We start from the raw sequence: 227485 nt of genomic DNA, 5'->3' as shown, positions 1-227485 counted from the left end.
CGGACGCCCGCTGCCCGCCGAGGTGACGACCGTGAGGATCAGGGCGGCCACGGTCGCGAGGGCTGCCGCGCGGCGGGGCCGTATCCGACGGCTGAGCTGCATGCGCGGGCCCTTCGTCCTGGCAGCCGCCGGTCTCAGGCTGCGCCCTTTCGATCACCCTGATTCGGGGGCTGCGCGGGCGCTCGCTGGATGGGCCGAACGTGGGGCGTCCGGACGAGGAGGGGGCTCGAAACGGAGATGTGACCCAGGTCACAGAAATTCTCTGCAGGGTCGGGAAATAACCGGGGAACCTCTCCCCGTTTAACCATGCGTACGAGCGAAACGGGGACTGGCTCCCCGGATCGCCACGATCACCGAACCGAGGAGTACGCCGTGCAGACCGCGACCCCCCTGCAGCGGAAGGTGACCCGGCCGCGCGCCGACGCCCTGCGCAACCGGGAGCGGATCGTCGCCGCCGCCCGCGAGATGTTCACCGAGTTCGGCCCCGACGTGCCGCTCGACGAGATCGCCCGCCGGGCCGGTGTCGGCAACGCCACGGTGTACCGCAACTTCCCCGACCGCGACGCACTCGTCCGCGAGGTCGTCTGCTCCGTCATGGACCGCACGGCCGAGGCGGCCGAGTTCGCGCTCGCGGAGACCGGGGACGCCTTCGAGGCACTGGAGCGCTTCGTGCACACCGCCGCCGACGAGCGGATCAGCGCCCTGTGCCCGATGATCCAGACCACCTTCGACCAGAACCACCCCGACCTGGAAGCGGCGCGCGAGCGCTGCGAGCAGCTCGTGGCGGAGCTCATGGACCGCGCCAAGCGGGCCGGCCGGCTGCGCCCCGATGTCGGGGTCGGCGACCTGATGATCGTCGTGGCGCAGCTCAGCCGGCCCCCGGCCGGCACGGACTGCGTCGTCAACGACCGCTTCGTACACCGCCACCTGCAGCTGTTCCTGGACGGACTACGGGCCCCGGCCCCATCCGTCCTGCCGGGCGCACCCGTCACCGTGGAGGATCTCCGCCGGCCCTGCACCGATTAGTTCAGGACTCCCAGCGAGTCGACACTCACGAAACTCACCGGCCGTCTCGGTAGGCGAGCCGTCCCCGTAAGACACCTTTTTTCCGTCACGAAGTCCCGAAGTGGGTACTCCCATGTCTGAAACAGCCTCAAAGGCTCGCGGACCGGTCGAGCAGACCGGTGACGCCAACCGCTGGAAAGCGCTCGTCTTCATAGCGCTCGCGCAGCTGATGGTCGTGCTCGACGCGACCATCGTGAACATCGCCCTGCCCTCCGCCCAGGCCGACCTGGGCATCTCGGACGGCAACCGGCAGTGGGTCGTCACGGCCTACGCCCTCGCCTTCGGCGGCCTGCTCCTGTTCGGCGGCCGGATCGCCGACCTGTGGGGCCGCAAGCGCGCCTTCGTCATCGGCCTGGCCGGCTTCGCAGCCGCCTCCGCGCTGGGCGGAGCGGCCCAGTCCGGCGCCATGATGTTCGGTGCCCGCGCCCTCCAGGGCGTCTTCGGCGCCATGCTCGCGCCCGCCGCGCTCTCCCTGCTCGCCGTGATGTTCACGGACGCCAAGGAGCGCGCCAAGGCGTTCGGCATCTACGGCGCGATCGCCGGTGGCGGCGGCGCCGTCGGCTTCATCCTCGGCGGCGTGCTCACCGAGTACCTGGACTGGCGCTGGACGTTCTTCGTGAACATCCCCTTCGCCATCGTCGCCGCGCTCGGCGCGTACTTCGTCATCCGCGAGCCGGAGGGCGGCCGCAACCGCAACCCGCTCGACATCCCCGGCGTGCTGCTCTCCACCCTCGGCCTGGTCTCGCTCGTCTACGGCTTCACCCGCGCCGAGTCCGACGGCTGGGGCGACTCCCTGACGATCGGCCTGTTCATCGCCTCCGCGGTGCTGCTGGCGGCGTTCGTCGTCACCGAGGCCAAGGTCAAGGCTCCGCTGCTGCCCCTGCGTGTGGTCACCGACCGCAACCGCGGCGGCATCTACCTCTCGCTCGGCATCGCCATCATCGCGATGTTCGGCACGTTCCTCTTCCTGACCTACTACCTGCAGGTCATCAACGGATACTCGCCGATCAAGACGGGCTTCGCCTTCCTGCCGATGATCGCGGGCATGATGATCGGCTCGACCCAGATCGGCGCCCGGCTGATGACCCGGGTCCCGGCCCGGGCGCTGATGGGCCCCGGCTTCCTGGTCGCCGCCGTCGGCATGCTGCTGATGACGCAGCTGGAGATCGGCTCGTCGTACGCCTCGACGATCCTGCCGGCGATGCTGCTGCTGGGTCTCGGCATGGGTACGGCGTTCATGCCGGCCATGTCCCTGGCCACCCTGGGCGTCGAGCCCCGTGACGCCGGTGTCGCCTCCGCGATGGTCAACACCTCGCAGCAGGTGGGCGGTGCGATCGGTACGGCTCTGCTGAACACGATCGCCGCGTCCGCGACGGCGGCGTACATCAAGGACCACGTCGCCGGCGCGACCTCCAAGTCGCAAGCGCAGCTGGTCCAGATGCAGGGCGCGGTGCACGGCTACACCAACGCGATCTGGATCGCGGTCGGCATGCTGGTGCTCGCCGCCGCGATCGTCCTGACCCTCGTCAACGCCGGTACCCCGGGCGCGAGCACCGTGACCGGTTCCGCGGACGAGATCGAGGACGAGCTGGCCGTGCCGGTGGTCGCCCACTGACCCAGGCCTGCCCGGCCGTACCCCTTCGGAACCACCCGTACGCGAGAGGAAGGGGACGCCTCCCGCGTACGGCCCCCAGGATCTGCCCTGGTCTGCTGAGTGAGCGGCTCAGCGGAGCCAGGGCAGATCTGCGCCCGCATCGCCGGGCTCGAGACCCTCGGCGACGATCTGCATGATCTCGCCGAGGGTCTTCAGCTGCTCGGGGGCGAGCCGCTCGAACACCGCCTGCCGTACGGCCGCGACATGGCCCGGCGCGGTGCGGGCCAGCACCTCGGCGCCCGCGTCCGTCAGCACCGCGAACTGGCCCCGCTTGTCGGAGGGGCAGTCCTCGCGCCGCACCCAGCCGTTCTTCTCCAGGCGTGCGATCGCGTGCGAGAGCCGGGAGCGGGTGATCTTCGACTTCATCGCCAGCTCGGTCATCCGCAGCCGCTGCCGCGGGGCCTCGGCGAGCCCGACCAGCAGCCCGTAGTAGATGTGCGGCATGCCCGCGTCCCGCTGGAGCTGGCGGTCGAGGTGGTCCTCGAGGAGTGTGGTGGCGTGCAGGTACGAACGCCAGATGCGCTGCTCGTCGTCACTGAGCCAGCGGGACCTGCCGGAGGGCGCTTCCTGAGCCGGTGCGGATGCGGGTGCCGTGTTCATGCATCCACTGTAACCAGGCTCTCCTTGAAACTTAAACAAACGGAGCGTAGGCTCTGCCGTAGAAAGTTTTAGAGTTCAAGCAATTGCTCCGGAGGGAGTCGCCGTCATGTCCGCCGCCACTCAGGAGCGCATGCCCGCCCTCTATCTCAGCCACGGCGCCCCGCCGCTCGCGGACGACCCGGTCTGGCCCGGTGAGCTCGCGGCCTGGTCCGCCGGCCTGCCCCGCCCCAAGGCGATCCTGATGGTCTCCGCCCACTGGGAGGAGGCTCCCCTCGCACTGGGCGCGGTGGAGACGGTCCCGCTCGTCTACGACTTCTGGGGCTTCCCCGAGCACTACTACCGGGTGACGTACGGGGCGCCGGGCGCCCCCGAACTCGCCGCGTCCGTACGGAAACTGCTGCGCGCCGCCGGTACGCCCGTGCAGGACATCCCGGACCGGGGGCTGGACCACGGCGCCTACGTTCCGCTCGTCGAGATGTTCCCGGCCGCCGACATCCCGGTCCTGCAGATCTCCATGCCGACCCTGGACCCGGTGAAGCTGATGGAGATCGGCCGCAGGCTCGCTCCGCTGCGCGACGAGGGCGTGCTGATCGTCGGCTCCGGCTTCTTCACCCACAACCTGGCCGCGCTGCGCCATGTGGGCGCCGGAGTGCCGGGCTGGTCGGCCGAGTTCGACGACTGGGGCCACCGCATGCTGGACGACGGCGACGTGGACGCGCTGCTCGACTTCCTGCACAAGTCGCCGGCCGGCCGGCTCGCCCACCCGCGCACCGAGCACTTCGCCCCGCTCTTCGTGACGATGGGCGCCGCGGACGCGGCCGGTGAGCTGGACGCGCAGAAGTCGGTGATCGACGGGTTCTGGATGGGGCTCGCGAAGCGGTCGGTGCAGTTCGGCTGAGACCGCTCGCGGTCCTACAGCTCCTTCTCGTACCAGGCCACGTCCCAGTACCGCCCGAACTTGCGGCCCACCTCGCGGTGGGTGCCGAGATGGCGGAATCCGAAGCGTTCGTGCAGCCGCGTGGACGCTTCGTTGGGCTGTGCGATGCCCGCGTAGGCGCGGTGCAGGTCTTCGCCCGCGAGGGTCTCGAAGAGCGCCTTGTACAGCAGCGTGCCGATGCCGCGGCGGCCCGCGTGCGGGGCGACGTAGACGGTGACCTCCACCGAGGTCCGGTAGGCGGGCTTGGTGCGATAAGGGCTGGATGTGGCGTAGCCCAGAATTTCCTGTGTGTCACCGTCCGTGGCAACCATCAGGCGGTACGGGCCGTCTTCAGGGTGGGAGAGCAGCCACGGGCGGCGCTCCTCGGAAGTGAAGACGGCGGTGTCGAAAGTGATGGGCGTCTCACGCACGTAGTGGTTGTAGATGTCGGTGAGGGCCTCGAGGTCCGCTTCGGCTCCTGGCCTGACCTGCACCTCTGAATGCTTCGACGCCACCGGGCCTCCTCCTGTGGCCGGACAGGGTACTGCATGATCAGAAAAATGAGGGGCCGGGTTGGGAATTCTGTCCGGATTCCAGTCGTTGTTTCCTACGGATGCAGGGCACCCGAGAAAGGTGCTCAGAGGTACTCGACGGCGAGTGCCCGCGTCCGAAGGACCACCCGCCAGCCCACCATCGAAAGGGAGCACGCATGGCAACCCGTGCCGTCGCCCGTCGTCAGTCCGCCACCGGCGGGACTGGCGCGGCAAGCAGTGTTCGCGCCCGCGCCGGCGAGATCGCCGACCGTGACCTGGTCGGGATGTATCTCGACGAGATAGCGCGCACACCGCTGCTCGACGCCGCCAAGGAGGTCGAGCTGTCCCAGGTCATCGAGGCGGGTGTGTTCGCGCGACAGGTTCTCGACGGGTTCGAGGAGTCCCAGGCCGAGGCCACCCGTGAGGAGCTCGAGGCCCTGGTCGCCGAAGGAGAGCGGGCCAAGGACATCTTCATCCGCTCCAACCTCCGCCTGGTCGTGGCCGTGGCCCGCCGTTACCCCCGTAGCGGCCTGCCCCTGCTCGACCTGATCCAGGAGGGCAACGCCGGCCTGGTGCGCGCGGTCGAGAAGTTCGACTACCGCAAGGGCTTCAAGTTCTCCACGTACGCGACGTGGTGGATCCGTCAGGCCATCACCCGCTCGATAGCGGACCAGTCGCGCACCATCCGCCTGCCCGTCCACCTGGTGGAGGAGCTGGGCCGGATCCGCCGTGTGCAGCGGGAGTTCAACCGCGAGCACGGCCGCGACCCGGAGCACGCGGAGATCGCCGCCGAGCTCGGCTCGAACGCGGACCGGGTGACCGACGTCCTGGACTGGGCCCGCGACCCGGTCTCGCTGAACATGCCGGTGGACGACGAGGGCGAGACCCAGTTCGGCGACCTGCTCGAGGACAGCTCGGCGGTCTCGCCTGAGCAGTCCGTGCTGACGCTGCTGCGCAGCGAGGAGCTGGACCACCTCATCGGCCGCCTCGACCCGCGCACGGCCTCCATCATCAAGATGCGCTACGGCATCGACGACGGCCGCGAGCGCACGCTGACGGAGGTCGGCAAGGAACACGGCCTCACCCGCGAGCGGATCCGCCAGATCGAGAAGCACGCTCTGCTGGAGCTGAAGAAGCTGGCGCGCGACACCGGCTTCGAAGCGGTGGCCTGAGGCCATGCGGGGGCGCTTGCGGCTGTCGGAGCGCCGGGCGGCGTACTACGCCCGGCGCCGCGCACGCCCGGTGGCGGAAGACCGCGCAAACATGGCGCTGTAACGCCGCTTCAAGTGTAGGAACCAAGGGAAAAAGACTTCTGGGCACAGGAGTTCGGCCCGGGCCCATCCCCCTGAACCGCGTCCCGACGCACATCCCCCCCGGCGCCGGGACTTTCCCAGAGCCGGGCTTCGGCGCCTTCCCCCCGGGTGCCGAGGCCCGGCTCCTCTTGTGCGGGCATGCTGGTGGGCGGGGCACCCCGGACCTGAACCCCGGGGTGGCCCGCCGGATGGCAGATTGTGCCACAGCGGCATAGCCTGCCGGTGTGAGCAGCCCCACCCCCGCACCGAACTCCCGCTCCGCCCCGGCGGCGCAGACCTCCCTCACCGAGCGGCGCAAGGCCGCGACCCGTATGGAGATCGCCCGGGCGGCCGCGGGACTGTTCGTCAGACAGGGGCTGCGCGCCACTCGCGCCGAGGACATCGCCCAGGCGGCCGGGATCGCCCCGCGCACCTTCTACCGCTACTTCGCGTCGAAGGAGGAGGCCATCGCGCCCCTCTACGCGGCAGGCGCCCGGCGCTGGACGGAAGCGGTCGCCGGGGCCCCGGACGGGCTGCCCCTCCCCCAGGTCCTGGAGCACGCGGCACGGCACACCCTGACGCCGGGCGCGGGAGTCTCCGTGGCCTCCTGGGAACTGGTCCGCACCCTGATCCGCCTGACCGACACCAGCCCCGCGCTGGCCAAGGTGTGGGCGGAGGTCTGCCACGACGCGGAGGCGGAGCTGGCCGAGGCGCTGACGGAGCGGGTCGCGGCGGACGGGTCCGACAACGTTGGCGAGGAGGCGGCCGGCGCCAAGAGCTCCTCGGCGCTGCGCTTCGCCGCGGCCGTCGCCGGCGCGGCCGTACGCGTGGCCGTCGAGAGCTGGGCGGCCGGCACGGCCCCGGCGAGCGGACCGGAGGGACCGGCGACCCTGGCACTGCGCAACCTGGCGGCACTGCGGGCGTTCCCGTGGACGGAGCTCGTGGGGGAGTAGCGACGGCGGGTCCGGTAGGGGTGTGGTGCGGGCGGGTCCGGTGGGGCGTGGTGCCGGCGGGGCTCAGTCGCCCGCCGCCCGCGTCAGGCGGTCGCCCAACTCCCGTACGCAATCGACCAGTTCCACCGGCCGGCGGACCGTGAAGTCGAAGCCCAGCAGGGCGAGCCGGGCCGCCAGCCACTCCACCGCGTCGCCGGTCCGCCCGCGCAGCCGGCAGGCGCCGTCGTCCAGAGGCTCGGGAGCGCCGAGCCACGACGGGACCCGGGCAGCGACCGCCTCCGCGCTCGCGGCGAACGTCACCTCGAAGTCGTACGACTCCTGATGCCGCTGCATCGAACGCCGCAGATACTCCGCCGCGTCGCCGGTCGGCAGTTCCCGTGGGGCGAACCGCGCGCCGGTCGCGAAGGGCTCGCTCACCCGGTCGACGCGGAACGTGCGCCAGTCGCCGCGGTCGAGGTCGTAGGCGACGAGATACCAGCGGCGCCCGGTCGAGACGAGCCGGTGGGGCTCCGTCAGACGGCGCGACTCGGTGCCGTCGCCGGCCCGGTAGGCGAACCGCAGCCGCTCCCGGCCGGCGACCGTGGACGCCATCACGGTCAGTGTCTCGGGTGCGATGCTCGCGCCGTCCCCGCTGGTCAGCGGTGTGGTCGCGGCCTGAAGGGTGGAGACGCGGTGGCGCAGGCGCGAGGGCAGCACCTGCTCCAGCTTGGCCAGGGCCCGTACGGACGCCTCGTCCACGCCCTCCAGGGCGTGTCCGGCGCCCGCCCGCAGTCCGACCGCGATCGCCACCGCCTCCTCGTCGTCGAGCACGAGCGGCGGCATCGCCTTGCCCGCGACCAGCCGGTAGCCGCCGTCGGAGCCCATGGTCGCCTGCACCGGATAGCCCAGCTCACGCAGCCGGTCGACATCGCGCCGCACGGTGCGCCGGGACACCCCGAGCCGGTCGGCGAGCTCGCCGCCGGGCCATTCGCGCGGGGTCTGCAGAAGGGAGAGGAGCTGGAGGAGCCGGGCCGGGGTGTCGGTCGTCATGGGGTCTCCTCCGTCGTCGGTTGTGCCGTGCCGATTTCGAGGATGGTGCCTCACTAGGACATGACCTGTCCTACTGGGGCCGTAACTTCAAATGCATGACCTCCACCGAAATCCTTGGGGAAAGCCCCGCCGGCACGACGGACCGCCGCCGCTGGTTCGCTCTCGCCATCGTGATGACCGCGGCCTTCATGGACCTGGTCGACGTCACGATCGTCAACATCGCGATCCCGTCCATCCAGCGCGACGCCGGGGCGTCCGTCAGCCAGATCCAGTGGATCACCGCCGGCTACGCGCTCGCGTTCGCCGCCGGTCTGATCACCGGTGGGCGGCTCGGCGACATCCACGGCCGCAAACGGCTGTTCCTCATAGGGATCGGAGGCTTCACGCTCGCGTCGGCGCTGTGCGGCTTCGCCGCGAACCCGGAGATGCTGGTCGCCTCCCGCATCCTGCAGGGTGCGATGGCGGCGATGATGGTGCCGCAGGTCCTGTCGATCGTGCACACCACCTTCCCGGCGCACGAACGGGGCAAGGTGTTCGGCCTGTTCGGCGCGATCGTGGGGCTGGGGGCGGTCTCGGGTCCGCTGCTCGGCGCGCTGCTGACGGAGTGGAACCTGTTCGGCCTCCAGTGGCGGCCGATCTTCCTCATCAACCTGCCGGTCGGCGTCGCGGCCCTCGTCCTGGGCAGCCGCTACATCACCGAGTCGAAGGCCCCAAAGGCGCTGAAGCTGGACCTGGTCGGCGTCGTCCTGGTCACCCTCGGCTTGACGATGCTGCTCTACCCCCTGACCCGGGGGCGTGAGCTGGGCTGGCCGCTGTGGGGCTACGCCTCGATGGCCGGCGCGCTCGCCGTCTTTGCGGCCCTGGTGATGTACGAGCGGCGCAAGGCGGTCCGGGACGGCTCGCCGCTGGTCGAGCTCTCCCTGTTCCGCGTGAAGAGCTTCGCGGCGGGTATCGCCGTCCAGACCGTCTTCGGGGTCGCGCTCGGTGTGTTCTTCCTGGTGTGGACGCTGTACATGCAGATCGGCCTGGGCTGGAGCCCGCTGCGGGCGGGGCTGACCGGTGTGCCGTTCTCGATCGCGGTCTCCACGGCGGCGGGCCTGTCCGTGCAGCAGCTGGTGCCGCGCTTCGGCCGCCGGGTGCTTCAGGCGGGCGCGCTGCTGATGGCGGCGGGCGTCCTGCTCTACATCTGGGAGTCCGGCCGCTACGGCACCTCGATCGCATCCTGGCAGATGGCGCTGCCGCTGGTCGTCATGGGCGTCGGCATGGGCCTGATCGTCGCCCCGCTGACGGACGCGGTGCTGTCGGAGGTCCCGCGTGAGCACGCCGGGTCGGCGTCGGGGCTCATCAACACCGTGCAGCAGATGGGCAATGCGCTCGGACTCGGGCTCGTGTCGGTGGTGTTCTTCGGCGAGATCGGCGACCGCCTGACGCGGGCCCAGGTGGGGCCGGCCTTCGTGAACGCCTTCCAGCACGCGCTGGGCTGGGTCGCGGGCGTCATGGGCGCGATCTTCCTGCTGATGTTCGCCCTGCCGAAGCGGTCCGCGCAGCATGCGGAGGGGAGCGAGGCGGCCGGTCCGGTGGAGGAGAAGGCGCCCGCGCTCGTCTCCTGACCACGGCGGGGGAAAGGGCCCGGCACCTGGGGTGCCGGGCCCTTCCGTGTGCGCGGACCGCGCCGGCGGTCGCGGGGTGCCGAAGCCCTGCCGGAGCCCTGCCCTGCCCTAGCCCTGCCGTAGCCCTTGTCGTTGCCGGACTGAATGCCCGTTCATGCCCGTTCATGCCCGAACCTGTTTACATTCCAGAAATCCGGGCGTAGCCTCCCGACTGAAACCACAAGTTCGGGCACAGGTCGGAGGCGAACGGACATGTACGCACCGGAGCGGCAGCAGGAGATCCTCCGGCTCGCCCGTGACGGCGGCAGGGTGGACGTGGTGTCGCTGGCCGAGGAGTTCCAGGTGACCGCGGAGACGATCCGCCGGGACCTGAAGGCCCTCGACCGCGCGGGGCTCGTCCGCAGGGTGCACGGCGGTGCCATACCGGTCGGGCGCCTCGACTTCGAGCCGGACCTCGCCGAGCGCGAGGGCACGGCCGCCGACGAGAAGGACCGGATCGCCAAGGCCGCCGTAGGGGAGCTGCCCGTCGAAGGCACGATGATCCTCGACGCCGGCTCCACCGTGGCGCGCCTGGCGGCCGCCATCCCCCTGGAGTCCTCGCTCACCGTCGTCACCCACAGCCTGCCGATCGCGGCCCGCCTCGCGGACCACCCCGGCATCCAGCTCCACCTCGTCGGCGGCCGGGTACGGCACCGTACGCGCGCCGCCGTCGACGCCTGGGCGCTGCGGGCGTACGGCGAGATCCGGGCGGACGTGCTGTTCGTGGCGGCCAACGGCTACTCCGCCGACCACGGCCTGACCACCCCCGACCTCGCCGAGGCCGCGGTGAAGCGCGCGGCCCTCGCCGCGGCCCGCCGCGTCGTGCTGCTCGCCGACTCCTCCAAGCACGGCCAGGAGCACTTCGCCCGCTTCGGCGACCTGAGCGACGTGGACCTCCTGATCACCGACAGCGGGCTGAGCCCGCAGGACGCCACCGCCATCGAGCGCGGCGGCACGGAAGTAGTGCGCGCATGATCCTCACCGTCACCCCCAACCCGTCCCTGGACCGTACGTACGAGGTCCCCTCGCTGGAGCGCGGCGAGGTCGTCCGCGCCACCGGCGAGCGGGTGGACCCGGGCGGCAAGGGCGTCAACGTCTCGCGCGCCGTCGCGGCCGCCGGGCAGCGCACGGTCGCGGTCCTGCCGCTGGGCGGCGCGCCGGGCGCGCTCGTCGCCGACCTGCTCGACGCGCAGGGCATCGAGGTCGCGCCGGTGCCGGTCGCCGGGGCCACCCGCTCCAACATCGCGCTCGCGGAGGCCGACGGCGTCCTGACGAAGATCAACGCGCCGGGGCCGGAGCTGTCCGCCGAGGAGCAGGAGCTGCTGCTGGAGACGGTGCGCACGCAGTCCCGCGACGCGGCCTGGATCGCCTGCTGCGGCAGCCTGCCGCGCGGGCTCGCCCCCGCCTGGTACGCCGACCTGGTCGCGCGGGCGCACGCCGCCGGCGTCCGGATCGCGCTGGACACCTCCGGCCCCGCTCTGCTCGAGGCGCTGCGCGAGCGGCCCGACGTGGTGAAGCCCAACGCCGAGGAGCTCGCGGAGGCCGTCGGGCGACCGCTGGCGACCGTCGGCGACGCGGTGAAGGCGGCCGAGGAGCTGCGGACGATGGGCGCGCGCGCCGTCCTCGCCAGCCTGGGCGCCGACGGGCAGCTGCTCGTGGACGAAGCGGGCGCCTGGTTCGCCGGCGCGCGCGTGGACACCGTCCGCAGCAACGTCGGCGCCGGCGACTCCTCGCTGGCCGGCTTCCTGATCGCGGGCGGCAGCGGCCCGGAGGCCCTCGCCTCAGCGGTGGCGCACGGCGCGGCGGCCGTCCAGCTGCCGGGCAGCGTGATGCCGACCCCGGCCGACCTGGACCCCTCGGCGGTGACGGTCACGTCCGACGTGCCCGTCGACCGCGTACTCGAGGAGCCGGTGTCATGACCCTTCGCACGGACTCCGCGCCCACCCCACGCGCGGTGCCCCTCCCGACCCTCCCCGATGCGACCACCCCCCGAACCCCCCGCAGCACCCCCGTCCCCCTCCCCGCCCACACGTCTGACCGGGCGATACGCGTGCTAAGGAGCCCGCGATGAGTGACATGATCACCGCGGACCTGGTCGATCTCGACCTGTCCGCCGACACCAAGGAAGCGGCGGCGCGCGCCCTCGCCGAGCGCATGGTCGCCCTGGGCCGGGTGACCGACCTGGACGGCTTCCTCGCCGACGTGGCCGCCCGCGAGGCGCAGATGCCCACCGGCCTGGACGGCGGAATCGGCATCCCGCACTGCCGCAGCGAGCACGTCACCGAGCCCACGCTCGCCTTCGGGCGCAGCGCACCGGGCATCGACTTCGGTGCCCCGGACGGTCCCGCCGACCTGATCTTCCTGATCGCCGCGCCCGCAGGCGCCGACGACGCCCATCTCACGATCCTGTCGTCGCTGGCCCGGCAGCTGATGAACGCCGAGTTCACCGACGCGCTGCGCGCGGTCGGCGACCCGGCCGCCGCCGCCGCGCTGATCCGCGGGGACGAGGCACCGGCGACGGCCGGCCCCGAAGACTCCGCTGCGGCTTCGGAGGCGGCCTCCTCCGAAGCCGCAGCGGGCAGCACGGCCCCGGCGCCGGGTGCGGGCGTCGAGGACGCTGCGGCCCCGGTGCCGGGCGCCCCGGCCGCGGACGCGCAGCCCTTCCGCATCGTCGCCGTCACCTCCTGCCCGACCGGTATCGCCCACACGTACATGGCGGCCGAGTCGCTGGAGAACGCGGGCCGCGAGGCGGGCGCCGAGGTCACCGTCGAGACCCAGGGCTCGGCCGGCTTCACCCGGCTCGACCCGGCCGTCATCGCGGCGGCGGACGGCGTGATCTTCGCGCACGACGTCCCCGTACGCGACAAGGACCGCTTCGCCGGCAAGCCGACCGTCGACGTCGGTGTCAAGGCCGGCATCAACCGCCCCGGCGAGCTCATCGCCGAGGTCCGGGAGAAGGCGGAACGCGGCGAGGTCACGTCCGGCTCCGCGCCCTCCACGCCGGTCGAGCGTGCCGGCGAGGCGGGTGAGGGCTACGGCACCAAGCTGCGCAAGTGGCTGATGTCCGGCGTGAGTTACATGGTCCCGTTCGTCGCGGCGGGCGGTCTGCTGATCGCCCTCGGCTTCGCGATCGGCGGCTACAAGATCAACAAGGCGCCGTCGGTCATGGACCACTTCGTGTGGACCCAGGGCGACAGCTGGGCCGCGCTGCTCTTCCAGATCGGCGGCGTCGCGTTCGCCTTCCTGGTCCCGGTCCTGGCGGGCTACATCGCCTACGGAATGGCCGACCGGCCCGGTCTCGTCCCCGGCTTCGTGGGCGGCTCGATCGCCCTCACCATCAACGCCGGTTTCCTCGGCGGACTCGCCGCCGGTCTGATCGCCGGTGGCGTGGTGATGGCCATCCAGAAGGTCAGGATCCCGGCGGCGGTGCGCGGCATCATGCCGGTGGTGGTGATCCCGCTGATCTCCTCGGCGATCGTCGGATTCCTGATGTTCGTCGTGATCGGCAAACCCATCGCCTCGGCCCAGAAGGCCATGACCGACTGGCTCAACGGCCTCTCCGGCGCCAACGCCGTCCTGCTCGGCGCCCTGCTCGGCCTGATGATGTGCTTCGACCTCGGCGGTCCCGTCAACAAGGTCGCGTACACCTTCGCCACCGCCGGCATCGCGGTCTCCAACCCGAGCGACTCCGCGATGAAGATCATGGCCGCGGTCATGGCCGCCGGCATGGTCCCGCCGCTCGCGATGGCGCTGGCCACCACGGTCCGCGGCAAGCTCTTCACGCAGACCGAGCGCGAGAACGGCAAGGCGGCCTGGGTCCTCGGCGCCTCCTTCATCTCCGAGGGCGCGATCCCCTTCGCCGCGGCCGACCCGCTGCGCGTCATCCCCTCCGCGATGGTGGGCGGCGCGATCACCGGGGCCCTGTCGATGGCCTTCGGCGCCACCCTGCGCGCCCCGCACGGCGGCATCTTCGTGGTCCCGCTGATCGGCAACCCCTTCCTCTACCTGATCGCCATCGCGGTCGGCACCTGTGTCACCACGGCACTGGTGGTGGTCCTGAAGGGCATGCGCAAGCCGGCACCGGGGGCCACGACCGCCGGTACGGCGGACGGCACGGCCGCGGCCACGGCCGGCTCGAAGCAGCCGGTGGCCGCCTGACCGGCAAGATCCCCGCATGTCCCTTTGGCGCCCTGTGAGTTGATCACTACGGCGAAGAGGCAAGTGCGGCACCTGTACGACCTGCGAGATACGTCACGGTCCGGGACCAAAGTCCCGGACTGTGGTGTCTACTGGAGCCTATGCCTGATGAGCACGTCTCGGTCCTTCAGTCGATGGGCGTGGTGATACTCGCCCTCGCCGCCGCCGTCTGGATCTTCGGCCTGATCAGCCTCGCGCGCCGCGGCCACTTCGGTGCGGTCCCGTGGCCCGTCGTCGGCAGCCTGCGGGCCCTTCCGCTGCAGCGCCGGTCGCCCCCGCCGCTGGAGTACACCGAGCTGACGCCGGCGGAGCAGGCCGCGTTCGCCGGTCTCGTACGGCAGCTCAGCAAACGTCGCTGACCGGCCGCACGGCGACCGGGTTCCCGGCCCTCAGGAGACCTGGGCCGCCCGGCGCTCCATCGCGTCCCGGGCCGCCTCCTCGCTGACGTAGACCTCGCACATGTGCCGCCCGTCGGGCGTCGCCGTGTGCTCGACCTCCCAGAGCGAGACCTCCTCGCCGTCCCGCAGCAGGAAGGCGTGCTCGTAGAGCGAGAAGCAGAGCCCGGCGCGGCCCGCCCGGCACGGGCGCCCGAAGGCCTGCGTGATCTGGTGCGCGAACGCGGTGGCGAGGAGCGCGGAGGTCTCCGCGCCCGGCCGGTCCGCGTTCTCCGCGCGGCGCAGCAGCCGGCGCGCGTGATCCGCCGAGTCGTCCGGCACGTACGCGTGCCGGGGTGCGGGGATCGGCGACAGCTGCACCGTCACGGGCAGTTCGAAGTCCACCGTGTCCGGAGGCAGCGGCAGCCGCGCGGTCGCGGTGCGCAGCTCCTCCTCGTCGACGTACACCTCGTGCTGGGCGGGGCCGCCCGGCGTGGTGTTGTGCACCAGCTCCCACAGCGTGAGCGCCGAGCCGTCGGCGAGCAGCCAGGTGTGGCGGTAGGTCTCGCGGTGCAGTCCCGCGCTGTGGTGCGCGGAGTGCAGTGAACCGTCGTGCGCCAGCGCGCAGTCGAGCCGCCGTATGGTCTCGTCAGGCAGCTCGAAGCTGTTCAGCGCACGGCCGAGGAGTCGCGCGAGATGCTCCTCCGGAGACTCGGGCGACTCGGGTGGTTCGTACGCTGCCGTCTCGTACGGAACGCTCAAGGCTTCTCCCGGCGTTGCTGCATGTCACCTTGTGGGTGCATACCGTAGCCCCTCGGTCGGACATCATGTCCGGGAACCGAGAAAACGTACGCACGGAAAACGCCCGGGCCGTGCGGGCGGTTCCCGCATGGCCCCATGGTCCTGGAGAATCCGCAGCTCAGGCGGTGCTGCCCGCGACCCATTCGCTCCACGGCAGGTTCCATCCGTTGAGCCCGTTGTCGGGCGCGACGGTCTTGTCGGGGGAGTTCTTGACGACCACTACGTCCCCGATGAGTGAATTGTCGTAGAACCACTTGGCGGGAGTGGCGCCCTGTGCGCCCTGTACGTCCGCGAGTCCGACGCAGCCGTGGCTGGTGCCCTCACGGCCGAAGGGCGGATTGCCCTTGTTGTACCAGTAGTTGCCGTGAATGAACGTTCCCGACGTCGTCAGCCGCATCGCGTCCGGCACGTCCGCGATGTCGTACTCGCCGCCGAGGCCGACGGTCTGGCTGTTCATCCGCGTCTGCCGGAACTTCTCGGAGATCACCATCTGCCCGTTGTACGTGGTGTGCTGCGGGCTGCCCGACGAGATCGGCACCTTCCTGAGGGCCTTGCCGTCCCGCATCACCGTCATGGTCTGGGTGTTCACGTCGACCGTGGAGACCTGCGAACGCCCGACGGTGAAGGTGACGGTCTTCTTCTGCACGCCGTAGAGGCCGCTCGCGCCCTGCACGCCGTCCAGGTCGATCTTCATCGTGACCTTGGAGCCGGCCTGCCAGTACTGCTCGGGCCGGAAGTCGAGGCGCTGCGCCCCGAACCAGTGCCCCACCACCTTCTGCCCGCTGCTGGAGCTGACCGTGATGTGCGACTGCACGGCCTTCTTGTCGGTGATCGCCTTGTCGAAGCCGAACGACACCGGCATCCCGACGCCGACCGTGGTGCCGTTGTCCGGGGTGTACGTGCCGATGAAGCTGTTCGCCGAAGCGACCGTCGTGAAGATGGAGTTGGCCGCGGCCGTCCGCCCGCTCGCGTCCTTGGCGGTCGCCGAGATCTGGTACTTGGTCCCGCGCTCCAGCTGCGCGTTCGGCTTCCAGGCCGCGCCGTTCGCGGAGATCGAGCCCGGCACGGCCTGACCCGACCCGGCCACCGTCATCTTCACGGTGGTCAGCTTGCCGTCGCTGACCTTCACCCCGGTCGTGTTGATCGAGGCGGCGTCCGAGCCGTCCTTCGCCGAGATGACGATCTTCGCCGTCGAGGTCTTCGTCGAACTCCCGCCGCCGCTCGAGGTGTTGGCGTCGGCGTTGGCGTTGCCGCCGCAGGCGGTGAGGGTGAGGGCGCCGACCATCAGGGCGGCACAGGCCCCCAGTGCGCGCCGCGCTGCTATGTCCGGCGTTGTCACGGGCTGCTCCAGGTTCGTGTGATGTGCGTGATCCGTTCCAGTACGTGGAGAAAGAGGGAACGGCGGGCCTGTGAGGTTCCCGCCGTTTCCCGTGAACGCCATCACGTGACAAAACCCGGACAATCGCGGGGCGCCCTCGCCCCGCTTCGGCTCACCCGCTCCCGTACAACTCCCCGTACGACGGCCACACTCCGCCCGCCCCCTCCACCGACTCGGCGGCGCGCACGGCGCGGACGATCGCGCGGGTCACCATGTCCGCGCCGGCTGCGAGGACTTCGTTCAGCGCCAGGGGGTTCCCGGCGTCGAGCGGGTGGGCCCCCGTCGCCAGCGTGAACACCGTGTCCCCGTCGTTGAGCAGGTGCACCGGGCGGACGGCGCGTGCGATGCCGTCGTGTGCCGTGCCGGCCAGCTTCTGTGCCTGCGCCTTCGTCAGGTCGGCGTCGGTGGCGACCACGGCGAGCGTGGTGTTCATCGGGGGGCGCCCGTTCCTCGCCGCGCACTCGGCGAGGCGCCTGCGCGCGGCCTCGTGCACCCGCGCCTCCGGGCGGTCCACCCGTCCCTGGAGCAACTCCCCGTACAGCACCCCCGTTTCCGGATCCATCGCCGAACCCGCCGCGTTGGCCACGACCAGCGCGGCCACCGTGATCCCCGAGCCGAGCAGCACGCTCGCGCTGCCGACCCCGCCCTTCAGCGCCCCGACGGCGGCACCCGTGCCGGCGCCCACGCACCCCTGCTCCACGACCGCCCCGGCCGCGCTCGCCGCTGCCGCCTCGACCGCGGCCCGTCCGGTGGCCGCGTCGGGCCGGGCGGAGAACGTCCCGCCCCGGCCCAGGTCGAAGACACAGGCGGCGGGCACCACCGGCACCACGTGCGCCGGGTCCGGTCCGACCCGCACCCCCCGCCCCCGCTCCTCCAGCCAGGCCATCACGCCGGACGCCGCGTCGAGCCCGTAGGCGCTGCCGCCGGTCAGCACGACCGCCTCGATCTTGCTCACGAGATTGCGCGGGTCCAGCGCGTCGGTCTCCTTGGTACCGGGACCGCCGCCCCGTACGTCCACGGCGGCCACGGCGCCCCCTTCCGGCGCGAGCACGACCGTGGTGCCGGTGAGCCAGCCGCCGCCGGTGCGCGTGGCATGGCCCACCCGCACCCCGGCGACGTCCGTCAGAGCGTCGATTGTCATGCCCTCAGTCTCGCGCGGCTGCGGGCGAGGAGGGTCCCGTCACGCGACGGGCGTCGTGGCCCGATCTCCGCCGGCCCCGCTCGCGCCGCGCTCCCGGGTGACCATGCGCGCCGTCAGCGTCACGCCCGTCGCCACCGCCAGCCCGCACACCAGTCCCGCCGTGAGCACCGCCCAGTCGCCGAGGAAGGTGCAGACGATGACCAGCAGCGACGCGGACGGCAGCACCAGCTGCTGGGCGATACCGACCTTGTAGAAGCGGGAGTGCAGCGCCCACACGGTGAGCAGGAACAGCGCCGTCGGGAGGGTCACGGCCGATGACGCGGCCAGCGTGGAGATGTGCGCCTCGCCGACCGCCTGCTCCACGGCCACCTCGAGGCCGGCCCCGATCGCGGCCCCCGACGCGAAGATCAGGTAGTGGCCGTAACCCCAGACGAACGACTGCCGGTTGGAGCGCAGGTGGCCGTGGATGGGGACCACGAAGTAGATCCACCAGGCGGCGAAGATGATCAGCAGGCCGCCCGCGGCGATCGGCAGCAGCTCGCTCAGCGCGTCGTGTTCGTCCAGGCCCGACTTCACGGCGACGGTGGCCGCCGCGATGGTCTCGCCGAGCACGATGATCGTGAACAGGCCGTACCGCTCGGCGATGTGGTGCGGGTGCCAGGACGTGGGGTGGGCCTTCTCCGCGTACAGCGGCACGAGCATCTCCAGCGGGGCCATCACCAGGAAGACCCACGGCCGGGCGCCCTCGGGCAGGACCAGCAGCCCCAGCCAGCCGATCTGGCACAGCAGCACGCCGACGGCGTAGCGCAGCGCCATCGTCCGCTCGGCGCCCCGGCTCGACCGCGCCACGCGCAGCCACTGCGCCGACATGGCGAGCCGCATGACCACATAGCCCAGCCAGACGCCCAGGAACTCGTGCTGGTCGAAGGCTCGTGAGATCCCCGCCGCCAGGACGAGCACGCCGGCGATCTGGACCAGCGTGACGACCCGGTAGAGGGCGTCGTCGTTGTCGTACGCCGAGGCGAACCAGGTGAAGTTCATCCACGCCCACCAGATGGCGAAGAAGATCATCACGTAGTTGAGGATTCCTTCGGCCGCGTGCCCGTCGGCCAGGGCGTGCACCAGCTGGGCACCGGCCTGGGCGATGGCCACGACGAAGCACAGGTCGAAGAAGAGCTCCAGGGCGGAGGCGACGCGGTGCGCCTCGTCGCGCCCGCGTGCCGTGAGCCTGCGCAGTGGTCTGTGGGCCGCCGGCGGGCCGGAGGGTGCCTGCGGCGGAGTGGAACTGCTCGTCATGCCTTCCAGCACACCAGATGGGCGGCGGAAATTCCTGCGAAGGGATCACCAGCGGTCCGCGGCCGGAGCGCACACGGGAAAGCCCAGGTGGGAGGGGGCGACTCGTAGCACCCGGCGGTGGGCCGCTCCGGTCCCCGTACCCTGGAGGCATGACTTCCGCCCCCGCCCCCGAGCCGCGCGCCCCGAAGCCCGCGCTGATCTTCGACGACCCGCTGGACCAGCAGTCGTCGGACGACACGGACCGTGGCTGGGGCGAGCGGCCCGGTTCGGACGGCGATGCCGCCGCCGACCTGAAGCGCTTCCTCGACGAGAAGCCGCCCCACCACATCTGACCCTTGCGGGCCGCCCGCGCTAGCGCTCGTCGTGCCCGGCCCCACGCTGGGCGACCAGCGCGTCCCGGATCTCCTTGAGCACCTCCAGCTCGCTCACCTCCATCACCTCGTGCGCGCCCTCCCGCGCCTTCCTGCGGGCCTCCTGGCGGGCCAGGTACTTCGACATCGGCAGCACCATCAGGAAGTAGACGACCGCCGCCGTGATGACGAAGGTCAGGGTGGCGCCGAGGACCGAGCCCCACAGCAGCTGGATGCCCTGGTCGCCCTTGCACGTCCCGCTCAGGCACGAGCGGTAGTTGTCCAGGTTCTTGGTGCCGATCGCCCCGACCAGCGGGTTGATGATCCCCTTCACCAGCGAGTTCACGATGTTGGTGAAGGCAGCGCCGATGACCACCGCGACCGCCAGGTCCACCACGTTGCCGCGCATCAGGAAGGCTTTGAAGCCCTGCCAGACGCTCGGGTCCTTCTTCTCGCTCACTTGGGGGCCTCTCGTTGCACGCACATGTTGAGGAACAAACAGTTCCGCAACCTACGTCAACGCGCGGCCACCCTGTCCAATTGGGTAGCTGGAACGAGGGACTTGACAGGATCAACACAGAATCACCGCCAACCGTGCCGTCGCGCCCGCTCCGGCGAGGCGCGCGGCGGCCGGACGAGGCACCGAGAGCACGACGAGCGCGCCGCTGCCGGCCGCCTCGTCCAGGGGCTCCGGCACCTTTGTCACCCGCGCCCCGCGCGCGACCACGCGGGCGTCGCCGCCCGCCGCCGTCTCCGGGGCGGCGACCACGTCCACCCGGTCGCCGGGCCGCAGCAGCGCGACGGTGGCGCCGTCGGCGATCCGTACCGGCGCGGACACCGTCTCGACGGCCCGGTGCCGTCGTACGGGATCCGCGACCGGGTGGCCGCGCGGCCCCTCGGCATCCCGTGGCCCCGCCGCCACCAGCGCCGCCGCGGTCACCGCGAGCCCGGCGGCCACCGCCCGCCTCCGGTGCCGCACCAGCCGCTGCAGCCGGTACCGCCCGCCGCGCACCCGCACGGGAGCGAAGTGCGGGACCTCGCACGTGGCGGGGGTGTCGGTGCCGGGCGAACGAGGCGGGGCGGGGGAGAGGGACGGAGGGAGCGGAGAGATCGGCATGCGGATCACCACCTGCATCGGGAACGGGCTCGCAGACCCACGATGAGGCGTCGCGCCGATCTCCGCCGAGACCGGTGGATGACCGACGGGTTGTGGACAACTCCCACACCCGAACGGGAAGTTCCGGTCCCTTCGCGGCGACTACGGCAGCGCGAACCCCGGATCCATCCCGCCCAGCGCCGAGGTGCACAGACAGTCCCGGTCCGCGGTCGCCGGCAGCGCGGCCACCGCGTCGAAGAGCACACCCCGCAGCCGGTCCACGTTCGCGGCGAACACTCGCAGCACCTCGTCGTGCGAGACGCCCTCACCGGTCTCGGCACCCGCGTCGAGGTCGGTGACCAGGGTCATCGACGTGTAGCAGAGCTCCAGTTCGCGGGCGAGCGCCGCCTCGGGGTGGCCGGTCATGCCCACCACCGACCAGCCCTGCGCCTGGTGCCACAGCGACTCCGCGCGGGTCGAGAAGCGCGGGCCCTCGACGACGACCAGCGTGCCGCCGTCCACCGGCTCCCAGTCCCGTCCGCGCGCGGCCTTGAGAGCGGCCGTGCGCCCGACGGGGCAGTAGGGGTCGGCCAGGGACACGTGCACCACGTTCGGCACCGTGCCGTCGGGCATCGGCATCCCGTCGAAGTACGACCCCGCGCGGGTCTTCGTACGGTCGACCAGCTGGTCCGGCACGAGCAGCGTGCCCGGCCCGTACTCCGCGCGCAGGCCGCCCACCGCGCACGGGCCGAGGACCTGGCGCACGCCGACCGAACGCAACGCCCACAGGTTGGCGCGGTAGTTGATCCGGTGCGGGGGCAGGTGGTGGCCGCGGCCGTGGCGGGGCAGGAACGCGACCCGACGGCCGGCGACCTCACCGAGGAAGAGGGAGTCGCTTGGTGGCCCGTACGGGGTGTCCACCCGGACCTCGGTCACGTCGTCGAGGAACGAGTAGAAGCCCGAGCCGCCGATTACACCGATCTCTGCGTTCGCCATGGCCCGAACAGTATCCGGCCCCCGTCGGCGGGCGGAGAAGGGCACCGGAAACACCGAAGACCCCACCGTCGTACGACGGCGGGGTCCCGTGGGACGAGTCCGGTGGGTCCTAGGCTGCGCTGCTGCCGGACGAGGCGCCGGTGCTCGACGGCTTCGACTTCGACTTCGAGTCCGAGGTCGAAGAGGACGAGTCCGAGGAAGAGGACGTCGAGGAGGACGACGACTCGGTGGACTTCGACGACTTCGACGCCGGCGCGGTGCTCGACGAGGAGCCGCGGCTGTCGTTGCGGTAGAAGCCGGAGCCCTTGAAGACGATGCCTACGGCGGAGAACACCTTCTTCAGGCGGCCACCGCAGTTGGGGCACTCGGTGAGGGCGTCATCGGTGAACTTCTGCACCGCCTCGAGGCCCTCGCCGCATTCGGTGCACTGGTACTGGTAGGTCGGCACTGTCTTCCTCCTGGCACTCTCACTCAATGAGTGCTAACGACGGTCCATAGTGACGTATTCCTGGGAATCAGTCCACCGTCACCGGCGCGCGGTGACCGACGCCACGTGCGACGGTCAGGTTGCGCGGCCGCGGCGTCAGCCGGGACCGCAGGGCCGCGAGGGTCGCGAACGCGAGCACGGTGCCGCCCGCCGGCACCAGGAATCCGGCGCCGGCCCAGAGCCGGTCCTCCAGCTGTCCGGCGACGGTGACGGCCACCGCCTGGCCGAGCGCGACCGCGCCGGTCAGCCAGGTGAAGGCCTCGGTGCGGGCGCCGGCCGGGACCAGGTCCTCCACCAGCGTGTAGCCGGTGATCAGCGCGGGCGCGATGCACATGCCGACGAGCAGGCCGAGCCCGGCCAGCAGCGGCACCGAGTGCGCGGTCCACAGGCCGGAGGCGGTCAGCGCGAGGGCGCCGTAGCCGACGACGAGCCGCCGCCGCGGGGCCGCCTTCCAGGCGACTGCGCCGCAGACGATGCCGGAGAGCATGTTGCCCGCGGCGAAGACGCCGTACAGGACGCCGTTCAGGCCGGGCTCGCCGATCGACTCGGTGAACGCGGCCAGCGAGACCTGCATGCCGCCGAAGACGGAGCCGATGCCGAGGAAGGCCACGACCAGCACACGCACACCGGGGACGCGCAGTGCGGAAACGTGCTCCACGCGCGCGTGCCGGGCGCCGGCGACGGCGGGCTGCGTGCCCTTCGACGCGGCGAACAGCAGCCCGCCGAGCAGGGTCAGCGATGCCTCCGTCACCAGGCCCGCGGCGGGGGCGACCGTCGTGCACAGGGCGGTGGCCAGCAGCGGACCGAAGACGAAGGTCAGCTCGTCCGTGACGGACTCGAAGGCGGCCGCGGTGTTCATCAGCGGCGATCCCTGGAGCTTGACGCCCCAGCGGGCGCGCACCATGGGCCCGATCTGCGGCACCGAGGCGCCGGTCGGCACGGCGGCCGCGAACAGCGCCCACAGGGGTGCGTGGATCAGCGCGAGCGCCGTCAGGGTCAGACCGGACAGCGCGTGCAGCAGCACGCCGGGGAGCAGCACGGCGCGCTGCCCGTAGCGGTCGGCGAGACGGCCGCCGTAGGGCGCGCACAGCGCCATGGAGACACCGGTGACGGCCGCCGCGGCGCCCGCGACGCCGTAGGAGCCGGTGGTGTGCTGCACGAGCAGCACGATCGAGATGGTGAGCATCGCGAACGGCTGGCGCGCCGCGAAGCCGGGGACCAGGAACGTCCAGGCGCCGCGGGTGCGCAGCAGCTGTCCGTAGCCCGGCCGTCGGGTGACCGTGGATGCCACGGCCCGTGCCTTTCTGCCGCCTGGTGGCACGCCCGTGCGGGGGCGCCGAGAGCTGTCCTCTGGTGCGGACTGCGGTAGATACCGGAGGCCGCCCACAGGGTTGGGCGCCACGGCCGCCATACGGTCGCGTCAGCTCTGCGTCAGGCAGAGTTGGTTCGATCAGGTTGCCTTCATCCTACAGGGATCAACGCCCGATACGCCTGTGAAAACGAGCACCACGCGAGCGGCCACCTGTGATTCCCGGACGGGCAAACCGCGCGAAACGGAACATCGAGAGCTACGTCCCGTTCGTCCCCAGCCATCCCGCCAGCTTGCCCCCGTGCCCGACCGAGCGCAGCCGCCGCTCCGCGGCGTCCCGTACGGGATCGGTGGCGACCACGAGCAGTTCGTCGCCGCGCCGCAGCACCGTCGTCGGCATGGGGACGAACGACGTGCCCTCGCGGACCACGAGGGTGACGGCAGACCCGGCCGGCAGCCGCAGCTCGGCCACCTCGACGCCGTGCATCCGCGATCCCTCGGGGATCGCGACGGACAGCAGATGCCCGCGCAGCCGCTCCAGCGGAGCGGACTCGATGCCGAGGTCGGCGGCCCCGCCGCTCTCGCCCAGGCGCAGCACGCGCGCGAGCCACGGCAGGGTCGGCCCCTGGACCAGGGTGTAGGCGACGACCAGGACGAAGACGATGTTGAAGATCCGGTGGCTGGCGTCGACGCCCTGCACCATCGGGATCGTCGCCAGGATGATGGGGACCGCGCCGCGCAGCCCGGCCCAGGACATCAGGGTCTGCTCCTGCCACGGCACCCGGAAGGGCGCCAGGCACAGCACCACGCTCAGCGGGCGCGCCACCATGGTCAGCACGAGGCCGATGACGAGTGCGGGCACGATGTCGTCGCCGAGCTCGTGCGGGGAGACCAGCAGGCCGAGCAGGACGAACATGCCGATCTGGGCGATCCAGCCGAGCCCCTCGGCGAACCCGCGGGTGGCGGGCCAGTGCGGCAGCTTCGCGTTGCCCAGCACCATCGCGGCGAGGTAGACGCCCAGGAAGCCGCTGCCGTGCGCCAGCGCACCGCCCGCGTACGCCATGACGGCGATCGCCATGACGGCGATGGGGTAGAGGCCGGAGGCGGGCAGCGCCACGTGTCTGAGGCCCCAGGCGCCGAGCCAGCCCACCGCGAGCCCGATGGCCGCGCCGATGGCCAGTTCCAGCGCTATCTCGCCGAGCAGCACCCACCAGTGGGAGACCGGGCCCGCCGTGGAGAAGGCGACGACCAGGATGACGACCGGGGCGTCGTTGAAGCCGGACTCCGCCTCCAGCGTGCCCGTCACGCGCGCGGGCAGGGGGATTCTGCGCAGCACCGAGAAGACCGCCGCCGCGTCCGTCGAGGAGACGACCGCCCCGATGATGAGCGCCTGCCGCCACTCCAGCCCGACCAGGTAGTGCGCGCCCGCCGCGGTGACGCCGACGCTCACCGCGACGCCGGCGAGGGCCAGGGCGGAGGCGGCCGGCAGGGCGGGTTTGATCTCCTTCCACTTCGTGCTGAGGCCACCCTCGGCGAGGATCACCACGAGGGCCGCGTAGCCGATGACCTGGGTGAGTTCGGCGTTGTCGAAGCGGATGTCGCCGATGCCGTCCTGGCCCATGGCGACGCCTATCCCCAGGTACACGAGCAGGCTGGGGAGCCCGCTGCGCGAGGAGATCCGGACCGCTGCCACGGCGACGAGCAGGACGAGCGAGCAGACGAGCAGTAGCTGGTTGAGATGGTGGACTGTCAGCGGCCGTTCCCTTCGCCGGCCCGCGCGCATCCCGCGCGTGGGCTCACGTTCATGGGACACGAAGCGGGGGGACTCCGCATCCAACTACTTCGTTACCTTACCTAACTCTTGACGATTTCTTGACGCTCCGGTTGGCAGGATCGAATGCCTGCCCTCGGGCGTTCCCGACTCCGCGTCAAGGGCCCCAAGGCCCTGCGCCTATGGTTGCTCCAGCGCTCACTCGACGTCACAGCCCGCCTGCCGCTCGCGTTAGGACAGCAAGGACAGCGATGCCCCCGAACACCACCGCCACAACGGGTGACAAGCCCGGCAAGTCCGGCAGGAAGAAGGGGCGCAAAGCCCGATTGGTCGTGCTGGTCCTGGTCCTGGCACTGATCGCCGGCGTCGCCTACGGGGCGTACTGGTCCATCAGCACCGTTCGCGCGTCGTTCCCGCAGACGAAGGGCTCCCTCACCCTTCACGGCCTGTCAGGCCCCGTCGACGTCAAGCGCGACGGCAACGGCATCCCGCAGATCTATGCCTCCTCGGACGCGGACCTGTTCATGGCGCAGGGCTACGTCCAGGCACAGGACCGGTTCTACGAGATGGACGTGCGCCGGCACATGACCTCCGGGCGCCTGTCGGAGATGTTCGGCAAGGGCCAGGTCAAGAACGACGAGTTCCTGCGCACCCTGGGCTGGGACCGCGTGGCGAAGAAGGAGTACGACACCGAGCTGTCGGCCTCCACCAAGAAGTACCTCCAGGCCTACGCGGCGGGTGTCAACGCCTATCTGCAGGGCAAGGACGGCAAGGACATCTCCCTTGAGTACGCGGCGCTGAGCTTCACCAACGACTACAAGCCCGCGAAGTGGACCCCCGTCGACTCGGTCTCCTGGCTGAAGGCGATGGCCTGGGACCTGCGCGGCAACATGCAGGACGAGATCGACCGCGCCCTGATGACCAGCCGGCTCGACGCCAAGCAGATCGCGCAGCTGTACCCGGCCTATCCCTACAGCCGCAACAAGGCGATCGTCCAGGAGGGCCAGTACAGCCAGGTCGCCGGGGCGTTCCAGCAGAACGGCTCCTCGTCCGGCAGCGGCACGTCCACGAGCGGCACGACGGGCTCGTCCACCTCGTCGTCCACCTCTTCGTCGGGCTCGGCCCTCAACAGCCAACTGGCGGGCCTCTACAAGGTCCTGGACAACGTGCCCACGGCCGTCGGCGTGAACGGCCAGGGCATCGGCTCCAACTCCTGGGTGGTGGCCGGGAGCCACACCATCACCGGCCACCCGCTGCTCGCCAACGACCCGCACCTGTCGGCCTCGCTGCCGTCCGTCTGGTACCAGATGGGCCTGCACTGCCGCACCGTCTCCAGCAAGTGCCAGTACGACGTGACCGGTTACACCTTCGCGGGCATGCCCGGCGTGGTCATCGGCCACAACCAGGACATCGCCTGGGGCATGACCAACTCCGGCGTCGACGTCACCGACCTGTACCTGGAGAAGCTCAGCGGCGACGGCTACCTCTACGACGGCGCCACGAAGGCCTTCAAGTCCCGCGAGGAGACCATCAAGGTCGCGGGCGGCAAGTCCAAGACGATCGTCGTGCGCCAGACCGCGGACGGCATGCCCCTGCTCTCCGACCGCGACGACGAACTCGTGAACGTCGGCACGAAGGCCACCGTCGACACGGCGGCGCCCGACCGCGGCGACGGCTACGGCGTCGCACTGCGCTGGACCGCGCTCGACCCGGGCACCACCATGGATGCCGTCTTCGCCATGGACAGGGCGTCGAACTGGAGCGAATTCCGCTCCGCGGCCGCCAAGTTCGACGTGCCCTCGCAGAACCTGATCTACGCCGACAAGGACAACATCGGCTACACGCTGCCCGGAAAGATCCCCACGCGCGCGAAGAAGGACGACGGCTCGATCCCCGCGCCGGGCTGGGACTCCGGCTACAAGTGGACCGGGTACATCCCCAAGGCCGCGCTGCCGTACGAGTACAACCCGGAGCGCGGCTACATCGTCACCGCCAACCAGGCCGTGATAGATCAGGACAAGTACCCCTACACGCTGACCACGGACTGGGGTTACGGCACCCGCAGCCAGCGCATCACCGACCTGATCGAGTCGAAGATCAAGGGCGGCGGCAAGATGTCCACCGACGACATGCGCCAGATGCAGCTGGACAACAGCAGCGAGATCGCCAAGCTGCTGGTGCCCACCCTGCTGAAGATCGACGTCGGCGACAAGGACGTCCAGCAGGCGCAGGAACTGCTCGAGGGCTGGGACTACACCCAGGACGCCGACTCGGCGGCGGCCGCCTACTTCAACGCGGTCTGGCGCAACGTCCTCAAGCTCGCCTTCGGCAACAAGCTGCCCAAGGAACTGCGGGTCAAGGGCCAGTGCCTGTGGGTCGACCCGGCCAGCACCACGGGGCCGGCGGACGACACGCAGAAGGTCCGCGAGTGCGGCCAGCGCGACGCCGACCAGGCCCAACCGGACGGCGGCGACCGCTGGTTCGAGGTCGTCCGCAAGCTCATGAACGACCCGAAGAGCGAGTGGTGGACCACGCCGAAGACGGGCACCCGGCCGGGCGCGACGGACAACCGCGACGACCTGTTCAAGCGCGCGATGATCGACGCCCGCTGGGAGCTGACCGCCAAGCTCGGCAAGGACATCGACACCTGGAGCTGGGGCCGGCTGCACCGCCTGTTCCTGAAGAACCAGACCCTCGGCACCGACGGCCCGGGCTTCCTGCAGTACATCCTGAACCGCGGCCCCTGGAAGCTCAGCGGCGGCGAGGCGACGGTCAACGCCTCCGGCTGGAACGCCGCCGGCGGCTACGGCGTCGTATGGGTGCCGTCGATGCGCATGGTGGTCAACCTCGGTGACCTCGACAAGTCGAAGTGGATCAACCTCACCGGCGCCTCGGGGCACGCCTACAGCGCCCACTACGTCGACCAGACCGGCAAGTGGGCCAAGGGCGAACTGCTCGACTGGAACTTCTCGCCCCAGTCCGTCGACAAGAACACGAGCGACAGCCTGGTGCTGAAACCGTGAGCACCTGAACGAAGGCCCTCCCACGCGCGCGTGGGAGGGCCTTCTCCGTCATACGGCGCCGTGGAAGCGGCGCACCCCCGACGGTGTCACCACCGCGTGCACCGGCCGGTCGTGCTCCTCCTCGGGGACGCGCTCCACGACCTCGGAGCCGTACAGCAGCACCACCAGCGCGGGATGCGCGCCCGCGCGCTCCAGCCGCGCGAGGACGCGGTCGTACGAGCCTCCGCCCCGCCCCAGCCGCATCCCGCGCGCGTCGACCGCGAGTCCGGGCAGCAGCACGACGTCCGCACCGGTCACGGCGTCCGGCCCCAGGCGCTCGCCGGAGGGCTCGAGAAGGGCCATCCTTCCGCCGTGCCGGACGCGCGTGAGGGAGCTCTCACCGGCGTAGGCGCCCCAGTCGAGGTCGTTGTCCGGGAGCAACGCGGGCAGCAGCACCCGCACATCACGCGCGCGCAGTGCGTCCAGCAGCGCGAGCGTGCCCGGCTCGCCGCCGACGGAGACGTACGCCGCCACCGTGCGGGCGCGTGCCAGTTCGGGCAGCTCCAGTGCGCGCACGGCCAGTGCGGCCGCGGCCTCCTGGATGTCATCCGCCGTCAACCTGCCCCTCACCGCGAGGAGCTCCCGCCGCAACGTTCGCTTGTCAGGCTCGGCCGCACGTCCGGCGTGACTCATGACTGGCACCCGTACCCTTCCTAATGCGCTCATATGAGAGCCAATTGACCGGAGCCTCGGATTCCGAGCAAAGGCACCGGATAGGGTGCCGGTATGACCCAGTCTCACCCAAGGATCAGCAAGGCTGTCATCCCCGCAGCAGGCCTCGGCACCCGGTTCCTGCCGGCCACCAAAGCCACTCCCAAGGAGATGCTGCCGGTCGTCGACAAGCCGGCGATCCAGTACGTGGTCGAGGAGGCCGTGTCCGCGGGCCTCGACGACGTCCTCATGATCACGGGCCGCAACAAACGTCCCCTCGAGGACCACTTCGACCGCAACTACGAGCTCGAGTCCGCCCTCCAGAAGAAGGGCGACGCGGGCCGGCTCGCCAAGGTCCAGGAGTCCAGCGACCTCGCGACCATGCACTACGTGCGGCAGGGCGACCCCAGGGGACTGGGTCACGCGGTGCTGTGCGCGGCCCCGCACGTCGGCCAGGAGCCCTTCGCCGTACTGCTCGGCGACGACCTGATCGACCCGCGCGACCCGCTGCTCAAGCGAATGGTCGAGGTGCAGGAACAGCGCGGCGGCAGCGTCATCGCACTCATGGAGGTCGCGCCCGAGCAGATCCACCTCTACGGCTGCGCGGCCGTCGACCCCACCGAGGACGGCGACGTCGTCAAGGTCCACGACCTGGTCGAGAAGCCGGCCGCGGCGGACGCCCCGTCCAACTACGCGATCATCGGCCGCTACGTCCTCGACCCGGCCGTCTTCGACATACTGCGCAAGACCGAGCCGGGCCGCGGCGGCGAGATCCAGCTGACCGACGCGCTGCAGCAGCTCTCGCAGGACGAGAAGGCCGGCGGTCCCGTGCACGGCGTCGTCTTCAAGGGCCGCCGCTATGACACCGGCGACCGGGGCGACTATCTGCGTGCCATTGTCAGACTCGCGTGCGAACGTGAAGACCTGGGCCCGGACTTCCGGACCTGGCTTCGCAGTTACGTAGCCGAGGAGATGTAGCAACGTTGAGCAGCGCCGCGCCCCGCACCACCGGCCAGGACCACCTCTGGTCGGTGGACGAGCACCTGGAGGACATCCTCACCGCCGTCCGCCCCCTGGAACCGATCGATCTGCAGCTGCTCGACGCCCTGGGCTGCGTCCTGGTCGAGGACGTCACGGTGCCGCTCTCGCTGCCTCCGTTCGACAACAGCTCCATGGACGGGTACGCGGTGCGGGTCGCGGACGTGGCGGGTGTGAGCGAGGAGTTCCCCGCCGTCCTGGACGTCGTCGGGGACGTCGCGGCAGGCGAGGCCGACCTGGTCCGGGTGGGACCCGGCCAGGCCGCCCGCATCATGACCGGCGCCCCCCTGCCGCCCGGCGCCGAGGCCGTCGTCCCGGTGGAGTGGACCGACGGAGGGCTCGGAGAGGGCCCGGTCAGCGGCATGCGCGCCCGCAGCCTGGCCCCCGAGGGCGCCGAGGGCCAGGTGCACGTGTACCGGCCGGCCGAGGCCCGCGCGCATGTGCGCGCCAAGGGCAGTGACGTGAAGGCCGGCGACCGCGCCCTCGAGGCCGGCACGGTCCTCGGTCCGCCGCAGATCGCCCTGCTCGCCGCGATCGGCCGCGGCACGGTGCGCGTGCGCCCGCGCCCGCGCGTGGTCGTCGTCTCCACCGGCAGCGAACTGGTCCAGCCCGACGAGGAGCTGGGCAGCGGCCAGATCTACGACTCCAACAGCTTCGCCCTCACCGCCGCGGCGACCGACGCGGGCGCCATCGCCTACCGCGTGGGCGCCGTCGCCGACGACGCCGACACCCTCCGCGCCACCATCGAGGACCAGCTGGTGCGCGCCGACCTCATGGTCACCACGGGCGGGGTGAGCGTCGGGGCGTACGACGTCGTCAAGGAGGCGTTGTCGCACGTCGGCGACGAGGACGAGGCCGGCAGCGGCATCGACTTCCGCAAGCTCGCCATGCAGCCCGGCAAGCCCCAGGGCTTCGGCTCCATCGGCCCCGACCACACCCCGCTGCTCGCCCTGCCGGGCAACCCCGTGTCGTCGTACGTCTCCTTCGAACTGTTCGTGCGCCCGGCGATCCGCACCCTCATGGGACTCGACGACGTCCACCGGCCGACGACCCGCGCGACCCTGACCACCGGCAAGGCGCTGACCTCGCCGAAGGGCCGCAGACAGTTCCTGCGGGCGACGTACGCCGACGGCTCGGTGACCCCGGTCGGCGGCGCCGGATCCCACCTGATCGCGGCCCTCGCACACGCCGACGCGCTGATCGTCGTCCCCGAGGACGTGGAGTCCGTCGAACCCGGCACCGAGGTCGAGGTGGTCCTGCTCGGCTGAGCGCCCCAGGTTGGCGGTACCGTGTCGCGCACAACAGGCCCGCGCGCCGCACCGCGCCAGGGCCGTGACCGGGAGCGCCAGACAGCATGAGTACGCAGGACCGACTGACGCACATCGACGAGGCGGGCGCCGCCCGCATGGTCGACGTATCCGAGAAGGACGTGACCGCGCGCACCGCCCGCGCGAGCGGACGGGTCCTCGTCTCGCCCCGCGTGATCGAGCTGCTGCGCGGCGAGGGGGTGCCCAAGGGCGACGCCCTCGCCACCGCGCGCATCGCGGGCATCATGGGCGCCAAGCGCACCCCCGACCTCATCCCGCTGTGCCACCCGTTGTCGGTGTCCGGTGTGAAACTGGATCTGTCGGTCGCGGACGACGCCGTGGAGATCCTGGCCACCGTGAAGACCACGGACCGCACGGGCGTCGAGATGGAGGCGCTCACCGCGGTCTCCGTCGCCGCGCTCACCGTGATCGACATGGTCAAGGCGGTCGACAAGGGAGCGGTCATCACGGACGTCCGGGTGGAGGAGAAGACGGGCGGCAAGTCGGGCGACTGGAGCCGGACATGACGTACCGAGCTCTGGTGGTCACCGCCTCCAACAGGGCCGCGGCCGGGGTCTACGAGGACAAGGGCGGCCCCGCGATCGCGGCCGGCCTCAAGGGCTTCGGATTCGCCGTCGACGGGCCGGAGGTCGTGCCCGACGGCGACCCCGTGGAGGCCGCGCTGCGGGCCGGCGTCGAGGCCGGGTACGACGTGATCGTCACCACCGGCGGCACCGGCATCTCGCCCACCGACCGCACCCCCGAGGCGACCCGCGGGGTGATCGACCACGAGGTGCCGGGCATCGCGGAGGCGATCCGGGCGTTCGGACGGGAGAAGGTGCCGACCGCCGCGCTCTCCCGGGGCCTGGCCGGAGTGGCGGGCCGCACGCTGATCGTCAATCTGCCGGGTTCCACCGGCGGGGTGAAGGACGGCCTGGCCGTCCTGGAGCCCCTGCTGGTGCACGCTGTCGACCAGATCCGCGGCGGCGACCACCCCAGACCCGCGGCCACCAGTGGGGGTGCGAGCTGAACAGCCCATCCTGGCCCGTCGTGCTGGCGGACGGCGACATCGTCCTCCGGCCGATAAAGCTGCGCGACCAGCGGGCCTGGCGCGAGGTCAACCGGCGCAACCGGGACTGGCTGCGGCCCTGGGAGGCGACGATCCCGCCGCCCACGCCGACCGGTCCGATCGCCCACAGGCCGACCTACCGTCAGATGGTCCGGCACCTTCGCTCCGAGGCGAACTCGGGCCGGATGCTGCCGTTCGTCATCGAGTATCAGGGCCGTCTGGTGGGGCAGTTGACGGTCGCCGGTATCACGTGGGGCTCCATGTGTTCGGGGCATATCGGCTACTGGGTGGACGAGTCGGTGGCGGGCCGCGGAGTGATGCCGACGTCCGTGGCGCTGGTCGTGGACCACTGTTTCCGAGCCGTCGGACTGCACCGCATCGAGGTCTGCATTCGCCCCGAGAACGGGCCCAGCCGACGGGTCGTGGAGAAACTCGGATTCCGTGAGGAGGGTCTGAGGCCGCGTTATCTCCACATCGACGGCGCCTGGCGTGACCACCTCGTCTTCGCGCTCACCGCGGAAGAGGTGCCCGACGGGCTGCTCAACCGCTGGCAGCGCGCACGTACGCAGCAGAATCCCGCACAGGCCCGGGAAATTGAATAGATGTTCGAAATTGATCGGAAGGCGACCACCTCAAGGCATTAAATTCACGGCCTCGGTGGCGTGCTGATCGCATCGGTCACAAAAAAAGTTCGAAATATCAGCCAGATCGTGCGACACACCGGCGCAATTGGCAGATGGCCTCACGCAAACCCCTCTACCGTGTGAGGCGTGAGCAGCAGCGGCCTCATCTACGCAGTCATTGTCGGGGCCTGGGCCGCCTACTTGGTGCCGATGTGGCTCCGTAGGCAGGACGAGCTGAACGAGGCCCGTCCGACGGAACGCTTCAGCACCGCCATCCGGCTGCTGTCCGGACGGGCGGGTATGGAGCGCCGGTACGCCAAGGACCTGCGGGCGCGCTCCACCGAGGAGGGGGAGCCCGGCGCCGAAGCTCCGGGCGCGGTCACCGACTCGGTGGACGTCCGGGCCTTCGCCATGCCCCCGGCCCGCAAGCAGACGCGCGCCGAAGCGCCCGCGCCCGCACCGAGCCCGGCCCAGACCCAAGCTCCGGCTCAGCCCCAGGCGCGCAAGCGTGTCCCCCCTGCCCGGCGCACGCCCGCGGAGGAGGCGGCCGCGGCGCGCGCTCGGCGTACGAAGGTGCTTGCGCGTCGGCGTCGCACCACGGTGATGCTCTTCGTCGCGTTCACGCTCGGCGCGGTCGTCGCCGCGGTCGGCGGGCTCGCCTTCCTCTGGGCGCCAGGCGTGCCCGCCGTGCTGCTCAGCGCGTACATCGCCTACCTGCGCTCGCAGGAACGGCGGCGCTTCGCCTACCAGATGGACCGGCGCCGCGCCGAGGTCGCGGCCCAGCGGCTGCACGAGCGCGCCCGGCAGCCGCGCCGCCGCCCGGCCGGCGTCGAGGCCGACTCCGACGAACCCGAGGACGGACCGGAGCAGGAGGCCGACCCCGGACTGTCCGCGCTCGCCGCCGACCGGCGCGCCCTGGTCGAGCAGACGGACCATGCCGAGTGGGTGGACCAGCAGCGTGAGCGGCAGCGGCGGCCCGGGCACGGCGACAGCTGGGACCCGGTGCCGGTGCCGCTGCCGACGTACGTGACCGCGCCGGTCGCGCCGCGGGCCACCTCGGACGTGGACCTCGGGGCGCCGGACGCATGGAGCTCGGCGCGATCGGGCCCCGTCGCCCGGGACCAGGAGGCGCAGGCGGACGCCGGCGCCGAGCGGCAGGCGGCCGCGGAGCCGGCCGACACCGCGGAGGAGAGGGCGGACGACGACGGGCGCAGTGACGCCCGCCGGGCGGCTTCCGCGCGGCGGGCACGCGAGCGGGGCCGTACGCCGTTGTTCGACCAGTACGAGGACGGCGAGCGGCCGAAGGCCGCCAACGAGTAGAGCACCGGCCCGACCTGTGCCGCAGCCTCCGGCCGGCCGGGAACGGATTTTCAAGCACCCGGATCGGGATGCTAGAGTTTCACTCGTTGCAAGGGCCTGTGGCGCAGTCCGGTAGCGCACCTCGTTCGCATCGAGGGGGCCAGGGGTTCAAATCCCCTCAGGTCCACCGCAACGACAAACTCGGGGAAACCCGGGGGAGTTGGCAAATGTCCCGCACGATCGGAAGATCGGGCGGGACATTTGCGTTGGCGCCTCACGCCCGCCGCCCCCGCGTCAGGAACCGAGCGGCTTCGCGAAGCAGCGGCTCTCCTTGTGGAAGCGGTAGTAGCCGAACTTCTCGCAGGGCTCGTAGCCACTGGAGGTGTACAGGGCGATGGCCTCCGGCTGCTTGGTGCCCGTCTCCAGGACCATGCGGACGCGGCCGGCCGTGCGGGCGTCGTCCTCCAGGGCGGTCAGGATGCGCCGGGCGAGGCCGCGGCCTCGCGCCGACCCGACCACGAACATCCGCTTGAGTTCGGCGTCGCCGTCGAGGTTGCCCTCGCCGTTGGAGTCCTGGGCGCGCCAGCCGCCGGTGGCGACGGGGCTGTCGTTCTCGTCGTACGCGATGAAGTACACGCCGTTCGGCGGGTCGAAGTCCGCCGGGTCCAGGGGGGTGGCGTCTCCGCCGTCGCCGTAGCGGACGTGGTACTCGGCCTGCACCTCGTCGTTCAGCTTCACGGCGTCGGGGTGGTCGAAGGCGACGCGACGTATGATCATTCCGTTTACCGTACACCTATGCATTCTCGAACTCCGGACTCGGTCCAGTGTGCCGGTATCGTTCCCGCGTGCTCACTGTGACCTCCGTCAACGTCAATGGCCTGCGCGCCGCCGCGAAGAAGGGCTTCGTGGAGTGGCTCGCCGGCACCTCCGCCGATGTGCTCTGCCTCCAGGAGGTGCGCGCCGAGCCGCAGCAGCTGCCCGAGCACGTGCGCACGCCCGACGGCTGGCACGTGGTGCACGCGCCGGCCGACGCCAAGGGCCGCGCCGGTGTCTCCCTCTACACCCGCCGCGAGCCCGACCGCATCCAGGTCGGCTTCGCCTCCGCGGAGTTCGACACCAGCGGCCGCTACGTCGAGGTCGACCTGCCGGGCGTCACGGTCGCCTCGCTCTACCTCCCCTCCGGCGAGGTCGGCACCGAGCGCCAGGACGAGAAGGTCCGCTTCATGGGCGAGTTCCTCGTCCACCTGAGGTCCCTGCGCGAGCGCGCAGCAGCCGACGGCCGCGAGGTCGTCGTCTGCGGCGACTGGAACATCGCCCACCGGCAGGCCGACCTCAAGAACTGGCGCGGCAACACCAAGAACTCCGGCTTCCTGCCGGAGGAGCGGGAGTGGCTGGGACGGGTCTTCGACCCGGCGGACGGTGGCTACGTCGACGTCGTACGCAGCCTGCATCCCGAGGTCGAGGGGCCGTACACGTGGTGGTCGTACCGGGGGCGGGCCTTCGACAACGATTCGGGATGGAGGATCGACTACCAGGTCTCGACGCCGGGCCTCGCCGCCAAGGCCGTCAAGGCGTACGTCGAGCGGGCGGCCACGCACGAGGAGCGGTGGTCGGACCACGCGCCGGTGACCGTGGTGTACGACCTCTAGTTCCGATGGTTCTGATCCGGCTTCTCGGCCCGCTTCTGCAGCTGCCGGTCCAGCGCCAGTGACATCTCCGCCTCCACCACGCTGCGGGCCAGTGGGCGCAGGCGTTGGAGGTCCTTCTCGTCGGCGTGGTGCAGGACCAGGTCGGCGAACATCTGGGCCAGTTCGTCCACGTGTTCCCGGACGCGGGCGCCGGCCGCCAGGACCTCTGCCAGGGGGATGCCCTCGCGGACCAGGGCCGAGGAGACGTCCAGGAGGCGGCGGCTGATGTGGACGATCTCCTCGCCGTCGGTGCCGAGGTAGCCGAGGTCCAGGGCGGCGGCGAGGTTCTCCGCGGTGACCTCGCCCTCGAAGCGGGCGGCGAGTTCCTCGGGGGTCAGGCGGACCGGTTCCTCCTCGGTGGGGGCGATGCCCACGAGGTCGGCGACGTCCCGGCCGTGGTCGAGGGCCTCCGACAGTTCCGCGATGCCGGTGAGGGTGTGGCCGCGTTCCAGCAGTGCCGCGATCGTGCGCAGGCGGGCCAGGTGGTGGTCGTCGTACCAGGCGATACGGCCCTCGCGGCGGGGCGGCGGGATCAGCTTGCGTTCGCGGTAGAAGCGCAGGGTGCGCACTGTGATGCCGGCTTCCCTGGCCAGTTCCTCCATGCGGTACTCACGCTTCTCGGTCACGATCGCACCCTATGTTGTACCGCCGGTAACTTTCCCGGCTCACCCCCTACCCATGAGTACGTCACTGTTCTACTCTCCCCATTGCGCCAGTATTCACTGGCGGAGTCGCGCGGGAAAGGGCGTCGGCATGGCCGAACACGAGCATGTGCGGGTGGCGGTGATCGGGTCCGGGTTCGGAGGGCTGGGGGCCGCGGTGCGGCTGCGGCGCGAAGGGATCACCGACTTCGTCGTGCTGGAGCGGGCCGGCAGCGTGGGCGGCACCTGGCGCGACAACAGCTATCCCGGGTGCGCCTGCGACGTGCCCTCCCACCTCTACTCGTTCTCCTTCGCGCCCAATCCCGACTGGCCGCGCACCTTCTCCGGGCAGGAGCACATACGCGCCTACCTGGAGCACGTCGCGGACGTCTTCCACCTGCGCCCGCACATCCGCTTCGACTCCGAAGTGAAGATGATGACCTGGGACGCCGAGCAGCTGCGGTGGGACATCGAGACCAGCAGCGGGCGGCTGTCCGCGGACGTCGTCGTCTCCGCCACCGGGCCGCTGTCCGACCCGAAGATCCCCGAGATCCCGGGCCTGGACTCCTTCCCCGGCAAGGTCTTCCACTCCGCCCGCTGGGACCACGACTACGACCTGACCGGCAAGCGCGTGGCGATGGTGGGGACGGGCGCGTCGGCGATCCAGATCGTGCCCGCCATCCAGCCGAAGGTCGCCGGCCTCACCCTCTTCCAGCGCACCCCGCCCTGGGTCATGCCCCGCGTCGACCGCGCCATCAGCGGCGCCGAGCGGGTCCTGCACCGGGCGCTGCCCTTCACCACCCAGGCCCGGCGCGGACTGCTGTGGGGGATCAGGGAGTTGCAGGTCCAGGCGTTCACCAAGCGCCCCAACGAACTCGGTCTGGTCGAGAAGCTGGCGAAGCAGAACATGGCCCGTGCCATCAAGGACCCGGCCCTGCGCGCCAAGCTCACCCCCGACTACCGCATCGGCTGCAAGCGGATCCTGCTGAGCAGCACGTACTACCCGGCGCTCGCCAAGCCCAACGTCGACGTGGTGGCCAGCGGGCTGAGCGAGATCCGCGGGTCGACCGTGGTCGCCGCCGACGGCACCGAGGCCGAGGTCGACGCGATCATCTTCGGTACGGGCTTCCACGTCACCGACATGCCGATCGCCGAGCGGGTGGTGGGCGCGGAGGGCAGGACGCTCGCCGAGTCCTGGAAGGGTGGCATGGAGGCCCTGCGCGGCGCCTCCGCGGCAGGCTTCCCCAACTGGATGACGATCATCGGGCCCAACACCGGGCTCGGGAACTCGTCGATGATCCTGATGATCGAGTCCCAGCTCAACTACATGGCGGACTACGTACGGCAGTTGGACGTCCTCGGCGGCCGTGCGGCCCTGGACGCCCGGCCGAGCGCGGTCTCCGCGTGGAACCACCGGGTGCAGGAGCGGATGAAGCGCACCGTGTGGAACACGGGCGGCTGCACCAGCTGGTACCTCGACGCGAGCGGCCGCAACACCACCATCTGGCCCGGTACGACGACCGAGTTCAGGCGGGCAACGCGGCAGGTGGACCTCGCGGAGTACGAACTCCTGCGCGCGCCCGCCGAGTCCGCCGGGGACGTGCCCGCGAAGAAGGCCGACGCCGAGAAGGCGCCGGCCGAGTCCGCCGAGAAGTCCGCGGAGGTGGACGCGTGAGCCGTCTGATGCGCCCCCGCTCTCGGCTTCGCTCGAGCGGGGGGACCCCCATGGCCTCCGGCCCGTACGCCCCGCCCGCCCCCGCCCGTGAGCTGACGGTCGTCTCCGCCGACGGCGCCCGGATCCACGTCGAGGTGCACGGGCCGGAGGGCGCCCCGGCCGTCGTCCTCGCCCACGGCTGGACCTGCTCAACCGCCTTCTGGGCGGCGCAGATCCGGGACCTCGCCACCGACCACCGCGTCATCGCCTACGACCAGCGCGGTCACGGACGCAGCCCGGCGAGCCGGATCTGCAGCACCGACGCCCTCGCGGACGACTTCGAAGCCGTACTGAAGGAGACGCTGGCTCCCGGCGAGAAGGCCGTGATCGCCGGCCACTCGATGGGCGGCATGACGGTGATGGCGGCGGCCGAGCGGGCCGTCTTCCAGGAGCACGCGGCAGCCGTCCTGCTGTGCAGCACCGGATCGTCGCGGCTGGTCGCGGAGTCGACCGTCGTGCCGATCGGGCCGGGACGGCTGCGGACCTGGCTGACCAAGCACATTCTCGGCGCGCGGGCGCCGCTCGGGCCGGTCACGCCCGTCGCGCGGCGCATCCTCAAGTACGGGACGATGGGGCCGGGTTCGGCGCCGCACATGGTGGAGGCGTGCGCGCGGATCGTGCACGCGTGCCCGACCAAGGTGCGGCACGCCTGGTCGCAGGTGCTGGATCTGCTCGATCTGGACCACGGGGTACGGGCGTTGAGGGTGCCGACGGCCGTCGTCGTCGGGACCGCCGACCGGCTCACCCCGCCCGTGCAGGCGCGGGCCCTGGTGGCCGCGCTGCCGAACTGCGTGGACAGCACCGAGCTGCCGGGGCTCGGGCACATGACGCCCGTCGAGGCGCCGGAGCTGGTGACCGGCCGGATCAGGGAACTCGTGGTGACGTACGCAACGATCAAGGAGGGCGCATGAGCAAGGTCAGCCTGGAGGGGCAGGTCGCCGTCGTCACCGGGGCGGCGCGCGGGGTCGGGGAGCTGCTCGCCCGCAAGCTGTCCGCGCGCGGCGCCAAGGTGGCGCTGGTCGGACTGGAGCCGGACGCCCTCAAGCAGGTCTCCGAACGGTTGCACAGCGAGAGCGATCACTGGCACGCCGACGTGACGGACCATGTGGCGATGGCCCGGGTGGCGCAGGAGGTCAAGAACCGGTTCGGGAAGGTCGACATCGTCGTCGCCAACGCGGGTGTGGCGACCGGTGGTCCCTTCGTGGACTCCGATCCGGAGTCCTGGCGGCGGGTGATCGAGGTGAACCTCATCGGCTCGGCGGTAACTGCCCGTGCCTTCCTGCCGGTTCTGATGGAGAGCCGGGGGTATCTGCTGCAGATCGCCTCGCTCGCGGCCATCACGCCGGCGCCGATGATGACCGCGTACTGCGCCTCCAAGTCCGGTGTGGAGGCGTACGCGCACAGCCTGCGGGCCGAGGTCGGCTACAAGGGCGTCCGGGTCGGGGTCGGCTATCTGTCCTGGACCGACACCGACATGGTGCGCGGCGCCGACCAGGAGGAGGTCATGCGGGAGCTGCGGCAGCGGCTGCCGTGGCCCTCGAACAAGACGTATCCGCTCGGCCCGGCGGTCGACCGGATCGTGGCCGGCATCGAGCGGCGCGCCGGCCATGTGTACGGACAGTGGTGGCTGCGCGGCATGCAGGGGGTGCGCGGGTACCTGCCCGGGATCATCGGGACGGTGGGTCAGCGGGAGATGAAGCGCTTCGCGGACCGGCTGACAGGGATGCGCACGGGACTCGTCGGCGCAGGTGGGGAGGCGGACGAGGAGTCCCGCGCTACGCAGCGTAGTTGATCGAAATGCGCTCCGTGTCCGCCCGTGTGAATCTGGTCGAGGCCCGATCAAGGGCCTGACCCCCCACTCAACACGGGAGTGAACCCACATGGGTATGAAGGACCAGTTCCAGGACAAGGCGGAGCGGATGCAGGAGCAGGCCAAGCAGCGTGCCCAGCAGGGCCGCGAGCAGGGCCGCGAGCAGGGCCGCGAGCACGGCCGCGAGCACGGCCGCGAGCCGGGCCGGCAGGACCAGCAGCGCGGTCAGCAGGGCCGTGACCGCATGCGCGACGAGGAGCCCGAGCGCCTCCAGCGCGAGGAGCGGGAGCGCCTCGACCAGGACTACGAGGTGTAGCTGCGCTGCGCTCGGCTTCGGCCTATGAGAATGGGGTGCCCTGAGTTTTCGGGGCGCCCCATTCTCCGGTTCTGTGCGCGGTTCCCCGCGACCCCTTCAAGAACGTGTCCGCGGCGGCAGTTTCGGACGGGACCGGTTCGGTACGTCGCTGTAGTCCGGCGGTGTGGCCGCGGGGCTGGACTCCAGCAGGTCGACGGCGAGTTGGACCGCGTGGTCCATCTCCACATGGCGGCCCTCCGCCCAATCCAGCGGGGTGCGCAGGACCTCCACGTCCGGGGTGACGCCCTTGTTCTCCACACCCCAGCCGTAGGCGTCGAACCAGGCCGCGTTCATCGGGACGGTGATCACCGTGCCGTCGCCCAGGGCGTGGCGGCCGGTCATACCGACGACCCCGCCCCAGGTGCGCTGGCCGATCACCGGGCCCAGTCCGAGTAGTTTGAAGGCGGCGGTGATCATGTCTCCGTCGGAGGACGTCGCCTCGTCGGCGAGCGCGACCACCGGGCCTCGCGGGGCGTTGGAGGCGTACGACACCGGCTGGGCGTTCCGCGTCAGGTCCCAGCCCAGGATCTTGCGGGTCAGCTTCTCCACGACCAGTTCGCTGATGTGCCCGCCCGCGTTGCCGCGTACGTCGACGATCAGGGCGGCCCGCGACATCTCCATCCGCAGGTCCCGGTTGAACTGGGCCCAGCCGGAGCCGCCCATGTCCGGGATGTGCAGATAGCCGCAGCGGCCACCGCTCAACTCCCGTACCACCGCCCGGCGTTTGGCCACCCAGTCCTGGTAGCGCAGCGGCCGTTCGTCGACGAGCGGGACGACGGCCACGCGGCGCGCGCGGCCCGTGGCGTCCTCCGCGGGCCGGAACGTCAGCTCCACCGTCGTGCCGCCCGAGCCGGCCAGCAGCGGGTCGGGGCCCGCCACCGGGTCCACCGGGCGGCCGTCGACGTGGGTGAGCACGGCGCCCTCCCTGATGCCCGTGCCCGCCAGCGGTGAGCGCGCCTTGGAGTCCGACGAGTCGCCCGGCAGGATCCGCCTGACCCCCCAGCCCTCGTCCCGGCGGACGAAGTTGGCGCCCAGCAGACCCTGCCGGCGCTGGTAGTGCGGCGGGCCCTCGTTGCGGCGGGCGGCGGTGACGTAGGCGTGCGAGGTGCCCAGTTCGCCGAGCACCTCGCGCAGGAGGTCGGCGAAGTCGTCCGGGGAGGCGACCCGTTCGACCAGCGGACGGTACTGGTCGAGGATCGCGTCCCAGTCGACGCCGCCCATCCCCGGCTCCCAGAAGTAGGTGCGGATGAGGCGTCCCGCCTCCTCGTACGACTGGCGCCACTCGGCGGCCGGGTCGACCTCGTGCAGGATGCGGCGCAGGTCGATCCAGACCGTCGTGTCGCCGTCGCCGGACTCGCTGGAGGGGGTGGCCCGCAGGTCGCCCTCGTCGACCAGGACCAGCCGGCTGCCGTCGCCGCTGACCGCGAACCAGTCCAGGTGGTCGACGAGTTCGGTCTTCTTCGCCTTGCTGATGCTGAAGTGCTCCAGGGTCGGCCGCCCGGTGGTGTCGTCCGGGTTGGCGAAGGTCTCGCCGAGCGCGCCCGAGATCGGCCAGCGCAGCCAGACCAGTCCGCCGCCCGCGACCGGGTGCAGCGCCGAGTACTTGGAGGCGGTGACCGGGAAGGGGGTGACCCGGTTCTCCAGGCCCTCGACCTCGACGGTCACCGCGCTGTCGCCGCCCCCCTCGTCCTCCACCGGGTCCAGGCCCCCGGCGGCCGGGCGGCCCTCCGGGTTCAGGGCGAAGGGGGAGGGGGTCGCCGAGTTCAGCGGCACCAGGTAGGGGCGGCAGCCGAGCGGGAAGGAGAGGTCGCCGGTGTGGACGTCGTAGACGGGGTCGAAGCCGCGCCAGGACAGGAAGGCGAGATAGCGGCCGTCGCGGGTGAACACCGGGTTCTCGTCCTCGAAGCGGCCGTCGGTGACGTCGACGACCAGCCGTTCGCCGGTGCCCGGGATCCGGGCCATCTTGATCTGCCTGAGGGAGCGGCCGATGCCCGGGTGCGACCAGGTCAGCCATGCGCCGTCCGGCGAGAAGGCGAGGTCGCGCACCGGGCCGTTGACCGACCGGATCAGCTCGGTCACCTCGCCGTCCGTCTCCGCGGCGGCTGGATCCGCGCCCTCGGTGGCGGCCTCGTCGGCCGACACGGTGATCAGCAGCAGACGCCCGTCGTGCGAGGCGATCGCGAGGCGCTCGCCCTCCGGGTCGGAGACCAGCTCCAGGACCCGGCCGAGCTTTCCGGAGGCGAGCCGGCGCGGCTCGCGGTGGCCCGTCGCCCGCGGCAGGTGGGCGACCTCGATCGCGTCCTCGCCCTCCGCGTCCGTCACGTAGGCCACCTGCCCGGACGAGCCGAGCATCTCCGGCAGCCGGACCCGTACGCCCGGGGTGTCGGTGATGGTGCGGGCCGGGCCGTCGCGGTGCGTGAGCCAGTGCAGGCTGCCGCGGACGACGACGGCACTCGCCCGGCCCGTCTCGTCCACCGAGATGCCGTCCACGTGCTGGGCGGCCGGCACCTGGTACCTGCGCCGGCCCGCGCGCGGCCCGCTGAGCCGTACGGCCAGGCGGCGCGGTTCGGAGTCGGCCGCGAGGTCGTCCACGATCCACAGGTCGCCGGCGCACTGGTACACCACCCGGGTGCCGTCGCTGGAGGCGTGGCGGGCGTAGAAGGCGTCGTGGTCGGTGTGCCGGCGCAGGTCGGAGCCGTCGTAGGCGCAGGAGTAGAGGTTGCCGACGCCTTCGTGGTCGGAGAGGAAGGCGATCCGGCCGCCGGTGAACATGGGCGAGGACAGATGGCCCTCCAGGTCGGCCAGCAGACGCTCGCCGTGCAGCCACAGGCGGCCCATGGCGCCGCCCCGGTAGCGCTTCCAGGAGGCCGGTTCATGGGGCGGGGTGCCGGTGAGCAGGAGCGTCCTGCGTTCCCCGTCGAGGTCGGCGACCTGGATGTCGGAGACCGGGCCCCAGGGCAGCTTGCGGCCGGGGGCGCCGTCGGGGGAGACCTTGTAGGCCCAGGTGAAGTAGGAGAAGGGCTCGCCGTGGGAGGCGACGGCGAGGATGGTGCCCCCGCGGTCCGCGCCGCCGGGACTCCAGCCGCACACCTGCGTGTCCGGTGATCCCCAGTAGGTGAGCTGCCGGTCCGGTCCGCCCTCGACGGGCACGAGGTGGATCTCGGGGACCAGGCTCCACCAGCTCGTGTACGCGATGTGGCGGCCGTCCGGCGAGAAGCGGGGATGGCCGATCTTCGTACGGTCGACGGTGAGGCGCCAGGCGCGGCCCGGACCGTCGAGAGGGGACAGCCAGAGGTCGTCCTCGGCCACGAAGCACAACAGGTCGCCGCTCAGGTGCGGCAGGCGCAGATAGCTCACCTCCCCATGCTTTTCCGCCGGATGGGGCCGGGCAACTCGTGCGAGGGGTCTTGCGGGTTCTTTCTTGCGGGGCCTTTCTTATGAGTCCTTCACATACGTGACCCACCACACGTACGAAACGGTTTCGTTTCGCTGAGTTCAGGGGTATCTTCGAGGCAGTACGAACAGGACGCACCCCGAGCCGGAAGGTGAGTGGCATGACTGAGGTCGCAACGGCGCGTCGCAGTCGGATCACGCCCGAGCGAGAGGCCGAGCTGTACGAGGCCGTGCTCGACCTGCTCAGGGAAGTCGGCTACGACGCCCTCACCATGGACGCCGTGGCCGCCCGCACCCGGTCCAGCAAGGCGACGCTCTACCGCCAGTGGGGCGGCAAGGCCGAGCTGGTCGCGAAGGCGGTGCGGCACGACAAGCCCGGCGGTTTCGCCGACATCGACACCGGCTCGCTCAAGGGTGACCTGCACGCCCTCACGCTGCGCTCCGACGACTGCCAGATGGAGCAGAACTCCGCGCTGATGCGGGGCCTGGCCATGGCCGTGCACGGCAACCCGGATCTCCTGAAGGCGTTCAAGGAGCATCTGATCGAGCCGGAGATGGCGGAGTTCCGCCGCGTGCTGCAGCGGGCGGTCGGCCGCGGCGAGGTGCGTGCCGACAACCCGGCGATCGACTTCGTGATGCACATGATGATCGGCGGGTTCGCCGCGCGCAGCCTCATCGACGAGCAGCCGCCCACGCAGGACTTCCTGCTTTCGTACATCGACGCCGTGGTGCTCCCCGCCCTCGGCGCCTGACGGGCCCCGCGCCTTTCACACCTTTCGCACCATCACGAGTACCTGACGTCACCGCTCAAGTCGTCGGGTCGGTCATCCCTGCCTCCCCGCCGGGCTGATCACCCCTGCCCTGATCGACCCCACGACCTGACCGGAGTCCGCCCTCGTGGCCACGTTCCTCTACAAACTCGGCCGGTTCGCCTTCAGGCGACGGCACTTCGTCGCCCTGTTCTGGGTGGCGCTGCTGACGCTCGCGGGCGTCGGCGCGGCCAGTGCCCCCGCTGCGGGCTCCTCCTCCTTCTCCGTTCCCGGCACGGAGGCCCAGAAGGCCTTCGACCTGCTGGAGCAGCGCTTTCCCGGGATGAGCGCCGACGGCGCGACCGGCCGCGTCGTCTTCAAGGCGCCCGCCGGCGAGAAGATGACCGACGCCGGCAACAAGGCAGCCGTCGAGAAGACGGTGAAGGAGCTGACCGACGGCTCCGAGGTGGTCTCCGTCACCGACCCCTACCAGGCGCACGCCGTCAGCAAGGACGGCACGATCGCCTACACGTCGGTGAAGTACAAGGTCTCCGGCATGGAGCTGAAGGACGCCTCACGCAACGCCCTTGAGCAGGCCGGGAAGGACGCGCGGTCCGCCGGGCTGACCGTCGAGATCGGCGGCGACGCGCTCCAGACGACACCCGAGACCGGCGCCACCGAGGTCATCGGCATCGCGATCGCCGCCGTCGTCCTCGTCATCACCTTCGGCTCGCTGATAGCGGCCGGGCTGCCGCTGCTGACGGCGCTCATCGGCGTGGGCATCGGCGTCTCGACGATCACGACGCTGGCGAAGGCGCTGGACCTCGGCTCGACGACCTCCACCCTGGCCATGATGATCGGCCTCGCGGTCGGCATCGACTACGCCCTGTTCATCGTCTCCCGCTACCGCGCCGAACTCGCCGAGGGCCGCGCACGGGAGGATGCGGCCGGCCGGGCCGTCGGCACGGCGGGCTCGGCGGTGGTCTTCGCGGGCCTGACGGTGCTGATCGCGCTGGTCGGACTGTCCGTCGTCAACATCCCGATGCTGACGAAGATGGGCGTCGCCGCCGCGGGCACGGTCGCCGTCGCTGTCCTCATCGCGCTGACCATGATCCCGGCGCTGCTCGGGTTCGCGGGCCGGAAGGTGAGGCCGGCCGGCCAGAAGAGCAAGCTGCTCGGCGGCGGGCGCGCGGCGAAGAAGGCGGCCGAGGGCCGGCCGAACATGGGCACCCGCTGGGCCAGCTTCGTCGTCCGCCGTCCCGTGGCGGTCCTGCTGCTGGGCGTGATCGGACTGGGCGCCGCGGCGGTCCCGGCGGCCTCGCTGGAGCTGGGCCTGCCCGACGACGGTTCGCAGCCCACGTCGACGACCCAGCGCCGGGCGTACGACCTGCTGTCCGAGGGCTTCGGCCCCGGCTTCAACGGCCCGCTGATGGTCGTGGTCGACGCGCGGGACAGCGACAGCCCCAAGGCCGCGGTGGCCAAGGTCACCGACGGCATCAAGGGACTCAAGGACGTCGTGACGGTCGCGCCGGCGACGTACAACAAGGCCGGCGACACCGCGACGATCACGGTCATCCCGAACTCCAAGCCGTCGTCGGCGAAGACCGAGGACCTGGTCCACTCCATCCGTGACGCGGGCGCGGGGATCAAGGCCGACACGGACGCGACGGTGCTGGTCACCGGCTCGACGGCGATGAACATCGACGTCTCGCAGAAGCTGAACGACGCGCTGGTCCCGTACCTGGTGCTGGTGGTGGGCCTGGCCTTCCTCCTCCTGATCGTCGTCTTCCGCTCGATCCTGGTCCCGCTGAAGGCCGCCCTCGGCTTCCTGCTGTCGGTGATGGCGGCCCTGGGCGCGGTCGTGGCCGTCTTCCAGTGGGGCTGGCTGTCCGGTCTGCTGGGCGTGGAGGAGACCGGCCCGGTCATGTCGATGATGCCGATCTTCATGGTCGGTGTGGTCTTCGGCCTCGCGATGGACTACGAGGTCTTCCTCGTGACCCGGATGCGGGAGGCGTACGTCCACGGCGAGCGGCCGGGCCAGGCCGTCGTCACCGGCTTCAAGCACGGTGCCCGTGTGGTCACGGCCGCGGCGGTGATCATGATGGCGGTCTTCGCCGGCTTCATCGGCTCCAGCGAATCCATGATCAAGATGATCGGCTTCGGCCTCGCGATCGCCGTCTTCTTCGACGCCTTCGTCGTCCGCATGGCCATCGTCCCGGCCGTGCTGGCCCTGCTCGGCAAGCGGGCCTGGTGGCTCCCGAAGTGGCTGGACCGCGCCCTGCCCAACGTGGACGTGGAGGGCGAGGGCCTGCGCACCCAGGGCTCGCCGAAGGACACCGATCCGGACGAGGACCGGGAGCTGGTGGGGGCCTGAGGCTCCGCCGGTGCACGGGGCGGGCGGCCATAACCCGGTCGCCTGTCCCGTGCACCGGCCGCTAGCGTGCCGTGCATGACGAGCGTCGATGCCTTTGACAGTTCCGGAGCCCATCCTCGTTTCGCCGCCGCCCTGCAGGAGCTGGGGCTCGACGAGCTGCACAGCAGGATCCGGCGCTTCCCCGATGCGACGCGGACCGCCGCCGAGGCGGCCGCCGCGGTCGGGTGCGAGCTGAGCGAGATCTGCAAGTCGCTGATCTTCGCGGCCGACGGGGTCCCGGTGCTGGTGCTGATGGACGGGGCCTCGCGGGTGGACCTCGAGCGGGTGCGTGAGGCACTCGGCGCGCAGAAGGTGACGCGGGCCAGGGCCGAGGTCGTCCGGGAGACGACCGGGTACGCCATCGGCGGCGTACCGCCCTTCGGGCACCGGACGAAGACGCGGGTCCTCGCGGACCGTTCGCTGCTGGAGCACGACGTCGTGTGGGCCGCCGCCGGAAACCCGCACGCCGTGTTCCCCATGGAGCCCAAGGACCTGGTCGCCCACGCCGGTGCCGCCCTCGTGGACGTGCGTGAGCGCACCTCGTGACCCCGCTGGTCGCCGCGGCCGTCCTGTTCGCCGCGTTCACGCACGCCAGCTGGAACGCGATAGCCCATCAGATCACCGACAAGCTGGCCGGGTTCACGCTGATCGCCGGCGGCGGCATGCTCATCGGGCTGGCGATGGTGCCGTTCGTGGCGTTCCCGGCGTCCGGCGCCTGGCCGTACCTCGGCGCCTCCGCCGTCATCCATCTCGCGTACTACGTCCTGCTCATGCGGTCCTTCCGGCTCGGTGACTTCGGGCAGGCGTACCCGATCGCCCGCGGTACCGCGCCGCTCGTGGTCACGCTCCTCGCCGCCGTGTTCGCCCACGAGGTGCCGGACGGCTGGGCGGCCGCGGGGATCGCCCTGTCCTGCGCCGGGCTGACCGGCGTGGCCCTGTGGGGACTGCGCGGGCGCCGGCCGAACTGGGCCGCGGTCGGCGCGGCCCTCGCCACCGGCCTGACCATCGCCGGCTACACGGTCGTGGACGGCCTCGGCGTACGCGCCTCCGGATCCTCCCTCGGCTACATCGCCTGGCTGATGGCGGTGGAGGGGATCGCGCTCCCCGCGTACGCGCTGTACCGGTGGCGGGGCCGATTCACCGCGGTACTACGGCCGTTCGCGGGCGTCGGCCTGCTCGGCGCCGCCCTCTCCGTGCTCGCGTACGGCCTCGTCCTGTGGGCCCAGACCAGGGCCGAACTGGCACCGATCGCGGCCCTGCGCGAGTCCTCGATCATCGTCGGCGCGGCGATCGGCGCCGTCTTCTTCAAGGAGCGGTTCGGGGCGCCGCGGATCGCGGCGGCGGGACTGCTGGTCGCCGGGATCGGGCTGATGCTGCACGCCGGGTAGGCGCCGCGGCCCGGCGAGGAGCACCCTGGAAGCAGGTCTTCCGGAGGTGATCGTCATGATGCACACCACAGTGGGATGGCATGTCGAGCTGGAATTCCAGGAGGACGACCAGCACACGCGGGCGGTGGCGATGGTGCGCCTGTCCGACGGCAGCGAGGTACGGGCCCACGGTCGCGCGAGCCGGCACACCTCAGATTCCAATCAGCCGCGGGTGGGCGAGGAGATCGCGGGCGCACGGGCGCTCAACGAACTCGCCATGCAGCTGCTGACCAAGGCGCACGGGGAGATCGACTCGGCGTCGGGGCGGACCTCGCACTCGATCAACGTCTGAGCCACGGCCGTACCGGCCCGCTCACGCCGATATGGCGCCTTGCACCGCGCGAACCAGCGCCTGCGCCCGCGGGTCGGCCGTCACGCTCTTGCGGAAGCCGTTCGTGACGTAGCCGAAGGCGATGCCCGCGGCGGGGTCGGCGAAGCCCAGGGCGCCGCCGCGGCCCGGGTGGCCGAAGGAGGTGGGGGAGAGCAGGGGGGACGTCGCCCCGTGCAGCATGTAGCCGAGGCCGAACCGGGTGGGCACGACGAGCACGCGGTCCGGCCCGGCGCTGCGTTCGCCGCGGGCCAGCTCGACCGTCTCCGGGGTGAACAGCCGCGCACCGCCGTCCACTTCGCCGATCAGGGAGGCGTAGAAACGGGCCAGGCCCTCCGCCGTGGCGATGCCGTTGGAGGCGGGCAGGGCGGCGGCGCGGTAGGCGGGGTCGTTCTCGTCGGGCGTCGGGGTGATCGCGGCGAAGGCCCGGCAGGTGAGGGACGCCGGGTCGGCGTAGGCCTCGGCGACCGCGCGCTTGGGCCGGGTTCTCAGGCCGGGCGGGTCCGCGGGCGGGTGGACCTTGCCCACGCGGCCGGCCCGCGACGCCTGGGCCGCGGGCAGTCCCAGCCACAGGTCCGCGCCGGCCGGTCCGGCGATCTCGTCCGCGATCCATTCGCCGATCCCGCGGCCGGTGACCCGCCGCACCAGCTCGCCCGTCAGCCAGCTGTACGTCTGCGCGTGGTACCCGTGGTCCGTGCCCGGCTCCCACTCCGGTGCCTGCGCCGCGACGGCCTCGGCGCCGAGCACGGGGTCGGCGGCCTCGGCGGGCGTCAGCGGACGGTCGAGCGCGGGGACGCCGGCGCGGTGCGCGAGGAGCTGCCACACCCGCGTCCGCTCCTTGCCCGCCGCCTTGAACTCCGGCCAGTACTCGCCGACCGGCGCGTCCAGGTCCAGCTCTCCGCGCTGCTGGAGCAGCAGGAGTACGGCGGCGGCGACGCCCTTGGTCGCCGAGCGCACGATCTGGGCGGTGCCGTGCTCCCAGGGATGGGTCCCGTCGGCGCCGGCGGTGTCGTCGACGTTCTTCGTGCCGCCCCACAGGTCGACGACCTTGTGCCCGTCGCGGTAGACGGCGACGGCCGCGCCCCGGTCGCCCAGCGTCTCGAAGTTGCGGGCGAACGCCTCCCGGACCGGCTCGAAGCCCTCGGCCACCGCACCGTTCACATCCACGCGTACTTCCCTCCGGTTCACCTGCGACTGTGGGGGCAACGCCCGCACGCAGCCTGCGATTCCCGGGTCACTGCGATCCGCCGGCGCCCATGGTCACGGAGCGCGGATCGAAGCCGAACGGCAGTTCCAGGCGGTGGGCGCGCATCAGATCCTCGTCGGAGAGGAGTTCGCCCGTCTTCCCGTCCGCCGCGATCACGCCCTCGCTCAGGATCAGGGAACGCGGGCACAGCTCCAGGGCGTACGGCAGGTCGTGCGTGACCATGAGGACGGTGACGTCCAGCGAGCGCAGGATGTCGGCCAGTTCGCGGCGGGAGGCCGGATCGAGGTTGGAGGAGGGCTCGTCCAGGACCAGGATCTCCGGCTCCATCGCGAGCACGGTCGCCACCGCCACCCGGCGCCGCTGCCCGAAGGAGAGGTGGTGCGGGGGCCGGTCCCTGAACTCGGCCATGCCGACCTGGGTGAGCGCCCGGTCGACCCGCTCCTCCAGCTCGGGGCCCTTCAGCCCGGCCGCCGCGGGACCGAACGCCACGTCCTCGCGGACCGTCGGCATGAACAGCTGGTCGTCCGGGTCCTGGAAGACGATGCCGACCCGGCGCCGGATCTCGGCCATGTGCCGCTTGCCGACGGGCAGTCCGGCGACCCGCACCGTGCCCGCGCCGCCCGTGAGGATGCCGTTGAGGTGCAGCACCAGGGTCGTCTTGCCGGCGCCGTTCGGGCCGAGCAGCGCGACCCGTTCACCGCGCTCCACGCAGAAGTCCACGCCGAACAGGGCCTGATGGCCGTCGGGATAGGCGAAGGCGAGGCCGGAGACCTCGAGCGAAGGAGTACTCACAGGGTCCATCCCAGCAGGCAGACGACGAGGGCGGCGAAGGGGAGGGCGAGCGCGTACGACCACTGCGCCCGGGACGCGGTCACCTCGTCGATCACCGGCATCGAACCGGCGTATCCACGGCTGACCATGGCGAGGTGCACCCGCTCCCCGCGCTCGTAGGAGCGGATGAACAGGGCGCCGGCCGACTTCGCGAGCACGCCCCAGTGGCGCACGCCGCGCGCCTCGAACCCGCGTGACTCCCGCGAGATGCGCATCCGCCGCATCTCGCCGGTGATGACGTCGCCGTAGCGGATCATGAAGGACGCGATCTGCACCAGCAGCGGCGGGAGCCTCAGCCGCTGCAGTCCCAGCAGGAGTTCGCGCAGTTCCGTGGTGGCGGCCAGCAGCACCGACGCGGCGACGCCCAGGGTGCCCTTGGCCAGTACGTTCCACGCGCCCCACAGGCCGTTCACGCTCAGGGACAGGCCCAGGACGCCGACGCGCTCGCCCTCGGCCACGAACGGCATCAGGACGGCGAACGCGACGAACGGCACCTCGATCAGCAGCCGCTTGAGCAGGAAGCCTGCGGGCACGCGCGCGAGTCGGGCGACCGTGCCCAGCAGCACGGCGTACAGCGCGAACGCCCACATCGCCTCGCGCGGCGTCGACACGACGACCACCACGAAGGCGAAGGCCGCGGCCAGCTTGGTGTGCGGCGGCAGGGCGTGCACGGGCGTGTGCCCGTGCCGATAGAGCCGGTGCGCTCCCCCACTACCGAACGTGTGGGAGGTACCCCCAACCGCGCCCATGTCAGACGTTCTCCACGGCCGTGGGCGACACGTCCGTGCTCCGGCGCCTGCGCACCGCCCAGAACACGCCGCTGCCCGCGACGACGGTCACACCGACGCCGATCACGCCCGCCAGCCCCCCGGACAGGCGGGCGTTCCCGACGTCCTTGACCCCGTAGCCGGCGAGCGGGGAGTTTGACGACGCGTGCTTCCCCGCCGTCTTGTCGATGCCCTTGTCGCGGGCGACCTTCTCCAGGCCGTCGGGGCTGGCGGAGGCGTAGAAGCTGACGAAGCCCGCGAGGACCAGGGAGGCCACCAGGCCGCTGATCCACAGTCGCCGGCGGGAGGTGCGGGCCGTGGCGGGAGCCGCCGCGGTGGGCGCGTCGACCAGTTCGCCGTTCACCCGCAGCTTGAGCCGCTGCTGCAGCCCGCGTGCGCCGTGCACCAGGTCGGGGCGTACGGCGACGACGGCGCCCACGGTGAGGGCCGTGATGGCCGCCTCGCCGATGCCGATCAGGACGTGCACACCGATCATCGCGGTGGCGACCTTGCCGATGGCGATGTCGGTGGTGCCGCCGATCGCGTAGACGAACGTGAAGGTGACGGCGGCGGCCGGCACGGAGAGCAGTGCGGCGACGAACGACGCCACGGTCACCGAGCGGCGGCTGCGGGGAAGCACCTTCACCAGGCCGCGGAAGACGGCGTATCCGACGACCGTGGTGACGATCGCCATGTCCGTGATGTTCACTCCGAGCGCGGTGAGGCCGCCGTCCGCGAAGAGGATGCCCTGCATCAGCAGGACCACGGACACGCACAGCACACCCGTGTAGGGACCGACCAGGATCGCCGCGAGCGCCCCGCCGAGCAGATGGCCGCTGGTCCCCGCCGCGACGGGGAAGTTCAGCATCTGCACGGCGAAGATGAACGCCGCCACGAGTCCGGCGAGCGGCGCCGTCCGTTCGTCCAGTTCACGGCGTGCGCCGCGCAGGCTCACGGCGATCGCGCCCGCGGCGGCGACGCCGGTCACGGCGGAGGTGGGAGCGTTGATGAATCCGTCAGGCACATGCACCGTTCGATGATAGATGCTTATTGCGAACTAATTGCAAGAGCGAGAAGCTCGTGCCTCGTGCGCGAGTGCATGTGAGATGTGCCGCCGTCAGGGGGCGTGATCGGGAAAATATGGGACATTAGGAATGGATGGACGGACAGATTCCATACCGGTCACGCAGCGTGAGAGGGCCGTCACGATGTCTGTAGTCGAACAGTACGCACGAGCCCACATCGTCACGGACGCGGCCATACCCGACGACGAGGCGGTCCCCGTCGTCCTGCGCTACGACCCCGAAACCGACCCGCGCTCGGTACGGGTCGGCCTTCCCGGGACACATGAGTGGACCTTCTCGCGCTCGCTCCTGGAGCAGGGCCTGCGCGCCCCGGCCGGCGCCGGAGACGTACGCGTCTGGCCGTGCGGGCGGGTGCAGGCGGTGGTCGAACTCCGCTCGCCGCAGGGCGTGTCGGTGGTGCAGTTCGACAGCAAGGCACTGCTGCGGTTCCTGCGCCGCACCTACATGGCCACGGCGCCGGTCACCCGCTGATCAGCCGCCCATCTTCAGCAGCGCCGCCACGATCGGGCCCGCCGTGTCGCCGCCGTGGCCGCCCGCCTGGACGACGCCCGACGCGGCGAGGTCGCCGCAGTAGGCGGTGAACCAGCCGTTGGGCTTCTTCTGGCCGTCGACCTCGGCCGAACCCGTCTTGGCTCCGCAGCTCGAGCCCAGACCCGACATCGCCTGGGCCGCCGTACCGTACCGGGCCGTGTAGGACATGACGTCCTTCAGCTCGGCCTGCGTCTTCGCCGACATCGTGCGCGAGGCCTTCGCCAGCGTGCGGTGGTCCACCGACGGGGAGACCAGGTACGGCTGGTGGAAGCTGCCGGAGGACACCGTCGACGACACCGACGCCATGTTCAGCGGGTTCATGCGCACCCCGCCCTGGCCGATCAGCGAGGCGCCCATCTGCGCGCCGCTCATCACCGGGACCGAGCCGTCGAAGGACGGGACGCCGATGGCCCAGTTGTTCATGCCGAGGCCGTAGACCTGCTGGGCCTCCGTGGTGAGGTCGCTGTTGGACAGCTTCGGCGCGAAGTTGATGAAGGCGTTGTTGCAGGAGGCCCCGAAGGCCAGCTTGAACGTGCCCTTCTTGATCTCGGAGTTGTCGTCGTTGTGGAACGTCCAGCCCGCCAGCTTGTACGTCTTGGGGCAGGGGTGCGAGTCGTCGGGGTGGACGAGGTCCTTCTCGAAGAGCATCGTCGACGTCACGACCTTCATCGTGGAGCCGGGCGCCAGGGAGCCCTGGAAGGCGACGTTGAAGCTGTGGCTGTTGTTCGCCACGGCGAGGATCTCGCCCGTCGAGGGGCGCATGACGACGACCGACGACTTCGGCTTCTTGGCGACCTGCTGCTCCGCCGCCGCCTCCAGCGTCGGACTCAGCGTGGTCCTGACCTTGCCCGGCGTGCCTTCGCTCAGCGTCAGCAGCGTCTTGTCGGAGAGCTTGGCCTTGTCGGACGCCTTGCCGCGCACCACGCGCAGCTCGATGCCCGCCTTGCCGCCGGCGATCTTGCCGTACTTCTCGCGCAGTCCGTCCAGCACCGGCCCGAGCGAGGCGTACTTGGCCGTCGTCAGCTCACCGCCGTCACGGTCGTAGGCCTTGACCGGCGGGGTGCCCGACTCGCCGGTGACCAGGGTGTCCCCGTCCTTGAGGTCGGGGTGGACGACGGCGGAGTGCCAGTCGACCCGCGGCTTGCCGGTCGTCCTGTCACGCACGACCGTCAGTGAACTCTGGTACGCCAGCGGCTTGTTGGTGCCCTTGTAGGAGACCGTGCCCTTGACGGAGAAGGGGACCTTGTCGCCGGTGCGGGTACCGGCGGTGAGCGTGACGTCCTTGATGTGCGCGCTCGTGAGGTAGCCGCTGAGGAGGCTGGTGGCCGCCGCCGGGTCGCTGGTGACGGCGGCGGCCCGGCTCACCTTGCCCGTCTGCCAGGACGTGAGGAACGTCGTGGACGCCGACCGGACCTCCTGGGCCGACAGCGGCCCGGTCTTGACCTTGGGCTTGTCGTCGGCGGACGAGGACGTCGTCGTTCCGTCGTCGGCCGCCGAGCCGCCGGTCAGCGCGTAGGCGCCCACGCCCACGCCGACGACGACCACGGCGATCATTGCGCCGATCACGGCGGGTTTGGTCTTGCCTCGCTCTTCGACGCGCCTTCTGTTACCCACTGCTCCCGATCCTCCGCAAGATCCCCAGGGCCCTCTCAGGGCCCTGGCTCAGCCCCCATCCATCCAACGACGGCAACAGCCTAGAGTCCCGTCCTCAACGGGTGACTTCAGCCGCCACTCCGTAGCACAGCTGCGACAATCGGGCCCGCCGCGTCGATGCCGTGACCGCCGTCCTGGGTCATGGCCGCGGCCGCGACGTCGTTGCGGTACCCCGTGAACCAGCTGTTGGACTTCGACTGCCCGTCGACCTCGGCGGAGCCGGTCTTCGCGCCGATGCTGCCGTTCAGGCCCGCCATCACGCCGGCCGCGGTGCCGCTGGTCGCGGTGCGGTTCATCATCGCGCGCAGCTGGGCGACCGTACCCGCGGACAGGCCCTGGGCGGTGGCGAGTTCGCGGTCGTCGAGCTTCGGGGAGACGATGACCGGCTGGTGGAAGCGGCCCGTCATCGCGGTCGCCGTGACCGACGCCATGTTCAGCGGGCTCATCTGGACCTGGCCCTGGCCGATCATGTTGGCCGCCGTGTCCGGGCCGCCGGAGGCGGGGACCGAGCCGTCGAAGGACGGGATGCCGGTCTTCCAGTCGTCCTGGCCCAGGCCGAAGCGGTTCTCGGCCTCCTTGGTGAGGGAGTCCACCTTGACCTCGTCCGCGTACTTCACGAAGGCCGTGTTGCAGGAGCGGGCGAAGCTGTCGGCGAGAGTGGCCTTCTCGTTCGGGGCCATGTTCTTGAGGTTGTGGAAGGTCTGGCTCTGCCACACCGCCTCGTTCGGGCAGGGGGCCGGGCCGTTCATGCTGGTGATGCCGTTGTCGATGAGCGTGGCCGCGCTGAGGATCTTCATCGTGGAGCCGGGGGCGAGCTTGCCCAGGAAGGCCGCGTTGAAGCCGTCGTCGCGGTGGTTGGCGACCGCCAGCACCTCGCCGGTGCTCGGCTTGACGGCCACCACGGACGACTCGGAGTACTTCTTCACCGCCTGCTCGGCCGCCGCCTGCGCGGTCGCGCTGAGCGTGGTGCGCAGCTTGCCCGGCCTGCCCTTGGCCAGCGTCACCAGCGTGGTGTCGGCCGAGTCCTCGGTGTCGTGCCGGATGGCGAGCTCGACGCCGGGGGTGCCGCCCGCGTCGTCGCCGTACTTGGCGCGCAGTTCGTCCAGGATCGGGCCGAGCGAGGGGTACTTGTCCTTGGTCAGGACGGCGCCGTCGCGGTCCACCGCCTCGATCTCGGGGTTCGCCGACTCGCCCGTGACCAGGGTGTCGCCCTTCTGCAGCTGCGGGTGGACGACGGACGGCCGCCAGTCGACCAGGGGCCGGCCGGTGGTCTGCCCGCGCACCACCGTGAGCTCGCTCCGGTACGTCAGCGGCCTGGACTTCCCGTCGTACGACACCGTTGCCTTGACCGTGAAAGGCACGGTCGCGCCGTGCGCGGTGCCGGGCGTGATCTTCACACCCTTGATGTGCGCGTCCTGGCCGTAGGCGGTCAGCAGCGGCTGGGCCGCCGCGTCGTTGTTCGTGTACGTCGCCGCCTCGGCGGCCTGCCCCTTCTCCCAGGCGGCGAAGAACTTCCCGGACGTGTCCTTGATCTCGCCGCCGCTCGGCGGACCGGTCTTCACGGACTCCCCGCTCGCGCCCGGACCTCCGGTGTCGCTGTTCAGCGCGGACATGATGTTGTAGGCGCCGTAACCGGCTCCCCCCACCATCACGGCGAAAACACTGCCGATGACGGCGGTCTTTACCCCCTTGCCCATGAAAGGGCCCCCTCCCCGTTCCCCAGTGGTGTGCGGGATTCTTTCTGAACACGTTCAAGAAGAATCCCGCAGCGGCACATTACGCGGTGGAGGTGGCGTGTGGGGCGGGTGTTCCCCGATTGTTAGCGCTTACCGAGCCCGGCCGCATCCCTCGGCCAAGTCGCGGCGCCCGCCGCGGACTTCTGGAATTCCAGCCGAACACGGCTGCTACACCCACGTGTCCAGCCACATCCGCGAGCGCCACTGGTCGATCGGGATCGCCGTGCCCGTGTACAGGGGCCAGAAGTAGATGAAGTTCCAGGCGATCAGCAGGACCAGGACACCCGCGCCCGTCGCTCCCGCCACGCGGCGGGTGTCGCTGGAGCCGGGCGGTCCGATGATCGCGCCGAGGAGCATCGCCACCGCGAGACACAGGAACGGGACGAAGACGACCGCGTAGAAGAAGAAGATCGTCCGCTCCTGGTACAGAAACCAGGGGAGGTAGCCGGCCGCGATGCCGCAGGCGATCGCGCCCGCGCGCCAGTCGCGGCGGAAGAACCAGCGCCACAGGACGTACAGGACCGCGAAGCAGGCCACCCACCACAGCAGCGGGGTGCCGATCGCCAGGACCTCGCGGGCGCACTTTCCGCCCGCGCCGGCGGGGCAGCCGTCCGTGCCGGGCGAGGGGGACTCGTAGAAGTACGAGACCGGGCGGCCGTCGATCAGCCAGCTCCACGGGTTGGACATGTACGTGTGCGGAGAGGACAGGTGGCGGTGGAACTCGTAGACCTCGTGCTCGTAGTGCCACAGGCTGCGCCACCAGTCCGGGAACAGCCAGGTCCACATGCCGCCCTTGCCGTCGGTGGCGGCCCAGTTGCGGAAGTAGCCGCCGGAGCCGTCCGTGGGCGAGAGGATCCAGCCGATCCAGGAGAGCAGGTAGGTGGCGATCGCGACCGGCACCATGGCCAGGGCGGTGATGCCCGTGTCCCGCATGAGGACCGCGCCGTACGGATGCCGCGCGCCGGCCACCCTGCGCGAGCCGACGTCCCACAGGACCGCCATCACGCAGAAGGCGGCCAGGATGTACAGGCCGTTCCACTTGGTGCCGATGGCGAGGCCGAGCAGCAGGCCGGCCGTCCAGCGCCAGGGGCGCCAGCCCAGGCGGGTCGTCTCCGCCGTGTGCGCGTCCGGGCGGATGCGCCCGTCCGCGTCGACCGGCAGCGCGGCGGCGAGTTTCTCCCGTGACCTGTCGCGATCGATGACCAGGCAGCCGAACGCGGCCAGCACGAAGAACATCAGCACGCCGTCGAGCAGCGAGGTGCGGGCCATGACGAAGGCCAGCCCGTCCACCGCCATGAGCGCGCCCGCCAGGCAGCCGAGGAAGGTCGAGCGGAAGATGCGGCGCCCGATGCGGCACAGCAGCAGCACCGACAGCGTGCCGAGCAGCGCGGTCATGAACCGCCAGCCGAACGGGTCGAAACCGAAGATCAGTTCGCCGAGCCCGATGACGTACTTGCCGACCGGAGGATGCACGACGTACGCGGCGTCGGTCGGGATCTTCACGTGCCCGTGCGTCCGGAGGATCAGGTCGTTGGCGTTCTTGTCCCAGTTGACCTCGAAGCCGCGGTGGACGAGCGCCCAGGCGTCCTTGGCGTAGTACGTCTCGTCGAATATCACCGCCTTCGGGCTGCCCAGGTGCCAGAACCGCATCACGCCCGCCATCAGCGTGACCAGCAGCGGACCGCCCCAGCCCGACCAGCGCGCCATCCGCTCGGCGAGCGCCGGCGGCACCCCCAGCACCTTCCACAGCCTCGGGCTGGGCGCGACGTACGGCGGCACCAGACGCTCCCGTACGTCGCTTCTGGGCCCCGCCGTGTAGCCGAAGCGGCGCAGCCGCTGCTGCCACGACGGCCGCTGGTCTCGCGGGGCCTGGCCTTGCAGGGTGTCCGGGGAGGACGCGGTACTGGTCACCGCGCCATCGTAGGGAACCGTGCTGTGTGAGTCCCGTGCATGGGCGGTAACGGGCCGGTATGCGTCCGGTCGGGGAGTCCCGCGCGACCCGGGCGGGGCGTCCGCCCCGCCCGGGTCCTGGGAGGATGGGGGCGTGACTGGAACCCTTGTCTTGGCGGGCACCCCCATCGGCGACGTCGCGGACGCTCCGCCCCGGCTGGCCGAGGAGCTGGCCGGGGCCGACGTGGTCGCGGCCGAGGACACCCGGCGTCTGAAGCGGCTGACGCAGGCCCTGGGGGTCACGCCCAAGGGGCGGATCGTGTCGTACTTCGAGGGCAACGAGTCGGCCCGTACGCCCGAGCTGGTCGAGGAGCTCGTGAACGGCGCGCGCGTGCTGCTGGTCACGGACGCCGGGATGCCCTCGGTGTCCGACCCCGGCTACCGGCTGGTCGCGGCCGCCGTCGAGAAGGACGTCCGGGTCACCGCCGTTCCCGGCCCGTCCGCCGTGCTCACCGCGCTCGCGCTGTCCGGGCTGCCCGTCGACCGGTTCTGCTTCGAGGGGTTCCTGCCGCGCAAGGCCGGGGAGCGGCTGACCCGGCTGCGGGAGGTCGCCGCGGAGCGGCGCACGCTCGTCTACTTCGAGGCCCCGCACCGGCTCGACGACACCCTCGCCGCGATGGCCGAGGTGTTCGGGGCCGAGCGGCGGGCCGCCGTCTGCCGGGAACTGACCAAGACGTACGAGGAGGTCAGGCGGGGCGCTCTGGCCGAGCTGGCGGCGTGGGCGGCCGAGGGGGTGCGCGGCGAGATCACCGTGGTCGTCGAGGGGGCGCCCGACAAGGGACCGGAGGAGCTCGACGCCGCCGAGCTGGTGCGCCGGGTGCGCGTGCGCGAGGACGCGGGGGAGCGGCGCAAGGAGGCGATCGCGGCCGTCGCGGCGAAGGCCGGGCTGCCCAAGCGGGAGGTATTCGACGCGGTTGTGGCTGCGAAGAACGCCGCTGCCCAGAGTGGTTCGTGAGGCGCGCCTCGGCACGCCCCTGAGCAGGGCGCATCTCCCCTGAGCGCGCGCCCCACGGCCACGCAAAGGACTATCGTGGAAGGCAAAGCGCAGGCCCCGTGACCGAGGCCGGTATGGCAAGGACAATCCAAATCGGCTCCAACAGTCGACAGGCCTGATGCATTCGCGCCGGTAGAAGCGTCCACTGGTCGAAGGGACGCACCCGTCCCTGTGTCCAGCGGACAAGAGGAGCTGGCATGAGTGAGATGGCAGGGCAGTCCGGCCTCCGCGGCACGGCGACCGCGGTCGTGCACGAGTCGTATTCCTTCGCGTGCATGCGCTGCGGGCACGGCTGGGAGCAGTCGTACGAGATAGAACACCACAAGGACGCCGAGGGCCACGAGTTCGTGATGTATGTGGCGGGCGGCCAGGTCGTCCCGTCTCCGCTGTCCAAGCCCAGCTGCTACAACTGCGACGGCCACAGCGTACGGATCATGCGGGCGGGTCAGGTCTCGTCGGCCCGTGACGCGGAGCTGAGGCAGTACCACCGCACACCGCCGGCCGGGCCGGTCGAGCCGCAGTCGACGAAGGCCAGGACCGCGGAGGCCGCCGCGACCCCCGAGTCCGCGAAACCCGCCGGGCCAGAGCAGCCGGACCACCACTGGCATCTGTCCGATCTCCTGCACCCCTTCCAGCGGAAGACGGACTGACAGCTCCGGCGGCCGGGCGGACATGCCCCTTTCGTAGGATCGGGGCATGCCTTCGAACAGCTCCGGCCCTCGTGAGAAGAACGCGGCCCCGCCGCTCCCGGAACCCCTCCGGGTGGCCGTCGCCGACTCCCACACCCATCTCGACATGCAGTCCGGCACCGTGCGGGAAGGGCTCGCGAAGGCTGCCTCGGTGGGTGTGACGACGGTCGTGCAGGTCGGCTGCGACGTGCGGGGCTCGCAGTGGGCGGCCGAGACGGCCGGGTCGTACGACGCCGTCCACGCGACCGTCGCGCTGCACCCCAACGAGGCGCCGCGCATCGTGCACGGAGATCCCGACGGCTGGTCCCGGCAGGGAGCGCGTGAGGCGGGTGGCACGGCGGCGCTCGAGGAGGCGCTCGCCGAGATCGACCGCCTGGCGGCCCTCCCGCAGGTCAAGGGCGTCGGTGAGACCGGACTCGACCACTTCCGCACCGGGCCCGAGGGCAAGGAGGCGCAGGAGGCCTCCTTCCGCGCCCACATCGAGATCGCCAAGCGGCACGGCAAGGCCCTGGTCATCCACGACCGCGACGCCCACGCCGACGTGCTGCGCATCCTCAAGGAGGAGGGCGCACCCGAGCGGACGGTGTTCCACTGCTACTCCGGCGACGCCGAAATGGCCGAAGTGTGCGCCCGTGCCGGATACTTCATGTCCTTCGCCGGCAACGTCACCTTCAAGAACGCCCAGAACCTGCGGGACGCGCTGGCCGTGGCGCCGCTGGAGCTGGTCCTGGTGGAGACCGACGCGCCCTTCCTGACACCGGCGCCGTACCGCGGACGGCCCAACGCCCCGTATCTCATTCCGGTCACGGTGCGCGCCATGGCGGCCGTACGCGGCATCGGCGAGGACGCGCTGGCGACAGCCCTCGCGGCGAACACGGCCCGCGCCTTCGGCTACTGAGGGTGGATGTTTCATAACCCTCCGATAACACCGGCAGGCCGTCATCTCGGGCCCTGCCGCCACGTTCCGTAGTTGCGCCGCTTTGGAGAGTGACACCCGCTCCGCTAGGTTCTGGTGGCCCTATCCGGACCCCTCTGGACCCCTCGGCCCCTGGAGCGTGTCGGCGTGAGCAAGTCGCAGTACGAGACGTACGAGGCGTACGAGACGCACGAGGCGTACGGGACGTTCGAGGCGCACGGGTCCGACCCGGCGCACCGGCCGCCGGAGTACGGCGGATTCGACGTGCACAGCGCGCAGACGCTGGCGTACGGGATGCCCGGCGCGTACGACGACACGTACCGGCCCGCCTACGAGCTGCCCGAACCCGCCGCCGACGTGACCGCGGCGGCGTTTCCACGGCAGCCGGTGAGAGCGGCGGGCGAGGACCTGCCCGGGGCCGCCGCGCGGCCCGGAACGGCTCGCCGGGGTGCGCGCCGGCGCAAGCCGCGCTACGGCGAGCGTTCCGACGGCACGGTGCGCCGGCTGCTGCCCCAGGCCCTGGTCATCGCCTTCCTGGCCGGCGGCACCACCGCGTTCGTCGCCAAGGACAAGGCGGTCGAGCTGACCGTCGACGGCAAGCCGCGCACCCTGCACACCTTCGCGGACGACGTGACCGAGCTGCTCGCGCAGCAGAGCGTCGAGGTGGGGGCGCACGACGTGGTCGTGCCGGCCCCCGGCACCGAGCTGGCCAGCGGTGACGAGGTCTCCGTGCACTACGGCCGGCCCCTGCGGCTCACCCTCGACGGCCACCGGCACGAGGTGTGGACGACCGCGCACACGGTGCAGGAGGCGCTGGAGCAGTTCGGGGTGCGGGCGGAGGGCGCGTACCTGTCCACTTCGCGCTCCCTGCCCATCGGGCGCCACGGGCTCGCCCTCGACGTGCGCACCGAGCGCTCCGTGACGGTCATGGCCGACGGCCGCGCCCGCACGGTCCGCACGAACGCGGCGACCGTGCGGGAGGCCGTCGAGGAGGCCGGGATCACCCTGCACGGCCAGGACACCACGTCCGTTCCGGCGGACAGCTTCCCGCGCGACGGGCAGACCGTCACCGTGCTGCGGATCAAGGGCACCAAGGAGGTCCGCGAGGAGGCGATCCCGTACCGGGTGCAGCGCACGGAGGACTCCTCGCTGTTCAAGGGCACGGAGGTCGTCGAGCGGGCGGGGCAGCCGGGGCTGCGGCGGGTCACGTACTCCCTGCGCACTGTCAACGGCGTGCGGCAGAAGCCCCGCAGGACCGACGCGGAGGTGGTGCGCGAGCCGCGGCCCGAGGTCGTGAAGGTGGGCACCAGGCCCATGCCGACCTCCGTGCACGGCGCCGACGGCCTGGACTGGCACGGCCTCGCGGCGTGCGAGTCCGGCGGGCGGCCGAACGCCGTGGACCCCTCGGGCACGTACGGCGGCCTGTACCAGCTCGACTCCCAGACCTGGCGCGGCCTCGGCGGCAGCGGGCGGCCGCAGGACGCCTCGGAGCAGGAGCAGACGCTGCGCGCCAAGAAGCTTTACGTGCGCCGCGGGGCGAACCCCTGGCCGCACTGCGGGGCGCGGCTGCACGGGTGAGCGGCGGCCCGGCGCCGCCCCGTACCCTTGTCGCCGTGAGCACCAGCCCCGCCTCCGACGCCCTCCTGGGCCCCGCCGACGTCCGCGAACTCGCGGCGGCCCTCGGCGTCCGCCCGACCAAGCAGCGCGGTCAGAACTTCGTGATCGACGCCAACACGGTCCGGCGGATCGTGCGGACCGCGGGCGTCCGGCCGCACGACGTGGTGGTGGAGGTCGGACCGGGACTCGGCTCCCTGACACTCGCGCTGCTGGAGGCCGCCGACCGCGTCGTCGCCGTCGAGATCGACGACGTCCTCGCCGGGGCGCTGCCCGCCACCGTCGCGGCCCGGATGCCCGAGCGCGCGGACCGCTTCGCGTTGGTGCACTCCGACGCGATGCAGGTGACCGAGCTGCCCGGGCCCGCCCCGACCGCGCTGGTCGCGAACCTCCCGTACAACGTCGCCGTGCCCGTCCTGCTGCACATGCTCGAGACCTTCCCGAGCATCGAGCGCACCCTGGTCATGGTCCAGTCCGAGGTCGCCGACCGCCTCGCCGCCGCGCCCGGTTCGAAGGTGTACGGCGTCCCGTCCGTGAAGGCCAACTGGTACGCCGAGGTCAAGCGGGCCGGCGCCATCGGGCGCAACGTCTTCTGGCCCGCCCCGAACGTCGACAGCGGCCTCGTCTCGCTCGTCCGCAGGACCGAGCCGCTCAAGACGACCGCCGAGCGGCGCGAGGTGTTCGCCGTCGTCGACGCCGCGTTCGCGCAGCGGCGCAAGACGCTGCGGGCCGCGCTCGCCGGCTGGGCCGGCTCGGCCGCGGCGGCGGAGGCGGCCCTGGTCGCCGCCGGGGTGTCGCCGCAGGCACGCGGAGAGGCCCTGACCGTCGAGGAGTTCGCCCGTATCGCAGAAAACAAGGAGCCCGGTCAGCAGTGAGCGTCACCGTCCGCGTCCCCGCCAAGGTCAATGTCCAGCTCGCGGTGGGCGCCGCCCGCTCCGACGGCTTCCACGACTTGGCCAACATCTTCCTCGCGGTCGGCCTCCACGACGAGGTCACCGTGACGCCCGCCGCCGGGCTGCGCGTCACCTGCGAAGGGCCCGACGCCGAACAGGTGCCGCTGGACGCCACCAACCTGGCGGCCCGCGCGGCCCTCGCGCTCGCCGAGCGGCGCGGCATGGAGCCGAACGTGCACATCCACATCGCCAAGGACATCCCGGTCGCGGGCGGCATGGCCGGCGGCAGCGCGGACGGCGCGGGCGCTCTGCTGGCCTGCGACACGCTCTGGCGGACGGGCGCGTCCCGGGCCGAACTGCTCTCCATCTGCGCCGAGTTGGGCAGCGACGTGCCGTTCAGCCTGGTCGGCGGGGCGGCGCTGGGTACCGGGCGCGGCGAGAAGCTGCGCGTGCTCGAGGTCGGCGGCACCTTCCACTGGGTCTTCGCGATGGCCGGCCGCGGTCTGTCCACCCCGGCCGTCTTCCGCGAGTTCGACCGGCTGGGGGAGGGGCTCGACATCCCCGAGCCCGTCGCCTCCGAGGAGATCGTCGAGGCCCTGGCCAAGGGCGATCCGGACGCGCTCGCCGCGGCCGTCTCCAACGACCTCCAGCCCGCCGCCCTCTCCCTCTTCCCCGAACTCGCCGACACCCTCGCGGCCGGCCGCGACGCCGGCGCCCTGGCCGCGCTGGTCTCGGGCTCCGGCCCGACCACGGCCTTCCTCGCCCGCGACAGGGAGGCGGCGGCGAAGGTCGCTCAGGCGCTGACGGCGTCCGGCACCTGCCGGACGGTGCGTACGGCGTCGGGTCCGGCGCCGGGCGCGACCGTGCTGGGCGGCTGACGGCGGCGACCGGCCGCGCGTGCGGGACGGGCCGCCCCGCCGACTACCCTGGAAGGTCGATCGACCCCCGGGGCAGGAGAGAAATGGCCGTCAATCTGGTCAATGTCGAGAACGTCAGCAAGGTGTACGGCACCCGTGCCCTCCTCGACGGCGTCTCCCTCGGCGTCTCCGAAGGCGACCGGATCGGAGTGGTGGGGCGCAACGGCGACGGCAAGACGACCCTGATCCGGATGCTGGCCAAGCTGGAGGAGGCCGACACGGGGAGGGTCACCCACTCCGGCGGGCTCCGCGCGGGCGTGCTCACGCAGCACGACTCCCTCGACCCCCGGGCCACCGTCCGCCACGAGGTCATCCGGGACCTGGCCGACCACGAGTGGGCGGGCAACGCCAAGATCCGCGACGTGCTCACCGGCCTGTTCGGCGGCCTCGACCTGCCCGGCTTCCCGCAGGGCCTGGACACCGTCATCGCACCGCTGTCCGGTGGCGAGCGGCGCCGTATCGCCCTCGCCAAGCTGCTCATCGAGGAGCAGGACCTGCTCGTCCTGGACGAGCCCACCAACCACCTCGACGTCGAGGGCATCGCCTGGCTCGCCCGGCATCTGCGCGAGCGGCGCTCCGCGCTCGTGTGCGTCACCCACGACCGGTGGTTCCTCGACCAGGTGTGCACGCGCATGTGGGACGTGCAGCGCGGTTCCGTCTACGAGTACGAGGGCGGCTACTCCGACTACGTCTTCGCCCGCGCCGAGCGCGAGCGCATCGCCGCCACCGAGGAGACCAAGCGGCAGAACCTGGTGCGCAAGGAGCTCGCCTGGCTGCGCCGCGGCGCCCCGGCCCGGACGTCCAAGCCCCGCTTCCGCGTCGAGGCCGCCAACGAGCTGATCAAGGACGTACCGGCGCCCCGGGACAGCAGCGAGCTGATGCGGTTCGCCTCCACGCGGCTCGGCAAGACCGTCTTCGACCTCGAGGACGTCACCGTCCAGGCCGGGCCCAAGGTGCTGCTCAAACACGTCACCTGGCAGCTCGGACCCGGCGACCGGATCGGTCTCGTCGGGGTCAACGGCGCCGGCAAGACCTCCCTGCTGCGGGCGATGGCGGAGGCGGCCCGCACCGAGGGCGAGGCGCAGCCCGCGGGCGGGCGGGTCGCCGTCGGCAGGACGGTCAAGCTCGCCTACCTCTCCCAGGAGGTCGCCGAACTCGACCCGCAGCTGCGGGTCCTGGAGGCCGTCCAGCAGGTGCGCGAGCGCGTCGACCTCGGCAAGGGCCGGGAGATGACGGCCGGGCAGCTGTGCGAGACGTTCGGCTTCAACAAGGAGAAGCAGTGGACGCCCGTCGGGGACCTCTCCGGCGGTGAGCGGCGCAGGCTCCAGCTGCTGCGGCTGCTGATGGACGAGCCCAACGTCCTCTTTCTCGACGAACCCACCAACGACCTCGACATCGAGACCCTGACCCAGCTGGAGGACGTCCTCGACGGCTGGCCCGGATCGATGATCGTCATCTCCCACGACCGGTTCTTCGTCGAGCGCACCACCGACCGGGTGTTCGCCCTGCTCGGCGACGCCACCCTGCGGATGCTGCCGCGCGGCATCGACGAGTACCTGGAGCGCCGGCAGCGGATGGAGGAGGCGGTGGCCGCGGCCGCGCCGGCAGCGGTGAAGGCCGGGCCCGAGAAGAACGCCGCCGACCAGCGCGCCGCCAAGAAGGAGCTCCAGAAGATCGAGCGGCAGCTCGACAAGGTCTCCGAGCGGGAGACGAAGCTGCACGCGCAGATCGCCGAGAACGCCACAGACTTCGCGAAGGTCGCCGAACTGGACGCGCAGCTGCGGGGCTTGACGGGCGAGCGGGAGGAACTGGAGCTGCGCTGGCTGGAACTGGCCGAGGACGCGTGAAGGGTGCGTGAAGACGCATAACAGCGGCGTCACGGGCCGGTCCTCCCTTGGGAACAGGGGGTGGGACGGCCCGGTGCGGTGTCGGTCCCGAGTGATAGAAAGAGCCGTCTGAGAACTTTCTGAGTGCGACTCTGGGTCATCGCGTACCTCAGGGCGTGGCTAAAAATCAGTGAACGAGGGGGAGACGCGCTGATGACTCAGCCGCCCAACCAGCCGCCGCAGCCGCCACAACCGGAGCCGCAGGGCGGCTTCGGGGCTCCACAGACTCCGCCGCCGCCGCAGGGTCCGCCCCAGACGCCGCCGCCCCCGCAGTCCCCGCCGTCCGGCGCCCCCCAGCCCGGCTACGGCTACCCCCAGGCACCGCCGCCCCAGCAGCCGGGCCCGTACGGACAGCCCTCGGGCCCGTACGCCCAGCCCGGCCCCTACGGCCAGCAGGCCGGTCCCTACGGACAGCCCGGTCCCTACGGCCAGCCCCAGCAGCCCGGCCCGTACGGCCAGCAGCCCGGTTACGGCTACCCGCAGCCGCAGTTCCCGGGCGCGCCCGGCACCCCGCCGCCCGGCTCCGGCTCCAAGAACCCGTTCAAGGGCAGGCCCGGTCTCGCCATCGGTGCGGCGGTCGCCGCGCTGGCCGTCATCGGCGGCACCGTCTTCGCCGTGACCAGCGGCGGCGGGGGCGACGACAAGAAGCCGGTCGCGCACAAGAGCGACGACCCGAAGCCCACCGCCAGCGCCCCGGTCAACCCCGGTGACGGCAGCGGCGACGGAGGCTCGGACTCCGAGGACCTCAACTCCGGGCGCCGGCCCGGCGAGGCGAAGGTGCTCTGGTACAAGACGGCGCCGGACACGCCCGGTTCGGGCGCCGACGCCCCCGGCATGTGGATCACCGACAAGACGGCGGTGAAGGCGGCGTACAAGGAGCTCGTCGCCTACAACGTCGGCGACGGCAACCCGACTTGGGACCCGATCACCTTCCCGCAGAAGATCTGCGCGGTCACCAAGCAGCAGTCGTCCGACGACAAGGTCGTGGTGGCCTACGAGAGCGGCACCAGCGACCGCGCGAAGTGCAACCAGCTCCAGCAGGTCGACCTGAACACCGGCGCGAAGGGCTGGAAGACCCAGCTCACCGACGGCGCGCTGTTCGACAGCACCATCACCGTCTCGCTGTCCGTCACGGGCAAGACGCTGATGGTGGGCCGCTCGCAGTCCGGGGTGGCGTACGACATCGACTCCGGCAAGAAGCTCTTCGACAAGCAGAAGTACGGCGACGCCTGCTTCCCGACCGCCTTCGCGGGCGGCAGCAGGCTGATCGCCGTGTCCTCCTGCGACGCCACCGGGTCGAAGGAGCACGACGAGATGCAGGAGCTCGACCCGAAGACCGGCAAGGCCAGGTGGACGCAGAAGTTCGACAAGGGCTGGACGGTCGCGCGGACCTACTCCGTCGACCCGCTGGTGGTCTACAGCACGAACCAGGACAAGAAGGCGTGGAACATCTCGACCTTCAACTCCAACGGCACCTTCAAGTCGCAGGTCGGCTTCGACGAGAAGTTCGCCCCCCAGTGCGGCTGGGCGATCCTCAGCCGCGACCTCCAGGGCTGCAAGGGCGTGGCGTCCGACGCGACCACCCTCTACCTGCCGACCGAGGCGACCACCGGCGCGAACGAGATCGTCGCCATCAACCTCGCCACGGGCAAGGAGAAGTGGCGGGTGAAGTCCCCGGCGGACGAATCGATGCTGCCGGTCAAGACCGAGGGCGGCAAGCTCATCGCCTATGTGGAGCCCTCGTACGACGCGGGCGGCCAGGTCGTGTCGATCGCGACCGCCGGTTCGGGCCACAAGCCGGTGAAGCTGCTGCAGAACCCTTCCGGCGCCGCAGAGGTCGAGAACGGCTTCTTCTCCAAGGACTTCGACTGGGTCGACGGGCGCTTCTACCTCTCCACCACCCGGCTGAACGGCAATGACGACACGAAGGAGAAGTTGATGCTCGCCTACGGCAAGTGACTCCTCCTCCGCCCGTATCGTTCCCGCCGTCCCTCCCCGAGGTACTCACGTCATGACCCAGCCCCCGCCCCCGCCGCCCAACCAGCCGCCCCAGCAGGGCGGTTTCGGCCCGCCGCAGGACCCGCCGCCGTCCCTGGACAAGCCCCAGCAGCCGCCGCAGACGCCGCCCACGCCGCCGCAGCAGCCCGGCTTCGGCGCCCCGCAGCAGCCGGGATACGGCGCCCCGCAGACGCCCCCGCCGCCGCCCGGGCAGCAGCCCGGCTACGGCTACCCGCAGGCGCCGCAGGGCCAGCAGCCGCCGCAGCCTCCGCAGACGCCGCCGGGCTACGGCTACCCCGGCCAGCAGCCGAACCCGTACGGCCAGGCCCCCAACCCCTATGGCCAGCAGCCCGGTTACGGCTACCCGCAGCCGACCGTGCCGCTCCAGCCGCAGGCGGGGCAGCCCGGCGGCCGCAAGGGGATGAACGCGCAGCTGGTCATCATCGTCGCGGCGGTCGTCGCGATCGCGCTGATCGTCGGCGGCGGCATCTGGTACGCGAGCTCCGGCAAGAGCGACGGCAAGAAGGACGACACCGCCAGTTCCAGCGGCGGCACCGGCGGCAAGGACGCCAAGGGCGGCACCGGCGGCGCGTCCGGCAAGGGCGATGAGAAGGTGCCCTCCGACCCCGCCTCCCGGGTCCTGTTCCAGGTCCCGGAGCCCAAGGTGGACGACAGCACCGTCGTGTCCGGGTCGTGGCTCACCGACAAGGCGTACGTCAAGGCCGGCGTCGCCGAGATCAACGGCTACGACCCCGACAAGGGCAGCAAGCTGTGGACCATCAAGCTGCCCGGCCCGGTGTGCGAGGCCAGCACGCACACCACGGCGGACAACAAGACGGCCATCGTCTACCAGCCCAAGATGCCGCCGAAGAACAGCTCGGCCGGGTGCAGCCAGGTCTCCGCGATCGACCTGAACGCGGGCCGGAAGCTGTGGACCCACACCGTCAACTCCGGTGACCGGCCCATCAGTCTGGACAACGTCACGGTCAGCGCGAACACCGTCGCCGCGGGCAGCACCAGCGGCGGCGCCGCCTGGGACGTCACCTCCGGCAAGTCGCTGTGGTCGCCGAAGCCGACGGACACCTGCTACGACGCCGGGTACGGCGGCGGCGCGAAGCTGGTCGCGGTGCGCAAGTGCGGCACGTACGACCAGCGTGAGCTGCACATCCAGACCATCGACCCCAAGTCCGGGAAGGTCATCACGGAGTACAAGATGACGCCGGGCATCGAGTACGCCTCCGTCGTGTCGACCGACCCGCTGGTGGTCGCCGCGGACGTGGGCGACAGCGCGGGCGACGGCAGCGGCATCTCGGACTTCTTCTCCATCGACAACAAGACCGGCAAGCTGATCACCCGGATCTCCGCGCCGGGCGCCCAGTTCGCGGCCAAGTGCGACGGCATCACGAGGATCGAGTCGTGCACCGGCATCGCGGTGGGCAACGACCGGCTGTACATCCCGACCGAGGAGCACGACGGCACCGGGGACTACAGCAAGACCAACGAGGTCGTCGCCTTCGACCTGGCCACCGGCAAGCAGACCGGCCAGCGCGCGGACGCGGGCGACGGCTACACGATCACGCCACTGCGCATGGACGGCGGCAACGTGATCGCGTACAAGCGCCCGCCGTACGACAAGGGCGGCCAGATCGTCAGCATCGACGGCGGCTCGTTCAAGGAGACCAAGCTGCTGGAGAACCCGGCGACGGAGCAGGTGCGGGACGCGGAGACCCGTATGTCACCGGAGTACTCCGAACTCCTTTACAGCCAGGGCCACCTGTACATGTCCGGGGTCTACGCGGACAAGCCGTCGACCACGGGCGACAAGGAGTACCTGGCGATCGCCTTCGGCACCTCCGGCTGACGCCGCGCGCCACCCGGCCGAAACGGCCCCGTCCCTGCTCAGGGGCGGGGCCGTGCGCGTACCGCGCATCGTCCTCGAATGCCAGAATTTCCGTCGATCCGGGGCACTTCTCACCGGTAGGGGGAGCGCTTCGTCGAACAAGCGTGTAGCTTCCGGGGGCATGAAGAGCGGGGGAGCCGGGAGGGGGCTTCTCTCCGCGCGGTCCAGTGGGCATCCATCGGGGGGCATTCCATGGTGATCCACTGGGGGGACTGGGGGGTTGCTCGATGGGAGTTCGGCTGATGGTGGTCGACGACCACCGACTGCTGGCCGAGGCGCTGGCCTCGGCGCTGAAGCTGCGGGGGCACCGGGTGCTCGCCGCGGCGGCGCCCGCCGCGGGGGCGGCGGAGCTGGTGATCACGCGCGCACCGGAGGTGTGTCTGCTGGGGACCGCGACACCGGCGGAGCCGGGCATCTTCGACCCGGTGGTGAAGATCAAACGGGAGCGGCCGCAGGTGGCGGTGCTGGTGCTGGGCCCGGTGCCGAGCCCGCGCGGCATCGCGGCGGCCTTCGCCGCGGGCGCCTCGGGCTACGTGCGCCACGACGAGCGCATAGAGGGTGTCGAGCGCGCCATCATGAAGGCGCGGGCCGGTGAGGCGGCGGTGGCGCCGCAGCTGCTCCAGGGGGCGTTCAGCGAACTCCTCAACCCCGCGGCCCAGCCCGACGACGAGGGTCAGCGCCTGCTCCAGATGCTCACCCCGCGGGAGGTGGAGGTCCTGGTCCGGGTCGCCGACGGCGAGGACACCCGGCTGATCGCGGCCGGCATGGGCATCGCCCCCTCCACCGCCCGTACCCATGTGCAGCGCGTGCTGATGAAGCTGGGCGTCGGCTCCCGTCTGGAGGCGGCGGCCCTGGCGGCCCGGACGGGCCTGCTGGACAGAGCCGGCCCGGTGCCGCACTCGCCTCCGGCGGAGACGGAACCGGGGCCGCAGGCGTCGTAGCCTGCGGCCCCGGTGGGTTCACTTCCCCGGCGCGAACGGATCGTCCTCCGGTTCCGGCTCGGTGGCCGGGGTCGGGGGCGGCGTCGGCCGCAGTTTCAGCCAGGCGAGGAAGAAGATCCCGAGGAGCAGCATGGCGATGCCGGTCCACAGGTTGATGTTGACGCCCTGGGCCTTGTCGATCGCGGCCTGGTCGTCGGTGATGCCGGCGATGGTGACGATGACGCCGTACAGCACGAACAGGCCGCCGATGATGCGGCGCAGGTCGAAGATGCGGGCCGCGGTCGCGGACTTCCCCTGCAGCTCGGTGACCTCGCGCTGGACGTCCTTCTCGGAGTATCCCGAGGATCCGGGGTTTCCGGACTGATCGGTCATGGTGGTTCGAACTCCTCAGTCGGATGCCGTCAGATCGAGAACGGGATGTAGCAGGCGGCGGCGATGACGATCGCGCCCCAGCCCAGCAGGGCCGGCCTGCGGTACCAGGCGTCGTCGCCCTCGGCGGGCGGTTCGTCCATGCCGGGGGAGCGGGTGCCGTAGACCAGGCCCTGGAGCTCCTCGTCCGGCTTCGGCTTGGTGAACAGGGAGACCACGAACATCACGACCGCGCCGGCGACGAAGCCGACGATCGCGGAGACGAAGTTGGCGCCCTGGTCGGAAGGGATGTCGATGATGCCCTGCTTGTAGATCACGAAGTAGTTCACCATCGCGGCCACGGTGCCGGCGAGCAGGCCCCAGAAGCCGGACTTCACGGACGCGCGCTTCCAGAACATGCCGACGATGAAGACGACGAACATCGGCACGTTGAAGAAGGAGAACAGCGTCTGGAGGTAGCTCATGATGTTCGAGAACGACGACGCCAGGAAGGCCGTGCCGACCGAGGCGCAGACGCCGATCACCGTGATCAGGCGGCCGAAGCGGACGTAGTACGCGTCCTCGCGGCCCTTGACGATGTACCGGCCCCAGATGTCGTTGGTGAACACCGTGTTGAAGGACGACACGTTGGCCGCCATGCCCGCCATGAACGCGGCCAGCAGACCGGTGACCGCGATGCCGAGGACGCCGTTGGGCAGCAGTTCCTGCATCAGGTAGGGAATGGCGTCGTTGTACTGGTAACCGGACTTGGTGGTGCCGAAGCCCGGCAGGATCGCGGCGGCGACCAGGCCCGGGATCATCACCAGGAAGACGATGAAGATCTTCGGGTACGCGGCGATCAGCGGGGTGCGCTGACCGGCGGAGAGGTTCTTCGCGGACAGGGCGCGCTGGACCTCGGCGAAGTTGGTGGTCCAGTAGCCGAAGGACAGCACGAAGCCCAGGCCGAGGACGATCGTCAGCCAGTTGGCGCCGAGCGGGTTCGAGCTGCCGATGCCGGTGCCGCCCCACGCGGTGGTGAAGTTCGCCCCGTGCGTCGCGGTGAGCTTGTCGGTCAGACCGCCCCAGCCGCCGACCTTCTTCAGGCCCAGCACCACGATCGGGATCAGCGCCGCGAGGATCACGAAGAACTGCAGGACCTCGTTGTAGATGGCGGAGGAGAGGCCGCCGAGCGTGATGTACGCCAGCACGAAGGCGCCGGCGACCACGATCGCCACCCACTGCGGCCAGCCCAGCAGGGCCTCGACCACGATGGCGAGGGCGTACAGGTTCACACCGGCGATCAGAATGGCGGCGAAGGCGAACAGGATCGAACTCAGCAGGTGTGCCCACTTGTCGAAGCGCAGCAGCAGCATCTCGGGGACCGAGCGCACCTTGCTTCCGTAGTAGAAGGGCATCATGACCAGGCCGAGGAAGACCATGGCCGGGATGGCGCCGATCCAGTACCAGTGCACGGTGTAGGCGCCGTACTGCGCGCTGTTCGCCGCCATGCCCAGGATCTCGGTCGCGGCGAGGTTCGCCGAGATGAAGGCGAGTCCGGTGATCCAGGCGGGCAGGGACCGTCCGGAGAGGAAGAAGTCGAGGCTGGTCTTGACGGATCTGCGGGCCGCGAAGCCGATGCCCAGGACCACGGCGAAGTAGATGCCCAGGATCGTGTAGTCGAGCCCGTTGGTGGGGAGACGTAGCTCGGCGGCCAGCTGCACGGCTGGATTTGTGGGGGTTTGCATAAAGACTCGCTTCGTTGCGTGAACTGATCCAGAGCGGAACCTACGCCTCTGTGTTCAGTAATTGAACACTTCTGTTGATGCTCTTTGTTGGATTGTGATGTTGACGGGTGTGGGTGCCCGTGTTCCAATGTGTTCGGTTATGTTTGATGATTGGTGGCTCGGATAGGGAGTCCGCAGTGAAGAAGACCTCGACCCGCCTGGCCGACGGTCGCGAGTTGATCTACTACGACCTGCGCGACGACCAGGTGCGCGAGGCGGTGGACCACCGCCCGCTGGAGCGGACCGTCACGACCTCCGAGATCCGCCGCGACCCGCTGCTCGGCGACTCGATCGCCGTGGCCTCGCACCGGCAGGGCCGCATCTACCATCCGCCGGCCGACGAGTGCCCGCTGTGCCCGTCGCGGGACGGCAGGCTGAGCGAGATCCCGGACTCGTCGTACGACGTGGTGGTCTTCGAGAACCGCTTCCCCTCGCTGGCCGGCGACTCGGGCCGCTGCGAGGTGGTCTGCTTCACCTCCGACCACAACGCGTCCTTCGCCGACCTCGACGAGGAGCAGGCGGCACTGGTGCTGGAGGCGTGGACGGACCGCACGTCCGAGCTGTCGCATCTACCCTCCGTGGAGCAGGTGTTCTGTTTCGAGAACCGGGGCGCGGAGATCGGCGTGACGCTGGGTCATCCGCACGGCCAGATCTACGCCTACCCCTTCATCACCCCTCGCACCGCCCTGATGCTGCGTTCACTCGCGGCCCACAAGGAGGCGGCCGGCGGCGAGAACCTCTTCGACGCCGTCCTGGAGCGTGAACTCGCCGGCGAGCGGGTCGTCCTGGAGGGTGAACACTGGGCGGCCTTCGTGCCGTACGCCGCGCACTGGCCGTACGAGGTGCACCTGTACCCCAGGCGCCGGGTGCCCGACCTGCTGGCGCTCGACGAGGCGGCGCGCACAGAGTTCCCCAAGGTCTACCTGGAACTCTTGAGGCGCTTCGACCGGATCTTCGGTGAGAACGAGCCGCCGACGCCGTACATCTCGGCCTGGCACCAGGCCCCGTTCGGCGCGCTGGAGGACTTCGAGGGCGTCAACCGCGACGACTTCGCGCTCCACCTCGAGCTTTTCACCATCCGCCGAACCTCCGGCAAGCTGAAGTTCCTCGCGGGTTCCGAGTCCGGCATGAGTGTGTTCATCAACGACGTGCCGCCGGAGCGCGCGGCCGAGCGACTGCGAGAGGTAGCGAGTTGATGAGCGGTAAGTACCTGGTGACGGGCGGAGCGGGCTACGTCGGCAGTGTGGTCGCCCAGCATCTGCTGGAGGCGGGCCATGAGGTCGTCGTGCTCGACAACCTCTCCACCGGCTTCCGGGAGGGCGTCCCGGCCGGTGCCGCCTTCATCGAGGGCGACATCCGCGACGCCGCCAAATGGCTGGACGCCTCCTTCGGCGCCGTCCTGCACTTCGCCGCGTTCTCGCAGGTCGGCGAGTCGGTCGTGAAGCCCGAGAAGTACTGGGACAACAACGTCACCGGCACCATGGCGCTGCTCGGCGCGATGCGCGACGCGGGCGTGCGCACCCTCGTCTTCTCCTCCACGGCGGCCACCTACGGCGAGCCGAAGGAGGTCCCGATCACCGAGTCGGCGCCCACCTCGCCGACCAACCCCTACGGCGCCTCGAAGCTCGCCGTGGACCACATGATCACCGGCGAGGCGGCGGCGCACGGCCTGGGCGCGGTCTCGCTGCGCTACTTCAACGTGGCGGGCGCGTACGGCAGGCAGGGCGAGCGCCACGACCCCGAGTCGCACCTGATCCCGCTGGTGCTCCAGGTGGCCCAGGGCCGGCGCGAGGCGATCTCCGTCTTCGGCGACGACTACCCGACGCCGGACGGCACCTGCGTGCGTGACTACATCCACGTCGCCGACCTCGCCGAGGCCCATCTGCTCGCGCTGAAGGCCGCCACCCCGGGCGAGCACCTCATCTGCAACCTGGGCAACGGCAACGGCTTCTCGGTCCGCGAGGTCGTCGAGACCGTCCGCCGGGTCACCGGCCACCCGATCCCGGAGGTCGTGGCCCCGCGCCGGGGCGGCGACCCGGCGGTCCTGGTGGCGTCGGCCGCCACCGCCCGCGAGAGGCTGGGCTGGCACCCCTCCCGTGCGGATCTCGCCGAAATCGTCGCGGACGCCTGGGAGTTCGCGCAGAGCATCACAAGGGAGCACTAGTGGGGGCACAGCAGGTGCGGGACGCTTTCGAGGAGCTGTACGGGACCGCCCCCGAGGGTGTCTGGTCGGCGCCGGGCCGGGTCAACCTCATCGGTGAGCACACCGACTACAACGACGGCTTCGTGATGCCCTTCGCGCTGCCGCACACCGCGGTCGCGGCCGTCTCGCGGCGCGAGGACGGCGTGCTGCGCCTGCACTCGGCGGACGTCGAGGGCGGTGTCGTCCAGCTGCGCCTGGAGGACCTCGCGCCGCAGAGCGACCGGAACTGGACGGCGTACCCGGCGGGTGTCGTCTGGGCCCTGCGCGAGGCCGGCCACCCGGTCACCGGCGCCGACGTCCACCTCGCCTCGACGGTCCCCTCCGGTGCGGGCCTGTCGTCGTCGGCGGCCCTGGAGGTGGTGATCGCGCTGGCGCTGGGCGACCTGTTCGCCCTGGACCTGCCGCGCTGGCAGCTGGCCCGGCTGTGCCAGCGCGCCGAGAACGTCTACGTCGGCGCCCCCACCGGGATCATGGACCAGACGGCCTCCGCCTGCTGCGAGCAGGGCCACGCCCTGTTCCTCGACACCCGGGACCTGTCACAGCGGCAGATCCCGTTCGACCTGGCCGCGGAGGGCCTGCGGCTGCTGGTGGTGGACACCCGCGTCAAGCACGCCCACAGCGACGGCGAATACGGCAAGCGGCGCGCGGGCTGCGAGCGGGGTGCGGCGCGGCTGGGCGTCGACGCGCTGCGGGACATCCCCTACGACGGGCTCGACGCGGCGCTCGCGCAACTGGGCGACGACGAGGAGGCGGTCCGCCTGGTCCGGCACATCGTCACCGAGGACCAGCGGGTGGAGAAGACCGTCGCCCTGCTCCAGGCGGGCGAGACCCGGGCGATCGGGCCGGTCCTGGTCGCCGGTCACGCCTCGCTGCGCGACGACTTCCGCATCTCCTGCCCGGAGCTGGACCTGGTCGTCGACACCGCCCTGGCCTCCGGCGCGCTGGGCGCCCGGATGACCGGCGGCGGCTTCGGCGGCTCGGCCATCGTGCTGGCGGAGGTGTCCGACGTGGACACGATCACCAAGGCCGTCGAAGAGGCCTTCACCGCGGCCGGCTTCAAGGCGCCGCGGGTCTTCGAGGCGGTGCCGTCGGCGGGCGCGCGCAGGCTCAGCTGAGCCGCTTGGTCAAGGTGTACTCGGTGATCCCCGGCGGGTAGTCGGGGATCACGCACACCACGTCGTACCCCTGTTTCCGGTAGAAGTCCGGCGCCTGGAAGTCCCAGGTCTCCAGCCGGCACGAGGTGCAGCCCCGCTCCTTCAGCGCGCGCTGTTCCGCCTCCGCGAGCAGCCGCGCGCCGAGGCCCGCGCCCCGGTGACGCTCGTCCACCCACAGATAGGCCACGTGCAGCCACGTCGTCCAGGTGTGACCGACCAGCCCGGCCGCGAGGCCGCCGTCTTCGTCCAACACCCAGAGGTGGAGCGGAACTTCGCGTTCACCTGGGGTTCCGCGCAGAGCGCGCAGGACGGGCGAGGCCGCCGTGTTCGTGTCCCGCAGCCGCCTTCGGAGAAGATCGCACCGGGTCTTGTCGACTTCTGTCTCCAGACGAAACATGTGGCTCACGATAAACGCGGCGGTCAGCCAGTTCTGCAAATTACCTTCCGCTCCTGGCCCCCGGCCGTACCCTGATGAACAGCACCGGTGGGGGCCGGTGCCGATCAGGGGGCGAGACAGTCGGGTACGACGCCCGATGTGGGGGTAGCAGATTCCGCACGGCGGCGGCCGTGCGGTGTGCCGATCCGGTCCCAGGTGGTCGCAGACGGCCTGGGGTCACTTCGGGCGCCGTACCTGCGCCCGTGTGGTCACCCGCCGATGGGTATCCCCTGCTCTTCGAGAGCTTGGGGAAGGGGGTTTCGTGGTTCGCATCCGAGTCCTGGTAGTGGACGACCATCGCATCTTCGCCGAGTCGCTCGCCGCAGCACTTGCGGCCGAGCCCGACGTCGATGTGTCCGCGGCCGGAAGTGGTCCCGCCGCGCTGCGCTGCCTGGAGCGCGCGGCGGCCGAGGGACGCCGGTTCGACGTCCTGCTCGTCGACTCCGACCTGGGCGGAAACGTGCCGGGCATACGGCCGGCCGTGCCCGTGCAGGAGAACAACGAGGAGGGACTCGTCGACGGGATCTCGCTGGTGGCCGGTGTGCGCACCGCACAGCAGGGCGTCCGCATCGTCGTCCTGGCCGAGAAGGACGATCCGCGCCGGGCCGCCCTCGCCCTGCAGGCCGGGGCCTCCGGCTGGGTGGCCAAGGACTGCTCGCTGTCCCGGCTGCTCAATGTCATCCGGGGCGTCCTGCGCGACGAGACGCATCTGCCGCCCGCCCTGCTCACCGGTGTCCTGCGGGAGCTGACCGCCGCCCGCAAGCACCGTACCGAGAGCGAGCGGCTGGTGGAGTCGCTCACCCCGAGAGAGCGGGAGGTGCTGCGCTGCATGGTCGCGGGACTCGGCAGGAAGGCCGTCGCCGAGCGGCTGTTCCTCTCGCCCCACACCGTGCGCACACACATGCAGAACGTCCTCGGGAAGCTGGGGGTCCACTCGACCCTCGCCGCCGTCGCGCTCGCGCGCCGGGCCGGCGTCGGACCCGTGGACCTGGGGCCCACCGGGCGGATCATGCCGCAGGAGAGCAGCAGCGCCTGATCGGCGCCGCCGCCCCGCGCCCGGCAGGACGCGCCCAACAGGCGCTCAGCCGGGGATGTTGTCGAACGGAGCGGTCAGCTGGCGTAGCAGACCGGCCAGTTCACCGCGCTGTGCCCGCGAGAGCTCGGCGAGGATCGCCCGCTCCTGGTCGAGCAGGCCGGCCAGGGCCTGATCCGCCCTGTCCCGGCCCTCGTCCGTCAGCCGTACCAGGACCCCGCGCCGGTCGCTGGGGTCGGGCAGCCGCTCGACCAGGCCCTTCTTCGCCAGGCGGTCGATGCGGTTCGTCATCGTGCCCGAGGTGACCAGGGTCTGCGTCAGCAGCTGCCCCGGCGAGAGCTGGTACGGCGAGCCCGCGCGCCTGAGCGCCGTCAGCACGTCGAACTCCCAGGGCTCCAGGCTGTGCTCGGCGAAGGCCAGCCGGCGTGCCCGGTCCAGATGCCGGGCCAGTCTGCTCACCCGGCTGAGTACCTCGAGCGGTTCCACATCGAGGTCAGGGCGCTCCCGGCGCCACGCTGCGACCAGCCGATCGACCTCGTCCTCCATGGCGATCAGTGTAGTGGTTGTGTCGACGTGAAGTCTCTTGATATCAAGTCTCTTGACATCGAGGTAAATGCAGGACCAGGCTGGGTATCAGTCCAGTACGCCGAGGAGGCCATCCATGCCCGCCGCCCCCACCTGGGACCCCGCCCAGTACCTGCGTCACGCCGGCCACCGCGCCCGCCCCTTCGCCGACCTCCTCGCCCGCGTCCCGGACCTGCCCGGCACCCCGCCCCGCATCGCCGACCTCGGCTGCGGCCCCGGCAACGTCACCGCCCTGCTCGCCGAACGCTGGCCCACCGCGCACATCACCGGATACGACAACTCGCCCCAGATGCTGGACAAGGCCGACGCCGAGCACGCCGGACCGACCCCCGGCGGCGGACGCCTCGACTTCGCCCCCGCCGACGTACGCACCTGGACGCCCGCGCAGCCGTACGACCTCCTCGTCAGCAACGCCACCCTGCAGTGGGTCCCCGGGCACGCCGAGCGGTTCGGGGAGTGGGTCGCGGGTCTGGCGCCGGGCGGCACCTTCGCCTTCCAGGTGCCCGGAAACTTCGGAGCCCCCAGCCACCGGCTGATGCGCGAGCTCGCCGAATCCGCCCGCTGGAAGGACCGCCTCGGCGGCCTGCTGCGCCACGGTGACGCCGTCCTCGCGCCGGGGAGCTACCTGGAGCGCCTGACCGCCCTCGGCTGCACGGCGGACGTGTGGGAGACGACCTATGTGCATCTCCTGACCGGCGAGGACCCGGTGCTGGACTGGGTGAAGGGGACCGGGCTGCGTCCCGTACTCACCGCCCTCGCCGCCGAACCGGCCGCGCGGGAGGAGTTCCTCGACGAGTACCGGGCGGCGCTGCGCGAGGCCTATCCGGCCACCGCGCACGGCACCGCCTTCCCCTTCCGCCGTATCTTCGCCGTCGCCCGCAAGGAGGCGTAGCCGAGTGATCACTGCCGTCGACCATGTCCAGCTGGCCGCGCCGCCCGGCTCCGAGGACCGGCTGCGGGCGTACTACGCCGGTGTCCTCGGGATGACGGAGATCCCCAAGCCACGCGTGCTCGCGGCGCGGGGAGGGTGCTGGTTCCAGGCGGGAACCGTCCAGCTGCACCTCGGGATCGAGGAGACCTTCCGGCCCGCGAGGAAGGCCCACCCGGGGCTGCGCGTCACCGGCATCGAGCGCTACGGCGCCCGGCTCCGGGCCCACGGGGCGCAGGTGGAGTGGGACGAGAACCTGCCGGGGTACCGGCGGTTCCACTCCAGCGACCCCGTGGGCAACCGGCTGGAATTCCTGGAGCCGGTGACCTCTGTTTGAGCGGCGGTTGAGGGGCAACCCGTCGACATGACCGACCGACGGCGAACCTCACGGGGAGTGAGTGACGTGGCGAAGGAAGAGAAGAGCAGGGCCAAGAAGGAACAGATGAAGGGCAAGGCCAAGGAAGCGATGGGCCGGATGGCCGGCAACGAGCGGATGACCGCCGAGGGCAAGGCCGACCAGATGAAGGGCGACGCACGCCAGGCCAAGGAGAAGGGCAAGGACACCTTCAAGCACTGAGCCTGTCACCACCCTGGGCGCCGGAGTCAGTGCTTCCGGCGCCCTATCAGGTGCGGCTTCGCCTCCAGCCCGTCCAGGCCGTGCCACGCCAGGTTCACCAGATGCGCGGCGACCTCCGCCTTCTTCGGGCGGCGGACGTCCAGCCACCACTGGCCGGTCAGCGCGACCATGCCGACCAGCGCCTGCGCGTACAGCGGGGCGAGCTTGGGGTCGAAGCCGCGGCTCTTGAACTCCCGGCCCAGGATGTCCTCCACCTGCGTCGCGATGTCGGAGATCAGCGAGGCGAAGGAACCGGTCGACTGCGGGATGGGCGAGTCACGGACCAGGATGCGGAAACCGTCCGTGTACTCCTCGATGTAGTCCAGGAGCGCGAAGGCCGCCTGCTCGCACAGCTCACGGGGATGGCCGGCGGTCAGCGAGCCGGTCACCATGTCCAGCAGGCGCCGCATCTCACGGTCCACCACCACCGCGTACAGGCCCTCCTTGCCCCCGAAGTGCTCGTAGACCACCGGCTTGGAGACCCCGGCCTTCGCCGCGATCTCCTCCACCGACGTGCCCTCGAAGCCCTTGGCGGCGAACAGGGTGCGGCCGATCTCGAGCAACTGCTGGCGGCGCTCCGCCCCCGTCATCCGGGTGCGGCGGGCCCGCCGCGGCTTCTCATTGCTCGGGGTGCTGCTGGGATCGGTCGCCACGGCGTCAATCATGCCGCCTCGGCCGTCTCCTTCCGGTGCCCGCAGTCGTCTTCGCCGGTGTTACGGCGCGAATCGATACGCGAGCGTGACGGCCAGCGCACGTCGTACGCCCAGCCGAGCTGCTCGCACCAGCGGATGATGCGCGCCGAGGAGTCCAGCTGCCAGCGCTCCACACCGTGCCGCGCGGAGGTCGGGTCGGCGTGGTGCAGGTTGTGCCAGGACTCGCCGCAGGAGAGCACGGCCAGCCACCACACGTTGCCCGAGCGGTCCCGCGACTTGAACGGGCGCTTGCCGACCGCGTGGCAGATCGAGTTGATCGACCAGGTCACGTGGTGCAGCAGGGCCACCCGGACGAGCGAACCCCAGAAGAACGCCGTGACAGCACCCCACCAGGACCAGGTGACCAGACCGCCGATCACGGCGGGCAGGGCGAGCGAGAGGATCGTCCAGTAGACGAACTGCCGGGAGATTGCGCGGATCGCCGGATCCTTGATCAGGTCCGGGGCGTACTTCTCCTGCGGCGTCTGCTCCTCGTCGAACATCCAGGCGATGTGCGCCCACCACAGGCCCTTCATCAGGGCCGGAAGGGTCTCGCCGAAACGCCACGGAGAGTGCGGGTCGCCCTCCGCGTCCGAGAACTTGTGGTGCTTGCGGTGGTCCGCCACCCAGCGCACGATCGGGCCCTCCACGGCCAGCGAGCCCGCGATCGCCAGCGCGATCCTGAGCGGCCGCTTCGCCTTGAACGAGCCATGGGTGAAGTACCGGTGGAAACCGATCGTGATGCCGTGACAGCCGATGTAGTAGAAGAGGACCAGCAGGCCGAGATCCAGCCCGCTCACACCCCAGCCCCAGGCCAGCGGTACCGCGGCGACGAGTGCCAGGAAGGGGACGACGATGAAAAGCAGCAGTGCGATCTGCTCGATCGACCGCTTCTTCTCGCCGCCCAGAGTGGCGGAGGAATCGGTGGTGTCGGTCGCCTTCGGGGCGTCGTCGATCACATCGGAGCTCGTGGTCATGGGCGTCCCCTGTGGGGTCGAGGGTTGATGCAGGTGCCGGGTCGGCTGGGGGAACCGTGCCCAGGTTCCGTTACAGCCGTCCCTACGGTTCCGTAACCTACGGCGTCGTAAGTATGGCAGCGAGTCGCCCGGCGGCAAGAGCCCGAAATACTGCGCGTCCGCATGGACACCTATCCTTGGAGTCGGTCGGACAGCGCGGTCCGCTCTGATTTCTTCCCGGATGTCAGGGCCGTATGCGGCGATGGCCGCGCGGCCCCCGGCGCCGGGTTCCCCCCTGGACGAGCTTCAACACTGCAAGGAGCCGCACCTGTGAGCAGTGCCGACGACCAGACCACGACGACCAGCGAGCTGCGCGCCGACATCCGCCGGCTCGGAGACCTCCTCGGCGAGACCCTTGTCCGGCAAGAGGGCCCCGAGCTCCTGGAGCTGGTCGAGAAGGTCCGCCGCCTCACCCGCGAGGACGGAGAGGCCGCCGCCGAACTGCTGCGCGGCACCGAACTGCAGACCGCGGCCAAGCTGGTCCGCGCCTTCTCCACCTACTTCCACCTGGCCAACGTCACCGAGCAGGTGCACCGCGGCCGCGAGCTGCGCGAGCGCCGCGCCGCCGAGGGCGGGCTGCTCGCCCGCACCGCCGACCGGCTCAAGGACGCCGACCCGGAGCACCTGCGCCAGACCGTCCGGCACCTCAACGTCCGGCCCGTCTTCACGGCGCACCCCACCGAGGCGGCGCGCCGCTCGGTCCTCAACAAGCTCCGGCGCATCGCGGCGCTTCTGGAGACCCCCGTCATCGAGGCCGACCGCCGCCGGCACGACACCCGACTGGCCGAGAACATCGACCTCGTCTGGCAGACCGACGAACTGCGCGTCGTACGCCCGGAGCCCGCCGACGAGGCCCGCAACGCCATCTACTACCTCGACGAACTGCACGCCGGCGCCGTCGGCGACGTCCTCGAGGACCTGACCGCCGAGCTCGAGCGCGTCGGCGTCAGGCTCCCCGACGACACCCGCCCCCTCACCTTCGGCACCTGGATCGGCGGCGACCGCGACGGCAACCCGAACGTCACCCCCCAGGTGACCTGGGACGTCCTGATCCTCCAGCACGAGCACGGCATCAACGACGCCCTGGACCTGATCGACGAGCTCCGGCACTTCCTGTCGAACTCCATCCGCTACACCGGCGCCACCCAGGAACTCCTGGACTCCCTCCAGGACGACCTCGGGCGGCTGCCCGAGATCAGCCCCCGCTACAAGCGCCTGAACGCCGAGGAGCCCTATCGGCTCAAGGCCACCTGCATCCGGCAGAAGCTGGAGAACACCAAGCAGCGCCTGGCCAAGGGCATCCCGCACGCGGCCGGCCGCGACTACCTCGGCACGAGCGAGCTGCTCCAGGACCTCACCCTGATCCAGAGCTCCCTGCGCGAGCACCGGGGCGGGCTCTTCGCCGACGGCCGGATGAACCGCACCATCCGCACCCTGGCCGCCTTCGGCCTGCAGCTCGCCACCATGGACGTACGCGAGCACGCGGACGCCCACCACCACGCCCTCGGCCAGCTCTTCGACCGCCTCGGCGAGGAGTCCTGGCGCTACACCGACATGCCCCGCGAGTACCGGGCCAAGCTGCTCGCCAAGGAGCTGCGCTCCCGCAGGCCGCTCGCGCCGACCCCGGCGCCCGTGGACGCGGCCGGCGAGAAGACCCTCGGTGTCTTCCAGACCGTGAAGAGGGCCCTGGAGGTCTTCGGACCCGAGGTCGTGGAGTCGTACATCATCTCCATGTGCCAGGGCGCCGACGACGTGTTCGCCGCGGCCGTCCTCGCCCGCGAGGCGGGCCTGCTCGACCTGCACGCCGGCTGGGCGAAGATCGGCATCGTGCCGCTGCTGGAGACCACCGACGAGCTCAAGGCCGCCGACACGATCCTGGAGGACATGCTCTCCGACCCGTCCTACCGGCGCCTCGTCGCGCTCCGGGGCGACGTCCAGGAGGTCATGCTCGGCTACTCCGACTCCTCCAAGTTCGGCGGCATCACCACCTCGCAGTGGGAGATCCACCGGGCGCAGCGCCGGCTGCGTGACGTCGCGCACCGCTACGGCGTCCGGCTGCGCCTCTTCCACGGCCGCGGCGGCACCGTCGGCCGCGGCGGCGGCCCCTCCCACGACGCGATCCTCGCCCAGCCCTGGGGCACCCTCGAGGGCGAGATCAAGGTCACCGAGCAGGGCGAGGTCATCTCCGACAAGTACCTCGTGCCGTCCCTGGCCAGGGAGAACCTGGAGCTGACCGTCGCGGCGACCCTGCAGGCATCCGCCCTGCACACCGCCCCGCGCCAGTCCGTCGAGTCGCTCGCCCGCTGGGACGCCGCCATGGACGTCGTCTCCGACGCCGCCCACGACGCCTACCGCAAGCTCGTCGAAGACCCCGACCTGCCGACGTACTTCCTCGCCTCCACGCCGGTCGACCAGCTCGCCGACCTGCACCTGGGCTCGCGGCCCTCCCGCCGCCCCGGCTCGGGCGTCTCGCTCGACGGACTGCGCGCCATCCCGTGGGTCTTCGGCTGGACCCAGTCCCGGCAGATCGTGCCCGGCTGGTTCGGCGTCGGCTCCGGCCTCAAGGCACTGCGTGAGGCCGGTCTGGACACGGTGCTCGACGAGATGCACGAACAGTGGCACTTCTTCCGCAACTTCATCTCCAACGTCGAGATGACGCTGGCCAAGACCGACCTGCGGATCGCCGCGCACTACGTCGACACCCTCGTGCCGGACGAGCTCAAGCACGTCTTCGACACCATCAAGGCCGAGCACGAGCTGACCGTGCGCGAGGTGCTGCGGGTGACCGGGGAGGACGAACTGCTCGACGCGCAGCCGGTGCTGAAGCAGACCTTCGGCATCCGCGACGCCTACCTGGACCCGATCTCCTACCTCCAGGTGACGCTCCTCAAGCGCCAGCGCGACGCCGCGGCCGCCGGCGAGGAGCCCGACCCGCTGCTCGCCCGCGCCCTGCTCCTGACGGTCAACGGTGTGGCGGCCGGCCTGCGCAACACCGGCTGAGACCCCACCACATGGGGGTGCCCCCGAGCTCCGTACGAGCTCGGGGGCACCCTTTTTCCCGTCAGCTTCAGGCCCGGCGCCGCCGCGCCACCAGGTAGCCGCCGCCCGCCACCAACGTGGCCGCAAGGCCCGAGAGCAGGGCCACCGGCGCGCTGTTGCCGGTCTCGGCGAGATCGCCCGAACCGCTGCCGCCCTGAGCCGACGGCGACGAGGAGGCGGCCGGCGCCTCACCGGCCGACTCGCTCGGGGAGGCCGCGGGCGAAGAGGTCTCCGCGGCCGGCGAGGACGACTCGGAGCCGGGCGCCGACGACTCGGGCGCCGACGGCGTGGCCGTCGTACCGCCGCCACCGCCCTGCGAGTCACCGCAGTCCGTCCAGAACACCTTGTGCTTGGCGGAGCCCTTCTCGCCGTCGAAGTTCCAGAACAGCTTGTAGTGGCCGTCGGGCAGCGACAGGTCCTCCGTGCGGCCGTTGCCCTCGGTGTCGAGGGTGATGGCGCCGGTCTTCACCGTCTCGCCCTTGCTGTGCGCGGTCGGGGCCCAGGCATCGATGTGCCAGTCGACCTGCTGGACACCGTCGAAGCCGAAGGCGTCCAGATAGAACGTGCAGACGTGCGGCTCGTTGCGCCGCAACTCGTCGCCGGTCTTCGCGTCGTGGATCTTCACCGTCCCGTTGTCACCGGGGGCGGTGGCGTGAGCGGCGACCGGGGCGGAGAACAACGTGGCCGCGGCGACGGCGGACAGAGCACCGGCGCGGATGAGGGTACGCATGGGGCAGTTCCATCTTCGAGTGGTGGACGGGAAGATGTGGAGGGGGCGGCTCAGCATCCAGCCACCACTGACCCAGGGTCAATCACGAACAGACAACGCTCTGTTCACGCACAGGCACCGGACGGGACGAAAGCCGTCAGACAGTCCCAAACACCGCCGTCAGACAGCCGCAAACGCCGCCGTCAGCAGCGCCGTCCCCGCCAGCGCCAGCACCCACGCCACCCGCGTCCGCCGCAACCCGCCCGCCACGACCACCGACGCGAGCAGCAGCGCCCCGCCCATCGGCACCCACGCGTACAGAATCCCGGCCGGACCCGACCGGACCACCTCGTCGCCGCCCGGCTTCACCACCACCGCGTACGTCTGCCCCTTGCGCACCGCGACCGTCTTCTCGATGACGACCCGGCCCGGGCCGGGCGAGCCCGCCGAGGCCGGCGTGAACGGGCCGGTGCAGGTGTCGTCCCCGCACCGCGTCACCTCGATCGTGCCGTGCTCGCGCCCCTTGGTGAGCATCACGTACGGAGCGGTCCGCCACGAGGCCCAGACCCCCGCGATCAGGATCAGCACCGCGACCGTACCCATCGCCGCGATCCGCCCGAACTGCAACGCGGCGACCGACGCCTGGCGGGAGACCTGACGGGAGGAGCTGGCTGTGGCGGGCATGGCCGGGATCATTGGCCATGCCCCTGCGAACGGTCAACTCCGTTGGGCGACAAGTCAGGTGTTGTACGTGCTTTGCGCCCGCTCCAGCCCCTCGATGACCAGACACTCCACGGCGTCCGCCGCCCGGTCCACGAAGTAGTCCAGCTCCTTGCGCTCCGCCGCGGAGAAGTCCTTCAGCACGAAGTCCGCCACCTGCATCCGCCCCGGCGGCCGCCCGATGCCGAACCGCACCCGGTGATAGTCCGCGCTCATCGCCTTCGTCATCGACTTCAGGCCGTTGTGCCCGTTGTCCCCGCCGCCGAGCTTCAGCCGCAGGGTCCCGTAGTCGATGTCCAGCTCGTCGTGCACCGCCACGATGTTCGCCACCGGGACCTTGTAGAACTCCCGCAGCGCGTTCACCGGCCCGCCCGACAGGTTCATGTACGACATCGGCTTCGCGAGGATCACCCGCCGGTTCGCCGGCCCGGGCGGCCCGATCCGCCCCTCGACGACCTGCGCCTGCGCCTTGCCCGCCCGCTTGAACCTCCCCCCGATCCGCTCGGCCAGCAGATCGGCCACCATGAACCCGACGTTGTGCCGGTTCGCGGCGTACTCGGGCCCGGGATTGCCCAGACCGACGACCAGCCAGGGGCCGCCCACGGGGGTGCTCACGTCCATGTCTCCTTGCTGTGCCTTTCCGGGGGCAGACCCCCGGACCCCCAAGCAGCCAGCCGCTGTTCCCGGCCGTGAACGACCGGGAACAGCGGCTGACCAACGATGAAGCAGGTGAGGATCAGGCCTCGGCGACGGCCTCGCCGGCCTCTTCGCCTTCCTCGCCCTCCGCGACCTCCTCGGCCTGCGCGGCCAGGACCTGCAGGACGACGGCGTCCTCGTCGACGGCCAGCTTGGTGCCGGACGGCAGGGGGATGTCCTTGGCGAGGATGGAGGCACCGGCCTCCAGGCCCTCGATGGACACCGTGACGGACTCGGGGATGTGCGTGGCCTCGGCCTCGACCGGCAGCGCGTTCAGGACGTGCTCCAGCAGGTTGCCGCCCGGCGCCAGCTCGCCCTCGGTCTGGACGTAGATCTCGACCGTGACGGTCTCGCCGCGCTTGACCAGCTGCAGGTCGACGTGCTCCAGGAAGCCCTTGATCGGGTCACGCTGCACGGACTTCGGGATCGCCAGCTCGTTGGACTTGCCGTCGATGTCCAGCGAGATCAGGACGTTCGGCGTACGCAGCGCCAGCAGCAGGTCGTGGCCCGGGAGGGTCAGGTGCAGCGGGTCCGAGCCGTGGCCGTAAAGGACACCGGGAACCTTGCTGTCACGACGGATACGACGGGCGGCACCCTTGCCGAACTCGGTGCGCGTCTCGGCGGTGAGCTTCACCTCGGACATGATCACTCCTCGTAGAAAATCAGGAACGGACGTGGTCACCCGGCCACGAACGGCCTGCTACGAAGAGCGCGTCGATAACGGACAGCCGTACCTCGCAAAAACGAGTACGGCCTCCCTCGCCGAGCAACTGGAGCAGTCTACTCGGAGAGGGAGGCCGAACCCAAAAGGATCTTTGCCGTGCAGAACCCTTACTGCACCGCGGTTCTACTGCTCGTCGAACAGGCTCGTCACCGAACCGTCCTCGAACACCTCACGCACCGCACTCGCGATCGTCGGCGCGATCGACAGCACCGTGATCTTGTCGAGCTCAAGCTCGCTCGGCGTCGGCAGCGTGTTCGTGAACACGAACTCGCTCACCTTCGAGTTCTTCAGCCGGTCCGCCGCCGGACCCGACAGCACGCCGTGCGTCGCCGTCACGATGACGTCCTCCGCACCGTGCGCGAACAGCGCGTCCGCCGCCGCGCAGATCGTGCCGCCCGTGTCGATCATGTCGTCGACCAGGACGCACACGCGGCCCTTCACCTCACCGACCACCTCGTGCACGGTGACCTGGTTGGCGACGTCCTTGTCCCGGCGCTTGTGCACGATCGCCAGCGGCGCGCCCAGACGGTCGCACCAGCGGTCCGCGACCCGCACCCGGCCCGCGTCCGGCGAGACCACCGTCAGCTTGTTCCGGTCGACCTTCGCCCCCACGTAGTCCGCGAGCAGCGGCAGCGCGAAGAGGTGGTCCACCGGACCGTCGAAGAAGCCCTGGATCTGGTCCGTGTGCAGATCCACCGTCAGGATCCGGTGCGCACCCGCGGTCTTCATCAGGTCCGCGACCAGACGCGCCGAAATCGGTTCACGGCCACGGTGCTTCTTGTCCTGCCGCGCGTAACCGTAGAACGGCACGATGACCGTGATGGAGCGGGCCGACGCGCGCTTGAGCGCGTCGATCATGATCAGCTGCTCCATGATCCACTTGTTGATCGGAGCCGTGTGGCTCTGGATCAGGAAGCAGTCCGCACCACGCGCCGACTCCTGATAACGCACATAGATCTCGCCGTTCGCGAAGTCGAAGGCCTTCGTCGGGACGACCCCGACACCCAGCTGCTGGGCGACCTCCTCGGCAAGCTCGGGGTGGGCGCGGCCGGAGAAGAACATCATCTTCTTCTCGCCGGTCGTCTTGATCCCGGTCACAGCACTGTCTCCTCAGAGGTTTTCAGCTGGGGGCGGTTCGAGGTGTCTCAGCTGGTGGCGGTACGGGTGTGTGCAGATATCACGGTACGCCGTGTTTGACGCACCCGAATTCGGTCAGTCTCCGCTCTCGTCCTGCCGGGAGGCCGCCTCGGCGGCCTTCGCCGCGGCACTCCCCGGGCGCTTACGAGCCACCCAACCCTCGATATTCCGCTGCTGGCCACGGGCCACGGCCAGCGAACCGGGCGGCACGTCCTTCGTGATCACGGACCCGGCAGCGGTGTACGAGCCGTCCCCGACCGTGACAGGAGCCACAAACATGTTGTCCGAACCCGTACGGCAATGCGACCCCACCGTGGTGTGGTGCTTCTCCTGCCCGTCGTAGTTCACGAACACGCTGGCGGCACCGATGTTGGTGTACTCGCCGATCGTCGCGTCACCGACGTAGGACAGATGCGGAACCTTCGTGCCCTCGCCGATGGCGGCGTTCTTCGTCTCGACGTACGTACCCACCTTGGACTTCGCGCCGAGCCGCGTGCCGGGCCGCAGATAGGCGTAGGGACCCACCGTCGCGCCCGGGCCCACATGGGCGCCGTCGGCCACCGTGTTGTCCACACGGGCGCCCGCCTCGACCCGGGTGTCCTTCAGACGGCTGTTGGGGCCGACCTCCGCACCCTCGCCCAGATGCGTGGTGCCGTGCAGCTGCGTTCCGGGGTGGACGACCGAGTCCTGCTCGAAGGTGACGGTGACGTCGACCCACGTGGTCGCCGGGTCGACGACCGTGACGCCGGCGAGCATGGCGCGGGTGAGCAGCCGGTCGTTCAGGATCCGCCGGGCCTCGCTCAGCTGCACCCGGTTGTTGATCCCGGCGATCTCACGGTGGTCGCCGGCGACGGACGCCCCGACGCGGTGACCGGCCTCGCGCAGGATCCCCAGGACGTCGGTGAGGTACTCCTCGCCCTGACTGTTGTCCGTACGGACCTTCTTCAACGCGTCGGCGAGCAGCTGCCCGTCGAAGGCGAAGACACCGGAGTTGATCTCGCGGATGGAGCGCTGCGTCTCGGTGGCGTCCTTGTGCTCGACGATCTCGGTGACGGCACCCGTGTCGTCGCGCACGATGCGGCCGTAGCCGGTGGCGTCCGGGACCTCGGCGCTCAGCACGGTGACGGCGTTGCCGTCCGAGGAGTGCGTGGCCGCGAGCCTGCGGAGGGTCTCGCCGGTGAGGAGAGGGGTGTCGCCGCACACGACGACGACGATTCCGTCGACGCTGCCGCCGAGTTCGTCGAGCGCGATCCGCACGGCGTGACCGGTGCCGTTCTGCTCCGCCTGCACGGCGGTGCGTACGGCGGGGTCGATCTCGGCGAGATGGGCGCCGACCTTCTCGCGCGCGTGCCCGACCACGACGACGAGGTTCTCGGGCTCCAACTCGCCTGCTGCGGCGAGCACATGGCCCACCAGGCTGCGACCGCAGAGCTCGTGGAGGACCTTGGGTGTGGCCGATTTCATACGGGTGCCCTCACCCGCTGCGAGAACGACGACGGCTGCCGGGCGAATGGCGCTCACGGGGTTGCCCTTCGGCTTTGGACGGGTGGGGACATCCGCAGGATACCGGGGCGTTTCGTGGGGGACATGAGAGTGGGTCCTGACAGTGCTGTCAGGACCCAATGCTGCTGAGCTCCCGGGGAAGGAATCGAACCCTCATTCAATGGACCAAAACCATTTGTCCTGCCTTTAGACGACCCGGGATGGTCTGCGCGCTATGTCCGATTTGGTTGATCGGCTTCGCACACGGACAACACTATGCCGTACCAGGACCCTTCGATGCGACGGTACAAGTCGGCGCCCTTCAGGACTTTGACCACCAGGCAGCCCCGGTAGGAGTCGCCCACGTTCTTGCGGACGGTCCTGGGGTTGTGCCTTTTGAGGGTCGTCTTGTTGAACGCGGAGCGGCCGGCGCCGACGAGCTCGGCCCAGTACTCCTCCGCGGCTGCAACGTCCGCGTTCTCGTGGATCATGACGTTGAATCGGAGCCGCTCCGGCTCGATGCCCAGGAGGTCGAGCCATGCGAGGTAGACCTGGATCATGCTCGGGTCGCTGTTGACGAAGGCCACGCTCTCGCGCCGGTCGTACGGCTTGTCCTTGCCGCCCTCCGCCCAGTAGAGACCGACGCCCACCAGGAACAGCTCACGGGGTGTCAGGTCGCCGATCGCCTGCTCGGCGGCCTTCTTGGTCTCCCGGCGCTCCTCGTCGCGGATCCGCAGCTTCGCCGCCCAGCCCCGCCTGGCGATCGCCGCTGCCTCCTCGCGGCTGCGCCTGCGCTCCGGCCTCGGCAGATCTCGTACCCACAACGAGATCGAGCTCTTCGAGCAGCCCAGTTCGACCTGGATCTGGTCGTACGTCCAGCCCTCCAGACGCAACTCCCGTGCCTTCGCGCGCAGGTCGTCCTTCGCGTTCGGGCGCTTCGTCCATTCCGGAGGGGGCTCGCCCTCCAGGAGGCGGTTGAGGATGTCGTTGTTGTCGACGTGCAGGCGGTCGCGGATCTGGCGGCGGCTGAGTCCCGCCCGTCGGAGCGCGACCGCCCGCTCCCTCAGTCCCTCGAAGTCGGTGTATTTGTTCTGTGAATGTGCCATGGGCATACCGTCCAGGTGGAATGTGATCTTCCAGGGTCGAACGGTGTGCGAATCAGCAGTTCGAGGGAAAGCGGGTCGTTTCGTGCACGGTCGGTCACGCAGTGTGGTGTAGGCCAGTCGCGGAAACTCGCCGGAAAACGGGGCGCCACCGCCCGTAGGCTGGAGCCATGACCACGACGGGGGAAGAGCACGCCGCGGGCCGGAAGGGGCCGTGGTGGTGGGCCAGGTGGCGTAGTGCGGCACTGGACGTCGGTCTTGCGCTGGCGTCCGCGGTGGAGTGCGCCTTCGAAGGGGTGCGCTTCGCGCGGGACGCGGGCGTCCCCGTGGCCGCGGGCATCGTCTTCGGGGTGCTCGCCGGCTCGGCGCTGGTCGTCCGGCGGCAGTGGCCGATCGCCGTGGTGCTGGTCTCGATCGCCATCACTCCGGCCCAGATGGGCTATCTGATGGGCATCGTCGGCCTGTACACGCTCGCCGCCTCCGAGCTGCCGCGCCGGATCATCGCCTCGCTGGCGGGGATGTCGCTCGTCGGCATGCTGATCGTGATGTTCGTGCGGGTGCGGCAGGACATGGCGCGGGGGACCTGGGACCTCGGCGACTGGTTCGTGCCGTTCGCTGCCATCACCACCGCCATCGGCATGACCGCGCCGCCCCTCCTGCTCGGCCTGTACGTGGGCGCGCGGCGCCGGCTGATGGAGAGTCTGCGGGAGCGGGCCGACAGTCTTGAGCGGGAGTTGCAGCTGCTCGCGGAGCGGGCGGAGGAGCGGGCCGAGTGGGCCCGGGGCGAGGAGCGGACCCGGATCGCGCGGGAGATGCACGACGTGGTCGCGCACCGGGTGAGCCTGATGGTGGTGCACGCGGCCGCGCTGCAGGCCGTCGCCCGTAAGGATCCGGAGAAGGCCGTGAAGAACGCCGCTCTGGTCGGGGACATGGGGCGGCAGGCGCTCACCGAGTTGCGGGAGATGCTCGGGGTGCTGCGCAGCGGCGACAAGGTGCGCCGGGCCGAGCAGGTGGTGCCGCTGGTGGCGGTGGGGGTCGCCGCGGCGGTGGCGGCGGAGCGGGCCGCGGACGAGGGGGAGGGGCCGTCCCTGTCCGAGCTGGAGGAGCTGATCGGGCAGTCGGCGGCGGCGGGGATGGTCGTGGATCTGTCGGTCGAGGGGGACACGCGTCTGTACGCGGCGGAGATCGAGCAGACGGCGTTCCGCGTGGTGCAGGAGGCGTTGACGAACGTCCACAAGCACGCGGCGGGTGCGAAGACGCATGTGCGGCTGGCACACCGGGTGTCGGAGATCGCGATGCAGGTGGAGAACGAGCCGCCGCCCGAGGTGTCGTCGGCTTCCTCGGCGCGGCTGCCGTCGGGGGGCAACGGACTGGTGGGGATGAAGGAGCGGGTCACCGCGCTGGGGGGCGTGTTCGTGTCGGGGCCGACGGACGCGGGGGGGTACCGGGTGTCGGCGGTGATTCCGGCCGAGGCGTGAGGCTGCGCCGGTTGTGCGGTGCTGCGGTGCCGCGATGCACCGTTCGCTGTGTGTCGTTCGTCGGCTGCTGCGGCGTCGTGGCCGGGCGCGCGGTTCCCCGTGCCCCTTCCGGGGCGCTGGTTCAGCCGGCGGTGAGCCGTACCGGTTCGACGCCCGAGACGAGGCCGGCGAGGGCCTGGTCGATGTCGGGGCCGAGGTACCAGTCGCCCGTGTGATCGAGGGCGTAGACGCGGCCTTCGGCGTCGACGGCGACGAGGGACTGGTGGTCGGTCTCGGTGCCGATGGGGCTGACTTCGGTGTCGAGGGCGCGGCCGAGGTCGGCGAGGGTGCGGGCCATGTGCAGGCCGTGCAGGGGGTCGACGTGGAGCGTGGTGGGGGCGACCTGGCGGCCGGGCCCGGTCGGCGCGATGTGGAGGCCGCCGAACTCGGCCCAGGCCTCGACGGCGGCCGGGAAGACGGCGTGCCGGTGGCCCGCCGGTGAGGCGTGGTCGCGAAGGGTGTCGGCCCAGATCTCGGCCTGCTTTATGTCCCAGCGCCCGGGCTGCCAGCCGGCGGCGCGCAGGGCGGCGTCGACGGGTACGGGAAAGCGCGTGGAGGTGCGGTCGGGGTGCATCTGCCCTTCGATCGTCGAGGTGCTGAGGTGGTGCCCGGCCCGTGGGCCGTCCTGGGGGTTCGTGTCAGGGGGGTCAGTCCTCCGCCGCGGTGGGGTCGACGACGCGGACGCCGAAGTGGGCGCTGAGCGCGGTGCAGGCGCGGCAGGGGGCGGCGAATCCGCCGTGCAGGGGGTCACCGTCCTCGCGGATCCGGCGAGTGGTGAGTTTGGCCTGCTTGAGGGCTTTGCGGGCCTCGCCGTTGGTCATGGGCTTGCGGGCGGCGCGCTTGCTGCGGGCGGCGTCGGCGGAGGCTATGTGGCGGGAGATGAGGATCGTCTCGGCGCAGCGGCCGGTGAAGCGGTCGCGCTGGGCGCTGGTGAGCGTGTCCAGGAAGTCCTGGACGAGGGGGTGCAGGGGCGGCGGCTGGTCGCCGCGGGCGGCGGTGCCCGTGAGGGTGGCGCCGCGTACCGAGAGGGCGGCGGCGACGGTGGGGAGTATGCCGTCGCGTCTGTGGCGGAGGGCGGGGGTGTGGGGGGCGTCGGTGGCGCTCCAGCCGATGCGGGGGTCGCCGGAGGTACCGGTGTGCGGTGCGGTGTCCGGTCCCGTCTGCGTCACGTTCATGATCGTCATCCCCTCCCGAGCTTCCCCCGGACGTCACAGAGTGCCAAATGCCGTGGCCGGTGCGGAAGCTGGGGCGGCGCGACACGCCAGGGTTTGGGCAGGCTGTCACGGTGGGGTGACGGCAGGTCACGGAAGCGGAGGGCGGCTGACCGGTGCCCGGTGACCGGTGCGGTCGTACCGCATAGGCTGTCGGCACCGCGGTCCATGCGGTCGGTGCGTGGTGACACGCGCGGTGGCGCGTGGTGACAGGCGCGGTGACGGTCGAGACGCCAAGTCGAGACGGACGAGACAGTCGATACGGGGCGCAGTGGGCGGCGTGGAGCCGGCTGCTGCGGGTCGTACCAGAGTGCCGCAGGGGGCAACCGCCATGACGACAGGTCGGCTCGGGCTGGGGGCACCTCCCGGCCGCCAGGCCGGGGGAGAAGCCGCGCCGCCGAACGCGGCCTATGCCGGGCAGGTCGTGCATTTCCCGGATCCGGTGCGGGCCGCACGTCACCCGAGAGGGGTACGCGTCGACGAGCGCGGTTACCCCTCCTTCTCGGCCTATGCGCGTGCCGCCGCGGAGATCGCGGAGCCGCCGGAGGGTTTCGGGGTCGACGAACTGCGGCTGACGGACTACGTGTCGGCGAACGCGGCGCTGGCGGCGACCGGTCACGAGTTGTGGGACACGGTGCCCGCGGTGGCGACGCCGCACGGCTGGACGTGGCATCACGTGGTGGGTTCGCGGCGGCTGGAGCTGGTGCCGGTCGAGGTGAAGGCGCTGCTGCGGCACCACGGCGGGATAGCGACGTCGTACGTCGACCAGAACAAGCGGGGCACGCGGCCGTTGCAGGAGACGCGGCCGGCGCACTTCGGGCTGCCGAAGTCCGGGGTGGCGGTGACGGAGGCCCAGGTGCAGCAGGTCGAGGAGGACCTCGGCTACCGGCTGCCGGGTGCCTACCGCTCGTTCCTGAAGGCGGCGGGCGGCTGCGCCCCGGTGGGTGCGGCGCTCGACGCCGAGCTGGGGCTGCTGATCGACCAGCCGTTCTTCACGGTGCGGGAGGAGGCGGCCGTCAACGACCTCGTCTACGTCAACAAGTGCCTGCGCGACCATCTGACCAAGGACTATCTGGGCGTCGGTTTCGTCCAGGGCGGTCTGCTCGCCGTGAAGGTGAAGGGCGAGCGGGTCGGCTCGGTGTGGTTCTGCGCCTACGACGACGCCCGGGACGCCGATCCGTCGGTGGCGCCAGCGGACCGTGTGGAGCGGCTGCTGCTGCCGTGCGGTGAGGACTTCGACCAGTTCCTGGCGCGGCTCGCGGGCAATCCGCCGGAGCTGGAGACGGTGGCGAATCTGATGGTCGACGGCGGGTTCGCGCGTTCTGTTCCGGTGTCTTCCGACTCTTCGGTGGGGGAGTGAGCGTCCGATGGTGACCTTCGCGCAGGCGCAGGAGCGCGCCGAGGAGTGGATCAACGGAGACGTGCCGTCGTACCAGCACCGTGAGGTGCGGGTACGGGAGTTCGAGCTCGGGTTCGTGGTGTGGGCCGAGGACCGGGCGGACGGGCCGCGTTCGGACGGGGGCGGCCAGCGGCTGGTGATCGCCCGCGACAGCGGCGAGGCGACCCTGTGGCCCTCGCTGCCCGTGGGCGAGGTCGTGCGCCGGTACGAGGAGGAGTACGGCCGCCCGGACGAGGACCCGGAGCCGGCGCCGGCCGCCTCGGCCCGGGTGGATCTGAATCAGACGTCCTTCCTGCTGAGTCCGCCGGAATGGCTGCAGGAGGCGGCGGACAAGCTGGGTATTCCGGACCGGCGCGGGGGCCAGGGCGCGGCGGCTTCGGGTGCCGCGGCTCCTGCGGCTCCTGCGGCTCCTGCGGCTTCCTCGGCTTCCTCGGGTGACGGAGGGCTGGCCGAGACGCAGGCCGGGGCTCCCGTTCCGCCCGCGGCGCCTGCCGCGCAGAGCGGTGCTGCCGGATGGCCGGAGGCCGGTGCGAGCGGTGCGGCCGGTGCCGGCGGCGGTGCCGGGGCGCCGGGCGGGCCCGCCGGGGGGACTCCCTGGGCCGGGACCGACACCAACGCGGACTCCGGTGAGGACCGTTCCGTACCGCTGCCGGCGACCGTGTTCGCGCCGCAGCTGCGGGAGGGCGACGACGACACGGACACGCCGCCGGACGCCAAGACGGCGCTGATGTCGGGCGGCAGCGGGCTGCCGCGGACGACGGTGTCGCCGTCGCTGGACGGGCCCGCGGCTCCGGCCCAGCCGGGTACGCCCCCTCCGGGCACGCCTCCGCCGGGCGCTCCCGCGCCCGGTGCCACGCCGCCTCCGCCGTCGACGTACGGCTATCCGCTGGGTGCTCCCGCGCCGGGTGCGACCCCGCCGCCCCCGCCCCCGTCGACGTACGGCTACCCGCAGGGGCCCGGAGGGGCGCCTGGTGCGCCTCAGCCGCCGGCCGCTCCGGGACGTCCGCTGCAGCCGAACGCCGGGGACATCGCCGACGCCGCGACGAGCAAGGCCGGGCCTCCGCCGCGCCGTGCTTCGACCACGCCGCCGCCGCCGAGCGCGCCCGGGGCTCCGGGTGCGCGGCCGGCGAGCACACCTGCGCCTCCGCCGGCACCCGGCGCGGGCGGGGCGTACGTGCCGACGCAGCTGGTCTCGTCGCTGGGTCCCGGCGGGCCGGAGGGCGCGCCAGGTCCTGGAGCCCCGCAGGCCCCGGGCGGCACGCCGCCCACGCCGCCCGGCGCTCCCCACACCCCCGGCGGTACGCCCCCGGGCGCGGTCCACCACGCCGCCACGATGCTCGCCGACCCGGGCCGGGGTCCCGCCGGTGGCCTTCCCCAGCCTCCGGGCGCCCCGGGTATGCCGCATGCTCCCGGGGCTCCTGGCGCTCCCCAGCCCCCCGGTGCCCCCGGCATGCCCCCCGCGCCCGGTGCGCAGGGCGCGTCGCCGGGCGGGCGTGGCGGGGCCGTTCACCATGCGGAGACCGTGCTGGCCGCGCCGCCCGTCGGCGGGCCCGGTGCTCCTCCGGCGGGTCCTCCCGGCACGCCTCCGCCGCCGCAGGCCCCCGGGATGCCCGGGGCGCCGGGTATGCCGCCGGGAGTACAGCCGCCCATGCCGCCCGGCGCGATGCCGCCGCCCGGGCAGCAGCCGTCGTACGGCTACCCGCCGGCGCAGGGACAGCCGACGGTCGGACCCGGCTACCAGGCCGTGCTCCGCTACCGCGCGCAGGACGGCTCCGAGCAGCAGCTGATCCGTCGGTCCGCGCCGGGCACGCCGCATCCGGAGTGGCAGATCTTCCACGAGCTGCGCGGCATGAACGTGCCGCCGAACCAGGTGCTGGAGCTGCACACGGAGCTGGAGTCGTGCGAGCTGCCGGGCGCCTACTGCGCGCGGATGATCCGGGAGCAGTGGCCGCAGGCGCGGATCGCGTCCATCGCGCCGTACGGCACCGATCATGCGAGCCGGCAGCAGGGCATGCAGCAACTGATCGCGCACCAGGGCGAGTTGCACCAGGTCGCGGACGGTCCCGCGCGCCCGGCGCCGGTGCGTGCGCCGCTGCCGCCGGTGCAGGCGGCGCCGCCGATGCCGCCGGAGGGGATCGCCCAGGAGCTGGCGGGCGCCTTCGGGCCGGGGGTCTTCCGGTTCGAGCAGGCGGCCGTCTCCCGGCAGGGCGTGCCGCCGGTGGTGGCGCACTCGCTGGTGGTGGCGGGGCTGCCGATGGACATGGGCCCGTTCTTCTGGGCGCAGGCCCAGCCGGGACGGCCGGTGCCGACGCTCGCCGAACTGGCGCAGGAGCGCGGTGTGCAGCCGTCCGCGGACGCGGGTTCGTACCTCGTCATGGGCAGTGACTTCGGCAGGGCGATCTGTGTGCAGTACGGCACCGCGAACATCGTGGCCGTGCCCGTGGAGGCGGGGCCCGGCGGGGCGCCCGTGCCGCCGCAGTTCGTGAACTCGGGGTTGCCCGAGCTCCAGCGGTGCCTGGCGCTGCTCGGCCGGATGTGGCGGCTGCGGTTCGGGCTGAATCCGGAGCAGGCGGGCCGCTGGACCGTCGACTTCCAGGCCCAGCTGGCCTCCCTCGACCCGGCGGCGCTCGGCTCGCCGGAGACCTGGTGGTCGGTGCTGCTGGAGCAGATGTGGGACGGACTGCTGTGACGCCGCGCCGCTGACTCCTTCTGATCCGACCCCGAGGGGCCGGGCCGGTCGTCCTGACCGGCCCGGCCCTTTCGCGTGCGACCACGTGCGACCGCGTACGACTGCCTGCGGTCGCGAGTGACCGCGAGTGGCGCTCGGAGTGTCGCGTTATGAACACTTCCGTCCGATATATCAAGATGTGCGCGAAATCATCATTTCGCGTCCGTTCGACGGAAAAGTTCGGCGGAGAGGGGTTCCAGGATGAGCAGCACACCGGTCTCGCCCCACGGCTTCGGAGTCGTACGGGGGCGTGGCTACTGTCCCGAACAGGTCGAGGCCTTCGCCGACGCGCTCTCCCGGGACCGGGACGCGGCCTGGGAGCGGGCGGCCCGGCTGACCGTGCTCGCCCGGGACATGGAGGTGGAGGCCGAGCTGCTGCAGGAGTCGGTGGCGCAGCTGGCCCCGCAGTCGTACGAGACCCTCGGGGAGGGCGCGCGGCGCCTGTTCCAGTGCGTGCTGGACGAGGCCGAGGCCGTCCGGGAGCGGGCGCGGCAGGAGGCCCGGCGCCACCGGGAGGCGGCCGAGGAGCACGCGAACGGCGTGCGGGACGCCGCACAGGCGCATGCCGACGCGGTGCGCGGCGAGGCCGAGGACCGGGCCCGCCAGCGGCTCCTGGCGGCGCAGGCCGAGGCGGACGAGATCCGGGTCGGCGCCCGGCGCGCGGTGAAGGAGGGCCGCGGCGAGGCGCTGTCCGCGCTGCGGGAGGTGCGGCAGCGCACGGCCGCGATGCTCACCGAGCAGGCCAAGGAGTGCGCCGAGCGGTGGGCCGAGGTGGAGCAGCTGGAGTCCGACCGCATGGCCGGGCGCGATGCCCGGGGCGCGGAGCGGACGGCCCGCGCGGAGGCGGAACTGGCCGAGGCGGAGCGGGTGTTCGCCGAGGCGCAGGAGTACGACGGCCGGTGCCAGGAGGAGGCGCGCGAGCGTGCCGCCGAGATCCTCGCGGGGGCGCGGCTGCGCGAGGAGCAGATCACCCGGGAGACGGAGCAGGTGCTGCACGAGCACGCGGAGCGGTGCGGCGACGTGCAGGCGGAGATGGACGTCGTACGCAACAGCCTCACCGCGCTCACGGGTTCGGCGTCGGGGGAGTGACGGGAGTGAGGGCGCCGGAGGAGTGAGGGCGCCCGGCGGGTGATGGCCGGGGCGCGCAGGCCCCGGCCAGTCACCCGGCGCTCAGCCGCTCCTGCGCACCGCGCCCGCCAGGATCCACCCCTCCACGGCTTCGTACTGCCGGCGTTGCTCCTCCGACGCCCTGCGGCCGGAGACGACGGTGCCGAGCCAGCCGAAGGCGAAGCCCAGCGGGATCGTCAGCAGGCCGGTCGTGGTGAACGGGAACCAGTTGAAGTCCGCGTCGGGGAAGGCCGAGATCGGCGAGCCGGAGACCAGGTTGGTGCCCGGCATCACGAGCAGGACCGCGACCGTGCCGCCGATCAGCGTCCACAGCAGGCCCGTACGGGTGTAGCGGCGCCAGAAGAGGCTGTACACCAGGGCCGGGGCGATCGCGGAGGCGCCGAGGCAGAAGGAGAGCGTCACCAGCGGCTGCAGGCTGCGGTGCTGGACCAGGGTCGCCAGCACGATCGCCGGGACGCCCACCGCGAGGGCCGAGACCCGGGCCAGCGTCATCTCCCGGCGCTCCGACATCTCCTGCACACGTGCGGCGAAGACGTCGTGGGCGAGGGAGTTGGCGCAGGCGAGGATCATGCCGGCCACGGAGGCGAGCAGGGTCAGGAAGATCGCCGTGGTCACCGTGGTGAACAGGAACGTCTCGGCCGTGGAGACCTGCGCGCCGAAGGCCGCGCGGGAGCCCAGCAGATAGGCCGTGTTGCCCTGGGGGTCCGCCTGCGCGATCACCGCGCGCCCGATCAGCGCGGTCGCGCCGAAGCCGACCACCGTCATGATGAGGACGAACAGCACCACCGCCGAGACCGCCCACGACATCGAGCGCCGCACCTGGCGGGCGTTGCGCGCGGTGTACATGCGCATGGTGACGTGCGGCAGGCAGGCGCCGCCGATGACGACCGTGAGCTCCGCGGTGATCATGTCCAGGCGGGGGCTGGAGCTGCCGGCGAACTCCACTCCGGAGTGCAGGAAGCGGGAACCGACCCCGCTCTGCGCGGCGGCCGCGTTGAACAGGGCCCCCGGGTCCCAGTCGAAGCGCCGCAGCATCAGGAGGGCCACCACGGCGCCCGAACCCAGAAGCATCACGATCTTCAGGATCTGGATGAGGGCGGTGCCCTTCATGCCGCCGATGGCGGCGTAGCTGATCATCAGGGCGCCGAGCCCGATGATGCAGCCGGTCTGCAGCGAGTCGCCGGAGAAGCCCAGGATGAAGGCCAGAAGCTGGCCGGTGCCGGCCAGCTGGACCAGCATCAGCGGCAGCAGGGCGGCGATCGTGACCAGGCACGCGGTGATGCGCACGCCGCGTCCCGGCATGCGCCGCGCCAGGGCGTCGCCCATGGTGAACCGGCCCGCGTTGCGCAGGGGTTCGGCCAGCAGGAACATCAGCAGCATCAGGGACAGGGCGGTGCTGAGAGCCAGTGCGATGCCGTCGTAGCCGCACAGGGCGATGACGCCGCCGGTGCCCAGCACGCTCGCCGCGGAGATGTAGTCGCCGGCGATGGCGAGGCCGTTGCGCATGGGGGAGAGGGAGCCGTAGCCGGTGTAGAACTCGTCGAGGTCGTCGCCGTCCGGGCCCGTCATCACGCACAGCAGCAGCGTGATCGTGGCGATCGCGGAGAAGGCGACCAGGGACATGGCCTGGGCGTTGCCGCTGAATCCGGTCACCGTGCCGCCTCCCGCTTGGCGTCCACCTCGGACTGCTTGCGGATGCGGGCCGCGATCGGGTCCACGTTGCGGCGGGCGGTGTGCTCGTAGAGCGCGATCGCCAGCCAGGTGACCGGGACCTGCGCCAGCGCGAGGATCAGCCCGGTCGGCAGGCCGTCGGCGAACTCGCTCGTCATGAACGACGGCGCGAACGCCGACAGGATCAGGAACAGCGTGAAGTAGCCGAGCGCGGTGAGGGTGGCGGTGCGGCGCTGCCAGCGGTAGGCGCCGCGCAGGATCCGCAGATCGCTGTGGTGCCCGAGGGCGGGCTCGGACGGTCGGCGCCGCGGGGGCGGTTCGGGCTCTCTGAGGGGCGGCTGCCAGGGATAGGTGGAGTCGTAGGCCGGGGAGGGGTCGTGAGGCGGACGGTACGGGTAGCGCGGGGACGAGTCGTAGGACATCCCGTGTTCCTTGCGTGGCTCGGGTCCTTGGCGGAGGACCGCAGGGAGGTGGGGGGCGTGCGGTCCCCGCACGCTACTCGCCGGTTCCGGGTTGTGGGGAGTTTTCAGCAAACTGATTGGTCGGTACGCGTCTTACTTCGCTGACCTCGGGTGTTACCGCGATTAACTCAGATCTTTGGCGGGCCGGACACGCTACAGATCGGGTCCTGGTGTATGCCCGGGACGTCAGTCGTCGAGCACCGGGAAACGCCTCGGCGCCAGGAGCAGCAGCACCACGAAGGCCGCGGCGGCGGCGCACCCCGCCCCGAGGTACACGGCGTGCACCGCGTCCGCGATCGCGCGCCGGGTCGCCTCCGCGACCGCGCCCGCGTCCAGGCCGCGCGTCACCGAGTCCAGATCGCCCGCGCCGCCGAGGCGGGCGGCGAGCACGCTGTTGGCGACCGCACCGAACACCGAGGCGCCGATCGTCTGGCCGGTCTGGCGGCAGAAGAGGACGGACGCCGTCGTGGTGCCGCGCTCCGACCACCGCACCGTCGACTGCACGCCCACGATCAGCGGGAGCTGGAACAGACCGAGCGCGGCGCCGAGGAGCAGCATCAGCAGCGCCGGCTGCCAGGCCGAGCCCGGGTACGGCAGGAACGGGAACGCGAACAGGATCAGCGCCGCCGTCCCGATGCCGAGCATCGCCGTGTTGCGGAAGCCGATCCTGCGGTACACGTGCTGGCTCAGGGCCGCCGAAACTGGCCAGCTCAACGTCCATACGGACAGCACGAATCCGGCCGCCACCGGTGCCAGGCCGAGCACGGACTGCGCGTACGTCGGCAGGAACACGCTCGGCGCCACCATGAGGAACCCGAGCGCGCCCAGCGCCAGGTTCACCGCGGCGATCGGACGGCGGCGCCACACCCAGCCGGGGATGATCGGCTCGGCCGCCCGGCGCTCGACCGCCACCACGAGTGCGATGAGGGCAAGTCCCGTGCCGAACAGGGCGATCGACGGTGCCGACAGCCAGGGCCAGGCCACCCCGCCCTGCACCAGTGCCGTCAGCAGCACGCCCCCGCACGCGAACACCGCCAGCGCGCCCGCCCAGTCGATACGGGGGCGCCCGGCCGACTCCCGCGCCGGTTCGTGGAGATGGCGGACCACCAGCCACAACGCCAGTGCGCCGATGGGGAGGTTGACCAGGAAGATCCAGCGCCAGTCGGCGTACGCCGCCAGGACGCCGCCGAGCCCGGGGCCGGCCACCGCCGACACCGCCCAGACCGTGGAGAGCCTGGCCTGGATCCTGGGCCGCTCCTTCAGCGGGTAGAGGTCGGCCGCGAGGGTCTGCACCGTTCCCTGCAACGCCCCGCCGCCCAGGCCCTGCACGATGCGGAAGGCGATCAGCGCGCCCATGTTCCAGGCCGCGGCGCACAGCAGCGAGCCGAGCAGGAAGACGGCGGCGCCCGCGACCAGGACCGGCTTGCGGCCGAAGGTGTCGGAGAGCTTGCCGTAGACGGGGAGCGTCACCGTCACGGCGAGCAGATAGCCGGAGAAGAGCCAGGAGAAGACCGAGAACCCGCCCAGGTCGCCGACGATCTGGGGGACGGCCGTGGAGACGATGGTGGCGTCCAGGGCGGCGAGCGCCATCGCCAGCATCAGCGCGGCGACGACCGCTCCCCGTCTGCGTGTGTCCTTCGGCCGCTCGTCCGCCACCGAGGCCCGTATCTCTGTGTCCCCCTGGTCCACCGGATTCCTTCCCCGTGCATCTATCTGCCGCGACCACTCTCCCACTTGAGCCTCACGCCGCGTCAGGGTGGATTGTGAGTGGGCCGGTGGGTGGACCGAACCCCTAGATCGGCTCCACCCGTCGGTGGAGCTCCCTTAGGGGTTCCTCCGTACTACGGCTCGGGGAGGGTTCGTACCGCCGGAGGACGAGAGTGCCCCGGGGCCGTCCTTAACCTGGCTTTACGCCGTCGGGGGGCGGTTCACCGAACCTGCGGGGTGGGGTTTACCCCCGGTGGAAGAGGGTGCCGGGCACCAGCGCGCCGGGCCCCTCGCCGGACCAGACTCATGGACGTACCCAGTTCTTGCGGTTCACCTGTTGCACCGACTTAGGAGACACATCATGACTTCGGCCGTAACCATTCCCAGGCACGGGGGCACTGGAGGGCGTACGGCCGTTGCCGCGCGGGCGCGGCAGGTCGTCAAGGCGTACGGGTCCGGGGAGACCCGGGTCGTCGCCCTCGACCACGTCGACGTGGACATCGCCCGCGGGCAGTTCACCGCGATCATGGGCCCCTCGGGGTCCGGCAAGTCCACCTTGATGCACTGCCTCGCCGGCCTCGACACCGTGACCTCCGGTCAGATCTACCTGGACGAGACCGAGATCACCGGACTCAAGGACAAGAAGCTCACGCAGCTGCGCCGGGACCGGATCGGGTTCATCTTCCAGGCGTTCAACCTGCTGCCGACGCTGAACGCGATCGAGAACATCACGCTGCCCATGGACATCGCCGGGCGCAAGCCCGACAAGCAGTGGCTGGCGCGGGTCGTCGACACGGTCGGGCTCTCCGACCGGCTCAGGCACCGGCCCACCCAGCTCTCCGGCGGCCAGCAGCAGCGCGTCGCCGTGGCCCGTGCGCTGGCCGCCCGGCCCGAGATCATCTTCGGTGACGAGCCCACCGGAAACCTGGACTCCCGTGCGGGCGCCGAGGTGCTGGGCTTCCTGCGCCGCTCCGTCGACGAGCTCGGGCAGACCATCGTCATGGTCACGCACGACCCCGTCGCCGCCTCGTACGCGGACCGCGTGCTGTACCTCGCCGACGGCCGGATCGTCGACGAGATGCACAGGCCGACCGCGGAAGCCGTCCTCGACCGCATGAAGGACTTCGACGCCCGGGGGCGTACGTCATGACCGTCCTGAAGACATCCATGCGCAACTTCTTCGCGCACAAGGGACGCATGGCGCTCTCGGCGATCGCCGTGCTGCTGTCGGTGGCCTTCGTCTGCGGGACGCTGGTGTTCACCGACACCATGAACACCACGTTCGACAAGCTGTTCCAGGCGACCTCCTCCGATGTGACGGTCAGCGCCAAGGGCGCCTCGGACAGCGGTGCGACCACCTCCGACAACGGCAAGCCGCCGGTCATGCCGGCCTCCGTGGTCGGCAAGGTGCGCGAGGCGCAGGGCGTGAAGTCGGCGGAGGGGACCGTCTTCTCCACCTCCGTCACCGTCGTCGACGACAAGAAGGACAACCTGTCGCCCTCCAGCGGCGCCCCGACCATCGTCGGCAGCTGGAACGGCAACGACGCCCGCACCATGAAGATCTCCTCCGGTACTGCGCCCAAGGGCCCGGCCCAGGTGATGGTCGACGCCGACACCGCCGACAAGCACCACCTGAAGCTCGGTGACGAGCTCGGTGTGATCAGCGCGGTCGGCACGCACCACGCGAAGATCTCCGGCATCGCCGACTTCCAGGTCACCAACCCCGGTGCGGCGATCTTCTACCTCGACACGAGGACCGCGCAGCAGACGCTCGTCGGCCGGACCGGTGTCTACACCAACGTCAACGTCACGGCCGCCTCCGGTGTGACCGACCCGCAGCTGAAGACGAACGTGGTCTCGGCCCTCGGCGCCGGCTACAAGGTGCAGACCGCGAAGGAGACCGCCGACGCCAACCAGAAGAGCGTCGAGGGCTTCATGAACGTCATGAAGTACGCGATGCTCGGCTTCGCCGGGATCGCCTTCCTCGTCGGCATCTTCCTGATCATCAACACCTTCTCGATGCTGGTCGCCCAGCGCACCCGCGAGATCGGCCTGATGCGGGCCATCGGTTCCTCCCGCAAGCAGGTCAACCGCTCGGTGCTGGTCGAGGCGACGCTGCTCGGCGTCTTCGGCTCGGTGCTGGGGGTCGGCGCGGGCGTCGGGCTCGCCGTCGGCCTGATGAAGCTCATGGGCCGGATGGGGATGCACCTGTCCACCAGCGACCTGACGGTCGCCTGGACGACCCCGGTGGTCGGCCTGCTGCTCGGCGTCGTCGTCACCGTCCTCGCCGCCTACCTGCCCGCCCGCCGGGCCGGCAAGGTCTCCCCGATGGCCGCGCTGCGCGACGCCGGAGCCCCCGCCGACGCGCGGGCCGGGCGGATCCGCGCCCTGGTGGGCCTGGTCCTGACCGGCGCCGGCGGCTACAGCCTCTACCTGGCCGCGGGCGTGGACAAGGCGAAGGACGGCTCGCTGTGGCTGGGCCTCGGTGTGGTCCTGACGCTCATCGGGTTCGTCGTCATCGGCCCGCTGCTCGCGGGCGGCGTGGTGCGCGTCCTGGGCGCCGTGCTGTTGCGGATGTTCGGCCCGGTCGGGCGCATGGCCGAGCGCAACGCGCTGCGCAACCCGCGCCGTACGGGTGCCACCGGCGCGGCCCTGATGATCGGGCTCGCGCTGGTCGCCTGCCTCTCGGTGGTCGGCTCCTCCATGGTCGCCTCGGCCACCGACCAGCTCGACAAGACGGTCGGCACCGACTTCATCATCCAGTCCGACAGCGGGCAGATGATCACCGCGCAGGCCGCGCAGGCCGTGAAGTCGACGCCGGGGCTGTCCCGGGTCACCGAGTACAAGACGACGACCGCCGACTACACGACGCCCGACGGCAGGACGCTCAAGGACACCGACATCACGGCGGCCGACCCGACGTACGCGACCGACCTGCGGGTCAAGACCGTCGCGGGCAACCTCAAGGACGCCTATCTGCCCGACTCGATGTCCGTGCACGAGAAGTTCGCCAAGGCCCACGGCGTCCACCTGGGCTCGAAGATCAGGATCGCCTTCAAGGACGGCGCCACCGCGAACCTGACGGTCCGCGCCATCACCAGCAACGACGGACTGATCGACGCGGGCTCGAAGTACACCGCCATTTCCACGCTCGCCAAGTACGTGCCGGCCGCCAAGATGCCGCTGGACCAGCTGGTCTTCGCCACCGCCAAGGACGGGCAGCAGGACACCGCGTACAAGTCGCTGAAGACCGCGCTGCACGACTACCCGCAGTACAAGGTGCGCGACCAGACCGACTACAAGCAGGCGCTGAAGGACCAGATCGGCCAGCTGCTGAACATGATCTACGGCCTGCTGGCACTGGCGATCATCGTCGCGATCCTCGGTGTCGTGAACACCCTGGCCCTCTCGGTGGTCGAGCGGACCCGTGAGATCGGCCTGATGCGCGCGATCGGTCTCTCCCGCCGCCAGCTGCGCCGCATGATCCGCATGGAGTCGGTGGTCATCGCCCTCTTCGGCGCCCTGCTGGGCCTCGGCCTGGGCATGGGATGGGGCGCCACGGCCCAGAAGCTCCTCGCCCTGGAGGGCCTGAAGGTCCTGGAGGTCCCCTGGCCGACCCTGATCGCCGTCTTCCTCGGCTCGGCCTTCGTCGGCCTGATCGCAGCCCTGATCCCGGCGTTCCGCGCGGGCCGCATGAACGTCCTGAACGCCATCGCCACCGAATAGGGATACGGGGGGATACGGGGGATACGGGGGGAACGGCCACCGCACACGGGGGTTGCGGGGGAGCGCCCGGCGCCGGGGAGTCTTGGGGGACTCCGCGGCGCCGGGTTCTGCTGTGGGCTTTGATGAGCGCGTACTCCTCCCAAGCCTCGCCGTCGCCGGCGCAGCGCCGGGCAGGCGGTGATCGACGTTTTCCACAGCGGCCGCGACCCCGCGGAGCGCGACGTACGCTGGAGGGACCCCCGGCCCGCAGCGCGCGTCGGGCGATTCGCGTTGCCCACCCCCGGACGAAAGCCGCCCCGAATGAGCCTGCACGGTCTGCTCGACGCCGTCGTCAAGGACACCGCCCTCGCGGAAGCCGTCAAGGCCGCAGCGGGAGCGGGCCGCATGCACGTCGACCTGGTCGGCCCCCCGGCGGCCCGCCCCTTCGCGGTGGCCGCGCTGGCCCGCGAGACCGGCCGCACGGTGCTGGCGGTGACGGCGACCGGCCGCGAGGCCGAGGACCTGGCGGCCGCCCTCAGGTCCCTGCTGCCGCCGGACGGCGTCGTGGAGTACCCCTCCTGGGAGACGCTCCCGCACGAGCGGCTGAGCCCGCGCAGCGACACCGTGGGCCGCCGGCTGGCCGTGCTGCGCCGCCTCGCCCACCCGAGCCCCGACGACCCCGAGACCGGCCCGGTCTCCGTCGTCGTCTCGCCCGTGCGCTCCGTGCTCCAGCCGCAGGTCAAGGGCCTCGGCGACCTGGAGCCGGTCGCCCTCAGGACCGGCCGGACCGCCGACCTGAACGACGTCGTGGAAGCCCTGGCCGCCGCCGCGTACGCGCGCGTGGAGCTCGTCGAGAAGCGCGGCGAGTTCGCCGTACGAGGCGGCATCCTCGATGTCTTCCCGCCCACCGAGGAACACCCCCTGCGGGTCGAGTTCTGGGGCGACGACATCGAGGAGATCCGCTACTTCAAGGTCGCCGACCAGCGCTCCCTGGAGGTCGCCGAGCACGGCCTGTGGGCGCCGCCCTGCCGCGAGCTGCTGCTGACGGACGACGTGCGCGCCCGCGCGCGTGCCCTCGCCGAACAGCACCCCGAACTGGGCGAGCTGCTGGGCAAGATCGCCGAGGGCATCGCGGTGGACGGCATGGAATCGCTGGCCCCCGTCCTCGTCGACGACATGGAGCTGCTGCTCGACGTGCTGCCCAAGGGCGCCATGACCCTGGTCTGCGACCCGGAGCGGGTACGCACGCGTGCCGCCGACCTCGTGGCCACCAGCCAGGAGTTCCTGCAGGCGTCCTGGGCCGCCACCGCGGGCGGTGGCGAGGCCCCCATCGACGTCGGCGCGGCCTCCCTGTGGTCCATCGCGGACGTCCGGGACCGGGCGCGCGAGCTGGACATGATGTGGTGGTCGGTGTCGCCGTTCGCGGCGGACGAGGAGCTGGCGGGGACGTTTGCCGCCGACGCGGCGGGCGACACTTTCAAGCTCGGCATGCACGCCCCCGACACCTACCGCGGCGACACCGCCAAGGCCCTCGCCGACACCAAGGGCTGGCTCGCCGACGGCTGGCGCACGGTCTTCGTCACCGAGGCCCACGGCCCGGCGGCCCGTACGGTCGAGGTGCTGGGCGGCGAGGGCATCGCGGCCCGCCTGGAGGCCGAGCTCGGGGAGATCGCCCCGTCCGTCGTGCACGTGGCGTGCGGCTCGATCGACTACGGCTTCGTGGACCCGGCCCTGAAGCTCGCGGTCCTGACCGAGACCGACCTGACCGGTCAGAAGGCCGCCGGCAAGGACGGCGCCCGGATGCCGGCCCGCCGCCGCAAGACCATCGACCCGCTCACCCTGGAGGCGGGCGACTACATCGTCCACGAGCAGCACGGCGTGGGCCGCTACATCGAGATGGTGCAGCGCACGGTCCAGGGCGCCACGCGCGAGTACCTGGTCGTCGAGTACGCCCCCGCCAAGCGCGGCCAGCCCGGCGACCGCCTCTACATCCCCACCGACCAGCTGGAGCAGATCACCAAGTACGTCGGCGGTGAGGCCCCGACCCTGCACCGCCTGGGCGGCGCCGACTGGACCAAGACCAAGGCGCGTGCCAAGAAGGCCGTCAAGGAGATCGCGGCCGACCTGATCAAGCTCTACAGCGCGCGCATGGCGGCCCCCGGGCACGCGTTCGGCACGGACACGCCGTGGCAGCGCGAGCTGGAGGACGCCTTCCCGTACGCGGAGACGCCCGACCAGCTCACCACCATCGCCGAGGTCAAGGACGACATGGAGAAGACGGTCCCGATGGACCGCCTGATCTGTGGCGACGTCGGGTACGGCAAGACGGAGATCGCGGTCCGCGCCGCCTTCAAGGCCGTCCAGGACGGCAAGCAGGTCGCGGTCCTCGTCCCGACGACCCTCCTGGTGCAGCAGCACTTCGGGACGTTCGGCGAGCGCTACTCCCAGTTCCCGGTCAACGTGCGGGCGCTGAGCCGCTTCCAGACCGACACCGAGGCGAAGGCCGTCCTGGAGGGGCTGCGCGACGGCTCCGTGGACGTCGTCATCGGCACCCACCGCCTGTTCTCCTCGGATACCAAGTTCAAGGACCTGGGCCTGGTCATCGTCGACGAGGAGCAGCGCTTCGGCGTCGAGCACAAGGAGCAGCTGAAGAAGCTGCGCGCGAACGTCGACGTCCTGACGATGTCCGCGACCCCGATCCCGCGCACCCTGGAGATGGCGGTCACCGGCATCCGCGAGATGTCGACCATCACCACCCCGCCCGAGGAGCGCCACCCGGTCCTCACCTTCGTCGGCCCCTACGAGGAGAAGCAGATCGGCGCGGCCATCCGCCGTGAACTCCTGCGCGAGGGCCAGGTCTTCTACATCCACAACCGGGTCGAGTCCATCGACCGCGCGGCCTCCCGCCTGCGCGAGATCGTCCCCGAGGCGCGCATCGCGACGGCGCACGGCCAGATGTCGGAGTCGGCGCTGGAACAGGTCGTCGTCGACTTCTGGGAGAAGAAGTACGACGTCCTCGTCTCGACCACGATCGTCGAGTCCGGTATCGACATCTCCAACGCCAACACCCTGATCGTGGAGCGCGGCGACAACTTCGGCCTCTCCCAGCTGCACCAGCTGCGCGGCCGCGTCGGCCGTGGCCGCGAGCGCGGCTACGCCTACTTCCTCTACCCGCCGGAGAAGCCGCTGACGGAGACGGCCCACGAGCGCCTGGCCACCATCGCCCAGCACACCGAGATGGGCGCGGGCATGTACGTGGCCATGAAGGACCTGGAGATCCGCGGCGCCGGCAACCTCCTCGGCGGCGAGCAGTCCGGTCACATCGCGGGCGTCGGCTTCGACCTGTACGTCCGGATGGTCGGCGAGGCCGTGGCGGACTACCGGGCCGCCCTGGAGGGCGGCGTCGAGGAGGAGCCGCCGCTCGAGGTCAAGATCGAGCTCCCGGTCGACGCACACGTCCCGCACGACTACGCCCCCGGCGAGCGCCTGCGCCTGCAGGCCTACCGCGCCATCGCCTCCGCCAACACGGAGGAGGACGTCAAGTCGGTGCGCGAGGAACTCGTCGACCGCTACGGCAAGTTGCCCGAGCCGGTGGAGAACCTGCTGCTGGTCGCCGGGCTGCGCATGCTGGCCCGCGCGTGCGGCGTCGGCGAGGTGGTCCTGCAGGGCAGCAACATCCGCTTCGCACCGGTGGAGTTGCGGGAGTCCCAGGAGCTGCGCGTCAAGCGGCTCTACCCGGGCGTCGTCATCAAGCCGGCCGTCCGCCAGGTGCTCGTACCGCGCCCGAAGACCGCGAAGGTGGGCGGCAAGCCGCTGGTCGGACGTGAACTGCTGGGCTGGGTCGGCGAGTTCCTGACGTCGATCCTGGGGTCGTAGGAGAACTCCCGCACGAGCCGCCGGAGTTGAGGGAAGCCGTCCGCGTGAGCATGCGCTCTGCGGACGGCTTCCGTTCTCAGGTTCGGGGAAGAGCTTCCGAGCCTCCAGACGTTACGGCTGCTCGGGCCTGTCCCGGTCCATACCCATCTGGCCCTCGATCTTCTGCTGCGCGTCGTCGACCTGGCTCTCGTACTTGTTGCCGGTCCTCTCGTTGGCCTTCTTCTCCGCCATGTCGGACGCCTGCTTGGCCTTGTCCTGCATCTGGCGGTTGCTCTTGAACCTGTCGAAGATGCCCATCCAGAGCTCCTTCCGGAATTGCCCACCCCCGACACTACGACCGAATTGCCCGGGTCGACCACTTGGGTCGGAATTGGTCTGGACCTCGTGAACGACTCCGTACGCCCTGCCGCTACGGTGTGCGCGAACTCGTACGTGGGAAGACGCCCCCTGCAGGGGGGACTTGGGCTGCAAGGGGAGGGGCGCACCGTGAGGCGTCTGAGGGGCGGAGCCGCGGCGGCCGTCGTGCTGGTGTTCGCCGTGGCCGGATGCAAGGCGGAGACGAAGGCGGGCTCCGGCGGGCCGGAGCAGACCGGGGGCGGCGGCGCCGCCCTCACGGCCGCCGAGTCGCTGACCGTGAAGGGCCGGGCGCCGAAGACGGGCTACAGCCGCGAAAGGTTCGGCACCGCCTGGGCGGACACCGACTCCAACAGCTGTGACACCCGGGACGACATCCTCAAACGGGACCTGGACGACGTGAAGTTCACCGGCGGCACCTGCAAGGTGTCGTACGGCGTCCTGACGTCGGACCCGTACTCGCGCAAGGAGGTGACCTACCGGCGCGGCCGCAGCCTCGTCGACATCGACCACCTGGTCGCCCTCTCCGACGCCTGGCAGAAGGGCGCGAAGTACTGGGACGCCGGCAAGCGCATAGCCCTGGCCAACGACCCGCTCAACCTGCTCGCCGTCGACGCGAGCACCAACCGCTCCAAGGGCGACGGCGACACCGCGACATGGGTGCCGCCCAACAAGGCCTTCCGGTGCACGTACGTCGCCGGGCAGGTCGCCGTGAAGAAGAAGTACGGGCTGTGGGTGACCGCCGCGGAGAAGGCCGCGATGGAGAAGGTCCTCAGGACGTGCCCGGGGCAGAAGCTGCCCTCCGGCGGTAACCCGACGAAGGCGCCGAGCCGCTTCCACGCGGGTTGAGCCGCGGCGCCTCAGCCGCTCAGCGCGTCCAGGTCCAGGATCTTCCCGGCGGGCTTCCGCGCCGGAACCGGCTTCTCGAAGTCGCTGAAGGTGAGGGAGCCCGGGTCCTTCGCGGTGCTGTCCAGGCGCAGCAGATACGGCTTGCCCTCGGTGGCGACGTACATCGTGTAGCGGTCCTTGCCGTCCTTCACCTTCAGGACGGCCGCCGTCGCACCGTCGACCTGCGCCGTGCCGGCCCGGGTGGCCGTGGGGTCGTCCGCACCGCCCGAGGAGCCGTCCGAACCGACGTCCTCGGCGCCGCCGAGCACCGTGTTCAGGTCGCAGAAGCTCGCGATGTCCTTGGCGTCCGAGCCCTTGGCGGACATCTTGGTCCACTTCCCGGCCAGCATGGAGACGGCCGCGTCGACGTCCGCCTTGGACTCGCCCTTGCTCTGCTCGCGCAGGAACGCCTCGTCGTACTTCATGTAGACGGTGTCGCCGGTCTTGATCAGGTCGGTCTTGCCCTGGGCGCCCATGCCGAGCGTGCCGGCGCACTCGGTCTTCTTGTTCAGGGCCATGTCGATCCGGATGGTGCCGGCGCTCTGGTCGTCCTGGACGGTGCCCTTCATCCGGAGCGAGGAGGCGCCGGTGGTGGCCTTCATGGCCCGGTCGCCGATCTCGTCCGCGCTCAGGCCCGCGAACGGCTCCTTCGGCTTGCTCGACGCGGCCGTGGCGGACGCCTTGCCGTCGGCCTTGTCCTTGCCGGACTGGCAGCCGACGAGACTCGTGGTGGCCGCGGCGACGGTGATGAGGCAGACGGCGGCAAGTGCGGTGCGACGCATGGGAGTTCCTTGGTGGGGATCGAAGTGGGTGAGGTGGGAGTCAGCCGGTCTTCTGCCAGCCGTGGCAGCCGGTCGTCTTGAAGTAGCCGTCCGAGGCGCTGATCGTGACGACGGCCGTGCCGGTCACGTTGTTGTTCGCGATGATCGAACCGAGCGAGTGCGCGGCGTCCTTGGTCCGCTCCCAGTAGCAGGAGTCGTCCGCGTTGCCGGTCGACCGGTAGGTGCCGGGCGCGATGTCCGAGCCGACTCGGAACATCCCGCCGTCGCCGGCCATCCGGGTCGCGGGCGTGCCCTTGGCCTTGAGACCGACGGCCTCCCAGTCCTTGCAGCCGCTGGACTTGAAGAGCTTGTCGGTGGCCTTGACGGTGACGTAACTGGTGCCGCTGACATTGTCGTTGGCCAGGATGGAGTCCATCTCGCCCTTGGCGTCCTTGGCCCGCTCCCAGTAGCACATGCCGTCGCTGTTGCCGGTGGTGCGGTAGGTGCCGGGCTTGATGTCCGAGCCGACCTGGAAGTCGCCGTCGCCGGCGAACGCGGCCTTCTTCGCGACGGCCCGGGTCCCGCTCTTCGCGGCCTTCTTGCCGGAGCCGGAGCCCGTGCCGGCGGCGGAGCCGGAGCCGGAGCTGTGCCGGGTGGACGCCGAGGAGTCCTTGCCGGAGCCGCCGTCGCCGTGCCCGTTGCCGCCGTTCGTCGACGCGACACCGATGATCACGACCCCCACGACGGCGCCCAGCGCGATCTTGCCCTTCATGCCCATGGCTGTGTCCCCCCTCGGACCGTGGCCGCCGCCCTTCGGCAGCCGCTCGTTCGCTGGGTCAATAACAGCAGAGCGTGTGAACCGAGTCAACACGGTTCACGGATTTGAGTACGTACACGGTCGTGAACGGGTAGATCTTGCGTGCGTCGGTATGCTCGCCTCACACACGGTGGGGACGACGAGGGGAGCCGCCGGTGCAGGACAACGCGACAGAGGTGACCGCCGCGGGAATCGCGCGGCTCGCCGGGGTCGGCCGCGCCGCCGTCAGCAACTGGCGCCGCCGCCACGCCGACTTTCCCAAGCCGGTCGGCGGCACCGAGACCAGCCCGTCCTTCGCGCTCGCCGAGGTGGAGGACTGGCTGCGCAAGCAGGGCAAACTCGCCGAGGTCCCGCTGCGGGAGCGCGTCTGGCAGCAACTCGCCGGGCACCCCGAGGGTCCCGTCACGGCACTGACCCACGCCGGCTGCGTCCTGCTGCTCATCCACGCCCGCCCCACCGTGTGGCTGGAGGTGAGCACGGGCCCGGACGATCGACTGGCCGCGATGCTGCCGGAGGCCCTGGAAGAGGTACTCGCACCACGGTTCGGCCCGACGGCCGGGACGGGAGCGGGGGGTGTGCTTGCAGGGGGAGCGGCTGCCGGCCTGGGGCCGGGGGTTGGGGCGGGGCCTGCGGCCGGCTCGGGACCGGTGTCCGGGCCGGGACCGGTCTCCGGAAAAGGCGCGTCGGCTGGGTCGGGTTCGGCGGCCGGGATGGGAGCGGCGGCGGGGGCGGAGCCTGCTGCCGGAGCGGGAGCGCCTGCCGGGACGGGGCCCGCGGTCGGAGCTGGAGCGCCGACGTGGAGGGGGCCGGTGTCCGGCTCGGGTCCGGTGTCCGGAAGGGCCGCGTCGGCTGGGTCGGGTCCGGCGGCTGTTCAGGGGCCGGTGGCCGACACGGGCGCGGCAGCCGGAATGGGACCAATGGGTGGGCGGGGAGCCGCGGCCGGAACGGAATCAGCGGCCGGGACGGGAGCCCCGGCCGGAACGGGGCCAGTGGCCGCAATGGGACCAATGGGCGGGCCGGGAGCCGCGGCCGGAACGGAATCAGCGGCCGGGACGGGAGCCCCGGCCGGAACGGGGCCAGTGGCCGCAATGGGACCAGTGGCCGGAACGGGAGCCGCAGCCGGAACGGGAGCCGCAGCCGGAACGGGAGCCGCAGCCGGAACGGGAGCGGGAGCCGGAACGGGAGCGGGAGCCGGAACGGGAGCGGGAGCCGTCGTTGTGAGCACCCCGTCCGCCGTTCACGCCCCCGCCACCGCCCAGCTCCTGCTCTCCATCCCCCTCCTGCGCGGTGTCGCCGAGCTCGCCGCCGAGATGGGGGCCCGGCAGACCTTCGAGTTCCTGCTGGGCCGGCATCTCGACGCCAACCCGCGTCAGTACACGCCGACCCCGGCCGACCTGGCGGGCCTGATGGCCGACCTCGCCGGACCCGCCCGTACCCTCCTCGACCCGGCCTGCGGTACCGGCGCCCTGCTGCGAGCCGTCGCCCCCCGCCCCGGCCAGGAGCTGTACGCCCAGGACAGCGCCCCCGAACTGGCCGCGCTCACCGCGCTCCGGCTCGCCCTGCGCACCCCGTCCACCGTGCGCGGCGCCACGGGCGACACGCTCCGCGCCGACGCCTTCCCCGACCTGCGCGCCGACGCCGTCCTGTGCCACCCGCCGTTCAACGAACGCAACTGGGGCCACGACGAACTCGCCTACGACCCCCGCTGGGAGTACGGCTTCCCGGCCCGCAACGAGTCCGAACTGGCCTGGGTGCAGCACGCCCTGGCCCGGCTGAGGGACGGCGGCACCGCCGTGCTCCTCATGCCGCCCGCCGCAGCCTCACGCCGCTCCGGCCGCCGCATCCGCGCCGACCTGCTGCGCCGCGGCGCGCTGCGCGCCGTCGTCGCCCTGCCCGTCGGCGCGGCACCGCCGTACAACATCCCCCTGCACCTGTGGGTGCTGCGGCGGCCCGAACGGGCGCCCGCGCAGCCGGAGTTGCTGCTCGTGGACACGGGGCAGCACGCCACCGAGGGGCGCGGCGGGCCCGACTGGCACGCCGTGCGCGAGAGTGTCCTCGACGCCTGGCGGGCCTACGACCGCGCGGGCACCCTGAAGGAGCGCCCGGGTCTCGCCCGTTCCCTGCCCGTCATCGACCTCCTCGACGACGACGTCGACCTCGCCCCGGCCCGGCACCTGCCGCCCCCTGCGGCCGCCGACGGGGCGGGCGCGCTCACCGCCGTACGCGAACGCCTCGGTGAGACCCTGCGGCTGACCGCCGACCTCACACCGCCGCCCGCCGATCCCGCGTCCTCGCGCTGGCCGCTCACCACGGTCGGCGAACTCGCGCGCGGGGCAGCCCTGGTGATGCGCACCGGTGGAAACGGCGGCCACGCGCGCGTGCCCGTGCTCACCGACCACGACGTCCTCGCCGGCACGGCACCCTCCGGGGCCCTGCCCGAGAGCGACGACGAGGCCGTGCTGACCGAACCGGGCGACGTGGTGGTGCCAGTGCTCGGCGGCGGCTCGGTGGCGCGTGTGATCGACGAGGCGACCGGCGGCGCCGCCCTCGGGCGCAACCTCGTGCTCCTGCGCCCCGATCCCTCGGCGCTCGACCCCTGGTTCCTGGCCGGCTTCCTGCGCGGCACCGCCAACAACCGCCAGGCCAGCAGCTACGCGTCCACGGCCACCCGCCTCGACGTGCGCCGCCTCCAACTGCCCCGGCTCCCCCTGGACGAACAGCGCCGCTACGGCGCCCGCTTCCGCGCCCTCGACGAGTTCGAGCGCGCCCTCAGACACGCGGGCCGGCTGGGGGAGCAGCTCGTACGTGGGATGTACGACGGGCTGACGGACGGGACGGTCGCGCCGGACTGAGCCGGACAACGGTTCGGTACAACCCGTGACCGGTTGTCCTTGTCGGCCTATACGCTCGGACACAGCATTTGTGTTCGTCCCATCAGGTCCCCAGGAGCAGCCATGCAGGGCCACGGCTATGCCCCGCCTCAGCAGCGTCGACCCTCCACGGCGGTGCTGGTCCTGCTGCGCGTGATCTTCGTGACGGTGGCGATCCTCAGCATCGGGTTCCTGTCATGGGTGGCGACGCTGCGGGCCGCGATCGTGACCCGCAGGCGCGCCGACTGGTGGATCTTCGGCGGCTCGCTGGCGGTCCTCGGCATCAGCTTCGGTCTGCTCGCCACCGACAACACCGATGACTTCAGCACGCCCAAGGGCAACGCGGGCATGATCATCCTGCTGCTCAACGCCGTGGCCTGCGCGGGCTACTTCCTGTACGCGGACATACGCCACTTCCGGCCGTATCCCGCCGGCTACGCGGCACCTCCGGCCCAGGGCCTGGGTTACGGCTACCCGCAGCCCCCGTCGCCGTACGCGGCCACCGTCCCGCAGACGCCGGTGACCCCCGCCCCCGTGCCGCCACCCCCACCGCAGCGCCCCGCCCCGGCCCGTATCGACCAGGTGCGCGCGGAACTCGACGAACTCAGCGATTACTTGCGCAAGCACCCCGGCGACCACGAGGGCGGAAGGTGACCGTGACGACGGGGCGTGTCGTCGCCGGCCGGTACGCGCTGTCCACGCTCATCGGACAGGGCGGCATGGGCCAGGTGTGGACGGCCTACGACCAGCGGCTCGACCGGCGCGTGGCGGTGAAGCTGCTGCGCCCCGACAAGGTGGCGGGCCAGGAGGCGGACGAACTGCGCCGCCGGTTCGTGCGCGAGTGCCGGGTGACCGCACAGGTCGACCACCCCGGCCTGGTCACGGTGCACGACGCGGGCAGCGAGGGCGAGGAGCTGTTCCTCGTCATGCAGTACGTCGACGGCGCCGACCTCTCCGACCACCTCGCCGAGCACGACCCGTACCCCTGGCAGTGGGCCGTGGCGGTCGCCGCGCAACTGTGCGCCGTGCTCAGCGCGGTGCACGCCGTGCCGATCGTCCACCGCGACCTCAAGCCGCGGAACGTCATGGTGAAGCAGGACGGCACGGTCACCGTCCTCGACCTCGGCGTCGCCTCCGTGATGGACACCGACACCACGCGCCTGACCCACACCGGCTCGCCCATCGGCTCGCCCGCCTACATGGCGCCCGAGCAGGCGATGGGCGGCGCGGTCGGCCCGTACACCGACCTGTACGCGCTGGGTGTGCTGCTGCACGAACTCCTCAGCGGCGACGTCCCGTTCGCGGGCTCCACGGCGCTCGGCGTGCTGCACCGGCACCTGTACGAGCCGCCGGTCCCCGTGCGCCGGCTGCGCCCCGAGGTGCCCGAGGCCCTCGAGGCGCTCGTCCTGCGCCTGCTCGCCAAGGACCCGCAGCACCGCCCCGCCTCCGCGCAGGAGGTCTACGAACACCTGGAGCTGCTCCTGCCCGCGCGCGGGACGCCCACCGGTGCGCCTCTCGATCCCACGCGTCCCTTTCTGCGCCCGCACGCCCCCTGGCCGGACCGCGCCCGCACACCCGCGCCCCAGCCGGCCCCGGCCTCGGCGGCGGTGGAGAAGGCGGAGAAGCCGGACGTCGCCCACGCCGTCGACGAGGTCAAGCGCCTGCTCGGCGAGGGCCGCATCACCCAGGCCGTCGACATCCTCGGGGCGATCCTGCCCGCCGCCGCCGAACAGCACGGCGAGCACTCGCCGGTGGTCCGCACGCTGCGCAAGCAGTACGCGGCGACCCTCATGGACGACGGCCAGTACCGGCGCGCGCTGCCCGAACTGCGCCGCCTCGCCGACGAGCGCGCCGCCGAGGCCGGCCAGGCCGACCCCCAGTCGCTCCGCTTCCGCTACGAGGCCGCCCAGTGCCTGGAGTCCCTCGGCGAGCCGGCGGCCGCGCTGGCCGAATACCGGGCGCTGCTGCCGTACTACGAGAACCAGTACGTGGCCGGCGACCCCGAGCTCTCCCACGACGTCCGCCGCCGCATCGGCCACCTCCTGCTCGCCCTGGGCGACCGGGCCGCCGCCCATGACACCCTCGCCCGCCTGCTGATGGACGTGGAGCGACTGCGCGGCCCCGGCCACCCGCTCGCGGTGGAGGTCCGGCGGACACTGCAGTGGCTGGGACAGGTGCGCGGCTAGTTTTTGCCGATCCCTGGGAGACATTTGTGATCTTCAGGGGTTTGTGTTTCCCGAACGCATGATCGGCGCGGGATAGGTTGCGGTGCGTTTTCGCCACGCGAAGTACAACCAGGGGTGGGGTATTCATGGCCGTTCACCGGCAGTCGAAGAAGCGCAGATACATCACGTGGGGCGTCGCCGGTGCCGCCGCCGTCGCCGGAGCCGGCCTCGCCGCGCAGTCCTCCATGGCCGCGACCACCTGGCCCGCGCAGAAGACGTACACCGGCCGCGCCTTCGACACCTGCGCCGCCCCGTCCCTCTCCGCGATGAAGGCCTGGCACACCGGCTTCTACGGCGCCGCCGCCGTCTACGTCGGCGGCAAGAACCGCGGCTGCTCCCAGCCCAACCTCACCGCGTCCTGGGTGAAGTCGGTCAGCACGGTCGGCTGGAAGCTCATCCCGATCTACGTCGGCGCCCAGCCGCCCTGCCAGTCCGGCTCCAGCCCCGAGAAGATCACCGCCACCACGGCCGCCTCCCTCGGCAAGACCGACGCCGACGACGCCGTCTCCAAGTCCTCCGCGCTCGGCCTGAAGGCCGGCAGCCCGATCTACCTGGACATGGAGTCGTACGACATCACGAACACGTCGTGCAACAACGCCGTGCTCACCTACGTGCGCGCCTTCGACAAGGAGCTGCGCGCCAAGGTGTACCGGGCGGGCTACTACGGCTTCACCAGCTCCAGCGCGAAGGCGATCGCCAACGCCACGGACAAGACCGACCTGCCGGGCAACCTCTGGTACGCCCTGTGGGACAAGCAGAACACCACGACCGCGGACTGGCCGTTCGGCTCGACCCAGTACACCGACCACAGCCGCGGTCACCAGTACATCGTCAACAGCAAGGAGACGCGGAACGGTTACACGATCACCGTGGACCGGGACGCCTGGGACGCGCCGGTGGCCATCACGGGCTGACGCGTACGCGCGCGTGCACGCCCCCGCAGGGTGACGGTGCCCGAAGTCGCGGTGAATCGTTGGTCGAATGGGTTGGCCAGAGCTTGGCCGCTGCATACCATCGATCACCGCAAGACTTTGTGCACCGTCGCACAATCTCCTCGGGAGGCTTCCTTGCACCGCCGCCGTCGCTCCGCGCTCGTCCTCACCGCCGCGATCGCCGCCGCGGCTCCCCTGCTCACCGCCTGCGGAAGCGACGCGCATCCCGGCGCGGCCGCCGTGGTCGGCGGGCAGCGGATCACCGTGGCGCAGCTGCAGAACCGAGTGAGCGAGGTGCGCACGGCACAGCGCGCGGCCGTCAAGGACGACGCCCAGTACAAGCAGGCCGTGACGCAGACCAGCACCCTCACCCGCGACACCCTGCACAGCATGGTCCTCGACCGGGTGCTGCACCGGGCCGCCCAGGACGCGGACATCACGGTCACGCCCAAGGAGATCCAGCAGATGCGCACCGGCCTGGAACAGCAGGTCGGCGGTGCCAAGGCGCTCGAGACCGCCTGGCTCCAGCAGTACGGCGTCGCGCCGCAGCGCCTGGAGGACAACCTGCGCCTCCAGCTGGAGGCGCAGAAGCTCGCCCAGAGCCTCGGCACCGACACCAGCAAGCCGCCCTTCTGGAACGCCCTCTCCAAGGCGTCCAAGGAACTCAAGGTCGACCTGAACCCGCGCTACGGCGCCTGGGACGTCCAGCAGAGCAGCCGCGTCGACGCGAAGACGCCGTGGGTGCGCGAGGTCACGACGTCGGGAACGCAGCAGTCGGCGTAGCCGGGTTACGTTCGGTTCGTGAACGCAACCAGCTCCGAAGAGGCTCCCGGCCGCATCGTCCTGCTCACCACCAGCCACCGCGTGGCGCCCGGCCTGCTGTCCTGGCCCGCCTGGCAGGCGCTGCACGCCGCCGACCTCGTGCTGTGCGCGGACGGCGCGCATCCGCAGCTGCCGTATCTGCGCGAGGCCGGGACGGCGGTCGCCGAGGACGCGCCCACCGCCGAGGAACTGGTCGCCGCCTGCAGCGGCGGGCGCACGGTCGTCGTCGTGGCGACGGGCGAGGGCGAGCCGGCGCTCACCGACGGCCTGGCGCGCCTCGCGGGCTCCGGACGTGTGCGGATGCCGGAGCTGGAGCTGCTCCCCGCCTCCTACGACCTGCCGGGCGCCCGCCTCCTCGACCTCGTCCAGGTCATGGACCGGATCCGCGCAGAGTGCCCGTGGTCCTCGCAGCAGACCCACAAGGGCCTGGCGAAGTACGGCATCGAGGAGGCGTACGAACTCGTCGAGGCGATCGAGGACGGCGACCGCGACGAACTGCGCGAGGAACTCGGCGACGTCCTGCTCCAGGTGGTCTTCCACTCCCGTATCGCCGAGGAGGACCCGGACACGCCCTTCTCCATCGACGACGTCGCCGCCGGCATCGTCACCAAGCTCATCCACCGCCACCCCCATGTCTTCGGGGACGAGACCGCCTCGACGCCCGAGGAGGTCAAGGAGCACTGGCTGCGCACCAAGGCGGTGGAGAAGCAGCGCGCCTCGGTCACGGAGGGCGTCCCCCTGGGGCAGCCGGGCCTGGCCCTCGCCGCGAAGCTGGCCTCCCGCACCCGGACGGCGGGCCTCGACGTGCCCCTTCCCCGATCGGAGGGCATCGGCTACGAGTTGCTGGCCATGGCGGTACGCGCAGAGTCCGACGGCGTAGATCCGGAGGCGGCGCTGCGTGCGGCGGCCCGCGCCTACCGCGACGCGATCAGGCGGGCGGAGGACGGCACCCGGTCCTAGGACGGGGTGAACCGCACCGGCAGCTCCCGCAGCCCCCGCATGATGAGTCCGCCGCGCCAGCGCAGGTCGGCCGGGTCGGCGGCGAGTTCGAGGTCGGGGAGGCGGCGCAGGAGGGTCTCCAGCGCGGTCCGGGCCTCCAGACGGGCCAGGGGGGCGCCCAGGCAGTAGTGGATGCCGTGGCCGTAGCCGAGGTGCTGGTTGTCGCGGCGGGCGAGGTCGAGGGTGTCCGGCCCGGTGAAGCGGGCGGGATCGCGGTCCGCCGCGGCGAGGACCACCAGCACGGGGTCGCCGGTGGCGATGGGCTGCCCGCCGATGGTGAGGGGCTCGGTGGCGAAGCGCCAGGTGGCCAGTTCCACGGGGCCGTCGTAGCGCAGCAGTTCCTCCAGACCGGTGTCCAGCAGCTCCGTCTCACCGCGCTGGAGCGAGGCCTGGAGCCGGGCCCGCTGCCCGGGGTTGCGCAGCAGCGCGTACGTGCCGTTGCCGATGAGGTTGATGGTGGTCTCGAAGCCGGCGAAGAGGAGCACGAAGCACATCGCGGCGGCCTCGTTCTCGGTGAGGTGCTCGCCGTGGTCGGAGGCGCGGATGAGGCCCGAGATCAGGTCCTCGCCGAGGTCGCCGCGCTTGCGGTGGATGAGTTCGGCGAGATAGCCGCGGATCTTCTTCACCGAGCGGGCCACCCCGCCGCGCGGCCCCCCGCCGTGCCGGATCATCATCCCCGCCCAGTCCCGGAAGTCGTCCTGGTCCTCGCGCGGGACGCCGAGCAGGTCGCAGATGGCGTAGATGGGGAGGGGGAAGGCGAACTCGTGGATCAGGTCGGCCTCGCCCCGCGCCGCGAAGCGGTCGATGAGACCGTCCGTCAACTCCTGCACCCGGGGCGTGAATTCCGCCACCCGGCGCGGGGTGAACGCCTTGGAGACGAGACGGCGCAGCCGGGTGTGGTCCGGCGGGTCGATGTTGAGCAGATGCGTCATCAGGTTGGCGCTGCGCTCGCCCGGGATGCCGGTCCGGCTCTTGCCCTGCGCGTCCTCGGCATGATGGTCGGGGTTCTTCGACAGCCGCCCGTCCGCGAGCGCCTGACGTGCGTCGGCGTAGCGGGTGACCAGCCAGGCCTCGACCCCGCTGGGCAGTTTCGTCCGGTGGACGGGGGAGTGCTCGCGCAGCCAGGCGTAGGCCGGGTACGGGTCCGAGGCGAATTCCCAGGTGAAGAGTTCGGGGCCGGGGTTCGGAACGTTCACAGCACGACCGTATCGGCACCGGCCGACGCTCGTGCCGCCGCCCGGAACCGGTCAAAGATGACACGCCTTCAACTATGTGATCTTCACGTGATCTGCGCGGCATTAACTTGTGACAAGTGATCGTCAGCCGATACGTTCACCCACCAGTGCGCTGTGCCGAGCATCATGCGCCGCGCCGGTCAACCCTGTCTCCGAAAGGCCTCTGCATGCTCTCCGGGAACGGTCGACACCGTCGCCCCCGCCAGGCTCCCGCCCTCATCGTCGCGGCCGGTGTGACCGGCTCCGCGATCGCCATCCCGCTCCTCGCCGCCTCCGGCGCGAGCGCCGCCGACGGCGGCAGCACGTGGGACAAGGTGGCGCAGTGCGAGACCGGCGGAGCCTGGAGCCAGGACAGCGGCAACGGCCGCTACGGCGGCCTTCAGCTGAGCCAGGACGACTGGGACACGTACGGCGGTCTCGACTACGCCGCCCGGCCCGACCTGGCCAGCCGCAACCAGCAGATAGCCGTCGCCCAGAAGGTCCTGGCGGACCAGGGCGTGGGCGCCTTCCACACCTGCGGCCTGACCACCGGGCTGAGCAAGGACTCGGACTCGGCGGACATCGACACCGGTGTGCTGGACGGCGGTACCGACTCGTCCGACTCCGGGACGTCCGGCTCCCTCGGTCTGTCCAACTCCTCGGGCAACTCGTCCGATGAGTCCTCTTCGTCGGATTCGTCCGCGGATGCGTCGGCGGACCCGTCCGTCAGTCCGTCCTCGTCGGCCTCCACCGACAAGACGGACAACTCCACCGAATCCGAGACGTCCGCCTCGCCGTCCAAGTCCCCGTCCCACCGCGCCCCGAGCGCCTCGCGGGGGAGTGACGGCTCACGTGCGGACCGGACGAAGACGGATGACTCGGACAACTCCGGGCAGTCCGCGGGCTCTTGGAGCCTGGTCGACACCGGCGCGCTCGGCGGCGGCCGTCACCGTGGCGCGAGCGCCGACGAGACCAAGACCGACGGCGGCGCGGGCGGCACCTACACGGTCCACGCCGGCGACACCCTCGCGTCCATCGCCGACTCCCGTGACGTGAGCGGTGGATGGCGTGCGCTGTACGCCGAGAACAAGAAGGCCATCGGCAGCGACCCGAACCAGATCGTGGCCGGTCAGACCCTGCGACTCGGTAGCGAATAGGGCGAAAACCAACGGGAGTTCACGTCACGCTTCGCTCCGGAATGTCCGGTTTGGTGAAAGTGTGGGATGAGTCTCAGAAGCCCTGATCGTCTTTGAATTTCCGCGGATCGCGTGTCTACGGTCTTCATCGCTCGTCACCACGAGCCCCGTCTGCCGCAACGCCGAATCCTGCCAGCGGCCGTACGGGAACAGTCGTCGCGTCAAGCGCCGTAGGCAGGAGCGGGGGACCCAAGGTAAGTGCCCCACCGGGAAGTTGCCGGTGGCGGCTAGGGGTGTAGCCGTGCCGAGCGAGAGCGAGGCACGACCGGGCAACTCAACCGGCCCGAACCCGACAGCTCACCTCGCAGGCGTCGGTGAGGGGATCAACCATGCTGTTTTCCGGTCAGGGCAAGCACCGTCGTCCTTCCAAGGCCACCCGGGTCGCCGCGTTCGCCGGCATCACCGGTGTCGCCATCGCCGCCCCGCTGATGGCGGCGGGCAACGCCTCCGCCGCGACCGCCTCCGAGTGGGACACGGTCGCCCAGTGCGAGTCGGGCGGCAACTGGTCCATCAACACCGGCAACGGCTACTACGGTGGTCTGCAGTTCTCCGCCTCCACCTGGGCCGCGTACGGCGGCACCGCCTACGCCGCGCAGGCCAACCAGGCCAGCAAGTCGCAGCAGATAGCCGTCGCCGAGAAGGTTCTCGCCGCCCAGGGCAAGGGCGCCTGGCCGGTCTGCGGCACAGGCCTGTCCGGTGCCGCCTACAACGGTGCCGCCGCCTCGAAGCCGAGCACCACCACCCACTCCGACTCGCAGGCCGCCTCCCGCTCCTCCGAGCGCCCGGCCGCGAAGTCGCAGAAGACCCAGAAGACCGTCACCACCCCGACCGGCAAGAAGGTCAAGAAGGGCGACGGCGAGTACAAGGTCGTCAAGGGTGACACCCTGAGCTCCATCGCCACGAAGCACCACGTCGCGGGCGGCTGGTCGAAGCTGTTCAAGCTGAACAAGGACATCGTCCAGGACGCCAACCTGATCTACCCGGGCCAGCAGCTGCACCTCAAGTGACAGCGGGCCGGTAGCCGGACCACAGCGCCCTGACAGCCGTGTCCTCCACCATGGAGGGCACGTGAGGTCCGCCCCCGTCCCCACGGTCTCCCCGCCCCGGTGCGTGTTCCCCCGTACGCACCGGGGCGGGGCTTTTTGTGCCCGCGCGCGCAAGTGCTTCCGTGCCGGTTTTTGTTCCGTTCGGAAACAATTTACTCTCGGTTCTGCTCAAGGGGTGGGCGACCGGCTGGCCGATCGGCCTCGGGCGGTTAGGCTCGTCTCGCAGAGCCACCGCGCTACTGCAGTAGCCGCGTCACATCCAAGAAGGAGATGCTCGTGCCGTCCATCGACGTCGTCGTAGCCCGGGAAATCCTCGACTCGCGAGGGAACCCCACCGTCGAGGTCGAGGTCGGCCTCGACGACGGCAGCACGGGTCGTGCCGCCGTCCCGTCCGGCGCCTCCACGGGTGCCTTCGAGGCCATCGAGCTCCGCGACGGCGACCCCAACCGCTACCAGGGCAAGGGCGTCGAGAAGGCCGTCCTCGCCGTGATCGAGCAGATCGGCCCGGAGCTGGTCGGCTACGACGCCACCGAGCAGCGCCTGATCGACCAGGCGATGTTCGACCTGGACGCCACCGACAACAAGGGCTCGCTCGGCGCCAACGCCATCCTCGGCGTCTCCCTCGCCGTCGCCCACGCCGCCTCCGAGGCCAGCGACCTGCCGCTCTTCCGCTACCTCGGCGGCCCGAACGCGCACCTGCTGCCGGTGCCGATGATGAACATCCTGAACGGCGGCTCGCACGCCGACTCCAACGTGGACATCCAGGAGTTCATGATCGCCCCGATCGGCGCGGAGTCCTTCTCCGAGGCGCTGCGCTGGGGCACCGAGGTCTACCACACCCTCAAGAAGGTGCTGAAGAGCAAGGGCCTGGCCACCGGCCTCGGCGACGAGGGCGGCTTCGCCCCGAACCTCGGCTCCAACCGCGAGGCCCTCGACCTCATCCTCGAGGCCATCAAGGAAGCCGGTTACGCCCCCGGCGAGCAGATCGCCCTCGCGCTCGACGTCGCCGCCTCCGAGTTCTACAAGGACGGCAAGTACCTCTTCGAGGGCAAGGAGCGCTCCGCCGCCGAGATGACGGAGTACTACGAGGAGCTCGTCGCGGCCTACCCGCTCGTCTCCGTCGAGGACCCGCTGTTCGAGGACGACTGGGCCGGCTGGAAGGTCCTCACCGACAAGCTCGGTGACAAGGTCCAGATCGTCGGCGACGACCTGTTCGTCACCAACCCGGAGCGCCTGGCCCGCGGTATCGAGGACGGCGCCGCCAACGCGCTGCTCGTCAAGGTCAACCAGATCGGCTCGCTGACCGAGACCCTGGACGCCGTGGAGCTGGCCCAGCGCAACGGCTTCAAGTGCATGATGTCCCACCGCTCCGGCGAGACCGAGGACGTCACCATCGCCGACCTCGCCGTCGCCACCAACTGCGGCCAGATCAAGACCGGCGCCCCGGCCCGCTCCGAGCGCGTCGCCAAGTACAACCAGCTGCTGCGCATCGAGGAGATCCTCGACGACGCCGCGGTGTACGCCGGCCGCAGCGCGTTCCCCCGCTTCAAGGGCTGAGCACCCCCAAGGTCTGACCCTTCCGGGGTCAAGCCCTAGCCAGTCGTACGTACGTCCCCGTACCGGTCCCGTACCGTGTGCGGGGACGTACGCACGTGTGACCGGGAGGCGCGGACATGGCCGTGAAGGACCGGGACCGGTTCTCGACCGCGACCAGGATCAAGCTGCTCGGCGAGCAGACGGCGGCCCGTGTCTACCGTTCCCAGACCAAGCGGCAGGCCCGCCGCTCGCGTCTGACCGGCCGCGCGGCCCTGCTCGCCCTGGTCGTGTGCTCCCTGGTCGTCGCCCTCGCGTATCCCATAAGGCAGTACGTCTCCCAGCGCTCCCAGATCTCCGATCTCCAGCGGCAGAAGGAGCAGGCCCGGGAGCGGGTCGAGCAGCTGCGCGACCTCAAGGCGCGCTGGCAGGACGACTCCTACGCCGAGCAGCAGATCCGGCAGCGGCTGCACTATGTGATGCCGGGCGAGACGGGCTACGTCGTCATCGACCCGAACGCGGCCAAGCAGTCGCGGTCCGAGCTGGGTGCGGCCGACCGCCCCTGGTACACCAACGTCTGGGACGACGTCGACAAGTCGGACGCCGCCGGCCGGTGAACCGACGCCTCCGACCGGTGCACCGGTGCCCCCTGCCGGTGAACCGCTGAACAAGTAGAAAGACAGGCATGGAAACGCCCCCGCCGCCCACCCCGCGCACCGAGCCCACCGCCGCGGACGTCGAAGCCTTCAAGCAGCAGCTCGGGCGGCCGCCGCGCGGGCTGCGGGCGATCGCGCACCGCTGCCCCTGCGGGCAGCCGGACGTCGTCGAGACCGCGCCGCGGCTGCCCGACGGCACGCCCTTCCCGACGACGTACTACCTGACCTGCCCGCGCGCCGCCTCCGCGATCGGCACGCTGGAGGCCAACGGCGTCATGAAGGAGATGACCGAACGGCTGCAGACCGACCCGGAACTGGCCGCCGCCTACCGCGCCGCGCACGAGGACTACCTCGCGCGCCGCGACGCCATCGAGGTCCTGGAGGGCTTCCCGAGCGCGGGCGGCATGCCGGACCGGGTGAAGTGCCTGCACGTACTGGTCGGCCACTCCCTGGCCGCCGGCCCGGGCGTCAACCCGCTCGGCGACGAGGCCATCGCGATGCTGCCGGAGTGGTGGCGCAAGGGCCCGTGCGTGCAGCCGCTCTCCGCACCCGACCCGGCGGACGAACACCCCGGCGAGGAGGGCGAGGTGGCGGACCCCACCGCGATCCGCAGCGGCTTCTTCGCCCACGCCCCGCTGGTGCCCGCGGGGTTCACCCGGGTCGCCGCCATCGACTGCGGTACGAACTCCATCCGGCTGCTCGTCGCGGACGTGAACCCGGCCGGCGGTGAACTGCTGGAGCTGGACCGGCGCATGACGATCGTGCGGCTCGGCCAGGACGTGGACCGCACCGGCCGGCTGGCCCCGGAGGCGCTGGAGCGGACCTTCGCCGCGTGCCGCCAGTACGCGGAGGTGATCCGTGAACTCGGCGCCGCCAAGGTCCGGTTCGTGGCCACCTCGGCCTCCCGGGACGCCTCGAACCGCGACGACTTCGTCCGCGGCGTCGTGGACATCCTCGGCGTCGAGCCCGAGGTCGTCTCCGGCGAGCAGGAGGCGGAGTACTCCTTCACCGGCGCGACCAAGGAGCTGACCGGCGACGACGGGCCGGCCAGGCCCTATCTCGTCGTGGACATCGGCGGCGGGTCCACCGAGTTCGTCGTGGGCGACGAGCATGTGCGCGGGGCGCGCTCGGTCGACGTCGGCTGCGTCCGGATGACCGAGCGGCACCTCGTCCGGGACGGCGTCGTCACCGACCCGCCCACCGAGGAGCAGATCGCGGCCATGCGGGCCGACATCGAGCGGGCCCTCGACCTCGCCGAGGAGACCGTCCCGTTGCGCGAGGCGCGCACGCTGGTCGGGCTCGCGGGGTCGGTCACCACCGTGTCGGCGATCGCGCAGGAGCTGCCCGAGTACGACTCGGAGCGCATCCACCACTCCCGGGTCCCGCGCGAGAAGGTCCGCGAGATCACCGAGTGGCTGCTGCACTCCACCCACGCCGAGCGCGCGGCCGTCCCCTCCATGCACCCCGGGCGCGTCGACGTCATCGCGGCTGGCGCCCTGGTGCTGCTCTCGATCATGGAGCGGACCGATGCGGAGGAGGTCGTGGTGAGCGAGCACGACATCCTCGACGGCATCGCGTGGTCGGTGGCGTAGGTCTCCTTCGTTACTGATCAGTAGCTCTCGGACGAGCAGGTCGGATAGCGTATGAGCGAGTCCGAGGGGCCTTTCGGGGCCTCTCGGCGACGCGCCGCCGACGAAGTTCGTGAAGTTCTTCACAAGGAATTCCGCCTCGTGGAAGCACGAAAAGCGCCCCGCTTGAGCTTTTCGGGGGTCAACAGGCCCTTGAACGTGTTCAATCGGGGCAGATGAGGGCGTCGTGAGAGGGTCTTCCGGAGGTGTGTTTCGGAGGGCTCACGGCGGTCGCTCAGGGACGGAGAGCCAGCTCACGCGGCATTGACAACGGGACGTACCGCCCCGGCGCACCTCGCCGCGGAATGCCGGATGCAAGGCGGGTCGCGGAGGATAACACAGCCCCTGTCGATGCTTGTGAAGGGGCGCACGAGCCCACCCCCTGAGGCAGGTGGATACTCGATGGCATGAGCACCACGGAGCGTCCCAGGATCCTCGTAGTAGGCGGTGGGTACGTAGGCCTGTACGCAGCTCGGCGCATCCAGAAGAAGATGCGCTACGGCGAGGCGACCGTCACGGTCGTCGACCCCCGGTCGTACATGACCTACCAGCCCTTCCTTCCCGAAACCGCCGCCGGCAACATCTCCCCGCGCCACGTCGTCGTCCCGCTGCGACGCGTGCTGCCGAAGGCGGAGGTTCTCACCGGCCGGGTCACCACCATCGACCAGGACCGCAAGGTCGCCACGATCGCCCCGCTGGTCGGCGAGGCGTACGAGCTGCCCTTCGACTACCTGGTGATCGCGCTCGGCGCGGTCTCCCGCACCTTCCCGATCCCCGGCCTCGCCGAGCAGGGCATCGGCATGAAGGGCATCGAGGAGGCCATCGGCCTGCGCAACCACGTCCTCGAGCAGCTGGACAAGGCCGACTCCACCGATGACGAGGAGATCCGCCGCAAGGCCCTCACCTTCGTCTTCATCGGCGGCGGCTTCGCCGGTGCGGAGACCATCGGTGAGGTCGAGGACCTGGCCCGCGACGCGGCCAAGTACTACAAGAACGTGTCCCGCGAGGACATGCGCTTCATCCTCGTCGACGCCGCCGACAAGATCCTGCCCGAGGTCGGCCCGAAGCTGGGCTCCTACGGCAAGGAGCACCTGGAGAGCCGCGGTGTGGAGATCTACCTCTCCACCTCGATGGACTCCTGCGTCGACGGCCACGTCGTGCTGAAGAACGGCCTCGAGGTCGACTCCAGCACCATCGTCTGGACGGCCGGCGTCAAGCCGAACCCGGTCCTGTCCCGCTACGGCCTGCCGCTCGGCCCCCGCGGTCACGTCGACTGCGCCCCGACCCTCCAGGTCAAGGGCACCGACTACATCTGGGCCGCCGGCGACAACGCCCAGGTCCCGGACCTCGCCGGCCGCAAGGCGGGCAACGAGAACGCCTGGTGCCCGCCGAACGCCCAGCACGCGCTGCGCCAGGCCAAGGTCCTCGGCGACAACGTGATCTCCGGTATGCGGGGCTTCCCGCAGAAGGACTACTCGCACGCCAACAAGGGCGCGGTGGCCGGACTCGGCCTCCACAAGGGCGTCGCGATGATCGTCATGGGCAAGATGAAGATCAAGCTCAAGGGCCGGCTGGCCTGGTACATGCACCGCGGCTACCACGGCATGGCGATGCCGACCTGGAACCGCAAGGTCCGCGTCTTCGCCGACTGGACCCTCGGCATGTTCCTCAAGCGCGAGGTCGTCTCCCTCGGCGCGATGGAGCACCCGCGCGAGGAGTTCTACGAGGCCGCCAAGCCGGTGCCGGCGGCTCAGCCGGAGAAGGCCAGGACCGAGGCCAAGGCTTCCTGACCGCATCGGTCGCCGAACGAACCGAAGGACCTCCCGCCATCCGTGGTGCGGGAGGTCCTTCGGCGTTTCCGGGCGTCGCGCCGACCAAATAGATGGGTACTGCATGCATTTTGCTCACTCGTAACGCGCATGGGGGACTGCGCAAGGCCCCGTCAGGTGTTTACGTGGTGTTGGGACATTCCGGGATCGCTGTCACGGAGGTGTGCGCCATGGCTGACGCCGCGCTGCGGCTGAAGAGCCTCGTCGAACAGTTGCTGGGGGTGCCGTTGCCGGTGCGCATCCGCGCCTGGGACGGTTCGCAGGCGGGGCCGCCGGGTGCACCCGCGCTGGTCGTGCGGAACCGCCGGGCCGTGCGCCGGCTGCTGTGGAAGCCGGGCGAACTGGGCCTGGCCCGGGCCTGGGTGGCCGGCGACCTGGACTTCGAGGGGGATCTCTACACCACCCTCGACCTGATGTCATCGCTGGTGTGGGAGCGCGGCGAGGACTCCAGGACCCTGCTCCAGGCGCTCAGGGACCCGCAGGTGCGCGCCGCCGCGCGCGGCCTGGTGAAGGTGGCCGGGCTGCCGCTGCCGCCCGCCCCGCCGCGCGAGGAGGTCCGCCGGGCCCGCAGGCATCTGCACACCAAGCGCAGCGACAGACGGGCCATCAGCCACCACTACGACGTCGGCAACGACTTCTACGAGATCGTGCTCGGACCCTCCATGGTGTACTCGTGCGCCTACTGGCGGGAGGGCGGCACCCTGGAGGAGGCCCAGCGCGACAAGCTGGAACTCGTCTGCCGCAAGCTCGACCTGACGCCCGGTAAGCGGCTGCTCGACGTCGGCTGCGGCTGGGGTTCCATGGCCATCCACGCGGCACGTGAGCACGGCGTGAGCGTCGTCGCCGTGACGCTCTCCCACGAGCAGGCCGCCTACGCCCGCAAGCGCGTCGCCGACGAGGGGCTGACCGACCGGGTGGAGATCCGGGTGCAGGACTACCGGGACGTCGCCGACGGGCCGTACGACGCCATCTCCTCCATCGGAATGGCCGAACACGTCGGCGCGGAGCGGTACTTGGAGTACGCCCAGGACCTGCACAGCCTGCTGCGCCCCGGCGGGCGGCTGCTCAACCACCAGATCGCCCGCAGGCCGCAGCGCGACGAATCGGCGTACGACGTCGACGAGTTCATCGACGCGTACGTCTTCCCGGACGGTGAGCTCGCCCCGATCGGCACCACCGTCACCCAGCTCGAACGCGCCGGGTTCGAGGTGCGCGACGTCGAGTCGCTCCGTGAGCACTACGCCCTCACCCTGCGCCGCTGGGTCGCCAACCTGGAGGTGGAGTGGGCGCGTGCGATGCGGCTGACCAGCCCGGGGCGCGCCCGCGTCTGGCGGCTGTACATGGCCGCGTGCGCGCTCGCCTTCGAGCGCAACCGCATCGGCATCAACCAGGTGCTGGCCGTGAGGACGCCGGAGGGCGGCGCGTCGGGGATGCCGCTGCGGGCCCGTACGTGGGGTGCGCAGGAGGCGTAGGAGCACGTACGAAGGGGCCCCGTCCGGTGACCGGACGGGGCCCCGACTGCCTTAGGGCTACTCCGACTTGATGGCAGCCAGCATGTTCAGGCGGGCCGCCCGGCGGGCCGGCCACAGGGCCGCGAGGACGCCGACCGCCGCGGCCAGGAGGAGGAAGACCCCCATCCTCGTCCAGGGCAGGACCAGTTCGTACGTCGCCATCTTCGTGCCCAGCAGCTCGCCGGCCGCCCAGCCGAAGAAGACGCCCAGGCCGATGCCGAGCACGCCGCCGAACAGGGAGATCACCAGGGACTCCAGGCGGACCATGCGCTTGATGCCCTTGCGGTCCAGGCCGATCGCGCGGAGCATGCCGATCTCCTGCGAGCGTTCGAAGACCGACATGGCCAGGGTGTTGATGACACCGAGGACCGCGACGATCACCGCCATGGCGAGCAGGCCGTAGAGCATGTTCAGCATCAGCGTGAACATCTTCGCGATGTCGTCGGAGAGGTCCTGCTTGCTCTGGACCTTGATGGCCGGATTGGTGCCGAGGGCCTTCTCCAGCTTGTCCTTGGTCGCGCCGGACGCGCCGTCCGCCGTCTTCACCAGGACCTGCATGTCGCCCGGGTCGGTCATGTGCGGGGTGACGGTGGCGCTGTCGACCAGGATGCCCCGGATGAGCTCGTTGCCCTCGTACACCCCGGAGACCGTCAGGGGAGTCGACTTCCCGTCCTCGTAGTGCGCGGTGAAGCTCGAACCCTCCTTCCAGCCATGGGACTTGGCCGTGTCCTCGTCCACGACGACCTGACTGCCGCCCACCTTGAAGGCGCCGTTGTCCACCTTCAGGTCGGTGAGCTTCGCGATCGCCGCGCCGTTCACGCCGGTCAGGGACTCGCCCGTGCCGTCGACGCGTGAGTAGACGTTGCGCAGGGGGCTGGTGGCGGTCACCTCGCCGGTGGCGTTCAGCTTCTTGTCGACGTCCGGCGAGAGCTCGTTGCCGTTCGCCATGGAGACCACGTAGTCGGCCCTGATGGCGGACGACGCCATCTTGTCGATGGACTTCTGCAGGCTGCCCGCCATCACCGTCATACCGGTGATGAGGGTGAGCCCGATCATGAGCGCGGAGGCGGTGGCCGCCGTGCGGCGCGGGTTGCGCACCGAGTTCTGCCGGGCCAGCTTGCCCGAGATGCCGAAGACCCTGAGGACCGGCGCCGCGGCCGCGATCAGCGGGCGGGACAGCAGCGGCGTGAGGATGAAGACGCCGATGATGAGCAGGACCGCGCCGAGCCCCATGGGGGCCTGGCCGTCCGAGCCGTCCATGGTGGTGGCCGCGAGGACCACCGCGATGCCCGCGGCGCTGAACAGCGCGCCCAGCGTGTTGCGCAGCACCAGCGACTTGGTCGTCGCCTTCGCGTGGACGCTGCTCATCGCCGCGACCGGCGGGATCTTCGCGGCGCGGCGGCCGGGCAGCCATGCCGCGAGCATGGTGATGACGACGCCGACCGCGAGGGCCGCCGCGACCGTGCCCGGCGTGATGATGAGCGGGCCGTCGGGCACGCTGCCGCCCAGCGTGCCCATCAGGGAGCGCAGGCCGGCGCCGATGCCGATGCCCGCGACCAGTCCGGTGACGCCGGCGACCACACCCACCACGAACGCCTCGATCAGCACCGACCGGGTCACCTGGCGGCGCGAGGCGCCGACGGCGCGCAGCAGCGCGAGCTCCTTGGTGCGCTGGGCGACCAGCATGGTGAAGGTGTTGGCGATGATGAACGTGCCGACGAAGAGGGCGATGCCCGCGAAGACCAGCAGGCCCTGCTTCAGCCCGCTCATCGACGAGGAGATCTGCTCGGCCTGGTCGGCGGCGAGCTTCTGGCCGGTGGTGGTCTCCACCAGCTTCGTGCCGAGTGCCTTGTCCAGCCCGGCCTTCAGCGCGGTCTGGGAGGTGCCGGCGGCGGCCTTCACGTCGATCTCGTCGTACGTGCCGGGCTTGCCGAACAACTTCTGGGCGGTGGCCGTGTCGTACAGGGCGAGGCTTCCGCCCGCGGCGACGTTGCCGTCGTCGGTGGTGAAGATGCCGCTGATCGTCGGGGTGAGGACCGGGCCGTCGACGGAGAGGCGGACCTTGTCGCCGACCTCGTACCCGGCGCGCTCGGCCGTCTTCGCGTCGATGGCGACCTGGTTCGCGCCGTGCGGCGCGCTGCCGGACTTCAGCGGGTACCGGGCGTCCTTGCCGCCCCAGTAGTTGCCGCCCTGCGACTGGAAGCCGCGGCCGATGAGCTTGCCGTCCTTGCCGGCGATGGCGGTGAAGCCGCTGACGACGCCGACGGTGTTCGCCGCGCCCGGCACCTTCGCGCTCCTGTCGAGCATGGCCTGGGTCAGCTCGGGCGTCTCGCTGATCGTGTTGCCCTTGTCCTCCTGGGACTTGGCCCGGACGGCGACGTCGACCTGGTCGAAGCCCTTGGCCGAACTGTTCTGGAAGGCGTCGGAGATGGTGTTGGTGAAGACCAGCGTCCCGGACACGAACGCCACGCCGAGCATCACGGCGAGCACGGTCATCAGGAGCCGGGCCTTGTGCGCAAGGACGTTGCGCAGGGCGGTGCGGAACATCAGCTCGTACGGCCCTTCGCGTCGAACTGCTTCATGAAGTCCAGGACGGTCTCGGCGGTCGGCTGGTACATCTCGTCGAGGATCCGGCCGTCCGCGAGGAACACCACCCGGTCCGCGTACGCCGCCGCCACCGGGTCGTGGGTCACCATGACCACCGTCTGCCCCAACTCCCGTACGGAGTTGCGCAGGAAGCCGAGGACCTCGGCGCCGGCCCGGGAGTCGAGGTTTCCGGTCGGCTCGTCGCCGAAGATGATGTCGGGCCTGGAGGCGAGCGCGCGGGCCACGGCCACGCGCTGCTGCTGGCCGCCGGAGAGCTGGGCGGGGCGGTGACCGAGGCGGTCCTTGAGCCCGATCATCCGGATCACCGTCTCCAGCCACTGCTTGTCGGGTTTGCGGCCCGCGATGTCCATCGGGAGGGTGATGTTCTCCAGGGCGGTCAGCGTCGGCAGCAGGTTGAACGCCTGGAAGATGAAGCCGATCTTGTCCCGGCGCAACTTGGTGAGCTGCTTGTCCTTGAGGGAGCCGAGCTCGGTGTCGCCGATGCGGACGGAGCCGGAGGAGAAGGTGTCGAGGCCGGCCACGCAGTGCATCAGCGTGGACTTGCCCGACCCCGAGGGGCCCATGATCGCGGTGAACTCGGCCTGGTGGAAGTCGACGGAGACCCGGTCGAGGGCGACCACCTGGGTCTCGCCCTGACCGTAGATCTTCGACAGGTCCGTGGCGCGTGCGGCCACGGTGGCGGTGGCCCGGCCGGCGGCGACGGGTGTGGTGGTCACGGGCAAGAACTCCTCGCGGGACGACATCATGAAGGGGACGTGTTCCATGGTGGCCGCCGTGCAGGCCCGTGTAGTCAGCCGCTGTTCCGGTTCCTGGGGGCGACTCGGGTCGGACCCGCCGCCGCGTAGTCATACCTGGGGATGACGGGGACCCCTGACTCCGCCGCCCGGGCGGGTGCGCGTCGAGAACCGGTGGAGCACCCTCGTTCGGGCGGTGAAATTCCGTCATTCCGCATGCGCCACGAACCGTCGCACGCAAGGCTATTGGCAAGTGCTGATGGCTCGTACCGCGGGCTGATGCACCCTCAGACGTCAATAAAATAAGACAACATCGGTCCGCCGATCGGCTGTTCGGGGGATGTATCCCGATAGGCTCGGAGCGCTCGGAACGGAGCCCATGGCCTGCCCGGATGGTGGAATGCAGACACGGCGAGCTTAAACCTCGCTGCCCCTTCGCGGGCGTGCCGGTTCAAGTCCGGCTCCGGGCACCACCACACCCACGGGACGAAGCGTTCCGTGGCGGGCCGTCACCCTTCGTACACGGTGAGGACGGCGCCGTCGACTTCTATCCGGCGGCCGGGGCGCAGCCCCCCGCGCAGTTTCTCCAGACAGCTGTGGAACAGCTCCAGTTCCTCGGCGTCCAGGATCGCGGCGGCCAGATCCACGAGTTCGGCCACCGCCCGGTCGGTGAGGACCTCGGGCAGTTCGCCCGAGAGCAGGACGACCGATTGGCCGGCCGGTCCGCGGACCACGGCCGTGGCCGGTCCGCCATGCACGAACAACACACTTCCCCCCAGGGGCCCGGCGTGGTCGTGGGGCGGCTCACGCTTCTCGGGCAGGACGAGAGACTAGCTGGGGATCTCTGTGCTTTCGGGCGAGTTGAAATCTTTTTCCGAATTGACGGAAGTCGATGGTCCGGGGGCCGTTCGGTGCCCGTCGGAGCTCGCCGGCCGGTGCATGTCGGCTCGTGGCCGTCACTTCTTCGGGCTGTGCGGGGCCGGGCGGTCCAGCAGGGACTCCACCAGGGCGGCCACGTGCCGGCGGTCGTCGGCCGAGAGTCTCTGGACGCTGGCGATGAGCAGGTCGACCTCGGGGTCGGCGGCGCCGGTGTCCGCGCCGGCGGTGTCCGGGCTGCCGTAGACGTGGATGCCGCATGCCTCTGCCGCGGCGCGGCGCACCGTGTCCAACGGGAGTTCCAGTCCCTTGGACAGTCCCTCCAGGGTGGCGGACTGGGGCATGCGGACGACGCGTTCGGCGGTGGCGAGGTGGTGGACGGTGGAGCGCGGGACGCCGCCGCGGCGAGCGACATTGCCGTAGGACCAGCCCTTGCGCTCGAGGCGGTCATGGATCAACTGCTGCAGTGCGTTGGCCACGGGTGGGTCACTTCCTGCTGGCTGTGTCGGTAAGACCGTCCATGTCGGAGCCGATTCTACGGTCGGGGCCCGGGGGTGCCGGAAGGGTGATTCCCCGAACGGGTTGCGCAGCCTCCCCGCGAGGCTCTAGTGTCCAATCTCGTTGGACAAGCCGTCCGACCAGATTGGACAGAGTCCGGGGGGAACCTGACGCTGTCTGATCGGAAACGCCCATCCCTGAGGGGGAATTGAAATGATGGACGCCAACGAGCTTGAGGCCGAGTCCGCGGAGCTGCTGCCGGGCCGTGAGGCCCTGGGCCGGCTGAAGTTCAGCTTCGGCAAGACGGTCAACGTGACCAAGCACGTCGCCCACATCTCGGCGCACAACGAGTCCGCGGCCCTCAACAACCACTCCTCGTGGTCCGTGGCCGACTCCGGCGCCGCCCAGAACATCATCGTCCAGCAGTAACGCTCGCGCTCCATCTCCCCACCAACCCAGTAACACCGAAAGGACATCCGTCATGAGCATGGACATGCGCGAGCTGGACACCGAGAGCGCGGAGCTGCTGCCGGGCCGTGAGGCCCTGGGTCGGCTGAAGTTCAGCTTCGGCAAGACGGTCAACGTGACCAAGCACGTCGCCCACATCTCGGCGCACAACGAGTCCGCGGCCCTCAACGACCACTCCTCGTGGTCGGACGCCCAGTCGCAGGCCGTGCAGAACATCACCGTCCAGCAGTAGCGGCACCCGCCACCGAGGCGGGCAGGGGGCGGACCGGGTGTACCTGACGGGCCGGTCCGCCCCCACGGCGCCATCCGGGGGGAACCCGCCGTGCTTCCGGGGGGAGCGGCGGGGCCGGGGGAGGCGCCGAGGACTCTGGGGGGAGACCACGCATGACAGTGCTCGGCAATGGCCCGACGGCGCTGTACGACACCGGGCCGGTGCCCGGACCCGGCGGCTGGCCGGTGACCTACGAGCAGGTCGCGACGGGCAAGCTGCCCGTCGTCGAACAGCCGCCGGAACCGGCCCCGCGGCTCAGCGCCGGGCTGCAACTGCACGGCGAGTACCAGGGATCGGGATTCACCGAGCCCCGGTACATCGCCCGTCGGGGGGACGGGCAGGTCGTGCAGCTCTCCCGGCTGCTGTACCTGGTGGCGTCGAGCATCGACGGCGTCCGCGACGCCGAGACGATCGCCCACCGGGTCAGCGCGCGGTTCGGCCGCGAGGTCAGCGGCGACAACATTCGCTACCTGGTGGAGAACAAGCTCCAGCCGCTCGGCGTGACGGTGCCCGCCGGCCAGGAGGACGACGAGGTCGACGCCCCGCGCTCCGACCTGCTGCTCGCCCTCAAGGGCCACCGGGTCATCTTCAACGAGAAGCGGACGGCGCGGATCGCCGCCGCCTTCGCCTGGCTGCACCGGCCGGCCGTCGTCGTGGCCGTCCTGCTGTCGGCCGTGGCCATGGACGTGTGGCTGTTCGGCTTCTTCGGGGCGATCGAGCCGGTCCTGCAGGTCCTCGACCAGCCGGTGCTGATCCTCCTCGTCTTCGTGCTGACGGTGGCCTCGCTCGTCTTCCACGAGTTCGGCCACGCCTCCGCCTGCAAGTACGGCGGGGCCCGGCCGGGGTGCATCGGCTGCGGGCTGTTCCTCATCTGGCCGTCGATGTACACCGACGTGACGGACGTCTACCGGATCGGGCGGGGCGGCCGCATCCGCACCGACCTGGGCGGGGTGTACTTCAACGTCGTCTTCATGCTGGCCATGGCCGGGGCGTACTTCGCGACCGGGATGCAGTTCTTCCTGGCCGCGGTGTACCTCGGGCACTTCGAGATCCTCGAGCAGCTCATGCCGGCCGTCCGGCTGGACGGCTACTACATCCTGGGCGACCTCGCCGGGGTACCCGACCTCTACGGCAAGATCAAGCCAATCCTGCTGAGCCTGCTGCCGGGCGCCAAGTGGACGTCGGCACGCCGGGAGGTCGCGGGGCTGAAGAAGTCGGCCCGGCGCATCGTCGCCGCATGGGTGCTGACGATGGTGCCGCTGATCGTCGGCGAGCTGGGCTACGCGCTGTGGAACCTGCCGCGCATCCTGGCCACGATGACGCGGTCGCTGACCGAGCAGATCGCCGGTACGGGGGCCGCGTTCGGGGACGGGCGGATCGCCGAGGGGTTCGTCGGGGTGATCGGCTGCGTGATGCTGCTGTGCCCCATGGCGGGTGTCGTCTATCTGTCCGTGAAGCTGGGCGGCCGTCTCTTCCGCGCCGCGAAGCGCTCCACGGCCGGCCGGCCCCGCCTGCGGATCGTGGTGTGCGCGCTCGCGCTGGCAGGCCTGACCGGGCTCAGCTACGCGTGGGTGTCCGGGATGACTCCGAAGCCGCTGCCGAAGCAGCCGCCGATCGCCCCGATCCTGCAGCCGGGCGTGTCCACGGAGCCTCCGGGCCCCCAGGACGCCTCGACGCCGGGCGGGCGCGGCTCGCACGACTCCTCCGGCATCGGCGCCTCACTGTCGCCGTCGGCGTTGCCCGGCGCGTCCGGACTGCACGGCAGTCCTTCGCCGGGAGCGTCGGGCAGCGCGTCCGCCGCGGCCTCGACGTCGCCCTCGGCCTCGAAGCCGGCCAGGCCGGGCGGGAGCTCGTCGTCGTCCAGGACGGACGGTCCGGTGACCGGTCCGAGCCCGACCGCGTCCACCCCCGGCGGCGGCCCGTCCGGCCCGCCGTCCTCGCCGACCCCCTCGGAGAGCGTGCCGTCCTCACCCACCGAGGCCCCCTCGTCGCCACCGGCCAGCGCCTCGCCGGCGGCGACCTGAGGGTCGCCTCCGTGGCCCGCGCGGGGTGGACGTCCCCGCACGGCCACGGCGGCGAAACCGACGGCACGGCGGGCTCCGGGCGGGGGCGCGCGGGGCGTCGGGCGGCTGGGCCCGGGGTCCGTACGCCGGCTCGGTGCGGCGGCTTGGGGACGGGCCGCCGCACCGGCTTCACGGCACAGGCCCCGCACCCCTCCCGCCGCGGTTCCCGGAGCCGGTCGGCGCGGCCCCTCGGGGCTCGCTCACCGGCACCGCCTCCGTCTCACACAGTCCGTACCCGATCCATCCAGCGAGGAGATCAGATCCCTTGAGCAGCCATCGAAAAGCACGACCAGCCAGCAACCCGTTGACCCGCCGGGCCCTCGGCATAGGCCTGTTCGCCGCCGGCGTGGCCGGCGCCGCGACCGCCGTGCCGGCGCAGGCCGCGAGCGGGGTGACCCATGCCGCCGTCGTCTCGGACCACGTCTTCAGCCACGTCGACCGGGCGCACCACACGCAAGCCCGCGACTCGTTCACGGTCCGCCAGTTCGGCACGGTGAACGCCGCCGGCGTCCGCAACCAGGCCAACGCCGTCTCGGCCGGCTGCTCGGCCGACGACGCCTGCCGCTCGGTGGCGCTGTCCTTCCAGATCGTCACCGTCGCCGGCGAGCACACGCACCTGCGGGCCGTGAACCTCAGCGACGCCGCCAACAAGGAGTGCACCGGCTGCCAGACGCTGGCCGGCGCCTACCAGTTCGTGGTCTCCACGCCCCGGCCCCTCACCCTGGACGCCGAGGCCCAGCGCAAGCTGGCCGACATCCACACCCGGCTGGACGCGCTGACCAGGTCCTCCCTGTCCGCGGCCGACCTGAAGAAGCAGGCCGACGGTTTGGCCGCCGAGGTCAACGCGGTCCTGAAGGACGCCGTGGCCGGCGCCCCGAAGGGCGACGGGCAGCCCGACGTCACCCTTCACCGGCACCTGGACGGCTGGCCGCCGGCCGCCTGACCCGCAGGACGCCGACCGCCGCGCCGACCCCGGAGGCGCGGCGGTCGCCCATTGACATCGAGTGCCCGCGAGTGCAGACTCACGGCCGATTCAAGTGAAGGAAAGTTCACCAGACGAACAGCGTGGCAATGGCGCCCACCCGAAGGGAACGACCGATGCGTACCACCGTCGGCATCATCGGAGCCGGTCCGGCCGGACTTCTGCTCGCCCGGCTGCTGCACCGCGCCGGCATCGACTCGGTCGTGCTGGAGAGCCGCGACCGGGCCTACGTCGAGCAGCGCCAGCGGGCCGGAATCCTGGAGCAGGGCACGGTGGACGTGCTGCGCGCGGCCGGGGCCGGGGAGCGCATGGACCGGGAGGGCCTGCGGCACGACGGCATCGAGCTGCGGTACGCGAAGCGGCGCCGGCGCGTCGACTTCCCCGCCCTCACCGGCGGCCGGTCGGTGATGGTGTACGCCCAGACGGAGGTGTGCAAGGACCTGATCGCGCTCCAGCTGAAGGAGGGCGGCCCGCTGCTGTTCGAGGCGGAGGCGCTCGCGGTCGAGGGCGTGGAGGGCGACAGCCCGCGCGTGCGCTTCCGGCACGACGGCGCCGAGGACGTCCTGGAGTGCGACTACGTCGTCGGGTGCGACGGCTTCTGGGGCGTCGCCCGCAGGGCGGTCCCCGAGGAGCTGACCCGGGTCTTCGAGCGGACGTACCCCTTCTCCTGGCTCGGCATCCTCGCCGACGTGCCGCCCTCGCACGACGAGCTCGTCTACGCCCGCCACGACCGCGGCTTCGCCCTGCTGTCCATGCGCTCCCCGTCCGTCTCCCGCCTCTACCTCCAGGTGCCCGAGGGCACCGACGCTCAGGCGTGGAGCGACGAGGAGATCTGGCAGGAGCTGGAGCGCCGCTTCGAGACCGAGGACGGCTGGCGGCTGGAGCGCGGCCCGATCACCCAGAAGTCGGTGACGCCCATGCGCTCCTACGTCCACGAGCCCATGCGGCACGGACGGCTCTTCCTCGCGGGTGACGCCGCGCACATCGTGCCGCCCACCGGCGCCAAGGGCCTGAACCTCGCCGTCGGGGACGTCGTCACCTTCGCGCGGGCACTGGCCCATCGGACGGAGACCGGCTCCGCGGAACTCCTGGACGCCTACTCGCGGACCTGCCTGCGCCGCGTCTGGCAGGCCGAGCGGTTCTCGTACGACATGACGTCCATGCTGCACCGCGCCCCCGATGCCACGCCCTTCGAGGAGCGGCTGCAGCTCGCCCGGCTGGAGCGCATCGCCTCCTCGCGGGCCGCCGAGACCGACCTCGCCGAGGGCTACACGGGCTTCCCGCTCGGCTGAGTGATCTCCGACAGGTTCCGGCCATGTCGCAGATTGGTCATGAGTGGCCCCCTGCGGTGAGGGGAATCACGGATCCGGCTAGCGTGTTGCGCAGCACGACGAGGGAAAGATCCTCCCCAAGCACTAGGGTCAATCCTTTGCCTACCTATTACCCTGATGCCAAGGCCGCGTGGTGCGGCCATGGAGGAGTGCAATGAGGAGCAGAAACCCGGTCTTCTCGCGACGGGGGTTCAGCCGCGACAACGGCTACGCGGGCTTCAACGCCGCGCCGCAGGCCGGGGGACAGGCTGTCGGCACGCAGGGCAACCCGTACGCCCAGCCGGCCGGCAACCCCTACGCCCAGAACCCGTACGCGCAGAACCCGTACGCCCAGCAGGGCCTGCAGGGCGCCCCGCCCCAGGCCCCGGCCACCACCGGCCGGATGACGATGGACGACGTCGTGCTGCGCACGGCGACGACGCTCGGCACCCTGATCGTGACGGCCGCGCTCGCCTGGGCGCTGCTGCCGGTCGACGACGCCCACATCAGCCGGTCCTACGGCATCGGCATCGGTGCCGCGCTGGTCGGCATGGTCCTGGCGTTCGTCCAGTCCTTCAAGCGCAAGGCCTCGCCCGCGCTGATCCTGACGTACGCCGCGTTCGAGGGTGTCTTCCTCGGCGTGGTCTCCAGCATCGTCGACCAGCGCATCGCGAGCGGCGCGGCCATGCAGGCCGTGATCGGCACGATGGCGGTGTTCGCCGGTGTGCTGATCGCGTACAGGGCGGGCTGGATCCGCGTCAACCGCCGCTTCTACGGCTTCGTGATGGCGGCCGCGCTCGGCTTCGTGCTGCTGATGGCGGTGAACCTGCTGTTCGCCGTCTTCGGCGGCGGTGACGGCCTCGGCTTCCGCAGCGGCCCGCTCGGCGTCTTCTTCGGCGTCGTCGGCATCCTGCTCGGCGCGTGCTTCCTCGCCCTGGACTTCAAGCAGGTCGAGGACGGCATCGCCTACGGCGCGCCGAAGGACGAGGCGTGGCTGGCGGCCTTCGGACTGACGCTGACGCTGGTGTGGATCTACATGGAGTTCCTGCGGATCATCGCGATCCTCAACAGCAACGACTAGCGGCCGGCGTTCGTACGGCGACCGCTGCGCGTGCAGCAAAGGGCCCCGGGTTCCTCCCGGGGCCCTTCGTCGTCTGGTTGCGCGCCTAGAGCAGTTTGCGCGCGGCCCTCCTCAGGTCGTACTCATGAATAATCGCCTTGGCGTGGCCGTACGCGAGATCGTGCTCGTGGCGTAGCCAGCTGACCTTCTCCTCGAAGTTGAAGAGAGCCGGGCCATCTTCGACGGCGCGAAGCCAGTCGGTGACTTCACGACCGGTGCAGTGGGGGATGCGGGCTAGCAGGTTGCGATGGGTCTCCTCGGAGAAGACTTGGGACATCGGCGCCTCCGGACGAAAAAGGGGTTGTAAGCCGGTCCTTCAGGTCACCGTGCCTGAGCGTTCGCCTGTTGGCAACAGTGCGGCGGCGCGTACGCTCGGTTCTCGTGGTTGATACGACGCCCTTGACTCGTGCCGTGGATCATTTCGCCGACCGTCTCAGGGCGGCGCCGCAGAGCCGCCTGCAGCGGTGTGCTGCCGCGGAAGCGCTGGCGCTGGCAAGGGAGTTGAGCCGGCGGGCGCAGGTTCTGGAGGAGCCCGGGGTGGAGCCCCGGGAGATGCCCGATGCGGGGATGTTCGCCGCGGCTGATCAAATTACGGTCGCCGTTCATGACTTGGCCGTCGTGCTGAGCGACGAGGGCCAGGTCGACGAGGCTGTGCGGTTGGTGGAGGAGGCGCAGGCCCGGGCGGGCGTCTGAGGCTCGCGGGCGACCGAACACGGCCCCGCGCCCCTGGTGGGGTGCAGGGCTCTGTGCTCTACAGCGACGCGATGACCCGGTCGGCCAGGATGTAGACGTTCTCCTCGCCGCACTCGAACGTCAGCGTGTACGCGCCCGAGATGCCCGAGCCGCCCAGGAGGACCGGGCTCTCGCCGGCGCGGAGGGCGGCCGCGAGGCGCTCGGCCGTCTCACGGTGGCCCGGGGTCATGCACAGCGTGGTGCCGTCGGCGAAGACGTAGACGTCGAGGGTGCCCAGCGGGCCCGGGCGGACGTCGGCCAGTTCGACGCGGGACGAGGCCAGTTCCTCCAGGGTGGCCACCGTGCGCTCATGGTCGTTCACGACCGGTGACTGGACCGGGACGAAGTCCGGGTGGGAGGGGTGGCGGCGGCGGGCGGCGGCCAGTTCGGGGGATTCCCCCGCGAAGTCGTCGGCGTCCGCGGTCGGCTCGCTCACCGGCTCCAGGCCCACGAAATCGGCCTGACGGGGCAGGAACAGCTCGCTGTCGGGCAGGCCCAGCAGTGACGGCGCGTCGGAGGCGTCACGGGCCTCCTGCGCGGCCCAGAAGGCACGCGCCTCGGCGAGCTCGCGCTCACGCTCCTCGGCGAGCGCCGCGGCGACCGCGGCGCGTATCTCATCCGCCTCGGCGGAGCGGGCGGCCGGTACGAGACCGCGCGCGGAGTTGTTCTCGGCGAGCTGGGTGTGCAGTACCGCGACCTCACGACGCAGCACCATGAGCGTGCGCAGGACGGCGACACCCACGGCGCCGGTGGCGGCCGTGATGACCAGCAGGGCGATCGGCATGGCGCTCACTGACGTACTCCCGGTTCAAAGTCGACCCCCGACTTCCTACATCAGCTTGAAGGGCGGACTAACCAGCTGTCAGTGCGTAACGTCACGAAACGGGCAGGACTTTGGGCCCGGCGTTTGCTGGCGTAACTGCGCTGACCTGCATAGATCCCCTCCGCCAGGGAGATAGGTCACATCCTGGGGGAGATTGGATCACAAAACGGCCCGGAGGCCGGGGGATTCCCGGACTCCGGGCCGTCAACTCACGGTGTGTGCTACGGCGGTTACCGAGAGGTTCAGCTGAGACGCTCGATGACCATCGCCATGCCCTGGCCACCGCCGACGCACATCGTCTCCAGACCGAACTGCTTGTCGTGGAACTGGAGGGAGTTGATGAGCGTGCCGGTGATGCGGGCGCCGGTCATGCCGAAGGGGTGGCCGACGGCGATGGCGCCGCCGTTCACGTTCAGCTTCTCCAGCGGGATGCCGAGGTCGCGGTAGGAGGGGATCACCTGGGCGGCGAACGCCTCGTTGATCTCGACCAGGTCGATGTCGCCGACGGTGAGGCCGGCCCGCTTCAGTGCCTGGTTGCTCGCCTCGACCGGGCCGAGGCCCATGATCTCGGGGGACAGCCCGGAGACGCCGGTGGACACGATGCGGGCGAGCGGGGTGAGGCCGAGCTCGCGGGCCTTGGTGTCGCTCATGATGACCACGGCCGCCGCGCCGTCGTTCAGCGGGCAGCAGTTGCCGGCGGTGACCAGGCCGTCGGGGCGGAAGACCGGCTTGAGGCCCGCGACGCCTTCCATGGTGACGCCGGCGCGCGGGCCGTCGTCCTTGGCGACGACCGTGCCGTCGGGGAGGGTCACCGGGGTGATCTCGCGCTCCCAGAAGCCGTTCTTGATGGCCTCCTCCGCGAGGTTCTGCGAGCGGACGCCGAACTCGTCCATGTCCTGGCGGGTGACGCCCTTGAGGCGGGCCAGGTTCTCGGCGGTCTGCCCCATCGCGATGTAGGGGTCGGGGACCAGGCCGTCCTCGCGCGGGTCGTGCCAGGTGGTGCCCTCCTGCGCGGCGACCTCGGCGGTGCGGGCCTCGGCCTCGGCGAAGAGGGGGTTGTGCGTGTCGGGGAGGCTGTCGGAGTTCCCCTTCACGAACCGGGACACCGTCTCGACGCCGGCCGAGATGAAGACGTCGCCCTCGCCGGCCTTGATGGCGTGCAGGGCCATGCGGGAGGTCTGCAGGGAGGAGGAGCAGTACCGGGTGACGGTGCAGCCAGGAAGGTGGTCCATTCCCATCTGCACGGCCACGATGCGGCCGAGGTTGTTTCCCTGCTCGCCGCCGGGCAGGCCGCAGCCGAGCATCAGGTCCTCGATGTCCTTCGGGTCCAGCTCGGGGACCTTGGCGAGGGCGGCCTGGATGATCGTGGCGGTGAGGTCGTCCGGGCGCAGATCCTTGAGAGAGCCCTTGAAGGCGCGGCCGATGGGGGAGCGGGCGGTCGAGACGATCACGGCTTCGGGCATCACGGCTCCATTGGCGATACGGGGGATGGGCAGGGCTGCTTGGGAAGTTACCCGTACGTATGGTCAGGGTCACGGGTAGCGTGGTGTGACCCTGACCGCAGTTTTCTAAGCGCTTGCTTTGCTCAGACCCCTCCGGGGGCGGTGCCCCCGGACAACCTGGTGCGTGACGGCGCCGTCTCCGGCTCCTGCACCCGGCGCCTGCGCCTGCGCTTGAGCAGCGCCCATGGGCCCCGCGGCCCCGTCGGCATCGCCGCGGTGACCTCGGTGCCCGCCTCGGAGGCGGCCTCCGCCGCTGCCCGGGCGACCGGGAGGAAGCCCTCGCGCCGCGAGATGTCGGGGCGCTCCTCGTCGGCCGGCCAGAGGCCGAGGGTCGCGCAGACCGTCGGGAGCACGGCCATGGCGGCCGTCGCGTAGCCCTCCGCCGAGGGGTGGTAGTTGTCGGGGCCGAAGAGCTCGCGGGGATTGGCCTCGAACTCCGGGCCGAGCAGGTCGCCCAGCGACACCGTGCGGCCGCCCTGTTCGACGGTGCCGATCGTCTGGGCCGCGGCGAGCTGGCGGGAGGACCGGCGGGCCAGCCAGCGCAGCGGCTGCTGGACCGGTTCGATGGTGCCGAGGTCGGGACAGGTGCCGACCACCACCTCCGCGCCGGCCGTGCGCAGCCGGCGCACCGCCGCCGAGAGGTGGCGGACGGAACGGGTCGGCGGCATGCGGTGGGTGACGTCGTTGGCGCCGATCATGATCACGCAGACGTCGGGGGTGCGGGCGGGGTTCGCCAGGACCAGGGCCACCTGGCGGTCCAGGTCGTCGGACGTGGCCCCGGGAAGGGCCACGTTGTGCAGTTCCACCGGGCGCTCGGCCACCGCCGCGAGGCCCGAGGCGAGCAGGGCCCCCGGGGTCTGGCCCGCGCGGTGGACGCCCTGCCCCGCGGCCGTGGAGTCACCGAGCATCGTCAGGCGCAGGGGCGGTTCGTCCGGGACGGTGTAGGTCGTGCCGTACAGGCCGTCCGCCACCGGGACGCGTCCGCTGGTGCCGTTGCCCACGTGCCGCCTGGCCATGTGGACCTCCGCCAGCAGCAGACCCACGGTGGCCGCGCCGGCCAGCCCGATCCCGCCACCGCCGAACGCAGCACCGGCCGCGATCCGCCGGGCCACCCTCGCCCTCGACATGCTCGTCATACGTCGCCGCCACCTCCTCGTAGCCGTACATCCACTCCTTGCCCCGTACCGGCCGTTCGCCAATCTCAACGGCGCGTGAACGGCTCCAGTGAGCCGTAGGCTGGCGGAACAATCACTGCCACATCTTTTGCAAGCATCCGGAGACAACGGTGCAATTCCACGACTCGATGATCAGCCTCGTCGGCAACACCCCGCTGGTGAGGCTCAACAGCGTGACCAAGGGCATTCGGGCGACCGTCCTGGCCAAGGTCGAGTACTTCAACCCCGGCGGCTCGGTGAAGGACCGCATCGCCCTGCGCATGATCGAGGCGGCCGAGAAGAGCGGGGAGCTCGAGCCGGGCGGCACCATCGTCGAGCCGACCAGCGGCAACACCGGGGTCGGGCTCGCCATCGTGGCGCAGCAGAAGGGGTACAAGTGCATCTTCGTGTGCCCCGACAAGGTGAGCACCGACAAGATCAACGTGCTGCGGGCGTACGGCGCCGAGGTGGTCGTCTGCCCGACCGCCGTGGACCCCGAGCACCCGGACTCGTACTACAACGTCTCCGACCGGCTGGTGCGCGAGACGCCCGGCGCCTGGAAGCCGGACCAGTACTCCAACCCCAACAACCCGCTCTCCCACTACCACTCCACGGGCCCCGAGCTGTGGGAGCAGACGGAGGGGAAGATCACCCACTTCGTGGCGGGCGTGGGCACCGGCGGGACCATCTCCGGTACCGGCCGCTACCTCAAGGACGTCAGTGACGGCAGGGTCCAGGTCATCGGCGCCGACCCCGAGGGGTCCGTCTACTCCGGCGGCTCCGGGCGGCCGTACCTGGTCGAGGGCGTCGGTGAGGACTTCTGGCCGACCGCCTACGACCGGACCGTGGCCGACGAGATCGTCGCGGTGTCCGACAAGGACTCCTTCCAGATGACCCGCCGGCTGGCCAAGGAGGAGGGGCTGCTGGTCGGCGGCTCCTGCGGGATGGCGGTCGTCGCGGCGCTGGAGGTCGCCGCGCGGCTCGGCGAGGACGACGTCGTGGTGGTGCTGCTGCCCGACAGCGGCCGCGGGTACCTCAGCAAGATCTTCAACGACGAGTGGATGGCCGACTACGGCTTCCTCGAGGACACGGGCCCCAGCGCCCGCGTCGGCGACGTCCTGAACGACAAGGAACACGGCGCCATCCCGTCCCTCGTCCACATGCACCCGGACGAGACCGTCGGGGAGGCCATCGAGGTGCTGCGCGAGTACGGCGTCTCGCAGATGCCGATCGTGAAGCCGGGCGCCGGCCACCCGGACGTCATGGCCGCCGAGGTCGTGGGCTCGGTGGTGGAACGGGAGCTGCTGGACGCCCTGTTCACCAAGCGGGCCTCCCTGGAGGACCCGCTGGAGAAGCACATGTCCGCCCCGCTGCCGCAGGTCGGCTCCGGCGAGCCGGTCGCGGACCTGATGTCCGTGCTGGGCCGCGCGGACGCGGCGATCGTCCTCGTCGAGGGCAAGCCGACCGGCGTGATCGGCCGGCAGGACCTGCTGGCCTTCCTGGCCAAGGGGAAGTAGCGGCGAACCGGCGAACCCCGGGTGAACCGCCGGTGTCGGCGGAGAAGTTGTGGCTGCCGGCGACGTCCGCGGACTTCTCGGAAGTGGTACGAGGGCGTCACGTCCACGCAGCACACGCTTAACACGGGTCCGGCACATTAGGGGTGTCGGCAGGGGCGGGAGCGGCTCCCCGCCCGGGCCGGCGCCGAACGTCCAAGGACCTCCGGAGCGGCTCCCGGACCTCCATGGACGCCCGGACGCGGCACCGGCCTGACCGGTCAGCGTCCTTCGCGGGGACCGCCGTCGTCCCGCCCCCCGTTCGCGGGGGTGCGGCGGTCCCCGCGCACATCTTCCTCATTCCTCCCAGCGGTCCCCGTCCTTGTTCCGCCCGTGGCGGCGGCCGAAGAGCTCGGGGTTGCTGCGGGCGGCCTGGACGAAGTTGACGCCGACGATGCCCGCCCAGGAGGCGAACAGGCCGGGCAGATGGCCGAGCGAGCCGCCGATCGCGGAGAGCGGGACCGCGAGCACCAGCGAGACCAGGCCGAAGCCGAAGCGCTCACCCCAGGTGTCGGTCGGCCTGGGCGCCCGGGAGCCCCGGGCCACCACCATCTGCTGCTCGGCCAGCTGCCTGCGCACGCGGCGCTCGACCGCGCCGTCGATGCGCTGGTCGACCTTCTCCAGGAACGAGTCGACCAGTGCAGACTCGTACTCCTCGCCGAGTTCCCTGCGCGCCTGCAGGGTGGCGTTCAGTTCCTTCTTGAGCTCGGCGTCCCGCGCGTCCATAGCGGTCTCCATTCCCGTCATGGAACACCACGGTAAAGAGCCGGGAGGAGGCTCGCACTGGGGTTAGCCCCCCTGTTCGGGGCGGGGTGTCCCGCCCTCCGGGACACCCCTCGCCCGTCACTTCGACAGGCCGTGCTGCCTGGCGTACGCGTCGGCCACCTCTTCGGGGTCCTTCTTGTCCTTGTCGACCAGACGGTTGAGCTCGGTGAGCTGGGCCGTGGTCAGGACGTTGCCGAGGCGGGCGAGCGCCTTGCGGACGGTGTCGTCGGCCTTGCGGTCGGCGATCAGCGGGACGATGTGCTGGCTGGGGATCAGGTTCTCGGGGTCGGTCAGCACCACCCAGCCGTTGGCCTCGATGTCGGTGTCGGTGGTGAAGAGGTTCGCCACGTCCACGTCGCCCTTCTTCAGGGCGCCCTTGACCAGCGGGCCGTCGGAGTCGAGCGACTTGAACTCCTTGAACTCGACGCCGTAGACGTCCTTCAGGCCGACCGCGCCCACCCGGCGCTTCTTCACCTCGGGGGCGGCGCCGACGACCAGCCTGCCGTTCTGCTTCCTGAGGTCGGCCAGCGAGGTCAGGCCGTACTTCTTCGCCGTCTCGCGGGTGACCACGAAGGCGTCTGAGTCCTCGGCCGTGCCGTACGGCAGGATCTGCAGGCCCGCCGGCAGCGCCAGGGTGAGGGCGTTCTGCATCGCGCCCTCCTCAGAGGCGGTGGCCTTCGGGTCGAGGTAGTTGAGCAGGGCGCCCTGGTACTCCGGCAGGAGGTCGATGTCACCGCTCTTCAGGGCGGGGATCACGATCTCGCGGGTGCCGAGGTTGGGGCGGACGGTGACCTTCACGCCGGCCTGCTTCAGCACGGCCGCGTAGAGGTAGCCAAGCACCTGGTTCTCGGTGAAGTTGGCGGTGCCGATGGTGACTCCGCCCTTGCTGGAGCCGCCGCCACCGGAGGCGGAGCCCTGGCCGTTCAGGGAGGTGACGCCGCTCGCGCAGGCGGAGAGGGCGGGGACGGAGGCGGCCGCGAACAGGCCGCCGAGGAGAGTGCGTCGGTTCATGGTCTTGAGGTCCCTAGGCGGTGCGGGTGGGGGTCCCCCCGCTCGAGCGACGTCGAGAGCGGGGGAGGAAGAGGAAGCGCTGGAGGCCGGAGAGGGCCAGGTCCAGGGCGACGGCGACGACGGCGACCAGCAGCGCGCCGCCGAGCACCTGCACCAGGTCGCGCTGGGCGAGGCCGTCGAAGACGTAGCGGCCCAGGCCCCCGAAGGAGACGTACGCGGCGATCGTGGCGGTGGCGACGACCTGGATCAGGGCCAGGCGCAGGCCCGTCATGATCAGCGGGAGCGCGAGCGGCAGTTCGACCTGGAACAGGACCTGATGGCCGCGCATGCCCTGGCCGCGCGCCGCGTCCCGCACGTCCGGGTCGACGGCGCTCATCCCGGCGTAGGTGTTGGTGACGATGGCAGGGACGGCGAGGGCGACCAGGGCAACGTAGACCGGCAGCATCGACAGGCCGCCGGCCAGGAAGACCAGGACGACCAGGCCGACGGTGGGCAGCGCGCGGCCGAAGGACGAGAGGTTGATCGCGACGAAGGCGCCCTTGCCGGTGTGGCCGATGAGCAGGCCGAGCGGGAGGCCGATCGCGGCCGCGATGAGGGTCGCGAGGAGCGAGTACTGCAGGTGCTCGGCGAGGCGGTGGGTGATGCCGTCGGGACCGGTCCACTGGGCGCCGCTGGTCAGCCAGGTGCCCAGGTTCTTGAGGAGTTCGTACATCTCAGGCTCGCCTCCTGCGCCAGGGGGCCAGGACGTACTGGAGGGCGACCAGCAGGGCGTCCGCCACGACCGCGAGCAGGATCGTCAGGACCACGCCCACGATCACCGGGGTCGGGAAGTTGCGCTGGAAGCCGTCGGTGAAGAGCTGGCCGAGGCCGCCGTCGCCGATGTAGGTGGCGACCGAGACCAGGGAGATCGACATGACTGTGGCGATGCGGACGCCCGCCATGATCACGGGGAGGGCGAGCGGGAACTCGACGGTCAGGAGCGTGCGCAGGGGGCGCGTGCCCATCGCCTTGGCCGCCTCCTTGGTCTTCGCGGGTACCGAGTCCAGGCCCTCGACGGTGTTCCGCAGCAGCACGACCAGGGTGTAGACCGTCAGGCCGATCACCGTGGTGGTCCGGGTCAGTCCGCTCACCGGCAGCAGGAGCACGAAGATCGCGATCGAGGGGATCGTGAACAGGACGTTGGAGAACCCGAGCAGGAAGCCGCGCAGCGGGCGGATCCGGTGGGCGATCACGGCGAGCGGGAGCGAGATCAGCACGCCGAACAGGACGGCGGTCAGGGCCGCCTGGAGGTGCGAGACGGTCAGGCTGGTGAGCTCGTCGGTGTGGTCGCCTATCCACGACCAGTCGACGGTCATGCGGCCACCCGCGCTTCCGTGTGCGCCCGGCCGGCGTGGGCGTGGATGTCGTCGCGGGAGGAGACGCCGGTGAGCACGCCGGCCGCGTCGACACGGGCGATCAGGCCGGTGGGGGAGGCGACGGACTCGTTCAGCGCCGACAGCAGGGAGTCGCCGTCCTTCAGCGGCCGTACGGGGAGCTCGTCGCCGGCGGACTTCCAGTGCCGGGGCCTGCGGGCCTCGTCGAGCACGAGGGTCCAGGCACCGCCCTCGGGCGCCGGGCCCTGCGGGACGTCCGCGAGGGTGGTCAGCGACAGCAGCTTCAGGCCGCGCTCGGCGCCGAGGAAGTCGGCCACGAAGTCGTCGGCGGGGCGGGCGAGGAGCTCGGCGGGCGTGGCGCACTGCACCAGGTGTCCGCCGGTGCGGAACACGGCGATCTGGTCGCCGAGCCGCACGGCCTCGTCGATGTCGTGCGTGACGAAGACGATGGTCTTGCTCAACTCCTTCTGCAGGCGCAGCAGTTCGTCCTGGAGCTGGGTGCGCACCACCGGGTCGACCGCGCCGAAGGGCTCGTCCATCAGGAGCACGGGCGGGTCGGCGGCCAGGGCGCGGGCGACTCCCACGCGCTGCTGCTGGCCGCCGGAGAGCTGGTGCGGGTACCGCTTGGCCGCGTCCGCGGCGAGGCCGACGGTCTCCAGCAGCTCGGCGGCCCGGGTGCGGGCCTTCTTCCGGCTCCAGCCGAGCAGGAGCGGCACGGTGGCGATGTTGTCGAGCACCGTGCGGTGCGGGAACAGGCCCGCCTGCTGGATGACGTACCCGATGGAGCGGCGCAGCTCCGCGGCGTCCTGCCGGGTCACGTCCCGGCCGCCGACCTGGATGGTCCCGGAGGTCGGCTCGATCATCCGGTTGATCATCCGCAGCGTGGTCGTCTTGCCGCAACCGGAGGATCCGACGAGGACGGTCACGCCCCCTTCGGGCATCTCCAGGGTGAGATCGTGAACTGCTGTCGTGCCGTTGGGGAAGCGCTTGTGGACCGCATCGAACTGGATCATGAGTTGTCCCTTGCCCGGCTGTATAACGTCATGCAGAGTTCTCGGTATCTGAATAGGTTGTCAACGCCTCAGCGTTAATCCGAGGTAACGGATGACCGCAGGCCAAGATCGGATGTCCGTATTGATTGGGGTTTGAGGGTTATGTCGTCTCGGATCGTGGACACTCCGGATGCCGGGTCTCTGGGACACACCGGCCTGGTGGTCCTCGACGGGATAGGGCTCGGCATCGCCGACGTCGTGCGCCTCGCCGAAGGGACCGCGCGACCGGTGCCCGGTACCGACGCGATGAAGCGGGTGACGGTGTCCTGGGACGCGGCCCGGCAGATCGCCGCGACCGGGCGCGTCTACGGCCGCTCGACCGGCGTGGGCGCCAACCGGAACGAGGACGTGCCCACCGACACGGCCGCCGAGCACGGACTCAGGCTGCTGCGCAGCCATGCCGGCGCGATCGGCGACGAGCTGCCCGCGCGGGAGGTCCGGGCGATGCTCGCCGTCCGCGCCAACCAGCTCCTCGCGGGCGGCGCCGGCCTGCGGCCCACCGTCGTCACCGCGTTGTGCGAGGCGCTGGAGTGCGGCGCCCACCCGGCCGTGAACGAATTCGGCTCGGTCGGCACCGGCGACATCGCCGCCCTCGCGCAGGCCGCCCTGGCGCTGGCCGGCGAGGCCCCGTGGCGGGGACCGGGTGCGCCCAAGCCGCAGCAGCTCGACAACAACGACGCGCTGGCCTTCATCAGCAGCAACGCCCTGACCCTCGGTCAGTCCGCGCTGGCCCTGCACGAACTGCGCGGTCTGGTGCAGGCCACCCAGGTCGTCGCCGCGCTCTCGCTGCTGGCCGTCGACGGCTCGCACGAGGCGTACGCAGCCCCCGTGCACGCCGCCCGGCCGCACCGGGGCTCCACCGAAGTCGCCAGCCGCATGCGTGAGTTGATCGGTGCGGCGGACCGGCCCACCCCGCCGCTCGGCCGGATCCAGGACCCGTACGGCTTCCGCTGCCTGCCGCAGATACACGGGCCGGCGCTGGACGCGGCGGACGACCTGGAGGAGGTCGTCCGGATCGAGATCAACGCGGCCGCCGAGAACCCGCTGATCTCGCCCGAGGACATGGCGGCCTACCACCACGGCGGCTTCTACCAGGCCCAACTGGCGCTCGCCCTGGACCACTTCAGGCTCGCCCTGACCCAGGTGGCCCGGCTGTCGACCTCACGGCTGTCCACGCTCAACGAGCCCGGCTTCACCCGGCTGCGGCCCTTCCTCGCCAACGAGGAGCCCGCCGCCTCCGGCGTGATGATCCTCGAGTACGCCGCCGGGGCGGCCCTGGGCGACCTGCGTGCCTTCTCCGCTCCCGCGTCGCTCGGCCACGCTGTACTCTCCCGGGGCGTCGAGGAACAGGCCAGCTTCGCCTCGCTCGCCGCGCGTCAGACCCTGCGCGCCTGCCGCGCGTACCGTCTCGTCGTCGGCTGCGAACTCGTCGCCGCCGTAAGGGCGCTGCGCCAGCGCGGCCTGCGGCCCGAGCCGGACCTGCCGGTGGGCCGTGCGCTGGAGCTCGCCGAGTCGGCGCTGTCGCAGGACCAGGCCGACCGGCCGCTCACGGACGACGTGACGGCGGCGGCCGCACTGCTGGACCGGTTCACGGACATCTGGAGGGGGAGCGGGTCATGAGCGCGGAGAGGGATGTGAGCGTGGTGGACAGTCCTGCGGGGCGCCTGCAGGCGCTCTTCGAGGGGCACCGGCTGACGCCGACCCAGCGGCGCATCGCGCACAGCATGGTGCGGCGGGCCGCCGACGTGCCCTTCCTGTCCAGCGTGGAGCTGGCCGAGCTCGCCGGGGTCAGCCAGCCGTCCGTGACCCGCTTCGCCGTGGCCCTCGGCTTCGACGGCTATCCGGCGCTGCGCAAGCACCTGCGCGAGGTCGCGCCCGCCGAGCAGGCGTCCGAGACGGGCTCGTACAACGAGTACCAGCAGGCCGTCGAGGCCGAGATCGAGAACCTCCGGCACCTCGCGGAGCTGCTGGCCGACCCGCGTCCGGTGCGCAGGGCGGGACGGCTGCTCGCCGCCTCCCGGCCGCTGCCCGTGCTCGGCCTGCGGGCCGCCGCCTCCCAGGCCTACGGCTTCTCGTACTTCGCGGGCAAGGTCCACCCTGACGTCCGGCTGCTCGACGAGGGCGGCACGATGATCCAGGACCGCATCGAGGCCGCCGTACGGGCCGGGGCGAGCGCCCTGCTGTGCTTCGCGCTGCCCCGGCATCCGCGCGAGGTCGTGGACACCCTCGCCTTCGCCAAGGAGGCCGGGCTGACGGTGGTGACCGTCGCCGACTCCGCCTTCGCGCCGGTCGCCAAGGTCTCGGACCTGCTCCTGCCGGCGGCCGTGGGCACGGGGCTCGCCTTCGACACGGCGTGCGCGCCGATGCTGCTGGGCCGGGTCCTGCTGGAGGCCATGTGCGACGACCTGCCGGACGCGCAGGCCCGCCTGGAGGAGTTCGACGCGCGGGCGGCGGCGCGGGGGCTGTTCGTGGAGTGACGCCCGGCCCGGTGCGCTCTCAGACTGGTCTCACCTTCGCTCGTTAGCGTGCGTCCCACGGATGCCGCGCAGAAACGGGACGGAGGCCGAACGTGGCACGTGGAGGGCAGGGACTGGCCAGGGTGGCCGTCGTCGTACGGGCCGGAGCCGCGCCGCTGTGGTGGGCCGGGGTGTTCGCGGCCGGCGTCGGGGTGCTGGTGCCGGGGATCACGGGACGCCGGATCGGGGTCATGGCCGGTGCGGCGCTGTTCGTCGCGGCGGCGGCCGCGGTGTCGTACGCGCGCCGCAGGCGGTACGCCTCCCTGGTCCGGTCGGCGGTGCGCGCGGGCAAGCACGACGTGCTCCAGGACCGCGCGGTGAGTGTGCGCAACTGGCGCCGGGGACACCGCTGGTGGCTGCTGCTGGCGTTCGTGGCGGCGCTGCTGAGCGCGTTCGCCGTGCCCGCCGCCGGCGGCATGCTGCTCGCCGGTGCCGGTACGGGTCTGCGGCTGAAGGCCGCCTGGCTCGGGCGGCGCGAGCGGGCCGGGGAGGCGCTGCTGTGGGTGCGGGTCGACTGGCTCGCCGCGAACGGCGGCCGCCCGGCCGGCAAGGCGGTCAGGGCGTACCGCAGTACGGGCATCGCGGCGGGCGACGCGGCCCCGGGCGGGGCGCGGCGCCGCACCGCGGCGCTCGTCTGAACTCAGACCTCCAGGTCGGCCTCGATCGACTTCAGCTGGTGGCGGGCCATCGCCAGGTTGGAGCGCTTGGCGTCGAGCACCAGGTACAGGAACAGGCCGTTGCCGCCGCGCCCGCTGATCAGGCGGATCAGGTGGTACTGGTCGCTCAGCGTGATCAGGATGTCCTCGATCTGGCCCTTCAGCCCGAGGTGCTCCATCGTGCGCATCTTGGCGCGGACGACATCGGTGTTGCCGGCGGCGGCCACGTTCAGGTCGAAGGCCTTGCTGCCGCCCATCGTGCCCAGCGCCATGCCGCTGGTGTAGTCGACGAGCGCGACGCCGGTCGCGCCCTCGATGGAGGCGAGTGCTTCTTTGAGGCAGGTTTCGGTGTTGGCCATGACTGGTTTCCTCGGTTTCCTCTCAACTTTCGGTGGCAGTGCGCGCGTTGGTGCTCGTCGTGCGTGGCGCGCGGGTCGTTCTGGTCCGTGTGGCGGCCGTCTTGGCCGGTGGCTTGGCGGGCTTGGCCGGCTTCGGCCTGCCCGGGAGTGCGGCGTGGCCGTCGAGGAGTTCGGTGATCCGGGCTGCCGCCCGCCGGCCCTCCAGCAGGAGCCGCCCGACGTTGACCCGGTCCTGGGCGAGCAGGGTCAGCACGGCCGAGTCGCCGGCCGCGTAGGTCGCCACGTAGCCGTACACACCCCGCACGAGCAGTTCGCGGAACTCGCCCTGTCCCGTCGCGTCCGCCAGCTTCACCGCCGCCCCGTACGCGGTCTCGATGAGCGTGGCGAGGCCGTCCGGGTCGACGCCGGGGGTGTCCTGGGCCAGCACGCGCCCGTCGACACCGGTCGCGAGCGCGCCCGTGAGCTGGGGGACGCGGGCTCTCAGACGGCGCAACTCGTCGAGCATGTGGGGGTCGGCAGACATCCGGGGTCTCCTCTCAAAGGGCCTCCAGCGCATCCCTGAGCCTCTTCAGCAACGTGATGTGGGGATCGGTCGAAAGCTGTCCGAGGTCGGGCGGCGGCGGTGGCGGCTCGCGGCGCATCTCCACGAACCCCGCCGCCGTCAGCCGGCGGACGTCCACCAGCGTGTGGAACGCCAGACGGCCGACCGCGCGGGCGATGTCCGACGCCGTGCGGGCGCCGTCCACCTGGTTCAGCACCGTCCGCTGGCGGCGGGTGAGGGCGGGGGCCGCCACCGGGTCCGCGCGGATCAGGGGAGCCGTGTCCGGCTCCGGGTCGGGCCAGATGCGGTGCAGGAGGTCGCGGCGGCGCAGCGTCTCGCGCTCCAGGGCGGCCACCGGCACGGGGCGCTCCGGTCCGCCGGGGTGCGCGCTGCCGTAGCGGAAGCGGCCGGGTGTGCTGCTGGAGGCGAGGGCGAAGTACGCGGCGTCGTACAGGGCCGCCAGCCGGCACAGCTCCAGCGTGCCGGGGGCGAGGAGACCGCCCGCGACCAGGAGACGGCCGGTGTCCTGGTCCTCGTCCGTCTCCTTCAGCGCGCGCTGCCAGTCCTCGGCGGAGAGGGTGCCGCGGGCCGTGAGGAGGACGTCCAGACCGGGCGCGAACGGGCTCTCGGCGTGCACGACCAGGCCCCCGGCGAGATGGAGCGTGCCGTGCTCGCGGAACAGCACGCCGGTGGCCTGCTCGGTGGCGAGCCGGTTCAGCATCGGCGAGACACCGCTCCACGCGCGTGCGTGGGCGGTGGCCCGGTCGCGCACGGGCAGGCGCGGGGGCTCGGCCGTCCGGGCGGTGGTCATGCCAGCACCAGCCGTTCCGCCATCTCGCCCAGCCGGATGCGGGCCAGCGCCAGGTTGCCCTCCGCGCGGGCCAGCCACAGGTGCAGGAAGACGCTGCCGTCGAAGGAGGACCCCACGAACCGCAGCACGTGGTAGCTGTCCCGGTTGCTGACGATCAGGTCCTCGACCGGGGGGTCCGCGTCCGTGGCCACCCCGGCCTCGAGGTCGTCGTCCGGCGCGAACGCGTGCTGCTCGGCGGCCAGCCGGGCGATCTCGGCGGCCTCCACCGCGGCCGTCTCCTGGTCGCCGCCCGGGAACTCCCCGACGGTGCCCAGGGCCAGCCCGCTCGTCCAGTCGATCAGTGCGGCCCCCCGGGCACCGGGCAGCCTCATGGCTTCGAGCAGACACTCGTCGATTCCGGGCACCCTGGCTCCCCTCCCGCCTGCGGTTCGGCTGAGTGACGCCGAAGCTACGCAACGTGTGCGCGAGGGGTGAGGGATCTGGCATTTTCCGATGGAACTTGCGCCGGGGTACTAAGGTGGGTCAACTTGCCTGCATTTTTCAGCAGTTGACCACCAGATACACCGACCGCGGGTCAACGGCGCTCGGGTGCACGGAGGGTGGTGAGCGCGTTCGCGTGCGCCCCTCCCGATTCGGCCACGATCGCGTCGAGGCTCTGCGGCTCCCGTACGGTCGCGAAGGCGACGCCCCCGCCGCCGTCCGGCGCGAAGCCGTAGATCCCGGGCCGGGCCAGGGAGTTGTAGGCGTAGTGGTGCGCGAAGTAGTACGCCCCCGTGTCCAGCGCCGCCGCGTAGTCCCCCTGCTCCAGCAGGGGCAGGGTGCGCCCCTCGGCCAGCAGGTCGCCCGAGAAGCAGGCCGGCCCGGCGACGTCCTGCACGACCCCGGGCCCCTCCTTGGGGCGCCCCTTGCCGTCGTACGCGGCGATCCGCAGCGGCCACGCACCCGGCGCGTACACCGTCCGCGTCGCCACCTGCACGCCCGCGTGCGTGACCGCGACCGGCCGCCCGCCCGCGCTCTTGGCGTACTCCACCCGGGCCACCACCGTCCCGTGCTTGGCCAGCAGAGACCGCCCGAACTCGGTGACCAGTCCGTACCGCCCGTCGAACAGCCCCGGCACCGCCTCGCTCAGCAGCCGCGCGTACTGCGCGTAGGTCGGTGCCGTCTCGTCCGAGCCGAAGTTCACCGGCAGCCCGCCGCCGATGTCGAGGGTGTCGATCTGCGGGCGCCCGATCCGCCGGTTGATCTCCTCGGCGAGCGCGTACGTCTCGGCCACGCCCTGCGCCATCAGCGACAGCGGGATGCCCTGCGAGCCGGTGTGCGCGTGCAGCCGGGTCAGCCACGGGCGGTCGGCGTACGCCTCCACGACCCACTCCCGCGCCCCCTCGTCGCGCAGCGCCACCCCGAACTTGGAGGTCGCCGTCGCGGTCGAGGTGGCCTCGATCGAACCGCCGCCGACCTGCGGGTTCACCCGGATTCCCAGGGGGGAGCGGCTGGTTGCCGACCTCATCAGGGCGTCGATGCGGTCCAGCTCCTGCGGGTTGTCGGCGTTGACGGCGATCCCCAGCGCCAGCGCCTCGCGCAGCTCGGCGGGGGTCTTCGCGGGGGAGTCGAGCACCGTCCGGGCCGGCGGTACCCCCGCCGCGCGTGCCAGCGCCAGCTCGCCGGGGCTCGCCACCTCCGCGCCGATGCCCTCCCGGTGGAGCAGCCGCAGCACCGGCACCAGCGGGGTGGCCTTCACCGCGAAGGCGTGCAGCACCGGAGTGCCGGGCGCCACCACCGCGTCGAACGCCGACCGCAGCCCGGCGGCCGCCTCCCGGATGCCGGTGACGTCGAGCAGCCCCACGATGGGGGTGCCGGGCCCCAGCAGCCCCTGTTCCACGGCGGCCCGCACCGCCTCGTCGCGCCGGTCCGCCCGGTCGCCGCCACCCGTCCGACTGTCCTTGCCGCTGTCCACCGCGTCCCCCGCGAGCTCGTCGCCGGCGCCGATGCCACCGTCCGGTGCGTGCGCCGACGTGTCCAGTGCATCCAGCCAAACATCCGCAGCTCTCGAGCGCTGGCTCACGGACGTATTGACTAGTTCTATTCATGAAGTCAAGATGTGAATAACGGCAGCAACAATCCGCTAGGAGGCAGACCATGTCAGGACCCCGCCCCGTACGAGCGCCGCGCGGTACGGAACTGAGCGCCCTGGGATGGCAGCAGGAAGCCGCCCTCCGGATGCTGCAGAACAACCTCGACCCCGAGGTCGCCGAGCACCCCGACAAGCTCGTCGTCTACGGCGGCACCGGCAAGGCGGCCCGCGACTGGCGCTCCTTCGACGCGATGGTGCGCACGCTGCGGACCCTCAAGCAGGACGAGACGATGCTCGTCCAGTCCGGCCGCCCCGTGGGCGTCATGCAGACCCACGAGTGGGCCCCGCGCGTCCTGATCGCCAACTCCAACCTCGTCGGCGACTGGGCCAACTGGGAGGAGTTCCGCCGTCTGGAGGCCCTCGGCCTGACCATGTACGGCCAGATGACCGCCGGTTCCTGGATCTACATCGGCACCCAGGGCATCCTCCAGGGCACCTACGAGACCTTCGCCGCCGTCGCCGCGAAGAAGTTCGGCGGCACCCTCGCGGGCACGATCACCCTGACCGCCGGCCTCGGCGGCATGGGCGGCGCCCAGCCGCTCGCCGTCACCATGAACGACGGCGTCGCCCTCTGCATCGACTGCGACCCGCGCGCGATCGAGCGCCGCATCGAGCACCGGTACCTGGACGTGAAGGCCGACAGCCTGGAGCACGCCCTCCAGCTCGCCGTCGAGGCCCGTGACGCCCGCCGCCCGCTCTCCATCGGCCTGCTGGGCAACGCCGCCGAGCTGCTGCCGCGCATGCTCGCCGAGGGTGCGCCCATCGACATCGTCACCGACCAGACCTCCGCCCACGACCCGCTGGCCTACCTGCCGCTCGGCGTCGACTTCGACGACATGGCGTCCGCCGCGGCCAAGGACCCGGCCGGCTTCACCACCCGGGCCCGCGAGTCCATGGCGAAGCACGTCGAGGCGATGGTCGGCTTCATGGACGCGGGCGCGGAGGTCTTCGACTACGGCAACTCGATCCGCGGCGAGGCCCAACTCGCGGGATACGACCGGGCGTTCGCCTTCCCGGGCTTCGTCCCCGCCTACATCCGGCCGCTGTTCTGCGAGGGCAAGGGCCCCTTCCGGTGGGCCGCGCTGTCGGGCGAGGCGTCCGACATCGCCAAGACGGACAAGGCGCTCCTCGACCTGTTCCCCGAGAACGAGTCGCTGGCCCGGTGGATCAAGATGGCGGGCGAGCGGGTCCACTTCCAGGGTCTGCCCGCGCGCATCTGCTGGCTCGGCTACGGCGAGCGGGACAAGGCCGGCGAGCGCTTCAACGACATGGTGGCCTCCGGTGAGCTGGCGGCCCCGCTCGCCATCGGGCGCGACCACCTCGACTGCGGGTCCGTCGCCTCCCCCTACCGCGAGACCGAGGCCATGCTCGACGGTTCGGACGCGATCGCCGACTGGCCGCTGCTGAACGCGATGGTCAACGTCGCCTCCGGGGCGTCCTGGGTGTCCATCCACCACGGTGGTGGTGTGGGCATGGGGCGGTCCATCCACGCCGGGCAGGTCACGGTGGCCGACGGGACGAAGCTGAGCGGCGAGAAGATCCGGCGGGTGCTGACCAACGACCCCGGCATGGGTGTCATCCGGCACGTGGACGCCGGGTACGACATCGCGGAGTCCGTCGCCGGCGAGCGCGGTGTGCGGGTTCCGATGCGCGAGGGTGGGGACGCGTGACTCAGCCTGTGGCGACCGCCCGTCCGGGCAGCAGCTCCTTCCACTCGATGTGGCGTGAGCTGCTCCCCGTCGGGCGGCACCCCGACTCCCAGGGCTACCGGCGCTTCGCCTGGAGCGGGGCCGACGCGGAGTGCCGGGCCTGGTTCAGGGAGCAGGCCGAGGGGCGCGGGCTGGCGTACGAGGTCGACCGGAACGGGAACCAGTGGGCCTGGCTCGGCGATCCCGGTGCCGGGGACGCCGTCGTCACCGGGTCGCACCTGGACTCCGTACCCGACGGGGGAGCCTTCGACGGGCCCCTCGGGGTCGTGTCCTCCTTCGCCGCGCTCGACGAACTCCGGGGCAGGGGCGTCCGGTTCGGCAAGCCCCTCGCCATCGTCAACTTCGGGGACGAGGAGGGCGCCCGGTTCGGGCTCGCCTGTGTCGGGTCCCGGCTCACCGCCGGGCAGCTCACCGCCGAGGACGCGCACAAGCTGACCGACGGCGACGGGATCAGCCTGCCCCGGGCCATGGAGGCCGCCGGGTACGACCCGGACGCCATCGGCGCCGACCCCGGGCGGCTCGCCCGTATCGGTGCCTTCGTCGAGCTGCACGTCGAGCAGGGCCGGGCCCTGGACCTGTCCGGGGACCGGGTCGGCATCGCCAGTGCCATCTGGCCGCACGGGCGCTGGCGGTTCGACTTCCGGGGCGAGGCCAACCACGCCGGCACGACCCGGCTCGTGGACCGGCGCGACCCGATGCTGTCGTACGCCGAGACCGTGCTCGCCGCCCGGCGCGAGGCCGAACTCGCCGGTGCCGTCGCCACCTTCGGCAAGATCGCCGTCGAGCCGAACGGCGTCAACGCCATCCCCTCGCTGGTGCGCGGCTGGCTCGACTCCCGCGCGGCCGACCAGGGCACGCTCGACACCGTCGTCGGCGGCGTCGAGCGTGCCGCCCGCGAATACGCCGCCGCACACGGCATCGACCTCGACGTCGTCCGGGAGTCCTTCACGCCCGTCGTGGAGTTCGACCACGCCCTGCGCGAGGAGCTGGGCCGCATCCTGGGCAAGGACACCGGCATCTCCGTCCCCGTCCTGGGTACCGGTGCCGGACACGACGCAGGAATCCTCTCCGGGAGCATCCCGACCGCCATGCTGTTCGTACGCAACCCCACGGGCGTCTCGCACTCCCCGGCCGAGTTCGCGGCCGAGGACGACTGCGTGGCCGGGGTGCTCGCACTCGCCGACGTACTGGAAGGGCTGGCCTGCAGGTGACGCACCCCCGCACGCGGACGTACTGGCTGGAGCACGCCTGGCTCGACACCCACGTCGAGCCGGGGGTCGCCGTCGACGTGGCGGACGGCCGGATCGCGGCCGTCCGCACGGACGTGCCCACCCCGCCCCCCGGCGCCGAGATCCTGCGCGGGCTGACGCTCCCGGGACTGGCGAACGCCCACTCGCACGCCTTCCACCGCGCCCTGCGCGGAACCGTCCAGGTCGGCTCCGGCACGTTCTGGACCTGGCGCGAGGTCATGTACTCGTTCGCCGACAAGCTGACCCCCGAGAGCTACCACGCCCTCGCCCGGGCCGTGTACGCGGAGATGGCCCTGGCGGGGGTCACCGCCGTCGGCGAGTTCCACTACCTCCACCACGCACCCGGCGGCACCCCCTACAGCGACCCCAACGCGATGGGCGAGGCCCTCGTCGCGGCCGCCGCCGACGCCGGCATCCGCATCACCCTCCTCGACACCGCCTACCTCTCCTCCGGCTTCGGCGAGGCTCCCAACGTCCACCAGCTCCGCTTCTCCGACGGCACGGCGGAGGCCTGGGCCGAACGCTGTTCGGTCCTCAAGGAACAGGATCACGCGCGGATCGGGGCGGCCGTCCACTCCGTACGGGCCGTGCCCGCCGCCCAGCTCGCGACCGTGGCGCGCTGGGCGGAGGAGCGGCGCGCCCCGCTCCATGTGCACCTGTCCGAGCAGACCGCCGAGAACGACGCCTGCCAGGCCGCCCACGGCTGCACGCCGACCCGGCTGCTCGCCGACCACGGCGTGCTCGGGCCGCGCACCACCGGCGTCCACAACACCCACCTGACGGACGAGGACATCGCGCTCATCGGCGGCTCCGGCACCGGCACCTGCATGTGCCCGACCACCGAGCGGGACCTGGCCGACGGCATCGGCCCCGCCGCCGCCCTGCAGAAGGCCGGCTCGGCGCTCTCCCTCGGCTCCGACAGCCACGCCGTCATCGACCTGCTGGAGGAGGCGCGCGCGATGGAGCTCGACGAGCGCCTGCGCACCCGCAGCCGGGGCCACTGGACCGCGGCGGCCCTGCTGCGCGCGGCTTCGGCCGACGGCCATGCCGCCCTGGGCTGGGAAGGCGCCGGTGTTCTGCAGGCGGGCGCGCTCGCCGACTTCACCACGATCGCGCTCGACTCGGTCAGAACCGCCGGGCCCCTGCCGCGCCTCGGTGCGGAGACGGCTGTCTTCGCGGCCTCGGCGGCGGACGTGCGCCATACCGTCGTGGGTGGCCGTCATGTGGTGCGAGACGGCGCCCACACCCTCGTACCGGATGTGCCGACAGCGCTGGCAGACGCCGTCGAAGCCCTGCGTGCCTGAAACCCGACGTCATCCCTGGGGACACCATGAGCAGCACTGTCATCACCAACATCGCCACGCTGGTCACCAACGACCCCTCCCTCGGTGACGGCTCCCCCCTCGGCCTGATCCAGGACGCGGCCGTCGTCGTCGACGGCGACCGCATCGCGTGGACCGGTGAATCAAGCAAAGCACCCGCCACCGACAACCGGGTCGACGCCGGTGGCCGGGCGGTCCTGCCGGGCTTCGTCGACTCCCACTCGCACCTGGTCTTCGCGGGAGACCGCACGCAGGAGTTCAACGCCCGTATGTCCGGACGGGCGTACAGCGCGGGCGGCATCCGCACGACCGTCGCCGCCACCCGCGCCGCGAGCGACGAGGAGCTGGCGGCCAACCTCACCCGCTACCTCGCCGAGGCACTGCGCCAGGGCACGACCACCTTCGAGACCAAGTCCGGCTACGGACTCACCGTCGCGGACGAGGCCCGCGCCCTGCGCATCGCCTCCGCACACACCGACGAGGTCACCTACCTCGGCGCCCACATCGTGCCGCCCGACTTCGCCGACGACCCGTCCGCGTACGTCGCCCTGGTCACCGGCGAGATGCTCGACGCCTGTGCCCCGCACGCCCGCTGGATCGACGTCTTCTGCGAGAAGGGCGCCTTCGACGGCGACCAGGCCCGGGCGATCCTCACCGCGGGCAAGGCCAGGGGCCTGCACCCGCGCATCCACGCCAACCAGCTCTCCTACGGCCCCGGTGTGCAGCTGGCCGTCGAGCTGGACGCAGCCAGCGCCGACCACTGCACCCACCTCACCGACGCGGACGTGGACGCCCTCGCGAACGGCAACACGGTGGCCACCCTGCTGCCCGGCGCCGAGTTCTCCACCCGCGCCGAGTGGCCGGACGCCCGCCGCCTGCTCGACGCCGGTGCCACGGTCGCCCTGTCCACGGACTGCAACCCCGGCTCGTCCTTCACCTCGTCCGTCCCGTTCTGCATCGCGCTCGCCGTACGGGACATGGGCATGACCCCCGACGAGGCCGTCTGGGCGGCCACGGCGGGCGGCGCCCGGGCCCTGCGCCGCGGCGACGTCGGCCGGCTGAACCTCGGCGCCCACGCGGACCTGATCGTCCTCGACGCCCCGAGCCATGTGCACCTCGCCTACCGGCCGGGCGTGCCGCTGGTCAGCGGCGTGTGGCGGCGGGGCGTGCAGGTGCTCTGACCCGGCGGGCCCCCGGACTCAGAGGGCCCCCACCCGCCACCGCTGCGCGGCGCCGCCGTTCAGCGGCCGCAGCGCCACCCCGTCGCCGTCGTAGGGCGTCATCGCGGTCTCGATGGCGATCGCGGGCCGGATCACACCGTCGTCGTCGACGGTGAAGCGCAGGTTCTGGCCGTGGTCGCCGTCGACCGAGTCGCAGTCCCAGATCCCCACGCCCCGGTCGACGTCGCCGCGGCTGTCGAGGCAGAAGCCGGGGTCGGCGGAGGACTGCACCACCTGGCGGGAGGCGTCGACGCGCCAGCGCTGGGTCCGGGAGCCGGAACAGGGGGCCGTCACCACGTCGGTGCCGTTCTCCAGGTCGCCGTCGCGGATGTCCAGGCAGAGGCCGGTGGCGACGTTCACGACCTGGGCCGGGGTGCCGGCCGGGGCGTGCGTGGGGGAGGGGCGGGGCGACTTCGACGGCGGCTCGGGGCTGGAACTGTGCGTCGGGGACGGGGACTTGCTGATCCGCGACGAAGAGGGCGACGGCGTGGGCGACACCGTCGCCGTGACCGTGACCTGCGGCGCGATGGTCGGTGTGTGCACCGCGCCCGCCGCCTGCTGGTGCGGCGCGGAGGGCGCACCGCCCCGCGTCAGGAGGAAGACGAGCAGCGGGGTGAGCGCCACACCGAGGGCGAGCGCGACCAGCAGGAAGCGCCGCGAGGGCCGCCAGGACCCGCCGTCCGCAAGGGTGCTGGGGCGCGGTGCGTCGCTCGTGACGTATGACGTGCCGGCCCACGGCAGCAGCCCCTCGGCCAGCACGGCGCGCGGGGCGTCCCGCAGCGCCGACAGCTCCTCGTAGGCCGCCGTGCAGTGCGGGCAGCGCGCCATGTGGGCGTGCAGGTCGGCGCTGTCGCGGGGCGAGTCGGGCCGTACCGACTCCTCGATGAGCCGGCCGAAGTTGCCGCAGCTCGGGTCGTACGAGGCGGCGAGGCGGGAGCGCAGGCAGAGCTGGCCCATGGCCTGCAGCGCGGCGGCGGTCTCGTAGGCGACGTCCTCGGGGGTCAGCCCCAGCAGGACGGCCGTGCGCTCCGGCGTCTCCCGCTCCACGACGCCGTACCAGACCAGGCCCTGGGCGCGGGAGGGGAGCGCCTGGAAGGCGGTGAGCATGGGCGGTACGGGGCCCTCGGGGCCGGACGTGCTCAGGACGAGCAGCAGAGCGGGGTCGAGTCCCGCGGACCGCTCGTCGGCGGCCCAGGACGCGGCCACCTTCGCGGTCAGCAGCAGGAGTTGAAGCCGCAGCGGGACCAGGGGCTCGGTGCCGCGGGCGGTCTGACGGGCCGCCAGGGTGAAGGCCTGGGCGGCCAGCTGCCGGGCGGCGGACTCGCTCGCCGTGCACAGCCGGGCGTAGTCGAGGACCGCCGGCTGGTGGCGGGTGCGCAGCTCCTGCAGGGCCGGATACACGGTGGGGGTGCTGGTGCGCAGCAGTTCGGTCAGCCGCGCGTCGGAGGCGTCCGCATGAACCCCGCCACCGGTCTCGACAGCCCTGTCGGTCCCGTCGGCCCGAGCCATCCACCCGCCTCCTTGCACCCTTGCCGCCCGCCGGAGATCTGGCCTACCGGCGGGTATGGGGGCCCATAGTGAGGGATGGGAACCTCTGGGGAAAGAGTTTCTGTGGGTAACCCCGGGAACGCCCGAGCGCGGTGCTCCCCGGCGTTCCCGGGGCGCACCGCGCTCGGCGGAGGCGTGTCACACGGCAGGCGTCATTCCTCGATGGTCAGGCCCTTGCGCAGTCGCACCAGCGTCCGCGACAGCAGCCGCGACACATGCATCTGAGAGATGCCGAGCTCCTCCCCTATCTCCGACTGGGTCATGCCGGCGACGAAGCGGAGGGAAAGGATCTTCCGGTCCCGCGGCGGGAGTTCGGCGATCAGCGGCTTCAGCGACTCGACGTACTCGATGCCCTCGAGGCCGTGGTCCTCGTACCCGATCCGGTCCGCGAGCGCGCCCTCGGCGTCGTCCTCCTCGGGCTGGGCGTCCAGCGAGGAGGCGGTGTACGCGTTCGACGCCGCCATGCCCTCGACGACCTCGTCCCTGGAGAGGTCGAGGCGCTCGGCGAGCTCGGCCACGGTCGGGGCCCGGTCGAGCTTCTGGGCCAGCTCGTCACCGGCCTTGGCCAGGTCGAGCCGGAGCTCCTGGAGCCGGCGCGGTACGCGCACGGACCACGAGGTGTCCCGGAAGAAGCGCTTGATCTCGCCGACGATGGTAGGCATCGCGAACGTGGGGAACTCGACGCCCCGGGCCAGCTCGAAGCGGTCGATCGCCTTGATCAGACCGATCGTCCCGACCTGGATGATGTCCTCCATGGGCTCGCTGCGCGAGCGGAAGCGGGAGGCGGCGAACTTGACCAGCGCGAGGTTCAGTTCGACGAGCGTGTTGCGGACGTACGAGTACTCGTACGTGCCTTCCTCGAGGGACTCCAGCCGCTCGAAGAGGGTCTTGGACAGCGCTCGGGCGTCTACGGGTCCCACTTCGTCGTACGGAGGGATCTCCGGGAGTCCGTCCAGCCCCGCAAGCGCGTCGGCGTCGCTGTCCGCGATGGGGTCCAGATGGTCCGGAGCGGAAGCCGACGTCGCCTCCTGGGTGTGCGATGCGTCGAGCCGGGGTGACATGATGTCCTCCATCGTTCTCGGCATATGGCTGCCGAAGCCAGTGCGTGCACTGCGGTGTGCGGCGCCTCCAAAGCCGGCCGTGTCGGTTACGTATCTCTAGCCCTACCTGCTTTCCCACACCCGCCGCAAGTGCGTTCTGTGGGGATATGTCCGTTTGTGGGCGGATGTTCGGGTGTCGGAGAGTGTGAGGAAGGCGTAGTGTTCGAGGGCGTGAGTCAGCAGCCACGACGTCGGGAGAAAGACGGCATGGACCGCGGGACGGTCGGCAGCGCACAGTCTGGCCGGCTACTGGTGGAGGTCAGAGAAGAAGGCCCCAGTGCCGTCGTGACCCCGGCGGGTGAGTTGGATCACCACACCGCCGATCTGTTGCGTGAGCCACTCGAGGAATGCCTCGCCAAGGGGTTCAGCCGCCTCGTCGTGGACTGCTCGCGGCTGGAGTTCTGCGACTCCACGGGGCTCAACGTACTGCTCGGCGCCCGCCTCAAGGCGGAGGCCGCAGGGGGTGGGGTGCACCTCGCGGGCATGCAGCCCGTGGTCGCGCGCGTGTTCGAGATCACCGGGGCGGAAGCGGTCTTCAGTGTTCATGCCACGCTCGAGGCGGCCCTGGCCGACACGGCCGGCTGAACCTCCGGCGGTCCGTGCCTGTTTCCCGGCCGGGCCGCCCCTGCATGACCGGCACTTTCCGGGCGTCCCGCCCTCGGTGCCGAACAAGGGGGTGTTCCGCCGGTTCGGTCGGGCAGGAGACATTCTGAACAAGTCGGTGGCACAGCGACGGATCCACCGTCGATCAACGTACTGACTCTTGAATCGTGAACGGTGAATCGGTGAGGTGAAGCGCTGATGAGCACCACCCGGCCTTGCTCGCCGGGCGACCGCGGCCCGGAGCCCAGCGGCGCTTCCGTGGCGTCCGAAGGCGACGCGGCCGCAGCGCCGGCCGCGCCCGGGTCGCCCGGGGGCGGTCAGGTCCGCAGGCTGAGTTTCGACGGCGAGAGCGGCGTCGTGCCGCTCGCCCGCGACTTCACCCGCCAGGCGATGTACGCGTGGGGCTGGCTGCCCGCCGCCACGGCCGACCGGCGGGCCGCCGCCGAGGACGTGCTGCTGGTCGTCTCCGAGCTGGTCACCAACGCCTGTCTGCACGCCGAGGGCCCGGACGAGCTGTGGATCACCTGCGACAAGAAGGTCATCCGCATCGAGGTCTCGGACAAGGGGACGGGCCAGCCGGCCCCGCGCACTCCGCACCGAGCGGGCCGCCCCGGCGGACACGGCATGTTCATCGTGCAGCGGCTCTGCCTGGACTGGGGCGTCGCGCGGGCGCCGGGGGTCGCGGGCAAGACCGTGTGGGCGGAACTGGGCGTGCCCGGGTAAATCGCTTGGCCGGACCGGGGACGGCTGCCTACCCTCGTCGGCAACGCGCTGACGGAGACAAGTAGCCCGGACCCACGCGAGCCGAGAGAGCCGCCCCCCGCTGTGACGGCGGCCTCGCGTGCCGGTGCCAATCCCCTCCCGAGTGCGGGGAGGCAATGCCCCGCCGGCCGGCCCCCGTCACCGGGCCAGAACGAGACCGTCCTACGGGCGTGCGTCGCCTGCGCAGGACGGTGAAGGCGTGGTGGCACCGCGAGCACCCTCTCGCCCACGCCCCGGGGGAATCACCCCGGGGCGGTGCGTGCCGCTCCGGACGACCGGACGGAGCGCGCGCCATGCTCGACGTCACCCTCATCCGACGCCATCCCGACCAGGTCCGCGAAGGTCTGCGCAAACGCGCCGTCGACGTGGACATCCCGGCCTTCCTCGCCCTGGACGCCGAGTTCCGCGCGGCCCGTGCGGCCGTGGAGCGGCTGCGCGGCGAGCGGCGGCGCATCTCGGCCGACATCGCCGTACGGCGGCGGGCGGGCGAGGCGGCCGGGGAGCTCCAGGCGGCGGCCAGGGCCCTGGCCGGCCGGCTCGCCGAGGCCGAGGCCGGACTCGGCAGGCTGGCCGGGCCGCACCAGGACTTCCTCGACGGCCTGCCCAACCTCCCGGACGACGACGTCGTCGCGGGCGGCAAGGAGAACAACCAGGTCGTGCGGACCGCGGGCGCGCCGCCCGCCTTCGGCTTCGCGCCCAAGGACCATGTGCAACTCACCGAGGACCTCGGGCTCGTGGACCACAGGCGGGGCGCGGCGCTCGCGGGCAACGGCTACTGGATCTACCGCGGCGAGGGCGCCGCCCTGGAGTGGGCGCTGCTCAACCACTTCCTCGACACGCACCGCCGGGCAGGCTACGAGTTCGTGCTGCCGCCGCACCTGCTGACCCACGAGGCGGGCTACACGGCGGGACAGTTCCCGAAGTTCGCCGACGAGGTCTTCCACGTGGACGACCACTTCCTGCTGCCCACCGCCGAGACCGCGCTGGCGAGCCTGCACCGCGGTGAGACCCTCGACGAGCGGGAGCTGCCGCTCAAGTACGTGGCCTGCACGCCCTGTTACCGCAAGGAGAGCGGCGGCTACCGCACCGCCGAGCGCGGGACGCTGCGCGGCCACCAGTTCAACAAGGTCGAGCTGTTCCAGTACACGCGCCCCGCCGACTCGGCGGCCGCCCAGCTCGAACTGCTGGCCCGCGCCGAGGAGTTGGTCGCCGGGCTCGGCCTGCACCACCGGGTCACCCAGCTCGCGGCCGAGGACACCAGCGCCGCCCAGGCCAAGACCTACGACGTGGAGGTCTGGCTGCCCAGCCTCGGCGGCTACACCGAGGTCAGCTCGGTGTCGAACGCCCGCGCCTACCAGGCGCGGCGCGGCGGCATCCTCCCCCACTCTCGGCTTCGCTCGAGCGGGGGGACCCCCATCCGCCCGGAGAACGGCGGGAAGCCCGCGTGCGTGCACACGCTCAACGCCTCGGGCCTCGCCACCAGCCGTCTGCTGCCCGCGATCCTGGAGCAGCACCAGCGGGCCGACGGCACGGTCGCGGTGCCGGAGGTGCTGCGGCGGTGGGGACTGCCGGAGGTGCTGGGCACCGCCCGTACCCCGCTCCCGGGCCGCCCCTGAGTTACCGAGGGTCACCCTCTCCACCCGTCACACCACCTGTGCGCGCCGGATCCCCACAACTCCGGCGCGCACCGTCTCTTCCCTCCTCAAGACCCCGGGCGTACCTTGACGGCCAAATCTGATGTGCCGTCAGGAACTCGCAGAGGGAGCGGAACCGTGTCGTACCGGAAACGAACCGCCGCGTTCGCGTCCGCCGCGGCCCTGGCCGGCTCGGTGGTGCTGCTCGCCGCCCCCGCAGCCGAGGCCAAGGTCGTCGACGTCAACTACCAGTGCAAGACGCCGATCGGGAACAAGAGCGCCGTCTCGCCCATCGACATCAAGGGTGTGAAGAGCGGCAGCGGCTACAAGCTCACCATGTCCTGGCAGAAGGGCGTCTCCTCCAGCCCGGTCGAGCTGGGCAAGGGCGCGATGAACCCCAGCGCCGTCATCAAGGTCGGCGGCGCCGACAGCGGCACGGTGAACGTCTCCGGGCCCGCCAACCAGGCCGCCATTCCGGCCAACACCCCCATCAAGATCAACGACTTGACGGGTACGTACACGCCGAGGAAGTCCGGCAGCGTCACCTTCACGCCGGGCGTGCTCACCATCAAGGCACTGGGCACCACGACCACCTGCACGCCGTCCAACAACCCCGGTCCGGCACTGACGCTGGACGTGACGGCGGCCAGCGGCGGCTCCTCCGGCGGAACCAGCCAGAGCGGCAGCGAGTCGGGATCCTCGCTCCCGCAGACCGGCCCCGACGACTCCGCCATCGCCCTCGGCACGCTCGGCGGCACTGTGCTCCTCGTGGGCGCGGCGGGCGCGCTGTGGATCACACGGAGGAGCCAGCAGGCCCAACGCTGAACCACTGCCACGACCGCTGGAGCCGCCGGATGTCGCCTGCCGCCCGTGTCCTGTTCGTGTCCCTCCTGCTGGTGCTGGCCGCCGCCGCGCCGGCCCGGGCCGACGACGGCTGGTCCCTCGCGCCGTCCGGCGGCGGGCGCCCGTCCTTCTACGCCGAGGGCGCGCCCGGCGCGGTGCTGCAGGACACGGTGTCGGTGACCAACCGCGGCGCGCGGGCGGTCACGGTACGGCTGAGCGGCAGCGGCGTCGCGGTCACCTTCGCCGAGAGCCGGGTGCGGGTGCCGGCCCGCACCCGCGCCGACGTCCCGTTCACGGTCAGAGCGCGCGGCGACCGCACCGGCTCGATCGTCGCCCGCGCCGGCGACGGCCGGACGGCCACGGTCCCGGTCCGCCTGCGGACGGGCGGACCGGCTCTGTCCGCGCTGACCGTCGAGCACGTCTCGGTGCACGGCGACGGCATCTCCTACGAGCTGGTCAACCGCGGTACGACCACCCTCGTACCGCGCCTGGCCGTGCACGCGGACGGCCTGTTCGGCCCGGTCCTGGACCGCGCCCCGCGCACCCTGCCGGTGCACCTCGCGCCCGGCCGCCGCGTGCGTCTCACCGAGCCCTGGACCGGCCGTCCCGCCCTGGACGCGGTCGACGTACGCCTGACCGCCACGGCACCGGGCGGCGCGCACGACACGGCCGGGGCATCGGCACGGTTCGTGCCCTGGGGCGCGGCGGCCGGGACCGCGGCGGCGCTGACCGCCGGGACCACGCTGCTTCTCCTACGACGTCACAGGCGCCGTACGGCCGACGGCGGGGCGCCCGAATCCCCGTGTACGGAAGTCGAGTTGACGGGAGCGGTGACGTGAACCGCAAGGTGTGGACGGCGGCCGTGCTCGCGCTGCTCCTGCTGGCTGTGACGGCGGGGCCGGCGACGGCGGACGGGCCGAGCGTGAGACTCTCCAAGTCCCAGGCGGGAACGGGCGGTTCGATCACCGTCAGCGGCAGCGGCTGGCGGCCGCACGCGCTGCTGATGATGCTGATCTGCGGGCAGTCGGTGCCCGCTCGGGGCGTGATCGGCGGCACCAACTCCTGTGCCAACGCGGACGGCAGGGCCGTCACCACCGGCGCCAAGGGCTCCTTCAGCAAGAAGCTGCCGGTCTCCGAGCCGCCGGTGCCGTGTCCGTGCGTGGTGCACGTGGCCACCGTCACCGGCGCCAGGGCCGACGCCGACGCGATCTTCCAGGTGGCCGGGCACGCGGTCGAACCGCTGCCCGCAGACACCTTGGGCGGGCGGCTTTCGGTCCTCACGGACACCCGGCTCGACGGCTCGAGCGGGCTGCTCACGTGGTTCGGCGCGCCGCCCTCGCGCACGCTGGTCTTCACCGTCGGCAACGTCGGCACGACCGCGGTCAAGAACCCCGTCTTCCAGGTCGGCACCTCCCACGGCGTGTTCGCCCCGCAGTGGGAGGACCAGCAGTGGCGCGGCACCATCCAGCCCGGAAGGAAGGCGCAGATCAAGCTGCCCGTCGAGCTGACGGCGGGCGCGCACGGCGACTACGACGTCTCGCTCAAGTACACCGGGAAGGTCCTCGCCGAGCAGCCCTGGGGCGTGGGCCGGCCCTGGGGCGTGACCCTGTTCTGGATCCTGGTCTGCGTGGTCGTGCCGGCAGCGGTGTTCCGCGCCGGGATGGCGGTCGTGGACCGGGTACGGCCGCGGCGCGCGGGCGGCCTGCGGCACCGCGGTCTGCGGATGCCCGAACTCGCCCTGCGCATGCCGAAGTTCAGCCCCAAGGCGGCCCAGGAGCCCCCCTCGAACTCGACCCTGCCGTGGTTCACCCCGGACTCCGGTCCGGACACGGCCGGTCGGCTCTCCGCACCGCACGACGACAGCCCGACGAGTCCTACGACTCCCACCACGAAGGGACCCACGTGAGAAAGCGAAGGAGAGTCACACCGGTCGGCGCGAGGAGGGTGAGTGCGGCGGGCGTCGCGCTGGTGCTCGGCGGCGCCGGGGCCCTGCTGGGTCTGGCCGCCGGGTCCGCACAGGCCGCGGAGGTGTCGTTCGCGACCCACTGCGTGCCGCCCGCGGGCATCGCCCCCGTCGACGGCACCACGAAGGTGGAGGTCACCGCGCCGGCCACGGCGAAGGTGGGCGACACGGTGACCGTCGTATGGAAGTTCGCGCAGGCCGCGTCGAAGAACCCGGACATCATCGACCTGCCCGCCAACTCGGTCCAGCCCTCCGGGACGCTCAAGGCGGCCGGCGCGCAGGCCGCGGCGATCGCGATGCAGGGGGCGCGGGAGAACCCGGCCATCCCCAAGGGCGCGGCCATGGTGCTGTCCGACATGAAGGGCACCCTGAAGCTGACGACGCCGGGCGAGGTGACGCTGACGCCGGACGCGTACACCGTCAACGCCATGTCGACGGACACGAAGTGCACGCCGACCGAGACGGTGCAGAAGGCGGCGACGATCGAGGTGTCGCCGGGAGGCGGAGGCTCGTCGAGCACGACGCCGGACCCGACGGGCTCGGCCTCGCAGCCGGCGTCTCCCTCGGCCTCGGCCCCCGGCACGTCGGACCCGTCGGCGTCCGCCGGTGACGGCACGGGCAGCGACCAGAGCGACTTCACGGGCAAGCAGGTCGACATCCCCTACACCTGCCAGTCGCCTATCGGTGAGAAGAAGGCGACCTCGCCCATCCAGATCGACGCCAAGAAGAGCGGCGGGAGTTTCGGACTCACCGTGAAGTTCAAGAAGTCGGTGATGGACAGCCCGGCCGACATCCCCAAGGGCTCGGTGAAGCCGTCGATGGAGGTCGTGCTGGGCGGCGCGGACAAGGGCACGGTGCACGTCGAGGGCCCGACGAACGCCAAGGACATCAAGTCGGGCGACCCGATCGAGATCCCCGACCTCACCGGCACCTACAAACCGGGCGCGGACGGCAGCTCGACCCTGTCCCCGGGCGTCCTCACCATCAACGCCCTCGGCACGACGACGACCTGCAAGCCGGACAGGACGGCCGTCTCCCTGACCCTGGACACCTCGGCCCAGGCGAGCGGAGCATCGGGCGGCTCGTCCTCCACGTCGGGCGGCGGCACGTCGTCCTCGTCGTCGAGCGGGGGCCTGGCGCAGACGGGCTCCGACGACCACGGCGCCCTCAAGGCCCTGGGCCTGGTCGCCGGCACGGCGGTCCTGCTGGGCGCGGCGGTCTTCACGTTCATGCCGGGACGCCGGGCGCGCTGAGTCCTCCGGACCACACACGGCGAGAGGGTCACCGCACAGGAAACGTGCGGTGACCCTCTCGCCTGCCAGGACGACGTCAGTGCACGTCGCCCATGAGCTCCTTGACCCGCTTGCGGTACATCCACACGGCCATGCCGGCGAACACCGCGAGCACGGCCTGCAGGGCCACGATGCCCGTCTTGTTGAGGTCGACGCCGGCGATGGAGAGCAGGCCGGTCGTGGCGTCACCGGCGGTGACGGCCAGGAACCAGACGCCCATCATCTGGGAGGCGTACTTCGCGGGCGCCATCTTCGTGGTGACCGACAGGCCGACCGGCGAGAGCATCAGCTCACCGACGGTCTGGACGAAGTAGATGCCGACCAGCCACATCGCGGCCGCCTTGTGACCGCCGTCGGCGATCGAGAGCGGGGCGAGGAAGAGGAAGAAGGACGCGCCGATCAGGACCAGACCGCCCGTGAACTTCACCGCGGTGCTCGGCTCCTTGCCACGGCGGGCCAGCGCCAGCCACGCCCAGGCGAAGAGCGGCGCGAACGCCATGATCATGACCGGGTTGACGGACTGGTACCAGGAGACCGGGAACTCCCAGCCGAACACGGTGTTCTTCGCCGAGGACTCGGCGAACAGCGACACCGTCGAGCCACCCTGGTCGTAGATCATCCAGAACACGGCGGCGGCGACGAAGAACCAGATGTACGCGGACATCTTCGACTGCTCGGCGCGGTTCAGTTCCTTGTCCCGCTTGATGCGGGCGATCACGACGACCGGGATGAGCAGACCGGCGATGGTGATCGGCACCAGCAGCCAGTTCAGCGTGTAGACGCCGGAGACCCCGACGACGATGTAGAAGAGGGCCGCGACGCCCGCCCACAGGGCGGCCTTCGTCAGCGTGGCCTTCTTCTCGGCGTCCGACAGCGGCGTCGGGACGATGTCCGAGCGCGCGTCCAGGTGGCGGGTGCCGAGCAGGAACTGGGCCAGACCCAGCGCCATGCCGAGCGCGGCGAGCGCGAAGCCCAGGTGCCAGTTGACGTTCTCGCCGACGGTGCCGATGACCAGCGGCGCGGCGAAGGCGCCCAGGTTGATGCCGATGTAGAACAGCGTGAAGCCACCGTCACGGCGCGGGTCGTCCGGGCCGTCGTAGAGGTGGCCGACCATCGTGGAGATGTTGGCCTTCAGCAGGCCGGAACCGATGGCGACGAGGCCGAGACCCGCGTAGAAGGTGCCGGAGTTCGGCAGGGCCAGGGTGAGGTGGCCGAGCATGATGATCGCGCCGGCGACCGCCACGGTCTTACGGGGGCCGAGGACGCGGTCGGCGAACCAGCCGCCCGGGAGGGCGAGCAGGTACACGAGCGAGAGGTACACCGAGTAGATCGCGGTCGCGGCGGCCGCGTTGAGGTGCAGGCCGCCCGGTGCCACCAGGTACAGCGGGAGCAGTGCCTTCATGCCGTAGTAGGAGAATCGCTCCCACATCTCGGTCATGAAGAGGGTGGCCAGACCGCGGGGGTGGCCGAAGAAGGTCTTCTCGGAGCCGGGGGTGCCCGGGCGCACCGAGTCCTTCGTCAAGCTGGACGCCATGGTTGTTCCTTGCTGGTGGGGGTCTACCGCACACAAAAGAGACCTTCGGCGTGAAGTGGCCGCAAAAGGTCCCCGAAGTGCTACAGGCGTGGATTCACCATACGGCAGGACACTGCCGGATATGGAAGGACTTGAGACGCGGATCACAGGCGATCAAGGAACCGTACGCGCCTTTTCCAAGGTCTCTACGAGGATCGCACCGCTAAGACACAGGTTCGCCCCCGCGCGGCCGAAGGTAAGAATCACCAGCGCCGATCACACCACAGCACATGTCAGGAGCGGACTACCATCACCTCATGACCCGTGTACTGCTCGCCGAGGACGACGCGTCCATCTCGGAGCCGCTGGCCCGCGCACTGCGCCGGGAAGGTTACGAGGTGGAGGTGCGCGAGGACGGACCCACCGCGCTCGACGCCGGAATGCAGGGCGGCGTCGACCTGGTCGTGCTGGACCTCGGGCTGCCCGGCATGGACGGTCTGGAGGTCGCCCGCCGGCTGCGTGCCGAGGGCCACGCCGTTCCGATCCTCATCCTGACCGCGCGCGCCGACGAGGTGGACACCGTCGTCGGCCTCGACGCGGGTGCCGACGACTACGTCACCAAGCCCTTCCGGCTCGCCGAACTGCTGGCCCGCGTCCGGGCCCTGCTGCGGCGCGGTGCCGCGGAGCCGGCGCAGCCGCCCGCTACGCACGGCGTGCGGATCGACGTGGAGTCGCACCGGGCGTGGATGGGCGAGGAGGAACTCCAGCTCACCGCCAAGGAGTTCGACCTGCTGCGGGTCCTCGTGCGGGACGCGGGCCGGGTCGTCACCCGGGACCAGCTGATGCGCGAGGTCTGGGACACCACCTGGTGGTCGTCGACGAAGACGCTCGACATGCACATCTCCTGGCTGCGCAAGAAGCTGGGCGACGACGCGGCGAACCCCCGGTACATCGCCACCGTGCGTGGCGTGGGCTTCCGGTTCGAGAAGAGCTGAGCCCCCACCCGTAGGCCGACACAGGTACAGAGGACATGCGCCGCCGCCTGATCCAGTCCACGCTCGCCGTGGTCCTCGTCGTGATCGCCGTGTTCGGCGTGTCCCTCGTCATCGTCGAGACACGGACGATCAGCAACAGCGCCCAGGAACGGGTCAGTTCCGAGGCGCAGCGCCTGGCCAGCATCGTGGACAGCCGTCTCATCGGGGCGGGGACCGTCAGCGCGGACGTCCTCAAGAGCCAGGTCACCGGCGACCGCTACGCCGTCATCGAGATCCCCGGGCAGGCGCCCATCGAGGTCGGCTCCAAGCCCCGGGGCGAGGCCATCCGCGGCAAGGCCACGGGGGAGGAGGGCGAGCGGGTCGTCGTCGAGGAGCCGCGCTCGACCGTCAGCCGTGAGGTCGGCCGTACGCTGCTGATCATCGCCCTGGTCGCGCTGCTCGCGGTGGTGGCCGCCGTGCTGCTGGCGATCCGCCAGGCCAACCGGCTCGCCTCGCCGCTCACCGACCTCGCCGAGACCGCCGAACGCCTCGGCTCCGGTGACCCGCGCCCGCGTCACAAGCGCTACGGCGTCCCGGAGCTGGACCGTGTGGCGGACGTGCTGGACGGCTCCGCCGAGCGCATCGCCCGTATGCTCACCGCCGAGCGGCGGCTGGCCGCCGACGCCTCCCACCAGCTGCGCACGCCGCTGACCGCGCTGTCGATGCGGCTGGAGGAGATCACCCTCACCGACGACCCGGACACGGTGAAGGAGGAGGCCAATGTCGCCCTCACCCAGGTGGAGCGGCTGACGGACGTGGTGGAGCGGCTGCTCACCAACTCCCGTGACCCGCGCACCGGCAACGCCGTCTCCTTCGACCTCGACGAGGTCATCCAGCAGCAGCTCGCCGAGTGGCGCCCGGCGTACCGCAGCGCGGGCCGGGCGATCGTCAGCTCGGGCAAGCGGCATCTTCAGGCGGTCGGCACACCGGGCGCCGTCGCGCAGGTGCTGGCGGCGCTGATCGAGAACTCCCTCATGCACGGCGGCGGCACGGTGGCGCTGCGCACCCGCGTCACCGGCAACCAGGCGGTCGTCGAGGTCACCGACGAGGGACCCGGGGTGCCGGCCGACCTCGGCGCGCGGATCTTCGAGCGCACGATCAGCGGGCGGAACTCGACGGGGATCGGCCTCGCCGTGGCGCGGGATCTGGCGGAGGCGGACGGCGGACGTCTGGAGATGCTGCAGACACAGCCGCCGGTGTTCGGCCTGTTCCTGTCACGCACACCTCCACTGAAGAGGCCGACTCCGGACACGGAGCCGACGGTCAGGTGAGGTGCCGCCGGTACGAGCGGGCCTGTCCGCGCGAGCGAGCCCGTCCGCTCAGCTGACCCGCTGCTCGGCCTTGGGGTGGCCTATTTCAGGCTCCGTGGCCGTTCCCGGCTCGGACTCCTCCAGGAACGACTCCGCGTCCGCGACGGCCTCGCGGGCCGGCAGGGCCCGGAAGACCCAGGTGCGGTAGGACCAGAACCGGAACAGCGTGCCGAGCCCGATGCCGACGACCTTGAAGATGTTGCGCTGCAGCGAGCTGTCCCACCCGAAGCCGTAGATCGCGGCGTACAGGACGCCGTTCTCGATCACCAGGCCGACCACGCTGAAGGCCAGGAACAGCGTGAGTTCCTTGGTCCGTGCGCTCTTGTCGCGGTCGCGGTAGGTGAAGTAGCGGAAGCCCAGATAGTTGACGCCGATCGCGACGACCGTGGCGATCACGTTGGCGCGCACCGCCTGCAGGCTGGTCAGATGCCACAGCAGGTTGGAGACGCCGAAGTTCACGACCGTGCCGAGCGCGCCCACCGCACCGAATTTGGCGATCTCATGTGCGAGCCTTCGCAGCCCTGAGGAACCCTGTCCCATGGTCCTGAAGGCCCCCGTCCGATAGATGCGTGGTCGTTCCCGTCAACCCAGCCATGCTAACCATCGCCCTTCATAAACTCCTGTGGATGCGCTCACAGGTCGGAAACAGGTTGGAAAGAAGGAGGGAAGAGGCGGAAACGTCCGGGAAGAGCCCGGTAAGAGCGCCAGGAAACGGCCGGAAACAGGTCGCGCCGCCGCGGCCGATACCCTAGGTGCGTGACGTTCCCGGTAGTCGGCATGGTCGGCGGTGGCCAGCTCGCTCGTATGACACACGAGGCAGGCATCCCGCTCGGCATCAGGTTCAAGCTCCTCAGTGACACCCCGCAGGATTCCGCGGCGCAGGTCGTCGGTGATGTCGTCGTAGGCGACTACCGCGATCTCGACACGCTGCGCGAGTTCGCGAAGGGCTGCGACGTGATCACCTTCGATCACGAACACGTACCCACCGAGCATCTGCGTGCTCTGGAGGCGGACGGCATCCCCGTGCGCCCCAGCCCGGCCGCGCTCGTGCACGCCCAGGACAAGGGGGTGATGCGCGCGAAGCTCGACGCCCTGGGCATTCCCTGCCCGCGGCACCGGATCGTGAGCGACCCGGACGACGTGGCCGCGTTCGCGGCCGAGGGCGACGGCTTCCCGGTCGTGCTCAAGACCGTCCGCGGCGGTTACGACGGCAAGGGCGTGTGGGTGGTCGACTCCGCCGAGGAGGCCGCGGACCCGTTCCGCGCCGGCGTCCCGGTCCTCGCCGAGGAGAAGGTCGACTACGTACGGGAGCTGGCGGCCAACGTCGTACGGTCCCCGCACGGCCAGGCCGTCGCCTACCCGGTCGTGGAGTCCCAGCAGGTGAACGGCGTCTGCGACACGGTCATCGCGCCCGCCCCCGACCTGAACCGGGCACTCGCCCTGGAGGCCGAGGAGATGGCGCTGACCATCGCGAAGGAACTCGACCTCGTCGGCCACCTCGCCGTCGAGCTGTTCCAGACCCGCGACGGCCGCATCCTCGTCAACGAGCTGGCGATGCGCCCGCACAACTCCGGCCACTGGAGCCAGGACGGCGCGATCACCAGCCAGTTCGCCAACCACGTCCGCGCGGTCCTCGACCTCCCGCTCGGCGACCCGCGCCCGCGCGCCCGGTGGACGGTCATGGTCAACGTCCTCGGCGGCGACTACCCGGACATGTACTCCGCGTACCTGCACTGCATGGCCCGCGACCCCCAGCTGAAGATCCACATGTACGGCAAGGACGTGAAGCCCGGCCGCAAGGTGGGCCACGTCAACACCTACGGCGAGGACCTGGACGACGTCCTCGAGCGCGCACGGCACGCAGCCGGCTACCTGAGAGGCACGATCACCGAATGAGCCCTGTTGTTGGCATCGTCATGGGGTCGGACTCCGACTGGCCCGTCATGGAGGCCGCCGCCCAGGCCCTCGACGAGTTCGAGATCGACTACGAGGTCGACGTCGTCTCCGCGCACCGCATGCCGCGCGAGATGATCTCCTACGGCGAGCAGGCCGCCGAGCGGGGACTCAAGGTGATCATCGCGGGAGCCGGCGGCGCCGCCCATCTGCCGGGCATGCTCGCCTCCGTGACGCCGCTGCCGGTCATCGGCGTCCCGGTGCCTCTGAAGTACCTCGACGGCATGGACTCCCTGCTGTCGATCGTGCAGATGCCGGCGGGCGTGCCGGTCGCGACCGTCTCCGTCGGGGGTGCCCGCAACGCCGGTCTGCTCGCGGCCCGCATCCTGGCCGCGCACGACGAGGATCTGCTCGGCCGTATGCGGGAGTTCCAGCAGGAGCTGAACGACCAGGCCACCGAGAAGGGCAAGCGCCTGCGCACCAAGGTCGAGGGCGCGGGCGGCTTCGGCTTCGGCTCGGGGAAGTGACGCGGATGACCTCCCTGGAGGAAGCCCGGGACCTGCTGCGCGAGTTCCCGGTCGTCGACGGTCACAACGACCTGCCCTGGGCGCTGCGCAAGGTCGGCTACGACCTCGACGCCCGTGACATCGCCGTGGCCCAGAACGCCCATCTGCACACCGACATCCCGCGCCTGCGCGAGGGCGGCGTCGGCGCGCAGTACTGGTCGGTGTACGTCCGCTCCGACCTGCCGGACGCGGTGCCCGCGACGCTCGAGCAGATCGACTGCGTACGCCAGTTGCTGGCGCGCTACCCGGCGGACCTGGCGCCCGCGCTGACGGCCGCGGACATGGAGGCGGCGCGCGGGGAGGGCCGTATCGCCTCCCTCATGGGCGCGGAGGGCGGCCACTCCATCGGCTGCTCGCTCGGCACGCTGCGCGGCCTGTACGAGCTGGGCGTCCGCTACATGACGCTCACCCACAACGACAACAACCCCTGGGCGGACTCGGCGACCGACGAGCCGAACGTCGGCGGCCTGTCCGCGTTCGGCCGTGAGGTCGTGCGGGAGATGAACCGCCTCGGCATGCTCGTCGACCTCTCGCACGTGGCGGCGACGACGATGCGCGACGCGCTGGACGCCTCGTCCGCGCCGGTGATCTTCTCCCACTCCTCCTCCCTGGCCGTGTGCGACCACCCGCGTAACATCCCGGACGACGTCCTGGAGCGCCTGCCCGGCAACGGCGGCGTCGCGATGGTGACCTTCGTGCCGAAGTTCGTGCTCCAGGCCGCCGTGGACTGGACGGCCGCCGCCGACGAGAACCTGCGCGCCCACGGCTTCCACCACCTGGACACCGGCGAGGAGGCGATGAAGCTCCACCGCGCCTTCGAGGAGCGCACCCCGCGCCCGGTCGCCACGGTCTCCACGGTCGCCGACCACCTGGACCACATGCGCGAGGTCGCCGGCGTCGACCACCTCGGCATCGGCGGCGACTACGACGGCACGGCCTTCACGCCCGACGGCCTCGGCGACGTCTCCGGCTACCCGAACCTGATCGCCGAACTGCTGGACCGCGGCTGGTCGAAGGCCGACCTCGCCAAGGTGACCTGGCAGAACTCGGTACGGGTGCTGGGCGCGGCCGAGGACGTGGCCCGCGACCTGAGGGCGACCCGGCCGCCGTCGAACGCGACCATCGAGTCACTGGACGGCTGAGCGGGCGCCGTACCCCCGAACGGCTCCGCACATCAGGAAGCCCGGCGCGCTCCCGTGCGACGGTGGCCGTACCCCCCGAGGGACGAACACCACGTACGGAGCGCGCCATGGCAGATCTTCAGGACGAACTGGACGCCACCGGCGGACTCGACGCGCTGCCGGATCCCTTCGAGGACGACGGCTCCCAGGCGTCCGTCTCCGAGCCCGGCACCGCCGATCTGGAGCGGGCCCGCACGATCCTCGCCGCACACCCCGTCGCCGACGGCTACAGCGGACTGCCGTGGGCCCTCAGACGCCTGCCCTGGTACGACCTGGAGCTCGGCGAGAGTTCCGTCGACACGGACGTGCCGCGGCTGCGCCAGGGGCACGTCGGCGCGCTGTTCTGGTCGCTGCACCTGCCCGAGGGCATCGTCGGGGACAGGGCCGTCGGCGCGACGCTGGAGCAGCTGGACCTGGTGAACACCGTCGTACGGACCCACCCCGAGGGCCTGCGCTCGGTGAGCACCGCCGGGCAGGCCACCGACGCCCGCCTGTGCGGCCGGATCGCCGTGCTGCTCGGCCCGGCCGGAGCCGCCGCCGTGGGCGACTCCCTCGGCATCCTGCGCGCCCTGCACACGCTCGGCCTGCGCCTGCTCACCCTGTCCGGGGTGTCCTGGGCGGGCGAGACCGGGCTCACCCGGTTCGGCGAGGAGGTGGTGCGCGAGATGAACCGGCTCGGCGTCCTCGCCGACCTCTCCGGCGCCTCCGCGGACACCGTCCGGCGCGTGCTGCGGGTCTCCCGGGCGCCCGTGCTGTTCACCCGCTCCGCCGCGTGCGCCCTGCGCCCCCACCCGGCCAACCTCGCCGACGACCTGCTCGCCGGGCTGGGGGCCGCCAAGGGCCTGTGCATGGTGCCGCTCACGCCGGAGCAGACGGGTCCGTCGGTCCGGGCCGTGGCCGACCACCTCGACCATGTGCGGGAGGTGGCGGGACCGGAGTGCGTCGGCCTGTCCGGCACGTACGACGCCGGCACCGGGCATCCCCAGGACCTCGGTGAGCCCTCGCGCTATCCGCACCTCATCGCGGAACTGCTGCGCCGCGGCTGGCCGGAGTCCGACATCGCCCTGCTGACCTGGGGCAACGTCCAGCGCGTGCTGCGCAGCGCCGACTTCACCGCCCGTGCGGCGCAGCAGCGCCGGGAGCCGTCGACCGCGAAGATCGCGGACCTCGACGGCTGACCCGGCGCCGGCCGGCGGGTTACGGCTGCTCGATCCGGCAGAGGCAGAAGGGGTGCCCGGCCGGGTCGGCGTAGACCATGAAGTCCTTCTTCTCGCGGTCCTCCAGGTCCAGCGGCCGCGCGCCCAGCGCCAGCACCTTCTCGTGCGCCGTGTCCATCTCCTCCCACGTAGACCCGGCGTCGAAGTCGAGGTGGAACTGCTGGGAGTTGCGGTCCGCGCGCGGCCACTCGGGCGGTGTCAGGCCCTCCGCGCGCTGGAAGGCGAGCCGGGGGCCGTCCGGGACGTGCAGCACGACCCAGTCGGGGTCGTCCTGCTCGGGCGTACCGCCCACGACCGCGGCGTAGAACCCGGCGAGCGCGCGTGGGTCGGGGCAGTCGAGCACGACGGAACGGAAACGGGCCACGGACATGGGTCCTCCCGGGTCAGCAGGCGCAGAGACAGAACGGGTGCCCGGCCGGATCCGCGTAAACCCGGAAGGTGCGCGAGCGGTCGGCGGCGTCCAGCGGCTTCGCGCCGAGCGCCAGCACGCCCGCCTCGGCCGCGTCCAGGTCCTCGACGGTCAGGTCCAGATGGAACTGCTGCGAGTGGTCGGGCGCGGGCCATTCCGGCGCGACGAACCCGGAGGCGGCCTGGAAGGCCAGCGCCTGCCCGCCGGGCACCTTCAGGTCCACCCACTCTCCTTCGCCCTCGACGGTGCCGCCCAGCACCTCGGCGTAGAAGGCGGCCAGCGCGCCCGGGTCGGGACAGTCCAGGACGACGACGCCCAGTTCGGCGAGAGCCATGAATCCTCCTCGGATCCTCGGAATCCTCAACGGCAGGGTTACCCGTAGAAGAAGGCAACCGGTAACGCAGTTACTGCATACTCCCCCAATGGAGGTAACGTCGCAAGCATGAGTGAGAGATCGGCCGCGCCCGGCGAGCTGGCCCTGGTCGAGTCCCTGGTGAACACGGTGGACCTGGAGTCGGGCAGCGACGCCCTGGACACGGCGGAGGGGCGGGCGCCGTTCGGCCTCGCCCCCGACGAGCTGGAGCAGGCCCGCGAACTGCGCGAGTCGCTGCGCGCGGCCCTGCTCGCCCACGCCGGCCACCCGCCGCACCGCGCGGTGACCCCGCTGGGGGAGCTGCTGGCCGGGGCGCCGCTGGTGGTGACGGTCGACGAGCGGGACGGCGCGGCCGCCCTGGCCCCCGCGGACCGCGGCCCCCTGCTCTCCCGCGTCGCGGCCGCCGTGGCCGGTGCGCTGGTCGATGGCACCTGGACCCGGCTGAAGGCGTGCGAGGCCGTCACCTGCCACTGGGCGTACTACGACCGCAGTCCGGCCGGCCGCGGCCGCTGGTGCTCGATGCAGGTGTGCGGGGCGCGCGCGAAGATGCGCCGCTACCGCGCGAAGTAGTTCCCCCGCCGAGCCACAGGCCGGTGGTGCAGAATGCAACGAGACGCCGGTTCGGCCGACTGAGCCTCGGCCGAACCGGCGTCGCCTTGCGCGTCCGGGGTCAGGCCGTGGGCCGGCCCATCGCGCGGTACGTCCAGCCGGCCTTGCGCCACAGCTCCGGGTCGAGGGCGTTGCGCCCGTCCAGGATCACCCGGTCCGCCGCGACCGCGCCGAGCTCCGCCGGGTCCAGCTCGCGGAACTCCCGCCACTCCGTCAGGTGCAGCACGACGTCGGCGCCGCGCACCGCCTCCATGGCGGAGTCGGCGTAGCCGAGCGTCGGGAAGATCCGGCGGGCGTTGTCCATGCCCTTGGGGTCGTAGACGGTCACCTGGCCGCCCTGGAGGTGGATCTGCCCGGCGACGTTCAGCGCGGGGGAGTCGCGTACGTCGTCGGAGTCCGGCTTGAAGGTGGCGCCGAGCACCGCGACCCGCTTGCCCAGGAAGGACCCGCCGCCCAGCGCCTCGCGCGCGAGCTCCACCATCTGGCCGCGCTGGCGCATGTTGATCGAGTCGATCTCGCGCAGGAAGGTCAGCGCCTGGTCGGCGCCGAGCTCACCGGCGCGCGCCATGAACGCCCGGATGTCCTTGGGCAGACAGCCGCCGCCGAAGCCGATGCCGGCGCGCAGGAACTTCTTGCCGATCCGGTCGTCGTACCCGATCGCCTCGGCGAGCTTGGCCACGTCGCCGCCGGAGGCCTCGCACATCTCCGCCATCGCGTTGATGAAGGAGATCTTGGTGGCGAGGAAGGAGTTCGCCGAGGTCTTCACCAGCTCGGCGGTCGGGAAGTCGGTGACGACGAACGGCGTTCCCTCGGACAGCGGCGTCGCGTACACCTCCCGCAGCAGCTTCTCCGCCCGCTCGCTGCGCACGCCGACCACGACCCGGTCCGGGTGCAGGGTGTCGTCGACGGCGAAGCCCTCGCGCAGGAACTCCGGGTTCCAGGCCAGCTCGGCGTCCTGCCCGGCCGGCGCGTGCTCGGCGAGGTAGGCGGCGAGCCGGTCCGCGGAGCCGACCGGCACGGTGGACTTGCCGACGACCAGGGCCGGGCCGGTCAGATGCGGGGCGAGCGAGGCGATCGCGGCGTCGACGTAGGACATGTCGCACGCGTACTCGCCGTGCTTCTGCGGGGTGTTCACGCAGACGAAGTGCACGTCGCCGAAGGCGCCGACCTCCGCCCAGTCCTGGGTGAACCGCAGCCGCCCGCTGGAGCCCTCGAAGCCGGCGACGTGCCTGCGCAGGAGTTCCTCGAGGCCGGGCTCGAACATCGGGGCCTCGGCCCGCTCGAGCTTCTCGATCTTCTCCCGCACGATGTCCAGTGCGAGCACCTCGAAGCCCAGCTCGGCCATGGCCGCGGCGTGCGTCGCGCCGAGATAGCCGGTGCCGATCACGGTGATCTTGAGGCTCATGGATGCTCCAGTGGGGACGGATTCGCTGCGGTGCCCGAGCATATCCGGGGCTTGCCGCGGCCTTTCAGCGGGCACTTTTCCCGCTGTCGCCAAGCTCACGTATCACTCCTGTGGGCCGCCCCCTAAAATTTGAGTTACTTAACGGTAATTAGCGCCATCACCACCGTTCGTCATCAAGCGTCCTTGGAGCGTGAGAGACCTTGGCCGGATCGGCTGACTTCGACCTGTACCGCCCGTCCGAGGAGCACGACATGCTCCGCGACGCGATCCGTTCACTGGCCGAGGCGAAGATCGCGCCGTTCGCGGCCGCGGTGGACGAGGAGGCCCGCTTCCCGCAGGAGGCGCTCGACGCCCTGGTCGCAAGCGACCTGCACGCCGTGCACGTGCCCGAGGAGTACGGCGGCGCGGGCGCGGACGCGCTGGCCACCGTGATCGTGATCGAGGAGGTGGCGCGCGTGTGCGTCTCCTCGTCCCTGATCCCGGCCGTGAACAAGCTGGGCTCGCTGCCCGTCATCCTCTCCGGCTCCGAGGACCTGAAGAAGAAGTACATGACCCCCCTCGCCAAGGGCGAGGGCATGTTCTCCTACTGCCTCTCCGAGCCGGACGCCGGTTCGGACGCGGCCGGCATGAAGACCAAGGCCGTGCGTGACGGCGACCACTGGATCCTCAACGGCGTCAAGCGCTGGATCACCAACGCGGGCGTCTCCGACTACTACACGGTCATGGCGGTGACCGACCCGAGCAAGCGCTCCAAGGGCATCTCGGCCTTCGTCGTGGAGAAGTCGGACGAGGGCGTCTCCTTCGGCGCCCCGGAGAAGAAGCTCGGCATCAAGGGCTCCCCGACCCGCGAGGTCTACTTCGACAACGTCCGCATCCCGGCCGACCGCATGATCGGCGAGGAGGGCACGGGCTTCGCCACCGCGATGAAGACGCTGGACCACACCCGCATCACCATCGCCGCCCAGGCCCTCGGCGTCGCCCAGGGCGCCCTCGACTACGCCAAGGGCTACGTCCAGGAGCGCAAGCAGTTCGGCAAGCCGATCGCCGACTTCCAGGGCATCCAGTTCATGCTCGCCGACATGGCCATGAAGATCGCGGCGGCCCGCGCGCTGACCTACCAGGCCGCGGCCGCCTCCGAGCGCGGCGACAAGGACCTCACCTTCCAGGGCGCCGCCGCCAAGTGCTTCGCCTCGGACGTGGCGATGGAGGTCACCACGGACGCCGTCCAGCTCCTCGGCGGCTACGGCTACACCCGTGACTACCCGGTGGAGCGCATGATGCGCGACGCCAAGATCACGCAGATCTACGAGGGCACCAACCAGGTGCAGCGCATCGTCATGGCGCGCAACCTGCCGTAACCGCTGCCCCGCAGCCGATCGGCGCAGCGACGACAGAGCCCCCGGAGGGATTCCGGGGGCTTTTGTCGCTTCGGTGACGCCCAATTCGTAGCGGATTGTTCGCGTCCGCCCGATGGCGCCCGGTGTCGGGCGGGCGTAGGACGGTAGGGCACGGGCCCACCCCGGGCCCCCTTCCTCCCAGGAGGAGCCATGACCCAGACCGGACCCATGAGCGCCATGAGCAAGGAGATGCAGGACTGCGTCGAGGCATGCATGACGTGCCACAGCATGTGCGAGGAGACCATGAGCTCCTGCATGCAGAGCATGGGCGGTCAGGCGCAGATGCAGATCATGCGCGCGCTCATCGACTGCTCCGAGACGACCCGGATGTGCGCGGACATGATGATGCGCCGCTCGCCGATGTCGGCCGAGATGTGCGCGCTGTGCGCCAAGGCGTGCGACATGTGCGCCGAGGCGTGTATGTCCATGCCCGACGACCCACAGATGATGCGCTGCGCGGAGGCGTGTCGCCGCTGCGCCGAGATGTGCCGCGCGATGGCGGGCGCCACGATGTGAGTGCCGCGTGACCGCACGTCCGCGAACCGGCTCTCACGCGAACAGCGGCTCCAGCGCCCGTTCCAGGTCCGCCGGCTCGCGGAAGTGCACGGCACGCATGCCGAGGGCGGACGCCGCCTCGACGTTCTCCTCGCTGTCGTCGACGAACAGACAGCGCTCGGGTGCCGTGCCCGCCAGCTCCGCCGCCAGCCGGAAGATGCGCGGGTCCGGCTTGGCGAGACCCACGCGCGCGCTGTTGACGACGTGGTCGGCGAGGTCGCTCAGCCCCATGGAGTGAAGGTCGGACTCCAGCTCCAGGGCCGCGTTGGAGACGAGCACCAGCGGCACCCGGACCCGGGCGCGGCGCAGCAGCGCCACGACCTCCACGTCCGCGCGGAAGGGCGACTCGATCAGGGCGAGAGCCAGTTCGTACGCCACCTGCTGTTCCGGTACGAGCCCGCCGAGGCCCTCCGCGATGGCCTCGGCCCACTCCTGCGAGGTGATCTCGCCCAGCAGCAGCGGCAGGACCGTCTCCCGCGCGAACGCCACCTTCTGGGTGGTGCCCTCGGCGATCCCCGCGACGCGCTCCAGCGCCTGGACGCGCGAGGAGTCGAAGGACCGGATCACGTTGTCCACATCGCACAGAACCGCCCCGAAGGGCGGTCTGTTGCCGTTGCTGCCGTCACTCACTCGAGACCGTGACCTTCTGGTCGTTGTTCAGCTCGTTCACCAGCGTCTTGACCTTCGCCTTGTCCCAGACCAGGTTGCCGCCGGTGGACCCGGAGATCGGCATGTTCAGCGACGTGCCGTCACCGCCGCTGACGCCCTTCATCGCCCAGAACATCGACGCCAGGTCCCACAGGCCCATGTCCTTGTCGACGGTCAGGGAGTCCAGGCCCGCGCCCATCGTCGGGTACAGCTTGAACGGGTTCAGGACCGTCGAGGGGGTCGCCACCTGGTGCGCCAGCGCGGAGAGGAACTTCTGCTGGTTCTTGGTGCGCTGCAGGTCGGAGGCGGCGAAGGCGTGACGGGTGCGGACGAAGGCCAGCGCCTGGTCGCCGTTGAGCGTCTGCTTGCCCGACTTGAAGTCGGCGCCCGAGTACTTGTCCTTGAAGCCCTTGTCGATGTCGATGGTCACGCCGCCGACCGCGTCCACGATCTTCGCGAAGCCGGCGAAGCCGATCTCGACGTAGTGGTCGATGTGCAGGCCCATGTTGTACTCGATCGTGCGGACGAGCAGCGTCGGCCCGTCCTCCGCGTACGCGGCGTTCAGCTTCGTCTGCCGGCCCGTGTTCGGGTAGGTCTTGCCGGAGGTCGACCCCTTGTACGAGGGGATCGTCACGTTCGAGTCGCGCGGCAGCGAGATGAGGGTGTCGCCGTTGCTGCCCACGTGCAGGATCATCATCGAGTCGGTCCGCTTGCCCTCCGCGGAACCGGTGTGCAGCTGCTTCTTCTGCTCGCTGGACAGCCCGGCGCGGCTGTCGGAGCCGACGATCAGGTAGTTCGTGCCGTCCCCCGCGGACGGCCGGTCGATGACCTTGGACAGGTCGACGTCGCGGTGCAGCTTGGAGTCGGCCCAGAAGTACGTGGCGACCGACGTCACGACCAGCACCGTCACCAGCGTGATCGCCGTCCACTTGATACGGCGCCGCCAGTTCGGCCGCGGCCGGTAGCCGCCCTGGCCGCCGGGTCCGCCCGGCCCGCCGCCGTAGACGTGGCCGGTGTTGTAGCCGCTGTCGTAATCGTCGTGTCCGTCGCCGTCGACGTACGTCGGCTGCTGCGGCACACGCCCGCCGTGCGGCGGTGCGGACGGGTTGGAGCCCCCGTACGCGCCCGAGGCGGGGCGGCGGACCTGCCGCATCGCCCGCGCACCGTCAGGCTGTGCGCTGGCGCTGCCGCGTCCGTACCGGTTGCGGTTGTCGTCGGACCATGCCTCGGGCCAATCGTTCATGGGCCCCAGTGTGCAGGGAGCGGCCTGGTCCTTTACAAGGGTCGTAGGAAAATCAGGGCACGGCTGTTGCGAACCCAACACAAAGTCCGCGGTTGTCGCCTCGGCATAAGGTGGAGGCCATGACAGACCAGGCCCCCGCCGTGGAAGCGGACACTCCGGAGATCCCGGGCAAGCCCACTTCGGCGTCCCGGACCACGCTCAGCCACATCATGACCCACAACGACACGAACCTTCTGGGCACGGTGCACGGCGGCGTGATCATGAAGCTGGTGGACGACGCGGCGGGCGCGGTGGCCGGGCGGCACAGCGGCGGACCCGCCGTCACCGCCTCCATGGACGAGATGGCGTTCCTCGAGCCCGTCCGGGTCGGCGACCTCGTCCATGTGAAGGCCCAGGTCAACTGGACCGGCCGCACCTCGATGGAGGTCGGTGTGCGGGTCCTGGCGGAGCGCTGGAACGAGTCCACCCCGCCCACCCAGGTCGGCTCCGCCTACCTGGTCTTCGCCGCCGTGGACGCCGACGGCAAGCCCCGCCCGGTGCCGCCGGTACTCCCGGAGACGGAGAGGGACCGGCGCCGCTGCCAGGAGGCCCAGATCCGCCGCACCCACCGGCTGGCGAGGCGGCGCGCGATCATGGAACTACGGGAGAAGCGTGCCGCCGAGGGCCTCGACGACTGAGCGCTCCGCTGCCCGGGCCGGAAGAGGCCCGTAGTTCGTCCGCGGCACCGTCGTGGCCGGTCGCGGGGTTCCCCGCGCCCCTTCTGGGCGCCGCCGTCACCCTCGGCAGCGTCACGAGCACGCCACCTGGTCTCCCGTCATCACCCCGGCCGCCCCGGGGGACGCGGCCTCCGCGTGCACCTGCCGCACCTGCTTGAAGTCGGCCCCGGCGATCACCTTCAGCGTCGGGCCGAGCCCCTTCACCGGCTTGAGCTCGCTGCCGGGCAGCGCGGCGGCCAGCGACTTCGCGGAGCGGTCCCAGCCGGGGTCGTAGGCGACGACCGTCCGCTTCCGGGTGCGGTCGTCCGCGTTCGCCGGTGTCCGGGTCGTCCGGAAGCCGGCTGCCGCCAGCGCCGCGTCCACGCGCCTGCCGAGCCCCTCGGTGGCCGTGCCGTTCTCGACCTGGACCCGGATCTGCTGCGGGGCCACCTCGACCGCCACGGCCGCGGGCCGCGCCGGGCCCACCGCCAGGGGCTTGTCGTCGCGCAGGGACCTGAAGAGGCGGTCGGCCCCGGCGGTGTCCCACTTCAGCGTCTCGCCGATGCCCTTCACGACGAACTTCATCTGCCCGATGGGCACGGTCGTGAACTCGGAGGACGAGGGGGAGAAGTTGCGCATCGCCCGCCCGAGGTCGAGCAACTCGTCCGTGCCGAAGCCCTTGTCCGCGCGCACCGACCCCAGCACCGCCCGCGTCACGTCCCGGAACTTCATCGGGTTCAGCAGGATCCCGGAGGAGGTGGCCCGCTCGACCAGAGCCGCCAGGAAGCGCTGCTGGCGCTTCATCCGGCCGAGGTCGGAGGCCCCGTCGACATGACGGGCGCGGACGTACTGCAGGGCCTGTCCGCCCGTGAGCCGGTGCGTTCCGGCGGGCAGGTCGAGTCCGGTGTAGGAGTCCTTCAGGGGGGTGGCCGTGCAGATCTGCACCCCGCCGAGCACGTCCACGGTCCGCATGAAGCTGGTGAAGTCGACCTCCAGATAGTGGTCGATCTTCACGTGCGTCATGTCCTCGACGGTCTGGACGGTGAGGTTCGGGCCGCCCTCCGCGTACGCCGCGTTGATCTTGATGGGGTGGGCGGGGATCCGCCTGCCGGTCCGCTCGTCGACGTGTGCGGGCGTCATGGCGTACGAGTCGCGCGGCAGGCTCACCACGCTCGCCCGTTCCCGGTCCTCCGAGATGTGCACGATCATGATCGTGTCGGTGCAGTGGCAGGGGGCGCCGCCCAGGTGGTACCGGTGCCGCTCCGCGTCGCTGATCCGGTCGCGGCCGTCGGTCCCGACCAGCAGGACGTTCATGCCGTGGCCGGCCTGCGGGCGGTTCTTCATGTCCTTGAAGGGGTCGACGCGTGCGATGCCCGCGTCGAGGCTGGTGACGACCGCGTGCCCGATGCCGGCCGAGGCGAGGACCACGACGGAGAGGGTCGTCGCCGCGCGCATGGCCCAGCGCGGCTTCTTCCGTCCTGCCGGGGGCCGGGGCTCGCGCTGGTGCGGCGTACGGGGCGGCTGGGTGCCTCGCTGCGGACGGGCGGGCGCGGCGGACCGAGGCTGCGTGGGCAAGGGGGACACCTCCGGCGTCGGCCGTACGTGGGATCGTGAGCACCGTAGGCCCATACGATCTGTGGCCCGGGCCACCGCCCCGGCGGGGCGCAAAGGTGTCCCCCGTTCGCGGTAACGTAACCGGCGATGAACGCCAACCCCGACGTGCAGCTCCCCGCCGTGTCTGTGATCATGCCCGTCCTCAACGAGGAGCGGCATCTGCGCGGAGCAGTCCAAGCGATCCTCGCGCAGGAGTACGCCGGCGAGATGGAGGTCGTGATCGCCCTCGGTCCGTCCACGGACCGTACGGACGAGATCGCCGCCGAACTCGTCCGCGACACTGCGTCCAACAAGAACGGGCGCGTACACACCGTCCCGAACCCGACCGGGCGCACCCCGGCCGCCCTGAACGCCGCGATCAAGGCGTCCCGCCATCCGATCGTCGTCCGCGTCGACGGCCACGGCATGCTCTCGCCCAACTACATCGCCACCGCCGTACGCCTCCTTCAGGAGACCGGTGCGCAGAACGTCGGCGGCATCATGCACGCCGAGGGCGAGAACGACTGGGAGCACGCCGTCGCCGCCGCCATGACCTCGAAGATCGGGGTCGGCAACGCCGTCTTCCACACGGGCGGCGACGCGTGCCAGGCCGAGACCGTCTACCTCGGGGTGTTCCGCCGCGAGGCGCTGGAGCAACAGGGCGGCTACAACGAGGAGTTCATCCGCGCCCAGGACTGGGAGCTGAACTTCCGGATACGCGAGGCCGGCGGGCTGATCTGGTTCTCGCCGGAGCTGAAGGTGTCGTACCGGCCGCGGCCGAGCATGAAGGCGCTCGCCAAGCAGTACAAGGACTACGGCCGCTGGCGGCACGTCGTCGCCCGCTACCACGAGGGCTCCATCAACCTGCGCTACCTCGCGCCCCCGACGGCGGTCTGCGCGATCGCGGCCGGTCTCGTGGTGGGCGCGGCCCTTACCCCGTGGGGCTTCGTGATCCCCGGCGGCTACCTCGCGGCGATCGTCCTCGGCTCCCTCCCGGCGGGCAAGGGCCTGCCGCTGAAGGCGCGCCTGCAGATCCCCGTGGCGCTCGCGACCATGCACATGTCGTGGGGCTGGGGCTTCCTGACCAGCCCCAAGGCCCTGGCGAAGAAGGTCATCGCCTCCCGCCGCCCCGCGGTGCTCGCCTCCAACTGAGCACCGGGGGCGGTGAGTTGCCCCCTGTGTCGACCCGGACTACCAGGTGTAGCCCGGGTTGACGTGCATGCACTGCTTCTCGTCCGAGCCGTTGATGGCCTGCGCGGACTCCGGGATCTTGTCGTCGTCCTTCGCGGCCGTGTACGTCGTGCCGGAGCGCCAGTCCGCGCCGACGACCAGCGTCACCCCGTCGACGTCCGCCGACTTCTCCACCGAGGACTCCGGGACGCCGAGCGCCTTCGCCACCCGCTGGGCGTCGCCCTCCAGGTCGGCGCCCGGGTAGCGGATCACCGTCCTCTCCTCGCCCGGGATCGCCGAGGAGTCGGCTTTCGCCTCGGTGAACCCCTTGGCGGCGAGCAGCTCGGCGATCGTGTGCGCCCGCCCCGACTCCGCGGCCCGCGTGCTCGACCTGGTGCCGTTCTGCACCCGTACGGCGATCCGGTCGTCCGCGGCGGCCGGGTCCGTGGACTCGGCCGAGGCGGACTTCTTCCTGTCCTTGCCGTCCAGCGCGATGTCCTCGCGCACCAGCCGGAACAGCTTGTCCGCGTCGCCCGGCTTCGGTACGACACGGCCGCTGTTCGTCGAGGAGTACTGCCAGGGCATCGTCGTCATGGTGATGCGCTTGGTGGGGACCTTCTTGAGCTCCTTGCTCAGGTCGTACAGCTTCGCCACGGTGCCGAGGCCGTCGTCCACGGTCAGCGCGCTGGTGGCCGTCTCGGCGAGATTACGGAGCCTGTTCGGATTGCCGAGCGTGGCGTTCTCGCGCAGCTGGCGGACCATGGCGTTCATGTACTGGTGCTGGGCCTTGGCCCGGGCGATGTCCGTGTTGTCCTCGAAGCCGTACCGTGTGCGCAGCCACTGAAGGGCCTGCACACCCTTCACGTACGTCGTGCCCTTCCTCAGCTTCAGGCCCGAGCCGTGGCCGTCGGAGGACTTGGAGTGGATGTTGGCGTCCACGCAGACCGGTACGCCGCCGATGGCGTCCGCCATGGACACCACGCCCGCGAAGTCGATCATCATGAAGTGGTCGATGTGGATGTCCGTCAGCTTCTCCCACGTCGCCACCGTGCAGCCGGGGCCGCCGCGGCCGAGGGAGTCGTTGGTGATCGTCGAGGTGAGCGCCCCGTAGACCTTGCCGGTGCCCGGGTCGGTGCACTTGGGGATGTCGACCAGGGTGTCGCGGGGCATGCTCACGACCGACATGTTGGTGCGGTCCGCCGAGAGGTGCAGCAGCATCTGGACGTCGGCGCGCGGCGCGGTGTTGAAGGTGTCCTTGGCGCCGCCGAGCTTCTGGTTCTCCGCGGAGTCGCGGGCGTCGGAGCCGATCAGCAGGATGTTCAGCGGGGTCTGCCCGGCCGCGTTGGCCTTCGGCTTCTGCGCCCTGTCCTTCGCGTCGCCGAGGTTGAGGTCGGACTTCCTCAAGTTGTCGTTGAGGTGCTGGTAGTAGAGATAGCCGGCCCCCGCCGTGCCGAGTATCACCACCGCCAGTACCGTCGCGGACCAGCGCAGGGCGCGCCGTCTGCGGCGGGTGAGGTCGCCGTCCGGCCGGCTCTTCCTGAGCCGGCCCTTGTCCTCCCGCTCGTCCCGCTCGTCCTTGCCCCGCGGCCTGAGGGACATCGTGTCCCCGGCCGCGCGCCCCTCCCCGCGCACACCGCTTTGCGCCACCCTGCTGCCCTCCCACCCCTGTGCCCGCGCCGGGCCCGTCCCGCGCCCGGACGGGCCGCGCCACGGACCCCTCGGGTCACCTGCCGGCGACCATGTGGTCCGCCGCGGACTGTCGGACCTCCCGGTCACCCGTCCCCCCGGACGGGTCGAGCGAGAGGGCGCGCCGCCTCTGCGTCGTCCGTGCGACTTTCGAACGCGAGCGCGCCTCATCATTGTGCAGGCAGTTAGGAGATTGCTGTGGGTCGGCGAGGCAGTTCTCCCGCTACCAGCGATAGGGCGCGTACACGTCCATGCACTGGCTGCTGTCCGAGCCGTTGATCGAGTCGGTGCTGTTCGGCAGGCCGTCATCCTTGGGCTTGGACTGCCGGTACGACGTGCCGGTGCGCCAGTCGGCTCCGACGACGAGGGTGACTCCGGAGACGTCCGTCGACCTCTGCACCGAACTCAGCGGAATCCCGAGCGACTTGGCGATGCGCTGGGCGTCGCCCTCCAGATCGGCGCTCGGGTAGCGGACGACGGTACTGCCCTCGGAGAGCCCCGCCGTCGTGTCCTTGGCCGCCTCGGCGAACCCCTTCCGCACCAGCTCCTGTGCGACCTCGCCCGCGCGTCCGGCGGCCGGGGCGAGCGTGGCGGAGCCCGTGGCATTCTGCACCAGCACGCCGATCCGGTCGTCCGGTGCCGAGGGGGCCTTCGTCGCCTCCTCCGCGGGCTTCCCCTTCGCCCCGCCCGATCCCTTGCCCTTGTTGTCGAAGGGCACGTCGTCGCGGAGCATCTGCCACACCTTCGCGGCGCCGGCTCCGTCCGGCAGCAGGTGGTTGGAGTCCCTGGGGTCCTGGACGTTCGGCATGGTCAACGACGTGATGCGGTCCGTGGGCACCGACTTGAGCTGCATGCCCAGGTCGTACAGCTTCTTCACGGTGCCGATCTCCTCGGAGACCTTCAGGGACTTCGTGGCCGCCTCGGCCAGGTCCATCAGCCGCCCGGTGTCGGTGAAGACGCTCTGCTGCTTCAGGGTGCGGAGCATCGAGTTCAGGTACATGTGCTGGGCGCGCGCCCGCAGCGGGTCGCTGCCCCAGGCGTGCCGGGTGCGCAGCCACTGCAGGGCCTGCTTGCCCTTGACCTTGTGGGTGCCGGCGGTCAGCTTCAGACCGGAGCCGCCGGGCACGGCCGCCGTCGGGTGGTCCCACACGTTCTGCCTCACGCAGACGTCGACGCCCCCGATGGCGTCCGCCATCCGCACCACGCCCGCGAAGTCGATCATCATCCAGTGGTCGATGTAGACCCCGGTGAGGTTCTCCCAGGTGGCCAGCGTGCAGCCCGCCCCGCCCCGGGCCAGGGAGGTGTTGATGATGTCGTTCGTCGCCGGATACGTCTTGCCGGTGCCCGGGTCCGTGCACTTGGGGATGGAGACCCGGGTGTCGCGCGGAATGCTCACCAGGGCGGCGCTCTTGCGGTCCGCGGACAGGTGGATGAGCATCTGCACGTCACCGAGCGGCGGGTTGCCGCGGTTGTTCCTGCTCCCGCCGAGCTTCACGTTCTCGGCGGAGTTACGGCTGTCGGAGCCGATCAGCAGAATGTTGAGCGGTGTCTGCCCGGCCGCGTTCGGCTGCGACTTCTGCGCCTTGGAGTCGCCGCTGGAGCGCTGGCCCTTCTGGATGTTGGCGTTCAGGTGCCGGTAGTAGAGGTAACCGGCCCCGGCCGTCACGAGTATCGCCAGCGACAGCACGATCGCCGACCACCGCAGCGCGCGCCGTCTGCGCCGCCGGTTGCTCTTCGAGCCGCCTGCGCGCCGCCCCCCGCCGGGTCTGCCGGAACCGCCCGATGCGTCCTGGGTCCGCGGTGCGAGCGACATCGTGTCGTCGACCGCGGGGACCTCTCCGCGCACACCGCTCCGCGTCAATTCCCCGCCCTCCCCACCCTGGTCCGGCGACGGGTCGCCCCGCGCCCCACGACGGGGTCCGGACCGCCCCGTGCCCTGTTAGACGTGCGAGGGCGCCGTTGGGTTACCTGTGAGGTTCATTTCAACCCGGCGTGCCCGGCGGCGTGTTGCGGCCGGGTCGCTCGGGCGTACGGCGAAACGCGGCGTGCCGTACGTCCTTGCGGGCGCACGGCACGGCCCCTGGGTCACCGGGTCACTTGGCGCACTGGACCTTGTCCGCCGTGGACTTGTTGACGTCCGGCGCCTTGGTCGACGCGGTGATCGGTTCGCCCGCGGTCTCGAAGTCCTTGCCCAGGGTCAGGGTCATCGCCGGCAGGCCCTGCGCGTTGGTCACGCTCTTGCCGGGCTTCAGCGCCGAGCCGGACAGCCCCATGATGGCGGCCAGCCGGCGCGCCTGGTCGGCCTGGTCCGGGGCGTACTCGAGCGTCGTCTTGGCGACCCCCGCGTCCGCGTTGCCGGCGTTCTCGGACTTGGACACGCCCGCCTCGTTCTGCAGGTACTCGAGCTCCGCCTGCGCGCTGCCGGCGGCGGCGCCTCCGTTCAGGATCCGCACACGCACGTCGGACGCGGCCGACTTGGTGCCCTTGAGGCGGGCCGCCACGGCGGCGGCCTCCTTCTTCTTCTCCTGCTTGACCGCGGTGAAGGAGACGTCGTTCTTGATGGCCTGGAAGACCTGCTTGGCCTTCGTGTCGTCGAGGACGACGGTCGCCTTCACCTTCTCGGCCGGGTTGTCGACCACGGGCACGGTGGTGAACGTCAGGTTCTTCGGGTTGAGCTTGCCCAGCTCCAGGCCGAGGTCCTTCAGCTTGCCGATGCTGTCGAGGTTGGAGTCGACGGTCAGCGCCTTGGTGCCCGCCTCGGCCACCTTGATCATCTTCGCCGGGTTGGTGAGCGTGTCGTTCGACTTCAGCTTGCGCATCAGCGCGCTGAGGAACTGCTGCTGCAGCGTGATCCGGCTCAGGTCGCCGCCGAAGCCGACCGCGTGCCGGGTGCGTACGAAGGCGAGGGCCGTCTCGCCCTCGATGTGCCGCGTGCCCTTCTTCAGATTCAGGTGCGAGTCCGGGTCGTTGATGTCCTTGCCGAGACACACGTCGACACCGCCGACCGCCGTGGTCAGCGTCTTGACCGCGTTGAAGTCGGCGACCATGAAGTTGTCCGGCTTGATCCCGGTCAGCTCCGTGACGGTGCGGGCGACGCAGCTGGGCGTGCGCTCGTCCTGGCCGAGGCTGGTGTTGAAACGGACGCCGCTGGTGCCCGTGATGACCTTCTCGGTGCCGTCCTCCTGCTTGGTCGGGCAGTCCGGGACGTCGGTGATCAGGTCGCGCGGGATGCTCAACGCGGTCGCGTTGGAACGGTCCTTGGAGAGGTGCAGCAGGATCGTGGTGTCCGCGTGGCCGACGCTGCCGGAGTCGCCGTACTTCGTGTTGCCCTTGCCGGTGCGCTTGTCGGTGCCGATCAGCAGGATGTTGATCGCCTTGCCCTTGCTGAAGCCACCGGTGCTCGCGCCGTCGTCGGAGACGGACGTGATGTTGTCGTTGAGGTGCTTGATGTAGAGGTAGGCGCCGCCCGCCGCGGCGAGCACCACGAAGGCCATGCCGCCGCCCGTCCACATCAGGGCCTTCTTCGCCTTCGACTTCTTCGCCGGTCGGCGGCTGCGTCGGCCGGGCAGCGGCTCGTCGGGCACGGCACGGCGCCGGCGCTGGGGCGGTACGTCACGGCCGGGCGCCTGCGGGCTCGCGCTGCGGGAGCGCGCCGCGTCGCCTCCGCGGGAGGTGGATCTCCGGGGTCCGGGAACCGACGATCGCGGTGCGGAAGGAGTCAGTCGCAGTTCGTATTCGCCGGTGTTCGGATTGAGCACCCACTGGTCTGCGGGGTCGACGTTGTCCGCCCGCCCACGGCTTTGCGCGTCCACGGTTGTCCGAATCCTCCGTTTGGGCCACGCGGCGCCTTCCCCCTCAAAGGCGCTCCGGTCTCGGTCTCGCGGTACACGGCCCCAGGAAGTCGTCGCGGTTGGGTGCACCGGATCGCTCACACTATCCGCCCAGTTCAGCGCCGAGCGACGTCGGTGACAAATTCCACGTCCCTACAAGTGGGCAATCCGCCCATTTCCTTGAACTTTCTTGGGGCGGCTGTTCGTCGCCTTGGTGTTCGCTTTACGCGCACTGGTCCTCGGCGGCGGTGTTCCCGCTGAACGTCGGTGCGGGCGAAACGGACTTCCCGGGCTGGTCGGAGCGCTTTCCGGCGGAGTTCCCGTCGCCCTTCGTGGTCGAATTGCGACTCTTCGCATCGGAATCCCGCCGGGCCCCTTTGGCGACCGTCAATGGCGCGTCCGTACGCAGCCGTTCGAACAGCTTTTCCGCCTCGGGCTCCACGAGCTGGTCGCGATTTGCGTCGTAGACGTACGACTCGCGTGGAACGGTGAGGAATTGCACGCGTTCCGCGGGGATGTCGCGCAGTCCGCGCACGAGTTCGTACAAACCACGCAGACTCGCCAGATCCGGGTCGGTGGTGAGGGACGACGTGGCGGCGTCCAGGACGGGATAGAGCTTCACCGGATTCAGCAGTACGTCATTGCTCTGCACCTTGTTGACGAGCGCCCCGAGGAATCGCTGCTGGCGCTCCATCCGGTCGGTGTCGCTGCCGTTGCCCAGGGTCTTGCGGGCACGGACGTAGCCGAGGGCCTGCTCGCCGTCGAGCGTGACCCGTCCCGCGGGCAGCTTCAGCTTGGCGGCCTTGTCGTCGATCGGCTCCTTCAGGCAGACCCGGACGCCGTCGACCGCGTCGACCATCTCCTTGAAGCCGTGGAAGTCGATGACGACGTGATGGTCGACGCGGATGTCCGTGAGCTTCTCGACGGTCCGGATGGTGCAGGCCGAACCGCCCATCTCGAAGGCGTAGTTGAACATCGCGAACGTCGGCTCGGAGCGGCTCCCGTCGGCGCGAAGACACGAGGGCACGTCGACCATGAGGTCGCGGGGGAGGGAGATCGCGGTGGCGGTGTGCCGCCCCTTGGACAGGTGCAGCAGGATCGTGGTGTCGGACCGCTCGGTCCCCGAGTCGCGCCCGTAGCGGGAGTTGCCGTCCCCGGAGCGCGAGTCCGAACCGATCACCAGGACGTTCTGCGCGTCCTTGACGAGCGAGGTGGGCCGTTCCTTCTCGTACCGCGCGAGTTCACGGGCGGCGGCCTCGTCGGGCGTGATGTTGCCGTTCAGCTTCATGTACAGCACCCACCCGCCCCCGGCGGCCCCGACGGCCAGCACGGCGACGGCGAGCCCCCCGTACCGCAGCCACCGCCGCCGACGCGGTCGCAGCGGTCGTCTCAGCCCTTTCACGTGCCGCTCCACCCCTCATGGCGTATGAACGTGCTGGTTCTACGACCATGCCTCGGGGGGAGGCGCAGGGGCGGGCGTTACTGATCCGAACGGGTGACCGCAGGTCTTTGGTCTTCGGGGCGCGGGACCGTGTTCGCTGTGCGGCTCCGCCGCGTGGGAGCGACAAGCCACGACGAACCCGCACTCGCCGCACGGCGGTCACCACCCACTCTCAACGGCGCACCACGGACACCCGCTCGCTCTCGACCCGCCCGGCGACGGTCTCCTCGCTCGCCCGCTCCAGATGCCGGCACAGCACCACCGACCCCCCGACGGCGAGCGGCCCGTACAGCCCGGCGTTCAGACCGTCCCACGTGTCGTACGGAAGCCCGGACAGAATCCGCGCCCCCGGCCCCGTCAGCCCGAGCCCCGCCGCCTCCGCGAGCGCCCGCTCGACGACCTCCGCCGCGCTGAACTCCCGCCCGGCCACGATCAGCGCCGGCTCGTCCGGATCCACCGGCGCGAACGGCGCGAACCGGTCGCCCTGCCCCGGTACTTCGACGGCGTAGTCGGCGAAGCCCGACGGCGGCTGCGGGAACCGCCCGCCCAGCGGCCGCAGTGCGAGGGCGACCCGCTCGCCCCGGCAGGCCCGCGCGGCGTCCAGTGTGTCCGGGCCGCTCACCACGACGTCGGCCGCCGTGGGATCCCCGTCGACGTCCGCGACCGCCCCCACCGACGCACACGCCAGCAGCCACACGGCTGTCTGCCAGTGCGCGGGCAGCAGCAGTGCCACCCGGTCGCCGGGCCCGGCCGCCAGGTCGCCCTGGAGGAGGTTCGCGGTCTTGGCCACCCAATTGGCGAAGGTGGCCACGGACAGTTCGACGCGCTCGCCCGTGGCGTCGTCGTAGAAGGTCACCAGGGGGCGTGCGGGGTCCGCGGCGAGCGCGGAACTCAGCAGGTCGGCAGGGGTGCGGTCGGTGGCGTTCACCCGCGCAAGCGTACGCGGGCGCCCGGTCGCGCACCGCCCTGCGCCGCCACCGGTTCGGGCGAACGGCAGCCGACGGTCCGTCAATTCCCGGATGGACAGATATGTCTGACTTTGTACAAGATCATGGGCATGCGTCGACTTCTCGCTTCTTCGATCGCCTCCTCGGTCGGCGTCGCCTGTGCGACCGCCCTCGCTCTGCCGCTGACCCTGCCCGCCGCCGCGGCGACCGCGAGCCCCGCGACGAGCCGCGCCGGATCCGTGCCGGCGGCCGCCCGGCACGACCTCCCCGGGAGCACCCGGTCGCTGCCCCTGCGTCCGCTGGGCCCGCGCGCCCGCGACCGCGCCGTCGGCTCCCCGGCCGCCGGTGAACTGGGCCTGACCCGCCGGGACGTACGGCACTTCTCGATGGTCGGGGTCGTCTGGGACAACCCGGACACCGAACTGCACGGCCGCGTGCAGGTCCGCACCCGTGCCACCGGCTCCCGCGTCTGGTCCGGCTGGCAGAGCCTCGAGACGCACAACGACGACGCGGCCGACCCCGGCACTGCCGAGCGCACGTCGGGCCGCGTCCGCGGCTCCACCGCACCGCTGTGGGTGGGGGACTCGGACGGGGTCGAGGTCAGGGTCCGGGCCGAGGGCGGGACCCGTACGAAAGCGTCCGCGCCGGCCACCCGCGCCGCCGCGCCCGCCTCCGCGCTCCCGTCGGGGCTGCGTCTGGAACTCGTGGACCCCGGCGGGGACGGCGACGGGGACGGCGAGGGGGACGGCGAGGCCGGGGCCGCGCTGCACGGCATGTCGGCCGACGCTCCCCGCACCGGCGCCCTCGGCGAGGAGTCGGCCGAGACGCTGGCCGCCTCCGCCGCCAATGCCGGCCTCGCCCCGCTCGGCGCCACCGAGATCCCCGCGCTCGGCCGCGCCGCGACCGAGCGGGAGGTGTGGAGCCTGGGCGAGGGCGAGTTGACGAGCAGTCAGCGCGCCAAACCGTACATCGGCCCGCGTCCCCGTATCATCACGCGCCGCGGCTGGGGCGCGGACGAGAGACTGCGCGAGAAGGGCTTCGTCTACACGAAGAAGGTCAAGGTGGCGTTCGTCCACCACACCTCGTCCGGCAACGGATACAGCTGTTCGCAGGCCGCCTCCGTCATCCGCGGTATCTACCGCTACCACGTCAAGAGCATGGGCTGGCGCGACATCGGCTACAACTTCCTCGTCGACAAGTGCGGAAACATCTACGAGGGCCGCGCCGGGGGCGTGGCGAAGGCGGTCCTCGGCGCCCACACCCTCGGCTTCAACGGCAACAGCATGGGTGTCGCCGTCCTCGGCAGCTTCGGCGCGCACAAGCCGCCCGCGGCCGCGCTGCGCGCCATCTCCCGGCTCACCGCCTGGAAACTCGGTCTCTACGGTGCCAATCCGCGTGGAAAGGCGTATCTGAAGTCGGGCGGTGGCAATCTCTACCGAAAGGGAAAGAACGTACGTCTCAACGTGATCTCCGGCCACCGTGACGGCTTCGCCACGGCATGTCCGGGCACCCAGCTCTACCGCAAGCTCGGCACGGCCCGCTCGACCGCTGCGCGCTACCAGGGGCGCTAGGGCCACACCACGGGCGGCGCGCGGGAGCCGGGCCACAGGGGCGTACGAGACCCACGTTCACGCCATCGGGGGACACCGGGTGGAACCGCGCAGCACCGCACGGCCGTCGAAGGCGCCACACGACGATCTGCATACACTGGCCGGCCGAAAGACAGTTCGGCCGGTCCCGGCAGGAAGCAGAGACGACAGGTGACAGAAGCGATCCTCCTGGTCGGCGGCAAGGGCTCCCGGCTGCGGCCGCTCACGGTCCACACGCCGAAGCCCATGGTCCGGGCGGCCGGCGTCCCGTTCCTCACCCACCAGCTGGCGAGAGCCAGAGCGGCGGGCGTGGACCACATCGTCCTCGCCACGTCGTATCTGGCCGAGGTCTTCGAGCCCTACTTCGGCGACGGCTCGTCCCTCGGGCTCCACCTCGAGTACGTGACCGAGGAGGAGCCCCTCGGCACGGGCGGCGCCATCCGCAACGTCGCCTCCCGACTGCACTCCGGCCCCGACGACCCGGTCCTGATCTTCAACGGCGACATCCTGACGGGCCTGAACATCCGCGCCCTGGTCGACACCCACGAGAAGACCGGCGCCGACGTCTCCCTGCACCTCACCAAGGTCACCGACCCGCGCGCGTACGGCCTGGTCCCCACCGACGAGACGGGCCGCGTCCTCGCCTTCCTGGAGAAGCCGCAGACCCCCGAGGAGATCGTCACCGACCAGATCAACGCGGGGGCGTACGTCTTCCGCCGCTCGGTCATCGACACGATCCCCGCGGGCCGCCCGGTCTCGGTCGAGCGGGAGACGTTCCCGGGCCTGCTCGGGGCCGGAGCCCATCTGCAGGGCATGGTCGACTCGACGTACTGGCTGGACCTCGGCACCCCGGCGGCCTTCGTCCGCGGCTCCGCCGACCTCGTCCTGGGCCGCGCCCCGTCGCCCGCCGTTCCCGGCCGCTGCGGCGACCGGCTGGTGCTGCCGACGGCGCGCGTGGCCCCCGACGCCAAGCTCACGGGCGGCACGGTGGTGGGCGAGGGCGCGTTCGTGGCGGAGGGCGCCCGCGTCTTCGGCTCCACGATCCTGCCGGGCGCCGTCATCGAACCGGGCGCCGTCATCACCGACTCCCTCATCGGCACCCGCGCGCGCGTGGGCGAACGCTCCGTCCTGACCGGCACGGTCATCGGCGACGGCGCGGTCATCGGCGCCGACAACGAACTGCGCGACGGAGCGCGGGTGTGGTGCGACGCCCGTATCCCGGCGGGGTCGGTGCGCTTCTCCTCCGACCAGTAGCCGTCACGTACGCACGCACCCGGGGGCGTCCTGCGCGGCGCCCCCGTGCCGTTCTCGCCGCCTGCGCCTGCGCCTGCGCCTGCGCCTGCGCCTGCGCCTGCGCCTGCGCCTGCGGCTGCGGGTGCGGTCAGAGCCGCCCGATGTCGCCCTTCGGCATCCGCGGGGCGCGTCTCGGCGGTGTCCGGCCGCTGAGCAGGATCAGCCGGGCCGCACGGTGCCGCTGCCCGGCATACGGCTCCAGCAGCTCCAGCATCATCGCGTCGTCCGCGTCCCGGTCCCCGGCGAGCGCCCATCCGACGATGCCCGGCAGATGCAGATCCCCCACGGTCACGGCGTCCGGCGCCCCATGGCTGCGCTGCACGGTCTCCGCCGACGTCCACGGGCCGATCCCGGACACGAGCTCCAGCCGCGCCTGTGCGGCCGCCGGCTCCATCCCGGCCGCCTCCTCCATCCGCGCGGCGACCCGCACGGCCCGCAGGATCGTCGACGCCCGCTTGTTGTCGACGCCCGCCCGGTGCCACTCCCAGGACGGGATCAGCGCCCAGGTCCGCGGCCCCGGCATCACCCACAGCCGCCCGCCCGCCGCGGGCCCCGGCGCGGGCTCGCCGTACTTGCGCACCAGCAGCCGCCACGCCTGGTACGCCTCGAGCGTCGTGACCTTCTGCTCCAGGATCGAGGGGATCAACGACTCCAGCACCAGTCCGGTGCGCGTCAGCCGCAGCCCGGGCCGCCGGTGCCGGGCGAGCGCCACCAGCCGGTGCCGGGGCGCGAAGGCGTCCGGGTCGTCCGCCGACCCGAGCATCTCGGGCAACTGCTCCAGCAGCCACTCGGCCCCCGGCCCCCACGCCTCGCCGCGTACGGCCGCGCCTTTCACGGCGACCCGCAGCGTCCCCGGCCCGGCCGGGGTGAGGCTGGCCCGCCACACGGCTCCGTCGGGCGTCGCCCTGAACGTCGGATCGCCCGGTCCGCGCCGCAGCGGCCCCAGCACGAGCCCGAGGTCGATCGGCGCTTCCGGGACCACCGTCCGCACCCGCCCCGGCGCCGCGGCCTGCTGAGGCACCCCACCGCGCGCGGGTACGGCGACATGGCCGCCACGCACGGGCATGGGGGCACCTCCCACGCCTTTCGGGCCGTGGGGGAGTGTGGGGCGGGGAGTGAACCGTCCTGCCATGGATGAAGTCCCGGGAGACGAGAGGAACCCTGTGAGGCACAGGGAAGGGGCCCTACGAGATTAGGCGCACGCGCGCGTGTGTCACCGGACCTCTATGAAGCTCGCCGCATCCCGCTCCGGCCTCGGCCGGGGCTCCCCGGCCGGATGCCCGACCGCGACGGCGCCCATCGGGTCCCAGCCCGCGGGCAGCCCCAGCGCCTCCCGTACGACCTCCCGGCAGAACATGGTCGACGACACCCATGCCGACCCCAGCCGCTCCCCGGCGAGCGCGACCAGGAAGTTCTGCACTCCGGCGCCCGCGGCGACCACGAACATCTCCCGCTCGGCGCCGTCCCGCCGCGCGTCCCCGTACGTGTGCGAGCCGTCCATGACGAGACACGGCACCACCAGATACGGGGCGTTGCGCAGGACGTCGCCCCGGCGCACCCGCTTGGCGATGGACTCCTCGCTCTTGCCGTCCCGGCGCAGATCGGCGACCCAGGCGTCGCGCATGGCGTCCAGCAGCCCGGTCCGCGCGGCCTCCGACTCCAGCAGCACGAACCGCCACGGCGTCGTGTGATGCGGCGCCGGCGCCGTCACGGCCGCGGCGACCGCCCGCCGTACGGCACCGGGGTCGACCGGTTCGCCGGTGAAGGCCCGCACCGTGCGGCGCTGGGTCACCGCCGCCCGCACGGCCTCGGACGTCCCGAGCCGGAACATGTCGTCCCGTCCTCCGCGCACCATGGCCCGCGCCCCCTCGCCGTCGTCCTTCCCCACCACGTGCGCCAGCCCGCGTACGACGGCGACGGGCAGCCCGGCGGCCTTGCCCTTGACCAGGTCGCCGGCGGCGGCCAGCTCGTCCGCCGTCGCCACGACCGTCGCGCTGAGCGGATTGCCGTGCGCGTCCGTGCCGCCGCGCAGATCGTCGAGCACGCGCACACCGGCGGCGCCGATCGCGACATCCGTGAGCCCCGAGCGCCACGGGCGCCCGAAGGTGTCGGTGACGAGGACCCCGACCTCGACGCCGAGGGCGTCGCGCAGTCCGTCCCGGATCGCCCGGGCCGACGCGTCCGGGTCCTCGGGCAGCAACAGCACCGTGCCGGGCGGGGTGTTGGAGGCATCGACCCCGGCCGCGGCCATCACCAGACCCTGGCGGTTCTCGACGATCCGCAGGTTTCCGCGCCGCGCCACGACCCGTACGGTCTCGGCGTCGATGGCGGCCTCGCGGTCGTCCCCCGCGACGATGCGCCCCTCCGCCTTGGACACGATCTTCGAGGTGACGAGCAGGACGTCCCCGTCGGCGAGGCCCGGTTCGGCGGCGGCGATCAGCTTGGCGACGTCGTCACCCGCGGTCACCTCGGGCAGGCCGGGCACGGCCCAGACCCGGAAGCCCGGCGCCCCGCCGGAGGGCGCGGCGCCCTCAAAAGTCCCGCCGCTCAAGACGGCCGCACCTCCTCCGCCAGCGTGAGCGCCTCACGCGCCATCCGGGCGGTCGCCTCCACGTCGGTCATCATCAGCGGCACGGCCCGGCAGCGGATCCCGGCGCCCTCGACCCGCTCCACCACGCCCGCGTCCACGGTGTCGACGAGCCAGCCGTCCAGCAGCCCCGAGCCGTAGTGCTCGGCCACCGCCGCGGCCGTCGACTCCACGCCGACCGCCGCGAGCACCTTGTCGGCCATCCCGCGCACGGGCGCGTCCCCGACGATGGGGGAGAGGCCGACGACCGGCACGCCCGCGTCGGCGATCGCCTCCCGGATGCCGGGCACCGCGAGGATCGTGCCGATGGAGACCACCGGGTTCGACGGCGGGAACAGCACGACGTCCGCCTCGGCGATCGCCTCCAGCACCCCCGGCGCTGGCTTCGCCTGTTCGGCGCCCACGGGCACGACCGCCTCGGCCGGCACCGAGGCGCGCAGCCGCACCCAGTACTCCTGGAAGTGCACCGCCTTGCGCTCGCCGTCGACCTCGACGGCCACATGCGTCTCGACCCGGTCGTCCGTCATGGGGATCAGCCGCACGCCCGGCTTCCACCGGTCGCACAGCGCCTCGGTGACCGCGCTGAGCGGATACCCGGCGCCGATCATCTGCGTCCGCACGATGTGCGTGGCGAAGTCCCGGTCACCGAGGCCGAACCACTCCGGACCCACGCCGTAGGCCGCGAGCTCCTCCTTGAGGTGGAAGGTCTCGTCGGCCCGCCCCCAGCCCTGCTCCTCGTTGATGCCGCCGCCGAGCGTGTACATCACCGTGTCGAGGTCCGGGCAGACCTTCAGACCGAACAGGTGGATGTCGTCCCCGGTGTTGCCGATGACGGTGATGTCCGCGTCCGGCGCGGCCTGCTTCAGACCACGCAGGAACCGGGCACCACCGATGCCGCCTGCCAAGACCACAATGCGCATGGGACAAGTCTTACAGGCGGGTACGACAGTGCGTCAGGCGGTTACCGCGTCGACCTCGTCGTACGCCACCGGGGCGGCCGTGCACGTGGAGTGCATCGGCATCTCGGTGAGGCCCGGGTAGTAGATGTGCAGGCTGACCGCCGGCTCCAGCGCGTCGTTGACCACCTCGTGGACGTACCCCGGCGCGAACACGCGCTGCGTCCCCGCCCCCAGCGCGCCCGTGCCCCTGTGCGTGCGCTCGGTCAGCGTGCCTTCCAGGACGGTCAGCACGCCGGAGGAACGCCCGTGGTCGTGCGGTCCGCTGCCCTGGCCGGGCACCCAGGACAGCAGCCACACCTCGTAGCCCGGCCCGGTGCGCAGCCGGTGGTACCAGCGCGTCGTGGCGTCGTACTCGACGAGGTGCTCCCACTGCGCGCGGTCCGCGGCGATGGTGCGGGCCAGGCCGACGAACTCGGCGACGGTGGCCGGGTGCTCGCGCGGGGGCTGGAGCAGGTGCGGGACTTCGAGGATGTCGCCGGCGATCTGGAGGTCGTTGTCGCTGTTCATGGGGTGCGCTGGTTCCTCGGCGAAGAGTGGGGGCTGGCTGGGGTCGCACACCGTCCGCCGGGACCGCGGACGGCAAGGATGCCCTGGCAGGGCGTCAGGCAGGGGGGACAGCAGCCGAGTCGGGACGGACTCAGAGGCAGCCGGAGCGCGTACGGCTCAACAGCTGGAACGACAACAACAGCTACAGCGAGCGCGGGCAGCACCGTGGGACCCGGTCGTGCGGGTCGAGGTGAGTGCCAAGTTCGCGAGCATGCCCACAAGGACACCGGCTCACACCTTCGGTGTCAACTCGCCGCCCGGTATGTGGGACATGGTTCACCTCATCCGGTTCATGTCCGAGGCGAAAGGTTTGTGCATACGGCTTCCAGGACACATGGCGCACAACCGGGCGCACAAACCTCGTTGCGATCTCGTGATCCGAATGTGATCCGGTTTGCTTCGGGGGACGCGTGGAACGAGATCGGATCTCCGGGCGTCCTTCCCCGTACAGGCTCTGCACGGGGCAGGCGGCCCTTCCGGGTCTCGTCTGCGTGTCAAGGTTTATGCCGATTTGAACACTTTCCGCATGGCCTTGGTTCCGCAGAGTGAATAAGGGGCCCAATAGCAGATCTCGGCTTGACTCGCCCGGAGCAGCACACTTGTAATTTCACTCGTGTCGTTCAGCCGGGACCGGTAACGGCTACATCACGGGGACGCGAAAGACAGACGAGGGGCGCACATGACCGAGCTGGTGCAGCAACTGCTGGTCGACGACGCGGACGAGGAACTCGGCTGGCAGGAGCGCGCGCTGTGCGCCCAGACCGACCCCGAGTCCTTCTTTCCCGAGAAGGGCGGCTCCACCCGCGAGGCCAAGAAGGTCTGCCTCGCCTGTGAGGTCCGCTCCGAGTGCCTCGAGTACGCCCTTGCCAACGACGAGCGCTTCGGCATCTGGGGCGGTCTGTCGGAGCGGGAGCGGCGTCGCCTGAAGAAGGCCGCCGTCTGACCCGAAGGCTCCGTACTCCTCCGTACTCCTCCGTATTCGAACGGCCCGTCGCGGGTGGGTTGTCCACAGGCGGCGGGCCGCCGCTATGCCCGCCCGTCGCCCGGCCACCACCCCTCATCGAGACGCTTCGCGTCGCCCCTTTGGTTCTCCCGATAGTGTGGTCGCTCGTCCGAGGCGCCTCGTCGCCCCCAAGGGGCACAGGCGTCCACCGCAGTCCATCGAACCGGGGCCCGTACCTCGATGTCCGTGCACAGCCACACGGCAGCCCAGCAAGGCGTCGCTGCCACTCCAGAGTTTCCGCGTCACGTGGTGACGGCGGTCGTCGTCTCCCACGACGGCGCCCGCTGGCTGCCCGACGTGCTCACCGGGCTGCTCGGCCAGGAGCGTCCCGTCCAGTACGCCATGGCGGCCGACACCGGCAGCGCCGACGAATCCGCGCAGCTGGTCACCGAGTCCCTCGGCGCCGACCGCGTCCTGCACCTCGCCCGGCGCACCGGCTTCGGCCAGGCCGTCGAGGAGGCGGCCCGCACCGCCCCCCTCCTGACCCCGGAAGAGCTGCCCTATCTCAAGCGGCCGAGCGGCTGGGACCCGGTCACGCGCTCCTGGCGTGACGACGCGTACGACCTGCCGGATCTCCCGCACGGGGAGCCGGTCCAGTGGCTGTGGCTGCTGCACGACGACTGCGCCCCCGAACCCGACGCCCTGGCCCAGCTCCTGCGTGTCGTGGAGACCGAACTCGAGCTCGGCCGCGACGACGTGGCCGTGGTGGGCCCCAAGCTCCGTGGCTGGTACGACCGCCGCCAGCTCCTGGAGGTCGGCGTCAGCATCGCCAACTCCGGCCGCCGCTGGACGGGTCTGGACCGCCGCGAGCAGGACCAGGGCCAGCACGACCACGTGCGGACCGTGCTGTCGGTGTCCACCGCCGGCATGCTGGTCCGCCGCGACGTCTTCGAACAGCTCGGCGGGTTCGACCGCCGGCTGCCCCTGATGCGTGACGACGTCGACCTGTGCTGGCGCGCCCACGCCGCCGGCCACCGTGTCCTGATCGCGCCGGAGGCGGTCGTACGACACGCCGAGGCCTCCTCCCGCGAGCGCCGCACCGTCGACTGCGTGGGCCGCACCGCCGCCTCCCCGCACAAGGTCGACAAGGCCGGCGCCGTCTACACCCTCCTGGTCAACGCCCGTACGGCCGTGCTGCCCTGGGTGCTGCTGCGCCTGGTGCTCGGCACGCTGCTGCGGACCCTCGCCTACCTCGTGGGCAAGGTCCCCGGACAGGCCGTCGACGAGATCCGCGGCCTGCTGGGCACGCTGCTGCGCCCCGAGCGGATCATCGCCGGACGGCGCAGGCGCGGGACCCCGCAGATCGACAAGGACGAGCTGCGCGCCCTGTTCCCGCCGCCCGGCGCGACCGTCCGGGCCACCGTGGAGCAGGTCGCGGGCAACGTCGGCGGCCGCTCCGACCCCGAAGTGACCACCGGTGCCGGACGGCACGGCGGCGCGGTCGAGTCCGGACCCGGCGGCGACGACGCCGAGTTCCTGGAGATCGAGCAGTTCGCCCGCCTCAAGCGCATCGGCCGCAAGCCCGGCCCGATGCTCTTCCTGGTGCTGCTGCTCGTCTCGCTGGTCGCCTGCCGGCAACTGCTCGGCGGCGGCGCGCTCGCGGGCGGCGCCCTGCTGCCCGCCCCGGCCGACTCCGGCGAGCTGTGGTCGCGCTATCTCGACTCCTGGCATGCCGTGGGAGCCGGCGGCACCCCGTCCGCGCCGCCGTACCTGGCGATCGTGGCGATGCTGGCCTCCGCGCTGTTCGGTTCGACCGGGCTCGCGGTCACGGTCCTGCTCGTGTGTTCCGTGCCGCTCGCCGGTGTCGCCGCGTACTTCGCCTCCCGACCGCTCGTAGAGTCGCGCCTCCTGCGCGCGTGGGCGGCCGTCGTCTACGCCTTCCTGCCCGCCGCCACGGGCGCGCTCGCGGGCGGCCGCATCGGCACCGCCGTGCTGGCCATCCTGCTGCCGCTGATCGCGCGCGCGGGCGTCGCCGCCGCCGGCCTGACGAACAACTCGGGCGCGCGCGGCAGTTGGCGCGCCACCTGGGCGTACGCCCTGCTGCTGACGGTCACCACGGCGTTCACCCCGATCGTGTGGCCGATCGCGCTGGTCCTCGGCATCGCGCTGCTGGCCCTGCGCCGCACCGACCTTCCCGCCCGCGGCCTGCGCTTCCTGGCCCAGCTCGGCACCCCGCTGCTGGTCCTCGCGCCCTGGTCGCTGTCGCTGCTGCCGTTCGGCTTCTTCAAGGAGGCCGGGCTGGACTTCGGCCCCTCCTCCGCCTCCGCCCTCGACCTGCTCGGCGTTAGCCCCGGCGGCCCGGGCACCGTCAGCGGGCTGATGCTCATCGGCATCGTGCTGGCCGCGCTGGCCGCCCTCATGCGCTCGGAGCGGCAGTCCGGAATCTGGGCGGCCTGGGCGGTCGCCCTGGTGGGACTCGTCTTCGCGGTCCTGTCCAACCGGTCGACCTGGGCCGGCCCCGCGACCCTCGTCTACGGCATCGCCCTGCTGACCGCCGCCACCCTCGGCGCCGACGGCGCACGCACGCGCGTGGCCGAGCAGAGCTTCGGCTGGCGCCAGCCGGTGGCCGCGCTGATCGCCTTCGCCTCGGTCGCGGGCCCGCTGGTCCTCGCCTTCGGCTGGATGATCCGCGGCGCCGACGGGCCGGTCGAGCGGCAGGACCCCGTGCAGGTGCCCGCGTTCGTCGCCGAGGAGAGCGGCACCCGCGACCAGGCCCGCACGCTCGTGCTCGACAGTGACTCCACGGCCCGTGTCGCCTACACCCTGGTGCGCGGCTCCGGCGCCCGTCTCGGTGACGCCGAGGCCGCCGCGGCCGACGGCGAGAACAGCCGCCTCGACAAGGTCGTCGCCAACCTCGTCGCCGGCTCCGGCGCCGACCAGGCCGACCAGCTGGGCAACTTCGCCGTCCGTTACGTCCTCGTCCACAAGGGCGCCCCCCGCGACGTCACCCGCGTCCTGGACGCCACGCCCGGCCTGACGCGCCTGAGCCAGCAGGGCGGCAGCGCCCTGTGGCGGGTCGACCAGGAGGTCGCGCGCGCCACCATCACCTCCGGCTCCGGCTCCGGTACGGCGCTGCCGGTCGCCGCGGGCCCGGTCGAGATCCACACCACGGTCCCGTCCGGTGCGGACGGCCGCGTCCTGCGCCTGGCCGACACCGCCGCAGAGGGCTGGACGGCCACCCTGGACGGCAAGCCGCTCACCCGCACCACGGTCGACGGCTGGGCCCAGGGCTTCCAACTCCCCGCGTCCGGCGGCAGGCTGGACGTCACCTACGACGACCCGATCACCCACACCGCGTGGCTGTGGGCGCAGGGCTTCCTCGCCGTGGTCCTGGTCGTCCTCGCCCTGCCCGGCCGGCGCCGCCACATCGACGACGACCTTCCCGAGGAGCCCGCCGTCCCGGCCGAGGCCATGGCCGGCGAGGGCCGCCGGGCCCGCCGGCTGCGCGCCCAGGCGGAGGCCGAAGAGGCGGGCGGCGGCGAGGAGTTCCCCGCTCCTCCCGAGCAGGAGACACCCGTCGCGATCCCGCAGCAGCAGTCCTACGACGAGTGGGACCCCGCGACCTACGCGGGCGCCGACTACAACGGCTACGGCGAGCAGCACCAGGGCGCCCAGCAGTACCCGGCGGGCTACGACCAGGCGTACCAGGCGGACCCCTACCAGGGCGGCCAGTACGACCCGTACGGATACGGCAACGCGCCCCAGGGGTCGTACGACCAGACCGCCTACGACCCGTCGTACCAGCAGGGCTACGACCCCGCGTACGACCCGGCGCAGCAGCCGCCGCACGCCCCTGAGCGCCCCGACGGGAGTCAGCAGTGAACCGCACCACCATCTCCCTGATCGCCGGCACCGCCGCGCTCGCCGCCGTCACGGGATTCGCCGCGCTCAGCGCGCCGGGCGCCTCAGGTGCGGACACCGCCAAGGCGGCCGCCGAACTGCCGGTGGAGCGCACCAGCCTGCTCTGCCCGGCACCCAGCACCTCCGACATCGCCGACACGTCGTACACGTCGTTCACCCCCGTCACGAAGGACGCGGGAAGCGGCGGCAAGGGCGAACTCCAGGCCGCCACGGAGCAGTCGGCCGACGGCTCGGGCACAGGCGGCAAGACGGACGGCAAGAAGAGCGGCAAGAAGAAGACCGGTTCGGCCGACAAGGCCGCCAAGCCGGTCCTGGCGCCGAAGGACCCGGGAAAGCCCGTCACCGGCGACACCTCCGGTTCCGACACGCCCGCGTACGTCGGCACCGCCGAGGGCGGGTACGCGCCGGGCTGGACGGTGCAGGAGACCACCGCGGTCGCCGCGGGCAGCGGACGCGGGCTGCAGGGCGTCAACTGCACCGCGCCGGACACCTCGTTCTGGTTCCCGGGCGCCAGCACGGACGCCTCCCGCACCGACTACGTCCACCTGACCAACCCCGACGACTCCGCCGCCGTCGTCGACATCGAGCTCTACGGCAAGGACGGCACTCTGGAGTCCACGGTGGGGGAGGGCATCACGGTCCCGCCGCACTCCACCGACCCGGTCCTGCTGTCCACGCTCACCGACGAGAAGCAGGCCAACCTCACGGTGCACGTGAACGTCCGCAGCGGACGTGTGGGCGCCGCCGTGCAGGCCCTCGACGACAAGCTCGGCGGCGACTGGCTGGCCGCGTCCACGGACCCGGCGGGCAGCCTCGTCCTGCCCGGCATCCCCAAGGACGCCACCTCCGTGCGCCTGATCGCCTTCACGCCCGGCGACGCGGACGCCGACCTGAAGGTGCGGCTCGCCTCGCCGTCAGGGCTGATCACCCCGGCCGGGAGCGAGACGCTGCACCTGAAGTCGGGCATGACCACGGCCGTCGACCTCGGCCCCGTCACCCGCGGCGAGGCGGGCTCCCTGGTCCTCACGCCGACCGCCGAGTCCGTGCCGGTCGTCGCCGCGCTCCGGGTCGTACGGGGCAAGGGCGACCACCAGGAGACGGCCTTCATCCCGGCCACGAGCCCCGTGGGCGGGCGCGCCACGGCCGCCGACAACAGCGGCAAGGGCTCCACCCTGGCCCTCACGGCCCCCACCCGCACCGCACAGGTGAAGGTCACCGCCTCCGCGGGCAGCGAGGGCGGCACGGCCGCCTCCAAGACGTACACGATCAAGGCGGGCACCACGCAGAACGTCGACGCGCCGGTCCCGGCCGGCCTGAAGGGCACGTACGCCCTGACGGTCGAGACCCTGTCCGGCGGCCCGGTCTACGGCTCCCGCACCCTGTCGGCCACGGAGGAGGGCGTCCCGGGCTTCACGGTCCAGACCCTGCCGGACGACCGGGGGACGGTTGCGGTACCGCGGGCGGATCAGGATCTGTCGGTGCTGCAGAAGTAACGGCGAGGAGCCGGGGCGGCGGTCCGCAGGCGGCGGGCAGGTCAGGGCCGGGGCAACCGGCCAGGGCCGTCTCAGTCCTCGCCGTAGCGCGGATCCACGGTCTCCGGAGTCAGCCCGAGCAGCTCGGCCACCTGCTCGACGACGACCTCGTGCACCAGCGCCGCCCGCTCGTCCCGGCCCTTCGTGCGGATCTCCACGGGCCGCCGGTACACGACGACGCGCGCCGGCTGTCCCTCCCCGGAGGGCACCGTGCCGCCCAGCGGAACCGCCTCGTCGTTCCAGGCCCGCCCGGGGCCGTCCAGGCGCGGCACCTCGAGGACGAGGAAATCGATGTCGGCGAGCTGCGGCCACCGCCGTTCCAGCCGCTCCACGGAGTCCTGCACCAGATCCGCGAAGGCATCGGCACGACTCGCGGCGAGCGGTACCTGGGGCGGCGCGATCGGGCCGCGCATGCCCCGGCCGTGGCGATCACGGCGGCGGGGCCCGGGGCCGGCGACACGGGGCGGTACGGGGTTGTCCATCACTGACGAAGCGTAGTCCCCGCCGGAGCCGCACGCCGCGCCCCGCACGGCGTGCCGGGCGCGGTCCGGCCACCCGGGACGGCATGTCGCAGGATGACCATTCCGGCCAAGGTTGGGCTCGATTCCGTATCCTCCGAGACCGGCGATCACGGGGCAAATGACGGTGTTTGTACGGACTGTTGACCGGATGCGGGGCGGCCCGAAGCCCTGTGAACGCGCGTCCTCGCAGGTCAGCCGGGTGGGCCCGGGGAGGTGTGTGGGGCGATTCACAGCACGACACGGTGGAGTGACCTGGGGGAGAGTCGTCGCGGCCCGCTCAAGAGTGCGGTACCGTCCAACGTCGTGAGCCCTGTACGTCGCTGTTCGCGCACCGCTTGCGGCCGTCCCGCCGTCGCGACGCTGACGTACGTCTACGCCGACTCGACCGCGGTCCTCGGCCCGCTCGCCACCTACGCCGAACCCCACTGCTACGACCTGTGCGCCGAGCACTCCGAACGCCTCACCGCCCCGCGCGGCTGGGAGGTCGTACGGCTCCTCGACGGTTCCGCTCCGGCCCGTCCGAGCGGCGACGACCTGGAAGCGCTTGCGAACGCGGTGCGTGAGGCGGCCCGCCCCCAGGAGCGGGCGGCCGGTGCGGGCGGCGGCGGCCGCAGGGCGGACCCGATGGAGGTCGCGCGCCGCGGGCACCTGCGCGTGCTTCGCTCGCCCGACAACTGACCACGCTTTCCCGGTCGTCCACCCCGTTCTCGTGTGCGTTCCGTGCACGTTTCGCTCAGTGGTGCACAGGCATTGACGCCCCCTTGTCGCGGACACGACCATTCCGTACCGGCGGGAAATCGCTTTCCGCATGCCGGAATCCGGGGAGGCGCCTGTGTACGTCCAGGAACTGGAACCCGTCGCCGATTCGCTCGGCCTGTCCGCGCTCGTCGCGGCCCTGCCCCTGCTGATCGTGCTGGTCCTGCTCGGCGGGGTGCGCCTGAAGGCGCATCTGGCGGGTCTGGCGGGGCTTCTCGCGGCCGTTCTGGTCGCCTGGCTCGCGTACGGCATGCCGCTCGACCAGACGGTCTCCAGCGCCGTCCAGGGGGCCGTGTTCGGCCTCTTCCCCATCCTGTGGATCGTCGTCAACGCCCTGTGGGTGTACCGGATGACCGTCCGCACACGTCACTTCGACATCCTGCGGCGCTCCTTCGGACGGCTGTCCGACGACCCGCGCATCCAGGCACTCGTGGTCGCGTTCTGCTTCGGCGCGCTCCTGGAGGCCCTCGCGGGATTCGGCGCGCCGGTCGCGATCTGCTCGGTCATGCTCGTCGCGCTCGGCTTCGACCCGGTGCGCGCGGCCGTGGTCTCCCTGGTGGCCAACACCGCGCCGGTGGCCTTCGGTGCGATGGCCACACCGGTGGTGACGCTCGCTCAGGTGACGGGGCTGCCGCTGGACGACGTCGCCTCCGTGGTGGGCCGTCAGACGCCGCTGCTCGCCCTCGTCGTACCGCTGGTCCTGGTCTACCTGGTGGACGGTCGGCGCGGTCTGCGCGAGACCTGGGTGCCCGCCCTGGTGTGCGGAGTCGCCTTCGCCGTCGTCCAGTTCGCGGCCTCCAACTACGTCTCTCCGCAACTCGCCGACATAAACGCCTCCTTGATCGGCGCGGGTGCCCTGGTCGCCGTACCGCACGCGCGCGTACCGGCCACCGAGTCGGTACGCGCGTCCGTGCTGACCGGCTCGCGGGACGAGGAGCTGGACCAGGAGGACCCGCGGCGCGAAGTCCTGCGCGCGTACGCCCCGTACGCACTGATCGTCGTGGTCTTCTCGGTCGCGCAGATCCCGGCCGTCAAGGACTGGCTGGCCAGGGCGACCCAGACGTACGACTGGCCGTTCCTGGACGTCGCGGGGCCCGACGGGAAGCCGGTCGGCGGCAACGTCTTCTCCTGGCCGATCGTCTCGACGGGCGGCACCCTCGTGCTGATCGCCGGTGTGCTGACGGCGGTCGTGCTCGGCATGCACGCGCGTGTGGCGGCCAGGGAGTGGGTGGCGACCGTGCACGAACTGCGGTTCGCGATCCTGACCGTGACGTCCGTGCTGGCGCTCGCGTACGTCATGAACCTCTCCGGACAGGCGGGCACCATCGGCCACTTCGTGGCGGCGGCCGGCGCGGGCCTCGCGTTCCTGTCGCCCGTTCTCGGCTGGTTCGGGGTGGCCGTCTCCGGCTCGGACACCTCGTCCAACGCCCTGTTCGGGGCGCTGCAGGTGACCGCCGCGCGCGAGTCCGGCCTGTCTCCCGCCCTCCTGGCCGCCGCCAACAGCTCGGGCGGCGTCCTCGGCAAGATGATCTCGCCCCAGAATCTCACCATCGCGTGCGCGGCCGTGGGCCTCGCGGGCCGCGAGGGTGACCTGCTGCGCAAGGTGCTGCCGTGGACTCTGGGCCTGCTGCTGGTGATGTGCCTGATCGTGGTGGGCCAGAGCACACCGGTCCTGGGATGGATGCTGCCCTGACCCCTGCCGCCGTCCCGGCTCTTACCCGTCCCTCACCCGGCCCTGACCTGAGGTTACGTTCCGAAGCTCCACTCGGGGCGCGCGCAGCACGCGGGCATCCCGTACGGGTAGTTTGGGGCGACCGACAGGACTTTCAGGAGGGTTGGCCGTGGCTGCTGATCTGTCTCAGATCGTGAAGGCGTACGACGTACGCGGGGTGGTCCCGGACCAGTGGGACGAGGCGCTGGCCGAACTCTTCGGAGCGGCCTTCGTCCGGGTGACCGCCGCCGACGCGATCGTGGTCGGCCACGACATGCGGCCGTCGTCGCCCGGCCTGTCGCGTGCCTTCGCGCGCGGGGCCGCCGCGCAGGGCGCCGACGTGACCGAGATCGGCCTGTGCTCGACCGACCAGCTGTACTACGCGTCGGGCGCGCTGAACCTGCCCGGCGCGATGTTCACGGCCTCGCACAACCCCGCGCGGTACAACGGCATCAAGATGTGCCGGGCGGGTGCGGCGCCGGTGGGCCAGGACACGGGCCTGACGCAGATCCGCGAACTGGCCGAGCAGTGGACGGAGTCGGGCGCTCCGCAACCGGCCGCGGAGCGGGGAACGATCACGCAGCGCGACACATTGTCGGACTACGCGGCCCACCTCCGCTCCCTCGTCGACCTGACGTCCGTCCGCCCGCTGAAGGTCGTCGTCGACGCGGGCAACGGCATGGGCGGCCACACCGTCCCCACGGTGTTCGACGGGCTGCCCCTGACCCTCGTCCCGATGTACTTCGAACTCGACGGCACCTTCCCGAACCACGAGGCGAACCCCCTGGACCCGGCGAACCTCGTCGACCTTCAGCAGCGCGTCCGGGAGGAGGGAGCGGACATCGGCCTCGCCTTCGACGGTGACGCGGACCGCTGCTTCGTGATCGACGAGCGCGGCGAACCGGTGTCCCCGTCCGCGATCACGGCCTTGGTGGCCGCGCGCGAACTGGCGCGCAACGGCGGCAAGGGCGTGATCATCCACAACCTGATCACGTCGTGGACGGTCCCGGAGGTCGTCAGGGAGCACGGCGGCAGCCCGGTCCGCACCCGCGTCGGCCACTCCTTCATCAAGGCGGAGATGGCCACCTCGGGCGCGATCTTCGGCGGCGAGCACTCCGCCCACTACTACTTCAAGGACTTCTGGAACGCCGACACGGGCATGCTCGCCGCCCTCCACGTCCTCGCCGCCCTCGGCGGCCAGGCCGGTCCCCTGTCCGCCCTCACCGCCGAGTACGACCGTTACGTCGGCTCCGGCGAGATCAACTCCACGGTCGCCGACCAGGCCGCCCGTCTGGCAGCCATCAGGGCGGCGTACGGCGCCCGCGAGGACGTCACCCTCGACGAACTCGACGGCCTGACGGTCAGCTCCGCCGACTGGTGGTTCAACGTCCGCCCGTCCAACACCGAGCCCCTCCTCCGTCTGAACGCGGAGGCCCGCGACGAGGCGACGATGGCCAAGATCCGCGACGAGGTGCTGGGGATCATCCGGGCCTGATGTCCCGCCGCCGCGGGGCGTGCCCCGGAACCTCCCGGAACGACGGCCGCCGTCCACAGGCACCGCTCCGATCCGCCCCCCACGGCGGTAACCTGACCAGGCACATCCGCACAACCGCACGCCGAAGCAAGCGCACGCGAACCCGCTCGAAGGGACACCCCATGCCGCTCGAAGCCGCCCTCCTGGAGATCCTCGCCTGCCCGGCCTGCCACGCTCCGCTCGAGGAGCAGGAGACCGAGCTGGTCTGCACGGGCGCCGACTGCGGTCTGGCCTACCCTGTCCGCGACGGCATCCCCGTCCTGCTCGTGGACGAGGCCCGCCGCCCCGCGTGACGCCGGGGCCCGCCCCTCGCGCACAGCGCCCCGGTCCACAACAAGGCGCCCCCCGGCGGCGCGCACACAAAGACGCCGGCGATCGGAGGCTGCCGCCCATGCTCGACGAATCGTTGCTCGACGCCCCCGAGGCCCTCGCGGAGTCCGACCGCCGCGGCCTGCTGCGCGGCGCCGCCGAAGCGGGTGCCCGCGTCCGCACGGCCGCACGCCACGCCGCCGAGGCAGGCGTCGGCGACCTCAAGCCCGACGGCCGTCCCCGCGCCGTCCTCATCGCGGGCCCCGGCGCCGCCGCCATCTGCGCCGCCGACCTCCTCGGCACGCTCGCCGGCCCCGGCAGCCCCGTCATCCGGCTCGCGCCCACCGGTGTCGCCCCCGCCGCGGGCGCGCTGCGCTGGGAGCTCCCGGGCTGGGCCGGTTCGGTCGACCTGCTGCTGATCGCCACCCCCGACGGCACCGAGCCGGGCCTGTCCCTGCTCGCCGAAGCGGCCTACCGCCGGGGCTGCTCGGTCGTCGCGGTGGCCCCCGCCGGCACCCCGCTCACGGAGGCGGTGGACGGAGCCCACGGCCTCTTCGTACCGATGGCGACAGCCCCGTACGAACACGACGAGGAGGAGCTGGCCGCATCCGCCCCCGGCGTCCTGTGGGCGCTGCTCACGCCGCTGCTCACCCTCCTGGACCGCACCGGACTGCTGAGCGCCCCGCCGGAGGCCGTCGAGAAGGTCGCCGACCGCCTCGACCACATCGCCGAACGCTGCGGTCCCGCGATCGCGACCTACAGCAACCCCGCCAAGACGCTCGCCGCGGAACTCGCCGACTCGCTGCCGGTCGTGTGGACCGAAGGCGTCTCGGCGGGCCCCGCAGGCCGCCGTTTCGCCGCCGCCCTCGCCGAGCTCTCCGGCCGCCCGGCGGTCGTCGCCGAACTCCCCGAGGCACTCGCCGCGCACAGCGCCCTGCTGGCCGGGCCGCTCGCCGCCAGCGCCGACCCGGACGACTTCTTCCGCGACCGCGTGGACGAGGCGCCCGCGCTGCACGCGCGCGTGGTGCTGCTCCGCGACCGCCCCCTCGGCGGCCTCACCGCGGCCCCCGCAGCCCGCGACCTGGCCCTCAGCCACGACACACCGATCAGCGAACTGGAGCCGGAGCCGGGCGGCGAGCTGGAGACGCTCGCCGAACTGATCGCCATCACGGATTTCGCCGCCGTTTACCTGGCGCTCGCCTCGGGGGCCTGATCTTGACGCCGACCCCCTGACCGCCGTACGCCACGCGAGGACGAGTACGTACGCCACGCGAAGACGGAGTGCTCACGTCAGGCGAAGACCGATTGCGTACGCCACGCGAAGACAAGGGCGTCGTCCGCACGAAGACGTCGTACGCACGAAGAACCGGCAGAAAGAACCGCAACCGCATGGACCGCCTGGACAACACCATCCGTCCCTACGCCTGGGGCTCAACCACCGCCATCCCCGCCCTCCTCGGCGTCGAACCGAGCGGTGAGCCGCAGGCGGAGATGTGGATGGGCGCCCACCCGGGCGCACCCTCGCGCACGGCGCGCGGCACGCTCGTCGAGGTCGTCGACGCGGACCCGAAGGGGGAGCTCGGTCCGGCGGCCGTCGCCAAGTTCGGTCCCCGGCTGCCCTTCCTGTTCAAGATCCTCGCCGCCGGCGCCCCGCTCTCCCTCCAGGTGCACCCCGACCTGGCGCAGGCCAAGGAGGGGTACGAGGACGAGGAGCGCCGCGGCATCCCCGTGGACGCCCCTCACCGCAACTACAAGGACGCCAACCACAAGCCCGAACTGATCTGCGCGCTCACCGAGTTCGACGGCCTGTGCGGCTTCCGCGACCCGCTCCAGGCGGCCGATCTGCTGGCCGGCCTCGGCGTGGACTCCCTCAAGCCGTACGTCGACCTGCTGCAGGCCCACCCCGAGGACGCCGCCCTGCGCGAGGTCCTCACGGCGATCCTCACCGCCGACCCCGAGGAGATGCACCGCACGGTCACCGCGGCCGCCTCCGCCTGCACCCGGCTGGGTGGCGCGTACGCCCCCTACGCGGACGTCGCCCACCACTATCCGGGCGACCCCGGCGTCATCGCCGCGATGCTCCTCAACCACGTGCGCCTGCAGCCCGGCGAGGCCCTCTTCCTGGGCGCCGGCATCCCGCACGCGTACCTGAACGGTCTCGGCGTCGAGATCATGGCCAACTCCGACAACGTCCTGCGCTGCGGCCTCACTCCCAAGCACGTCGACGTCCCCGAACTCCTGCGCATCGTGCGCTTCGAGGCGAGCGACCCGGGCGTGCTGCGCCCCGAGGCGTCGCCGGACGGAGAGGAGGTCTACGAGACGCCGATCGACGAGTTCCGGCTGTCGCGATACGTCCTCCCCGAGGGCGGCACCACCCACGACCTCACCCGCGACACCCCGCAGATCCTGCTCTGCACGGCCGGTACCGTGCGGGCGGACGGGCACGAACTGCGCCCCGGCCAGTCGGTCTTCGTCCCGGCCGGCGAGCAGGCCGAAGTCTCCGGAGCGGGCACGATCTTCCGTGCCACTGTGATCGTATGACCGGGGTTGTGGACACCTGAGACGCCGCTGCCGGGTCGGGCTGCAAGAATGGCCCACCGGCAAAGGACGGGCAAAGGCGGCGGGCGAGGGCCCGGCCGGCGCAGGGTACGTAGGCGAAGGGACATCGCGAACACATGAGCGCGTCAGGCGGCAGCAAGGCGATCGTGGCGGCACTCGGCGCCAACCTCGCGATCGCGGCATCGAAGTTCGTGGCGTTCGCGTTCAGCGGTTCGTCGTCGATGCTCGCCGAGGGCGTTCACTCGCTCGCCGACTCCGGCAACCAGTTCCTGCTGCTGATCGGCGGCAAGAAGGCCCAGCGCGAGGCGACTCCGCAGCACCCCTTCGGCTACGGCCGCGAGCGGTACATCTACGCCTTCCTGGTCTCCATCGTCCTGTTCTCGGTCGGCGGCATGTTCGCCATCTACGAGGGCTACGAGAAGATCCGCCACCCGCACGCGGTGGAGCACTGGTACTGGCCCGTGGGCGTCCTGGTCTTCGCGATCATCGCCGAGGGCTTCTCGTTCAAGACGGCCATCAAGGAGTCGAACGAACTGCGGGGCAAGCTCTCCTGGTCGCAGTTCATCCGCCGCGCCAAGGCCCCCGAGCTGCCTGTCGTCCTGCTGGAGGACTTCGGCGCGCTCATCGGCCTGGTCCTCGCCCTCGGCGGCGTCGGTCTCGCGCTGCTCACCGGCGACGGCGTGTGGGACGGCATCGGCACGGTCTGCATCGGCGTCCTGCTCGTCATGATCGCGCTCGTCCTCGCCTCCGAGACCAAGTCGCTTCTGCTCGGTGAGTCCGCGGGGGTGGAGGAGGTCAGGAAGATCGAGGACGCCATCGTCGACGGCGACACGGTCACCGGCATCATCCACATGCGCACGCTCCACCTCGGCCCCGAGGAGCTGCTGATCGCCGCCAAGATCGCCGTCCAGCACGACGACACGGCCGCCGAGGTCGCCTCCGCGATCAACGCCGCCGAGGCGCGCATCCGCGCGGCCGTCCCGATAGCGCGCGTCATCTACCTCGAGCCGGACATCTACAGCGAGGCGGAGGCCACCAAGGGCCCGGACCGCGAGGCGACGCCGGGCGGCCCCGCGCCGCACCCTGCCGGTCACTGACACCGCTTCGCCGTACGGCAAAGGGGCCCGCCGAGCACTCGGCCGGCCCCTTCGTCACACCTGCACGGCCCAAGGCGGGGGAGGCGGCACGACGACACGCTTCCGCACGGCGACGGCCGCGATGCCCAGCCCCAGCCCGGTGAGCGCCAGCATCAGCCCCACCAGCGCGGCCATCCCGAGCAGCTTCAGGCCGGTGTAGTCGTCCGTCACCCGGCCCTGCACCGCGCTCACCGGCACCGTCCCGCCGTGGTCGTCGGCGAAGAACCGAGAATCCCTCGAATCCAGCCGGTGATCGCCGAGCATGAAGAGCCGCCCCTTCGGCACCTTCACGTCGTACGGCCGTTGCATACCGTCGGCGATCCCGTCCGACACGTAGGGCTCCGTGAGCGGCCTGCCGTTCACGAGGAGCCGTTCGTCCTTGCCTTCCCCCTTGCAACAGACGATGTGATCGCCGCCCACACCGATGACGCGCTGCAGGACGGCGGCCTGGTAGCGACCCGGCGCCGTGTAGAGCACCACGTCGCCCCGCCGCACCTCGGTCCCGTCCATCCGCTCGAACACCAGCTGCTGCCCCTGTGTGTAGGTGGGCGACATGCTGTCGCTGGCCACGGTCGTGCCGTGGTAGCCGGTCCACCCACTCACCAGCGCAACGATCACCAGCACCACTCCCAGTGGCCCCAGCACCCCCGCCCATATGCCCAGCTTCCGGGCCTTGCTCATCGCCACTCCCTCCCCACGCGGAACATCCGCGCCGGCGCAGAGGCTAGCGACCCTCTGTGAACCGTCTGTGCGGGGCCCGCTTCCGGGCGGACGCGGGCCTCGCACCGCTATCGGATCTCGCCCAGCACCCCGAGGACCGCCCGCTCGTCCTCGGCCGCCGTCAGGCGCTCCCGGAAGCCGGCGTCCGTCAACTTCCGTGACAGCAGCGCCAGAATCCGCAGATGCTCATCGCCCGCGGCGGCCTCCGGTACGGCGATCATGAAGACCAGTCGCGCCTTCGTACCGTCCATCGAGCCCCACTCGACGCCCTCCTCGGAGCGCGCGAACCCGACGACCGGCGCCGTCACCGCGTCCGTCTTGGCATGCGGGATCGCGATCTCCTCGCCGAGCCCGGTGGTGCCCTGCTCCTCGCGCCGCAGCGCCGTCCGCACGAGCTCGTCCACGTCCGCCACGTCACCGCTGTGCGCCAGCAGCTCCGCCATCTCGCGGATCGCGTCCTCCTTCTCCTGCGCGCCGAGACGGACCTTGACGGTCCGCCCGGTGAGATAGCCGGAGAGGACGTCGGGGCCGGCAGCAGCGGCGTCACCGGTGCTGGCGTTGAGGTCGGCGGACTCGGCCGGAGCGCCCTCGGATGCGGATGCGGATGCGGAAGCGGTCGATCCAGTTGATCCGCTCGCCGGATCCGAAGCGGGCAGGGGAGATCCGCTCACCGCCTGCGTCGGTACGACGGCGGGCGCAGCCGAACCCGACGACGACGCCCCTGCTCCCACCGCGACCAGCGCCGGCTCGGGACCGGCCGTACCCGCGACGGCCACCGCGGGCGCACCGCGCCGCATGCGTTCACCGACGTCGACCAGGGCCACCGTCGTCAGCGCGGTGACGACCGTGCCGATCACCACCGCCACGAAGAACATCGGCACGCCGCTCACCGCGCCCAGCACCGCCACGATCGGCCCGCCGTGCGGCACCGCGTCCTTCACGCCCGCGATGCCGGCGACCGCACCGGCCACCGCGCCGCCGAGCATGTTGGCCGGGATGACCTGCGCGGGCCGCGCAGCCGCGAACGGGATCGCGCCCTCGGAGATGCCGAAACACCCCATGAACAGGGACGCGAGACCGGTCTCCCGTTCCTGCTCGGTGTAGAGCCCCTTCCGTACGAGCGTCGCCAGCCCCTGTCCCAGCGGCATGACTGGGATCGCGGCAGCGCACATGCCCATGACCGTCTGGTTGCCGGTCGCGATGAGCCCCGCGCCGAACAGGAACGCCGTCTTGTTGACCGGCCCGCCCATGTCGAACGCGATCATGAGCCCGAGAATCGCGCCGAGCAGGATCGCACTCGTGCCGGTCATCCCGCCGAGCCAGCTGGTCAGGTGCTCGAACACCCAGGAGATCGGCTTGCCGATGACGTAGATGAAGAACATCCCGAGGGCCGTCGTCGCCACGATAGGGATCACGATGATCGGCATGATCGGCTGCACGAACTTCGGGACCTTGACCTTCTTGATCCACAGCACCAGATACCCGGCGAGGAACCCGGTCACGATCGCCCCGATGAAGCCGGCGCCCGCCTTGGAGTCGTACAAGGACCCCGTGTTCGCGATCCAGCCGCCGATCATGCCCGGCACGAGTGCGGGCCGGTCGCCGATGGCGTACGCGATGTACCCGGAAAGGATCGGCACCATCAGCGTGAAGCCGATGACGCCGATGTTGTTCACGTCCATCCAGAAGGAGTCCTTCGGGATGACCAGGCCGCCGGAGGGGTCGGTGTGCCCGCCGAGCGAGAGCGAGATGGCGATCAGCAACCCGCCGACGACCACGAACGGGATCATGTAACTGACCCCGTTCATCAGCGCCTTGTACGCGACGCTCCGCTCCCGGCCACCGCCCGTCGGCGAGGCCGCCGCGGCGCTCCCGGGCTCGTGCACCGGCGCCGAGCGCACCTGCTCGATCAACCGCTCGGGGTGACGGATTCCCTCGGCCACCCCGACCCTCAGGACCCGCTTGCCCGCGAAACGGCTCAGATCCACGTCCTTGTCCGCGGCGATGATCACGCCGTCCGCAGTGCTGACATCGTTGTCATCGAGGACGTTTTCAGCCCCGATCGATCCTTGCGTCTCCACCTTCATCTCGATGCCGCGGCTCTCGGCTGCCTGCGCGAGCTTCTCCGCGGCCATGTACGTGTGTGCGATGCCGGTCGGGCACGCGGTCACCGCGAGCAGCTTCAGCCGCTTCCGCTCGGTGCCGCCGTTGCCCGTGGGGGGAGGGCCGGCCGGACTGGTCACGTCGATCTCCTAACGTCTTCGTCACGCGAAGCGCCGTCCCGGACGCCCCGCAGGAACGATCAGAGGTTCCCGATCTCCGAGGCATCCTGCATCACGTGACGCTCCCCGCAAAGATGCAAAATTCCCTGTTCATGCGGTTCTGAAGGCACCTGTTCCCCCGTTCGTACGTGTCCTGTCATCGCGCCCTGGAACCCTGCGACCCCCATCCGCCGTCCACGGCGATCGGCGGGATGCGTTCGGAGGTGGACTGGGGGCGGCCGGGCCGACCGGTGTAGCTTGGGTGAGAGCCAGACGTCGCTGCTGATGGCGGTCGGGCGGTCCCACCGCGGACCGGCCGAGGGAGAGAGGGCCTCCGACGGACTGCGCTGCGCGTACGCGGGCATGCCAGTGTCCTCTTCGGGCACCCCTGTGTCCGCCGCCGTGCAGACCAGCCGTACCCACCTCGCCCCAACCCCGAGGAGCAGCTCGCAATGACGACTGTCGACAACCGACAGGACTTCAAGGTCGCCGATCTCTCGCTGGCCGAGTTCGGCCGCAAGGAGATCACCCTCGCCGAGCACGAGATGCCCGGCCTGATGTCGATCCGCAAGGAATACGCCGAGACCCAGCCGCTGGCCGGCGCCCGCATCACCGGCTCCCTGCACATGACCGTGCAGACCGCCGTCCTCATCGAGACCCTGGCCGCCCTGGGCGCGCAGGTCCGCTG

Annotated in this window: 201 protein-coding genes, 3 tRNA genes, 1 pseudogene and 1 riboswitch (1 of these 206 cut by a window edge); of the genes and pseudogenes, 117 read left to right on the top strand and 88 right to left on the bottom strand. The window is 71.4% G+C overall.

Features of this window, described 5'->3' with window-relative positions; translation table 11 throughout:
• Window positions 1–102: the beginning of a M6 family metalloprotease domain-containing protein gene (locus tag ACIBN2_RS21105; RefSeq protein WP_399136118.1), read on the bottom strand. It extends 1176 nt beyond the left edge of the window; only the first 102 of its 1278 coding nucleotides appear in the window; it begins with the start codon at window positions 100–102; its stop codon lies off the left edge, out of view.
• A gap of 270 nt (window positions 103–372) precedes the next feature.
• Here ACIBN2_RS21105 and ACIBN2_RS21100 point away from each other — a divergent pair, with 270 nt between their 5' ends.
• Window positions 373–1026 carry a TetR/AcrR family transcriptional regulator gene (locus tag ACIBN2_RS21100; protein ID WP_399136116.1) on the top strand — a complete coding sequence of 218 codons (654 nt, stop codon included), beginning with the start codon at window positions 373–375 and terminating at the stop codon, window positions 1024–1026.
• 112 nt (window positions 1027–1138) lie between these two features.
• The gene (locus ACIBN2_RS21095) at window positions 1139–2680 is read left to right on the top strand and encodes an MFS transporter (protein ID WP_399136115.1); all 1542 of its coding nucleotides are present in this window, start codon (window positions 1139–1141) and stop codon (window positions 2678–2680) included.
• A 108-nt stretch (window positions 2681–2788) separates the two neighbouring features.
• Here ACIBN2_RS21095 and ACIBN2_RS21090 read toward each other — a convergent pair whose 3' ends face one another.
• Window positions 2789–3319: a MarR family winged helix-turn-helix transcriptional regulator gene (locus tag ACIBN2_RS21090; protein WP_399136113.1), complete on the bottom strand. Its 531-nt coding sequence runs from the start codon at window positions 3317–3319 to the stop codon at window positions 2789–2791.
• 106 nt (window positions 3320–3425) lie between these two features.
• Between ACIBN2_RS21090 and ACIBN2_RS21085 the strand changes: the two genes are divergently transcribed.
• Window positions 3426–4217, top strand: a complete 792-nt coding sequence (locus ACIBN2_RS21085; protein WP_399136111.1) for a dioxygenase — start codon at window positions 3426–3428, stop codon at window positions 4215–4217.
• A 14-nt stretch (window positions 4218–4231) separates the two neighbouring features.
• On the opposite strand, the gene ACIBN2_RS21080 is transcribed toward ACIBN2_RS21085, so the two are convergent.
• The gene (locus ACIBN2_RS21080; protein ID WP_399136109.1) at window positions 4232–4750 is read right to left on the bottom strand and encodes a GNAT family N-acetyltransferase; all 519 of its coding nucleotides are present in this window, start codon (window positions 4748–4750) and stop codon (window positions 4232–4234) included.
• 194 nt (window positions 4751–4944) lie between these two features.
• On the opposite strand from ACIBN2_RS21080, the gene ACIBN2_RS21075 reads away from it, so the two are divergent.
• Both ACIBN2_RS21075 and ACIBN2_RS21070 read left to right on the top strand, forming a co-directional pair.
• On the top strand, window positions 4945–5940 hold the full coding sequence (locus ACIBN2_RS21075) for an RNA polymerase sigma factor RpoD/SigA (RefSeq protein ID WP_399136107.1): 996 nt from the start codon (window positions 4945–4947) through the stop codon (window positions 5938–5940).
• Between the two features lie 365 nt (window positions 5941–6305).
• The gene (locus tag ACIBN2_RS21070) at window positions 6306–7013 is read left to right on the top strand and encodes a TetR/AcrR family transcriptional regulator (protein WP_399136105.1); all 708 of its coding nucleotides are present in this window, start codon (window positions 6306–6308) and stop codon (window positions 7011–7013) included.
• A 63-nt stretch (window positions 7014–7076) separates the two neighbouring features.
• Here ACIBN2_RS21070 and ACIBN2_RS21065 read toward each other — a convergent pair whose 3' ends face one another.
• A complete protein-coding gene (locus ACIBN2_RS21065; RefSeq protein ID WP_399136103.1) occupies window positions 7077–8042 on the bottom strand; it encodes a helix-turn-helix transcriptional regulator in 966 nt (321 codons plus the stop codon).
• A gap of 95 nt (window positions 8043–8137) precedes the next feature.
• Here ACIBN2_RS21065 and ACIBN2_RS21060 point away from each other — a divergent pair, with 95 nt between their 5' ends.
• The 5 genes from ACIBN2_RS21060 (at window position 8138) to ACIBN2_RS21040 (ending at window position 14247) form a co-directional block, all read left to right on the top strand.
• The gene (locus ACIBN2_RS21060; RefSeq protein ID WP_399136101.1) at window positions 8138–9652 is read left to right on the top strand and encodes an MFS transporter; all 1515 of its coding nucleotides are present in this window, start codon (window positions 8138–8140) and stop codon (window positions 9650–9652) included.
• A gap of 252 nt (window positions 9653–9904) precedes the next feature.
• Window positions 9905–10666, top strand: a complete 762-nt coding sequence (locus ACIBN2_RS21055) for a DeoR/GlpR family DNA-binding transcription regulator (protein ID WP_399136099.1) — start codon at window positions 9905–9907, stop codon at window positions 10664–10666.
• A complete protein-coding gene (pfkB, locus tag ACIBN2_RS21050; protein ID WP_399136097.1) occupies window positions 10663–11610 on the top strand; it encodes a 1-phosphofructokinase in 948 nt (315 codons plus the stop codon). Before ACIBN2_RS21055 ends, pfkB begins: the two co-directional genes overlap by 4 nt.
• Before the next feature lie 148 nt (window positions 11611–11758).
• Window positions 11759–13849 (top strand): fructose-specific PTS transporter subunit EIIC, encoded by a 2091-nt coding sequence (locus ACIBN2_RS21045; RefSeq protein WP_399136096.1) that lies wholly within the window; start codon window positions 11759–11761, stop codon window positions 13847–13849.
• 140 nt (window positions 13850–13989) lie between these two features.
• Window positions 13990–14247 (top strand): hypothetical protein, encoded by a 258-nt coding sequence (locus tag ACIBN2_RS21040; RefSeq protein ID WP_399136094.1) that lies wholly within the window; start codon window positions 13990–13992, stop codon window positions 14245–14247.
• 30 nt (window positions 14248–14277) lie between these two features.
• On the opposite strand, the gene ACIBN2_RS21035 is transcribed toward ACIBN2_RS21040, so the two are convergent.
• The 4 genes from ACIBN2_RS21035 to ACIBN2_RS21020 all read right to left on the bottom strand — a co-directional run bounded on the left by ACIBN2_RS21035 (window position 14278) and on the right by ACIBN2_RS21020 (window position 18878).
• Window positions 14278–15024 (bottom strand): DUF6227 family protein, encoded by a 747-nt coding sequence (locus ACIBN2_RS21035; RefSeq protein ID WP_399136092.1) that lies wholly within the window; start codon window positions 15022–15024, stop codon window positions 14278–14280.
• Between the two features lie 157 nt (window positions 15025–15181).
• Window positions 15182–16402 (bottom strand): Ig-like domain-containing protein, encoded by a 1221-nt coding sequence (locus ACIBN2_RS21030; protein ID WP_399136090.1) that lies wholly within the window; start codon window positions 16400–16402, stop codon window positions 15182–15184.
• A gap of 151 nt (window positions 16403–16553) precedes the next feature.
• On the bottom strand, window positions 16554–17582 hold the full coding sequence (locus ACIBN2_RS21025; RefSeq protein ID WP_399136089.1) for a P1 family peptidase: 1029 nt from the start codon (window positions 17580–17582) through the stop codon (window positions 16554–16556).
• A 39-nt stretch (window positions 17583–17621) separates the two neighbouring features.
• Window positions 17622–18878 carry a low temperature requirement protein A gene (locus ACIBN2_RS21020; RefSeq protein WP_399136088.1) on the bottom strand — a complete coding sequence of 419 codons (1257 nt, stop codon included), beginning with the start codon at window positions 18876–18878 and terminating at the stop codon, window positions 17622–17624.
• Between the two features lie 149 nt (window positions 18879–19027).
• On the opposite strand from ACIBN2_RS21020, the gene ACIBN2_RS21015 reads away from it, so the two are divergent.
• Window positions 19028–19210: a hypothetical protein gene (locus tag ACIBN2_RS21015; RefSeq protein WP_393868488.1), complete on the top strand. Its 183-nt coding sequence runs from the start codon at window positions 19028–19030 to the stop codon at window positions 19208–19210.
• A gap of 19 nt (window positions 19211–19229) precedes the next feature.
• Here ACIBN2_RS21015 and mscL read toward each other — a convergent pair whose 3' ends face one another.
• The 6 genes from mscL to ACIBN2_RS20985 all read right to left on the bottom strand — a co-directional run bounded on the left by mscL (window position 19230) and on the right by ACIBN2_RS20985 (window position 24899).
• Window positions 19230–19688 (bottom strand): large conductance mechanosensitive channel protein MscL, encoded by a 459-nt coding sequence (gene mscL, locus ACIBN2_RS21010; protein ID WP_399136085.1) that lies wholly within the window; start codon window positions 19686–19688, stop codon window positions 19230–19232.
• Between the two features lie 111 nt (window positions 19689–19799).
• Window positions 19800–20345 carry a hypothetical protein gene (locus ACIBN2_RS21005; RefSeq protein ID WP_399136083.1) on the bottom strand — a complete coding sequence of 182 codons (546 nt, stop codon included), beginning with the start codon at window positions 20343–20345 and terminating at the stop codon, window positions 19800–19802.
• A gap of 141 nt (window positions 20346–20486) precedes the next feature.
• Entirely contained in the window at window positions 20487–21320 is an 834-nt protein-coding gene (locus tag ACIBN2_RS21000; RefSeq protein WP_399136082.1) for an S-methyl-5'-thioadenosine phosphorylase, read from the bottom strand.
• A 109-nt stretch (window positions 21321–21429) separates the two neighbouring features.
• Complete coding sequence (locus ACIBN2_RS20995; RefSeq protein ID WP_399136080.1) at window positions 21430–21768, bottom strand: FmdB family zinc ribbon protein; 339 nt, start codon at window positions 21766–21768, stop codon at window positions 21430–21432.
• A 67-nt stretch (window positions 21769–21835) separates the two neighbouring features.
• Entirely contained in the window at window positions 21836–23098 is a 1263-nt protein-coding gene (locus ACIBN2_RS20990; protein WP_399136078.1) for an MFS transporter, read from the bottom strand.
• Window positions 23099–23375: 277 nt separating this feature from the next.
• Window positions 23376–24899 carry a potassium/proton antiporter gene (locus ACIBN2_RS20985; RefSeq protein ID WP_399136686.1) on the bottom strand — a complete coding sequence of 508 codons (1524 nt, stop codon included), beginning with the start codon at window positions 24897–24899 and terminating at the stop codon, window positions 23376–23378.
• A gap of 239 nt (window positions 24900–25138) precedes the next feature.
• On the opposite strand from ACIBN2_RS20985, the gene ACIBN2_RS20980 reads away from it, so the two are divergent.
• Window positions 25139–27910, top strand: coding sequence for a penicillin acylase family protein (locus ACIBN2_RS20980; protein WP_399136076.1), 2772 nt, complete (start codon window positions 25139–25141; stop codon window positions 27908–27910).
• A gap of 48 nt (window positions 27911–27958) precedes the next feature.
• Here the strand turns inward: ACIBN2_RS20980 and ACIBN2_RS20975 are convergent, their stop codons facing one another.
• Window positions 27959–28582 carry a 5-formyltetrahydrofolate cyclo-ligase gene (locus ACIBN2_RS20975; RefSeq protein ID WP_399136074.1) on the bottom strand — a complete coding sequence of 208 codons (624 nt, stop codon included), beginning with the start codon at window positions 28580–28582 and terminating at the stop codon, window positions 27959–27961.
• Window positions 28583–28675: 93 nt separating this feature from the next.
• Between ACIBN2_RS20975 and galU the strand changes: the two genes are divergently transcribed.
• The 7 genes from galU (at window position 28676) to ACIBN2_RS20940 (ending at window position 34123) form a co-directional block, all read left to right on the top strand.
• Window positions 28676–29578: a UTP--glucose-1-phosphate uridylyltransferase GalU gene (gene galU / locus ACIBN2_RS20970; protein WP_399136073.1), complete on the top strand. Its 903-nt coding sequence runs from the start codon at window positions 28676–28678 to the stop codon at window positions 29576–29578.
• A 5-nt stretch (window positions 29579–29583) separates the two neighbouring features.
• On the top strand, window positions 29584–30906 hold the full coding sequence (gene glp, locus ACIBN2_RS20965) for a gephyrin-like molybdotransferase Glp (RefSeq protein ID WP_399136071.1): 1323 nt from the start codon (window positions 29584–29586) through the stop codon (window positions 30904–30906).
• A gap of 86 nt (window positions 30907–30992) precedes the next feature.
• A complete protein-coding gene (gene moaC, locus ACIBN2_RS20960; RefSeq protein ID WP_399136069.1) occupies window positions 30993–31472 on the top strand; it encodes a cyclic pyranopterin monophosphate synthase MoaC in 480 nt (159 codons plus the stop codon).
• The gene (locus tag ACIBN2_RS20955) at window positions 31469–31975 is read left to right on the top strand and encodes a molybdenum cofactor biosynthesis protein B (protein ID WP_399136067.1); all 507 of its coding nucleotides are present in this window, start codon (window positions 31469–31471) and stop codon (window positions 31973–31975) included. Before moaC ends, ACIBN2_RS20955 begins: the two co-directional genes overlap by 4 nt.
• A 20-nt stretch (window positions 31976–31995) precedes the next feature.
• The gene (locus ACIBN2_RS20950; RefSeq protein WP_399136065.1) at window positions 31996–32616 is read left to right on the top strand and encodes a GNAT family N-acetyltransferase; all 621 of its coding nucleotides are present in this window, start codon (window positions 31996–31998) and stop codon (window positions 32614–32616) included.
• 168 nt (window positions 32617–32784) lie between these two features.
• Complete coding sequence (gene glpR / locus ACIBN2_RS20945) at window positions 32785–33957, top strand: gephyrin-like molybdotransferase receptor GlpR (protein WP_399136063.1); 1173 nt, start codon at window positions 32785–32787, stop codon at window positions 33955–33957.
• Window positions 33958–34049: 92 nt separating this feature from the next.
• Window positions 34050–34123: transfer RNA gene (locus ACIBN2_RS20940), tRNA-Ala, on the top strand.
• A 107-nt stretch (window positions 34124–34230) separates the two neighbouring features.
• Here the strand turns inward: ACIBN2_RS20940 and ACIBN2_RS20935 are convergent.
• Window positions 34231–34713, bottom strand: a complete 483-nt coding sequence (locus ACIBN2_RS20935) for a GNAT family N-acetyltransferase (protein ID WP_399136061.1) — start codon at window positions 34711–34713, stop codon at window positions 34231–34233.
• A gap of 68 nt (window positions 34714–34781) precedes the next feature.
• Here ACIBN2_RS20935 and ACIBN2_RS20930 point away from each other — a divergent pair, with 68 nt between their 5' ends.
• The gene (locus ACIBN2_RS20930) at window positions 34782–35585 is read left to right on the top strand and encodes an exodeoxyribonuclease III (RefSeq protein ID WP_399136059.1); all 804 of its coding nucleotides are present in this window, start codon (window positions 34782–34784) and stop codon (window positions 35583–35585) included.
• On the opposite strand, the gene ACIBN2_RS20925 is transcribed toward ACIBN2_RS20930, so the two are convergent.
• On the bottom strand, window positions 35582–36250 hold the full coding sequence (locus ACIBN2_RS20925; RefSeq protein ID WP_399136057.1) for a MerR family transcriptional regulator: 669 nt from the start codon (window positions 36248–36250) through the stop codon (window positions 35582–35584). The two genes, ACIBN2_RS20930 and ACIBN2_RS20925, sit on opposite strands and share 4 nt — an antisense overlap.
• A 127-nt stretch (window positions 36251–36377) precedes the next feature.
• On the opposite strand from ACIBN2_RS20925, the gene ACIBN2_RS20920 reads away from it, so the two are divergent.
• The 4 genes from ACIBN2_RS20920 to ACIBN2_RS20905 all read left to right on the top strand — a co-directional run bounded on the left by ACIBN2_RS20920 (window position 36378) and on the right by ACIBN2_RS20905 (window position 40105).
• Window positions 36378–37940 carry a flavin-containing monooxygenase gene (locus ACIBN2_RS20920; RefSeq protein ID WP_399136055.1) on the top strand — a complete coding sequence of 521 codons (1563 nt, stop codon included), beginning with the start codon at window positions 36378–36380 and terminating at the stop codon, window positions 37938–37940.
• A gap of 50 nt (window positions 37941–37990) precedes the next feature.
• The gene (locus tag ACIBN2_RS20915; RefSeq protein WP_399136053.1) at window positions 37991–38890 is read left to right on the top strand and encodes an alpha/beta fold hydrolase; all 900 of its coding nucleotides are present in this window, start codon (window positions 37991–37993) and stop codon (window positions 38888–38890) included.
• On the top strand, window positions 38887–39771 hold the full coding sequence (locus ACIBN2_RS20910; protein WP_399136051.1) for an SDR family oxidoreductase: 885 nt from the start codon (window positions 38887–38889) through the stop codon (window positions 39769–39771). Before ACIBN2_RS20915 ends, ACIBN2_RS20910 begins: the two co-directional genes overlap by 4 nt.
• 88 nt (window positions 39772–39859) lie before the next feature.
• Complete coding sequence (locus tag ACIBN2_RS20905) at window positions 39860–40105, top strand: hypothetical protein (RefSeq protein WP_399136049.1); 246 nt, start codon at window positions 39860–39862, stop codon at window positions 40103–40105.
• Window positions 40106–40201: 96 nt separating this feature from the next.
• Here the strand turns inward: ACIBN2_RS20905 and ACIBN2_RS20900 are convergent, their stop codons facing one another.
• Complete coding sequence (locus ACIBN2_RS20900; RefSeq protein ID WP_399136047.1) at window positions 40202–43501, bottom strand: S41 family peptidase; 3300 nt, start codon at window positions 43499–43501, stop codon at window positions 40202–40204.
• Between the two features lie 197 nt (window positions 43502–43698).
• Between ACIBN2_RS20900 and ACIBN2_RS20895 the strand changes: the two genes are divergently transcribed.
• From ACIBN2_RS20895 to ACIBN2_RS20875, 5 genes are all read left to right on the top strand, one after another.
• A complete protein-coding gene (locus tag ACIBN2_RS20895; RefSeq protein WP_399136045.1) occupies window positions 43699–44289 on the top strand; it encodes a TetR/AcrR family transcriptional regulator in 591 nt (196 codons plus the stop codon).
• Window positions 44290–44434: 145 nt separating this feature from the next.
• Entirely contained in the window at window positions 44435–46660 is a 2226-nt protein-coding gene (locus ACIBN2_RS20890; RefSeq protein ID WP_399136043.1) for an MMPL family transporter, read from the top strand.
• Window positions 46661–46735: 75 nt separating this feature from the next.
• Entirely contained in the window at window positions 46736–47245 is a 510-nt protein-coding gene (locus ACIBN2_RS20885; protein WP_399136041.1) for a YbaK/EbsC family protein, read from the top strand.
• Complete coding sequence (locus ACIBN2_RS20880) at window positions 47242–48087, top strand: EamA family transporter (protein ID WP_399136040.1); 846 nt, start codon at window positions 47242–47244, stop codon at window positions 48085–48087. The genes ACIBN2_RS20885 and ACIBN2_RS20880 overlap by 4 nt, the downstream gene beginning before the upstream one ends.
• Before the next feature lie 55 nt (window positions 48088–48142).
• A complete protein-coding gene (locus ACIBN2_RS20875; protein ID WP_399136038.1) occupies window positions 48143–48418 on the top strand; it encodes a DUF1876 domain-containing protein in 276 nt (91 codons plus the stop codon).
• A gap of 21 nt (window positions 48419–48439) precedes the next feature.
• Here the strand turns inward: ACIBN2_RS20875 and ACIBN2_RS20870 are convergent, their stop codons facing one another.
• From ACIBN2_RS20870 to ACIBN2_RS20855, 4 genes are all read right to left on the bottom strand, one after another.
• Window positions 48440–49621: a serine hydrolase domain-containing protein gene (locus ACIBN2_RS20870; protein ID WP_399136036.1), complete on the bottom strand. Its 1182-nt coding sequence runs from the start codon at window positions 49619–49621 to the stop codon at window positions 48440–48442.
• Window positions 49622–49688: 67 nt separating this feature from the next.
• Window positions 49689–50462, bottom strand: a complete 774-nt coding sequence (locus tag ACIBN2_RS20865) for an energy-coupling factor ABC transporter ATP-binding protein (RefSeq protein WP_399136034.1) — start codon at window positions 50460–50462, stop codon at window positions 49689–49691.
• On the bottom strand, window positions 50450–51241 hold the full coding sequence (gene cbiQ, locus ACIBN2_RS20860; protein ID WP_399136032.1) for a cobalt ECF transporter T component CbiQ: 792 nt from the start codon (window positions 51239–51241) through the stop codon (window positions 50450–50452). The genes ACIBN2_RS20865 and cbiQ overlap by 13 nt, the downstream gene beginning before the upstream one ends.
• 1 nt (window position 51242) lies before the next feature.
• Entirely contained in the window at window positions 51243–52289 is a 1047-nt protein-coding gene (locus ACIBN2_RS20855; protein WP_399136030.1) for an energy-coupling factor ABC transporter permease, read from the bottom strand.
• Window positions 52290–52467: 178 nt separating this feature from the next.
• Between ACIBN2_RS20855 and ACIBN2_RS20850 the strand changes: the two genes are divergently transcribed.
• Entirely contained in the window at window positions 52468–52815 is a 348-nt protein-coding gene (locus ACIBN2_RS20850; RefSeq protein WP_399136028.1) for an SsgA family sporulation/cell division regulator, read from the top strand.
• Here ACIBN2_RS20850 and ACIBN2_RS20845 read toward each other — a convergent pair whose 3' ends face one another.
• From ACIBN2_RS20845 to ACIBN2_RS20835, 3 genes are all read right to left on the bottom strand, one after another.
• Entirely contained in the window at window positions 52816–54489 is a 1674-nt protein-coding gene (locus ACIBN2_RS20845; RefSeq protein WP_399136026.1) for a penicillin-binding transpeptidase domain-containing protein, read from the bottom strand.
• Between the two features lie 107 nt (window positions 54490–54596).
• Window positions 54597–56225, bottom strand: coding sequence for a penicillin-binding transpeptidase domain-containing protein (locus ACIBN2_RS20840; RefSeq protein ID WP_399136024.1), 1629 nt, complete (start codon window positions 56223–56225; stop codon window positions 54597–54599).
• Between the two features lie 207 nt (window positions 56226–56432).
• Complete coding sequence (locus ACIBN2_RS20835; RefSeq protein ID WP_399136022.1) at window positions 56433–58175, bottom strand: dolichyl-phosphate-mannose--protein mannosyltransferase; 1743 nt, start codon at window positions 58173–58175, stop codon at window positions 56433–56435.
• Between the two features lie 133 nt (window positions 58176–58308).
• On the opposite strand from ACIBN2_RS20835, the gene rsmI reads away from it, so the two are divergent.
• The 10 genes from rsmI (at window position 58309) to ACIBN2_RS20785 (ending at window position 70962) form a co-directional block, all read left to right on the top strand.
• Window positions 58309–59169, top strand: coding sequence for a 16S rRNA (cytidine(1402)-2'-O)-methyltransferase (gene rsmI / locus ACIBN2_RS20830; protein ID WP_399136020.1), 861 nt, complete (start codon window positions 58309–58311; stop codon window positions 59167–59169).
• Window positions 59170–59405: 236 nt separating this feature from the next.
• The gene (locus ACIBN2_RS20825) at window positions 59406–59858 is read left to right on the top strand and encodes a hypothetical protein (protein WP_399136018.1); all 453 of its coding nucleotides are present in this window, start codon (window positions 59406–59408) and stop codon (window positions 59856–59858) included.
• 46 nt (window positions 59859–59904) lie between these two features.
• A complete protein-coding gene (locus ACIBN2_RS20820; RefSeq protein WP_399136016.1) occupies window positions 59905–60795 on the top strand; it encodes a TatD family hydrolase in 891 nt (296 codons plus the stop codon).
• Window positions 60796–60960: 165 nt separating this feature from the next.
• Window positions 60961–62391: a ubiquitin-like domain-containing protein gene (locus ACIBN2_RS20815; RefSeq protein ID WP_399136014.1), complete on the top strand. Its 1431-nt coding sequence runs from the start codon at window positions 60961–60963 to the stop codon at window positions 62389–62391.
• A 35-nt stretch (window positions 62392–62426) separates the two neighbouring features.
• Window positions 62427–63302, top strand: coding sequence for a 16S rRNA (adenine(1518)-N(6)/adenine(1519)-N(6))-dimethyltransferase RsmA (rsmA, locus tag ACIBN2_RS20810; protein WP_399136012.1), 876 nt, complete (start codon window positions 62427–62429; stop codon window positions 63300–63302).
• Complete coding sequence (locus ACIBN2_RS20805; RefSeq protein WP_399136010.1) at window positions 63299–64198, top strand: 4-(cytidine 5'-diphospho)-2-C-methyl-D-erythritol kinase; 900 nt, start codon at window positions 63299–63301, stop codon at window positions 64196–64198. The genes rsmA and ACIBN2_RS20805 overlap by 4 nt, the downstream gene beginning before the upstream one ends.
• 83 nt (window positions 64199–64281) lie before the next feature.
• The gene (locus ACIBN2_RS20800; protein ID WP_399136008.1) at window positions 64282–66084 is read left to right on the top strand and encodes an ABC-F family ATP-binding cassette domain-containing protein; all 1803 of its coding nucleotides are present in this window, start codon (window positions 64282–64284) and stop codon (window positions 66082–66084) included.
• 192 nt (window positions 66085–66276) lie between these two features.
• Window positions 66277–68082, top strand: coding sequence for a PQQ-binding-like beta-propeller repeat protein (locus tag ACIBN2_RS20795; protein ID WP_399136006.1), 1806 nt, complete (start codon window positions 66277–66279; stop codon window positions 68080–68082).
• Between the two features lie 52 nt (window positions 68083–68134).
• Window positions 68135–69982 carry a PQQ-binding-like beta-propeller repeat protein gene (locus tag ACIBN2_RS20790; RefSeq protein ID WP_399136004.1) on the top strand — a complete coding sequence of 616 codons (1848 nt, stop codon included), beginning with the start codon at window positions 68135–68137 and terminating at the stop codon, window positions 69980–69982.
• 266 nt (window positions 69983–70248) lie between these two features.
• The gene (locus ACIBN2_RS20785; RefSeq protein WP_399136002.1) at window positions 70249–70962 is read left to right on the top strand and encodes a LuxR C-terminal-related transcriptional regulator; all 714 of its coding nucleotides are present in this window, start codon (window positions 70249–70251) and stop codon (window positions 70960–70962) included.
• 18 nt (window positions 70963–70980) lie between these two features.
• On the opposite strand, the gene ACIBN2_RS20780 is transcribed toward ACIBN2_RS20785, so the two are convergent.
• Together ACIBN2_RS20780 and ACIBN2_RS20775 are read right to left on the bottom strand one after the other, a co-directional pair.
• On the bottom strand, window positions 70981–71334 hold the full coding sequence (locus tag ACIBN2_RS20780; protein ID WP_399136000.1) for a hypothetical protein: 354 nt from the start codon (window positions 71332–71334) through the stop codon (window positions 70981–70983).
• 29 nt (window positions 71335–71363) lie between these two features.
• Window positions 71364–73055, bottom strand: a complete 1692-nt coding sequence (locus tag ACIBN2_RS20775) for a sodium:solute symporter family protein (RefSeq protein ID WP_399135998.1) — start codon at window positions 73053–73055, stop codon at window positions 71364–71366.
• Between the two features lie 176 nt (window positions 73056–73231).
• Between ACIBN2_RS20775 and galT the strand changes: the two genes are divergently transcribed.
• Genes galT through galK form a run of 3 tightly spaced genes read left to right on the top strand, consistent with a single transcriptional unit; the run spans window position 73232 to window position 76412 of the window.
• The gene (gene galT / locus ACIBN2_RS20770; RefSeq protein WP_399135996.1) at window positions 73232–74290 is read left to right on the top strand and encodes a galactose-1-phosphate uridylyltransferase; all 1059 of its coding nucleotides are present in this window, start codon (window positions 73232–73234) and stop codon (window positions 74288–74290) included.
• On the top strand, window positions 74290–75258 hold the full coding sequence (gene galE, locus ACIBN2_RS20765) for a UDP-glucose 4-epimerase GalE (RefSeq protein WP_399135994.1): 969 nt from the start codon (window positions 74290–74292) through the stop codon (window positions 75256–75258). Before galT ends, galE begins: the two co-directional genes overlap by 1 nt.
• Window positions 75258–76412, top strand: a complete 1155-nt coding sequence (gene galK, locus ACIBN2_RS20760; protein ID WP_399135992.1) for a galactokinase — start codon at window positions 75258–75260, stop codon at window positions 76410–76412. Before galE ends, galK begins: the two co-directional genes overlap by 1 nt.
• Here galK and ACIBN2_RS20755 read toward each other — a convergent pair.
• Complete coding sequence (locus tag ACIBN2_RS20755) at window positions 76405–76860, bottom strand: GNAT family N-acetyltransferase (protein WP_399136684.1); 456 nt, start codon at window positions 76858–76860, stop codon at window positions 76405–76407. The two genes, galK and ACIBN2_RS20755, sit on opposite strands and share 8 nt — an antisense overlap.
• 289 nt (window positions 76861–77149) lie before the next feature.
• Here ACIBN2_RS20755 and ACIBN2_RS20750 point away from each other — a divergent pair, with 289 nt between their 5' ends.
• A complete protein-coding gene (locus ACIBN2_RS20750) occupies window positions 77150–77923 on the top strand; it encodes a LuxR C-terminal-related transcriptional regulator (protein WP_399135990.1) in 774 nt (257 codons plus the stop codon).
• Between the two features lie 45 nt (window positions 77924–77968).
• On the opposite strand, the gene tamR is transcribed toward ACIBN2_RS20750, so the two are convergent.
• Window positions 77969–78466, bottom strand: a complete 498-nt coding sequence (gene tamR / locus ACIBN2_RS20745) for a MarR family transcriptional regulator TamR (RefSeq protein WP_363164043.1) — start codon at window positions 78464–78466, stop codon at window positions 77969–77971.
• Window positions 78467–78581: 115 nt separating this feature from the next.
• Between tamR and ACIBN2_RS20740 the strand changes: the two genes are divergently transcribed.
• The 3 genes from ACIBN2_RS20740 (at window position 78582) to ACIBN2_RS20730 (ending at window position 80010) form a co-directional block, all read left to right on the top strand.
• Entirely contained in the window at window positions 78582–79397 is an 816-nt protein-coding gene (locus ACIBN2_RS20740; protein WP_399135988.1) for a trans-aconitate 2-methyltransferase, read from the top strand.
• Window positions 79398–79401: 4 nt separating this feature from the next.
• On the top strand, window positions 79402–79770 hold the full coding sequence (locus tag ACIBN2_RS20735; RefSeq protein ID WP_399135986.1) for a glyoxalase: 369 nt from the start codon (window positions 79402–79404) through the stop codon (window positions 79768–79770).
• A 66-nt stretch (window positions 79771–79836) separates the two neighbouring features.
• A complete protein-coding gene (locus ACIBN2_RS20730) occupies window positions 79837–80010 on the top strand; it encodes a CsbD family protein (RefSeq protein WP_393868544.1) in 174 nt (57 codons plus the stop codon).
• 26 nt (window positions 80011–80036) lie between these two features.
• Here the strand turns inward: ACIBN2_RS20730 and ACIBN2_RS20725 are convergent, their stop codons facing one another.
• Together ACIBN2_RS20725 and ACIBN2_RS20720 are read right to left on the bottom strand one after the other, a co-directional pair.
• Window positions 80037–80714, bottom strand: a complete 678-nt coding sequence (locus tag ACIBN2_RS20725; protein ID WP_384263817.1) for a TetR family transcriptional regulator — start codon at window positions 80712–80714, stop codon at window positions 80037–80039.
• On the bottom strand, window positions 80711–81718 hold the full coding sequence (locus ACIBN2_RS20720) for an acyl-CoA desaturase (RefSeq protein ID WP_399135983.1): 1008 nt from the start codon (window positions 81716–81718) through the stop codon (window positions 80711–80713). The genes ACIBN2_RS20725 and ACIBN2_RS20720 overlap by 4 nt, the downstream gene beginning before the upstream one ends.
• Before the next feature lie 309 nt (window positions 81719–82027).
• Here ACIBN2_RS20720 and ppc point away from each other — a divergent pair, with 309 nt between their 5' ends.
• Complete coding sequence (gene ppc / locus ACIBN2_RS20715) at window positions 82028–84757, top strand: phosphoenolpyruvate carboxylase (RefSeq protein ID WP_399135981.1); 2730 nt, start codon at window positions 82028–82030, stop codon at window positions 84755–84757.
• Window positions 84758–84824: 67 nt separating this feature from the next.
• On the opposite strand, the gene ACIBN2_RS20710 is transcribed toward ppc, so the two are convergent.
• The 8 genes from ACIBN2_RS20710 to ACIBN2_RS20675 form a co-directional block, all read right to left on the bottom strand.
• Entirely contained in the window at window positions 84825–85526 is a 702-nt protein-coding gene (locus ACIBN2_RS20710) for an LPXTG cell wall anchor domain-containing protein (RefSeq protein ID WP_399135979.1), read from the bottom strand.
• Window positions 85527–85685: 159 nt separating this feature from the next.
• Window positions 85686–86201, bottom strand: coding sequence for a hypothetical protein (locus ACIBN2_RS20705; RefSeq protein ID WP_399135977.1), 516 nt, complete (start codon window positions 86199–86201; stop codon window positions 85686–85688).
• A 42-nt stretch (window positions 86202–86243) separates the two neighbouring features.
• Complete coding sequence (gene pth, locus ACIBN2_RS20700) at window positions 86244–86846, bottom strand: aminoacyl-tRNA hydrolase (protein WP_399135975.1); 603 nt, start codon at window positions 86844–86846, stop codon at window positions 86244–86246.
• Between the two features lie 115 nt (window positions 86847–86961).
• A complete protein-coding gene (locus ACIBN2_RS20695) occupies window positions 86962–87564 on the bottom strand; it encodes a 50S ribosomal protein L25/general stress protein Ctc (RefSeq protein WP_399135973.1) in 603 nt (200 codons plus the stop codon).
• A 204-nt stretch (window positions 87565–87768) separates the two neighbouring features.
• A complete protein-coding gene (locus ACIBN2_RS20690; RefSeq protein WP_399135971.1) occupies window positions 87769–88743 on the bottom strand; it encodes a ribose-phosphate diphosphokinase in 975 nt (324 codons plus the stop codon).
• Window positions 88744–88857: 114 nt separating this feature from the next.
• On the bottom strand, window positions 88858–90303 hold the full coding sequence (glmU, locus tag ACIBN2_RS20685) for a bifunctional UDP-N-acetylglucosamine diphosphorylase/glucosamine-1-phosphate N-acetyltransferase GlmU (RefSeq protein ID WP_399135970.1): 1446 nt from the start codon (window positions 90301–90303) through the stop codon (window positions 88858–88860).
• Between the two features lie 112 nt (window positions 90304–90415).
• A tRNA-Gln gene (locus ACIBN2_RS20680) sits at window positions 90416–90486 on the bottom strand.
• 11 nt (window positions 90487–90497) lie between these two features.
• The gene (locus ACIBN2_RS20675; protein WP_399135968.1) at window positions 90498–91370 is read right to left on the bottom strand and encodes a hypothetical protein; all 873 of its coding nucleotides are present in this window, start codon (window positions 91368–91370) and stop codon (window positions 90498–90500) included.
• Between the two features lie 167 nt (window positions 91371–91537).
• On the opposite strand from ACIBN2_RS20675, the gene ACIBN2_RS20670 reads away from it, so the two are divergent.
• A complete protein-coding gene (locus ACIBN2_RS20670) occupies window positions 91538–92845 on the top strand; it encodes a sensor histidine kinase (RefSeq protein ID WP_399135966.1) in 1308 nt (435 codons plus the stop codon).
• 121 nt (window positions 92846–92966) lie between these two features.
• On the opposite strand, the gene ACIBN2_RS20665 is transcribed toward ACIBN2_RS20670, so the two are convergent.
• Together ACIBN2_RS20665 and ACIBN2_RS20660 are read right to left on the bottom strand one after the other, a co-directional pair.
• Entirely contained in the window at window positions 92967–93458 is a 492-nt protein-coding gene (locus ACIBN2_RS20665; protein WP_399135965.1) for an SUKH-3 domain-containing protein, read from the bottom strand.
• Window positions 93459–93531: 73 nt separating this feature from the next.
• Window positions 93532–94068, bottom strand: coding sequence for a YwqJ-related putative deaminase (locus ACIBN2_RS20660; RefSeq protein ID WP_399135964.1), 537 nt, complete (start codon window positions 94066–94068; stop codon window positions 93532–93534).
• A gap of 358 nt (window positions 94069–94426) precedes the next feature.
• Here ACIBN2_RS20660 and ACIBN2_RS20655 point away from each other — a divergent pair, with 358 nt between their 5' ends.
• From ACIBN2_RS20655 to ACIBN2_RS20645, 3 genes are all read left to right on the top strand, one after another.
• Window positions 94427–95455: an SMI1/KNR4 family protein gene (locus tag ACIBN2_RS20655; protein WP_399135962.1), complete on the top strand. Its 1029-nt coding sequence runs from the start codon at window positions 94427–94429 to the stop codon at window positions 95453–95455.
• A gap of 7 nt (window positions 95456–95462) precedes the next feature.
• Complete coding sequence (locus ACIBN2_RS20650; protein ID WP_399135961.1) at window positions 95463–98183, top strand: SUKH-4 family immunity protein; 2721 nt, start codon at window positions 95463–95465, stop codon at window positions 98181–98183.
• A gap of 240 nt (window positions 98184–98423) precedes the next feature.
• A complete protein-coding gene (locus tag ACIBN2_RS20645; protein ID WP_399135959.1) occupies window positions 98424–99311 on the top strand; it encodes a cellulose-binding protein in 888 nt (295 codons plus the stop codon).
• 81 nt (window positions 99312–99392) lie between these two features.
• Here the strand turns inward: ACIBN2_RS20645 and ACIBN2_RS20640 are convergent, their stop codons facing one another.
• The 3 genes from ACIBN2_RS20640 to ACIBN2_RS20630 all read right to left on the bottom strand — a co-directional run bounded on the left by ACIBN2_RS20640 (window position 99393) and on the right by ACIBN2_RS20630 (window position 103171).
• Window positions 99393–100973 carry a cation acetate symporter gene (locus ACIBN2_RS20640; RefSeq protein ID WP_399136682.1) on the bottom strand — a complete coding sequence of 527 codons (1581 nt, stop codon included), beginning with the start codon at window positions 100971–100973 and terminating at the stop codon, window positions 99393–99395.
• Between the two features lie 26 nt (window positions 100974–100999).
• The gene (locus ACIBN2_RS20635) at window positions 101000–101443 is read right to left on the bottom strand and encodes a DUF485 domain-containing protein (RefSeq protein ID WP_399135957.1); all 444 of its coding nucleotides are present in this window, start codon (window positions 101441–101443) and stop codon (window positions 101000–101002) included.
• Between the two features lie 225 nt (window positions 101444–101668).
• Window positions 101669–103171: an MFS transporter gene (locus ACIBN2_RS20630; RefSeq protein WP_399135955.1), complete on the bottom strand. Its 1503-nt coding sequence runs from the start codon at window positions 103169–103171 to the stop codon at window positions 101669–101671.
• 379 nt (window positions 103172–103550) lie between these two features.
• Between ACIBN2_RS20630 and ACIBN2_RS20625 the strand changes: the two genes are divergently transcribed.
• From ACIBN2_RS20625 to mfd, 3 genes are all read left to right on the top strand, one after another.
• Window positions 103551–104339 (top strand): ABC transporter ATP-binding protein, encoded by a 789-nt coding sequence (locus tag ACIBN2_RS20625; protein WP_399135954.1) that lies wholly within the window; start codon window positions 103551–103553, stop codon window positions 104337–104339.
• Window positions 104336–106915 carry an ABC transporter permease gene (locus ACIBN2_RS20620; RefSeq protein ID WP_399135952.1) on the top strand — a complete coding sequence of 860 codons (2580 nt, stop codon included), beginning with the start codon at window positions 104336–104338 and terminating at the stop codon, window positions 106913–106915. The genes ACIBN2_RS20625 and ACIBN2_RS20620 overlap by 4 nt, the downstream gene beginning before the upstream one ends.
• Window positions 106916–107215: 300 nt before the next feature.
• Complete coding sequence (gene mfd / locus ACIBN2_RS20615) at window positions 107216–110770, top strand: transcription-repair coupling factor (protein ID WP_399135950.1); 3555 nt, start codon at window positions 107216–107218, stop codon at window positions 110768–110770.
• 111 nt (window positions 110771–110881) lie between these two features.
• On the opposite strand, the gene ACIBN2_RS20610 is transcribed toward mfd, so the two are convergent.
• Entirely contained in the window at window positions 110882–111067 is a 186-nt protein-coding gene (locus ACIBN2_RS20610; protein WP_399135948.1) for an antitoxin, read from the bottom strand.
• A 189-nt stretch (window positions 111068–111256) separates the two neighbouring features.
• On the opposite strand from ACIBN2_RS20610, the gene ACIBN2_RS20605 reads away from it, so the two are divergent.
• Window positions 111257–111973: an HNH endonuclease family protein gene (locus tag ACIBN2_RS20605; RefSeq protein ID WP_399135946.1), complete on the top strand. Its 717-nt coding sequence runs from the start codon at window positions 111257–111259 to the stop codon at window positions 111971–111973.
• 11 nt (window positions 111974–111984) lie between these two features.
• Here ACIBN2_RS20605 and ACIBN2_RS20600 read toward each other — a convergent pair whose 3' ends face one another.
• Window positions 111985–112794 carry a hypothetical protein gene (locus tag ACIBN2_RS20600; protein WP_399135944.1) on the bottom strand — a complete coding sequence of 270 codons (810 nt, stop codon included), beginning with the start codon at window positions 112792–112794 and terminating at the stop codon, window positions 111985–111987.
• Between the two features lie 40 nt (window positions 112795–112834).
• Entirely contained in the window at window positions 112835–113551 is a 717-nt protein-coding gene (locus ACIBN2_RS20595; RefSeq protein WP_399135942.1) for a hypothetical protein, read from the bottom strand.
• A gap of 947 nt (window positions 113552–114498) precedes the next feature.
• Between ACIBN2_RS20595 and ACIBN2_RS20590 the strand changes: the two genes are divergently transcribed.
• The 6 genes from ACIBN2_RS20590 (at window position 114499) to ACIBN2_RS20565 (ending at window position 121399) form a co-directional block, all read left to right on the top strand.
• On the top strand, window positions 114499–116442 hold the full coding sequence (locus ACIBN2_RS20590) for an N-6 DNA methylase (protein ID WP_399136681.1): 1944 nt from the start codon (window positions 114499–114501) through the stop codon (window positions 116440–116442).
• A 102-nt stretch (window positions 116443–116544) separates the two neighbouring features.
• Entirely contained in the window at window positions 116545–117114 is a 570-nt protein-coding gene (locus tag ACIBN2_RS20585) for a hypothetical protein (protein WP_399135940.1), read from the top strand.
• A gap of 38 nt (window positions 117115–117152) precedes the next feature.
• A complete protein-coding gene (locus ACIBN2_RS20580; RefSeq protein ID WP_399136679.1) occupies window positions 117153–118646 on the top strand; it encodes a protein kinase in 1494 nt (497 codons plus the stop codon).
• Window positions 118647–118771: 125 nt separating this feature from the next.
• Window positions 118772–119599: a glycoside hydrolase domain-containing protein gene (locus tag ACIBN2_RS20575; RefSeq protein ID WP_399135938.1), complete on the top strand. Its 828-nt coding sequence runs from the start codon at window positions 118772–118774 to the stop codon at window positions 119597–119599.
• A gap of 153 nt (window positions 119600–119752) precedes the next feature.
• A complete protein-coding gene (locus ACIBN2_RS20570; protein WP_399135936.1) occupies window positions 119753–120400 on the top strand; it encodes a SurA N-terminal domain-containing protein in 648 nt (215 codons plus the stop codon).
• Window positions 120401–120418: 18 nt separating this feature from the next.
• Entirely contained in the window at window positions 120419–121399 is a 981-nt protein-coding gene (locus ACIBN2_RS20565) for a nucleoside triphosphate pyrophosphohydrolase (protein ID WP_399135933.1), read from the top strand.
• Here ACIBN2_RS20565 and ACIBN2_RS20560 read toward each other — a convergent pair.
• Window positions 121396–122634, bottom strand: coding sequence for a cytochrome P450 (locus tag ACIBN2_RS20560; RefSeq protein ID WP_399135931.1), 1239 nt, complete (start codon window positions 122632–122634; stop codon window positions 121396–121398). The two genes, ACIBN2_RS20565 and ACIBN2_RS20560, sit on opposite strands and share 4 nt — an antisense overlap.
• 206 nt (window positions 122635–122840) lie before the next feature.
• On the opposite strand from ACIBN2_RS20560, the gene ACIBN2_RS20555 reads away from it, so the two are divergent.
• The 8 genes and pseudogenes from ACIBN2_RS20555 (at window position 122841) to ACIBN2_RS20520 (ending at window position 132012) form a co-directional block, all read left to right on the top strand.
• On the top strand, window positions 122841–123809 hold the full coding sequence (locus ACIBN2_RS20555) for a transglycosylase family protein (RefSeq protein ID WP_399135929.1): 969 nt from the start codon (window positions 122841–122843) through the stop codon (window positions 123807–123809).
• Window positions 123810–124004: 195 nt separating this feature from the next.
• A riboswitch (cyclic di-AMP (ydaO/yuaA leader) is annotated at window positions 124005–124174 on the top strand.
• 3 nt (window positions 124175–124177) lie between these two features.
• Entirely contained in the window at window positions 124178–124855 is a 678-nt protein-coding gene (locus ACIBN2_RS20550) for a transglycosylase family protein (protein WP_399135928.1), read from the top strand.
• A gap of 309 nt (window positions 124856–125164) precedes the next feature.
• Window positions 125165–126451, top strand: coding sequence for a phosphopyruvate hydratase (eno, locus tag ACIBN2_RS20545; RefSeq protein WP_399135927.1), 1287 nt, complete (start codon window positions 125165–125167; stop codon window positions 126449–126451).
• A 116-nt stretch (window positions 126452–126567) separates the two neighbouring features.
• The gene (locus ACIBN2_RS20540) at window positions 126568–127044 is read left to right on the top strand and encodes a septum formation initiator family protein (RefSeq protein ID WP_399135925.1); all 477 of its coding nucleotides are present in this window, start codon (window positions 126568–126570) and stop codon (window positions 127042–127044) included.
• A 68-nt stretch (window positions 127045–127112) separates the two neighbouring features.
• Window positions 127113–127514 (top strand): annotated as a pseudogene (locus ACIBN2_RS20535) (DUF501 domain-containing protein); the annotation flags it as partial.
• A 207-nt stretch (window positions 127515–127721) separates the two neighbouring features.
• Window positions 127722–128675, top strand: a complete 954-nt coding sequence (locus ACIBN2_RS20530; RefSeq protein ID WP_399136677.1) for an exopolyphosphatase — start codon at window positions 127722–127724, stop codon at window positions 128673–128675.
• Window positions 128676–129118: 443 nt separating this feature from the next.
• Window positions 129119–130501, top strand: a complete 1383-nt coding sequence (locus ACIBN2_RS20525; protein WP_399135923.1) for an NAD(P)/FAD-dependent oxidoreductase — start codon at window positions 129119–129121, stop codon at window positions 130499–130501.
• 209 nt (window positions 130502–130710) lie between these two features.
• Window positions 130711–132012: a class I SAM-dependent methyltransferase gene (locus tag ACIBN2_RS20520; protein WP_399135921.1), complete on the top strand. Its 1302-nt coding sequence runs from the start codon at window positions 130711–130713 to the stop codon at window positions 132010–132012.
• Between the two features lie 57 nt (window positions 132013–132069).
• Here the strand turns inward: ACIBN2_RS20520 and ACIBN2_RS20515 are convergent, their stop codons facing one another.
• Together ACIBN2_RS20515 and ACIBN2_RS20510 are read right to left on the bottom strand one after the other, a co-directional pair.
• Window positions 132070–134598 (bottom strand): ABC transporter permease, encoded by a 2529-nt coding sequence (locus tag ACIBN2_RS20515; RefSeq protein ID WP_399135919.1) that lies wholly within the window; start codon window positions 134596–134598, stop codon window positions 132070–132072.
• Window positions 134598–135401, bottom strand: coding sequence for an ABC transporter ATP-binding protein (locus ACIBN2_RS20510; RefSeq protein WP_399136676.1), 804 nt, complete (start codon window positions 135399–135401; stop codon window positions 134598–134600). Before ACIBN2_RS20510 ends, ACIBN2_RS20515 begins: the two co-directional genes overlap by 1 nt.
• Window positions 135402–135778: 377 nt before the next feature.
• Here ACIBN2_RS20510 and ACIBN2_RS20505 point away from each other — a divergent pair.
• Window positions 135779–135865, top strand: a tRNA-Leu gene (locus ACIBN2_RS20505).
• Window positions 135866–135901: 36 nt separating this feature from the next.
• On the opposite strand, the gene ACIBN2_RS20500 is transcribed toward ACIBN2_RS20505, so the two are convergent.
• Window positions 135902–136150: a hypothetical protein gene (locus ACIBN2_RS20500; RefSeq protein WP_399135917.1), complete on the bottom strand. Its 249-nt coding sequence runs from the start codon at window positions 136148–136150 to the stop codon at window positions 135902–135904.
• A gap of 198 nt (window positions 136151–136348) precedes the next feature.
• Window positions 136349–136747, bottom strand: coding sequence for a transcriptional regulator (locus ACIBN2_RS20495; RefSeq protein WP_399135915.1), 399 nt, complete (start codon window positions 136745–136747; stop codon window positions 136349–136351).
• 232 nt (window positions 136748–136979) lie between these two features.
• Here ACIBN2_RS20495 and ACIBN2_RS20490 point away from each other — a divergent pair, with 232 nt between their 5' ends.
• From ACIBN2_RS20490 to ACIBN2_RS20465, 6 genes are all read left to right on the top strand, one after another.
• Entirely contained in the window at window positions 136980–137195 is a 216-nt protein-coding gene (locus ACIBN2_RS20490) for a hypothetical protein (RefSeq protein ID WP_399135913.1), read from the top strand.
• A 52-nt stretch (window positions 137196–137247) separates the two neighbouring features.
• The gene (locus ACIBN2_RS20485) at window positions 137248–137466 is read left to right on the top strand and encodes a hypothetical protein (protein WP_399135911.1); all 219 of its coding nucleotides are present in this window, start codon (window positions 137248–137250) and stop codon (window positions 137464–137466) included.
• 152 nt (window positions 137467–137618) lie between these two features.
• Window positions 137619–139529 (top strand): hypothetical protein, encoded by a 1911-nt coding sequence (locus ACIBN2_RS20480; protein WP_399135909.1) that lies wholly within the window; start codon window positions 137619–137621, stop codon window positions 139527–139529.
• A gap of 304 nt (window positions 139530–139833) precedes the next feature.
• The gene (locus tag ACIBN2_RS20475; RefSeq protein ID WP_399135907.1) at window positions 139834–140511 is read left to right on the top strand and encodes a hypothetical protein; all 678 of its coding nucleotides are present in this window, start codon (window positions 139834–139836) and stop codon (window positions 140509–140511) included.
• Window positions 140512–140666: 155 nt separating this feature from the next.
• The gene (locus ACIBN2_RS20470) at window positions 140667–141842 is read left to right on the top strand and encodes a 4-hydroxybenzoate 3-monooxygenase (RefSeq protein WP_399135906.1); all 1176 of its coding nucleotides are present in this window, start codon (window positions 140667–140669) and stop codon (window positions 141840–141842) included.
• Window positions 141843–142035: 193 nt separating this feature from the next.
• Window positions 142036–142941, top strand: a complete 906-nt coding sequence (locus tag ACIBN2_RS20465) for a Bax inhibitor-1/YccA family protein (RefSeq protein WP_399135905.1) — start codon at window positions 142036–142038, stop codon at window positions 142939–142941.
• Between the two features lie 85 nt (window positions 142942–143026).
• Here ACIBN2_RS20465 and ACIBN2_RS20460 read toward each other — a convergent pair whose 3' ends face one another.
• Window positions 143027–143257: a DUF4287 domain-containing protein gene (locus ACIBN2_RS20460; protein ID WP_399135904.1), complete on the bottom strand. Its 231-nt coding sequence runs from the start codon at window positions 143255–143257 to the stop codon at window positions 143027–143029.
• 104 nt (window positions 143258–143361) lie between these two features.
• Here ACIBN2_RS20460 and ACIBN2_RS20455 point away from each other — a divergent pair, with 104 nt between their 5' ends.
• Entirely contained in the window at window positions 143362–143673 is a 312-nt protein-coding gene (locus ACIBN2_RS20455; RefSeq protein WP_399135903.1) for a hypothetical protein, read from the top strand.
• A 58-nt stretch (window positions 143674–143731) separates the two neighbouring features.
• On the opposite strand, the gene ACIBN2_RS20450 is transcribed toward ACIBN2_RS20455, so the two are convergent.
• From ACIBN2_RS20450 to ACIBN2_RS20440, 3 genes are all read right to left on the bottom strand, one after another.
• Entirely contained in the window at window positions 143732–144505 is a 774-nt protein-coding gene (locus ACIBN2_RS20450; protein WP_399135902.1) for a hypothetical protein, read from the bottom strand.
• Window positions 144506–144777: 272 nt separating this feature from the next.
• Window positions 144778–145998 (bottom strand): acetyl-CoA C-acetyltransferase, encoded by a 1221-nt coding sequence (locus ACIBN2_RS20445; RefSeq protein WP_399135901.1) that lies wholly within the window; start codon window positions 145996–145998, stop codon window positions 144778–144780.
• Window positions 145999–146120: 122 nt separating this feature from the next.
• Complete coding sequence (locus ACIBN2_RS20440) at window positions 146121–147173, bottom strand: SGNH/GDSL hydrolase family protein (protein WP_399135900.1); 1053 nt, start codon at window positions 147171–147173, stop codon at window positions 146121–146123.
• Window positions 147174–147322: 149 nt separating this feature from the next.
• Between ACIBN2_RS20440 and ACIBN2_RS20435 the strand changes: the two genes are divergently transcribed.
• Window positions 147323–148708 (top strand): cystathionine beta-synthase, encoded by a 1386-nt coding sequence (locus ACIBN2_RS20435; RefSeq protein ID WP_399135899.1) that lies wholly within the window; start codon window positions 147323–147325, stop codon window positions 148706–148708.
• 333 nt (window positions 148709–149041) lie between these two features.
• On the opposite strand, the gene ACIBN2_RS20430 is transcribed toward ACIBN2_RS20435, so the two are convergent.
• The 5 genes from ACIBN2_RS20430 to ACIBN2_RS20410 form a co-directional block, all read right to left on the bottom strand.
• Window positions 149042–149470 carry a hypothetical protein gene (locus ACIBN2_RS20430; protein WP_399136674.1) on the bottom strand — a complete coding sequence of 143 codons (429 nt, stop codon included), beginning with the start codon at window positions 149468–149470 and terminating at the stop codon, window positions 149042–149044.
• Between the two features lie 117 nt (window positions 149471–149587).
• Entirely contained in the window at window positions 149588–150520 is a 933-nt protein-coding gene (locus tag ACIBN2_RS20425; RefSeq protein ID WP_399135898.1) for an ABC transporter substrate-binding protein, read from the bottom strand.
• Between the two features lie 13 nt (window positions 150521–150533).
• Window positions 150534–151232, bottom strand: a complete 699-nt coding sequence (locus ACIBN2_RS20420; protein WP_399135897.1) for an ABC transporter permease — start codon at window positions 151230–151232, stop codon at window positions 150534–150536.
• Between the two features lies 1 nt (window position 151233).
• Window positions 151234–151875 (bottom strand): ABC transporter permease, encoded by a 642-nt coding sequence (locus ACIBN2_RS20415; RefSeq protein ID WP_399135896.1) that lies wholly within the window; start codon window positions 151873–151875, stop codon window positions 151234–151236.
• Window positions 151872–152906 (bottom strand): ABC transporter ATP-binding protein, encoded by a 1035-nt coding sequence (locus tag ACIBN2_RS20410; RefSeq protein WP_399135895.1) that lies wholly within the window; start codon window positions 152904–152906, stop codon window positions 151872–151874. The genes ACIBN2_RS20415 and ACIBN2_RS20410 overlap by 4 nt, the downstream gene beginning before the upstream one ends.
• 141 nt (window positions 152907–153047) lie before the next feature.
• Between ACIBN2_RS20410 and ACIBN2_RS20405 the strand changes: the two genes are divergently transcribed.
• From ACIBN2_RS20405 to ACIBN2_RS20395, 3 genes are all read left to right on the top strand, one after another.
• The gene (locus tag ACIBN2_RS20405) at window positions 153048–154565 is read left to right on the top strand and encodes an aromatic amino acid ammonia-lyase (protein ID WP_399135894.1); all 1518 of its coding nucleotides are present in this window, start codon (window positions 153048–153050) and stop codon (window positions 154563–154565) included.
• On the top strand, window positions 154562–155422 hold the full coding sequence (locus ACIBN2_RS20400; RefSeq protein ID WP_399135893.1) for a MurR/RpiR family transcriptional regulator: 861 nt from the start codon (window positions 154562–154564) through the stop codon (window positions 155420–155422). Before ACIBN2_RS20405 ends, ACIBN2_RS20400 begins: the two co-directional genes overlap by 4 nt.
• A 92-nt stretch (window positions 155423–155514) precedes the next feature.
• A complete protein-coding gene (locus tag ACIBN2_RS20395; protein WP_399135892.1) occupies window positions 155515–156099 on the top strand; it encodes a hypothetical protein in 585 nt (194 codons plus the stop codon).
• A gap of 2 nt (window positions 156100–156101) precedes the next feature.
• On the opposite strand, the gene ACIBN2_RS20390 is transcribed toward ACIBN2_RS20395, so the two are convergent.
• The 5 genes from ACIBN2_RS20390 to ACIBN2_RS20370 form a co-directional block, all read right to left on the bottom strand.
• Window positions 156102–156476, bottom strand: a complete 375-nt coding sequence (locus ACIBN2_RS20390) for a hypothetical protein (protein ID WP_399135891.1) — start codon at window positions 156474–156476, stop codon at window positions 156102–156104.
• A 22-nt stretch (window positions 156477–156498) separates the two neighbouring features.
• On the bottom strand, window positions 156499–156999 hold the full coding sequence (locus ACIBN2_RS20385; protein WP_399135890.1) for a roadblock/LC7 domain-containing protein: 501 nt from the start codon (window positions 156997–156999) through the stop codon (window positions 156499–156501).
• Between the two features lie 13 nt (window positions 157000–157012).
• On the bottom strand, window positions 157013–157828 hold the full coding sequence (locus ACIBN2_RS20380) for a transcriptional regulator (RefSeq protein WP_399135889.1): 816 nt from the start codon (window positions 157826–157828) through the stop codon (window positions 157013–157015).
• Complete coding sequence (locus tag ACIBN2_RS20375) at window positions 157825–158232, bottom strand: hypothetical protein (protein WP_399135888.1); 408 nt, start codon at window positions 158230–158232, stop codon at window positions 157825–157827. The genes ACIBN2_RS20380 and ACIBN2_RS20375 overlap by 4 nt, the downstream gene beginning before the upstream one ends.
• 170 nt (window positions 158233–158402) lie before the next feature.
• On the bottom strand, window positions 158403–159782 hold the full coding sequence (locus ACIBN2_RS20370) for a diaminopimelate decarboxylase (RefSeq protein WP_399136673.1): 1380 nt from the start codon (window positions 159780–159782) through the stop codon (window positions 158403–158405).
• Between the two features lie 182 nt (window positions 159783–159964).
• On the opposite strand from ACIBN2_RS20370, the gene hutU reads away from it, so the two are divergent.
• From hutU to hutI, 4 genes are read left to right on the top strand one after another with little or no spacing between them, the layout of a single operon-like run.
• Window positions 159965–161629 (top strand): urocanate hydratase, encoded by a 1665-nt coding sequence (gene hutU / locus ACIBN2_RS20365; RefSeq protein ID WP_399135887.1) that lies wholly within the window; start codon window positions 159965–159967, stop codon window positions 161627–161629.
• A 47-nt stretch (window positions 161630–161676) separates the two neighbouring features.
• Window positions 161677–162879 (top strand): allantoate amidohydrolase, encoded by a 1203-nt coding sequence (locus ACIBN2_RS20360; RefSeq protein WP_399136671.1) that lies wholly within the window; start codon window positions 161677–161679, stop codon window positions 162877–162879.
• Window positions 162876–164222, top strand: a complete 1347-nt coding sequence (locus tag ACIBN2_RS20355; protein WP_399135886.1) for a formimidoylglutamate deiminase — start codon at window positions 162876–162878, stop codon at window positions 164220–164222. The genes ACIBN2_RS20360 and ACIBN2_RS20355 overlap by 4 nt, the downstream gene beginning before the upstream one ends.
• Before the next feature lie 26 nt (window positions 164223–164248).
• Window positions 164249–165421: an imidazolonepropionase gene (hutI, locus tag ACIBN2_RS20350; protein WP_399135885.1), complete on the top strand. Its 1173-nt coding sequence runs from the start codon at window positions 164249–164251 to the stop codon at window positions 165419–165421.
• An 18-nt stretch (window positions 165422–165439) separates the two neighbouring features.
• On the opposite strand, the gene ACIBN2_RS20345 is transcribed toward hutI, so the two are convergent.
• Both ACIBN2_RS20345 and ACIBN2_RS20340 read right to left on the bottom strand, forming a co-directional pair.
• Complete coding sequence (locus ACIBN2_RS20345) at window positions 165440–166969, bottom strand: ricin-type beta-trefoil lectin domain protein (RefSeq protein ID WP_399135884.1); 1530 nt, start codon at window positions 166967–166969, stop codon at window positions 165440–165442.
• 191 nt (window positions 166970–167160) lie between these two features.
• The gene (locus tag ACIBN2_RS20340) at window positions 167161–168081 is read right to left on the bottom strand and encodes an RNA polymerase sigma factor SigF (RefSeq protein ID WP_399135883.1); all 921 of its coding nucleotides are present in this window, start codon (window positions 168079–168081) and stop codon (window positions 167161–167163) included.
• 234 nt (window positions 168082–168315) lie between these two features.
• On the opposite strand from ACIBN2_RS20340, the gene ACIBN2_RS20335 reads away from it, so the two are divergent.
• From ACIBN2_RS20335 to ACIBN2_RS20305, 7 genes are all read left to right on the top strand, one after another.
• A complete protein-coding gene (locus tag ACIBN2_RS20335; RefSeq protein WP_399136669.1) occupies window positions 168316–168693 on the top strand; it encodes an STAS domain-containing protein in 378 nt (125 codons plus the stop codon).
• A 216-nt stretch (window positions 168694–168909) separates the two neighbouring features.
• Window positions 168910–169434, top strand: coding sequence for an ATP-binding protein (locus tag ACIBN2_RS20330; RefSeq protein WP_399135882.1), 525 nt, complete (start codon window positions 168910–168912; stop codon window positions 169432–169434).
• A 332-nt stretch (window positions 169435–169766) separates the two neighbouring features.
• On the top strand, window positions 169767–171089 hold the full coding sequence (serS, locus tag ACIBN2_RS20325; protein WP_399135881.1) for a serine--tRNA ligase: 1323 nt from the start codon (window positions 169767–169769) through the stop codon (window positions 171087–171089).
• Between the two features lie 156 nt (window positions 171090–171245).
• Window positions 171246–171932 (top strand): LPXTG cell wall anchor domain-containing protein, encoded by a 687-nt coding sequence (locus ACIBN2_RS20320; RefSeq protein WP_399135880.1) that lies wholly within the window; start codon window positions 171246–171248, stop codon window positions 171930–171932.
• Window positions 171933–171961: 29 nt separating this feature from the next.
• Entirely contained in the window at window positions 171962–172789 is an 828-nt protein-coding gene (locus ACIBN2_RS20315) for a hypothetical protein (protein ID WP_399135879.1), read from the top strand.
• A complete protein-coding gene (locus ACIBN2_RS20310) occupies window positions 172786–173856 on the top strand; it encodes a hypothetical protein (RefSeq protein ID WP_399135878.1) in 1071 nt (356 codons plus the stop codon). Before ACIBN2_RS20315 ends, ACIBN2_RS20310 begins: the two co-directional genes overlap by 4 nt.
• A gap of 38 nt (window positions 173857–173894) precedes the next feature.
• Window positions 173895–175166 carry a hypothetical protein gene (locus tag ACIBN2_RS20305; protein ID WP_399135877.1) on the top strand — a complete coding sequence of 424 codons (1272 nt, stop codon included), beginning with the start codon at window positions 173895–173897 and terminating at the stop codon, window positions 175164–175166.
• A 76-nt stretch (window positions 175167–175242) separates the two neighbouring features.
• Here ACIBN2_RS20305 and ACIBN2_RS20300 read toward each other — a convergent pair whose 3' ends face one another.
• Window positions 175243–176739, bottom strand: coding sequence for an oligopeptide:H+ symporter (locus ACIBN2_RS20300; RefSeq protein WP_399135876.1), 1497 nt, complete (start codon window positions 176737–176739; stop codon window positions 175243–175245).
• Window positions 176740–177035: 296 nt separating this feature from the next.
• Between ACIBN2_RS20300 and ACIBN2_RS20295 the strand changes: the two genes are divergently transcribed.
• Both ACIBN2_RS20295 and ACIBN2_RS20290 read left to right on the top strand, forming a co-directional pair.
• Window positions 177036–177713 carry a response regulator transcription factor gene (locus ACIBN2_RS20295; protein ID WP_399135875.1) on the top strand — a complete coding sequence of 226 codons (678 nt, stop codon included), beginning with the start codon at window positions 177036–177038 and terminating at the stop codon, window positions 177711–177713.
• 35 nt (window positions 177714–177748) lie between these two features.
• Window positions 177749–179023, top strand: coding sequence for an ATP-binding protein (locus ACIBN2_RS20290; RefSeq protein WP_399135874.1), 1275 nt, complete (start codon window positions 177749–177751; stop codon window positions 179021–179023).
• 48 nt (window positions 179024–179071) lie between these two features.
• Here ACIBN2_RS20290 and ACIBN2_RS20285 read toward each other — a convergent pair whose 3' ends face one another.
• Entirely contained in the window at window positions 179072–179602 is a 531-nt protein-coding gene (locus ACIBN2_RS20285) for a GtrA family protein (RefSeq protein WP_399135873.1), read from the bottom strand.
• Between the two features lie 216 nt (window positions 179603–179818).
• On the opposite strand from ACIBN2_RS20285, the gene ACIBN2_RS20280 reads away from it, so the two are divergent.
• The 4 genes from ACIBN2_RS20280 to ACIBN2_RS20265 all read left to right on the top strand — a co-directional run bounded on the left by ACIBN2_RS20280 (window position 179819) and on the right by ACIBN2_RS20265 (window position 183880).
• A complete protein-coding gene (locus ACIBN2_RS20280; protein ID WP_399135872.1) occupies window positions 179819–180958 on the top strand; it encodes a 5-(carboxyamino)imidazole ribonucleotide synthase in 1140 nt (379 codons plus the stop codon).
• The gene (gene purE, locus ACIBN2_RS20275; protein ID WP_399135871.1) at window positions 180955–181482 is read left to right on the top strand and encodes a 5-(carboxyamino)imidazole ribonucleotide mutase; all 528 of its coding nucleotides are present in this window, start codon (window positions 180955–180957) and stop codon (window positions 181480–181482) included. Before ACIBN2_RS20280 ends, purE begins: the two co-directional genes overlap by 4 nt.
• Window positions 181483–181487: 5 nt before the next feature.
• Complete coding sequence (locus ACIBN2_RS20270) at window positions 181488–182663, top strand: dipeptidase (RefSeq protein ID WP_399135870.1); 1176 nt, start codon at window positions 181488–181490, stop codon at window positions 182661–182663.
• A gap of 107 nt (window positions 182664–182770) precedes the next feature.
• Entirely contained in the window at window positions 182771–183880 is a 1110-nt protein-coding gene (locus tag ACIBN2_RS20265) for a dipeptidase (RefSeq protein WP_399135869.1), read from the top strand.
• 19 nt (window positions 183881–183899) lie between these two features.
• Here the strand turns inward: ACIBN2_RS20265 and ACIBN2_RS20260 are convergent, their stop codons facing one another.
• On the bottom strand, window positions 183900–184289 hold the full coding sequence (locus ACIBN2_RS20260; protein ID WP_399135868.1) for a VOC family protein: 390 nt from the start codon (window positions 184287–184289) through the stop codon (window positions 183900–183902).
• A 13-nt stretch (window positions 184290–184302) separates the two neighbouring features.
• Entirely contained in the window at window positions 184303–184662 is a 360-nt protein-coding gene (locus ACIBN2_RS20255; protein WP_399135867.1) for a VOC family protein, read from the bottom strand.
• A gap of 108 nt (window positions 184663–184770) precedes the next feature.
• Here ACIBN2_RS20255 and ACIBN2_RS20250 point away from each other — a divergent pair, with 108 nt between their 5' ends.
• Window positions 184771–185271: a CGNR zinc finger domain-containing protein gene (locus ACIBN2_RS20250; protein ID WP_399135866.1), complete on the top strand. Its 501-nt coding sequence runs from the start codon at window positions 184771–184773 to the stop codon at window positions 185269–185271.
• 100 nt (window positions 185272–185371) lie between these two features.
• Here the strand turns inward: ACIBN2_RS20250 and ACIBN2_RS20245 are convergent, their stop codons facing one another.
• The gene (locus ACIBN2_RS20245) at window positions 185372–186715 is read right to left on the bottom strand and encodes a UDP-glucose dehydrogenase family protein (RefSeq protein WP_399135865.1); all 1344 of its coding nucleotides are present in this window, start codon (window positions 186713–186715) and stop codon (window positions 185372–185374) included.
• 200 nt (window positions 186716–186915) lie between these two features.
• Between ACIBN2_RS20245 and ACIBN2_RS20240 the strand changes: the two genes are divergently transcribed.
• Both ACIBN2_RS20240 and ACIBN2_RS20235 read left to right on the top strand, forming a co-directional pair.
• The gene (locus ACIBN2_RS20240) at window positions 186916–188073 is read left to right on the top strand and encodes an acyl-CoA dehydrogenase (protein ID WP_399135864.1); all 1158 of its coding nucleotides are present in this window, start codon (window positions 186916–186918) and stop codon (window positions 188071–188073) included.
• Window positions 188074–188262: 189 nt separating this feature from the next.
• Complete coding sequence (locus tag ACIBN2_RS20235; RefSeq protein ID WP_393868624.1) at window positions 188263–188628, top strand: four-helix bundle copper-binding protein; 366 nt, start codon at window positions 188263–188265, stop codon at window positions 188626–188628.
• Between the two features lie 33 nt (window positions 188629–188661).
• Here ACIBN2_RS20235 and ACIBN2_RS20230 read toward each other — a convergent pair whose 3' ends face one another.
• Together ACIBN2_RS20230 and ACIBN2_RS20225 are read right to left on the bottom strand one after the other, a co-directional pair.
• Window positions 188662–189297: an HAD family hydrolase gene (locus ACIBN2_RS20230; RefSeq protein ID WP_399135863.1), complete on the bottom strand. Its 636-nt coding sequence runs from the start codon at window positions 189295–189297 to the stop codon at window positions 188662–188664.
• Window positions 189290–190558: an LCP family protein gene (locus tag ACIBN2_RS20225; protein ID WP_399135862.1), complete on the bottom strand. Its 1269-nt coding sequence runs from the start codon at window positions 190556–190558 to the stop codon at window positions 189290–189292. Before ACIBN2_RS20225 ends, ACIBN2_RS20230 begins: the two co-directional genes overlap by 8 nt.
• A 119-nt stretch (window positions 190559–190677) precedes the next feature.
• Here ACIBN2_RS20225 and ACIBN2_RS20220 point away from each other — a divergent pair, with 119 nt between their 5' ends.
• Window positions 190678–191235, top strand: a complete 558-nt coding sequence (locus ACIBN2_RS20220; RefSeq protein ID WP_399135861.1) for an acyl-CoA thioesterase — start codon at window positions 190678–190680, stop codon at window positions 191233–191235.
• Between the two features lie 111 nt (window positions 191236–191346).
• Here ACIBN2_RS20220 and ACIBN2_RS20215 read toward each other — a convergent pair whose 3' ends face one another.
• The gene (locus tag ACIBN2_RS20215; RefSeq protein WP_399136668.1) at window positions 191347–192708 is read right to left on the bottom strand and encodes an LCP family protein; all 1362 of its coding nucleotides are present in this window, start codon (window positions 192706–192708) and stop codon (window positions 191347–191349) included.
• 246 nt (window positions 192709–192954) lie between these two features.
• On the opposite strand from ACIBN2_RS20215, the gene ACIBN2_RS20210 reads away from it, so the two are divergent.
• Window positions 192955–193998 carry a glycosyltransferase family 2 protein gene (locus ACIBN2_RS20210; RefSeq protein WP_399135860.1) on the top strand — a complete coding sequence of 348 codons (1044 nt, stop codon included), beginning with the start codon at window positions 192955–192957 and terminating at the stop codon, window positions 193996–193998.
• A 39-nt stretch (window positions 193999–194037) separates the two neighbouring features.
• Here ACIBN2_RS20210 and ACIBN2_RS20205 read toward each other — a convergent pair whose 3' ends face one another.
• The 5 genes from ACIBN2_RS20205 to ACIBN2_RS20185 form a co-directional block, all read right to left on the bottom strand.
• Window positions 194038–195615: an LCP family protein gene (locus ACIBN2_RS20205; RefSeq protein WP_399135859.1), complete on the bottom strand. Its 1578-nt coding sequence runs from the start codon at window positions 195613–195615 to the stop codon at window positions 194038–194040.
• A 310-nt stretch (window positions 195616–195925) separates the two neighbouring features.
• Entirely contained in the window at window positions 195926–197515 is a 1590-nt protein-coding gene (locus ACIBN2_RS20200) for an LCP family protein (RefSeq protein WP_399136666.1), read from the bottom strand.
• 280 nt (window positions 197516–197795) lie between these two features.
• Entirely contained in the window at window positions 197796–199514 is a 1719-nt protein-coding gene (locus tag ACIBN2_RS20195) for an LCP family protein (protein WP_399135858.1), read from the bottom strand.
• A gap of 241 nt (window positions 199515–199755) precedes the next feature.
• On the bottom strand, window positions 199756–200934 hold the full coding sequence (locus ACIBN2_RS20190; RefSeq protein WP_399135857.1) for an LCP family protein: 1179 nt from the start codon (window positions 200932–200934) through the stop codon (window positions 199756–199758).
• A gap of 211 nt (window positions 200935–201145) precedes the next feature.
• The gene (locus ACIBN2_RS20185; protein ID WP_399135856.1) at window positions 201146–201901 is read right to left on the bottom strand and encodes a TIGR03089 family protein; all 756 of its coding nucleotides are present in this window, start codon (window positions 201899–201901) and stop codon (window positions 201146–201148) included.
• Between the two features lie 129 nt (window positions 201902–202030).
• Here ACIBN2_RS20185 and ACIBN2_RS20180 point away from each other — a divergent pair, with 129 nt between their 5' ends.
• Both ACIBN2_RS20180 and ACIBN2_RS20175 read left to right on the top strand, forming a co-directional pair.
• On the top strand, window positions 202031–203491 hold the full coding sequence (locus ACIBN2_RS20180) for a peptidoglycan recognition protein (RefSeq protein ID WP_399135855.1): 1461 nt from the start codon (window positions 202031–202033) through the stop codon (window positions 203489–203491).
• 189 nt (window positions 203492–203680) lie between these two features.
• Complete coding sequence (locus ACIBN2_RS20175) at window positions 203681–204763, top strand: sugar phosphate nucleotidyltransferase (protein WP_399135854.1); 1083 nt, start codon at window positions 203681–203683, stop codon at window positions 204761–204763.
• 127 nt (window positions 204764–204890) lie between these two features.
• On the opposite strand, the gene ACIBN2_RS20170 is transcribed toward ACIBN2_RS20175, so the two are convergent.
• The 4 genes from ACIBN2_RS20170 to ACIBN2_RS20155 all read right to left on the bottom strand — a co-directional run bounded on the left by ACIBN2_RS20170 (window position 204891) and on the right by ACIBN2_RS20155 (window position 208855).
• Window positions 204891–205934 carry a DNA-3-methyladenine glycosylase family protein gene (locus ACIBN2_RS20170; RefSeq protein ID WP_399135853.1) on the bottom strand — a complete coding sequence of 348 codons (1044 nt, stop codon included), beginning with the start codon at window positions 205932–205934 and terminating at the stop codon, window positions 204891–204893.
• Window positions 205935–206015: 81 nt separating this feature from the next.
• Window positions 206016–207353: a coenzyme F420-0:L-glutamate ligase gene (locus tag ACIBN2_RS20165; protein ID WP_399135852.1), complete on the bottom strand. Its 1338-nt coding sequence runs from the start codon at window positions 207351–207353 to the stop codon at window positions 206016–206018.
• Window positions 207350–208309 (bottom strand): 2-phospho-L-lactate transferase, encoded by a 960-nt coding sequence (gene cofD / locus ACIBN2_RS20160; protein WP_399135851.1) that lies wholly within the window; start codon window positions 208307–208309, stop codon window positions 207350–207352. Before cofD ends, ACIBN2_RS20165 begins: the two co-directional genes overlap by 4 nt.
• A 33-nt stretch (window positions 208310–208342) precedes the next feature.
• Complete coding sequence (locus tag ACIBN2_RS20155) at window positions 208343–208855, bottom strand: cysteine dioxygenase (RefSeq protein ID WP_399135850.1); 513 nt, start codon at window positions 208853–208855, stop codon at window positions 208343–208345.
• 718 nt (window positions 208856–209573) lie between these two features.
• Between ACIBN2_RS20155 and ACIBN2_RS20150 the strand changes: the two genes are divergently transcribed.
• From ACIBN2_RS20150 to ACIBN2_RS20140, 3 genes are all read left to right on the top strand, one after another.
• Window positions 209574–209837: a WhiB family transcriptional regulator gene (locus ACIBN2_RS20150; protein WP_003975777.1), complete on the top strand. Its 264-nt coding sequence runs from the start codon at window positions 209574–209576 to the stop codon at window positions 209835–209837.
• Between the two features lie 240 nt (window positions 209838–210077).
• Window positions 210078–213719: a glycosyltransferase gene (locus tag ACIBN2_RS20145; RefSeq protein ID WP_399135849.1), complete on the top strand. Its 3642-nt coding sequence runs from the start codon at window positions 210078–210080 to the stop codon at window positions 213717–213719.
• Window positions 213716–215251, top strand: coding sequence for a DUF5719 family protein (locus tag ACIBN2_RS20140; RefSeq protein ID WP_399135848.1), 1536 nt, complete (start codon window positions 213716–213718; stop codon window positions 215249–215251). The genes ACIBN2_RS20145 and ACIBN2_RS20140 overlap by 4 nt, the downstream gene beginning before the upstream one ends.
• Before the next feature lie 71 nt (window positions 215252–215322).
• Here the strand turns inward: ACIBN2_RS20140 and ACIBN2_RS20135 are convergent, their stop codons facing one another.
• On the bottom strand, window positions 215323–215772 hold the full coding sequence (locus tag ACIBN2_RS20135) for a metallopeptidase family protein (RefSeq protein ID WP_399136664.1): 450 nt from the start codon (window positions 215770–215772) through the stop codon (window positions 215323–215325).
• Between the two features lie 291 nt (window positions 215773–216063).
• Between ACIBN2_RS20135 and ACIBN2_RS20130 the strand changes: the two genes are divergently transcribed.
• From ACIBN2_RS20130 to ACIBN2_RS20100, 7 genes are all read left to right on the top strand, one after another.
• On the top strand, window positions 216064–216489 hold the full coding sequence (locus ACIBN2_RS20130; RefSeq protein WP_393868665.1) for a DUF3499 domain-containing protein: 426 nt from the start codon (window positions 216064–216066) through the stop codon (window positions 216487–216489).
• A gap of 154 nt (window positions 216490–216643) precedes the next feature.
• Entirely contained in the window at window positions 216644–218260 is a 1617-nt protein-coding gene (locus tag ACIBN2_RS20125) for an L-lactate permease (protein WP_399135847.1), read from the top strand.
• 148 nt (window positions 218261–218408) lie between these two features.
• A complete protein-coding gene (locus tag ACIBN2_RS20120) occupies window positions 218409–219773 on the top strand; it encodes a phosphomannomutase/phosphoglucomutase (protein ID WP_399135846.1) in 1365 nt (454 codons plus the stop codon).
• Between the two features lie 161 nt (window positions 219774–219934).
• A complete protein-coding gene (locus ACIBN2_RS20115) occupies window positions 219935–220105 on the top strand; it encodes a Trm112 family protein (protein ID WP_399135845.1) in 171 nt (56 codons plus the stop codon).
• A 98-nt stretch (window positions 220106–220203) separates the two neighbouring features.
• Window positions 220204–221334 carry an SIS domain-containing protein gene (locus ACIBN2_RS20110; protein ID WP_399135844.1) on the top strand — a complete coding sequence of 377 codons (1131 nt, stop codon included), beginning with the start codon at window positions 220204–220206 and terminating at the stop codon, window positions 221332–221334.
• 176 nt (window positions 221335–221510) lie between these two features.
• The gene (manA, locus tag ACIBN2_RS20105; protein WP_399135843.1) at window positions 221511–222662 is read left to right on the top strand and encodes a mannose-6-phosphate isomerase, class I; all 1152 of its coding nucleotides are present in this window, start codon (window positions 221511–221513) and stop codon (window positions 222660–222662) included.
• A gap of 134 nt (window positions 222663–222796) precedes the next feature.
• On the top strand, window positions 222797–223777 hold the full coding sequence (locus ACIBN2_RS20100; protein ID WP_399135842.1) for a cation diffusion facilitator family transporter: 981 nt from the start codon (window positions 222797–222799) through the stop codon (window positions 223775–223777).
• A gap of 54 nt (window positions 223778–223831) precedes the next feature.
• Here ACIBN2_RS20100 and lepB read toward each other — a convergent pair whose 3' ends face one another.
• Window positions 223832–224497: a signal peptidase I gene (gene lepB, locus ACIBN2_RS20095; RefSeq protein WP_399135841.1), complete on the bottom strand. Its 666-nt coding sequence runs from the start codon at window positions 224495–224497 to the stop codon at window positions 223832–223834.
• Between the two features lie 107 nt (window positions 224498–224604).
• A complete protein-coding gene (locus ACIBN2_RS20090; RefSeq protein ID WP_399135840.1) occupies window positions 224605–226779 on the bottom strand; it encodes a fructose-specific PTS transporter subunit EIIC in 2175 nt (724 codons plus the stop codon).
• A 470-nt stretch (window positions 226780–227249) separates the two neighbouring features.
• Here ACIBN2_RS20090 and ACIBN2_RS20085 point away from each other — a divergent pair.
• Window positions 227250–227485: adenosylhomocysteinase (locus ACIBN2_RS20085; RefSeq protein WP_399135839.1), on the top strand; the 236-nt coding region annotated here is incomplete at its 3' end.

It is taken from the genome of Streptomyces sp. NPDC050534 (genome assembly GCF_044457745.1).
Lineage (GTDB): Bacteria > Actinomycetota > Actinomycetes > Streptomycetales > Streptomycetaceae > Streptomyces.
The sequence above is the reverse complement of the archived record's forward strand: the minus strand, read 5'-3'. Positions and strand labels throughout refer to the sequence as shown.

What these genes read in the sequence shown, in the direction of transcription:
- ACIBN2_RS20975 (WP_399136074.1), bottom strand. Translation starts at nt 28,582, where the DNA reads ATGAGTCACGCCGGACGTGCGGCCGAGCCTGACAAGCGAACGTTGCGG.
- ACIBN2_RS20220 (WP_399135861.1), top strand. Translation starts at nt 190,678, where the DNA reads ATGACAGACCAGGCCCCCGCCGTGGAAGCGGACACTCCGGAGATCCCG.
- serS (WP_399135881.1), top strand. Translation starts at nt 169,767, where the DNA reads ATGCTCGACGTCACCCTCATCCGACGCCATCCCGACCAGGTCCGCGAA.
- ACIBN2_RS20640 (WP_399136682.1), bottom strand. Translation starts at nt 100,973, where the DNA reads ATGTCCCTGGTCGCCTTCTCCGCGATCGCCACGATCACGCTGCTGCTG.
- ACIBN2_RS21000 (WP_399136082.1), bottom strand. Translation starts at nt 21,320, where the DNA reads ATGGCGAACGCAGAGATCGGTGTAATCGGCGGCTCGGGCTTCTACTCG.
- ACIBN2_RS21055 (WP_399136099.1), top strand. Translation starts at nt 9,905, where the DNA reads ATGTACGCACCGGAGCGGCAGCAGGAGATCCTCCGGCTCGCCCGTGAC.
- ACIBN2_RS20205 (WP_399135859.1), bottom strand. Translation starts at nt 195,615, where the DNA reads ATGTCCCTCAGGCCGCGGGGCAAGGACGAGCGGGACGAGCGGGAGGAC.
- ACIBN2_RS21005 (WP_399136083.1), bottom strand. Translation starts at nt 20,345, where the DNA reads ATGCCGATCTCTCCGCTCCCTCCGTCCCTCTCCCCCGCCCCGCCTCGT.
- ACIBN2_RS20590 (WP_399136681.1), top strand. Translation starts at nt 114,499, where the DNA reads ATGGGACCAATGGGTGGGCGGGGAGCCGCGGCCGGAACGGAATCAGCG.
- ACIBN2_RS21020 (WP_399136088.1), bottom strand. Translation starts at nt 18,878, where the DNA reads ATGACGAGCAGTTCCACTCCGCCGCAGGCACCCTCCGGCCCGCCGGCG.
- ACIBN2_RS21065 (WP_399136103.1), bottom strand. Translation starts at nt 8,042, where the DNA reads ATGACGACCGACACCCCGGCCCGGCTCCTCCAGCTCCTCTCCCTTCTG.
- ACIBN2_RS20705 (WP_399135977.1), bottom strand. Translation starts at nt 86,201, where the DNA reads ATGATCCCGGCCATGCCCGCCACAGCCAGCTCCTCCCGTCAGGTCTCC.
- ACIBN2_RS20655 (WP_399135962.1), top strand. Translation starts at nt 94,427, where the DNA reads ATGACGACAGGTCGGCTCGGGCTGGGGGCACCTCCCGGCCGCCAGGCC.
- ACIBN2_RS20575 (WP_399135938.1), top strand. Translation starts at nt 118,772, where the DNA reads ATGGCCGTTCACCGGCAGTCGAAGAAGCGCAGATACATCACGTGGGGC.
- pfkB (WP_399136097.1), top strand. Translation starts at nt 10,663, where the DNA reads ATGATCCTCACCGTCACCCCCAACCCGTCCCTGGACCGTACGTACGAG.
- ACIBN2_RS21095 (WP_399136115.1), top strand. Translation starts at nt 1,139, where the DNA reads ATGTCTGAAACAGCCTCAAAGGCTCGCGGACCGGTCGAGCAGACCGGT.
- ACIBN2_RS20645 (WP_399135959.1), top strand. Translation starts at nt 98,424, where the DNA reads ATGAGCAGCACACCGGTCTCGCCCCACGGCTTCGGAGTCGTACGGGGG.
- ACIBN2_RS20210 (WP_399135860.1), top strand. Translation starts at nt 192,955, where the DNA reads ATGAACGCCAACCCCGACGTGCAGCTCCCCGCCGTGTCTGTGATCATG.
- ACIBN2_RS20920 (WP_399136055.1), top strand. Translation starts at nt 36,378, where the DNA reads ATGGCCGAACACGAGCATGTGCGGGTGGCGGTGATCGGGTCCGGGTTC.
- ACIBN2_RS20725 (WP_384263817.1), bottom strand. Translation starts at nt 80,714, where the DNA reads ATGATTGACGCCGTGGCGACCGATCCCAGCAGCACCCCGAGCAATGAG.
- ACIBN2_RS20265 (WP_399135869.1), top strand. Translation starts at nt 182,771, where the DNA reads ATGGCAGATCTTCAGGACGAACTGGACGCCACCGGCGGACTCGACGCG.
- ACIBN2_RS20480 (WP_399135909.1), top strand. Translation starts at nt 137,619, where the DNA reads ATGACAGTGCTCGGCAATGGCCCGACGGCGCTGTACGACACCGGGCCG.
- ACIBN2_RS20415 (WP_399135896.1), bottom strand. Translation starts at nt 151,875, where the DNA reads ATGACCGTCGACTGGTCGTGGATAGGCGACCACACCGACGAGCTCACC.
- manA (WP_399135843.1), top strand. Translation starts at nt 221,511, where the DNA reads ATGGACCGCCTGGACAACACCATCCGTCCCTACGCCTGGGGCTCAACC.
- ACIBN2_RS20850 (WP_399136028.1), top strand. Translation starts at nt 52,468, where the DNA reads ATGTCTGTAGTCGAACAGTACGCACGAGCCCACATCGTCACGGACGCG.
- ACIBN2_RS20785 (WP_399136002.1), top strand. Translation starts at nt 70,249, where the DNA reads ATGGGAGTTCGGCTGATGGTGGTCGACGACCACCGACTGCTGGCCGAG.
- ACIBN2_RS20335 (WP_399136669.1), top strand. Translation starts at nt 168,316, where the DNA reads ATGGACCGCGGGACGGTCGGCAGCGCACAGTCTGGCCGGCTACTGGTG.
- ACIBN2_RS20290 (WP_399135874.1), top strand. Translation starts at nt 177,749, where the DNA reads ATGCGCCGCCGCCTGATCCAGTCCACGCTCGCCGTGGTCCTCGTCGTG.
- ACIBN2_RS20865 (WP_399136034.1), bottom strand. Translation starts at nt 50,462, where the DNA reads ATGGACCCTGTGAGTACTCCTTCGCTCGAGGTCTCCGGCCTCGCCTTC.
- ACIBN2_RS20905 (WP_399136049.1), top strand. Translation starts at nt 39,860, where the DNA reads ATGGGTATGAAGGACCAGTTCCAGGACAAGGCGGAGCGGATGCAGGAG.
- hutU (WP_399135887.1), top strand. Translation starts at nt 159,965, where the DNA reads ATGTCAGGACCCCGCCCCGTACGAGCGCCGCGCGGTACGGAACTGAGC.
- ACIBN2_RS20840 (WP_399136024.1), bottom strand. Translation starts at nt 56,225, where the DNA reads ATGGGCAAGGGGGTAAAGACCGCCGTCATCGGCAGTGTTTTCGCCGTG.
- ACIBN2_RS20525 (WP_399135923.1), top strand. Translation starts at nt 129,119, where the DNA reads ATGAGCACCACGGAGCGTCCCAGGATCCTCGTAGTAGGCGGTGGGTAC.
- ACIBN2_RS21015 (WP_393868488.1), top strand. Translation starts at nt 19,028, where the DNA reads ATGACTTCCGCCCCCGCCCCCGAGCCGCGCGCCCCGAAGCCCGCGCTG.
- ACIBN2_RS20430 (WP_399136674.1), bottom strand. Translation starts at nt 149,470, where the DNA reads ATGGACGCGCGGGACGCCGAGCTCAAGAAGGAACTGAACGCCACCCTG.
- ACIBN2_RS20255 (WP_399135867.1), bottom strand. Translation starts at nt 184,662, where the DNA reads ATGGCTCTCGCCGAACTGGGCGTCGTCGTCCTGGACTGTCCCGACCCG.
- ACIBN2_RS20895 (WP_399136045.1), top strand. Translation starts at nt 43,699, where the DNA reads ATGACTGAGGTCGCAACGGCGCGTCGCAGTCGGATCACGCCCGAGCGA.
- ACIBN2_RS20260 (WP_399135868.1), bottom strand. Translation starts at nt 184,289, where the DNA reads ATGTCCGTGGCCCGTTTCCGTTCCGTCGTGCTCGACTGCCCCGACCCA.
- ACIBN2_RS20100 (WP_399135842.1), top strand. Translation starts at nt 222,797, where the DNA reads ATGAGCGCGTCAGGCGGCAGCAAGGCGATCGTGGCGGCACTCGGCGCC.
- ACIBN2_RS20515 (WP_399135919.1), bottom strand. Translation starts at nt 134,598, where the DNA reads ATGTTCCGCACCGCCCTGCGCAACGTCCTTGCGCACAAGGCCCGGCTC.
- ACIBN2_RS20600 (WP_399135944.1), bottom strand. Translation starts at nt 112,794, where the DNA reads ATGCGTCGCACCGCACTTGCCGCCGTCTGCCTCATCACCGTCGCCGCG.
- ACIBN2_RS20825 (WP_399136018.1), top strand. Translation starts at nt 59,406, where the DNA reads ATGAGTGAGATGGCAGGGCAGTCCGGCCTCCGCGGCACGGCGACCGCG.
- galU (WP_399136073.1), top strand. Translation starts at nt 28,676, where the DNA reads ATGACCCAGTCTCACCCAAGGATCAGCAAGGCTGTCATCCCCGCAGCA.
- ACIBN2_RS20360 (WP_399136671.1), top strand. Translation starts at nt 161,677, where the DNA reads ATGTGGCGTGAGCTGCTCCCCGTCGGGCGGCACCCCGACTCCCAGGGC.
- ACIBN2_RS20405 (WP_399135894.1), top strand. Translation starts at nt 153,048, where the DNA reads ATGTCGTCTCGGATCGTGGACACTCCGGATGCCGGGTCTCTGGGACAC.
- ACIBN2_RS20460 (WP_399135904.1), bottom strand. Translation starts at nt 143,257, where the DNA reads ATGTCCCAAGTCTTCTCCGAGGAGACCCATCGCAACCTGCTAGCCCGC.
- ACIBN2_RS20225 (WP_399135862.1), bottom strand. Translation starts at nt 190,558, where the DNA reads ATGAACGATTGGCCCGAGGCATGGTCCGACGACAACCGCAACCGGTAC.
- ACIBN2_RS20555 (WP_399135929.1), top strand. Translation starts at nt 122,841, where the DNA reads ATGCTCTCCGGGAACGGTCGACACCGTCGCCCCCGCCAGGCTCCCGCC.
- ACIBN2_RS20620 (WP_399135952.1), top strand. Translation starts at nt 104,336, where the DNA reads ATGACCGTCCTGAAGACATCCATGCGCAACTTCTTCGCGCACAAGGGA.
- ACIBN2_RS20650 (WP_399135961.1), top strand. Translation starts at nt 95,463, where the DNA reads ATGGTGACCTTCGCGCAGGCGCAGGAGCGCGCCGAGGAGTGGATCAAC.
- ACIBN2_RS20420 (WP_399135897.1), bottom strand. Translation starts at nt 151,232, where the DNA reads ATGTACGAACTCCTCAAGAACCTGGGCACCTGGCTGACCAGCGGCGCC.
- ACIBN2_RS20270 (WP_399135870.1), top strand. Translation starts at nt 181,488, where the DNA reads ATGACCTCCCTGGAGGAAGCCCGGGACCTGCTGCGCGAGTTCCCGGTC.
- ACIBN2_RS20250 (WP_399135866.1), top strand. Translation starts at nt 184,771, where the DNA reads ATGAGTGAGAGATCGGCCGCGCCCGGCGAGCTGGCCCTGGTCGAGTCC.
- ACIBN2_RS20795 (WP_399136006.1), top strand. Translation starts at nt 66,277, where the DNA reads ATGACTCAGCCGCCCAACCAGCCGCCGCAGCCGCCACAACCGGAGCCG.
- ACIBN2_RS20245 (WP_399135865.1), bottom strand. Translation starts at nt 186,715, where the DNA reads ATGAGCCTCAAGATCACCGTGATCGGCACCGGCTATCTCGGCGCGACG.
- ACIBN2_RS20915 (WP_399136053.1), top strand. Translation starts at nt 37,991, where the DNA reads ATGGCCTCCGGCCCGTACGCCCCGCCCGCCCCCGCCCGTGAGCTGACG.
- ACIBN2_RS20550 (WP_399135928.1), top strand. Translation starts at nt 124,178, where the DNA reads ATGCTGTTTTCCGGTCAGGGCAAGCACCGTCGTCCTTCCAAGGCCACC.
- ACIBN2_RS20170 (WP_399135853.1), bottom strand. Translation starts at nt 205,934, where the DNA reads ATGGCAGGACGGTTCACTCCCCGCCCCACACTCCCCCACGGCCCGAAA.
- ACIBN2_RS20775 (WP_399135998.1), bottom strand. Translation starts at nt 73,055, where the DNA reads ATGCAAACCCCCACAAATCCAGCCGTGCAGCTGGCCGCCGAGCTACGT.
- ACIBN2_RS20625 (WP_399135954.1), top strand. Translation starts at nt 103,551, where the DNA reads ATGACTTCGGCCGTAACCATTCCCAGGCACGGGGGCACTGGAGGGCGT.
- ACIBN2_RS20935 (WP_399136061.1), bottom strand. Translation starts at nt 34,713, where the DNA reads ATGATCATACGTCGCGTCGCCTTCGACCACCCCGACGCCGTGAAGCTG.
- ACIBN2_RS20285 (WP_399135873.1), bottom strand. Translation starts at nt 179,602, where the DNA reads ATGGGACAGGGTTCCTCAGGGCTGCGAAGGCTCGCACATGAGATCGCC.
- hutI (WP_399135885.1), top strand. Translation starts at nt 164,249, where the DNA reads ATGAGCAGCACTGTCATCACCAACATCGCCACGCTGGTCACCAACGAC.
- eno (WP_399135927.1), top strand. Translation starts at nt 125,165, where the DNA reads ATGCTCGTGCCGTCCATCGACGTCGTCGTAGCCCGGGAAATCCTCGAC.
- ACIBN2_RS20445 (WP_399135901.1), bottom strand. Translation starts at nt 145,998, where the DNA reads ATGCCCGAAGCCGTGATCGTCTCGACCGCCCGCTCCCCCATCGGCCGC.
- ACIBN2_RS20885 (WP_399136041.1), top strand. Translation starts at nt 46,736, where the DNA reads ATGACGAGCGTCGATGCCTTTGACAGTTCCGGAGCCCATCCTCGTTTC.
- ACIBN2_RS20380 (WP_399135889.1), bottom strand. Translation starts at nt 157,828, where the DNA reads ATGACCACCGCCCGGACGGCCGAGCCCCCGCGCCTGCCCGTGCGCGAC.
- ACIBN2_RS20800 (WP_399136008.1), top strand. Translation starts at nt 64,282, where the DNA reads ATGGCCGTCAATCTGGTCAATGTCGAGAACGTCAGCAAGGTGTACGGC.
- ACIBN2_RS20980 (WP_399136076.1), top strand. Translation starts at nt 25,139, where the DNA reads ATGCCCCCGAACACCACCGCCACAACGGGTGACAAGCCCGGCAAGTCC.
- ACIBN2_RS20465 (WP_399135905.1), top strand. Translation starts at nt 142,036, where the DNA reads ATGAGGAGCAGAAACCCGGTCTTCTCGCGACGGGGGTTCAGCCGCGAC.
- ACIBN2_RS20110 (WP_399135844.1), top strand. Translation starts at nt 220,204, where the DNA reads ATGCTCGACGAATCGTTGCTCGACGCCCCCGAGGCCCTCGCGGAGTCC.
- ACIBN2_RS20510 (WP_399136676.1), bottom strand. Translation starts at nt 135,401, where the DNA reads ATGTCGTCCCGCGAGGAGTTCTTGCCCGTGACCACCACACCCGTCGCC.
- ACIBN2_RS20780 (WP_399136000.1), bottom strand. Translation starts at nt 71,334, where the DNA reads ATGACCGATCAGTCCGGAAACCCCGGATCCTCGGGATACTCCGAGAAG.
- ACIBN2_RS20910 (WP_399136051.1), top strand. Translation starts at nt 38,887, where the DNA reads ATGAGCAAGGTCAGCCTGGAGGGGCAGGTCGCCGTCGTCACCGGGGCG.
- ACIBN2_RS20490 (WP_399135913.1), top strand. Translation starts at nt 136,980, where the DNA reads ATGATGGACGCCAACGAGCTTGAGGCCGAGTCCGCGGAGCTGCTGCCG.
- ACIBN2_RS20955 (WP_399136067.1), top strand. Translation starts at nt 31,469, where the DNA reads ATGACGTACCGAGCTCTGGTGGTCACCGCCTCCAACAGGGCCGCGGCC.
- ACIBN2_RS20410 (WP_399135895.1), bottom strand. Translation starts at nt 152,906, where the DNA reads ATGATCCAGTTCGATGCGGTCCACAAGCGCTTCCCCAACGGCACGACA.
- ACIBN2_RS20635 (WP_399135957.1), bottom strand. Translation starts at nt 101,443, where the DNA reads ATGTCCTACGACTCGTCCCCGCGCTACCCGTACCGTCCGCCTCACGAC.
- ACIBN2_RS21040 (WP_399136094.1), top strand. Translation starts at nt 13,990, where the DNA reads ATGCCTGATGAGCACGTCTCGGTCCTTCAGTCGATGGGCGTGGTGATA.
- purE (WP_399135871.1), top strand. Translation starts at nt 180,955, where the DNA reads ATGAGCCCTGTTGTTGGCATCGTCATGGGGTCGGACTCCGACTGGCCC.
- moaC (WP_399136069.1), top strand. Translation starts at nt 30,993, where the DNA reads ATGAGTACGCAGGACCGACTGACGCACATCGACGAGGCGGGCGCCGCC.
- ACIBN2_RS21090 (WP_399136113.1), bottom strand. Translation starts at nt 3,319, where the DNA reads ATGAACACGGCACCCGCATCCGCACCGGCTCAGGAAGCGCCCTCCGGC.
- ACIBN2_RS20235 (WP_393868624.1), top strand. Translation starts at nt 188,263, where the DNA reads ATGACCCAGACCGGACCCATGAGCGCCATGAGCAAGGAGATGCAGGAC.
- ACIBN2_RS20470 (WP_399135906.1), top strand. Translation starts at nt 140,667, where the DNA reads ATGCGTACCACCGTCGGCATCATCGGAGCCGGTCCGGCCGGACTTCTG.
- ACIBN2_RS20670 (WP_399135966.1), top strand. Translation starts at nt 91,538, where the DNA reads ATGACCACGACGGGGGAAGAGCACGCCGCGGGCCGGAAGGGGCCGTGG.
- ACIBN2_RS20660 (WP_399135964.1), bottom strand. Translation starts at nt 94,068, where the DNA reads ATGACGATCATGAACGTGACGCAGACGGGACCGGACACCGCACCGCAC.
- ACIBN2_RS20135 (WP_399136664.1), bottom strand. Translation starts at nt 215,772, where the DNA reads ATGGACAACCCCGTACCGCCCCGTGTCGCCGGCCCCGGGCCCCGCCGC.
- ACIBN2_RS20540 (WP_399135925.1), top strand. Translation starts at nt 126,568, where the DNA reads ATGGCCGTGAAGGACCGGGACCGGTTCTCGACCGCGACCAGGATCAAG.
- ACIBN2_RS20315 (WP_399135879.1), top strand. Translation starts at nt 171,962, where the DNA reads ATGTCGCCTGCCGCCCGTGTCCTGTTCGTGTCCCTCCTGCTGGTGCTG.
- ACIBN2_RS20720 (WP_399135983.1), bottom strand. Translation starts at nt 81,718, where the DNA reads ATGACCACGAGCTCCGATGTGATCGACGACGCCCCGAAGGCGACCGAC.
- ACIBN2_RS20295 (WP_399135875.1), top strand. Translation starts at nt 177,036, where the DNA reads ATGACCCGTGTACTGCTCGCCGAGGACGACGCGTCCATCTCGGAGCCG.
- ACIBN2_RS20330 (WP_399135882.1), top strand. Translation starts at nt 168,910, where the DNA reads ATGAGCACCACCCGGCCTTGCTCGCCGGGCGACCGCGGCCCGGAGCCC.
- ACIBN2_RS20520 (WP_399135921.1), top strand. Translation starts at nt 130,711, where the DNA reads ATGGCTGACGCCGCGCTGCGGCTGAAGAGCCTCGTCGAACAGTTGCTG.
- ACIBN2_RS20740 (WP_399135988.1), top strand. Translation starts at nt 78,582, where the DNA reads ATGCCCGCCGCCCCCACCTGGGACCCCGCCCAGTACCTGCGTCACGCC.
- cofD (WP_399135851.1), bottom strand. Translation starts at nt 208,309, where the DNA reads ATGCGCATTGTGGTCTTGGCAGGCGGCATCGGTGGTGCCCGGTTCCTG.
- tamR (WP_363164043.1), bottom strand. Translation starts at nt 78,466, where the DNA reads ATGGAGGACGAGGTCGATCGGCTGGTCGCAGCGTGGCGCCGGGAGCGC.
- ACIBN2_RS20385 (WP_399135890.1), bottom strand. Translation starts at nt 156,999, where the DNA reads ATGTCTGCCGACCCCCACATGCTCGACGAGTTGCGCCGTCTGAGAGCC.
- ACIBN2_RS21085 (WP_399136111.1), top strand. Translation starts at nt 3,426, where the DNA reads ATGTCCGCCGCCACTCAGGAGCGCATGCCCGCCCTCTATCTCAGCCAC.
- ACIBN2_RS20155 (WP_399135850.1), bottom strand. Translation starts at nt 208,855, where the DNA reads ATGAACAGCGACAACGACCTCCAGATCGCCGGCGACATCCTCGAAGTC.
- ACIBN2_RS20440 (WP_399135900.1), bottom strand. Translation starts at nt 147,173, where the DNA reads ATGACGAGCATGTCGAGGGCGAGGGTGGCCCGGCGGATCGCGGCCGGT.
- ACIBN2_RS21025 (WP_399136089.1), bottom strand. Translation starts at nt 17,582, where the DNA reads ATGACAATCGACGCTCTGACGGACGTCGCCGGGGTGCGGGTGGGCCAT.
- ACIBN2_RS20200 (WP_399136666.1), bottom strand. Translation starts at nt 197,515, where the DNA reads ATGTCGCTCGCACCGCGGACCCAGGACGCATCGGGCGGTTCCGGCAGA.
- mfd (WP_399135950.1), top strand. Translation starts at nt 107,216, where the DNA reads ATGAGCCTGCACGGTCTGCTCGACGCCGTCGTCAAGGACACCGCCCTC.
- ACIBN2_RS20595 (WP_399135942.1), bottom strand. Translation starts at nt 113,551, where the DNA reads ATGGGCATGAAGGGCAAGATCGCGCTGGGCGCCGTCGTGGGGGTCGTG.
- ACIBN2_RS20710 (WP_399135979.1), bottom strand. Translation starts at nt 85,526, where the DNA reads ATGCGTACCCTCATCCGCGCCGGTGCTCTGTCCGCCGTCGCCGCGGCC.
- pth (WP_399135975.1), bottom strand. Translation starts at nt 86,846, where the DNA reads ATGGACGTGAGCACCCCCGTGGGCGGCCCCTGGCTGGTCGTCGGTCTG.
- ACIBN2_RS20390 (WP_399135891.1), bottom strand. Translation starts at nt 156,476, where the DNA reads ATGGCCAACACCGAAACCTGCCTCAAAGAAGCACTCGCCTCCATCGAG.
- ACIBN2_RS20345 (WP_399135884.1), bottom strand. Translation starts at nt 166,969, where the DNA reads ATGGCTCGGGCCGACGGGACCGACAGGGCTGTCGAGACCGGTGGCGGG.
- cbiQ (WP_399136032.1), bottom strand. Translation starts at nt 51,241, where the DNA reads ATGGGCGCGGTTGGGGGTACCTCCCACACGTTCGGTAGTGGGGGAGCG.
- ACIBN2_RS20820 (WP_399136016.1), top strand. Translation starts at nt 59,905, where the DNA reads ATGCCTTCGAACAGCTCCGGCCCTCGTGAGAAGAACGCGGCCCCGCCG.
- ACIBN2_RS21045 (WP_399136096.1), top strand. Translation starts at nt 11,759, where the DNA reads ATGAGTGACATGATCACCGCGGACCTGGTCGATCTCGACCTGTCCGCC.
- ACIBN2_RS20180 (WP_399135855.1), top strand. Translation starts at nt 202,031, where the DNA reads ATGCGTCGACTTCTCGCTTCTTCGATCGCCTCCTCGGTCGGCGTCGCC.
- ACIBN2_RS20150 (WP_003975777.1), top strand. Translation starts at nt 209,574, where the DNA reads ATGACCGAGCTGGTGCAGCAACTGCTGGTCGACGACGCGGACGAGGAA.
- ACIBN2_RS20985 (WP_399136686.1), bottom strand. Translation starts at nt 24,899, where the DNA reads ATGCGCGCGGGCCGGCGAAGGGAACGGCCGCTGACAGTCCACCATCTC.
- ACIBN2_RS20400 (WP_399135893.1), top strand. Translation starts at nt 154,562, where the DNA reads ATGAGCGCGGAGAGGGATGTGAGCGTGGTGGACAGTCCTGCGGGGCGC.
- ACIBN2_RS20585 (WP_399135940.1), top strand. Translation starts at nt 116,545, where the DNA reads ATGCAGGGCCACGGCTATGCCCCGCCTCAGCAGCGTCGACCCTCCACG.
- ACIBN2_RS20610 (WP_399135948.1), bottom strand. Translation starts at nt 111,067, where the DNA reads ATGGGCATCTTCGACAGGTTCAAGAGCAACCGCCAGATGCAGGACAAG.
- ACIBN2_RS20145 (WP_399135849.1), top strand. Translation starts at nt 210,078, where the DNA reads ATGTCCGTGCACAGCCACACGGCAGCCCAGCAAGGCGTCGCTGCCACT.
- ACIBN2_RS21060 (WP_399136101.1), top strand. Translation starts at nt 8,138, where the DNA reads ATGACCTCCACCGAAATCCTTGGGGAAAGCCCCGCCGGCACGACGGAC.
- ACIBN2_RS20115 (WP_399135845.1), top strand. Translation starts at nt 219,935, where the DNA reads ATGCCGCTCGAAGCCGCCCTCCTGGAGATCCTCGCCTGCCCGGCCTGC.
- galE (WP_399135994.1), top strand. Translation starts at nt 74,290, where the DNA reads ATGAGCGGTAAGTACCTGGTGACGGGCGGAGCGGGCTACGTCGGCAGT.
- lepB (WP_399135841.1), bottom strand. Translation starts at nt 224,497, where the DNA reads ATGAGCAAGGCCCGGAAGCTGGGCATATGGGCGGGGGTGCTGGGGCCA.
- ACIBN2_RS20340 (WP_399135883.1), bottom strand. Translation starts at nt 168,081, where the DNA reads ATGGAGGACATCATGTCACCCCGGCTCGACGCATCGCACACCCAGGAG.
- ACIBN2_RS20695 (WP_399135973.1), bottom strand. Translation starts at nt 87,564, where the DNA reads ATGTCCGAGGTGAAGCTCACCGCCGAGACGCGCACCGAGTTCGGCAAG.
- ACIBN2_RS20675 (WP_399135968.1), bottom strand. Translation starts at nt 91,370, where the DNA reads ATGGCACATTCACAGAACAAATACACCGACTTCGAGGGACTGAGGGAG.
- ACIBN2_RS20790 (WP_399136004.1), top strand. Translation starts at nt 68,135, where the DNA reads ATGACCCAGCCCCCGCCCCCGCCGCCCAACCAGCCGCCCCAGCAGGGC.
- ACIBN2_RS20300 (WP_399135876.1), bottom strand. Translation starts at nt 176,739, where the DNA reads ATGGCGTCCAGCTTGACGAAGGACTCGGTGCGCCCGGGCACCCCCGGC.
- ACIBN2_RS21075 (WP_399136107.1), top strand. Translation starts at nt 4,945, where the DNA reads ATGGCAACCCGTGCCGTCGCCCGTCGTCAGTCCGCCACCGGCGGGACT.
- ACIBN2_RS20215 (WP_399136668.1), bottom strand. Translation starts at nt 192,708, where the DNA reads ATGCGCGCGGCGACGACCCTCTCCGTCGTGGTCCTCGCCTCGGCCGGC.
- ACIBN2_RS20425 (WP_399135898.1), bottom strand. Translation starts at nt 150,520, where the DNA reads ATGAACCGACGCACTCTCCTCGGCGGCCTGTTCGCGGCCGCCTCCGTC.
- ACIBN2_RS20485 (WP_399135911.1), top strand. Translation starts at nt 137,248, where the DNA reads ATGAGCATGGACATGCGCGAGCTGGACACCGAGAGCGCGGAGCTGCTG.
- ACIBN2_RS20875 (WP_399136038.1), top strand. Translation starts at nt 48,143, where the DNA reads ATGATGCACACCACAGTGGGATGGCATGTCGAGCTGGAATTCCAGGAG.
- ACIBN2_RS20665 (WP_399135965.1), bottom strand. Translation starts at nt 93,458, where the DNA reads ATGCACCCCGACCGCACCTCCACGCGCTTTCCCGTACCCGTCGACGCC.